Source organism: Flavobacterium sp. LK-23 (genome assembly GCF_058135255.1).
Genome location: NZ_JBYUVT010000001.1, coordinates 519045 through 749730, shown reverse-complemented (window position 1 = coordinate 749730; position 230686 = coordinate 519045). Strand labels below are relative to the sequence as shown.

At 33.5% G+C, this 230686-nt stretch carries 212 protein-coding genes, 2 tRNA genes and 1 pseudogene (2 of these 215 only partly in view); 102 read left to right on the top strand and 113 right to left on the bottom strand.

Annotation, left to right across the window (positions count from 1 at the left end; genetic code table 11):
* Positions 1–392, bottom strand: partial view of an ORF6N domain-containing protein gene (locus tag AC3Y25_RS03265; protein WP_489901716.1) — the 5' portion only. Its footprint begins 139 nt before the window's first position; 392 of the gene's 531 nt are visible here — the first part of the coding sequence; its start codon is at positions 390–392; the stop codon falls past the left edge of the window.
* 45 nt (positions 393–437) lie between these two features.
* On the bottom strand, positions 438–1748 hold the full coding sequence (locus tag AC3Y25_RS03260) for a phenylacetate--CoA ligase family protein (RefSeq protein ID WP_489901715.1): 1311 nt from the start codon (positions 1746–1748) through the stop codon (positions 438–440).
* Positions 1749–1870: 122 nt separating this feature from the next.
* Here AC3Y25_RS03260 and purD point away from each other — a divergent pair, with 122 nt between their 5' ends.
* The gene (gene purD, locus AC3Y25_RS03255) at positions 1871–3145 is read left to right on the top strand and encodes a phosphoribosylamine--glycine ligase (protein ID WP_489901714.1); all 1275 of its coding nucleotides are present in this window, start codon (positions 1871–1873) and stop codon (positions 3143–3145) included.
* A 43-nt stretch (positions 3146–3188) separates the two neighbouring features.
* Here the strand turns inward: purD and AC3Y25_RS03250 are convergent, their stop codons facing one another.
* Positions 3189–3419 carry a DUF6341 family protein gene (locus tag AC3Y25_RS03250; protein WP_041519835.1) on the bottom strand — a complete coding sequence of 77 codons (231 nt, stop codon included), beginning with the start codon at positions 3417–3419 and terminating at the stop codon, positions 3189–3191.
* A 142-nt stretch (positions 3420–3561) separates the two neighbouring features.
* Here AC3Y25_RS03250 and AC3Y25_RS03245 point away from each other — a divergent pair, with 142 nt between their 5' ends.
* Positions 3562–4491: a DUF6427 family protein gene (locus AC3Y25_RS03245; protein WP_489901713.1), complete on the top strand. Its 930-nt coding sequence runs from the start codon at positions 3562–3564 to the stop codon at positions 4489–4491.
* Here the strand turns inward: AC3Y25_RS03245 and upp are convergent.
* Positions 4486–5139, bottom strand: coding sequence for a uracil phosphoribosyltransferase (upp, locus tag AC3Y25_RS03240; protein ID WP_379795061.1), 654 nt, complete (start codon positions 5137–5139; stop codon positions 4486–4488). The genes AC3Y25_RS03245 and upp overlap by 6 nt on opposite strands.
* A 110-nt stretch (positions 5140–5249) precedes the next feature.
* On the opposite strand from upp, the gene AC3Y25_RS03235 reads away from it, so the two are divergent.
* Both AC3Y25_RS03235 and AC3Y25_RS03230 read left to right on the top strand, forming a co-directional pair.
* A complete protein-coding gene (locus AC3Y25_RS03235) occupies positions 5250–5855 on the top strand; it encodes a DUF4254 domain-containing protein (protein WP_250834620.1) in 606 nt (201 codons plus the stop codon).
* Between the two features lie 43 nt (positions 5856–5898).
* Positions 5899–6909, top strand: a complete 1011-nt coding sequence (locus AC3Y25_RS03230) for a glycosyltransferase family 9 protein (RefSeq protein WP_489901712.1) — start codon at positions 5899–5901, stop codon at positions 6907–6909.
* A 198-nt stretch (positions 6910–7107) separates the two neighbouring features.
* Here the strand turns inward: AC3Y25_RS03230 and AC3Y25_RS03225 are convergent, their stop codons facing one another.
* The 3 genes from AC3Y25_RS03225 to AC3Y25_RS03215 form a co-directional block, all read right to left on the bottom strand.
* Complete coding sequence (locus AC3Y25_RS03225; RefSeq protein WP_250834618.1) at positions 7108–7542, bottom strand: hypothetical protein; 435 nt, start codon at positions 7540–7542, stop codon at positions 7108–7110.
* A gap of 140 nt (positions 7543–7682) precedes the next feature.
* Entirely contained in the window at positions 7683–7991 is a 309-nt protein-coding gene (locus AC3Y25_RS03220; protein WP_489901711.1) for a hypothetical protein, read from the bottom strand.
* Between the two features lie 160 nt (positions 7992–8151).
* Positions 8152–9204 carry a 2Fe-2S iron-sulfur cluster-binding protein gene (locus AC3Y25_RS03215; RefSeq protein ID WP_489901710.1) on the bottom strand — a complete coding sequence of 351 codons (1053 nt, stop codon included), beginning with the start codon at positions 9202–9204 and terminating at the stop codon, positions 8152–8154.
* A 128-nt stretch (positions 9205–9332) separates the two neighbouring features.
* On the opposite strand from AC3Y25_RS03215, the gene AC3Y25_RS03210 reads away from it, so the two are divergent.
* From AC3Y25_RS03210 to AC3Y25_RS03120, 19 genes are all read left to right on the top strand, one after another.
* Positions 9333–10793: a DUF5687 family protein gene (locus AC3Y25_RS03210; protein WP_489901709.1), complete on the top strand. Its 1461-nt coding sequence runs from the start codon at positions 9333–9335 to the stop codon at positions 10791–10793.
* Between the two features lie 81 nt (positions 10794–10874).
* Positions 10875–11570, top strand: coding sequence for an ABC transporter ATP-binding protein (locus AC3Y25_RS03205; RefSeq protein WP_095930598.1), 696 nt, complete (start codon positions 10875–10877; stop codon positions 11568–11570).
* Positions 11571–11660: 90 nt separating this feature from the next.
* Positions 11661–14273, top strand: a complete 2613-nt coding sequence (gene porW / locus AC3Y25_RS03200) for a type IX secretion system periplasmic lipoprotein PorW/SprE (RefSeq protein ID WP_489901708.1) — start codon at positions 11661–11663, stop codon at positions 14271–14273.
* Between the two features lie 12 nt (positions 14274–14285).
* Complete coding sequence (locus AC3Y25_RS03195; RefSeq protein WP_250834613.1) at positions 14286–14684, top strand: bactofilin family protein; 399 nt, start codon at positions 14286–14288, stop codon at positions 14682–14684.
* Complete coding sequence (locus AC3Y25_RS03190; protein ID WP_489901707.1) at positions 14665–14892, top strand: AtpZ/AtpI family protein; 228 nt, start codon at positions 14665–14667, stop codon at positions 14890–14892. Before AC3Y25_RS03195 ends, AC3Y25_RS03190 begins: the two co-directional genes overlap by 20 nt.
* A gap of 57 nt (positions 14893–14949) precedes the next feature.
* Positions 14950–15342 carry a hypothetical protein gene (locus tag AC3Y25_RS03185; protein ID WP_489901706.1) on the top strand — a complete coding sequence of 131 codons (393 nt, stop codon included), beginning with the start codon at positions 14950–14952 and terminating at the stop codon, positions 15340–15342.
* Between the two features lie 118 nt (positions 15343–15460).
* On the top strand, positions 15461–16636 hold the full coding sequence (gene atpB / locus AC3Y25_RS03180) for a F0F1 ATP synthase subunit A (RefSeq protein WP_095930603.1): 1176 nt from the start codon (positions 15461–15463) through the stop codon (positions 16634–16636).
* 33 nt (positions 16637–16669) lie between these two features.
* Entirely contained in the window at positions 16670–16867 is a 198-nt protein-coding gene (atpE, locus tag AC3Y25_RS03175; RefSeq protein WP_008465835.1) for an ATP synthase F0 subunit C, read from the top strand.
* Positions 16868–16957: 90 nt separating this feature from the next.
* On the top strand, positions 16958–17458 hold the full coding sequence (locus tag AC3Y25_RS03170) for a F0F1 ATP synthase subunit B (RefSeq protein ID WP_095930604.1): 501 nt from the start codon (positions 16958–16960) through the stop codon (positions 17456–17458).
* A gap of 4 nt (positions 17459–17462) precedes the next feature.
* Positions 17463–17996, top strand: a complete 534-nt coding sequence (atpH, locus tag AC3Y25_RS03165) for an ATP synthase F1 subunit delta (RefSeq protein WP_250834610.1) — start codon at positions 17463–17465, stop codon at positions 17994–17996.
* A gap of 37 nt (positions 17997–18033) precedes the next feature.
* Positions 18034–19611 carry a F0F1 ATP synthase subunit alpha gene (gene atpA / locus AC3Y25_RS03160; protein ID WP_111378768.1) on the top strand — a complete coding sequence of 526 codons (1578 nt, stop codon included), beginning with the start codon at positions 18034–18036 and terminating at the stop codon, positions 19609–19611.
* 90 nt (positions 19612–19701) lie between these two features.
* The gene (gene atpG / locus AC3Y25_RS03155) at positions 19702–20562 is read left to right on the top strand and encodes an ATP synthase F1 subunit gamma (RefSeq protein ID WP_250834609.1); all 861 of its coding nucleotides are present in this window, start codon (positions 19702–19704) and stop codon (positions 20560–20562) included.
* Positions 20563–21354: 792 nt separating this feature from the next.
* Positions 21355–21801 carry a GNAT family N-acetyltransferase gene (locus AC3Y25_RS03150; RefSeq protein WP_489901705.1) on the top strand — a complete coding sequence of 149 codons (447 nt, stop codon included), beginning with the start codon at positions 21355–21357 and terminating at the stop codon, positions 21799–21801.
* A 95-nt stretch (positions 21802–21896) separates the two neighbouring features.
* Positions 21897–23357, top strand: coding sequence for a lipopolysaccharide biosynthesis protein (locus AC3Y25_RS03145; protein ID WP_489901704.1), 1461 nt, complete (start codon positions 21897–21899; stop codon positions 23355–23357).
* A 28-nt stretch (positions 23358–23385) separates the two neighbouring features.
* Positions 23386–23820, top strand: a complete 435-nt coding sequence (gene dut, locus AC3Y25_RS03140; RefSeq protein WP_198855027.1) for a dUTP diphosphatase — start codon at positions 23386–23388, stop codon at positions 23818–23820.
* Between the two features lie 63 nt (positions 23821–23883).
* Entirely contained in the window at positions 23884–24900 is a 1017-nt protein-coding gene (locus AC3Y25_RS03135) for a sugar phosphate nucleotidyltransferase (RefSeq protein ID WP_489901703.1), read from the top strand.
* A gap of 47 nt (positions 24901–24947) precedes the next feature.
* Positions 24948–26300, top strand: coding sequence for a tetratricopeptide repeat protein (locus AC3Y25_RS03130; RefSeq protein ID WP_489901702.1), 1353 nt, complete (start codon positions 24948–24950; stop codon positions 26298–26300).
* A 13-nt stretch (positions 26301–26313) separates the two neighbouring features.
* Complete coding sequence (gene lolB1 / locus AC3Y25_RS03125; RefSeq protein ID WP_489901701.1) at positions 26314–27093, top strand: lipoprotein insertase outer membrane protein LolB1; 780 nt, start codon at positions 26314–26316, stop codon at positions 27091–27093.
* A 24-nt stretch (positions 27094–27117) separates the two neighbouring features.
* Entirely contained in the window at positions 27118–28371 is a 1254-nt protein-coding gene (locus AC3Y25_RS03120; RefSeq protein WP_489901700.1) for a murein hydrolase activator EnvC family protein, read from the top strand.
* Positions 28372–28412: 41 nt separating this feature from the next.
* Here the strand turns inward: AC3Y25_RS03120 and AC3Y25_RS03115 are convergent, their stop codons facing one another.
* Complete coding sequence (locus AC3Y25_RS03115) at positions 28413–28832, bottom strand: CBS domain-containing protein (RefSeq protein ID WP_489901699.1); 420 nt, start codon at positions 28830–28832, stop codon at positions 28413–28415.
* Positions 28833–28956: 124 nt separating this feature from the next.
* Here AC3Y25_RS03115 and rbfA point away from each other — a divergent pair, with 124 nt between their 5' ends.
* The 5 genes from rbfA to AC3Y25_RS03090 all read left to right on the top strand — a co-directional run bounded on the left by rbfA (position 28957) and on the right by AC3Y25_RS03090 (position 32811).
* Positions 28957–29349 (top strand): 30S ribosome-binding factor RbfA, encoded by a 393-nt coding sequence (gene rbfA, locus AC3Y25_RS03110; protein WP_095930618.1) that lies wholly within the window; start codon positions 28957–28959, stop codon positions 29347–29349.
* Position 29350: 1 nt separating this feature from the next.
* Positions 29351–30550, top strand: a complete 1200-nt coding sequence (locus AC3Y25_RS03105; protein ID WP_489901698.1) for an ABC transporter permease — start codon at positions 29351–29353, stop codon at positions 30548–30550.
* 172 nt (positions 30551–30722) lie between these two features.
* A complete protein-coding gene (locus AC3Y25_RS03100; protein ID WP_489901697.1) occupies positions 30723–32150 on the top strand; it encodes an MATE family efflux transporter in 1428 nt (475 codons plus the stop codon).
* Positions 32151–32272: 122 nt separating this feature from the next.
* Positions 32273–32530, top strand: a complete 258-nt coding sequence (locus AC3Y25_RS03095) for a type II toxin-antitoxin system Phd/YefM family antitoxin (RefSeq protein WP_250834597.1) — start codon at positions 32273–32275, stop codon at positions 32528–32530.
* 5 nt (positions 32531–32535) lie between these two features.
* Positions 32536–32811: a Txe/YoeB family addiction module toxin gene (locus AC3Y25_RS03090; RefSeq protein ID WP_109191262.1), complete on the top strand. Its 276-nt coding sequence runs from the start codon at positions 32536–32538 to the stop codon at positions 32809–32811.
* 61 nt (positions 32812–32872) lie between these two features.
* Here the strand turns inward: AC3Y25_RS03090 and dusB are convergent, their stop codons facing one another.
* On the bottom strand, positions 32873–33865 hold the full coding sequence (gene dusB, locus AC3Y25_RS03085; RefSeq protein ID WP_308067779.1) for a tRNA dihydrouridine synthase DusB: 993 nt from the start codon (positions 33863–33865) through the stop codon (positions 32873–32875).
* A gap of 196 nt (positions 33866–34061) precedes the next feature.
* On the opposite strand from dusB, the gene AC3Y25_RS03080 reads away from it, so the two are divergent.
* Complete coding sequence (locus tag AC3Y25_RS03080) at positions 34062–35168, top strand: hypothetical protein (RefSeq protein WP_489901696.1); 1107 nt, start codon at positions 34062–34064, stop codon at positions 35166–35168.
* 42 nt (positions 35169–35210) lie between these two features.
* Here the strand turns inward: AC3Y25_RS03080 and flxY are convergent, their stop codons facing one another.
* The 34 genes from flxY to flxA all read right to left on the bottom strand — a co-directional run bounded on the left by flxY (position 35211) and on the right by flxA (position 67731).
* Positions 35211–36509 (bottom strand): flexirubin biosynthesis putative acyl-CoA ligase FlxY, encoded by a 1299-nt coding sequence (flxY, locus tag AC3Y25_RS03075; RefSeq protein WP_489901695.1) that lies wholly within the window; start codon positions 36507–36509, stop codon positions 35211–35213.
* On the bottom strand, positions 36506–38170 hold the full coding sequence (locus tag AC3Y25_RS03070) for a C45 family autoproteolytic acyltransferase/hydrolase (RefSeq protein ID WP_489901694.1): 1665 nt from the start codon (positions 38168–38170) through the stop codon (positions 36506–36508). Before AC3Y25_RS03070 ends, flxY begins: the two co-directional genes overlap by 4 nt.
* 7 nt (positions 38171–38177) lie before the next feature.
* A complete protein-coding gene (locus tag AC3Y25_RS03065) occupies positions 38178–39695 on the bottom strand; it encodes a phytoene desaturase family protein (RefSeq protein WP_489901693.1) in 1518 nt (505 codons plus the stop codon).
* A complete protein-coding gene (locus AC3Y25_RS03060; protein WP_489901692.1) occupies positions 39692–43369 on the bottom strand; it encodes a 1-acyl-sn-glycerol-3-phosphate acyltransferase in 3678 nt (1225 codons plus the stop codon). The genes AC3Y25_RS03065 and AC3Y25_RS03060 overlap by 4 nt, the downstream gene beginning before the upstream one ends.
* 162 nt (positions 43370–43531) lie before the next feature.
* Complete coding sequence (locus tag AC3Y25_RS03055; RefSeq protein WP_489901691.1) at positions 43532–44707, bottom strand: DUF2062 domain-containing protein; 1176 nt, start codon at positions 44705–44707, stop codon at positions 43532–43534.
* Between the two features lie 15 nt (positions 44708–44722).
* The gene (locus tag AC3Y25_RS03050) at positions 44723–45208 is read right to left on the bottom strand and encodes a hypothetical protein (RefSeq protein ID WP_489901690.1); all 486 of its coding nucleotides are present in this window, start codon (positions 45206–45208) and stop codon (positions 44723–44725) included.
* A gap of 2 nt (positions 45209–45210) precedes the next feature.
* A complete protein-coding gene (locus AC3Y25_RS03045; protein ID WP_308067772.1) occupies positions 45211–45582 on the bottom strand; it encodes an ApeI family dehydratase in 372 nt (123 codons plus the stop codon).
* A gap of 5 nt (positions 45583–45587) precedes the next feature.
* Complete coding sequence (locus tag AC3Y25_RS03040; RefSeq protein WP_489901689.1) at positions 45588–46199, bottom strand: outer membrane beta-barrel protein; 612 nt, start codon at positions 46197–46199, stop codon at positions 45588–45590.
* A gap of 2 nt (positions 46200–46201) precedes the next feature.
* A complete protein-coding gene (locus AC3Y25_RS03035; RefSeq protein ID WP_095930630.1) occupies positions 46202–46798 on the bottom strand; it encodes a porin family protein in 597 nt (198 codons plus the stop codon).
* 37 nt (positions 46799–46835) lie between these two features.
* Positions 46836–47471: a flexirubin biosynthesis protein LolB2 gene (gene lolB2 / locus AC3Y25_RS03030; protein WP_489901688.1), complete on the bottom strand. Its 636-nt coding sequence runs from the start codon at positions 47469–47471 to the stop codon at positions 46836–46838.
* Positions 47437–48063: a flexirubin biosynthesis/transport protein LolA2 gene (gene lolA2, locus AC3Y25_RS03025; RefSeq protein WP_489901687.1), complete on the bottom strand. Its 627-nt coding sequence runs from the start codon at positions 48061–48063 to the stop codon at positions 47437–47439. The genes lolB2 and lolA2 overlap by 35 nt, the downstream gene beginning before the upstream one ends.
* A gap of 114 nt (positions 48064–48177) precedes the next feature.
* Positions 48178–48867 (bottom strand): polysaccharide deacetylase family protein, encoded by a 690-nt coding sequence (locus tag AC3Y25_RS03020; RefSeq protein WP_489901686.1) that lies wholly within the window; start codon positions 48865–48867, stop codon positions 48178–48180.
* Between the two features lie 92 nt (positions 48868–48959).
* The gene (locus tag AC3Y25_RS03015) at positions 48960–50021 is read right to left on the bottom strand and encodes a beta-ketoacyl synthase N-terminal-like domain-containing protein (protein ID WP_489901685.1); all 1062 of its coding nucleotides are present in this window, start codon (positions 50019–50021) and stop codon (positions 48960–48962) included.
* Complete coding sequence (locus AC3Y25_RS03010; protein WP_489901684.1) at positions 50021–51220, bottom strand: beta-ketoacyl-[acyl-carrier-protein] synthase family protein; 1200 nt, start codon at positions 51218–51220, stop codon at positions 50021–50023. The genes AC3Y25_RS03015 and AC3Y25_RS03010 overlap by 1 nt, the downstream gene beginning before the upstream one ends.
* A 154-nt stretch (positions 51221–51374) precedes the next feature.
* Complete coding sequence (locus tag AC3Y25_RS03005; RefSeq protein WP_111378796.1) at positions 51375–51632, bottom strand: phosphopantetheine-binding protein; 258 nt, start codon at positions 51630–51632, stop codon at positions 51375–51377.
* A gap of 2 nt (positions 51633–51634) precedes the next feature.
* Entirely contained in the window at positions 51635–52252 is a 618-nt protein-coding gene (locus AC3Y25_RS03000) for a 3-oxoacyl-ACP synthase (RefSeq protein WP_198855005.1), read from the bottom strand.
* A 15-nt stretch (positions 52253–52267) separates the two neighbouring features.
* Positions 52268–52906, bottom strand: coding sequence for a hypothetical protein (locus tag AC3Y25_RS02995; RefSeq protein WP_489901683.1), 639 nt, complete (start codon positions 52904–52906; stop codon positions 52268–52270).
* Positions 52907–52911: 5 nt separating this feature from the next.
* Entirely contained in the window at positions 52912–54060 is a 1149-nt protein-coding gene (locus AC3Y25_RS02990) for a beta-ketoacyl synthase N-terminal-like domain-containing protein (protein WP_489901682.1), read from the bottom strand.
* A 103-nt stretch (positions 54061–54163) separates the two neighbouring features.
* Positions 54164–54613, bottom strand: a complete 450-nt coding sequence (locus tag AC3Y25_RS02985; RefSeq protein ID WP_343540629.1) for an acyl-CoA thioesterase — start codon at positions 54611–54613, stop codon at positions 54164–54166.
* On the bottom strand, positions 54588–55871 hold the full coding sequence (locus AC3Y25_RS02980; RefSeq protein ID WP_489901681.1) for an ABC transporter permease: 1284 nt from the start codon (positions 55869–55871) through the stop codon (positions 54588–54590). Before AC3Y25_RS02980 ends, AC3Y25_RS02985 begins: the two co-directional genes overlap by 26 nt.
* A complete protein-coding gene (locus AC3Y25_RS02975) occupies positions 55861–56559 on the bottom strand; it encodes an ABC transporter ATP-binding protein (RefSeq protein ID WP_489901680.1) in 699 nt (232 codons plus the stop codon). The genes AC3Y25_RS02980 and AC3Y25_RS02975 overlap by 11 nt, the downstream gene beginning before the upstream one ends.
* Before the next feature lie 63 nt (positions 56560–56622).
* Positions 56623–57621, bottom strand: a complete 999-nt coding sequence (darH, locus tag AC3Y25_RS02970; RefSeq protein WP_489901679.1) for a BtrH-related acyltransferase DarH — start codon at positions 57619–57621, stop codon at positions 56623–56625.
* Positions 57622–58026 carry a flexirubin biosynthesis protein DarG gene (gene DarG / locus AC3Y25_RS02965; RefSeq protein ID WP_428237530.1) on the bottom strand — a complete coding sequence of 135 codons (405 nt, stop codon included), beginning with the start codon at positions 58024–58026 and terminating at the stop codon, positions 57622–57624.
* A gap of 4 nt (positions 58027–58030) precedes the next feature.
* Positions 58031–58351: a hypothetical protein gene (locus AC3Y25_RS02960; RefSeq protein WP_379795020.1), complete on the bottom strand. Its 321-nt coding sequence runs from the start codon at positions 58349–58351 to the stop codon at positions 58031–58033.
* The gene (locus AC3Y25_RS02955; RefSeq protein ID WP_489901678.1) at positions 58344–58811 is read right to left on the bottom strand and encodes a hotdog family protein; all 468 of its coding nucleotides are present in this window, start codon (positions 58809–58811) and stop codon (positions 58344–58346) included. The genes AC3Y25_RS02960 and AC3Y25_RS02955 overlap by 8 nt, the downstream gene beginning before the upstream one ends.
* Before the next feature lie 9 nt (positions 58812–58820).
* Entirely contained in the window at positions 58821–59249 is a 429-nt protein-coding gene (locus AC3Y25_RS02950) for a hotdog family protein (protein WP_278019949.1), read from the bottom strand.
* Positions 59249–60382 carry a dialkylresorcinol biosynthesis protein DarB gene (gene darB / locus AC3Y25_RS02945; RefSeq protein ID WP_489901677.1) on the bottom strand — a complete coding sequence of 378 codons (1134 nt, stop codon included), beginning with the start codon at positions 60380–60382 and terminating at the stop codon, positions 59249–59251. The genes AC3Y25_RS02950 and darB overlap by 1 nt, the downstream gene beginning before the upstream one ends.
* Before the next feature lie 17 nt (positions 60383–60399).
* On the bottom strand, positions 60400–61302 hold the full coding sequence (locus AC3Y25_RS02940; protein WP_428237527.1) for an NADPH-dependent FMN reductase family protein: 903 nt from the start codon (positions 61300–61302) through the stop codon (positions 60400–60402).
* 280 nt (positions 61303–61582) lie between these two features.
* Complete coding sequence (locus AC3Y25_RS02935; RefSeq protein WP_489901676.1) at positions 61583–62464, bottom strand: lysophospholipid acyltransferase family protein; 882 nt, start codon at positions 62462–62464, stop codon at positions 61583–61585.
* Positions 62465–62719, bottom strand: a complete 255-nt coding sequence (locus AC3Y25_RS02930; protein WP_177211448.1) for an acyl carrier protein — start codon at positions 62717–62719, stop codon at positions 62465–62467.
* Positions 62712–63947 carry a beta-ketoacyl-[acyl-carrier-protein] synthase family protein gene (locus tag AC3Y25_RS02925; protein ID WP_489901675.1) on the bottom strand — a complete coding sequence of 412 codons (1236 nt, stop codon included), beginning with the start codon at positions 63945–63947 and terminating at the stop codon, positions 62712–62714. The genes AC3Y25_RS02930 and AC3Y25_RS02925 overlap by 8 nt, the downstream gene beginning before the upstream one ends.
* Before the next feature lie 176 nt (positions 63948–64123).
* On the bottom strand, positions 64124–64855 hold the full coding sequence (gene flxB, locus AC3Y25_RS02920; RefSeq protein ID WP_111378968.1) for a flexirubin biosynthesis SDR family reductase FlxB: 732 nt from the start codon (positions 64853–64855) through the stop codon (positions 64124–64126).
* 94 nt (positions 64856–64949) lie between these two features.
* Complete coding sequence (locus AC3Y25_RS02915) at positions 64950–66170, bottom strand: WG repeat-containing protein (protein ID WP_489901674.1); 1221 nt, start codon at positions 66168–66170, stop codon at positions 64950–64952.
* Positions 66171–66210: 40 nt separating this feature from the next.
* Positions 66211–67731, bottom strand: coding sequence for a flexirubin biosynthesis tyrosine ammonia-lyase FlxA (flxA, locus tag AC3Y25_RS02910; protein ID WP_489901673.1), 1521 nt, complete (start codon positions 67729–67731; stop codon positions 66211–66213).
* A gap of 101 nt (positions 67732–67832) precedes the next feature.
* On the opposite strand from flxA, the gene AC3Y25_RS02905 reads away from it, so the two are divergent.
* Complete coding sequence (locus tag AC3Y25_RS02905; protein ID WP_201999146.1) at positions 67833–69083, top strand: NAD(P)/FAD-dependent oxidoreductase; 1251 nt, start codon at positions 67833–67835, stop codon at positions 69081–69083.
* 18 nt (positions 69084–69101) lie between these two features.
* Here the strand turns inward: AC3Y25_RS02905 and AC3Y25_RS02900 are convergent, their stop codons facing one another.
* From AC3Y25_RS02900 to AC3Y25_RS02885, 4 genes are all read right to left on the bottom strand, one after another.
* Positions 69102–69437 (bottom strand): L-rhamnose mutarotase, encoded by a 336-nt coding sequence (locus AC3Y25_RS02900; protein WP_489901672.1) that lies wholly within the window; start codon positions 69435–69437, stop codon positions 69102–69104.
* Between the two features lie 4 nt (positions 69438–69441).
* A complete protein-coding gene (locus tag AC3Y25_RS02895; protein WP_263523806.1) occupies positions 69442–70299 on the bottom strand; it encodes a fumarylacetoacetate hydrolase family protein in 858 nt (285 codons plus the stop codon).
* A 154-nt stretch (positions 70300–70453) separates the two neighbouring features.
* Complete coding sequence (locus tag AC3Y25_RS02890; protein ID WP_289879194.1) at positions 70454–71218, bottom strand: SDR family NAD(P)-dependent oxidoreductase; 765 nt, start codon at positions 71216–71218, stop codon at positions 70454–70456.
* A gap of 37 nt (positions 71219–71255) precedes the next feature.
* Entirely contained in the window at positions 71256–72911 is a 1656-nt protein-coding gene (locus AC3Y25_RS02885) for a UxaA family hydrolase (protein WP_489901671.1), read from the bottom strand.
* Positions 72912–73084: 173 nt separating this feature from the next.
* Between AC3Y25_RS02885 and AC3Y25_RS02880 the strand changes: the two genes are divergently transcribed.
* Positions 73085–73975: an AraC family transcriptional regulator gene (locus AC3Y25_RS02880; protein WP_489901670.1), complete on the top strand. Its 891-nt coding sequence runs from the start codon at positions 73085–73087 to the stop codon at positions 73973–73975.
* Positions 73976–74227: 252 nt separating this feature from the next.
* Here the strand turns inward: AC3Y25_RS02880 and AC3Y25_RS02875 are convergent, their stop codons facing one another.
* The 5 genes from AC3Y25_RS02875 to AC3Y25_RS02855 form a co-directional block, all read right to left on the bottom strand.
* A complete protein-coding gene (locus tag AC3Y25_RS02875; protein ID WP_057115557.1) occupies positions 74228–75007 on the bottom strand; it encodes an L-fucose dehydrogenase in 780 nt (259 codons plus the stop codon).
* Between the two features lie 272 nt (positions 75008–75279).
* Complete coding sequence (locus tag AC3Y25_RS02870; RefSeq protein WP_379795005.1) at positions 75280–76968, bottom strand: sodium/sugar symporter; 1689 nt, start codon at positions 76966–76968, stop codon at positions 75280–75282.
* 250 nt (positions 76969–77218) lie between these two features.
* Entirely contained in the window at positions 77219–78277 is a 1059-nt protein-coding gene (locus AC3Y25_RS02865; protein ID WP_095930661.1) for a UDP-glucose--hexose-1-phosphate uridylyltransferase, read from the bottom strand.
* A gap of 15 nt (positions 78278–78292) precedes the next feature.
* Positions 78293–79453, bottom strand: a complete 1161-nt coding sequence (gene galK / locus AC3Y25_RS02860; RefSeq protein WP_489901669.1) for a galactokinase — start codon at positions 79451–79453, stop codon at positions 78293–78295.
* A gap of 245 nt (positions 79454–79698) precedes the next feature.
* Entirely contained in the window at positions 79699–80751 is a 1053-nt protein-coding gene (locus AC3Y25_RS02855) for an aldose epimerase family protein (RefSeq protein ID WP_489901668.1), read from the bottom strand.
* A gap of 102 nt (positions 80752–80853) precedes the next feature.
* Between AC3Y25_RS02855 and AC3Y25_RS02850 the strand changes: the two genes are divergently transcribed.
* A complete protein-coding gene (locus tag AC3Y25_RS02850; protein WP_489901667.1) occupies positions 80854–81852 on the top strand; it encodes a GntR family transcriptional regulator in 999 nt (332 codons plus the stop codon).
* An 85-nt stretch (positions 81853–81937) separates the two neighbouring features.
* Here AC3Y25_RS02850 and AC3Y25_RS02845 read toward each other — a convergent pair whose 3' ends face one another.
* Complete coding sequence (locus tag AC3Y25_RS02845) at positions 81938–82627, bottom strand: NUDIX hydrolase (RefSeq protein WP_095930664.1); 690 nt, start codon at positions 82625–82627, stop codon at positions 81938–81940.
* Between the two features lie 573 nt (positions 82628–83200).
* On the opposite strand from AC3Y25_RS02845, the gene AC3Y25_RS02840 reads away from it, so the two are divergent.
* The 14 genes from AC3Y25_RS02840 (at position 83201) to AC3Y25_RS02775 (ending at position 104227) form a co-directional block, all read left to right on the top strand.
* Positions 83201–86257 (top strand): SusC/RagA family TonB-linked outer membrane protein, encoded by a 3057-nt coding sequence (locus AC3Y25_RS02840; RefSeq protein WP_489901666.1) that lies wholly within the window; start codon positions 83201–83203, stop codon positions 86255–86257.
* 28 nt (positions 86258–86285) lie between these two features.
* Positions 86286–87848: a RagB/SusD family nutrient uptake outer membrane protein gene (locus AC3Y25_RS02835; RefSeq protein WP_095930666.1), complete on the top strand. Its 1563-nt coding sequence runs from the start codon at positions 86286–86288 to the stop codon at positions 87846–87848.
* 128 nt (positions 87849–87976) lie between these two features.
* Positions 87977–88984, top strand: coding sequence for an arabinan endo-1,5-alpha-L-arabinosidase (locus AC3Y25_RS02830; RefSeq protein ID WP_489901665.1), 1008 nt, complete (start codon positions 87977–87979; stop codon positions 88982–88984).
* A 54-nt stretch (positions 88985–89038) separates the two neighbouring features.
* Complete coding sequence (locus AC3Y25_RS02825) at positions 89039–90577, top strand: alpha-N-arabinofuranosidase (RefSeq protein ID WP_489901664.1); 1539 nt, start codon at positions 89039–89041, stop codon at positions 90575–90577.
* Between the two features lie 11 nt (positions 90578–90588).
* Positions 90589–92211: an arabinan endo-1,5-alpha-L-arabinosidase gene (locus tag AC3Y25_RS02820; RefSeq protein WP_489901663.1), complete on the top strand. Its 1623-nt coding sequence runs from the start codon at positions 90589–90591 to the stop codon at positions 92209–92211.
* 339 nt (positions 92212–92550) lie between these two features.
* Positions 92551–93495, top strand: coding sequence for a glycoside hydrolase family 43 protein (locus tag AC3Y25_RS02815; protein WP_489901662.1), 945 nt, complete (start codon positions 92551–92553; stop codon positions 93493–93495).
* Between the two features lie 112 nt (positions 93496–93607).
* Complete coding sequence (locus AC3Y25_RS02810; protein ID WP_489901661.1) at positions 93608–94588, top strand: arabinan endo-1,5-alpha-L-arabinosidase; 981 nt, start codon at positions 93608–93610, stop codon at positions 94586–94588.
* 12 nt (positions 94589–94600) lie between these two features.
* A complete protein-coding gene (locus AC3Y25_RS02805; protein WP_489901660.1) occupies positions 94601–96580 on the top strand; it encodes a glycoside hydrolase family 127 protein in 1980 nt (659 codons plus the stop codon).
* A 41-nt stretch (positions 96581–96621) separates the two neighbouring features.
* Positions 96622–97734, top strand: coding sequence for a glycoside hydrolase family 43 protein (locus AC3Y25_RS02800; RefSeq protein ID WP_489901659.1), 1113 nt, complete (start codon positions 96622–96624; stop codon positions 97732–97734).
* Positions 97735–98049: 315 nt separating this feature from the next.
* Entirely contained in the window at positions 98050–99741 is a 1692-nt protein-coding gene (locus tag AC3Y25_RS02795; protein WP_489901658.1) for a ribulokinase, read from the top strand.
* Positions 99725–100426, top strand: a complete 702-nt coding sequence (locus AC3Y25_RS02790; protein WP_489901657.1) for an L-ribulose-5-phosphate 4-epimerase — start codon at positions 99725–99727, stop codon at positions 100424–100426. Before AC3Y25_RS02795 ends, AC3Y25_RS02790 begins: the two co-directional genes overlap by 17 nt.
* A 155-nt stretch (positions 100427–100581) precedes the next feature.
* On the top strand, positions 100582–102090 hold the full coding sequence (gene araA / locus AC3Y25_RS02785; protein WP_250834546.1) for an L-arabinose isomerase: 1509 nt from the start codon (positions 100582–100584) through the stop codon (positions 102088–102090).
* A gap of 277 nt (positions 102091–102367) precedes the next feature.
* Complete coding sequence (locus AC3Y25_RS02780) at positions 102368–103552, top strand: aldose epimerase family protein (RefSeq protein ID WP_489901656.1); 1185 nt, start codon at positions 102368–102370, stop codon at positions 103550–103552.
* Between the two features lie 210 nt (positions 103553–103762).
* The gene (locus AC3Y25_RS02775; protein ID WP_489901655.1) at positions 103763–104227 is read left to right on the top strand and encodes an OsmC family protein; all 465 of its coding nucleotides are present in this window, start codon (positions 103763–103765) and stop codon (positions 104225–104227) included.
* Positions 104228–104264: 37 nt separating this feature from the next.
* Here the strand turns inward: AC3Y25_RS02775 and AC3Y25_RS02770 are convergent.
* Positions 104265–104344, bottom strand: a tRNA-Leu gene (locus AC3Y25_RS02770).
* Positions 104345–104630: 286 nt separating this feature from the next.
* Between AC3Y25_RS02770 and AC3Y25_RS02765 the strand changes: the two genes are divergently transcribed.
* The 4 genes from AC3Y25_RS02765 to AC3Y25_RS02750 all read left to right on the top strand — a co-directional run bounded on the left by AC3Y25_RS02765 (position 104631) and on the right by AC3Y25_RS02750 (position 108349).
* Positions 104631–105572, top strand: coding sequence for a ribose-phosphate pyrophosphokinase (locus tag AC3Y25_RS02765; protein ID WP_095930679.1), 942 nt, complete (start codon positions 104631–104633; stop codon positions 105570–105572).
* 122 nt (positions 105573–105694) lie between these two features.
* The gene (locus AC3Y25_RS02760) at positions 105695–106306 is read left to right on the top strand and encodes a 50S ribosomal protein L25/general stress protein Ctc (RefSeq protein ID WP_026727205.1); all 612 of its coding nucleotides are present in this window, start codon (positions 105695–105697) and stop codon (positions 106304–106306) included.
* A 661-nt stretch (positions 106307–106967) separates the two neighbouring features.
* Complete coding sequence (gene pth / locus AC3Y25_RS02755) at positions 106968–107597, top strand: aminoacyl-tRNA hydrolase (RefSeq protein WP_489901654.1); 630 nt, start codon at positions 106968–106970, stop codon at positions 107595–107597.
* A gap of 140 nt (positions 107598–107737) precedes the next feature.
* Positions 107738–108349 carry a superoxide dismutase gene (locus AC3Y25_RS02750; protein WP_095930681.1) on the top strand — a complete coding sequence of 204 codons (612 nt, stop codon included), beginning with the start codon at positions 107738–107740 and terminating at the stop codon, positions 108347–108349.
* Positions 108350–109241: 892 nt separating this feature from the next.
* Here the strand turns inward: AC3Y25_RS02750 and AC3Y25_RS02745 are convergent.
* From AC3Y25_RS02745 to AC3Y25_RS02725, 5 genes are all read right to left on the bottom strand, one after another.
* Positions 109242–111140 (bottom strand): amidophosphoribosyltransferase, encoded by a 1899-nt coding sequence (locus tag AC3Y25_RS02745; RefSeq protein WP_248728938.1) that lies wholly within the window; start codon positions 111138–111140, stop codon positions 109242–109244.
* Positions 111141–111226: 86 nt separating this feature from the next.
* A complete protein-coding gene (locus tag AC3Y25_RS02740; RefSeq protein ID WP_095930683.1) occupies positions 111227–112150 on the bottom strand; it encodes a PfkB family carbohydrate kinase in 924 nt (307 codons plus the stop codon).
* Positions 112151–112443: 293 nt separating this feature from the next.
* Positions 112444–113352 (bottom strand): alpha/beta hydrolase family protein, encoded by a 909-nt coding sequence (locus tag AC3Y25_RS02735; protein WP_489901653.1) that lies wholly within the window; start codon positions 113350–113352, stop codon positions 112444–112446.
* 8 nt (positions 113353–113360) lie between these two features.
* Positions 113361–113765, bottom strand: a complete 405-nt coding sequence (locus AC3Y25_RS02730) for a hypothetical protein (RefSeq protein WP_489901652.1) — start codon at positions 113763–113765, stop codon at positions 113361–113363.
* Entirely contained in the window at positions 113749–114336 is a 588-nt protein-coding gene (locus AC3Y25_RS02725; RefSeq protein ID WP_095930686.1) for an RNA polymerase sigma factor, read from the bottom strand. The genes AC3Y25_RS02730 and AC3Y25_RS02725 overlap by 17 nt, the downstream gene beginning before the upstream one ends.
* A gap of 298 nt (positions 114337–114634) precedes the next feature.
* Here AC3Y25_RS02725 and AC3Y25_RS02720 point away from each other — a divergent pair, with 298 nt between their 5' ends.
* A complete protein-coding gene (locus AC3Y25_RS02720) occupies positions 114635–114982 on the top strand; it encodes a DUF6249 domain-containing protein (RefSeq protein ID WP_095930687.1) in 348 nt (115 codons plus the stop codon).
* A gap of 51 nt (positions 114983–115033) precedes the next feature.
* Here AC3Y25_RS02720 and rnhA read toward each other — a convergent pair whose 3' ends face one another.
* On the bottom strand, positions 115034–115510 hold the full coding sequence (rnhA, locus tag AC3Y25_RS02715) for a ribonuclease HI (RefSeq protein WP_111368508.1): 477 nt from the start codon (positions 115508–115510) through the stop codon (positions 115034–115036).
* A 63-nt stretch (positions 115511–115573) separates the two neighbouring features.
* Positions 115574–116149, bottom strand: coding sequence for a phosphoribosylglycinamide formyltransferase (purN, locus tag AC3Y25_RS02710; protein WP_489901651.1), 576 nt, complete (start codon positions 116147–116149; stop codon positions 115574–115576).
* A gap of 175 nt (positions 116150–116324) precedes the next feature.
* On the opposite strand from purN, the gene AC3Y25_RS02705 reads away from it, so the two are divergent.
* From AC3Y25_RS02705 to AC3Y25_RS02635, 15 genes are all read left to right on the top strand, one after another.
* Entirely contained in the window at positions 116325–116561 is a 237-nt protein-coding gene (locus tag AC3Y25_RS02705; protein WP_007137004.1) for an acyl carrier protein, read from the top strand.
* A 237-nt stretch (positions 116562–116798) separates the two neighbouring features.
* Positions 116799–118052, top strand: a complete 1254-nt coding sequence (fabF, locus tag AC3Y25_RS02700) for a beta-ketoacyl-ACP synthase II (protein WP_250834532.1) — start codon at positions 116799–116801, stop codon at positions 118050–118052.
* Between the two features lie 10 nt (positions 118053–118062).
* Positions 118063–118803, top strand: coding sequence for a ribonuclease III (gene rnc, locus AC3Y25_RS02695; RefSeq protein ID WP_095930691.1), 741 nt, complete (start codon positions 118063–118065; stop codon positions 118801–118803).
* 125 nt (positions 118804–118928) lie between these two features.
* Entirely contained in the window at positions 118929–119417 is a 489-nt protein-coding gene (locus AC3Y25_RS02690; protein ID WP_095930692.1) for an IPExxxVDY family protein, read from the top strand.
* A gap of 5 nt (positions 119418–119422) precedes the next feature.
* Positions 119423–120856, top strand: a complete 1434-nt coding sequence (gene pyk, locus AC3Y25_RS02685) for a pyruvate kinase (RefSeq protein WP_095930693.1) — start codon at positions 119423–119425, stop codon at positions 120854–120856.
* A gap of 605 nt (positions 120857–121461) precedes the next feature.
* Positions 121462–123141 (top strand): arylsulfatase, encoded by a 1680-nt coding sequence (locus tag AC3Y25_RS02680; protein ID WP_489901650.1) that lies wholly within the window; start codon positions 121462–121464, stop codon positions 123139–123141.
* A 59-nt stretch (positions 123142–123200) separates the two neighbouring features.
* Entirely contained in the window at positions 123201–124217 is a 1017-nt protein-coding gene (locus AC3Y25_RS02675) for an HAD family hydrolase (protein WP_489901649.1), read from the top strand.
* A 40-nt stretch (positions 124218–124257) separates the two neighbouring features.
* Positions 124258–125082: a hypothetical protein gene (locus tag AC3Y25_RS02670; protein WP_489901648.1), complete on the top strand. Its 825-nt coding sequence runs from the start codon at positions 124258–124260 to the stop codon at positions 125080–125082.
* Between the two features lie 43 nt (positions 125083–125125).
* Complete coding sequence (locus tag AC3Y25_RS02665) at positions 125126–126526, top strand: DUF2252 domain-containing protein (RefSeq protein WP_489901647.1); 1401 nt, start codon at positions 125126–125128, stop codon at positions 126524–126526.
* 289 nt (positions 126527–126815) lie between these two features.
* Positions 126816–127394, top strand: a complete 579-nt coding sequence (locus AC3Y25_RS02660; protein WP_095930698.1) for a DUF4136 domain-containing protein — start codon at positions 126816–126818, stop codon at positions 127392–127394.
* A gap of 130 nt (positions 127395–127524) precedes the next feature.
* The gene (locus tag AC3Y25_RS02655) at positions 127525–128700 is read left to right on the top strand and encodes a helix-turn-helix domain-containing protein (RefSeq protein WP_489901646.1); all 1176 of its coding nucleotides are present in this window, start codon (positions 127525–127527) and stop codon (positions 128698–128700) included.
* A 71-nt stretch (positions 128701–128771) separates the two neighbouring features.
* On the top strand, positions 128772–129740 hold the full coding sequence (locus AC3Y25_RS02650) for a SphA family protein (protein WP_489901645.1): 969 nt from the start codon (positions 128772–128774) through the stop codon (positions 129738–129740).
* A 57-nt stretch (positions 129741–129797) separates the two neighbouring features.
* Positions 129798–130958 (top strand): BamA/TamA family outer membrane protein, encoded by a 1161-nt coding sequence (locus tag AC3Y25_RS02645; protein WP_489901644.1) that lies wholly within the window; start codon positions 129798–129800, stop codon positions 130956–130958.
* 221 nt (positions 130959–131179) lie between these two features.
* Positions 131180–132376, top strand: a complete 1197-nt coding sequence (locus AC3Y25_RS02640; protein WP_482503487.1) for a C1 family peptidase — start codon at positions 131180–131182, stop codon at positions 132374–132376.
* A gap of 167 nt (positions 132377–132543) precedes the next feature.
* Positions 132544–136197: an nSTAND3 domain-containing NTPase gene (locus tag AC3Y25_RS02635; RefSeq protein ID WP_489901643.1), complete on the top strand. Its 3654-nt coding sequence runs from the start codon at positions 132544–132546 to the stop codon at positions 136195–136197.
* Between the two features lie 90 nt (positions 136198–136287).
* Here the strand turns inward: AC3Y25_RS02635 and AC3Y25_RS02630 are convergent, their stop codons facing one another.
* Entirely contained in the window at positions 136288–136680 is a 393-nt protein-coding gene (locus tag AC3Y25_RS02630; protein ID WP_489901642.1) for a helix-turn-helix domain-containing protein, read from the bottom strand.
* Positions 136681–136855: 175 nt separating this feature from the next.
* Here AC3Y25_RS02630 and AC3Y25_RS02625 point away from each other — a divergent pair, with 175 nt between their 5' ends.
* Positions 136856–137134: a hypothetical protein gene (locus AC3Y25_RS02625; protein WP_489901641.1), complete on the top strand. Its 279-nt coding sequence runs from the start codon at positions 136856–136858 to the stop codon at positions 137132–137134.
* A 119-nt stretch (positions 137135–137253) separates the two neighbouring features.
* A complete protein-coding gene (locus AC3Y25_RS02620) occupies positions 137254–137934 on the top strand; it encodes a hypothetical protein (protein WP_489901640.1) in 681 nt (226 codons plus the stop codon).
* Positions 137935–138310: 376 nt separating this feature from the next.
* Here AC3Y25_RS02620 and AC3Y25_RS02615 read toward each other — a convergent pair.
* Both AC3Y25_RS02615 and rseP read right to left on the bottom strand, forming a co-directional pair.
* A tRNA-Asn gene (locus AC3Y25_RS02615) sits at positions 138311–138384 on the bottom strand.
* 83 nt (positions 138385–138467) lie between these two features.
* Positions 138468–139811, bottom strand: coding sequence for an RIP metalloprotease RseP (gene rseP, locus AC3Y25_RS02610; RefSeq protein WP_489901639.1), 1344 nt, complete (start codon positions 139809–139811; stop codon positions 138468–138470).
* 373 nt (positions 139812–140184) lie between these two features.
* Between rseP and AC3Y25_RS02605 the strand changes: the two genes are divergently transcribed.
* From AC3Y25_RS02605 to hflX, 14 genes and pseudogenes are all read left to right on the top strand, one after another.
* Complete coding sequence (locus AC3Y25_RS02605) at positions 140185–140469, top strand: hypothetical protein (protein WP_489901638.1); 285 nt, start codon at positions 140185–140187, stop codon at positions 140467–140469.
* Positions 140470–140535: 66 nt separating this feature from the next.
* Entirely contained in the window at positions 140536–140685 is a 150-nt protein-coding gene (locus AC3Y25_RS02600; RefSeq protein ID WP_489901637.1) for a hypothetical protein, read from the top strand.
* An 809-nt stretch (positions 140686–141494) separates the two neighbouring features.
* Positions 141495–141674 (top strand): bacteriocin, encoded by a 180-nt coding sequence (locus AC3Y25_RS02595; RefSeq protein ID WP_427871522.1) that lies wholly within the window; start codon positions 141495–141497, stop codon positions 141672–141674.
* Positions 141675–141681: 7 nt separating this feature from the next.
* On the top strand, positions 141682–142311 hold the full coding sequence (locus AC3Y25_RS02590) for a CPBP family glutamic-type intramembrane protease (RefSeq protein ID WP_489901636.1): 630 nt from the start codon (positions 141682–141684) through the stop codon (positions 142309–142311).
* A gap of 12 nt (positions 142312–142323) precedes the next feature.
* On the top strand, positions 142324–142494 hold the full coding sequence (locus AC3Y25_RS02585) for a hypothetical protein (protein ID WP_489901635.1): 171 nt from the start codon (positions 142324–142326) through the stop codon (positions 142492–142494).
* Positions 142495–142661: 167 nt separating this feature from the next.
* The gene (locus AC3Y25_RS02580; RefSeq protein WP_489901634.1) at positions 142662–143720 is read left to right on the top strand and encodes an HlyD family secretion protein; all 1059 of its coding nucleotides are present in this window, start codon (positions 142662–142664) and stop codon (positions 143718–143720) included.
* 6 nt (positions 143721–143726) lie between these two features.
* Positions 143727–145877, top strand: a pseudogene (locus tag AC3Y25_RS02575) (peptidase domain-containing ABC transporter).
* A gap of 116 nt (positions 145878–145993) precedes the next feature.
* Positions 145994–147064 (top strand): NADH:flavin oxidoreductase/NADH oxidase, encoded by a 1071-nt coding sequence (locus AC3Y25_RS02570; protein WP_489901633.1) that lies wholly within the window; start codon positions 145994–145996, stop codon positions 147062–147064.
* A 76-nt stretch (positions 147065–147140) separates the two neighbouring features.
* Entirely contained in the window at positions 147141–148184 is a 1044-nt protein-coding gene (locus AC3Y25_RS02565) for a Gfo/Idh/MocA family oxidoreductase (RefSeq protein ID WP_489901632.1), read from the top strand.
* Between the two features lie 262 nt (positions 148185–148446).
* A complete protein-coding gene (locus tag AC3Y25_RS02560) occupies positions 148447–149667 on the top strand; it encodes an MFS transporter (RefSeq protein ID WP_248728963.1) in 1221 nt (406 codons plus the stop codon).
* Positions 149668–149883: 216 nt separating this feature from the next.
* A complete protein-coding gene (locus tag AC3Y25_RS02555; protein ID WP_489901631.1) occupies positions 149884–152703 on the top strand; it encodes a carboxypeptidase-like regulatory domain-containing protein in 2820 nt (939 codons plus the stop codon).
* An 11-nt stretch (positions 152704–152714) separates the two neighbouring features.
* Positions 152715–154052, top strand: a complete 1338-nt coding sequence (locus AC3Y25_RS02550) for a DUF5689 domain-containing protein (RefSeq protein ID WP_489901630.1) — start codon at positions 152715–152717, stop codon at positions 154050–154052.
* Between the two features lie 137 nt (positions 154053–154189).
* Positions 154190–155047, top strand: a complete 858-nt coding sequence (locus AC3Y25_RS02545) for a hypothetical protein (protein ID WP_379794962.1) — start codon at positions 154190–154192, stop codon at positions 155045–155047.
* A gap of 166 nt (positions 155048–155213) precedes the next feature.
* Positions 155214–156449 (top strand): GTPase HflX, encoded by a 1236-nt coding sequence (hflX, locus tag AC3Y25_RS02540; RefSeq protein WP_489901629.1) that lies wholly within the window; start codon positions 155214–155216, stop codon positions 156447–156449.
* Positions 156450–156619: 170 nt separating this feature from the next.
* Here hflX and AC3Y25_RS02535 read toward each other — a convergent pair whose 3' ends face one another.
* From AC3Y25_RS02535 to AC3Y25_RS02510, 6 genes are all read right to left on the bottom strand, one after another.
* Positions 156620–157570, bottom strand: a complete 951-nt coding sequence (locus AC3Y25_RS02535; RefSeq protein ID WP_095929597.1) for a DUF3078 domain-containing protein — start codon at positions 157568–157570, stop codon at positions 156620–156622.
* Positions 157571–157648: 78 nt separating this feature from the next.
* A complete protein-coding gene (locus AC3Y25_RS02530) occupies positions 157649–158158 on the bottom strand; it encodes a DUF2480 family protein (RefSeq protein WP_489901628.1) in 510 nt (169 codons plus the stop codon).
* A gap of 82 nt (positions 158159–158240) precedes the next feature.
* Positions 158241–158564, bottom strand: coding sequence for an SUF system Fe-S cluster assembly protein (locus AC3Y25_RS02525; RefSeq protein WP_017494560.1), 324 nt, complete (start codon positions 158562–158564; stop codon positions 158241–158243).
* 167 nt (positions 158565–158731) lie between these two features.
* On the bottom strand, positions 158732–159157 hold the full coding sequence (locus AC3Y25_RS02520) for a SufE family protein (protein ID WP_489901627.1): 426 nt from the start codon (positions 159155–159157) through the stop codon (positions 158732–158734).
* Positions 159158–159162: 5 nt separating this feature from the next.
* Entirely contained in the window at positions 159163–159585 is a 423-nt protein-coding gene (locus AC3Y25_RS02515; RefSeq protein WP_489901626.1) for a hypothetical protein, read from the bottom strand.
* A gap of 11 nt (positions 159586–159596) precedes the next feature.
* Positions 159597–160811: an aminotransferase class V-fold PLP-dependent enzyme gene (locus tag AC3Y25_RS02510; RefSeq protein ID WP_489901625.1), complete on the bottom strand. Its 1215-nt coding sequence runs from the start codon at positions 160809–160811 to the stop codon at positions 159597–159599.
* Between the two features lie 219 nt (positions 160812–161030).
* Between AC3Y25_RS02510 and AC3Y25_RS02505 the strand changes: the two genes are divergently transcribed.
* The gene (locus AC3Y25_RS02505) at positions 161031–162386 is read left to right on the top strand and encodes a serine hydrolase domain-containing protein (protein WP_427871554.1); all 1356 of its coding nucleotides are present in this window, start codon (positions 161031–161033) and stop codon (positions 162384–162386) included.
* Between the two features lie 99 nt (positions 162387–162485).
* Here the strand turns inward: AC3Y25_RS02505 and sufD are convergent, their stop codons facing one another.
* From sufD to AC3Y25_RS02465, 8 genes are all read right to left on the bottom strand, one after another.
* Entirely contained in the window at positions 162486–163802 is a 1317-nt protein-coding gene (sufD, locus tag AC3Y25_RS02500; RefSeq protein WP_095929604.1) for a Fe-S cluster assembly protein SufD, read from the bottom strand.
* Positions 163803–163849: 47 nt separating this feature from the next.
* On the bottom strand, positions 163850–164239 hold the full coding sequence (locus tag AC3Y25_RS02495) for a four helix bundle protein (RefSeq protein WP_229353334.1): 390 nt from the start codon (positions 164237–164239) through the stop codon (positions 163850–163852).
* Positions 164240–164326: 87 nt separating this feature from the next.
* Positions 164327–165073, bottom strand: coding sequence for a Fe-S cluster assembly ATPase SufC (gene sufC / locus AC3Y25_RS02490; RefSeq protein WP_008466070.1), 747 nt, complete (start codon positions 165071–165073; stop codon positions 164327–164329).
* An 11-nt stretch (positions 165074–165084) separates the two neighbouring features.
* On the bottom strand, positions 165085–165573 hold the full coding sequence (locus tag AC3Y25_RS02485; protein ID WP_427871557.1) for a flavodoxin family protein: 489 nt from the start codon (positions 165571–165573) through the stop codon (positions 165085–165087).
* 6 nt (positions 165574–165579) lie between these two features.
* Complete coding sequence (locus AC3Y25_RS02480) at positions 165580–165750, bottom strand: Txe/YoeB family addiction module toxin (protein ID WP_489901745.1); 171 nt, start codon at positions 165748–165750, stop codon at positions 165580–165582.
* 93 nt (positions 165751–165843) lie between these two features.
* A complete protein-coding gene (locus AC3Y25_RS02475; protein WP_250834503.1) occupies positions 165844–166041 on the bottom strand; it encodes a DUF2683 family protein in 198 nt (65 codons plus the stop codon).
* 16 nt (positions 166042–166057) lie between these two features.
* The gene (gene sufB, locus AC3Y25_RS02470; protein ID WP_250834502.1) at positions 166058–167506 is read right to left on the bottom strand and encodes a Fe-S cluster assembly protein SufB; all 1449 of its coding nucleotides are present in this window, start codon (positions 167504–167506) and stop codon (positions 166058–166060) included.
* 86 nt (positions 167507–167592) lie between these two features.
* The gene (locus tag AC3Y25_RS02465) at positions 167593–167922 is read right to left on the bottom strand and encodes a HesB/IscA family protein (RefSeq protein WP_068841559.1); all 330 of its coding nucleotides are present in this window, start codon (positions 167920–167922) and stop codon (positions 167593–167595) included.
* Between the two features lie 319 nt (positions 167923–168241).
* Between AC3Y25_RS02465 and AC3Y25_RS02460 the strand changes: the two genes are divergently transcribed.
* Together AC3Y25_RS02460 and AC3Y25_RS02455 are read left to right on the top strand one after the other, a co-directional pair.
* A complete protein-coding gene (locus tag AC3Y25_RS02460; RefSeq protein WP_489901624.1) occupies positions 168242–169156 on the top strand; it encodes a DUF8428 domain-containing protein in 915 nt (304 codons plus the stop codon).
* 78 nt (positions 169157–169234) lie between these two features.
* On the top strand, positions 169235–170092 hold the full coding sequence (locus AC3Y25_RS02455; RefSeq protein WP_489901623.1) for an MBL fold metallo-hydrolase: 858 nt from the start codon (positions 169235–169237) through the stop codon (positions 170090–170092).
* A gap of 85 nt (positions 170093–170177) precedes the next feature.
* Here AC3Y25_RS02455 and AC3Y25_RS02450 read toward each other — a convergent pair whose 3' ends face one another.
* The gene (locus AC3Y25_RS02450) at positions 170178–170879 is read right to left on the bottom strand and encodes a glycoside hydrolase family 78 protein (protein WP_489901622.1); all 702 of its coding nucleotides are present in this window, start codon (positions 170877–170879) and stop codon (positions 170178–170180) included.
* Positions 170880–170881: 2 nt separating this feature from the next.
* Entirely contained in the window at positions 170882–175510 is a 4629-nt protein-coding gene (locus AC3Y25_RS02445) for a T9SS type A sorting domain-containing protein (protein WP_489901621.1), read from the bottom strand.
* Between the two features lie 259 nt (positions 175511–175769).
* On the opposite strand from AC3Y25_RS02445, the gene AC3Y25_RS02440 reads away from it, so the two are divergent.
* From AC3Y25_RS02440 to AC3Y25_RS02430, 3 genes are all read left to right on the top strand, one after another.
* The gene (locus tag AC3Y25_RS02440; protein ID WP_489901620.1) at positions 175770–175946 is read left to right on the top strand and encodes a hypothetical protein; all 177 of its coding nucleotides are present in this window, start codon (positions 175770–175772) and stop codon (positions 175944–175946) included.
* A 238-nt stretch (positions 175947–176184) separates the two neighbouring features.
* Positions 176185–177822 carry a S8 family peptidase gene (locus AC3Y25_RS02435; protein ID WP_489901619.1) on the top strand — a complete coding sequence of 546 codons (1638 nt, stop codon included), beginning with the start codon at positions 176185–176187 and terminating at the stop codon, positions 177820–177822.
* A gap of 64 nt (positions 177823–177886) precedes the next feature.
* Entirely contained in the window at positions 177887–179767 is a 1881-nt protein-coding gene (locus AC3Y25_RS02430; protein WP_489901618.1) for a M1 family metallopeptidase, read from the top strand.
* An 87-nt stretch (positions 179768–179854) separates the two neighbouring features.
* Here the strand turns inward: AC3Y25_RS02430 and AC3Y25_RS02425 are convergent, their stop codons facing one another.
* Entirely contained in the window at positions 179855–181054 is a 1200-nt protein-coding gene (locus AC3Y25_RS02425; protein ID WP_489901617.1) for a DUF418 domain-containing protein, read from the bottom strand.
* A 175-nt stretch (positions 181055–181229) separates the two neighbouring features.
* Complete coding sequence (locus tag AC3Y25_RS02420; RefSeq protein ID WP_489901616.1) at positions 181230–182168, bottom strand: L-threonine 3-dehydrogenase; 939 nt, start codon at positions 182166–182168, stop codon at positions 181230–181232.
* Between the two features lie 321 nt (positions 182169–182489).
* On the opposite strand from AC3Y25_RS02420, the gene AC3Y25_RS02415 reads away from it, so the two are divergent.
* From AC3Y25_RS02415 to AC3Y25_RS02405, 3 genes are all read left to right on the top strand, one after another.
* On the top strand, positions 182490–183098 hold the full coding sequence (locus AC3Y25_RS02415) for a hypothetical protein (protein WP_250834491.1): 609 nt from the start codon (positions 182490–182492) through the stop codon (positions 183096–183098).
* On the top strand, positions 183091–186456 hold the full coding sequence (gene mfd, locus AC3Y25_RS02410) for a transcription-repair coupling factor (protein ID WP_489901615.1): 3366 nt from the start codon (positions 183091–183093) through the stop codon (positions 186454–186456). Before AC3Y25_RS02415 ends, mfd begins: the two co-directional genes overlap by 8 nt.
* 160 nt (positions 186457–186616) lie before the next feature.
* Positions 186617–187225 carry a hypothetical protein gene (locus AC3Y25_RS02405; RefSeq protein ID WP_489901614.1) on the top strand — a complete coding sequence of 203 codons (609 nt, stop codon included), beginning with the start codon at positions 186617–186619 and terminating at the stop codon, positions 187223–187225.
* Between the two features lie 14 nt (positions 187226–187239).
* Here the strand turns inward: AC3Y25_RS02405 and AC3Y25_RS02400 are convergent, their stop codons facing one another.
* Positions 187240–187389, bottom strand: coding sequence for a hypothetical protein (locus AC3Y25_RS02400; RefSeq protein WP_489901613.1), 150 nt, complete (start codon positions 187387–187389; stop codon positions 187240–187242).
* A gap of 179 nt (positions 187390–187568) precedes the next feature.
* Here AC3Y25_RS02400 and AC3Y25_RS02395 point away from each other — a divergent pair, with 179 nt between their 5' ends.
* Entirely contained in the window at positions 187569–188123 is a 555-nt protein-coding gene (locus tag AC3Y25_RS02395) for a DUF5683 domain-containing protein (protein WP_250834487.1), read from the top strand.
* Positions 188124–188288: 165 nt separating this feature from the next.
* Here the strand turns inward: AC3Y25_RS02395 and AC3Y25_RS02390 are convergent, their stop codons facing one another.
* The 6 genes from AC3Y25_RS02390 to AC3Y25_RS02365 form a co-directional block, all read right to left on the bottom strand.
* Complete coding sequence (locus AC3Y25_RS02390; protein WP_489901744.1) at positions 188289–190436, bottom strand: glycoside hydrolase family 97 protein; 2148 nt, start codon at positions 190434–190436, stop codon at positions 188289–188291.
* 316 nt (positions 190437–190752) lie between these two features.
* On the bottom strand, positions 190753–190860 hold the full coding sequence (locus tag AC3Y25_RS02385; RefSeq protein WP_489901612.1) for an RNA polymerase sigma factor: 108 nt from the start codon (positions 190858–190860) through the stop codon (positions 190753–190755).
* A gap of 448 nt (positions 190861–191308) precedes the next feature.
* The gene (locus AC3Y25_RS02380) at positions 191309–191965 is read right to left on the bottom strand and encodes a hypothetical protein (RefSeq protein WP_008466087.1); all 657 of its coding nucleotides are present in this window, start codon (positions 191963–191965) and stop codon (positions 191309–191311) included.
* A gap of 121 nt (positions 191966–192086) precedes the next feature.
* Positions 192087–192458 (bottom strand): YraN family protein, encoded by a 372-nt coding sequence (locus tag AC3Y25_RS02375; protein WP_489901611.1) that lies wholly within the window; start codon positions 192456–192458, stop codon positions 192087–192089.
* 180 nt (positions 192459–192638) lie between these two features.
* Positions 192639–193538, bottom strand: coding sequence for a S66 peptidase family protein (locus tag AC3Y25_RS02370; protein WP_489901610.1), 900 nt, complete (start codon positions 193536–193538; stop codon positions 192639–192641).
* A 154-nt stretch (positions 193539–193692) separates the two neighbouring features.
* Complete coding sequence (locus tag AC3Y25_RS02365; RefSeq protein ID WP_489901609.1) at positions 193693–194769, bottom strand: serine hydrolase domain-containing protein; 1077 nt, start codon at positions 194767–194769, stop codon at positions 193693–193695.
* A 128-nt stretch (positions 194770–194897) separates the two neighbouring features.
* On the opposite strand from AC3Y25_RS02365, the gene AC3Y25_RS02360 reads away from it, so the two are divergent.
* The 3 genes from AC3Y25_RS02360 (at position 194898) to AC3Y25_RS02350 (ending at position 196931) form a co-directional block, all read left to right on the top strand.
* On the top strand, positions 194898–195998 hold the full coding sequence (locus tag AC3Y25_RS02360) for an endonuclease/exonuclease/phosphatase family protein (protein WP_489901608.1): 1101 nt from the start codon (positions 194898–194900) through the stop codon (positions 195996–195998).
* 117 nt (positions 195999–196115) lie between these two features.
* Positions 196116–196655: a 3-hydroxyanthranilate 3,4-dioxygenase gene (locus AC3Y25_RS02355; RefSeq protein WP_489901607.1), complete on the top strand. Its 540-nt coding sequence runs from the start codon at positions 196116–196118 to the stop codon at positions 196653–196655.
* 87 nt (positions 196656–196742) lie between these two features.
* Positions 196743–196931 carry a hypothetical protein gene (locus AC3Y25_RS02350; protein ID WP_379794940.1) on the top strand — a complete coding sequence of 63 codons (189 nt, stop codon included), beginning with the start codon at positions 196743–196745 and terminating at the stop codon, positions 196929–196931.
* A gap of 17 nt (positions 196932–196948) precedes the next feature.
* On the opposite strand, the gene AC3Y25_RS02345 is transcribed toward AC3Y25_RS02350, so the two are convergent.
* Positions 196949–197905 (bottom strand): MBL fold metallo-hydrolase, encoded by a 957-nt coding sequence (locus AC3Y25_RS02345; RefSeq protein ID WP_489901606.1) that lies wholly within the window; start codon positions 197903–197905, stop codon positions 196949–196951.
* A 181-nt stretch (positions 197906–198086) separates the two neighbouring features.
* Here AC3Y25_RS02345 and amaB point away from each other — a divergent pair, with 181 nt between their 5' ends.
* The 5 genes from amaB (at position 198087) to AC3Y25_RS02320 (ending at position 202611) form a co-directional block, all read left to right on the top strand.
* On the top strand, positions 198087–199640 hold the full coding sequence (gene amaB, locus AC3Y25_RS02340) for an L-piperidine-6-carboxylate dehydrogenase (protein WP_489901605.1): 1554 nt from the start codon (positions 198087–198089) through the stop codon (positions 199638–199640).
* 129 nt (positions 199641–199769) lie between these two features.
* Entirely contained in the window at positions 199770–200582 is an 813-nt protein-coding gene (locus AC3Y25_RS02335) for a leucine-rich repeat domain-containing protein (RefSeq protein ID WP_489901604.1), read from the top strand.
* 30 nt (positions 200583–200612) lie between these two features.
* A complete protein-coding gene (locus tag AC3Y25_RS02330; protein WP_489901603.1) occupies positions 200613–201656 on the top strand; it encodes a hypothetical protein in 1044 nt (347 codons plus the stop codon).
* A 6-nt stretch (positions 201657–201662) separates the two neighbouring features.
* Complete coding sequence (locus AC3Y25_RS02325; protein WP_489901602.1) at positions 201663–202226, top strand: LemA family protein; 564 nt, start codon at positions 201663–201665, stop codon at positions 202224–202226.
* Positions 202195–202611: a hypothetical protein gene (locus AC3Y25_RS02320; protein ID WP_427871612.1), complete on the top strand. Its 417-nt coding sequence runs from the start codon at positions 202195–202197 to the stop codon at positions 202609–202611. The genes AC3Y25_RS02325 and AC3Y25_RS02320 overlap by 32 nt, the downstream gene beginning before the upstream one ends.
* A 51-nt stretch (positions 202612–202662) precedes the next feature.
* Here the strand turns inward: AC3Y25_RS02320 and AC3Y25_RS02315 are convergent, their stop codons facing one another.
* The 18 genes from AC3Y25_RS02315 to aspS form a co-directional block, all read right to left on the bottom strand.
* The gene (locus AC3Y25_RS02315) at positions 202663–205512 is read right to left on the bottom strand and encodes a pectate lyase family protein (protein WP_489901601.1); all 2850 of its coding nucleotides are present in this window, start codon (positions 205510–205512) and stop codon (positions 202663–202665) included.
* A gap of 478 nt (positions 205513–205990) precedes the next feature.
* Positions 205991–206761, bottom strand: a complete 771-nt coding sequence (locus tag AC3Y25_RS02310) for a Bax inhibitor-1/YccA family protein (RefSeq protein WP_489901600.1) — start codon at positions 206759–206761, stop codon at positions 205991–205993.
* A gap of 164 nt (positions 206762–206925) precedes the next feature.
* On the bottom strand, positions 206926–208317 hold the full coding sequence (locus tag AC3Y25_RS02305; protein WP_489901599.1) for an NADH-quinone oxidoreductase subunit N: 1392 nt from the start codon (positions 208315–208317) through the stop codon (positions 206926–206928).
* A 66-nt stretch (positions 208318–208383) separates the two neighbouring features.
* The gene (locus AC3Y25_RS02300) at positions 208384–209823 is read right to left on the bottom strand and encodes a complex I subunit 4 family protein (protein ID WP_489901598.1); all 1440 of its coding nucleotides are present in this window, start codon (positions 209821–209823) and stop codon (positions 208384–208386) included.
* Positions 209824–209833: 10 nt separating this feature from the next.
* Positions 209834–211723: an NADH-quinone oxidoreductase subunit L gene (gene nuoL / locus AC3Y25_RS02295; RefSeq protein WP_489901597.1), complete on the bottom strand. Its 1890-nt coding sequence runs from the start codon at positions 211721–211723 to the stop codon at positions 209834–209836.
* A 6-nt stretch (positions 211724–211729) separates the two neighbouring features.
* Positions 211730–212050, bottom strand: coding sequence for an NADH-quinone oxidoreductase subunit NuoK (gene nuoK, locus AC3Y25_RS02290; protein WP_008466103.1), 321 nt, complete (start codon positions 212048–212050; stop codon positions 211730–211732).
* Positions 212050–212589, bottom strand: coding sequence for an NADH-quinone oxidoreductase subunit J family protein (locus AC3Y25_RS02285; RefSeq protein ID WP_095929645.1), 540 nt, complete (start codon positions 212587–212589; stop codon positions 212050–212052). Before AC3Y25_RS02285 ends, nuoK begins: the two co-directional genes overlap by 1 nt.
* The gene (locus AC3Y25_RS02280; RefSeq protein WP_111286267.1) at positions 212590–213135 is read right to left on the bottom strand and encodes a NuoI/complex I 23 kDa subunit family protein; all 546 of its coding nucleotides are present in this window, start codon (positions 213133–213135) and stop codon (positions 212590–212592) included. It lies immediately after the preceding gene.
* An 86-nt stretch (positions 213136–213221) separates the two neighbouring features.
* On the bottom strand, positions 213222–214274 hold the full coding sequence (gene nuoH / locus AC3Y25_RS02275; protein WP_489901596.1) for an NADH-quinone oxidoreductase subunit NuoH: 1053 nt from the start codon (positions 214272–214274) through the stop codon (positions 213222–213224).
* Between the two features lie 6 nt (positions 214275–214280).
* Positions 214281–215309: an NADH-quinone oxidoreductase subunit G gene (locus tag AC3Y25_RS02270; protein ID WP_179003262.1), complete on the bottom strand. Its 1029-nt coding sequence runs from the start codon at positions 215307–215309 to the stop codon at positions 214281–214283.
* 93 nt (positions 215310–215402) lie between these two features.
* The gene (nuoF, locus tag AC3Y25_RS02265) at positions 215403–216773 is read right to left on the bottom strand and encodes an NADH-quinone oxidoreductase subunit NuoF (RefSeq protein WP_201999056.1); all 1371 of its coding nucleotides are present in this window, start codon (positions 216771–216773) and stop codon (positions 215403–215405) included.
* A gap of 1 nt (position 216774) precedes the next feature.
* Positions 216775–217305, bottom strand: coding sequence for a complex I 24 kDa subunit family protein (locus AC3Y25_RS02260; RefSeq protein WP_489901595.1), 531 nt, complete (start codon positions 217303–217305; stop codon positions 216775–216777).
* 197 nt (positions 217306–217502) lie between these two features.
* Positions 217503–218741, bottom strand: coding sequence for an NADH-quinone oxidoreductase subunit D (locus tag AC3Y25_RS02255; protein ID WP_489901594.1), 1239 nt, complete (start codon positions 218739–218741; stop codon positions 217503–217505).
* 21 nt (positions 218742–218762) lie between these two features.
* The gene (locus AC3Y25_RS02250) at positions 218763–219284 is read right to left on the bottom strand and encodes an NADH-quinone oxidoreductase subunit C (RefSeq protein ID WP_095929652.1); all 522 of its coding nucleotides are present in this window, start codon (positions 219282–219284) and stop codon (positions 218763–218765) included.
* A 1-nt stretch (position 219285) separates the two neighbouring features.
* Complete coding sequence (locus tag AC3Y25_RS02245) at positions 219286–219834, bottom strand: NADH-quinone oxidoreductase subunit B (protein WP_095929653.1); 549 nt, start codon at positions 219832–219834, stop codon at positions 219286–219288.
* Positions 219835–219983: 149 nt separating this feature from the next.
* Entirely contained in the window at positions 219984–220349 is a 366-nt protein-coding gene (locus AC3Y25_RS02240) for an NADH-quinone oxidoreductase subunit A (RefSeq protein WP_095929654.1), read from the bottom strand.
* Between the two features lie 242 nt (positions 220350–220591).
* Positions 220592–220786: a cold-shock protein gene (locus AC3Y25_RS02235; protein ID WP_007137066.1), complete on the bottom strand. Its 195-nt coding sequence runs from the start codon at positions 220784–220786 to the stop codon at positions 220592–220594.
* A gap of 308 nt (positions 220787–221094) precedes the next feature.
* Positions 221095–222846 (bottom strand): aspartate--tRNA ligase, encoded by a 1752-nt coding sequence (gene aspS, locus AC3Y25_RS02230; protein WP_428239003.1) that lies wholly within the window; start codon positions 222844–222846, stop codon positions 221095–221097.
* Positions 222847–223003: 157 nt separating this feature from the next.
* Between aspS and AC3Y25_RS02225 the strand changes: the two genes are divergently transcribed.
* Together AC3Y25_RS02225 and AC3Y25_RS02220 are read left to right on the top strand one after the other, a co-directional pair.
* A complete protein-coding gene (locus AC3Y25_RS02225; protein ID WP_489901593.1) occupies positions 223004–223999 on the top strand; it encodes a TlpA family protein disulfide reductase in 996 nt (331 codons plus the stop codon).
* Between the two features lie 210 nt (positions 224000–224209).
* Positions 224210–224557, top strand: a complete 348-nt coding sequence (locus AC3Y25_RS02220) for a toxin-antitoxin system YwqK family antitoxin (RefSeq protein ID WP_095929657.1) — start codon at positions 224210–224212, stop codon at positions 224555–224557.
* Positions 224558–224614: 57 nt separating this feature from the next.
* Here AC3Y25_RS02220 and AC3Y25_RS02215 read toward each other — a convergent pair whose 3' ends face one another.
* From AC3Y25_RS02215 to AC3Y25_RS02195, 5 genes are all read right to left on the bottom strand, one after another.
* Positions 224615–225727: a PepSY-associated TM helix domain-containing protein gene (locus tag AC3Y25_RS02215; RefSeq protein WP_489901592.1), complete on the bottom strand. Its 1113-nt coding sequence runs from the start codon at positions 225725–225727 to the stop codon at positions 224615–224617.
* A gap of 269 nt (positions 225728–225996) precedes the next feature.
* The gene (locus tag AC3Y25_RS02210; protein WP_489901591.1) at positions 225997–227547 is read right to left on the bottom strand and encodes a PepSY-associated TM helix domain-containing protein; all 1551 of its coding nucleotides are present in this window, start codon (positions 227545–227547) and stop codon (positions 225997–225999) included.
* A 5-nt stretch (positions 227548–227552) separates the two neighbouring features.
* Positions 227553–227852 (bottom strand): hypothetical protein, encoded by a 300-nt coding sequence (locus tag AC3Y25_RS02205; protein ID WP_320494617.1) that lies wholly within the window; start codon positions 227850–227852, stop codon positions 227553–227555.
* 13 nt (positions 227853–227865) lie between these two features.
* On the bottom strand, positions 227866–228198 hold the full coding sequence (locus AC3Y25_RS02200; protein WP_489901590.1) for a hypothetical protein: 333 nt from the start codon (positions 228196–228198) through the stop codon (positions 227866–227868).
* 60 nt (positions 228199–228258) lie between these two features.
* A protein-coding gene (locus tag AC3Y25_RS02195; protein WP_489901589.1) for a TonB-dependent siderophore receptor crosses the window boundary here: on the bottom strand, positions 228259–230686 show its 3' portion. The gene runs 53 nt beyond the window's last position; only the last 2428 of its 2481 coding nucleotides appear in the window; the start codon falls outside the window, past its right edge — the gene reads right to left on this strand; the stop codon is at positions 228259–228261.

The window sequence follows — 230686 nt, the reverse complement described above, 5'->3', positions numbered from 1 at the left end:
ATTTCAGTTGTATCAAAAAGCATCTGTCTCACTTTCGTAAAAATCCTCATAATTTGAATATTGGTTTGAATTGCTTTGTCGCTTTTTAAGATACTTGAAAGCATTAAAATTCCATGTTCTGTAAAAACAAAAGGCAGATATTTTTGATATTTACCTCTTCCTTTCTCTAAGGTCACAAATTGTGACCTTAGAGAATCATATTCTATTTTAGTAAGTTCAAACATAAAATCTTCCGGGAATCGGGATAAATTTCTTTTAACAGATTGTTTTAGAACTTTAGTTTCTATTTCATAAAGCAAAGCCAAATCACGATCAAGCATCACTTTTTGACCACGGATAAAATATATTTTATTAGAAATTGTTTCTTCAGAAAGTAAAGATTGATCTTCCATAAGTTTTTAATTAAAAAAAAACAAATGTAAGATTTTATTTATTTTTTATAAATAAGATTTAAATTGTTTTAGTTTCCCGCTTTTACCTCTTTCGAGTTTTTCTTTTCGAATAAAAATGTATTGTAGATTAGGTTCCAAATGGTTAGAAAATTCTTTTTCTATGTTTTTAATTTCAGCAGAAGTTAGTGCTGTTTCGCTGGTATATTCTATTTCGAAAACATTGATCTGGGTTTGCTTAATTATAAATTCTTTTACATTTCCTTCATCTCCAAAAAGCTTTTTTGTAATCGAATAAAAAGTCATTCCGGGTGCTTTTTTACCGCTTGGTAAAATAGCAACATCATTGGTTCTGCCAATCAGCTTTTTTAATATAGGTTTTTTAGAAGTACTTTTTTCATCTAAAACTCCATAATCACCAACTTCATATCTGATAAAAGGATGTGCTTTATTGTCTAAACTAGTAACGACAATTTTTCCTTCTTCACCATGAGGAACAGGCTGATTATTTTCGTCTAAGATTTCAACAAAAAGAGTTTCAGAGTTTACCAGCCATTCTCCTTTAGGATTTTCGAAAGCAATAATACCTATTTCAGATGAGCCATATTCATTAACGATAGGAACGCCTAATTGTTTTTCTAGTAAGATTCTATCTTCTTCAAAAAGCATTTCAGACGTTACAACACAAACTTTTAAAGATGGGCAAACGTCAGCAAGTATTTTGTTTTTTTTCTGTAAAAATTTAGCAAGTAAAACAATATTACTTGTGTAGCCATTAATGTATTCGAACTTCTTTTTTTGAAATTGAGCTGTAATTTTTTCTAATCCATTATCAGATAGATCAAAGATGTTAAAACGGTATCGGCGACTCAAGAAATCTTTAAAACGCAGTTTTTTATTTGCTAAAAAATCTAAGGGCATTCCATAAAAACGTGCTTGAAAAGAAGAGTTAAAGTCTATTCCGTACCATGAAAAACGTCTTATATAATCGGCCCATGTAATGGCATGAGAAAATTTATCTTTTGCAAAAACCATTGGATCTCCGCTTGAACCAGAAGTTTTATTTAGAAAAACATTTTTTGAACTAAAGCCCCTTGATAATCGTTTATTTAAAGAAGTTTGTAGATTTCGCTTAGTCAAAATAGGTAAATCTGACCAATTTTGATAAGAATTTAAATGGGTCAATTCTTTGTAAAAAGTATTATTTTTTAAATGAAAATCAACAATTTCTTTTTTTCTTCTTTCTACAAAATCATAATAATCTTCGTTTGGAATGGCAATTATTGTATCCAATTCAACTTTAGCCTTCTCTATAGGAAAACCATTTAATTTTAGCGAAATATCAAAAAGGCGAATCATTTTTTAGAATAATTTTCGTCAAAAATAATGTTTCGGAATGATTCAACAACTTTTTAAAGATTTAATTATTTTTTACGTACAAAAGCAAGTATTTTTGCAGCACAACTAAATACAACTACACCATGACAATTTTACTATTGGGATCAGGCGGAAGAGAACATGCATTTGCGTGGAAAATGACTCAGAGTCCGCTTTGCGAAAAACTTTTTGTAGTACCTGGAAATGCAGGAACTGCTGCAATTGCTGAAAACGTTGCGATATCTCCAACTGATTTTGAAGCAGTAAAAGCATTAGTGCTTAAAGAAAATATAAGTTTAGTAGTCGTAGGACCAGAAGATCCGTTAGTAAAAGGAGTTTACGATTATTTTAAAAACGACGAAAGTTTAAAACATATTCCGGTTATTGGACCATCAAAATTGGGTGCTCAATTAGAAGGAAGTAAAGAATTTGCAAAAGAATTCTTGATGAAACACAACATTCCAACTGCAGCTTATGATAGTTTCACTGCTGAAACAGTTGAAAAAGGATGTGAGTTTTTAGAAACATTACAGCCGCCTTATGTTTTAAAAGCAGATGGATTAGCAGCTGGAAAAGGTGTTTTGATTATTCAAGATCTTGAAGAAGCAAAAACAGAATTGAGAAATATGTTGGTTCATGCAAAATTTGGAACAGCAAGTGCAAAAGTTGTTATCGAAGAATTCTTGGACGGAATCGAATTAAGCTGTTTCGTTTTAACTGACGGAAAAAGCTATAAAATTCTTCCAACGGCAAAAGACTACAAAAGAATTGGAGAAGGAGATACAGGTTTAAACACAGGCGGAATGGGAGCAGTTTCTCCAGTTCCTTATGTTGACGCTGTTTTAATGGAAAAAATTGAAACACGTATTGTAAAACCAACAATCGAAGGTTTCCAAAAAGACGGAATCGAATATAAAGGATTCGTATTTATTGGTTTGATTAATGTTAAAAACGAACCTATCGTTATTGAGTACAATGTTAGAATGGGAGATCCAGAAACTGAAGTTGTGGTTCCAAGATTAAAATCAGATTTAGTTGAATTGTTCTTATCTGTTGCAGATCAGAAATTAGGAGACTTTAATTTAGAAGTTGATCCAAGAAGTGCAACAACTGTAATGGTAGTCTCTGGCGGATATCCTGAAGAATTCGAAAAAGGAAAAGTAATTTCTGGTTTAGAAAATGTTACAGATTCTATAGTTTTTCACGCAGGAACAAAATTAGATGGAGAAAATGTCGTTACTAATGGAGGACGTGTAATTGCTGTAACTTCTTATGGAGATAATTTCCAGGAGGCCATAAAAAAATCTTACCAAAACATAGATAAACTAAGCTTTGATAAGATGTATTTTAGAAAAGATATCGGTTTTGATTTAATCTAAAAAATAAATTCACCAGCCCTTTTTAATTAAAGGGTTTGGTTTTTTATTTTAAAAATGAATGAGCCGTTGTATCTTGGTTTTCTGTTCCAGCGTCATCAAAAATACGTAATTGTTTAATCCAATAAACGATTGCGCATGCACAGATGATCATAAAAATCCAGTTAATAGTGTTTGCACCAAACCACGTAATTAATTCTAAATGACGTAAAAAGTCAAGAGGAGCAAACAAAATGTTAACAAATAGGTATTGAATTCCTTCAAAAAAAGCTGTCATAATTTTAAAAATTATATGTTATTTATTGTTGTGTAATGCCTTGAAGATAAAATTCGGTAAACCAAATCTTTTTTTCAACTTGTTAGGTTTTTCCTTTTAAACAAGTATTATCTTTACAATCACAAAAGTATAAAATATCCTTATGATAACAAGTGTTTTTAAAAAATCTACACCATTAAATTATTCATTGGTTGTAATTTTAATACTGGTTTTCTTTTTTATGTTCCAAATTAAAGACCCATCTTGGGTTACTTCTTATTTTTTGGCTTTTCAAAAAGTGAGTTTGTTGTGCTTTATTTTGGCTTCTTTTTTTATGATTAATTTTATCGTAAAAAAGAACGGACTTAGTAAAGACAACGGTTACGCGATACTTTTCTACTTGTTGTTTATTTTATTTTTTCCAACGATCTTTAATGATTCAAATGTTGTCTATGCCAATTTTTTCATTTTATTGGCGCTTCGAAGATTAGTTTCGCTGCAATCTCTAAAAGCATCAAAAGAAAAAATATTTGATGCTGCATTTTGGATTTTTGTAGCTTCTTTATTTCAATTTTGGAGTATTCTCTTTATAATATTGGTTTATATCTCTATTATTTTTCACGTTTCAAGAGATTATAGAAACTGGGTTTTGCCTTTTATAGCACTTTTGGCCGTAATAATTTTATTCTACATGACATCATTAATTTTGAATATTGATGCTTTAACTTTCATTCAAGAAAGAGCTGTAGTCGATTTTAGAATAGATTATTTTAAGAATAATTACGAAAACGCAGCACTTTCTATATACACAGCTGTAGCGCTATTTTTTGTTACTTCCATGCTAATGACGCTGTCAAACAGACCACAAATTGTACATTCTTCATACAAGAAAATTGTAGCTTGTTTTTTTATAGCAGTCTTTGTTTACATTATTTCGCCAAATAAAAGTAACGATTTATTATTGTTCAGTATTGCGCCATTAACAATAATGGCAGCAAGTCATGTCGAATATGTACAGCAGAAACTTAACAACGAAATTGTATATTATACCTTGATTGTGTGTAGTTTATTTACTTTTTTCTCTCAGTTATAATTTGCTTCCGTAAGCAAGATCGCCAGCGTCGCCAAGTCCTGGAACAATGTAGTTTTTTTCGTTTAGTTTTTCGTCTAAAGAAGCAACCCATAAGTGGCAGTTTTCTGGAAGATTTTTTTCTAGGTAAGCAATTCCTTCTGGAGCAGCAATAACAACAACAATATGTATTTCTGTTGGAGTTGCATTTTCTACTAATTTTTTATGAACAGCAACAATTGATTGTCCAGTTGCCAGCATTGGGTCAAGAAGCAGAACGGTCTTATTATTTAAATCTGAAATGGCTTGATATTCAACTCGAATTTCAAATTCATCATCATTATTTGGATGATATCTGCATGCAGAAACAAAGCTGTTTTCGGCATGATCAAAATAATTCAAAAAACCATTGTGAAGTGGTAATCCAGCTCTTAAAATTGGGCATAATACCAAATCGGCATCAATTTCTGTAGTGTTCTTAATTCCTAGAGGCGTCTGAATTTCAACTTTTTTATAAGGCAAAATTTTACTTAATTCATAAGCCATAATTTCCCCAATGCGTTCAATATTTCTACGAAAACGCATACTGTCGTTTTGAACATTTACATTTCGAATCTGACCTAAAAAATGATTTAACACACTGTTGTTCTCAGAGATATAATGGATTTTCATATTATTTTTTTAGAAGAGCAATTGTTTTTTAAGAATAATTGAAAAATTGCTGTTTTTTTTCAAAGTATAAAAGTATAAAAAGTATCTTTGTTTTATAAAAAAATAAAAACATGTTTTCAAAATTAGCATATTCTGTTTTCGAGCAAAGCATCAAAGATTATCACCAGTTTGATAATGTAGATCAGCCGATCAATAACCCTTATCCAAAAGATAAGTTCGAGCATTTGTTATATCTAAAAAACTGGATCGATACCGTTCAATGGCATTTTGAAGATATTATTCGTGATCCGCAGATTGATCCAGTTGCGGCATTAACTTTAAAAAGAAGAATTGATGCATCAAATCAGGAACGTACTGATATGGTGGAATATATAGATAGCTACTTTTTACAAAAGTACAGTGATGTTAAAGTAAAAGACGGAGCGAAAATCAATTCTGAAAGTCCAGCTTGGGCTTTTGACAGATTGTCTATTTTGGCTTTAAAAATTTATCATATGAATGAAGAAGCTAATCGTGCTGAAGCTTCTCAGGAACACAGAGATAAATGTCAGGAAAAATTAAATATTCTTTTAGAACAAAGAACAGATTTATCTACAGCAATTGAAGAATTATTGACAGATATCGAAAACGGAGATAAATTCATGAAAGTGTATAAACAAATGAAAATGTACAACGACGATGATTTGAACCCAGTTTTATATCAAAATAAAAAATAATAATTTGGCAGACTTGTCTAGCAAAATTAAGCATATAGCCGTCATGAGACTATCCGCAATGGGAGATGTCGCCATGACGGTTCCTGTTTTACGAGCTTTTGTAAAACAATATCCAACGGTAAAACTTACCGTTATTTCTCGCCCATTTTTTAAACCTTTTTTTGAAGGAATTCCTAATTTGGAGTTTTTTGCTTTTGATGAAAAAGAAAGGCATAAAGGTTTTCCAGGTCTTGTGCGCTTATATAAAGACGTAAAAAAACTGAAAATTGATGCTTTTGCAGATCTTCATAATGTTTTAAGATCTAAGATTGTGAGTTTGTTTTTCGCTTTAAGCGGAAAAAAAAGAGCAACCGTTGATAAAGGAAGAGAAGGAAAAAAAGAATTAATGAGAGCCGAAAACAAGATTTTCAAACAATTGCCAACCATGTTTGAAAGACATGCAAAAGTGTTTGAAGAGTTAGGTTTTCTTTTAGATTTATCGAAACCAGCATTTCCTGAAAAAGCAGTTTTAAGTTCTGATATTTTACAAATTATCGGAAATGAAAATCAAAAGCTTATTGGAATTGCGCCTTTTGCACAATATGATTCTAAAGTTTATCCTTTGGACTTAATGAAAGAGGTAATTGAAAAATTGGCTGAAAATCCATCATATAAAATTTTACTTTTTGGCGGAGGAAAAAAAGAAATCGAAATTTTAGATTCTCTTGCACAGCCATTCGAAAATGTAATTAATATGGCTGGGAAAATTAAATTTCAGCAGGAATTACAATTGATTAGCAATCTTGATGTCATGCTTTCCATGGACTCTGGAAATGCACATATCGCAGCGATGCTGGGTGTAAAAGTCATTACGCTTTGGGGCGCAACACATCCGTACGCAGGATTTTTGCCATTTAATCAAACTTTGGAAAATGCATTGACTTCAGACCGAAATCAATATCCAAAATTGCCAACTTCAGTTTATGGCAATAAAGTTGTTGAAGGATATGAGGACGCGATGAGGACAATTTTACCGCAACAGGTTGTTGACAAACTTACAGAACAGCTTTTATAAATATTTAGAAAAACAGGCTAAAACGATAGTTACTTGCAAGCTTCGGAGAAGCGAAATATTTATAGCAAAGAATAACGTCTACAATATTAAAGCTCCAGAGGAGCGACATATTTTTTTATAATATAGTTGCTTCTTTGGAGCTTCTTTCGTTTGTATAAATATTTTTCCCAGTTGGAGTATTGCTGGTAAAAATGATCTTTAAGCAATATTTTTGTTTAAATCGTATCTTTCATTAGAATCGAGGAAAGAATATCCGATAGTTTTTTTTCTTTTTTTGTTTACTATAATAGTGACAAAGTTATTTTTGTCTTCGGTTGACAATAGAATGTGTTCGAATTTATCAGATGAATCTCTGTAAATTTTATAAATTAAGTCGTGATCTTTAATTTTTTTAGATAAAATTTTAGCCGATTTAAGTCTGCTTACATAAGGCCAGATATTAAAGATATTCGAATCTGTCTTTTTTACTTCTACCATTTTTTCGGTCAAAGTTGAATTGTATTTTTCTCTTTCGAGTAATTTAGGGCCTTTTTTGTTTTTCATTTTTATAATAACTGCCAGAACGCATAGCGAAGCAGTTACAACCAGCATAATAAATAGATATAAATGAAAGTGTTGAACGTGAGCTGTCATGATATTTAATGTTTAAATGTTTGACAAATTTGATTTAGCTCCACAAATTCTCAAAACAATGAGAGTAAGATTGCCGTAATTATACTCCTAATTTAATGAAAAATCAGCAATATTTCTCCAAAATTTTGCTTTTATTTCAATTAGAGCCAAATCTTCTCATCACGGCAGCGACTGTAAATGTAACTTTTTAGATTTGCAATAGTTTCCTGATAATTTGGTGCGTCATAACCGTAGCGTTCATGTTCCATTTGTTCTCTTTCGATGGCATCACACCCTTTTATAACCTCTTTGATCATGTCGAGTAAAGCAAGTTCTTTATTGTCGGTTTTTTGAAATTTAAATTCAACAATTTCATCCTGAAGTTCTTCGCAGTAATCAACCAGCTTCATAACTTCTGGTTCTTCCAAAAGATATTCTTTATTTCTAAAAATTTCTCGTACAGATTTCATAAACAATTAATTTTCAAATTTTTAAATTCCAAATTCCAAGTTACATCTTTATCAAAGTTTTAAACTTTGACAAAGAGTAGAAACGCAATTAAACAAAAAAAATTCCAAATCCCAATTGAAAGATTGGAATTTGGAATTTTTGATATTGGAATTTGATTGATTAAACGTCGTCGTAATCAACATAAATGGTTTCTGATGTTGGATGTGCCTGACAAGTTAAAATTAAACCTTCAGCAATTTCGCCATCTGTTAAAATAGAATTTTTAGTCATTTCTGCGCTTCCTTTTGTAACACGGCCTAAACAGCTGCTGCAAATTCCACCTTGGCAAGAATAAGGAGCGTCAACACCTTGTTTTAGAGCTGCGTCAAGAATAGTTTGTTTCTTAGACATTTCAAAAGTAGTTTCTTCATCGTCTACCAAAACAGTAATTTTTGTATGTCCTTCTTGAGAACCCTGAATTTCATGTTCTTCAGAAGAAGACGTGAACAACTCAAATTTAATTGCAGATTCTTTTACATTTTTCTCTTTCAAAACATTAGAAACGGTGTTAATCATTTCTTCTGGTCCGCAAAGGAAAAACTTATCAAATTGAAGTTCTTTGTGTTTGTTGTTTAAAACAAAATTCACAGCCGATTTTTCAATTCTTCCAAATAAAGCATTTTCAGCTTTTGCTTGACTGTACACATAATGCACAAAAAGCCTGCCTACATATTGTAATTGCAAATCGTGAAGCTCTTGATGAAAGATGGTGCTTTCGGGAGTTTTATTTCCGTAAACCAATACAAATGAACTTTTTGGTTCATTTTTTAAAACCGATTTTATGATAGAAAGAACTGGAGTAATTCCGCTTCCTGCAACAAAAGCCGCGTAGTTTTTTTGTCTTTCAGCATCTGGTTCAAAAGTAAATTTACCTTCTGGATGACCTACTTCAAGAACATCTCCAGCTTTTAATGTAGTATTGGCAAACTGAGAAAAAAGACCATTTTTTACTGCTTTTACAGCAATTCTTAATTCGCCGCTGTCTGGTGCTGAGCAAATAGAATAAGCACGTCTAATTTCTTGGTTATCAAGAGTTAGTTTTAAATTTATATATTGACCTGCTATAAAATTATAGTCAGATTTTAGTTCTTCGGGAACATTAAAAAGGATAGAAACAGCATCTGCAGTTTCGCGTTTAACCTCTTTAATTATAAGTTTTAAGAATGAAGGCATGATAGAATTTTTATGCAAAAGTAGCAAACCACTATTAAAATTTTAGCACGAAATTATTTTTTTTAACTTTTTTTGTAACGTTTTCCTACATTTGGTCTCTTACTACAAAAATATTAAAACCAAAAACCATGATTAAGAAGTTTATTTACCTCGAATGGAAGGCTTTTATTAGGTCGGCATCCTTCGGTAAAAACCTGGCAATGAAAATTATAATAGGTTTTCTGATGATCTATTTTTCATTAATTTTTATTGCTATGGGAGTGGGGGCATTTTATATGCTTAAGGAAATGAATTTGGAACCTCTGGCAACTTTAAACAAATTTCTAATTTATTATTTTCTAGGCGATTTAGCAGTTCGATTGTTATTACAGTCAATACCTGTATTAAACATCAAACCTTTGCTAGCTCTTCCTTTAAAGAAAACAACCATTGTTCATTTTTCTTTAGGCAAAACCATTTTATCCTTTTTTAACTGGATACACGCTTTATTTTTTATTCCATTTACAGTTGTCCTAATTTTAAACGGATATGATGTTGTCCAAATTATTTTTTGGCATTTGGGAGTAATGTCTATTATTTACATTAACAATTTTCTCAATATTATTTTAAGCAATATTGATAGATTATTTGCTCTTTTTCTGCTGCTAATTGTAGTTCTAGGAGGTGCGCAGTACTATCAATTATTTGATATTACCGAGTTTACATCTCCATTTTTTCAAAGCTTTTATGAAATAGATGGATTGTTCTTGATTCCGATTCTAGTATTATTTGCGTTGCATTATTTTACATTTAAATACTTCGAAAAGAATTTATATCTCGATGCAGGACTTTCTGTAAAACATGATGTTGCCTCTACAGAAAATCTTTCTTGGCTGAATCAGTTTGGTACTTTGGGGACTTTCCTTAAAAATGACATTAGACTCATCAAAAGAAATAAAAGATCAAAAACTACTATAGTAATGAGTGTGATCTTTTTATTCTACGGATTGATTTTTTTCGGAAATACACATCAACCGCCTGCTATGCAAATTTTTGCTGGAATATTCGTTTCAGGAGGATTTCTATTTGTCTTCGGACAGTTTGTACCCAGCTGGGATAGTTCATATTATCAATTAATGATGACACAGAATATTCCGTATAGAGGTTATATTACCGCAAAATGGTGGCTAATTGTAATTGCTACTTTTATTTCTACAATTCTAGCATCTTTTTATCTTTTTTACGGATGGGAAGTTTATCTAACTATTGTAGTTGGTGCAATTTATAATATTGGCGTAAATTCTCATTTGGTACTTTTGGGAGGCGCTTTTACTAAAACACCAATTGATTTAAGCAGTGCTAGTGGTGCCTTTGGAGATAAAAAAGCGTTTAATGTAAATTCGATGCTTCTGTCTTTGCCAAAAATATTCCTTCCTTTATTATTGTATTGGCTTGGTCTTCGTTTTGCAGATAAAACTGTAGCATTAAGCTTGGTTGCAGGAGCAGGAATTTTGGGTTTTATCTTTAAAGAAAAAGTATTTTCATCAATAGAAAAGAGGTACAAAAAAGAAAAGTATAGTACAATAAGTGCTTATAAACAAAAGGGTTAAGTAGATAAATTGTCAATTTGAAAATGAGATCATTATCTTCATTTTATATCTAAAATCTGAAATCAACAATTTAAAATTATTATGATACAAGTAAATCAGCTTTCAAAAACATATAACGGAACAACAGTTTTAAACATTAATAATCTAGAAATTCCAAAAGGACAAAGTTTTGGCTTGGTGGGAAATAACGGAGCTGGAAAAACGACTTTTTTCAGTTTACTTTTAGATCTAATCCAGCCTTCAACGGGATATATAAAAAGTAATGATATTCAGGTAAATACAAGCGAGAATTGGAAATCTTTTACAGGATCTTTTTTAGATGAAAATTTCCTTATCGGGTATTTAACTCCAGAAGAATACTTTTATTTTATTGGCGATTTACGCAATCAGAATAAGGCAGATATTGATGCGTTGCTAGCAAAACACGAGGAGTTTTTTAACGGTGAAATTTTGAACAACAAAAAATACCTTCGCGATTTATCTAAAGGAAATCAGAAAAAAGCAGGTATTATTGCTACACTTATTGGTAATCCTGAAGTTGTAATTTTAGATGAGCCTTTTGCAAATTTAGATCCCACAACAGTGAGCCGATTAAAAAAAATTATAAAAGAATTAGCCGACGATCCAAATGTAACGGTTTTGGTTTCAAGTCATGATTTACAGCATACTGTAGAAGTTTGCAATCGTATTGTGGCGCTTAATAAAGGCGAAATTGTTAAAGATATTCAGACCTCAGAAGAAACCTTACAAGAATTAGAATTGTTTTTTGCTGTGTAAGAATTTCTATATTTCAAAAAGAAGCGTATTTTTACAAATGAATATACTAAAACCAATTTTTAGTAGTTATCTGTTTTAAACTCTTTTCTATTGAAAAAGAATACTCTTAAATATAGTTTTACTTTCGTTTTTTTATTCTTTTTGATAGCTTGTTCTACCAAAAAAAATACCTTTTTGGCTCGAAGTTCTCACTCGATTGGAACAAAATATAACATTCTTTACAATGGAGGAATTGGTCTAGATAAAGGTTTAAAGTCCATTCAGTCCAATAACGAAGATAATTTCTGGAAGCAACTGCCAATTGAAAAAATGCAGTTCGACGAAAATTTTTCTGAAGCTGAAAAAGCAAAAAATCCTGATTTTGAATTGGCAGAAACAAAAGCAACAAAAGCCATTCAAAAACACTCCATGAATATTGGTGGAAGAGAAAGAAACTGGCAGATTGACGAAGCGTATCTTATGCTTGGAAAAGCAAGATATTATGATCAGCGCTTTATTCCGGCAATTGAGGCTTTCAATTATATTTTATACAAATATCCAGAAAGCAATAATATTTATACGGCAAAAATCTGGCGTGAAAAAACCAATATGCGTTTAGGTAATGACGCTATTGCTCTTAAGAATATCAAAATTTTACTTAAAAAAACAGATTTAGATAAGCAAACTTATGCAGATGCCAACGCACTTCTAGCAGAAGCCTTTCTAAATCTGGAACAAAAAGACAGTGCTGTTTCTAGACTTAGAGTTGCAGAACAATTTACCCGAAATAATGAAGAGCGCGCAAGATATCGTTTTATCCTTGGCCAAATGTATCAGGCAGAAGGAAAACGTGACAGTGCCATTTATTTTTATGATGCGGTTATTGATTTAAACAGAAAAGCAGATCGAAAGTACATGATGCACGCTTACGCGAAAAAAGCGCAGATGTTTGATTATGGAAAAGATAATGATACGATTTTCTTGAAAACATTTAATAAATTGGTGACTGATCGTGAAAATCGTCCTTATTATGATGTTCTTTTTTATGAAATGGGAGTTTATTATGATAAAAAGAAAGATCAAGAAAACGCATTAAAATTTTACAATAAGTCTTTAGGAAGAAAATCTAAAGATCCGTATTTGATGGCTTCTGCTTATAGAAACATTGGAAACATGTATTTTAAAAATACAGATTATTCTATGGCGGCAAAGTATTATGATAGTACTTTGGTTAAACTGGATCCTAAAACTAGAGAGTTTGCATTTATAGAAAAAAACAGAAAAAATCTTGATGATGTAATTAAATACGAAGCTATTGCAAAACGCAATGACAGTATCATTAAAGTATATAATCTGCCACCAAACGATAAGAAAGTTTATTTCGAAAATTATATTGCAGAACTTAAAAAGAAGGACGAAGCAAAAAAACTTTTAGAAGAAAAGGAAAAAGAACGATTAGCTAATATAGACCGAAACTCTCAAGCAGATTTTTCAGGAAATGGAGCTGTTAATCCTAATTCTTTGGGTAAACCAGTAGAACCAGAAGGAGTTGGAATGCCTCCTGGAGGAAATGATAATGCCAGTTCATTTTATTTTTATAATCCAACAACAGTTGCTTATGGAAAACTACAGTTTAAAAAAATGTGGGGTAGCAGAACTATGGGCGGAAACTGGCGATTGTCAGGTATAAAAGGCGCAAATAGTGATGCTATGAATGATACGATTTCTACTAAAGAAGTTGCCAATGTGCTCAATGATACAATTGTGCCAGAAAAATATACTGTAGCCTATTATGTAAAACAGCTTCCAACTTCACAAACCGCAATGGATAGTATTGGCAAAGAGCGTAATTTTTCATACTATCAATTAGGACTTATATATAAGGAGAAGTTTAAAGAATATAATTTGGCTAGCAACAAACTAGAACAACTGCTTCAGAACAAACCTGAAGAAAAACTAGTATTGCCATCAATGTATAATTTGTATAAAATTTATCAAATTACAAATCCGGCAAAAGCTGAAGCTATAAAAGCAGAGATTTCATCTAAATATCCAGATTCGAGATATGCTCACATTCTAAACAATAAAGAAGACGATCCAAATTCTAGTCCAGACAAAGAATATCAAAAATGGTATAAACTTTTTGAGGAAGAACATTTTGATGAAGTCTTGGCCAATATTGATAATCTAATTAATCAATATTCTGGAGATGATATTGTTTCAAAATACGAATTGCTAAAAGCCAATACTTCAGGAAAAGTATATGGTTTAGAAGCATATAAAAAAGGACTTGAGAATGTTGCAGATAATTATCCGAATAGTGAAGAAGGTAAAAATGCAAGAGAGATTTTAGAAAAACAAGTTCCTGTTTTGGAGAAACTTAACTTTACAACAACAGATACTAAAAACTGGAAAATAGTATATCGTGTTGCAAACAACGATACAAAAGCGGTTAAAAGAATAGAAGAAGCAATTAGAGTATTTTTATTAGTTGAAAACTACGAAAGATTGACAACATCTCTAGATAAATACAATAAAACAGAAAGTTTTGTAGTTATTCATGGTTTAAAATCTGAAGCTTATGCAAATGATATTGCTGGAGTTTTCAGAGAAGATAAAAAATATAAAATCCCAGATCAAGCAATCATTATATCAAATGATAATTACAAAATTGTTCAGATTAAAAAGAATCTAGACACATACCTTACCCCGAAAACCCCTTAAATCTTAACCGCCATGTTTGAAAAAGTAAAAAAAAACGGAACTGAACAATTAGGAAAAACCAATAGAATTGTTGAAGGAACATCAATAATAGGAGATATAGTCTCTAAAGCCGACTTTAGATTAGACGGTGAGTTGATAGGAAATTTTACTTCGCAGGGCAAAATTGTGATAGGAGCAAAAGGAGTTATCAAAGGAGAAATTATTTGTAACAATGCAGACATCGAAGGAGAATTTCATGGAAAGATAAAAGTTCTTGAAACCCTTAATATTAAATCGACTGCTCAAATTCATGGAGAAGTAGCAGTAGGAAAACTTTCTATAGAACCAGGAGCTGACTTTACAGCAACCTGCACTATGCTTGCGCATTCAAATACAGTAATAATGCTAGAAGATGGAAAAGGAGCCGAATAATAATAGGAGAAATAAATGGTTGGCATTTATTAATATTCCCTTTCAAATGGGAGTAATCATTTTCGTATTCTCTTATCTCGGAACCTGGCTCGACGAGAAACATCCAAGCCCAAAAGTATATTATAACACCATTTTTGTATTAGCCGGTGTTGGAGTTGCATTGTACAATGTAATCCGACAAGTAAACGATATCAATAAAACAAAGTAGTTTGTAAATAAAAATGCCTTAAGATAAAAGTTGCATCTTTGCACAAAAATTATTTAAATGCTTTCAAAAAATTACAAACCAGTTTTTTATTTGTTATGTCTTGCTTTAGGAACTTATTGTATTCATAAAGCCGGTTTTTTCTTTAGTGAAATTAGTACGGAGAATTTTCATTACAGTTTAGAAATACTGTATTTTTCTTTCTTCGCGATTTCGTCTTTATTATACCTTATATTATTAATAGTAAAAAAGAAGAATTTTGAAATTGTCGGAATGGCATTTTTATTTGGAACTTTTACACAAATGTTATTAGCCTATTTATTTCTTCAGCCGATCTTAAAAAATAAAATGGGAGAAAGCGATGTTGAAAAAGTCAGTTTTTTTATAACATTTGTGCTGTTTTTGTTATTTCAGACGCTTTTAACTGTCCGATTATTAAATGAAAAGCGTTAAAATAACAATTCTTTAAAACAAGGTTTAAAAATAATTTTTCATATCCTTTTGAATATTAATAAAAAATGTACCTTTGCACCAAATTTTAGAAACGTAAAAAAATAAGATTTTCCACGATATGGTGATTTCAAACAAACCACTCAGCTTTATTCTTGCAGCTTTTGTAGCTTCTCTACCTATTATGGGTTTTGCAAATCAAGAGAATGATTCGACGCATGTTCAAACTGAAACAGCTCACGAAGAGAAAGTAGTTTCACATACTGCTCACGAAGAAGGAGAGCATGTTGCTCTTGATCCAAAGGCTAAAGTAGATGCTTTTATTGATCACCACTTACAAGACTCTCATGACTTTGTTTTCTTTTCAGATGAAAAAGAAAATAAACACTACGGTTTCCCATTACCAGTTATTTTAATTGATGGTGGTTTAAAAGTTTTTTCTTCTTCAAAATTACACCACGGAGAAGAAGTTGCAGAAGTTGATGGTAGCTACTACAAATTAGTTCACGGTAAAATTTACAAAACAGATGCTGCCGGAACAATCAACTTTGATGAGCACGGTCATCCTTCAAATGAAAAACCATTAGATTTTTCAATTACTAAAAATGTTGTTTCAATGCTTTTCGTATCAGTACTATTATTAGTAATGTTTACTGGTTTAGCAAGATCATATAAAAAAGGACCAATCCCAACAGGATTTGGTAGAGTTTTAGAACCATTAGTAATTTTCATCAGAGACGAAATTGCTGTTCCAAATATTGGAGAGAAAAAATACCGTAAATATATGGGTTACCTATTAACTGTATTTTTCTTTGTTTGGATCTTAAACTTATTAGGAATGACTCCGCTAGGAATCAACGTAACAGGAAACATTGCTATTACAGTTTGTTTAGCTGCCTTTACATTTATCATTACTCAATTTAGTGCAAACAAAGATTATTGGGGACACATCTTCTGGATGCCAGGAGTACCAGTTCCAATGAAAATTATTTTAGCTCCAATTGAGGTTTTAGGAACATTAACAAAACCATTCGCATTATTAATTCGTTTGTACGCAAACATTACTGCAGGTCACGTAGTAATTATGAGTTTGATCGCAATGATTTTTGTTGGAAAAAATTTAGCAGCAGATTTGCCAATCTCATTAGGATTGACATTGTTTATCTCTGTTATTGAAATTTTAGTTGCATTTTTACAGGCATTCATCTTTACAATGTTATCATCATTGTTTATTGGTATGGCAGTTCAAGATCATGATCATGCTCACCACCATGAAGACGAAACAGCAATTATTTAATTTAGAAGTTTAATTTTATATATATAAATAGTTATGGGAACAATTCCAACTTTAGTAGGTGCTGGTTTAGTAGTAATCGGTGCAGGTTTAGGTTTAGGTAAAATCGGTGGATCTGCTATGGACGCTATTGCTCGTCAGCCAGAAGCTGCTGGTAAAATTCAAACTGCGATGATTATTATCGCGGCTTTATTAGAAGGTTTAGCATTCGCTGCTTTAATCTTAGGAAAATAATAAAGAGAGAAATAACAGCATCTTTAACGGTTGGTTAAAGATGTTGTTACTTTTAAAAAAGAAATTAAATATTTAATATAGTTATATAAAATGGATAAGTTAATTAACGATTTTTCATTCGGATTATTCTTCTGGCAGGCTTTAATCTTGGTAATATTAATTTTGCTTTTAGTAAAATTTGCTTGGAAACCAATTATGGAATCTATTACTGCAAGAGAAGAAGGTATTAAAAATGCATTGCTTTCTGCTGAAAACGCAAAGAGAGAAATGGAAAATTTACAAGCTGATAATCAAAGAATTTTGAATGAAGCTCGTGCAGAACGTGACGCGATGTTGAAAGAAGCTCGCGAAATGAAAGAGAAAATGATTGCTGATTCTAAAAACGAAGCTCAAGAAGCTGGTCAAAAAATGATTGATCAAGCTAAAGCGGCTATCGAAAGCGAAAAGAATGCTGCAATGGCAGAATTGAAATCTCAAGTTTCAACTCTATCTTTGAGTATTGCTGAAAAATTATTGAAAGAAGAACTATCTAATAAAGAATCTCAAACTAAATTGGTAGAGAAATTATTAGGTGACGTAAAGTTAAACTAAGATTATGGCAAGTACAAGAGCAGCAATTCGTTATGCAAAAGCAATTCTAGACTTAGCAAACTCTAAAGGTGTTGCCGAAGCTGTCAATAACGATATGAAATCAATTGCGAATGCAATTGAGACGAATCAAGAATTGAGTACATTTATCCAAAACCCAACAACTACTGTTGAAGTTAAAGAAAGTGCTCTTTTGGAAGTTTTTGCAGATGTAAATGGAGTAACAAAAGGTTTGTTCCATTTATTATTTGAAAACAAAAGATTCGAAATTCTAAATGCAATTGCATTAGAATACAATAAATTATTTGATGAAAGTAATGGTGTTGAAGTAGCAAAAGTTACAACAGCTATTCCAATGGATGCAGCTTTAGAAGCTAAAGTTTTGGCAAAAGTTGCAACTTTATCAGATAAAAAAATTACAATAGAAAATGTAGTAGATCCTTCCATTATTGGTGGATTTATTTTGAGAATAGGAGATAATCAGTACAACGCTTCAGTTGCTAACAGATTACAAGTATTAAAAAGAGAGTTAAGTAATTAGTTTTATAACACAAAAAGTGTCTAAATTATAAATTAAGATGGCGGAAATCAAACCTGCTGAAATTTCAGCAATATTAAGAAAGCAAGTAGAAGGTTTTGAATCTGGTGCTACGCTAGAGGAAGTAGGATCAGTACTTCAAGTTGGAGATGGTATTGCTCGTGTTTACGGGCTATCTAATGTTCAATATGGTGAGTTAGTGGAATTTGATAACGGTATGGAAGGTATCGTATTGAATCTTGAGGAGGATAATGTTGGGGTTGTATTATTAGGACCATCAACTGGAATTAAAGAAGGATCTACAGCAAAAAGAACTCAACGTATTGCTTCTCTTAAAGTTGGTGAGCAAATGGTAGGACGTGTAGTTAACACTCTTGGTTTTCCAATTGATGGAAAAGGACCAATCGGTGGTGACTTATACGAAATGCCTTTAGAAAGAAAAGCACCTGGAGTTATCTTCCGTCAGCCAGTAACTGAGCCATTACAAACAGGAGTAAAAGCAGTTGATGCTATGATCCCAGTTGGACGTGGTCAGCGTGAGCTTGTTATCGGTGACCGTCAGACAGGTAAATCGACTGTTTGTATCGATACAATCTTAAATCAAAAAGAATTTTACGATGCAGGAAAACCTGTATTTTGTATATATGTTGCAATTGGACAAAAAGCTTCAACTGTAGCAGGAATCGCAAAAATGTTAGAAGAAAAAGGAGCAATGGCTTATACAGTTATCGTTGCTGCTAATGCTTCTGATCCAGCTCCAATGCAAGTTTACGCTCCATTCGCTGGTGCTGCAATTGGTGAATATTTCAGAGATTCTGGTCGTCCAGCTCTTATCGTTTATGATGATTTATCTAAACAAGCTGTTGCTTACCGTGAGGTTTCTCTTTTATTAAGAAGACCACCGGGACGTGAGGCTTACCCTGGAGACGTTTTCTACTTACACTCTCGTTTATTAGAGCGTGCTTGTAAAGTAATCGCTGATGATGGTATCGCTAAAAACATGAACGATTTACCAGATTCTATAAAATCTATCGTAAAAGGTGGTGGTTCATTAACTGCATTGCCAATTATCGAAACTCAAGCTGGTGACGTTTCTGCATATATCCCAACAAACGTAATCTCTATTACAGATGGTCAGATTTTCCTTGATGGAGATTTGTTCAACTCTGGGGTTCGTCCTGCAATTAACGTAGGTATCTCTGTATCTCGTGTTGGAGGTAATGCTCAAATTAAATCAATGAAAAAAGTTTCTGGAACTTTAAAATTAGACCAAGCTCAATTCCGTGAATTAGAAGCTTTCGCTAAATTTGGTTCTGACTTAGATTCTGTTACTTTAAACGTAATTGAAAAAGGAAAAAGAAACGTTGAGATCTTGAAACAAGGTTTAAATGATCCTTATACAGTTGAAAACCAAGTAGCTATTATCTACGCTGGTTCTAAAAACTTATTAAGAAATGTACCTGTTAATAAAGTAAAAGAATTCGAAGCAGATTTCTTAGCTTACTTAAACAGCAAACATAAAGATACACTTAACGCTTTGAAAGCTGGTAAATTAGATGACGCTATTACAGATGTTATCGAAAAAGCAGCAAAAGAAGTTTCAGCAAAATATAACTAATTAGATAATTGGTAAATTAGATAATTAGATAATGTTTCATCATTATTCTAATTATCTAATTTTAAAATTGTCGCATTTTCTAATTAATAGATGGCAAATTTAAAGGAAATCCGTAATAGAATTACTTCCGTTTCATCGACGATGCAGATTACATCGGCTATGAAAATGGTTTCTGCTGCAAAGCTGAAGAAAGCACAAGATGCAATCACTGCAATGCGTCCTTATGCCGAGAAATTAACGGAGTTATTGCAAGATCTTTCTGCTACACTAGAAGGTGAAATAGGAGGAGATTACACTACACAACGTGAAGTAAAAAAAGTATTGTTAGTTGCTGTAACTTCAAACAGAGGTTTATGCGGTGCTTTCAATTCGAATATTATTAAAGAGATTAAAAATCGTACTGAATTTTATGCTGGAAAGCAAGTTGACGTTTTTGCTATTGGTAAAAAAGGTGGTGATGCTTTAGTTAAAACACATAAAATTCACGGTCATCATAATGCAATCTTTGATCATTTAACATTTGAAAATGTTGCTGGAATTGCAGATAATTTGACTGAGAAATTCTTATCTGGAGAATACGATAGAATTGAGCTAGTATACAATCAGTTTAAAAATGCTGCTACTCAGATTGTTCAAGTAGAGCAGTTTTTACCGTTAGCGCCTATTAATACTAATGGTGCTGCTGTTTCTGGAGATTATATTTTTGAACCAGGAAAAGAAGAAATTGTATTGGCTTTAATTCCTAAGTCTTTAAAAACGCAATTGTACAAAGGTATTCGTGATTCATTTGCTTCTGAGCACGGAGCACGTATGACTGCAATGCACAAAGCAACAGATAACGCAACTGAATTAAGAAACCAATTGAAATTAACTTATAACAAAGCTCGTCAAGCTGCGATTACAAGTGAGATTTTGGAGATCGTTGGTGGAGCAGAAGCTTTGAATGGATAATTTATCCTATAATATATAAAAGAAAAGCCAGCTAATGCTGGCTTTTCTTTTTATTGGAAGTTTTATTCTTTTTTAAAAATAATTTTATAAAATGGTGATTCTCAAATTACAGTTAAGTTGAGAATCACTACCATTTTATAAAAATAGACAGATAACTCTGCGTGCTTTGTCTTTCATGGGAACAAACTAGCTTTATTAGTCCCAATGCTCTGTTTTTTTAAGGGTTACAATACAGCAGAATCAATCCCTTGTGCTTTGTCTTTCTTGGGAACAAACAAGCTTTATCAGTCCCAGTGCTCTGTTTTTGTTAGGGTTACAATACAGCTGAATCAATCCCTTATGCTTTGTCTTTTATGGGAACAAACAAGCTTTATTAGTCCCAGTGCTTTCTTTTTTATGAAGGGTTGTTACTAGCTTTCTCATTCCCTTTGAGACAAATTTAAAAAAAGACTGTAAAAAAAATGTTACATAATTTTCATGTTTGTTTTATATATTTCACATGTTGTGTTAAAAAATAGTTGTAATTATCTGTGAGTAAGTAGATTGATGAGATATTATTACTGTTTCAGTAATTTGCGTAGACATTCCTCAGTTTTGTCTGTTATCAAGAAGTTTTTAAAGCAATTGCTCTTATGTAAAACGTATAAAATGTGAATTTATTTTTTCTGTACTACAATTAATGTTCAATAAAATTAGTTAAAGACGTTTAAGTAGAATAGATCTATGATGGAAAACAGATTCTTTCGTGATTATATTTTGAGTATTTTTGAATTCTATTTCATTTTTAAATTAATGGCTTTACAAATAAAAGAGCTTACGACCATTGACGAAATGGTGGCTCAAATCAATACAATTCGATTTCTGTATCCTAATATATCTGTAGAAAAGTATCAATCATTTCTTTCTGAAATGGTCCTACATAATTATATTCAGATTGCAATATTTGAAGACGAGATTTGTCTAGGTTTGACGGGCTGCTGGTCGGCTACAAAACTTTGGACTGGAAAATATCTAGAAATTGACAATTTTGTTGTTAATCCAGATCAGCGATCTAAAGGAATTGGAAAATTGCTTACCGATTATATAGAAAAAAAGGCAATTGAGTTAAATTGCAGCAGTATAGTTTTGGATGCTTTTACAGGAAATTTTGGAGCTCATAGATTTTATTATAATCAAGGTTATGTTCCAAAAGGATTTCATTTTGTCAAAATTTTAGATGAAAATAAAATGACTGTCTAAAAACGATCAGAAGTTTTCTTTATTGCATCAACAAAAGCGCCATTAAACAAAAGAAATGGTTATTTTTGTCTTACAAACATTATTAGAATTATATTTTGGGATTATATAAAAATCTATTCAAACAAACGGCAATTTACGGACTGGCAACAGTTTTACCGAGAATGCTGAGTTTTTTACTAGTGAGATTATATACAGGAATTTTGCCTACAGCTGAGTATGGTGAAGTTTCAATTGTATTGTCTTGGATGGTTTTCTTTAACGTAGTTCTTTCTTACGGAATGGAAACTGCTTTTTTTAGATTTTACAGTGCTGAAGAGGACAAGAAGAATGTAATAGCCACTTCTACCATTTCTATATTTTGGACCTCAATAATCTTTCTTTTTGTTGGATTAATTTTTAGAAATACGCTGGCAAATCTAGCAGAAGTGGATGTTCAATACATTACTTATACTGTTTGGATTTTAGTTTTAGATGCATTGGTTTTAATTCCGTTTTCTAAACTTAGAGCCAATCAGAGACCAATGGTTTATGCGGCAATCAAGATTGGAAATGTAGTGATAAACTTATTGCTGAATATTTTTTTCTTGTTGTATCTGCCAAAATTGGCGACAGAAAATCCGAATTCGGTTTGGGATAATTTATATGTTCAAAATTTCCAGATTGCTTATATTTTCATTGCAAACCTTTTGGCAAGTTTGGCAACCTTTATAGTACTTTCTCCAAATTATCTTTCGCTTGGACGAAAATTCGATCCTGTGCTTTGGAAGAAAATGATGAAGTATGGATTGCCTATTTTAGTGGCTGGACTAGCGTTTGCAGTAAATGAACACTTCGATAAAATTCTATTAGGATATTTACTTCCAGAAAATTTAGCAAAGTCTGAAGTTGGAGCTTATTCTGCTTGTTACAAACTGGGATTGTTTATGGTTCTTTTTGCAACTGCTTTTAGGTTAGGAATTGAGCCATTCTTTTTTAGTCATGCTAAAAATGAAAACGCACCGCAGACTTATGCGGTAATTACCAAGTATTTCGTGATTTTAGGATCATTGATTTTATTAGGTGTAATTGTTTTCGCCGACGTTTTGAAATATTTGTTATTAGACAATAAATCGTATTGGGAAGCAATGAAAGTAGTGCCATTAATTATTTTGGCAAATTTCTTTTTAGGGATTTACAACAATTTATCGGTTTGGTACAAACTAACTGATAAAACAAAAATTGGAGCTTACATTTCTATTGTAGGAGCAATTGTTACCTTGATTTTAAATTATCTATTAATTCCGAAATACAGCTATTATGGTTCTGCAATTGCGACTATTTCGGCTTACGGAAGTATGATGCTTATTTCTTATGTTTTAGGAAATAAATATTACCCGATTCCTTACGACATGAACAAAATTGGCGCTTATCTAGGCGTTTCAATATTGTTTTCAATTATTTCTTTTTACGGATTTAGAGAAAAATATTATGTTGGAATTCCGCTTCTTTTAGTTTTTATATATATGGTTTACCATTTTGAAAAAGATACTATTAAAGGAATAATAAAGAGAAAATAAGACGCTTTTAAAAATTTTATATTTAAAAATGAAAATTCAAATTATCAATAAATCACAGCACGATTTACCAAATTACGAAACTATTGCTTCTGCAGGTATGGATTTACGTGCCAATATTATAGAGCCAATTACGTTAAAACCTTTAGAAAGAACTATTGTAAAAACAGGACTTTTTATCGAATTGCCAATTGGTTACGAAGCGCAAGTGAGACCAAGAAGCGGTCTGGCTGCAAAAAAAGGCGTAACGGTTTTAAATTCGCCAGGAACTATTGATGCAGATTACAGAGGAGAAATAGGAGTAATTTTAGTAAATTTATCTAATGACGATTTTGTAATCGAAAATGGAGAGCGAATTGCGCAGTTGATTATTGCTAAACACGAAAGAGCAGAATGGATCGAAGTTGAAACACTTACTGAAACATCAAGAGGTGAAGGAGGCTTTGGAAGCACTGGAGTAAAATAATTAAAAAGAAAGACCAAACCCAATGAAGATTTTATAAAATCTTCACATAAAATCAAATAAAAAATGAAGATAATTGTGCCAATGGCGGGCCGCGGATCAAGATTGAGGCCTCATACATTAACTGTTCCAAAACCATTAATTCCGGTTGCGGGAAAATCTATTGTACACCGCTTAGTAGAAGATATTGCCAAAATATTGAAGGAACCAATTGAAGAAGTTGCTTTTATTTTAGGAGATGAAGCTTTCTTTGGAGACGATGTTGTGGCAAGTTTAGAAGATTTAGCAAAAGGATTAGGAGCTAAAGCTTCAATCTACCGTCAGGATCAGCCGTTAGGAACAGGACACGCTATTATGTGTGCTAAGGATTCTCTTTCAGGATCAGCAGTAATTGCTTATGCTGATACTTTAATTAGAGCAGATTTCGAATTGGATCCAGAAGCAGATGCTGTAATCTGGGTAAAACAAGTAGATCAGCCTGAGGCTTTTGGTGTTGTAAAACTAAACCAAAATAATGAAATTGTAGAATTGGTTGAAAAACCAAAAGAGTTTGTAAGCGATTTAGCTGTTATTGGGATTTATTATTTTAAAGAAGTTGGAGTTTTAAGAAATGAACTTCAAAGTGTTTTGGATAATAATATCCAGAATGGTGGAGAATACCAGATTAATGACGGTATCAAAGCGATGATGGCAAATGGAAAAGTTTTCAAAACAGGAAGTGTTGACGAATGGATGGACTGCGGAAACAAAGATGTTACGGTTGAGACTAATTCTAGAATGTTAGGTTTTCTTCATAATGACGGAGAACATTTAGTAGATTATGGCGTGACTTTAGAGAATTCAACAATTATTCCGCCTTGTTATATTGGAGAAAATGTGGTTTTGAAGAATACGACAATTGGACCAAATGTTTCTCTTGGAAATGGATGTCACGTAACAGACAGTACAATCAAAAACAGTTTGGTACAAACGTATTCTAAAATTAAAAATGCTAATCTTGATAATGCAATGATTGGAAACCATGTAAGTTACGATGGTAAATTTACAAGTATCAGCATTGGTGATTACGCTGTTTTAGAATAAAATAAGAATTAGCAGATTTTCGTTTTGTTTAAAATGTAATTTTACAAATGATCAAAAAAAGAGTTTTTACAGTTTTGTTTTTTGCTTTCTTCAGCACATCATTTTCGGTTTTTGCACAGACAGAACCCGAAGATATTGCTATGGCACCAGACGAATACCAAGACTCATTTTATGAATCTTTAAAACAAAAAGGGATTGAAAATTATGATAAAGCCATTGTATCATTGGAGAAATGTATCAAACTGAAACCCAATGATGCAGTTGCTTATTTTGAATTAGGAAAAAACTATCTGGCGCTTAAGCAATACCCAAACGCACAAGATGCCTTTGAAAAAGCAACACAGCTTGATCCTAAAAACAAATGGTTTTGGCTTGGAATTTACGATGTAAGTTATGAGACAAAAAACTATCCACTGGCAATTGAAATTATTCAAAAAATAATTGTTTTTGACGAAGAATATAAAGACGATTTGATTTCGTTGTACATGATTACCAATCAGTATGATAAAGCATTGATCGCGATTAATGAAATGAATGATAAGTTCGGAAAATCTTCTGATCGCGAAATTTACAAAGCACAGATTTTATCGCAAGGAAAATATCAAAATGCTGAAATTGATAATTTGATTCAACAGATTAAAAAAGATCCAAAAGAAGAATCAAATTACTTGAATCTCATTCTCTTATATTCAAAAAGTAATGAAAACGAAAAATCGCTTGAAGTAGCAAAGCAATTGGCTAAAGAAATTCCAAATTCAGAATGGGCTCAAGTGAGTTTATTCAAAACTTATTTAGATGCCAATCAGGCAGATAAAGCTATAAAATCGATGAATGTGATTTTAGCAAGTTCAAAAATCGATTCAAAAATCAAACATAGAACTTTGAATGAGTTTTTGATTTATGTAAATAAAAATCCACAGTATTCTACCGATTTAGAAAAAGCCATTTCTTATTTTGATAACGATAAAGATGTTGACGTTGCCAAAGAAATTGGAAAGTTTTATCACAGCAAAGGACAATTTGAAAATGCCATTAAATATTATGAAAAAGATTTAAAAGCAAATTCAGATACAGATCTTGAAACCAATATGTTATTGCTAGAAGCCTATTCGCAGGCAAAACAATACGAACCAATGACCAAAAGAGCCATGATGCTGATTGAAGTTTATCCGAGTCAGGCTCAGTTTTATTACTATGCTGGTTTAGGAAGTAATCAGCTGAAACAATTTAAGAATGCAAAAACTGTTTTAGAAATGGGTCTTGATTATGTGGTGGATGATGTAAAATTAGAATCAAATTTTAATATTCAGTTAGGAGAGGCTTACAATGGGTTGGGAGATGCAAAGAAAAAAGAGGAATACTTTTTGAAGGCAAATGAAGTATTAAAGAAGAAAAAATAAAAAAGAGAATCAGATGAAAAAATATATATCAATACTAGTATTGTCTATTGCCGTAATTTCATGTAAATCGAAAGCAGTAGCAGTGCAAGGAAATACAAGCCAGACAATTGCACCAAAAGAAGACAAAAAAGTAATCGAAAAACATTACGATAATAAGTTAGATTTTTCGACTTTATACATCAAAGCAAGTGCAAAATATATTGATGAAAAACAAAGCCAAAATGTTACGGCTGAGATTAGAATCGAAAAGGATAAGCAGATTTTAATAAGCATTCGTTTCTTAGGAATTACAATGGCAAAAGCTTTAATAACACCTGATGCAGTAAGTTATTATGAGAAAATAAACAGTACATATTACGAAGGTGATTTTACTAGTTTAAGCAAATGGTTAGGAACAGATTTAGATTATTCTAAAGTTCAGAATCTATTGGTTGGAGAAGCATTTGATGATTTGAGAAAAGGAAAATATACTCAAACTATTGTAGATAATCTTTTTAGACTAGACGAAGAAAAAGATGCCAATTTGAAGAAAACCTTTTTCTTAGACGGAGAGAAATATTTAATTCAGAAAGAAGAAATTTCGCAGCCATCAGAAAACAGAACTTTACAAATTGCGTATTCTGACACTAAAAATTTTGATCAAGGAGCCTTGCCTACAAGTATCGAAATCAATGCAGTGCAGCCAAAAGGAAAAACAAGTATTAACTTGAACTACAACAATATTTCATTTAATGAAGAACTTTCTTTTCCGTATAGTGTTCCAAGCGGTTATAAAAAAGTTACAATTAAGTAAATTTGCAAAAATAAAAATAGAAAGATGCCAAAATTTCTCCTAAGTCTAGTTTTAGTTTGTGCCACTACATTTGTATGGGCACAAGATTCTCAGCAAGAAAAACTGGAGCAGCGTAAAGCTCAAATTCAGCAGGAAATCAGAGATAACGAAAAGATGCTACAATCTGTTCGAAAAAAAGAGAAATCTGCTGTGAATGAATATTTAATTCAGGCAAACAAAATCAAGCTAAAAGAGAAATTAATCAATACTACAGCAAAACAAGAAAGGCTGATTAGTAATGATATGTATATTAATCAGGTTCAGGTAAATAAACTTAAAAAAGAACTAAAAGTTCTAAAAGAAGATTATGCTGAGATGATTTTAAAATCGTACAAAAGCCGTTCTGAACAGAGCCGTGCTATGTTCATTTTATCTTCTGAAAGTTTCTTACAAGCTTATAAAAGAGCACAATACCTAAAACAATATACTGCTTTTAGAAAAAATCAAGGTCTTGAAATTCAGTCCAAAACGGCTCAATTAGTAGATTTTAATGCTAAATTGGATGGACAAAGACAAATAAAAAAGAAGGTAATTGCTGAAAACCAGAAAGAGAAAGTTACGCTGGAAGCAGAGAAAAAAGAACAGCAGAAATTAGTTAATGCCCTTAAAAAGGATAAGAATAAAATTGCTGCAGATATCAGATCAAAACAAAGTGAAGCGAAAAGAATTGATAAACAAATTGATCGTTTAATCCGTGAAGCCATTGCTGAAGCCAATAGAAAAGCAGCTGCAGAAAGAGCAAAAGCGAATCCAGGATCTAGTGAAGCAAAAGCACCAGTGTCTTCTTCTAAAATTGCATTGACACCAGAAGATAAAATTTTAGCTGCAGATTTTAAAGCAAATAGAGGAAGATTACCATGGCCAGTTGAAAAAGGATTTATTTCTCTTGGATATGGAGATCAGCCACACCCATTGCATCCTTCAATTACAGTTCACAATTCTGGAGTTGAGATTACAACAGAAGACGGGGCAAGCGCTAGAGCAGTATTTGCTGGAGAAGTTTCTAAAGTAATCGTTTTATCGCCTGTGAATAAAGCAGTCGTGATTCAGCATGGAGACTTTTTCACGGTATATCAAAATTTAAGCTCTGTTTCTGTGAGTCAGGGAGATAAAGTGACTATCAAGCAAAACATTGGAAAAGTGAGAACAAGTGGTGATACAGGAAAAACTATTATTAAATTCTTGATTCTTCAAAACACATCGAATAATAATCCTGAAGGATGGCTGCAAAGCAGATAAAAATAAGAGGGAGCATTTTGCTCCCTTTTTATTTCAGTCATTTAATCGTACTGTTCCAAAAAGTATTTCACAACATCAGTTGTGGTTACTATCCCTTTAAGTTCACCTTTATCAACAACGGGAAGAGCATGAAAATCTTCTTTTACAAAAATCTCAGCCAAATCTCTTATTATGGTATCAGATGATACTGTTTTCGGTTTCGAAGTCATAACCTGAGAAATAGTTAGCATTTCTAATATCGCTTCATCGGCATTTTCCTGACCTTCAAATAAAGCTCCAAAAGTTAATCGGTTTATATCCGTTCGGCTAATAATTCCAACAACTTCTTTACCTTTTACAATCGGAATGTGACGTATTGTATGTGCTTTTAATTTTTCGACCACTTTTTTAAGATCATCTTTTTCGTTTGCGGTCACTACGGTTTTAGTCATAATATGACTAATTGGTTCTCTTTTTTTCATGATAGATTAGTTTTATATTTATATCAAATATGTAGAATAATTCCCTCAAAAGCTATGACCTTTATCAGCTTTTAAAACAATTAAAAGAGCATGTAATACGACTAAATTTTAGTATTTTTGCAGTATGGAAACAAATAGACAGAAAAAAATAGGCGGTGTTATTCAGAAAGATCTGGTTGACATTTTGCAAGGTGAAGTGAGAAAAAACGGAATTACAAATTTGGTGATTTCTGTATCCAAAGTGAGTGTAACTACAGATTTATCTGTTGCGACAGTATATTTAAGTATTTTTCCACAAGAAAAAGCCAAAGAAACTTTAGAGGCAATTAAAACCAATACCACTTTAATCAAACATGATTTATCACAACGTGTACGTTTACAATTGCGCCGTGTTCCAAATTTAGTATTCTTCATAGACGATTCATTAGATTACATCGAGAAAATCGACAATGCACTTGCAGGAAAAGAAAACCCAATAGAAAACAGAGATCTTTTAGAAAAAAGAAGAAAATCATAATTTGAATTTCCCCTTATACATAGCCAAACGTTATATTTTTAGTAGCAGTAAAAACAATGCTATCAATATCATCAATCGTATTGCCAGCATGGGAATCATTGTTGGAACAATGGCTTTGTTTGTGGTTTTATCTGTTTTTAGCGGATTAAAGGTTTTTAGTCTTTCGTTTACAAACGAAATTGATCCAGACTTAAAATTGACAAATACCTATGGAAAGTCTTTTTTACTTACTCCCGATCAGGAAAACGAAATTAAGAAAATCAATGGTGTTGCTTCTTATACCAAAATTATAGAAGAGCGTGTTTTGTTTTTATTTAAAGACAAACAGCAAGTTACTTATCTAAAAGGAGTTGATAGTGTTTATCCAGTTGTTAACGATATTAAGAAAAAACTCTTTAATGGACAGTGGCTAAAACCAGACAGTTATCAGGTTGTAATTGGTTACGGATTAGCTCAAAATTTCTCCATGGGAATTCTTGATTTTGAAAACCCACTTCAGGTTTTTGCTCCTAAACCAGGAAAAGGCGCAATCGAAAATCCAGAAGAAGCGTTCACTAAAACCGATGTTTTGCCTGTTGGAATTTATTCGATCAGTGAAGATTTAGATTCAAAATATGTATTTGCAGATTTAGGATTGGCACAAGAATTACTCATGTACAAACCAAATCAGATCTCTGGAATTGAATTTAAATTAAAAGAAAATGCAGATGAAGGAGCAGTAAAGACTCAGCTCAAATCTATTTTTAAAAATAAAATCACTTTAAAAAATAGAGCACAGCTAAACGAGTCTTTGTATAGAATGCTAAATACCGAAAACATTGCAGTTTATCTGATTTTTACATTAGTAATTATTGTAGCTCTTTTTAATTTGATTGGCGCATTGATTATGATGATTTTAGAAAAGAAAGGAAATCTTAAAACGCTGTTCAACTTAGGAACAGACATCACTGGACTTCGAAAAATATTTTTGCTTCAAGGCACTTTATTGAGTGTTTTTGGTGGTTTAATCGGACTTGCTTTAGGTGTAATCCTTGTCCTATTACAGCAGAAGTTTGAACTTATTATGATCACGCCAACTTTGGCTTACCCTGTTGTTTTTACAATAGAAAATGTTCTAATAGTAATGACGACCATTATTTCATTAGGGTTTGTTGCTTCATTAATTGCAAGCAGCCGAGTAAGTAAAAAATTACTGGATTAATTTCTTCTTTAGAAATATTACTTATATTTACTGCCTTGAAAATCTACAGCATATGATTGTTTCTGCCTAATCCTATTTTATTTTTTTTAGAATAATTAGGATACTTACGTTTACTTTTTTAGTTCAGATTACGATACATCTGAACCAATTTTATCATTTATCCTAAAATATCATGACAGAAACATCTATAAAGAAAAGCTTCTTTTCTAAAATTTTTACCACACTAAAACAAGCCTTAAAAGGCGACGAATCTTTTGATTATACTTCTGGGAGTATTAAAAAAGCCGTAATTCTACTAGCCATTCCGATGGTTTTAGAAATGATGATGGAATCGGTTTTTGCTCTAGTCGATTTATATTTCGTTGGGCATTTAGAACATAGCAGTTTTGCCATTCAGACCGTCGGTTTGACCGAATCTGTATTGACAGTAATTTATTCTCTCGCAATTGGAATGAGTATGGCTGCAACAGCAGTTGTGGCACGAAGAATTGGAGAAAAAGATCCTGTTGCTGCTGCAAAAGCTGGAATGCAAGCCATCATAATTGCATTCGCAGTTAACAGTTTGATGAGCATCTTTGGAGTTATTTATGCCAAAGAGATTTTAATTTTGATGGGATCTTCTGTAGAATCTGCAGAACATGGTTTCCGATTTACTCAGATTATGATTGGCTCTAGTTTGTGCATTATGCTTTTGTTCTTAATAAACGGAATATTTCGCGGAGCAGGAAATGCAGCCATTGCCATGAAAAGTCTTTGGATCGCGAACATTTGTAATATTATTTTATGTCCAGTTCTAATTAATGGTTTAGGGCCAATACCCGCTTTCGGACTAGTTGGTGCAGCTTTGGCAACCACTATCGGAAGAAGTATTGGAGTTTTATATCAGGTTTACCATTTGTTTTTTGGAAACGGCATTTTAAAAATCAAAATACCTTATTTCGCTCCCGATTTTAAACAAATACGAGCTTTGGTAAAAATTGCAGCACCTGGAATTCTGCAGTTTGTAATAGCATCTTGCAGCTGGATTTTCTTGGCACAATTAGTCGCGACAACGGGTGGCGATCACGGTTCGGCAGGTTATCAGACAGCTTTAAGAATTATGATGTTTTTCATACTTCCAGCTTGGGGATTGAGTAATGCCGCTGCCACTTTAGTAGGACAGAATTTAGGAGCCAAACAAATTGAACGCGCAGAAAAATCGGTTTATACAACAGCCAGATATAATGTAATTTTCATGGCTTCGATTATGATTATTACTTTGGCTTTTGGACAATATATAATTTCTTTTTTTACGAATGACGAGCAAGTAAAAACCATTGCAATTGAAGCATTGCAAATCATGAGCATCGGTTTTATTTTCTACGGAATCGGAATGGTTTTAATCAATACTTTCAATGGAGCAGGAGATACCTGGACACCAACCGGAATTAACTTTTTCGGATTTTGGCTGTTTCAAATTCCACTTGCTTATATATTAGCCAAACATTTTAATATGGGACCAACAGGAGTTTTTATTGCTATTCCTGTTGCTGAAACTGCGATTACTTTGGCTGGAATTGTTTTCTATAAAAGAGGAAAGTGGAAACGAGTTCAAGTATAATAAAGAAAACGGCCTTCATACTTGAAGGCCTTTTTTTTCAATTAAAAGTTAAATATTTTACATAGCCAGTTTATAAATGTAAAATATTGTACATTTGAACGTACATTTTAAAGTACCAATTTATGAAAGCAATTACGATATCAACATTAAGAAAGAATATTAAAAATTATTTTGATGAAGTTTCAGAATCATCAGAAATAATTGTTGTTCCGAGAAATTCGGAAGAAGATGCGGTTGTAATAATTTCTATGAAGGAATACAATTCAATATTAGAAACACAACATTTGTTATCAACTAAAGCAAATAGAAAAAGACTTTCAGAATCTATAGAACAAATGGAAAAAGGAAAACTTGTGGACTTTAACCCAGATGAAATTTAGATTGTATGGATATTTGTTTTACTAAAAATGGTTGGGAAGAGTTTGAATATTGGTTAGAAAACGATACAGATACCGCGATAAAAATAAAAGAATTAATAAAATCTATTCGGGAGAATCCTTTTAAAGGAATTGGAAAACCCGAGCCTTTAAGACATGATTTAAAAAGTTTTTGGTCTCGCCGAATTACAGGAGAGCATCGGCTGGTTTACAAAGTTTCAGGAACGAAAAGTGTTGATCAAAAATGTGTGATTTTACAATGTCGATTCCATTATGATGATTAAAAAGAAAGACCTTCAAATTTTTGAAGGTCTTTCTTTTTATAGTTCTTTATCAAAGATTATTTTAAACAAATTCATATCCAGCATAAACCTCTTCAATCTCTTTCATAATAGCGAATAAATCTTCAGGAGCATCAGTTGTTACTAACTTTTGTTTGAATTCTTTGAAGGAATGAATTCCTTTGAAATAGTTCGTGTAATGACGACGCATTTCTACAATTCCTAAACGCTCGCCTTTCCACTCCATAGACCATTTTAAGTGGTTTCTCGCAGCTTCAACACGATCAATAACCGTTGGAGCAGGTAAGTGTTCTCCCGTTTTGAAATAGTGCTTGATTTCGTTAAAAATCCACGGATAACCAATTGCAGCACGGCCAATCATGATACCGTCAATTCCGTATTCGTTTTTATATTTTAATGCTTTTTCAGGACTGTCGATATCACCGTTTCCGAAAATTGGCATTGTAATTCTTGGATTATTTTTCACACGCGCAATATGCGACCAGTCAGAATGGCCTTTGTACATTTGTGCGCGAGTTCTAGCGTGAATAGTTAAAGCTTGAACACCAATATCCTGAAGTCTTTCTGCAACTTCATCAATATTAATCGAGCTGTCATCCCAGCCTAAACGCGTTTTTACTGTAACAGGTAAATCAGTTCCTTTGATAACCGCTTTCGTTAAACGAACCATCAAATCAACATCTTTTAAAACTCCTGCTCCAGCACCACGACAAACGACTTTCTTTACTGGACATCCAAAATTGATATCCACTAAATCTGGTTTCACAGTAGAAACAATTTTAGACGACATTTCCATCGCTTCTTCATCACCTCCAAAAATCTGAATTCCAACAGGACGTTCGTAATCAAAAATATCCAGCTTCATTCGGCTTTTTATAGCGTCGCGAATTAATCCTTCCGACGAAATAAATTCAGAGTACATCATGTCCGCTCCATGCGTTTTGCATAACCTGCGAAACGGCGGATCACTAACATCTTCCATCGGAGCTAGTAATAAAGGAAATTCGGGTAATTCTATGTTGCCAATCTTGACCATCTTCGTAATTTTTTGCAAAATTACAACATTTAGTTCAATTTGTACCAAATTGAAGTTAAAGGTACAGATTAACAGAGGATAAAGGTTTTTCTTGTAAATATAATTTTACAATATTTTAATGTGCAACATAAGATTTATCTTAAATTATTATATATTTGGTTTAGTACTAACATACCCCCAAATACCAATTAATCCTATGAAAAATCTAAAATTATTGATGATGTCATTTGTCATTTTGACATTTTTTTCCTGCTCTGAGGAAAACATTAAACAAGATGCTGAAGTAGTTTCAACCACAAAAAGCACAACAACTACACAAAAAATTTTAGCCCAAGATTGCAGTACACCAGCTCTAATTGGTGCTGCAGATGACACTTACAACTGCTTTGGTCTTGCTTTTTCTTTTAGTGAGACGGGACAGAAAAAACCAATGGACAATGCTGAAATATATGCGGCATATATCGATTCAGGATTGTTTAAAGAAGATTACAGTAATAAGGCAACCAAAGTTTTATACTGGAATGAACTTGCTGGCTACAATGCGAAAGATTATAGAGCTGTAGATCATGCTGCTATTATTACAGATAGTGGTAATACAACTGTTTATTCTAAACAAGGATTAACAGGTCTCTATAGAAATTGTATTGGATATTACTATTTGAACACAGCAAAAAGCTACTATAGAACATACTCTTTAAATGTTGATTTAAACACGCCGGCTACAGCTCCTGTAAGAGGACAGACTTTTACGGTTTCACTTCAACACTTTGCAGCTGCATTAGAAGTAAACTATGTTTGGACTTATAATACAACAAATTTAGAGTTAGTATCAAATGACGGAAGCAGCATTACTCTTAAAGTTAAAGAAACTGCGGCTGCAGGTAGCTATAATGTTGGGTTAAGTGCTACACATCAAAGAAATGTAATCATAAATAATGCATCGTTTCCAAAAACGGTTACTAGTTCGTACAACTTTACTTTAGCATCAAATACTCCTGCACCTCCCACAGCAAGTTTTACAGGTTCTACTTATGTAACAAAAACGTCAATGGGCTCTTGGTCTGCAACGGTTGCTGGAGGAACAGCACCATATCAACTTACATGGTGGCTGAAGCGTCAACAGGATCCAGATTCATTTTATTTACAAGTTGGAGCAGGTTCTGATCTATATTTATTGACAAAAACATCAATTAAATCTACTTATTATAATTTATACTTCAGAGTAATTGATGCAAATGGCCAATCGTTTTCAACGCAGCCGATGGTAGTTCAATCCACAGGCGTATTAGAAGAAGCTTTATAACAGAAAAGCCTAGTTTACTAAAACTAGGCTTTTTTTAATCTCTTAAACAGAAGTTTTTCTATAATCAAAAAATCGAATTGGTTTTCGGCTCATTGGGTTAAAAACCAACGGATTTAAAACTTCTTTTGAAGCAAATTCTATTTTTGGAGTCACTCTCAATTTGGCTCTAAAGTGATCTTTTATTTCTTGTAAAAATTCTGGTGTTTGATTTTTTACCGCAATTTTAATCAGGATTTCATCAGTTCCTAAATCGTTAGTTGAAATTTCAATCAAATGATTTTCGATATTATCAAAACTGCTTAGAACATCGTTCATTGCTGGTGGATAAAGAGTTGTGCCTTTATATTTAATCATTTGTTTTTTACGGCCAACAACTGGACCAACACGTAAAGTATTTCTGCCGCAAGCGCAAGGTTCGTCGTGAAACTGAACCATGTCTCCCGTTTTAAAACGCAATAAAGGCATCGCTTCAATTCCTAAAGTAGTAAAGGTTAGTTCGCCCGTTTCCCCGTTTTTTACCGGTTGATTGTTTTCGTCTAAAACTTCTACAATGATCAATTCTGGATGATGATGTCCGCCTTTTCCGTGTTCACATTCTGTAAAAGCGGTGCTCATTTCGGTAGAAGCATAAGTCGAAAACAGCTTAATATTCCATTTATCTGTGATTTTTTTCGATAGAATATTCATTGAAAAATCCTGTTCTCTCAAAGATTCTCCAATACAGATGGCGCCTTTTATGCTCGAATTATTATAATCGATTCCGTGCATTTCGGCGTATTCGATTAATTTTAAAAGGAAAGAAGGAACCGTGATCAAATAAGACGGATTGTATTTTAAAATAGAATCCCACTGCATTTCTGGAATTCCGGCTCCAACACGAATTACGCCCACTTTCAATTTTCGAAGCCCTAGAAAATAAGCTAAACCAGCCATAAATTTTCTATCGATTGTGGTCATTAACTGTACCACATCGCCTTCTGCAATTCCGGCACAAGCAAACGAAATCGCTTCATTATAAGCCAAACGATCTAAGTCAGAATCGGTTAGACCGAAAGTAACGGGATCGCCTAAAGTTCCTGAAGTCGAAGCGTAATCTATAATTTTATGTTGCGGAACGCACAAAAAATCATCATTATATTGCTGTAAATCTTCTTTGGTTGTAACAGGTAAATGTTGTAAATCTTCCAGTGTTTTTACTTTCGAAATATCAATATTCTGTCCTGCAAAAAGTCTTTTATAAAAAGGAGAATTCTTACTGATATAAGCTAAAAGTTCGGCTAATTTTTTTTCTTGAAAAATTTTAATCTCTTCTAAAGAATCTTTTTCTATTGCTGGAATCATTGTAATTTTCTTTTGACTTTTTTTAAATATTTTTCAATCTCTTGTTTTTGAGGAACTGTAGTAATTTCATGACTTAAAGCTTTTTCAAAATTAAGCTTTGCCTGAAGAAATTCCTTTTTTTGGTAAAAGTACAATCCTGCCTTATAATATACAACCCAATAATTAGGGTTTAATGCTTGATAATTCTGAAGAAACTCACGAGAAACGTTTTTTTTCCTTTCTAAAATAGAATCTATTTTATGATCTTCAATTTTAAATTTTTTAAAATTCTGAAAAGCGGTCGTTTTCAGAAAAGGATCTTTGGCAATATTCAGATTTTCTTTTTGAAAAGATTTTGCTGCATTTCTATTTTCAGCAAAAATGGAATTTAAATCATAACAAACAAATTCGCCCAATTGAAACGGATTTGCCGAAACCCAAACTAATTTTTCTTTTGGTTTAAAGATAATTCCGTGATGCGCCAGTAACTGATTGAGTGCTTTTTCATTTCCATATCCTAAAGAAATATTTTTTAAGCCTTCTTTGTCTCGAAGAATTTCTGAGGCAATTTTAGGATTTACTTTCGGATTTTCAGACAGCAATTCCTGCATTCTTTCATAACGGTATTCTGAATGGCTGTTGGCAATTTGTTCCAGATTTCGTTTATCTTCTTTGAAAGCTTCACCTTGAAAATGATTCGAACAAATTAATTGATCGCTGTTTGGAACATCATAAACGTCCATTTTATTTGGAGAAACTTCAATTAAAATGGCTTTGTTATCACTAGCGCTTCCAACCATAATGGATTCAGAAACAAAGACTTTTCTTTTTTTTGCAATGGCAATGGCTTCGTCCAGATTTTTCGCATGTTGCAAAATTTCTCGGGTCAAGATCGAAATCGGAGTTTTCGCGCTAAGCGGAATTTTAGATTTAGAAGCATTTATCGTTACAGTCAATCCTTCGTAATTCATTCCAGAAACAGCGCCAATCATTCCGGGCCACGTTACCATCATAAAAGGATATCCTTCTTTTGGTTTGATAAAGGCCGCGATTTTATTTTCCGCGAAAGCGTCATTCACATAAAAATCAAAATTTCGAGCCAGAATTAAATTTCCATCTTCCGATTTTTCGTTCCAAGCCGCAAAAGAAGAACAGCCCACTAATGCCAAATCTTGTAACGCGTGTCCAATATCATGAGCGGCATGTAAGTACAAACCGCGCTGATATTGCGGTGCAATATTGTCAAACTCGTTTGATGTATATTGCGAAACGCCATAAATTTCGGTTTGATATTCGTCAGGAACATTCAAGTATAATTTTCGATTATACCATTTTAAAAACTGGCGAAGCATTTTCTGCTGGAATTTTGACGGAATTAAATCGGTTATTTTTGAGAAAAAAATACGCTGTTGTTTGTGCAAAAGAGAATCAGTCAATGCGCCAGTCGAAAGTCCAATTTCTAGCGGATCTCCTTCTACGTATAATTCCCAAAGACCTTGTTTGTTTTTTAAAAGTGAATTTTTTCCAGAGAGAAAAATACTGTCTGATATTTTTTCGACAATAGGTTTTGTCGAATTAAAAGCAGTGATATCTGGTATATGTTTTTTTGATTTTGAAGTACCGCAGGAAGTCATCAAGCTTAAAAAACCGATAAGAAAGAAATAAAAAATTCGGCTTTTCATGATGCAATTATTCAGATGCTTTTTTAATTTTTTCCAGCAGATATTCTTTTCCTACAATTTCAGAGCAAGTTATGACCGCTCCAACCGTAACACCCAAGACACCATGCATGTTAATACTTTGGCCTGTAAGATAAAGATTTTCTACCTTAGTTTTAGTCGGAATCATAGTTTTCATCGGATTATTTGAATCTTTAACATATCCGTACATATTTCCGCCGTCTCCGCCAATATAATCGCGATAGGAAAGTGGAGTAGAAGTATGAACCGATTTAATACATTCTTTTATTCCAGGAAATTTTTTCCCGATTTCTTCTAAAAACTTGGCAGCTTTTTTAGCTTTGAAATCCTCATAACTTTCTCCTCGGTCGTTTTCTTCAAAAGTAGTATTGAAAGTGTTTTCCCAAGCTTTGACATCATCATATTTCATATAAGTCAAAAAAGTCATTCCGTCTGCCCATTCTTCGTCTTTTTTCGACGGATTCATAGAAGCCATAAAAGTTTTTGGCCACGAATTTTCGTCATAATCATAAGCAGTCCAAACATCATTAGCACTTTTAAAATGGTAATAATTATGATTGATGTATTTAAAAGTTTTAGGTTTAAAAACAATGTATAAACTGAAAGCAGAAAGTACGCTTTCCAGATTTTGAATTCTATTGAAAAACGGTTTTCTAAAGTTTTCCTGACCAGCCATTTTCAAAGTCGTTTTAGGTTCGATGTTCGAAATAAAATACGATCCAGAAACTTCGGTTCCGTCTTTCATTTGTACCGAATTTACCTTTTGGTTTTCGACTTCGATTTTTGTGACTTCTTTGTGTTTGAAAAACTCACCACCATATTTTTTTAATTGTTTCAGCAATTGTTTGGTAATCTGACTTCCGCCATTTACACATCGCCACGAACTTTCGATATACGAATTGACTACAAGCGCATGAACGTAAAAAGGCGATTTATCAGGAATTCCGGCGTAGAGAAAATTAGATCCAGCCAAAACAGCTTTCAGCTTTTCATTTTGAGTAAAAGAATCAATCGTTTCTTTTGCGTTAAGCGCTAAAATTTCATCATCATATTTTCCTTCCGATTCTAGATTGTAAAGCGGAAATGCTTTGCAGACCGTTTTTATTTTCTGGCAATATTGTTCGAGATTTTCTTTTTCTTCAGGAAAGTATTTTGTCAGTTGCTGAATGAAATTTTCGAAACCCTGAGCATGCGGATATTCAGTTTGATCGTCATCAAAAGAAATAATATCAAAACCATTTTCGTCCAGTTTTTTTAGATTCAAATGATCCATTATTCCAATATATTTGAAATATTGATGAAGATTCTGGCCTTCGCCTAAACCTCCGATATAATGAATTCCCGTATCAAAAATGGTTTTATCTCTTACGAAAGTCTGAAGATTTCCACCATATTGATTGTTTTTTTCGAGTACACAAACGCTGTAGCCTTCTTTCGCCAGAATTACCGCAGAAACCAATCCGCCTAAACCGCTGCCAATTATGACTACATCGTACTGTTTTTTCATTCTTTTTTCTTTAAAACTAGCAAAGCATTTTCTTCAGAAGCAATTTCAAAATTCTCAAACTGATTTTTCAAACGAGAACAATTGACTAAAATTATAATAGAAACATTAGAAATTACTTTTTCGATTTCTACGTTATAACTTTCATCAGAAATTAAGAGTACATCAAAATGACTTTCAAGTGCGGATTCTAATTTGTCGAGATAAACTATTTTTCTCTTTGTAACGATATAATTCGTTTTGGCAACCAGCAATTTTTCTTCATCATTTATAAAAGAAACTATTTTTCGCTGTGGTTCCTGCAAAGCGAGCAAAATATCCAACTGGCCGTAATCATTTCCTAAATGAAGGATTTTTGCTTTTGGTGTAATGTGTTTGTTTAAATTATAATAAACTTCCAGATTCTGTTTCAAATCTTTTTTCACGCTATTTCCAACCTCGATTTCTTTATAGTCGTAACTGTTGATTAGCATTGTTTTGAAATAATCTGGACCTTCAAGTTCTTGTCTTATTTTGCGATATTCGGCTTTAAAGAAAGTACTTATTTGTTTGGTTCTTTCGGTATAATTAGTTCCAAAAGAAAGATCATCTGGAGCAATTCTTTCTAAAATAGTAACGGTCAATTTTCCGTGGTGAATGACAAAATCGCCTTTTGGAATTAACTCCGAAGCACCATGAATAACCACCGGAATAATATCAATTTTAAATTCTTCGGCTAGGAAAAATGCACCTTTGTGGAATCGTTTCACCACATTATTTTCTGAACGTGTTCCTTCTGGAAAAACCATTAAAGAATAACCTTGTTCTACTTTTTTGCGTAAATGTTCAACGCCGCCTTCCAAACCTTCAGAAACGGGATAAAAACCTGCTTTTCTCACAACACCGCCAAAAATTGGAGAGTTGTAAACCCAGTCGCTTACCAAGAAAATGATTTTTGGACTCAGCATTCCGATTGCTAAAATGTCTAGAAACGAAGAATGATTGGCAATAATTACGGCTGGTTTCTCAAAAGTTTCATTGAAATTATTAACGACTTTTTTGCGAATAAACGGATTCGAATACAATACCGATTTCATGAATTTTGAAATCACATATCGGAAAGCTTTCATTTTTGATTTTTTACTAAAAGGCAAAATCGGCATTATAGTAAAACTGAAAATCGACATTACGATTCCGCCCAAACCATAATACGCAAACGAAATTACACCATGAACAAATGTTCGCAATTGAAAAGGCGGATTTCCTTTTTTAGGACGATTCGATAAAAACAGTTTGAATAAAATGGGATAGAAAATAAAAGTAATAATCAACGCTGCAAAAACTCCGATTAATGAAACCAGAGAAATGGAAGTAAGCGCAGGATGTTTAGCAAAAATCATCGCACCGATTCCTAAGATTGTCGTGATAACGGCCAGAATAATTGAAGTTCTGTAAATGGCAATTTCGTTAACGCCATTGGTGTATTCTTTTTGCAAGGCGCTGGTCATGAAAATACTAAAATCAACTCCGTGACCAAAAATCAAAGTGCAGACAATCATACTGAAAATGTTCATTTGAATGCCAAAAAGCCCCATAATTCCTGCCGTTACAATTCCAGTTAAAGCAATTGGAATACAGCTGATGATCACCAATTCGATTCTTCGGAAAAAGAAAAATAGAATTAAAATTACAGCTACAAATGAATAATTGACAAGCGAATTAAAATCGGTTTTTAAAGTGCTGAAAAACGTTTCGTTCATCTGCTGGCGATCAATCGCAATTACGTTTTCTTTCGCTGAAGCCGATTTTACAAAAACATCACGTTGTTCTGGCGATACTTTTACTAAAGTTGAAATCGTATAAAAACCATTTTTTTCGGTTATAAACTCTTGTAACTGGAGCGCTTTAATTTTTAAAAATTCAGACGCAGAAACAGGTTTGAAATTGAAATCTAAATGATCAAAAAACAGATTGTATGTTGTTGGTTTAAAGCCAAGCTTAGAACCTTCGGCAATTAATTCTGATTTTATGAATTCTTTTTTCTGTGAAGTCCAGAACGAATTCCATTTCTTAATTTTTTCTATTTGAGCTTGTTGCGAAAGTACAATGCCGCCAACTGAACTGAAATTTAAAATTTTATCCTGATTTTTTGCTGTAGATAAATCATCAAAAAGTTTGCTATTATGCTCTAAAGCTTCTTCCATCGTTTTTCCGTAAGAAGCGACATAAATCGTTTTGGAAGTTAAACTCGTGCTTTCCTCCAACTGTTTTTCAGCTGCCTTAATTTCTTTCGGAATAAAATTCAGCTGTGATAAATCGTTATTGAAACCCACATCATTATAAGTAAAACAGCAAATAATGGTAATGATAACACAAAGTCCAATTAAGATTTTATTGTTGTGAAAAGAAAAATGAGCCATTTTATCGATCACATTCTTTTTATGATCTGCCGGATTTTCTTTTGGTTTATATAAATGAGGAATAATCAAAAGAGAGAAAATAGCTGAAGCCATAACGATAACAGCAGCGAAAATTCCGAGATCGTTTAAGGCATCCGATTTTACAAAAAGCAGACATAAAAAAGCAACCGCAGTTGTAGAACTGCTCATAATAACTGGCATTGTAATGTCTTTGTACAATGTTTTTACATCGCTATTATGCTTGTAGTGTGTAAGAATATGAATAGAATAATCAATCGTGATTCCTAATAAAATAGAACCGATTCCTAATGAAATTGCTGAGATTTGTTCTCTAACGAAATATAAAAATGCCACAGCAAACAAACCGCCAAAAACGGTTGGCAGAAAAATAATTAGCGGAATTAATACTTTACGATAAAATAAAATCAGAATCAGCATTAAAGTAAACATCGCGATTGATGTTGTCAAAATAATATCTCCTTTAATCTGATTGGCATTGGCAACCGCAATTAAAGCAGAACCAAAATAACTGATCGAAGTTTTTCCTTTAAATTGTGTATTTAGATTTTCCTGGATTGATTTTAGTTTTTCAGCAAAAATGGTATTCTTTTCTGTTTCGCTTGACGGAATATTGGATGTGATAAAAAGCAGTAATTTCTTTTTATCTTTTGTCATTACAAAGCCATTTTCGAGCGTAAAATCGTCGCCAATATTTAATTGCTGTAACTTTTTTAAAGCGATAAAAGAAATCCCAAACGGATCTTGCAGAATAAAATCTTTGGTTATAAATCCAGACGGAGAAATAATCGATTTGTAATTTCCTTGAACGGTTGCCGCAATACTATCTTTTTGGAGTTTCTTTTCAATAGCTGTATAATCTTTATCATCTAGAAAAAGAGGAAGATTATTGTAAACAAAATCGATAGTTTCCTGAATGTTTTCTTCGTCTATTTTTCCTTGAATTCCGGTTATGTAAGGTTTGCAAGATTTAGAAACGCTGTCTGAAAATATAGTGGCCATTTCTTTCAAATCCTCGGCAGAACCATTTTTATCCAAGCTAAAAATTACGGTTGTTTTATCCGCAAAATTTAATTGTTTTAAGACTTTGGCAGTAACATCGGTTTTATCGTTTGTCGGAATAAGTTTGGTGATATCTTCTTCAAATTTTAATCTTGAAGCGAAAAATCCAAAAACCAGAAGCATCAGAACAGCCAATAGAACCGAAAGAGATTTTCTTCGATTTACAAATAAATGAATGGCGTAGAAGTATTGATGCATGGTAATTTTATTTTTTTGCCATAGATAAAAAGATTAGCTTTAGTTTGTCACCCTGAGCGAAGTCGAAGGGCGTTCCAATTGGACGTGGGCTTCGACTTCGCTCAGCCTGACAAACTGGATGTAAAAATCATTTTAATCCTTTTAATCTGTGGCAAACTTAACTTAAATATTCGGTTTGTTTTTAGAACTAAAAGCGTTTAAAAGCAAATAACTTATAAGACCAACTGATAGCGCTGAAACGGTTGCTAAAATAAGACTTCCTACGATATATTGCGTAGCATTTTTTTGAATATCATCGAGCGTAATTGAACTGTCTAAAATCAGTGGCGCATCGCTGGACACAAAAACACTCCCAACTTGAAGCGAAGCATAAATAATAAACGGAATAAAAGGCGGAAAACTTACATTTGAAGTAAGATAAGCAATGACTTTGTTTAGCCTAAATAAAGCGGCAAAAGTAAAAAGCAAAATGGTTTGAAATCCCCAAAAAGGAGAAAGTCCGATAAAAACACCTAAAGCGATTGCTGCAGATTTTTTAAAATTAGAATCGTTGCTTTCTAAAATATCTTCTAAAAAGAATTTTTTAAAACCTTTTTTTTTAGCTCTTCTAAAAAAATCTCTTGGCTTTATATAAAGCAAAGCATTAGTAACCAAAACGGTATTTAAAATACTAATTCGGGTAAAATCTTGAAACGGACGAAAATGTGAAACTCTTTCTGCAGGATCGTATAAAACCTGAATCGGAATATTTTTTACTGTAATTCCTTTCCAAGCAGCACGCACGATAACTTCGATTTCAAATTCAAATTTATTGGTATAAAAACGTTTTGGCAGTAATCGAAGCGGATACAATCTAAATCCAGATTGTGTGTCGTCTAGTTTTATTCCAGTTTCAAACTTGAACCAAAAATTAGAAAACTTGTTGCCAAAACTGCTTTTCTTCGGAACATTTTCCTGAGTCATATTTCGGCTTCCAATCAAGAGAGCGTTTGGCTCATCTTGAATTGCTTCCAAGAAAACAGGAATATCTGTTGGAAAATGCTGTCCGTCAGAATCGATTGTTATGGCGTATTCAAAATCCAATTCAAGCGCTTTTCTAAATCCGTTTCTTAGCGCTCGTCCTTTTCCTAAATTTTTAGGATGGTGAATTTGAGTAAGCTGTGAATATGATTTTAGAATTTCGCTCGTAGAATCAGTTGAGCCGTCATTGACAATAATAACATTTGTGGTGAAATCTAAAATAGAATCCAATACTTTTTTCAGCGTTTTTTGATTATTGTACGTAGGCACAATAACGCAAAAGTTGGTCGAACTAAGTAATTCTTGCTGTGATTTCATGAGGTTTTATTGAGCTTACTTTACAAATTGCTTCTCTTTTTCGGAGAAACTTTTAGATTGTAAAACAAAGTCTTTAAGATAATCTTTCAAAGCCGCACCTTGTGATGCATAATACGTGGTTATGAATTTTTTATCTTCTTTAATGTTTTTCTTGTAGCCTGTAATACCAGGAACATTTTCCTGAATACTCAATCGAATCATTCGCATTTCGATATTGCTTGGATCACTTTTTATTGTTGCTTCAAGCAATTTTGCACCTTCTTTAAAACGTTCCATTTTCTGGCTTAATTTTTTTTCAAATTTAGAATCCAATAAAATAGAAGCTGCTTTATAAGCCAGTAAAATTTTATCATCATTGCTTGAAACACCCGCAAGTTTGTCTACAAAGTCTTTGGCGTTGGTTTCTGATTTTGCCACATCAGAATACATTTTGCGTATCGAAGCCAAATCTGGCGTTCCAGCAAAACCTATCCATAAAAATAAGGTCAGTAATAGTTTCATAATTATATTTTTTTGTACACATTACTCAATTTAAGAGCAGTTGTGTCGTTAAAGTAAGTCGTGTTTTTCACTTTTACCAAACCGTCTTCAGTTGTTGTAACATCCAATTCCAATCGCAATTCTGGAGTAACCTCTGGATTAATCAGCGCCATGAATTTTACATTTGCCAAAGACTGGATCATCAGCGAACTTTTGGTAATAGATTCTGTAAGTTCTTTGATAATCTGAATCATACAAACACCAGGCATAATTGGATTTCCAGGGAAATGTCCTTTAAAAACCTCGTGTTTTTCGTTGACTAAAATTGTAATCGTATATTTTGAATCAGATACTTTTTCTTCTGATAGTATTTTATAAAAATCTTGTAAAATCATATTTTTTATTTTCCAAATGAATAGGAAACCCCTAACTGAAAATTAATATTTGTGTTATAATCTCCAAATAAATAATGGTTATTGGAGTCGTTTTGATAATAATCGCTGCTTAAAACATCAAGCAGTCCTTTTTTAAATCGAGCTTCAAATGTCAAACCTGAAGGTAGGGCATAAGCGACTCCTAAAACCAAACCAAGATCATTTTGTGCTTTTCTAACCGCAAGATTATCATTCAATAAAATATCTAATGTTGGCCCTGCTTGAAACTGAATTCCTTGTGGCAACGTAAACTTATTTATCATAGAAAGAGACAAATAGTTGATGTCCAGATCTAAATGTTCTACTTTATTGGTCTGTGTATTTTCATCAAAATAATTTCGCGCAACATTATTAGAACCTTGTCTGCTGTAATTAATTTCAGGCTGAAGGGAATAAATTCTTGTTATCTTAATTTCTGTAAAACCACCAGCATAAAAATCAGTTTTATAATCGGCGTGCATTTCAGAAATAGTCGAAAAACTTAAACCAGCTCTTAAACCTGGTTTAACTGATACTTGCGCTTGTATATTTAAAAGCGAGAAAAAAACAGCAATAAAGAAGAATATTCTTTTATTCATTTTTATTTTGTTTTAAACGTATAACTAATTCCGATTTGGAAAACTTGATTTAAGATTACATCATTATAGTAATATCCATTATTGTCATAATCATATCCGTTATAACCATAAATATCAATTAATCCTTGTTTAAGTCGAGCTTCAAAAGTTAAACCATTTGGTAAAGTATAACCAAGACCTCCAACAAATGCAAGATCAAAATCTTCGGGGTTAGTATTTATATAATTATCACTAACTTTTAAATCTAAAGAAGGGCCTGCTAATAAATGAAAACCTCCACCTCCAAAGTTAAATTTTGCAACCGCTCCCAGTGTTATATAATTCAACTCATACTTTTCAGAATAATAACGGCCATTTTCAAAATATCTTCCTTCATCACCTTGTCTAGAATAATTTATCTCTGGTTGAACCGAGAAAAATTTATTGAATTTAATATTTACCAATCCACCAACATAGAAATCAGTTTTAGAGCTATTATCATCAATATTCGTTAATGTTGATACATTCAAACCACCTCTTAGTCCTGGACTAACTTTTACTTGAGCTTCTGCTTGGATTCCGATTAATAAAACAAATGCAATTAAAACAAATTTTCTCATTTTGGGCTTGGTTTAAGTTTAGGATTAGTTTAAGTTTTTATTCTGATTTGAAATAATTCAGTTCAATTTTCAATTTAATATTCTGATGGATTATCTGAATCCTTTCGGCAAAAATATTGTTTTCTGAACTGAAAAGCAGTGTAAATTTTTCTTTTGTTTGAGATGCATGGACGATCTTTTCTAATTTCTGATCTTTTTTGGAGATAAAAATGTAATTGTCGCGTTTGCCATCTGCCGATTTGTAAATGTCATCCGATTCGTTTTCGAATTGTTCCTGAATCGAATATTCTTTCTTTAAAAGCAATCGGAAATCTTCTTTTAAAGTATTGATCAATATTTTTCGATCCAATTCTGAAACGATAGAATTGACTTTAAAATCGGTTTCTGAAATTTCGAAATCCATTAATTTGTTTCCGAATTCGGTTGTAAAAACAATTCGGTGTGTGGTGTCATTTATTTTCTTGGCAATAAAAATTCCAGACAATTCATTTCCGTAAACACTAATGTTGGTTTTATAAACATAATCGGTTTTTGAGTCTGAAAAATACGGAACCGTATAGGACTTTTTGTCTAATTTTTTGGACGTATAATTTTTTGTGACCGAGCCACAAGAAATTAATACAATTGCCAGAAAGCAATTAATTAGTAAAAACTGAATCGTCGATTTTTGCATTGATCACTTTATTTTTAAGTACAATTCGGGTATAATCTTCAGATGATTCTAACAATTTTACCTGAACAACAGTCGCTTCCTCTTTGTCAAAAGTCAGTTCAATTTGTTTGATGTATTTTTTAAGCGTCGCATCTTTCGGAATAAATTTGGCCAGATTCTGACCTTTCAATTTAAAATACGAAATCATAAATTCTTTATCGTCAAACATATTGCCGCTCACGCTTCCCACAATCAATTTATTAATTCGGGCAAAGATTTTACTGTTTCCAATATCAACCGCACTTTTCTTTCCTTCATCGTTAATCAGGATTTTTCCGTTTTTGAAAGTGATGCTATAATTGTACGGTTTTTTATATTGCCATTGAAGTAAAGCAGGTTCTTTAAAAACCATTTTTCCTGAAGTTTCAATGTCCTTCGATAAAAAATCTAAATGCTTGTACTGAACAAAATCAGTCGTCAACGTTTTGATTTTTTTGGCCACCACATTTACATCTTGTTTAAAAGAAGCAATTTCGGCATCGGTCATTTTTTGTTCCTGTGCGAACAAATTGCCTGAAATAAATAGAATGAGTAGTGCTATTTTAGTTTTCATGTTTTCTCAAAAATGTGCTTTAATTTTTTTTTTGCCACAGATTAAAATGATTTCCACAGATTATTATTTAATAAAATCCCTATCAATCCGCGTCTTCGCGAAAGCGAATCTGTTTTATCCGCGTTCAATTTCATAAGCATTAAGTTTCAGTAATTCTTCAACAGAAATCACGTCATAATTATTTTGCTGTAAAAATTGCAAAAACTGTTCCAAGACCAAAACAGAATGTTTTCCTGTATCATGCAAAAGTACAATTCCGCCGGGAGAAATATGCTTAATGAGTCGATTGAAAATTAATTCTTGATTTTTGGTTCCTCCGTCAAGCGAACGAATATTCCAGCCAATTGTTTTATGTCCGGTTACTTTTAAAGCTCTTCTTATCGAAGGAGTTGTAACTCCATAAGGCGGACGAAAGAAGTTTGTTTTTTTGGAAGTGAATTTTTCCAGAAGCGCGTCTGTTTTCTGAAGTTCTTCGGTTATTTTTTTTGCATTATAAAAATCAAAAAACTTAGAATGAGAATAGGAATGATTTCCAACCAAGTGCCCTTCATCAATCACTTTTTGGAGAATTTCGGGATGTGTTTCAATGTTTTTTCCAATACAGAAAAAGGTCGCTTTGGCATTGTATTTTTTTAAAAGTTCTAAAACTTCCAACGTATAAATGCTCGGACCATCATCAAAAGTAAGCGCAATTTTTTTTTCTGTTTCTAACGGATTATTGCAAAATGCTTTTACATGATAATTGGAAGAAATTCTAGCAGAACCAAAAGCATTTATTCCAATCCAAAGTAGAATTATAACCACAAACCACAGAAAATGAATTGCGTTATACAGATTCAGAAGAAACAATAAAAGCAATAAAAAGATAAAAAACAGCGATATGTTTTTGTGCGTTATCATTTTGACAGCAGCGTAAAACTATGGTTTTTTCCGTTTAATTGATTGTATAACAAAATCGTTTTGGAGCTTGATTTTTCGACAGCATTTACTTTTACGATTTCAGGAATTTCTTGAGTTTTCAAAATTTTAGCAGCCATCCAAAAAGCAAAAGCCGAAGCTGTATCGTATTCACCGCTCAAATGTTTGTAATATAAAACAGGAGTTTGAGCAAATGCATTTTCGGCAAGATTTCTATAATAATTCTCAAAATCGACATTTCCGTCAAAACCTAAAACAAGCACGTCAACATCTGAAATTTCTAAGTTATTTGATTTTAAGAACGAAACAATTGCTGCTTGAACTTCATTTTCTTCCAAAGTATTTACAATAGAAACATCTAGAAGTTCGGCATAAGTGTTTTCTTTTCTTTCGTTTTCTAAAACAAAAAAACTAGCACCTTCGCCATAAACCGCTCCACTTGTTGAAGAATTTAGAACATCGTACGGAGCAGAATTGTCTGCTTTAATTCGTCCGTTTAGCTTAAAAAGCGAAGTAGTATAATCGCCATTTTCGTCAACACCACCCACTAAAATTGAATTGGCTTCAGCTTCTTCAATCTGCATTTTAGCATCAATAAGAGCCGATTCAAAAGAAACAGCACCATTCACGTAGGTAAAATTATAACCTTTACATTGCTGTAAAAGTGCAATTTGTGCTCCAACGGTATTGTGAGTAGATTGAATGAAAGAAGTCGGAGTTAAAAACTCTTCATTATTGTCTAAAATACTTTTCAGGAATTTTTCAGAATCTTCGATACATCCTAAACCAGTTCCCGTGATAATGGCATCGACTTTTTCAATATTGGCATCTTTCATAGCCAAAGCCGAAGCTACGATTCCGTTTTTTACACCTTTTGCCATTCTACGACTGGCAGCAGGCGAAATATATTCTTTGTATACTGGCGGAACAATTGCCAGTACATTTTCTTCATGATTTACAATAGCTTCTTCCAAAAAAACAGTATCAAATGTTTTTTGAGTCGAAATACAGCCTACTCCATTTATAAATGTCTTCGTCATTAGCTTTTTGAAAATATAAGGGTTGAACAGTTTCCTCCAAAACCAAAAGAGTTGGATAAAACGTGCTCGATAGTTTTATTCTTTAAAGTTGTTTGTGGTTTCAAATCAAATTCTTCCATCGGAACTTCAAAATTCAAATTTGGGTAAACCACATTATTCTGAATTGCCAAAACACTGTAAACGGCTTCAATCGCAGCTGCAGCCGCTAAAGTATGTCCCGTAAAAGGTTTTGTAGAACTGAAATCTGGAACTTTTTCGTTTTCATAAATTCGAAGCAAAGCTCTTCCTTCAGATAAATCGTTGTTTGGCGTTGCCGTTCCGTGCACGTTGATGTAATCAATTTCAGAAGGTTTTAAACCCGAAACTTCAAACGCTTTTTTCATGGCCAAATAAGCGCCGTCTCCATTTTCTGAAGAAGCAGTTTGGTGAAAAGCGTCGTTGGCATTTCCGTAACCCGAAACTCTTGCCAATACTTTTTTGTTATGTTTTTCAACAATTTCATCTGATTCTAAAACCAAAAAAGCGGCAGCTTCTCCAAGATTTAATCCTTTTCTGGTATTGTCAAAAGGTTTGTTGTAATCGTCAGATAAAATCATCAAAGTCTTAAATCCGTTGATGGTGAATTTTGCCAAAGCATCGGCTCCGCCCACAATTACGCGATCTAATTTTCCCGTTTTGATCAATCTTGCACCCAACATAATTGAATTGGCCGCAGACGAACAAGCAGTACTTATCGTTGTCACCATTCCTTTTAAACCTAATTCTTCAGCAATTTTTTCGGCAACATCTCCGCCATCGTGGCAAGTAATGTACTTGGTCAATTCTGGCTTTTCGAAATAATCGTAATAATGTCTTTCCGTCATGTCCATTCCGCCAACGCTTGTAGCCGAAATAAGTCCCGTTCTAAATTCATTTATATCGGTAATGCCAGCATTTTCAACAGCTTGTTTTGCTGCTAAAGTGCCAATCATAGCGGTTCTCGAGAAATTATTATCCTCATTTAATTTCAGTTCATCAACAAGATCTTCGTTGGTTTTTTTTATTTCGCCAACTTTGATAACATCTGCATGAACAGTCGAAATATTTTGAATACTAGAAACACCGATTTTGTTTTCGGTCAAGGAAATGTAGTTTTCCTCAACCGAATTACCAATCGCAGAGATAATTCCCATTCCCGTTATTGCAACACCTCTTGCCATTTTAGATTTTAGATTTATGATTGTAGATTAACTTTGCGTCTTCGCGTCTTTGCGAGCATATTTCTCAGCTAAGAAACAAAGCTTATAAATTTAATCTCGCAAAGTCGCTGAGTCGCTAAGCTTTTTTAGCAATCTTTGACAAAATTTCTACCGATTATTTCGTTCTATTTGCGCTGATATATGCTGCCATAGTTTCGATAGATTGGAAAATAGATTTCCCTTCTTTCGGATCTACTAATTTAATTCCGTAATCTTTATCTAAAATCACGATCAATTCAAGTGCATCAATCGAGTCTAAACCTAAACCATCTCCAAACAAAGGATCGTTATCAGCAATATCTTCTACTGCAATATCTTCAAGGTTTAAAGTTGTTATGATTTTATTTTTTAATTCTTCTTTTAATGCTTCCATGATTATTTATTGTATAATGTATTGATAGTCTCGTTTGTATATTTTGCATTTTCTTCTGTACTAATTGTACATAAAAAAGCTTTATAATTGTCGTTAAAATATTCTACCCAACCGCACAAAACCACATCTGCTTTATTCGTATTCAGAAGAATATTCGAATAATTCGACATAAATTCGGTGTTAAAGGTGTCAAATATAAAGAAAGAATTTTCACTTTTCAGCTGATGACGGATACTTATTTCGCCCAAACAAATATTTGGCAGCGTATAAACAAAGACCGCCGGACTCGGATAATAGTTTTCTTTGTCTGAAATAGATTCCTGATATTTTACATCGGTATCCAAACTTGACGATTTATTGGCCAAAACCAAAGCAATATTATTTTCCTGCTCGGTTGAGGTAATCGGACTCAAAAGCAATTCTGATCCCAAAAAAGCCAGTTTGCTCAAAGCATCCATTTTGAAAAACTTTGGATATTGCATTTCAAAATTGCGATAGGCTTGTTTAGAAAAATCAGCAAAATCGGTTGGTTCAATTTTGAATACAGAAGTTCCGTTCAAAACAATCTCGTTGTTTTGGATGGTGATGTAGGATTGTATGTAGGTTTTGTTTTGAGTCATTTTTTAAATCAGAGGCTAATTTATTCGTTTTATAATTCCAGTTATACTTGTTCGATTTAATAAATTGCTTTTATAAACATAACTTCCATCTTCTAGAATTTCGATGATTTCGACATTCATTTTTTCACCAATTAAGTATTCTAAATTCTTATCACTTACTTCTAAATAAGTAAGCACATAATTGGTGTCATTTATCCAATCGATTTTGTATTTTGAAAAACCACTCTGATTTTTTTCTACTTGAAATTTTTCGTCTCTCTCTATAATTATATCAGAATAGGCACCGTCATTATATTTAAATATACCCTTTTTGAATTCTTTACACTTTGAAATTTTAGATTCTTCAAGTTTTTTATTTTCAAACCTTGCATTGATAAATCTAAATATAAAGTCATAACAATTGTTTCGTAATTTACTGTCAGGATAATATTCTATTCCTTTTCGATAAGCTACAACCTGAGCAATATTTTCTTGATTTTTATAAGTTGTTTTTTCTGGAATTACAACAACAGAACTTGTTTTCCCAAGATTATCAACACAAAAATTTACTGTCAACAATTCTATAGAATTCACATCATTAACGAAAAATTCATCTTGAATTTGTGCACAAGTATTTAAATAAAAAAACAAAAACAGAAAAGTAATTATTTTCATTTCAATTATGAATTAAAATTCATTTTCTCAAAAACTACAGCCGTATTACAACCTCCAAAACCAGAAGCCGTCTTAAGGAAATATTCAATCTTCTTTTCTTGATTTTTTTCAATCACATTGATTGTTTCGCTAACCCCAATTTCATCAAAACCTTTCGATTCAAAAAGTTTATTTTGATTGGCAGATTCTATTGCAATTACCGTTTCCAATAATCCTGAAGCGCCAAGTGTATGACCATAAAATCCTTTTAAACTATTTACGGGAACATTTTGTAAATCTAAACGAGTTAGAGCGATCGCTTCCATTTCGTCATTGTAAGGAGTTGCAGTTCCGTGTGCTGAAATATAATCTAATTTGTTGGCTTCAATTTGTGCTTCTTTCAAAGCATTTTGAATGCTTCTGAACAAACCTTCACCTGTTCTTGAAGGACCCGAAATATGATTGGCATCGTTTATCGAACTGTCGCCAATTACTTTTATTTTAGCATTTTTGGCTTCCGCCGAAATTAAAACTGCCGCTGTCGCTTCGCCTAAACTTACTCCGGTTCTGTTTTTGGAATATGGTTTGCAAGGCAATTCGCTCATCGCTTGGAATGCATTAAAACCAGACAAAACAAATTCTGAAACTTCATCGCCTGCCACTACAAAAACGTAGTCATAAAGAGTAGATTGAATCATTCTTTTAGCAACAGAAACGGCTAAAATTCCAGAAACGCAGGCATTCGAAACTACAATTGGCTGAGTTTGGAATCCGAAGAAATCGGCAACGTTTTTAGCTAAAACATCTAAATGTGCGTTGTTGAAACTTTCTTCAGAATCATTTGCTAAAGCGGTTACATTTCCTTTTGTAGTAGAAAGAATAAAAGCGGTTTTTGAATTTAATGCTACTCCAGAATTTTTGATAATTGGTTCTAAAGCCAAAATTATCATTTTTTCTAAACGGGAATATTTGGTTTCAATACTTATTTTTGCAAAAGCACTGTTTATTTTTTCATCAGAAATAATCGAAGCATAAAACGGATTCGGCATCAAAGAAACATCATTATGAAGTTGGATTCCAGAATCACCACGAAGAATGGCGCTGATATTAGATTCAACATCAAAACCTAAAGGTGTGATGCAATTCGTTTCTGTGATGTATATTTCTCTTAACATTTTATGATTTTAATTTCGTGAAATTTTTTGCTCGCAGATTTGGCAGATTAAGCAGATTCCGATTTTACAATTTTTAATTCGTGAAAATTTGTGAAATTCGTGGCTACTTCAACAACCCAACTTTTCGTTTCCATTCCTCATAAAAAGGAGGATTTGTCAGCATTAAATTTCCTGCTGTATCTAAAAAAACCTGAGTGGTTTCGCCTGTGCAGGCCACTTCTCCTTTGTCGTCAATAATTTTAAAACGGTAAATCATTTTGGCTGCAGGAGTGTCAACAACAGTTGTTTCAATTGTAACCACATCACCATAACGCAAAGACAATTTATGTTCGCAAGTCGATTTTACAATTGGCGTTGTATAACCCGTTTTGGCAATATCTAGATACGTAAGTCCATGTTGGCGTCCAAACGCTTCTCGTCCATCTTCGAAATAGGTGATATAATTGCCGTGCCAAACAATTCCAAGCGGATCTGTTTCGTTAAAACGAATCCTGATTTCGTGTGAAACGGTTAGATCTGTAGCTTCTTTAAACTGCTCTTTTCTTTTTATCATAAAATAATGCGATGGAAGTGGTAATAATGAAAAACAAAAATAATAAACTTATTCTTGGTATGATTTCGACGAAAGAAACGTTTCTAAGCAATACATCGTAAAAAGCTTCTAATCCCCAGTTCATTGGAGATGATTTTGCGATATATTGCATAATTTTCGGCATAGCAAAAACAGGAACCCAAACACCGCCAATTGCTGCTAAAATGATCACACTTGTCGCACCAAACGGAGCCGATTGTTCTTGTGTGCTGGCCACAGTTCCTAATAAAATTCCGAACCCGATGGCAGCAAAACCTGAAAATAATGCGACAACACTTGTCAGCAAGAAATGACCTTCGATGTTTAAAGAAGGCAATCCGATGGATGGAAATAAGAAAACGGCAACGGCAACCATCATATAAAACTGAATCATACAGATGATAGAGTAGGTGATGGTTTTTCCAATAATAACAACCAGATTAGAAACTGGATTGGTTCTTAATCGAACAAAAGTTCCTTGAGATTTTTCTTTTACAATATTGATAGATAACGGAATGACAATAAAGAAGATTGCAAAAAGCGTCCACGCCGGAACATTATGCTGAACGGAATTTGGACGAACTTCTTTGTTGTTGATTCTCGGAATTATTTCTTTGAAAGTAATAAAGTTCTTTTGTTCAAAATCGATTGTTTCTTCGCCTAATTGTTTTTGAAAAGTGCTGTAAATCGATTTGGTTTCAATCTGCGAAATCATTTTGTCGATCGAACTCATAACCGCATTTTTGAAACTCATCTGAACCGCTGGATCAAAATACAGTTTTACTTCTTTTTCTTTAATGACGCGCTGAGGTTCGGCAGCTGTTGTACTATCGGTCAAACCTAAATTGCTCACAATTTTCTCTACATTCTGATTCACTTTTTCCTGTAAATCGGAACTTAAGTTTTCTGGAATTACAATTGCCAATTGAAATTTTCCTTTGTACACATTTTCTTTGGCAATTTCTTCGGTAATCAGTTTATTGTCGATTTGGGTTACAACAGTAAAATATTTGCTTTTTTCTAAATTTTCAAAAACGGTTTTAGAAACAGATCCGTGGTCTTTATCGACCAAAAGAATTTGAAGTTTAGAATCGGTTACGGCTTTAAAAGTGCTGTCCTGAATTAAGGTTACGGCAATTACCAAAACCAAAGGCATGATAAATAAAATAATCAATCCGCCTAAATCTCTTTTTAGCAAAAGGAATTCTTTTACTACCGACATCCAAATTTTATATATCATCTCTCAACGCTTTACCGGTTAATGAAATAAAAACATCTTCGAGATTTCGGGCATCTTTTGTTGATTCAATTAATGCGGACGGAGTTGCTTGTGCGTAAATCTGCCCTTGATCTAAAATCGCAATTTGCGAACAGAAATCTTCGGCTTCAGCCAAATGATGTGAAGTATAAATAATGGTCGTTCCGTTTTGATTTAACACTTTCAGATAATCGATAATGGCAGTTTTAGAATGCACATCGACACCAACTGTTGGTTCATCCAAAAACAAAACTTTCGGATTATGAAGAATTCCTGCAATCAGATTGACACGGCGTTTCATTCCGCCAGAAAAAGTCTGAACTTGTTTATCGGCAAATTTCAATAAACCTAAAAGATCCAGCGTTTCGATTACTTTATCTTTTAAATCAGATCCTTTTAAGCCGTACATACTTCCAAAATAAAGCAGATTTTCTCTGGCCGTTAAAGTTGGGTACAAAGCATATTCTTGTGGAACAACGCCTATGATTTTTTTAATTTTTGAAGAATGATGCTGATAGTCTAAACCATCAATTGTAAAATGTCCAGAAGTTGGTTTTACCAATCCGCAGAGCATCGAGATTAAGGTTGTTTTTCCGGCACCGTTTGGGCCAAGCAAACCAAAAATCTGACCTTCATTTATATTTAGCGAAACGTTGTTCAAAGAATACATTTCTGCATTTTTGTACTTTTTCGAAAGGGATTCTATTTGAATGATAGATTGCAAAATAGTTTTTTAGCTGATCGCTTTTTTTAGTTTTTTGAAAAAGATTTCTTCTCTATTGGCAATATCCAAAAGTTCATCGGCAATAGTGTTGTAAGCATCTTCTTTGGCACTTCTGTTTTTGTAAATACGTGAAGCTTCAACAGCAAAATCACGCCATGAATCGCCAATTTTGGTCATTTCTTTAGAAAGCACTTTCAGTTCTTCGTTACCCAAAATAACCGAAGCTTCCTGTAAAAATGCCGCATAAATAAAACGGAAACCACCGCCGCCAGTTCCAATTTCTTCCTGCATGCGAACCATTTGCGCTAAGTAATGATTGGCTTTTCTAACACCATGCTTTTTAGGCCATTTACGAATCTGGCGAGAAACCATTTTGATGCCGCGAACACCAACAATTGGCATTGGCGCTAGCATATCTCGACACGTATTTTTGATTCCTTTAATAATGGCGCTTTTTAAATCGACTTCTTTTGGAATCTGAATCGGATAGTACATTTGTCCGCGAGGCGCAAAAGCTCCTTTGGCAAAACGCACTTTATTCATGTCTTCGTAAGTTAAAGTCGTAACGGTTTCCATTACAGGATCGCTCACTAAATATTCGGTTTCGGTTTTTCCGTAAACGACCAAATTGTGCGCGTTGAAATGAAAACGATATTCGTCTGGGAAATAACTTAAATTGTAAACGCCAACTTGTAATCCTGTTGGAATATTATTTTTTAAATTTTCGTCTAAAGCTTTATTGGCACTTGAAATAGAGGAAAATTTTTGTCTTTTTATTTTTAAATTTAAACGAGTGGCAACTTTATTGAAAATCTGTCCAGGCAAAGTTCTGTAACTAATTGCTGGTGCATGATTAACTTTTATAAAAGGCAGATAAACAAAGAATAATCCAGAGCCAATACCAAAAACCATCGGTTCGCTAATGTTTAGTCCGCTGTTTTTTAGCAGATTTGACGCTACTCCATTCTCGCAATGAGCAGACTGATGATGTGTGAAAGTTAATTCCATTTATTTGGTAATGCTGTTTTTTAATTCTTCGATTGAAATTCCAAATGTATCGGCGTATTTCTGTAAAATCTTATCGCTTAAAGTTGCAAAAACACTAGGTTTAAAATGTCTTTTTACGCGCCATTTCCAAAATCCCACATAACTTGATAATATGTTAAGATCCATTTTATTGAATTCCATAAAATACACAATCGGACTTACTTCGCCATTTAAAACCTGTTGTTTGGCATCGGCAATACGCTCGTTTATTTCATCAATAGAATTTGAAAGGGCAATTGTTTTCGGTTCCCAGCCCGTACTTAATGTTGTGGTATAATTGCCATTTTCATCAGTTGCGTACAAAAGCTCTTTAACGTTGTTTTTCGTTAAGTTGCTTTGGTCTTGTGGTACATTTTCTTTTTCCATATTGTTAATTTAATATATTAGGAAACATATAGACTGAAATTATGTATAGGCTAATTATTAAAAATCCAAGATTTGTAAAAGCTAAAATTTTGTTTTTCCTTAAAAATAAATCAACCATTTCTATAAATAATACTATATTAAAAATAAGTACTATAACAGATATTATCATTACCATTGCTAAAGCACCAGCGTTATGTTTATCTCCTTTTTCTACAGAAAAGTGAGAAGGGCCAAAATACCAAATTAAGAAAACTAAACCAAGTAAAAGAGCCAAAACACCGATTCGAGTTCCTAGATGTAAAATGATTTTTTTTGGATTATCCAACCGAGATTGTTTTCTGAATGAACAAATTAATTTCACATTCTAAGAGTATCTGGTCTTCCAATAAGCTTTTACAGCTCATTGTACACAAAGTATAATCGTCGCCCACAAATTTAGAAACCAGATTGGCTTTTGTTATGATCGTATCGCCAACCTTTGGCAATGCATGAACTTTTACACTTTTTAAAGCGCTGATAAATCCAATTACATTTACGTTTTCATTTTCGATTCCGTTATCGTCAAAAAAGTATTTTTTTCCAACAATTGCAGAACAAGTCTGTGCCGTATTTTCGATTAATCCCGCTTCGATAAAAACATTATTCTGAATAAAAATATTGTCTTCTTTTATCAAAAATATGGTTTCTACAAAGTTGGAATCTATATCCAAAATCAAATCCACCATAAGCATCGGTGCTCGGTGTGGTAAATAATTTTGTATGTCAACAGCAGAAGTAGTTTTCATCGATTGCTTTTATTTTGCCAAAACGGTTTTCATTTGTCCTCTGGCAATCTCTTCATTATTTAAAGTCGTAACAATATCCACCAAAGTAATTCCTGCAAATTCCTGCAGAATCGTAACTTCAGATTGAATAGTATCGCTAAGCTTTGGAAGTTTCTTAATTTCAATTTCTTTAATAGAACCAATATAGCCCGTTGGAGCAATTTCATTTTTCAAGAAATATTGATATCCTGTATGCAATGCCACAGACTGTGCCATATGTTCTATTAATCCAGCTTCAAGAAAAATATCGTTTGATACAAAAATATTCTCGCGCTGAATTTCTAAACCCGAAACCAACGAAGTTTCAGAATAAGAATGCATAGCATCTACCATCACAAAAGGAAACTTTTGAGGCAGTAAATTTTCGACCATTTCTTTTTCTAAAAGCATTGTTTCCATTAACAAACCGTTAAATAGGCATACGCAAAAGAGAATCTTCCGCTTTCTGGAACAGATAATAAAATTTTATCTCCTTTTTTCAAATTTCCTGAACTCATCAATTCTTCAAGAGCCAAGTAAATAGAGGCAGAGCCAACATTTCCAACTCTAGAAAGATTCATGAACCATTTGTCATCGCTCATTCCGATACCTTTTTCATTTAATCCTTTTTTCAATCCTTCAACAAAAAAGTTTGAAGAAACGTGAGGAATAAAATAAGTAATATCTTCCGATTTAATATTGTTTTTATCCATGGCATCTTTCATGCTTTCAGCACCTTTTGCCAAGATAAATTCGTCTAATAATTTAACGTCTTGTTTTATTGAAAAAACAGATTCGTTTAGCCATTGTTCTGGAGAATAATCGCTCCAGCCTTTAATTTCTCCATTTTCCAATTTATCACCTCCAGCATACATACAGGTTTCTAATTCGTATGCATACGAAAAAGCTTCCATCCATTCGATTTTTAGCGAAATCGGTCCTCTTGGTTTGTTTTCTAAAAGAAAAGCTCCAGCACCATCAGATAGCATCCAACGAAGAAAATCTTTTTTGAATGCAATAATTGGCTGTTCTTCAAGGCTTTTTAAATTATCGGCCTCGTGATTGTATTTTTGAGCATTTAGCCAGGTAGAAACTTTTTCTGATCCTGTGCAGATTGCATTTTTTGAATTTCCAGATTTAATAGAAAGAAAACCAAATTTAAGAGAGTTCATTCCGGCACAGCAAACTCCTGTTGAAGAGTTTAATTCTACCGATTTATTTTTTAGCAGACCATGAACCATCGCAGCGTGCGAAGGCAGAAATATGTCTGGAGTTGAGGTTCCACATGAAAGTACTTCTAAATCTTGAGGCGTAAAATTTTCGTCGAATAACGGTAAAATGGCATTTTTGGTTAATTCGGCATTGCTGTGTGTGCTTTTTCCTTCTTTGTCAACAGCGTAATATCGGCTTGTAATTTTATTGTTGCGCAAAATAATGCGTCTTGCTTTAGAAGCAGTATCATTGATAAGGCCCAAGTAGGCTTCCATTTCGTCATTTGAAACGGCTTCGTTTGGCAAATATTTTGCAGCTTTTGTAATATATACTTCAAACATAATTTAAATTTCGTCTTCTAAACTCCCTGATAATATTGAGTTTCCTTTTTTATAGATTTTAACTTAAGCGGATAGGTAATAAGGTGCAATATATACACTATTGGTGAGATTAACCATATCGCAAGGAATAAATAAACATTAAATACTTTAAGCAGCTGTTTTCGGTTTTTTTGATTTTTATAAATGATATTTGACCATTTATTAAAAATTTTGTTGGCCGTTTTATCAACCGTTACCAAATACGAACTTATTTTTACAGCACCAGCATGGACTAATTTGGGCTGTAATTGCGCTAAATTATTTTGCTGTAAAGAATCCAGCATGATTTCTCCAAACTGACTCGATTCTTGTATGTCTTTTTCTGAAACTCCAGGAAGCGGAAAAATACCTAAATATTTTTTCTTAACTCCAGAGAACATCCATTCTACAATGGTGATTACACTTATTAAATTTCCAACACGGTCTACCAAAGCTACGTTTCCAACCAAATTGGCATTGGCCTTTCTTAGCAAAACTTTGATTTTTTCCTGAGCCATAATCCACATGTTTCTTGAACCGCTGATCGTAATAACAGGAGTATTGTTTAAAATTTTCTTGGCATCTTCACTTTTCAAAAATGAATTGATTGGAATAGAAGGAGATAGATACCAAACCTGATAATGAAATAATACTAAATCAAATTTTGTGTTTAAAATTTCCTCAGGAACAGGTTTTAATGCGGTCGGAATCTGTAAAAACGATTCTGGAAAGGCATCAAAAAACGATTCTTTGTTCCAAGGAAAAGGAAACGGTTTCTCTAATTGTATTTCATGAAATGTGAGATTTATTTCTTCTGAATCTAGAAATGGTTTTGCAATATTTCTTGCAATAGATTCCAGCTGTCCAGATTGCGTATAATAAATTACGAGAACATTTTTCATTTTAGGTTTTTGGGCTTTGGTGGTCAGCAAAAATAAGTAAATTTATTTAAACGAATTTTCTTATTTCGACCAATGGTTTTTTATTAGCCACGAATTCACGAATTATTCAAATACTGTTGTTATTAATGATTTTCCTTAAATTATTAAATAGTAATAATTTCACGAAAAACGAATTAATAAAAATTAGTGTAATTCGAAATAAAGATTCTGCCCCAGTAATTAATAAAAATTCGTGAATTGCTTCGCCAGTTCGCTATCGCTCGGGTCGTGGCTAAAAAAATTACGATTTTATATCGTTCCAGAAATCAAAATAATTGAACCATTGCAAAGGATATGTGTGCAGAATGCATTCAACACTTTTTACATATTCCTTCAAAAGTGCTTTTTCGTCTCGGTGTTTTACTTCGGCTTCTCTTGCGTACAAATGATAATGAAGATTGGGTTCTTTCATTACATAAACAAAAACCACAGGAACTTTTAATCGTGAAGCAATTAAAAACGGACCTGCAGGGAAATTGGCTTCTTTGCCCAAAAGGTTTTCAGAAAGCGATTTTGTTCCTTCAAAATAACGATCGCCTGTAAAGCAGATTAGTTCGTTATTGGCCAAAGCGGCATTGATCTCAAATATATGAGATAAATCTTCTTTGATGATAATAAACTTTACAGTTGGTTTTTGAGAAACGCTTTCGAGATAATTCTTAATGGCAGAATGCTCTAAATCTGTTGTAACCAAATTGATTTGGAAATTAAGATCAATATCTCCCAAAAAATGTTCGGCAATTTCAAAATTTCCGACATGAGCACTAATTAAAACACCGCCTTTTTTCTCGGCAAGTAATTTTTTTAGTGTTTCTATTCCGTCAAATTCATAAGTAAATTTGTTTCGCATTCCTGCCGAAATGGAAACTTTATCAATAATAGTCTGTCCAAAAGTATAATAGCTTTTGAAAACCATTTTTTTGGATTTGAAATAGGAGTATTGCAGTCTTTCTTTAAAATAATAGAAAATGGCTTTGTTGCTTTTTCTTAGAAATAAAAAATAATAAGACGCAACAAAATAAAGTAAGACATAAGCCGCTTTGACACCCGCTTTTTGAATTAAAAAAACGAATATTTTATAACCTAATACAGTTCCTTTGGATTTACCATCCCATTGACTCATTTAAGCTGATTTGGCTTTTATTTTAGTTTCGATTAAGTCATAAAAACTTTGAAAATCAGAAATTCCAACAAAATCTGCTTCCACTAGTTTTACACCAAAGTTTGCCTCTATTGAAACGACTAAATCAACATAATCCAGACTGTCTAACCCAAGTGTATCTTTTAAATTAGCATTTGGTTCAATGTCGTCACTATCAACTTCAAATTCATCAACTAAAAAACCATTAATCTTTGCTATAATCTCTTCTTTATTCATTGTTCAATTTAAACTTTTTAACCACCAACGCAGAGTTGGTTCCTCCGAAACCGAAAGAATTGGACAAAAATATGTCAAATTTTTTGTTTAACGTAGTTTTAACTAAATTTAATTTTGACGCATCTTCATCTGGAGTTTCCAAATTGATGTTTGGCGCGATAAAATCGTGCTGCATCATTAGGATAGAATAAATGATTTCGCTGGCTCCTGCCATCCAGCATTCGTGGCCAGTCATTGATTTTGTAGAACTTACAGGAGGATTTTTTTCTCCAAAAACTTCAAAAATGGCTTTAGCTTCATTAGCATCTCCAACAGGTGTTGAGGTTGCATGAGCATTTATATATTCAATATCTGAAGCTTGTAATTTTGCATCGTCAAGTGCACGTTTCATTGCTGTGGCTGGTCCTTCAACGTTTGGAGTAGAAATATGCCCGCCGTTTGAAGAAAATCCGTAACCGCCAATTTCTGCAATGATATTGGCACCACGCGCAATGGCAGATTCGTAACTTTCTAAAATTAAAGTTGCACCACCACCACTCGGAATTAATCCGTCACGACCAATATCAAAAGGTCTTGAAGCTTTTGTAGGATCACCTTCTCGGTTAGAAAAAACACCTAAACCGTCAAAACTGCTCATGGCATATTTGTTGATTTCCTGAGCTCCGCCAGTTATAACAATATCTTGGAAACCGCTTTTGATTAAAAAATAAGCCAAACCAATAGAGTGAGAACCACTCGCGCAAGCCGCACTTACCGTAAGATTGATCCCGCGAAGTTTAAAAATCGTCGAAAGATTCATCGTAACCGTAGAATTCATCGATTTAAAAATAGCGCCAGAACCAATAAGAGCGGTGTCTTTTTTCTCGCGAACAATATCTGTTGCGTCAATAATAGCTTTAGAAACGCTGTCGTTTCCGTACATAATACCTACTTCGCGTTCGTCAAAAAAAGCATCATCAATGTTAGCGTTTTTTAAAGCTTCTATAGTGGCCATATAAGCATATTCGGTTTCTTCACCGATGCTCATACGTTGTCTGCGCGTCAATAAATTTTTAAGATCGGCTTTCGGAACCATCCCTGTTAAGGCCGACTGGAAACCAAATTCTTTACGTTCAGAATCAAACTGAATACCAGATTTTCCTTCGTATAACGAATCTTTTACTTCGTCTAAAGAAGTTCCGATACAAGAATAAATTCCCATTCCAGTAATTACAACTCGTCTATTCATCGTCTTTCAAAAGTAATTTTTTATCCTTAAAGTGTAATTTTTTAATCTTGCCACAAAGGCACTAAGGCACTAAGTTTTTTTAAAGTTTTTTTGCTTAAACTTTGCGACTCTGTGTCTTTGTGAGCAATTTTCTATGTTTAAAAATCTTTAAAATAATCTCGCAAACATAGTATTCTTTAAGAATATATTCCGCCATTTATGTTGATAATTTCTCCTGTAATATAGCTTGCTTTTTTAGAAATCAAAAAGCTTACCAAATCTGCTACTTCTTCGGCTTCGCCAAAACGGTTTACCGGAATTAGTTTTAATAATTCTTTTTCGTCCAATTGACTTGTCATATCGGTTCTAATAAAACCAGGAGCGACAGCATTTACAGTAATATTTCGTTTTGCCACTTCTTGTGCTAATGCTTTTGTAGCAGCAACAATAGCACCTTTTGCAGCCGAATAATTGGTTTGTCCTGCAGTTCCTTTTACTCCAGAAACCGAAACCATATTTACGATTCGGCCGTATTTGTTGCGTAACATTTTTTGAATGAAAAATTGAGTCACATTAAAGAAACCGTTTACACTTGTATTCATAACGCCATTCCAGTCTTCTGGTGTCATCCACATAAAAAGACCGTCTTTGGTGATTCCAGCATTGTTTACAATTGCTTCAACCAATTTCTCAGGATTTGCTTCCTGCCAAGCAGTTAAAACATTTTGTACGTTTTCAAAATTAGAAACATCAAAACCTAAGATTTCTCCTGTTGCGCCTAATTTTTGTACTTCTTGTAATGTCTCTTCGGCAGCTGTTTTATTCGAATGATAATTAATTAGAATATGATAATCGGATTCTACGGCTAGTTTTTTACAAATCGCACTTCCAATTCCTCTCGAACCGCCTGTTACTAATACACACTTCATTGATGTAGGGTTTATTTTTATTCATCATAAATGAAACCGCTTTATAGAATGCGATTTCATTTATGCAAATGTCTAATTTATTTGGAGATAAATATTATTTCTTTTTTTTCGGTGCAGGCTTTGCTGCTGGTTTTGTCGCAGCTTTAGTTTCCTGTTTTGGTTTTTCAGCAAGAGCAGCTACTGGTTGTGGTTTTTCGGCACTTTTAGAAAACAGTTCAGCATTTTCAAACCATTGGTTGGCTAGAACGGTTCCGTCTGGTTTAAGAAATCCCCATTTTCCTTCATTTTTTACTCGGGCAACGCCATCAATAAATCCTTTGTCCTGTTGTACAAACATCGCAATAATAGCATTTGCAGTAATCCCGTATTGAGTTGGAATAACCAACTTTCCAGATTCATTTATAAATCCCCAATTGCTTTCTTTTACAGGAGCCAGACCGTTTGTACTAAAAACTTCTGCGTCGCTGTAAGTTGGTTCAATAACAAATTTTCCTTCTGGATTAATGAATCCCCATTTTTTTCCAACCAAGACTGGAGCTAAATTTTTTGAGAAAGCTTTTCCTTTATCATAAATAGGAAGAATGGCCCAATTTCCTTTTAAATCGATATAACCAATTTTTCCGTTTTTCTTAGCAAAAGTCAAATCCTGAGTTTCAAAATCCCAGATTTTTTCGGCTCCGTCAACCGGAATAAATTTTCCACCGCTTACCAATCCGAAAGTTTTATCTTTTTTAGCCCAAGTTGTTCCTTTAAAATAATTTCCTACTTCGGCATAAACTGGTTCAACCAATTCTTTTCCGTTAGTATCAATAATTCCCCAGTTTTTGTTCAGTTCTACTCTGGCGTAACCATTTTCAAAAGGTTTGATTTGATCGTATTTTGGTTCTAAAACAACATTCATTTTGTTGTTGATTAACCCCACTTTATTGTTTTGTCTGAAAAAAGCAACTCCGTCATTAAAATCAAATATTTTGTCTGTAGTTGGTCCTTTTTGGATTTCTCCTTTTGTGTTAATGTAAACCCAGTCTTTGTCTTTTTGTACAACTGCGATTCCGCTGTTAAAATCTTTAGCATCTTTAAAATCGGCTGGAATTATCCAAGTTCCTTTTGAGTCAATAAAGCCCCATTTTCCTCCATTTTCTACAGCGGCTAATCCTTCAGAAAAACTTCTGGCAGATTTGTATTGAGGTTCGATTTTAAAAGATCCATCTTTAGCGATATATCCAATTTTGGAATTTTTCTTTACTAATGCCAATTCTTGACTATTAACAAATTGAATGCAGCTTAGCAATAAAAAAACAAGTGACTTTTTCATGATTTTAAGATTCAATATTAATACTGTAAAATAAAGATTTTTAACTGTTGATCAAATAATCTTTTACTTTTTGAACAAAAGGATACATTACTTGGTCTTCCTTAAATTCTGGAATTATAGTTCTGATATCGTCATACCATTTTTTAGTTGTAGACGAAATTTGATCTTTTTGTTTCAAATAATCGATTGCCTGAACAATTGTGATTAATTCGATAGCCAACACTTCAAAAGAATTCTCAATTACTTTTGATGTAATCACTGCCGCATTAGTTCCCATGCTTACAATGTCTTGATTGTCATTGTTGTTTGGAATACTATGCACATACATTGGGTTAGACAGCATTTGGTTTTCGGCAGTTGTTGAAGTCGCAACGAATTGAACGCCCTGCATTCCGAAATTAAACCCTAATGTTCCTAAGTTTACAAATGGAGGAAGAATTTCGTTGATTTTTGAATTCAATAAATAATTCAATTGACGTTCTGCCAGCATCGTTAATTTGGTAATAACGATTTTCAATTTATCCATTTCTAGCGAAATATAATCTCCGTGGAAATTTCCGCCGTGGTAAACATGTTTGTTTTTTACGTCTATAATTGGGTTGTCGTTTGCCGAGTTAAATTCGTCTTCTAAAATAGAAGCTACATTATTTATAGTTTCTAAAACAGGCCCTAAAATTTGAGGAACACATCTTAGTGAATAATATTCCTGAACTTTTTCTTTGAAGATTTCTTCGGTGTTTTCGCCGGAATATAAATGATCTTCTCTTTTACGGATTAAAGTACTGTCAGAAAGATTTTGTCTCATTCTTTCGGCAACTTCTTGCTGTCCTTTATGACGTTTGGTTTGGTTTAATTCTGCTGAGAAATGATCATCATAAGCTTGAACCAATTCGTTAATTGCACAAGAAGCTTTTAACGACCAGTCTAATAATTTTTTAGAATAATGAACATTTACCACTCCAATTCCTGTCATTACAGAAGTTCCGTTGATTAATGCCAGACCTTCTCTAATTTCTACTTGAATTGGTTTTAAACCTTCAATTTCGAAAACTTCTGCCGTTGGGCGTCTATCTCCTTTATAAAAAACTTCTCCTTCGCCAATTAAAACCAAAGCTAAGTGTGATAATTGTACTAAGTCACCGCTGGCACCAACACCGCCGTGCTCAAAAATTAAAGGCGTAATATCTCTATTGATTAATTCTGCCATTAAATGAATAACAGAAGAATGAACTCCTGAATTTCCTAAAGAAAGGGTATTTAATCTTGCTAAAATTGCTGCTTTTGCGCACTCAGCATTTAAAGGTTTTCCAGTTCCGGAAGAGTGGCTTCTAATTAAGTTATATTGCAATTGAATTTGATCCGACTCCTTAATTCTATATTGAGCCATCGGGCCAAAGCCAGTATTTACTCCGTAGATTACTTTATTTCCTGAGAATTCTTTTAAGAAATTAAAACTTTCGTTTACTCGATTTTGAACCACATCGCTTATGGCAACTTTGTTTTTTCCAAAGATTATGGCTTCAAATTCTGCTAAACTTAGATATTCATTTATTGTATTCATTAAATCGATTTTGGTTGTGCTAATTTAATTTTATTTATCAAAATAAATGTAGTTATTTTGATGATGGCAAATGTAGGTTAATTAATGATAATAATTCTAATATGACAAAGGAGTTTGTTGATGTTTTAGTGATTGGTGCAGGACCGTCTGGATGTGTTTCGGCATCGTATCTTTTTAAAAACAACGTAAAGGTAAAAGTTGTAGAAAAAACGAAGTTCCCGAGACTTGTAGTAGGCGAAAGCCTTATTCCGCGAGTGATGGATCATTTTGCTGAAGCAGAATTGTTTGACGCCCTTGACGCGATGAACTTCGAAAAGAAATTAGGAGCTCGTTTTATCAGAGGTGAAGAAATCTGCAATTTTGATTTTAGTGTAAAATTTGGCGAAGGTTGGGATTGGACTTGGCAAGTTCCAAGAGCTGATTTTGACAATACAATGGCTCAGGAAATTGTTAGAAAAGGAATTGATCTGGAATTTGAAACTGAAGTTTTGGAAGTTTCTTTTGAAGGGAAAAATTCAAAAACTATTGTAAAAGATAAGGACGGAAACTTAAAAGAAATTCACGCTAAATTTATCATTGACTCGAGTGGTTACGGACGCGTTTTACCAAGACTTTTAGATCTGGATACGCCATCAAAACTAGATCCGCATTCTTCGATTTTTACCCATGTCAAAGATATTAATAGAGAAGAAGGAATAGAGGGAACTCAAATTTCATTTGACATTCTGGAAACTCAAGTTTGGCTTTGGGTAATTCCGTTTTCTAACGGAAATACAAGTTTAGGCGTTGTGGGTCCAACCGATTTTATCAATTCACTTTCTGAAAATAAAGACAATGCTGAGGCTCTTCGAAATGCCATTCAGAAATCGGATTATTATATTAAAAGATTTGCGGGAACAGAATTTTTATTTGAGCCAGTTAAATTAGAAAACTACTCAAGAGCCGTAAAAAGAATGTATGGTGACGGTTTTGCCTTAACGGGAAATAGTTCTGAATTCTTAGATCCAGTTTTCTCTTCGGGAGTTGCTTTTGCAACTGAATCTGGAATGTTGGCCGCAAAATTATATTTGAAAGAATCACAAGGAATTCCTGTTGATTGGGAAGTGGAATTCACGCAATATATGAAACGCGGAATTGCTGTTTTTACCACTTACGTTCAAGAATGGTACACAGGAAATTTACAGACGCTGTTTTTCCACCAACCTGAAAATCCAGATGTGAAAGAAAAAATATGTTCTGTATTAGCAGGATATGTTTGGAACGAAGAAAATCCTTTTGTCAAAAAACACGATCACGTAATAGCCAATATGGCGTATTTATTAAATATGCAAAAAGAACAAAGCCCTGAATAATCAGGGCTTTTTTTTGAATTATAATCCAAATATTTTATCCATTAAAATCCATTTTTGTCCCGGTTTTGCCCAAGGTAAAGCTTGTTGGAATTTCCACATTAAAGTTTCCCATTCCTGAACTTTTTCGTTTTCGGCATCGGCTTTGTCTTTTTTATCGAAAGTGAAATCGGCATCTGCCTCGATAATCATGAACAATCGGTTTCCCGTGCAATAAATGTCTAGAACTTCAATTCCAGAATCTTGAATGCTTTTTTTAATTTCTGGCCAGACATTTTCATGCAGTTCTTTATATTCTGCAATCAAATTGGCGTCGTCTTTTAAGTCTAAAGCCAGATAGAATTTTTGAGTTGCCATAATTTTAGTTTTGTTGATACGCTACAGCAGTTTGCTTGCTTGTACCTAAGCCTTCAATTCCTAATTCAATTACATCTCCCGCTTTAATGTAAATTGGATCTGGTTTGATTCCTAATCCAACTCCCGGAGGCGTTCCAGTACTAATTACATCACCAGGAAGCAATGTCATAAACTGGCTTAAGTAATGTACTAAAAATGGAATTTTAAAAATCAAGTTCGAAGTGTTACTGTTTTGGAATGTTTTTCCGTTTACAGTAAGCCACATTTTTAAGTTATTTACATCGCCCACTTCGTCCGGAGTTGCCATAATTGGCCCAAGAGGAGCGAACGTATCAGAACCTTTTCCTTTTGCCCATTGTCCGCCGCGCTCGATTTGGAATGCTCTTTCGCTGTAATCATTTAAAAGGCAGTATCCAGCAATATAATTTGGCGCATCTTCTTCAGAAACGTAGCTTGCTTTTTTACCAACAACAAATGCCAATTCTACTTCCCAGTCTGTTTTTTCACTGTTTTTTGGGATGATCAAATTATCATTTGGTCCGCATAAAGAAGTGGTTGATTTGAAGAAAATAATTGGTTCTTCTGGAATTGCTGCACCCGTTTCTTCGCAGTGATCTACATAATTTAATCCGATGCAGATAATTTTTGAAGGACGTGCAACAGGCGAACCTAAACGTACTGAATCGCTAACTTCTGGTAAAGATGGATTATTTTTTAAGGCTTCTTCTAATTTTGCTAAACCATCGTTTTCAAAAAAAGCTTCGTTGTAATCTGTTACAATAGACGAAACATCGTATCTTTTTTCATTTAGTAAAACTCCTGGTTTTTCCTTTCCTTCTTCTCCGAATCTAATAAGTTTCATATTTTAATTTTTTTAGTAATATGTGTTTTTTTTAGCCACGAATTCACGAATTTTTACAAATCATAATTTGTGAAATTCGCGGTTATTTTAATTCGCACAGATTTCACAAATTTTTTAATCTTTTTAATTCGTGAATTCGTGGCTATTTCCTTTTTTAGTTATTCAATTTAATAAAACCACCATCAATTGGGTAATCTGAACCTGTGATGAAAGAAGATTCGTCGCTGCACAAGAATAATGCTAAAGTTGCGATTTCTTCTGGTTTTCCCATACGGCCGATTGGCTGTGATTGAGAAAGTTTTTCGAAAATTTCTTCTTCTTTTCCAGGATAATTTTTAGCGATAAACCCGTCTACGAAAGGCGTGTGAACTCTCGCAGGAGAAATAGAATTACATCTAATTTTATCATTTAAATAATCTTTTGCAACCGATAAAGTCATTGCCATAACTGCTCCTTTTGCAGTAGAATAAGCAAAACGATCCGGAATACCAACCCAGCAAGCAATCGAAGCCAAGTTCAAAATCACACCTCCGCCAGAATTTCTTAATGCAGGAATAGAAGCGTGAAGACAGTTGTAAACTCCTTTTACGTTTACATTCATAATTCTGTCAAAATCAGATTCAGAAGTGGTGTCTACTTTTCCAACGTGAGCAATTCCAGCGTTGTTTACTAGAATATTAATGTTTCCGATTTTCTCGAAAGTTGAGTTTACTTGTTCATGGTTCGAAACGTCGCAAGCGTGAGCAAAAACATTTCCACCAGCTGATTTAATTTCTTCAACCGTTTCTTTTGCGCTTTCTTCAGTCAATTCTAAAATGTGGACTTCAGCTCCTTGTTTTGCAAATAAAACCGAAATCGCTCTTCCAATTCCGCTTCCACCGCCCGTGATAATTGCTTTTTTGTTTTGTAATGAAAACATTTGATATAAATTTTTATGAGTTGTTTTTAATAGTCTTTTACAAAGATACGCCGCGTTTCCACGGAATAAAATCGTCTTGGTTTAATTCAACCGCTTTCGGAATAATTTCGCCGCTTGCCGCTTTGATGCAGTATTCTAAAATTTCCTCGCCCATTTCTTCAATAGATTTTTCACCACTAATGATTGGTCCGCAGTCAATATCGATAATATCTTTCATTCTCGTTGCCAAAACAGAGTTTGTTGCCACTTTAATTACAGGACAAACAGGGTTTCCTGTCGGCGTTCCCAATCCAGTTGTAAATAAAATTAAAGTCGCTCCAGAAGCCGCTTTTCCAGTTGTTGCTTCAACGTCATTTCCTGGCGTGCAAACCAAACTTAAACCAGGTTTTGTAACTAGTTCTGTATAATCTAAAACATCTACAACAGGAGAAGTTCCGCCTTTTTTGGCCGCTCCAGCACTTTTGATTGCATCAGTAATTAATCCGTCTTTGATATTTCCCGGAGATGGATTCATGTGAAAACCAGAACCCACTTTATGAGCCAGTTCATCATAAGACTCCATTAAATCTATGAATTTTTTCGCCTTATCTTCCGTAATACATCTGTCGATTAAATTTTGCTCAGCACCGCATAATTCTGGAAATTCAGCCAAAAGAATTTTTCCGCCTAAAGCTACGACTAAATCGGAAGTATAACCCACAGCAGGATTTGCAGAAACACCGCTGAAACCATCGCTTCCTCCACATTTTACACCAATACATAAATCGCTTAAAGGTGCGTCAGTTCTTTCATATTTGTTGATTTCGATTAAACCTTCAAATGTTTTTTTGATGGCATTGGTAATCAAAACTTCTTCGCTTTCTGTCTGCTGTTGTTCAAAAATAAACAACGGTCTGTCAAACTCTGGATTTTGTCTTTTTACATCATTTACAAAATCCTGAACTTGTAAATGCTGGCATCCTAAACTCAAAAGTGTAATTCCTCCAACATTTGGATGATTCGCATAAGAAGCCAATAAAGCGCTCAAAGTTGAAGCATCTTGACGAGTTCCGCCGCAACCGCCTTGGTGATTTAAGAATTTAATTCCGTCTACATTTTCAAAAACACGTTTGTTTTTTGGAGTCGGATTTAATTCAATATTGATATCGTTAATGTCATTTCCGTTCAAATAACCTTCCAGTAATTCGTGCGTAAATTGGTTGTATTTGTCCGTTACAGCGTACCCCAATTGTTTATGCAACGCTTCTTTGATAACATCTAAATTTCTGTTTTCACAAAAAACAGTCGGGATAAAAAGCCAGTAATTTGCCGTTCCAACGCGTCCGTCTTTTCGTTTGTATCCTTTAAAAGTTCTGTTTTCAAATTTAGAAACATCTGGTGCATTCCATTCGTAAGAAGCATTTCTGTAAGCGTACGGATCAGCGGCATGTTTAAGGTTTTCAGTCGTCATTAAACTTCCTTTTGCCAAATCGTTTTGCACTTTTCCGACCAAAACACCGTACATATTTACTTCTTCTCCCTGCTTCATGTCCTGCATGTAGAATTTATGTTTGGCTTTGATGAGGTCTTGTAAAACGTAAGTTTCGTTTTCAAAAAGAATAGTTTCTCCTTTTTGTAAGTCGGTTAAAGCAACCAAGACGTTATCGTCAGGATGTAATTTTACAACCAGTTTTTTTGTGTTATTCTCAGACATTGTGTTGTTTGTTTTTTCTTTTTTTTTTGATGTCACTGCTTTGGTTTTATAACAATTTAATCCTTTGATTTTGTATAGAATTCGGGCAGTTAACGAAAAATAAAATTAGGGTTTTTACACATTGGTTAATAGTCTAATATTATCCGTATCTAATCTTTAATTATCTTTGCAGAATGAAATTGGAACAAACCAAAATAGCGTCTTATCTCAACACAAAAGTTTCGGTGCTGAATCGTATTGAACCTTTTTTTCAAGCGCCTTTTCATTCGCATCCGGAATTGGAATTGGTGTATGTAAAAGAGAGTTTCGGCAAGCGAATTATTGGAAATTCCGTTATGCCGTTTGAACCGGGAGATATGGTTTTTTTAGGTTCTGATATTCCGCATGTTTGGTTAAATGATGAGAAATATTATCATGGAATTGAGGATTTAAAAGCCAATTCGATTGTCGTATATTTTCATAAGGATATTTTCGGACCGACTTTTTACGAATTAAAAGAAACTCAAAAAATCAATGAACTTTTTTTTCAGGCAGGAAAAGGAATTTCGATTATCGGAAAAACCAATAAACAGATTGCGAAGAAACTAGAGAAGTTAGTTGCTAAAAAAGACTTCGAAGTCATTGTCGGGCTTTTTGAAATTTTATCTATTCTTTCCGAAAGTCAAGATACGATTTATATCAACGATGAAATTTATTCGTTGATGCAGAAGGATTCGAAAGTAGATCGTCTTTCGGAGGTTTTTCAATATGTCAACAAAAATTATAAAAAGAATATTTCCTTAGAAGAAATTGCTGCTGTCGCTAATATGACTCGGACTTCTTTCTGTAGAATGTTCAGAATAAAAACGAAAAAGAATTTTGTGGATTATCTGCATGAAATCCGAATTTCGAATGCCTGCAAATTGTTACTGGAAACCGATAAAAGCATGTCTGAAATTGCGTATGAATGCGGTTATAAAACGGCTTCAAACTTTAATAAACTCTTCAAAAAAGTTAAAGGAATTACGCCTTCTGATTTTAAAAATAATGCGAAGGTTAGTTTTGCCACAGATTTAAAGGATTAAAAGGATTTTTTACTTTTTGGGATTAATTTTTAAACACATAGAATCATAGTTTTTCTTTGTCTAAAAAGGCATTTCATTTATCTAAATTCACATAGCTCTATGTGTTCAAATCTAGATTTGTTTTTTACTCTTTTTATGGATTAAAAATTCTATGTTTCTATGTGTTTATTTTTTTTCACGCAGATTTAGCAGATCTAGCTGATTTTTCTAAAAAATCCTTTTAATCCTTTAAATCTGTGGCTAAAAAAAAAATTAAATAGAACGATCTAAATGCGTATAACCACCATCAACATAAATAATCTGTCCAGTGGTATGACTTGATTTTTCAGACAATAAGAAAACCACCATATTTGCGATTTCTTCAGCTGTTGTCATCCTGTTTTCTAACGGAATATTTTTGGTAATTGCAGCCAATTTTTCTTCTTTATTTTCAAAAGTATTGATCCAAGTTTCGTAAAGCGGTGTGTAACATTCTGCTACGATTACAGCGTTTACACGGATGCTGTATTTTAATAATTCAACAGCCCATTCTCTGGTTAAAGCATTTCTTCCGCCGTTTGATGCGGCGTAAGCCGAAGTTCCGCCTTGACCTGTTTCGGCAGTTTTAGAACCGATGTTTACAATTGCTCCTTTTGATTCTTTTAGATATGGAAGAGCGTGCTGTGCCATTAAATAATAATGCACTAAATTTTTGTGAAGCGAAGCAGCGAAATCTTCATAATTTCCGTTTTCTAATCCAACACCGTCATTAACTCCGGCATTGTTTACTAATCCGTCAATGCGGCCGAATTTTGCGATTACGGCTTCAACGGCTTTTTTACAGTCTTCAGGTTTTGTCAAATCGGCGGCAACTTGGTGCGCTTCTTTTCCAATGGCTTTTAATTCTTCTACGGCTTTGATGTTGTCATTTTCGTTACGTCCAACGATAAACGGAATGGCATTTTCTTCGGCCAGAACCTTAACGATTCCTAAACCGATTCCTTTTGCGCCTCCCGTAACGATAATGATTTTTTGGGTTAATGATAACTGCATGGTATTTATTATAATTTAAATTCTGTTTAATATTTTTTGCCACAGATTATAAAGATTAAAATGATTTTTAAAATCCAGTTTTGTCAGGCTGAGCGAAGTCGAAGCCCACGTCCAATTGGAGCGCCCTTCGACTCCGCCCAGGGTGACAAAATAAAGCGAATCATTTTAGTCCGTAACTTTTATTTCTATTTTAAAACTTTTTTAAAAATTTACAGCTGTTGTTCATGACAAACAACAGCTGTAAAGATAGAGAGAATAGAACTGATAATTTATTACCAGAACTTAACATAAAGCGCAGCAATAATCAATAATGTAATTACGATTAAGACTGTTGTCTGCGGTTTAACTTTAAACATTTCAGAATCAATTTCAAATGCTTTAGGGTTTACTTTTGGACCGGCGAAACTTATTAGAATCATGGCAATCATTGTAAATAAGAATGATAATCCCATACAGATATGGAACGGAATTTCGAAACCTCCTTTTCCGTTAGGGTAAGCTGTGTATAAAAGTGTATCGTTTCCAAATAAAGCCGGAGCGTATTCGTTGAATAAAACAGATAATAAGAATCCTAAAATTACACCAACAATTGCTGCTGTTCCAGTAGTTCTCTTCCAGAACATACCTAAGAAGAACATAGCAAAAACTCCAGGGCTAATAAATCCAGTGTATTTTTGGATGTAGGTAAATCCTCCAACGCCACCAATTCCTAAGACGTCATTCCATGTAAATAACACAGCTAAAAGCATGGCAACAAAAACGGCAAGACGCCCGATGTTCACCTGCTGTTTTTCACCTGCATCTTTCTGGATGTATTTTTTATGAACGTCTAATGTGTAGATTGTAGAAATACTGTTTACTTTTCCAGCTAAAGATGCTACAATTGCAGCAGTAAGAGCAGCAACAGAAAGACCTTTTAATCCAGTTGGAAGGAATGTTAATATAGCAGAATATGCCTCGTCTTTTACTCCTCCCTCCAATTGAGGTAAATGTCCGTTTGTATATAAAACGTAAGCAGCAATACCAGGTAACATTACGATAAGTGGCATTAATAATTTTAACATACCAGCGAATAAAATTCCTGTACGAGCGGTTTGTAGATCTGCTCCAAGTGCTCTTTGTGTAATGTATTGGTTACATCCCCAATAGTTTAAGTTGATGATCCAGATACCAGCAGCGTAAGATAACAATCCAGGGAAAGTTAAATATTTATCGATTTCAAGCTGAGAAGACGTCGCAGTTGGTTTCGGAATAATCATTTTAAAATGCTCTGGCGCCTCTCTCATCAAGACTTTGAAACCGGCAATTGCGTTTTGGCCAACACCAAAAGCTTCTGCAACTGTTGTTAAGGCAATATAAGAAGTTACTAAACCTCCTATAATTAATACAGCCACCTGAATAACGTCTGTATAAGCCACAACCTTCATTCCTCCAAGAGAAATAAACAAAGCAAAAATAGCCAATCCAAGCATAATTACGTGAAGATATTCTCCTCCCGCAAGTTTGTTAATCGCAACAGCTCCTAAGTATAAAATAGAAGTAAGGTTTACGAAAACATATAAAAACAGCCAGAATACAGCCATGATAAGTGCAGTAGATTCGTTGTAACGTGTTTTTAAGAATTGTGGCATCGTGTAAATCTTATTTTTAAGATATACAGGAATAAACCACACCGCGACAATAATAAGAGCAACGGCAGCAAGCCATTCGTAAGCAGCAACAGCAATTCCTAAGAAGAATCCTTCACCGCTCATTCCGATGAACTGTTCTGCAGAGATATTAGAAGCAATAAGAGAAGCTCCAATTGCCCACCAAGTTAAATTTCCTTCAGCCAAAAAGTAAGCTTTAGCGTCTTGTTCGTCTTGTTTACGTTTGCGGTAAACGGTGTAACCGTAGACCGAGACTACGATGAAATAAATAATAAAAACCGCATAGTCTGCGAAAGCGAGGTTTTGGTTCATTGTTAGTAGTATTTTAAATAATTATTATAGGGTTGTTTGTTTATGTGGTTTTAAATCTGTTTTTGTGTTGTTAAATCTTGTTAAAAATGCAAGATGTGTTTTATTTCTGTTATTTTTTTGCGAAAATAAAGCAGAAGCCAAATGTAAAATAAAAATTTAGAAATCAACTATTAGCAAATGTGTTTTTTACATTTATTCACTAAGAATTGTGTTAAATTTTTGGATTTGGATTAAGTGCAACACAAAACAGTTACGCTTTTACTAGGCTTTTGTAATGTACATCTGAAAGCTGTCTCAAAATTTCAGCACTTTTTTCAGGTGTAATATCACGTTGAGATTCGCCCAACATTTCATATCCGACCATGAATTTCTTTACCGTTGCAGATCTCAGCAAAGGCGGATAAAAATGCATGTGGAAATGCCATTCTGGATGGATTAAACCATCTGTTGGCGATTGGTGAATTCCTGACGAATATGGAAATGAAGTATTAAATAAATTGTCATACTTCGTTGTAAGTTGCTTTAAGATTTTCGCGAAAGCGGTACTTTCATCGGCAGTAAAATTGGTGATTTTGTTTACAGCTCTTTTGCTGATAATCATGGTTTCGTATGGCCAGATTGCCCAAAACGGAACCAATGCCACAAAATGATCATTTTCGATTACGATGCGATCGCCAGCTTTCAATTCGGCTTTTACATAATCTTCTAACAATGTTGTCTGATTTTTATCGTAGTACGATTTTAAGCTGTTTTGTGTTTTTTCAACCTGAGTTGGTAGAGAAGATTGTGCCCAAATTTGGCCGTGTGGGTGTGGGTTGCTGCAGCCCATAACACTTCCTTTGTTTTCAAAAATCTGAACGTGGTTGATGAATTTAATGTTTCCTAAATCGGTATATTCTTTCTGCCAAGTTCTAATGATGTTTTCAATATCGGCAATTTCCATTTCTGGAAGAGTCAGATCGTGTCTTGGCGAAAAGCAAACCACTCTCGAAATTCCTTGTTCTGGTTTTGCCTTAAAAAAAGTATGTTTAATATCATCTTCAAAAATGATTTCGTCCTGTTTCATGGCAGCAAAATCATTTTCAAAAACAAAACTGCTTTCGTATTGCGGATTATTCATTCCGTTGGCACGAACATTTCCTGGACACAAGTAACAAGTTGGGTCGTATTTAGGAAGTTCTTCAGTTGAAATAGTTTCATTTTGTCCTTGCCAAGGGCGTTTTGCACGGTGAGGTGAAACCAAGACCCATTCGTTAATTAATGGGTTGAAGCGTCTGTGCGGATCTTCGTTAATGTCAAAATTTTTCATTGTACAGTTGTGGTTTTAAAGTAGCGTTGTTCCGTTAGAGATTTTTACATCATAGAATTTTAATTCAATTCCAAATGTATCTAAATAAAGTTTAGAGAACTTACGCTTTACCTCATTTTCATTTCCTTTTTTAACTAAATTGATAGTGCAGCCTCCAAAACCACCTCCCATAAGTCGGGAACCAATAATGGAATCGTCTTCTTTTGCGGTATCAACAAGCATGTCTAATTCTTCGCAGCTTACCTCATATTCTTTAGATAAACCATAATGTGTTTCAAAAAGTAATTCTCCTAAAAGTTCAATGTTTCCTTGGTCTAGTGCTTCACAAGCTTTGATAACGCGATTGATTTCTTTTACAACAAAATGAACTCGGTCAAAAACTTTTTCAGTCATTTTATCTTTTAAGCTCAAAACTTGTTCTACAGAAGAATCTCTGAAACTTTTTACTTCTGGGAACTGATCTTTTATGATAGATAAACCTTCCTCACATTCAATTCTTCTGGTATTGTATTCTGATGTAAAAAGCGAATGTTTTACATTAGAATCAAATAAAATCAGAGAATAATCTTTGAAGTCGGCATTGTGATATTCAAAATCTAAAGTGTTGCAATCTAGTTTGATCACTTTATTTTCAAGACCGTGAACGCTTGAAAATTGATCCATAATTCCGCAGTTGATACCCACCCAGTGTTCTGCTTTTTGCCCTAATAATGAAATGTCTTTTTTCTCAATTTTTAAATCAAACACCGATTTGATTCCGAAAATCATTCCGCATTCCAAAGCTGCAGAAGAAGACAATCCAGAACCAACCGGAATATTACTGCTGAAAACACAGTTAAAACCATCAAACGAAAATCCGTTATCTTGCAATTGTTTAATTACGCCACGAATGTAATTGGTCCAAACCACATCGCTCAGTTTTACTTCCTGAGTCAAATCGATTTCAAATTCTTCATTCAAATCGATGGCAATTATTTTAGAAGTTTTGGTGTTGTTTTTTTCAAAAGCAAAGCAAATCACTTTGTCAATTGCAGCAGGCAAAACATAACCATCATTGTAGTCAATATGTTCTCCAATGATGTTGATTCTGCCTGGAGAAAGTACCGTTTTTTGAGGAGAAGACCCGAAAGATTTCTCAAAAAAAGAAACGGTATTCTGTATTAAAATGTCATTCATTATATAGTTAGTATATTGTGGTTTTAGAATTTTATATGTGTTGAGTCAAATTATTTTTTCTATTCTACCTACTACTTATAGATAAATTAAAATCTGTCTAAATCAGCTTTAATCTGTGTAAATCTGCGTGAAAAAATCTTGGCAAAAGTATTTCACGCAGATTCTAAAAGATTTCAGCAGATTCAATTAGATTTTACTTGATGGATGAAATTATTTTTATTTTATCTTATCCAGCAGTTATTATATTAATTTAAACTTTCAAATTTGTAAAGTGTTTTTTGTGTGTATTCTTCGCCTTTTTTCAAAACTGCATTTGGAAAATGAGCATGATTTGGCGCATCTGGGAAATTTTGAGTTTCAAAACAAATTCCGCTTTGCGCATTATAATCAACGTTTTCTTTTCCTTTCAGTTTTCCGAAACAATTTCCGCCTACATATATATGTACACTTGGCTGATCGGTATAAACATTCATTCTTAGGTTATTTTTTAAGCTGATTAACTGCGCTACGATTTCAGTTTTAGAATTCACCACAAAAGAATTGTCAATTGGAAACGGACAGTTTTTTGAAGTTCTAAAATCAAAATCATGATTGGTTAAATCGGTGAAATTTCCTGTTGGAATATTATCAGAATTGGTTTCCAGTATTTTAGCCGATTTGATAAACATTTGCTGTTCTAAAACATTTCCGACATGTCCATCCAGATTAAAATAGCTATGGTGCGTCAAATTGATAATAGTATCTTCGGTTGAGGTTGCTTTGTATTCTAGCTTCAATTCATTTTCTTCGGTCAAAGTATAAGTCAAATAAACCGTCATTTCCCCAGGAAAATTTTCGTCTAAATGGGCACTTAAAAGGGCAAAAGTAATATAAGGATTTTCGCCAGAAGTTGCATTAACAACGCTCCATGCTTTTCTTCCAAATCCCATTACTCCTCCGTGAAGCGTGTTGCCGTTGTTGTTTCCGTCTAGCTGAAACTTTTTATCGTCAAGGCTAAAAGTTGCATTATGAATACGACCTGCATAACGGCCAACTGTAGTTCCGAAATACGGAGCACTTGGCAAATTATAAGATTCTAAATATGCTTCAAGATTATCAAAACCTAAAACAACATCTACTAATTTTCCGTCAAGCGGAATTTGGATAGAAGTTACAGTTGCACCATAATTGATGATCTGAACTTTCATTCCATTTTTATTAACCAAATCAAAAGAATAAATTTCTTCCTTATTAGGCATTAAACCAAATAATTTGCAATTATGAATCTCTTTTAAATGCGATATGTGTTTTATTTCCATAAAATTTTTACCAAAAATGAAATCCAAAAATAGAAACATTTATTATTTTTGCATACCAGTACCCACCAGTTTTTGTTATTTATAGTCAAAATGACTTTTATTATGAACATTCTTTCAATTCAAAATAACATCGGTCTGCCAAAATATAAGCAGATTATTCTTTCAATCGAAAAAGCGATTGAAGAAGGAAATTTGATTAAAGGCGATAGGCTTCCCTCCGTAAATAAAGTCTGTCTGGCTTTTTCTTTATCTCGTGATACGGTCTTATTGGCGTATGACGAATTGAAGAAAAGAGGAATCATTTACGCTATTCCAGGAAAGGGATATTACGTTAAAAGCGTTGAAATCACTATAACTCAGAAGGTTTTTTTACTTTTTGACGAATTGAATATTTTTAAAGAGGATATTTATAATTCGTTTTTAAAAAACATCGGAAAAAATGTTCAAGTCGATATTTTTTTCCACCACTTTAATGTTCAAGTTTTCAAAAAGCTGCTAAATGACAGCAACGGAAATTATACAAAATACATTATTATGCCGACGAACTTAAACGATATCGTCGATTCTATAAAAACCCTACCAGTAAGCGACGTAATTATTTTGGATCAGACCAATCCGGACTTAAAAATGTTTCCTGCAATTTATCAAAATCACCAAAAAGATATCTTTGAAGGTTTGATGAAAGGCAAATCGCGATTATCAAAATACAGGAAACTGATTTTAATTTTCCCTGGTTTTAGAGAACCTCCCGGAATGAAATTAGGGTTTGAGTCGTTTTGCCAGACTTATGGTTTTGATTATGAAATTATTTCAGATTTCGGCAATCAATCTATTGCTTTGGGAGATCTGTACATTATACCGCATGATCGTGACTTGCTTTTGGTTATAGAAAATGCAATGAGCAGAAATTTAAAATTGGGAGAAGATTTCGGAATTATATCGTACAATGAAACTCCATTGAAGAAAATTGCCGCAAACGGAATTACCACCATTTCAACCAATTTTGAATTGATGGGAAAAATTCTGGCCGATATGGTTTTAAAAGGAACAAAAGAGCAGATTGAAAATAGATCTGCTCTTATATTGCGTAATTCGCTATAAATTTCTCCCGCAGATTTAGCAGATGCAGGGGATTTTTTTATTAAATCAGCCAAATCTCCTAAATCTGCTAGAGAATAAATAAAGTTTATAAATTCAATACAAAATTATTGAGTAGTTTTTCTTCATATTTCTCTTTGTTGAAGGTATATAAGTAAGAGCCTTTTCGAGAAGACTGCATGTCTTTTTCTTCTAGTTTATTTAGAATTTCCAGAGAGTTTATTTTACTGATGAAATTTCTTTTGTCCAATTCTTTGCTCAAAATAGCTTCATAAAGTTCTAAAAGCTGACGCATGGTGAATTTCTCCGGAAGCAATTCAAAACCAATTGGTTTTACAGAAGTTTTATATCGAAGCCTCTTAATCGCATTTTGAACCATTTCGTTATGGTCAAAAATTAAATTTGGAGCGTCGTTAATCGGGAACCATTCAGCGTGGTAATTCTGGATCAATTCTGCATTGTGGTTTTCGATATTAATTAAAGCGAAATAAGAAACCGAGATGGTTCTTTCTACAGGGTCACGATCAATTTCACTGTAAGCATGCAGTTGCTCCATATAAATATCGTTAAGACCTGTATAGGTATTTAAGATTCTAGTTGCGGCAGCATCTAAGACTTCATCGCGTTTTAGAAAACCTCCAATTAAGGACCATTTCCCTTTTTCTGGCTCAAAATCTCTTTGTATTAAAAGGATTTTTAGACCATCATTGTCGAATCCGAAAATGATGCAGTCTACTGCCAGTAAAACTTTATCAGCAGAGCTATAACTATTTAGCATATATTATTAATTTGGATGGGTAAATATATGAACTTCTTAAAACGTATCATAATTTATTAATGTAGATTTTACACTTACATAATTAACTACTCAAATGTATAGTTAAAAAAGTTACTTTTTACATAAAAATAACATACAAATTCTCTTTTTAAGATTTTTTTAAGAAAAAAAACAGGACAGTCAAGGATAGTTTTTTGTAAAAATAGGTTCTGTTTAGCCAAAAAGACTCAAAAATAAACAATCTTTTACCTACAAAACTATCTTTTTTTTTGAATTCAAAACATTAAAAAACAGATTATTTATACTTTTTTTATTCCCATCTTTTTTTGATTAAAAAACGACTTTTTCAGTAAAAGTGTATTTTTTACACAATTAAAATCATTAAAACAGCAATTTTTTTGAAAAAACCTTGAATTTTTAAATGTTAATTTGACACTTAATTTGCGATATGTGTTTTTTTTGAGCTCTTTTTTGTGATATTAATTTGTTTACATGATTTTTTTTTAGTTAAATTTACAAATGTAAGATTAACACTTATTAACTAAACCACTAACCAATCTTAACTAAACCATTATGATTACAAAACAAAAATTACTTTTGTATTGCAATTTTCTATTGCCAAAAACAAATTGGATTTTAGCAGTTTTAATGCTATTATTTTCTGTTAATCAGATGTCTGCTCAAGACAAAACGATAACAGGGGTTGTTACATCGGCGCAAGACAATCTTCCTTTGCCGGGTGTAAACATTATAATAAAAGGAACCAAAACAGTTGCTACAACTGGATTTGATGGAGAGTATTCGATTAAAGCATCCACAAATGATGTTTTAGTTTTTTCATTTATAGGATTTCAGAACAAAGAGATAGTCGTAGGAAGCCAGTCTAAAATTGATGTGGCGTTGGGTGAAGACACTAATAAACTTAACGAGGTAGTTGTTATTGGTTACGGAACTCAAAAGAAATCAGATTTAACAGGTTCTGTAAGTGTTGTTAATTTAGAATCGGCTAAAAAAGTAGTTACGTATGATGCCGCAAAAATGCTTCAAGGACAAGTGCCAGGTGTTACTGTACAATCTTCGGGAGAACCGGGAGGTTTTGTTAATGTGAAGATTAGAGGTATAACTTCATTTAGCAACAATAATCCACTTTTTGTAATCGACGGAATTATGGTCGATTCACCTTATGATTTTGCCCCAGGAGAAATAGAATCTATGCAGGTTTTAAAGGATGCATCATCGGCTGCTATTTATGGTGTGCGCGGTGCAAATGGTGTTGTAATTATTACGACTAAAAAAGGGAAACAAGGCAAAATGGATATTAAATTCAAGTCTATTGTAGGTCTTCAAAATGTTGCTAAAAAGTGGGATGTTACAGATCGAGTAGGTTACCAGAAAATTACGAGCGAGGCCGAAAGAAACAGAGATATTAGAGCAGGTGTTCCTGTAAGCATTGCTCCAGGAAATGACCCAAATAGTGCATCGTACATATCAAATGTAGATACAGATTGGCAGAAAGAATCTTTTCAAACTGGTGTTGTACAAAATCAAGCCTTGACATTTACAGGAGGTGCAGAAAGTATTGCTTACAGCTTTAATGTTGACTATTTTAAAAATACAAGTTACATTAAAACGCCTCAGGACTATGAGAGATTGTCAACCAATTTAAATTTAAATGGTAAAAAAGGAAAATTTAAATACGGTGCAAAAATAGCTTATACACAATCTGATAAAGAAATTTTTAATGAATACAATGCAGGTCAAACGGTTGTAAGTGATATTTTAGGAGCTATTCCGACTATGCCCGTTTATGATGCAAACAGACTTGGTGGTTATGGAGGTACAGACAACCTGACTCAGAGAGCAATTTCTATGAACCCTATTGGATACAACAATCTGATTGATAATAATGGAAAAAGAAACCGTTTTATTGGAGATGTTTGGGGAGAAGTAGAAATCGTAAAAGGCCTAAAATACAAACTGGATGTAAGTTACGATAGAACTGATTGGGAAAATAGAAAATTTATTCCGCCAAGTGATTTAGGATGGTATTACATTACTACAAATGACGAAGCATCTCTAGATGTTGAAACGGGAAATGAGTTAAGAACATTCTTAAATAACATTTTAACTTATGAAGTTACATTAGGTAAACATAAATTTGATGCTCTTGCAGGTTGGATTCAGGAAAAAAGAGATTATCATAGATATAATATGAGAGGTGTAGGTTTTACTCCAAACGACATTCCGATGCTTCAATATGCTGATGCTAGAAATGCATCTGAATATAAATTTACGATTACTGGAATATCATACATTAGTAGATTAAATTATTCTTATGATGATAGATATTTAGTGCAGGCTAACTTTAGACAAGATAAAACGTCTCTTTTTAGTGAAAAAAATAATTCGGCAAACTTTTACTCTTTTTCAGGAGGTTGGAAACTTAGTAACGAAAAATTCTGGACATTGCCAGAATGGATAAGCAATATTAAACTTAGAGGAGGTTACGGGACATTAGGAAATAATACCATTTCGCAATATTTCTTTGCTTCAACCGTAAACAGTTTTGCAGGTTATGATTTTAATAATGAGCTTGCTCCAGGAACAACTGTAGTGGCGGCATTGGACCCGAATGTAAAATGGGAAAAATCTACAAACTCAAACGTAGGTATCGAATTAGGTTTCTTAAACAATGATTTACAGTTTACAGCAGAGTACTTTGTAAAAAAATCAGATGATTTATTGTTAGGCGTTCCGCTTCCGTTTTCTACAGGGGCATTTCCAGCGAGTGTTACCACAAATGCGGGATCAATGAAAAATTCTGGGGTTGAGTTTACAGCAGCTTACAGCAATCATCATCATAAATTTAAATATGATATTTCTGCAAACTTTGGAACACTGAAAAATGAAGTTACTAAAATCGGTGTAAACGGAAATCCGATCTACGGAGCAGTTTCTAAAACTGAAGTAGGAAGATCTGTTGGAGAAATGTTTGCTTGGGAAGCAGTTGGAATTTTCCAAAATGCAGCTGAAGTTGCGGCTTCTCCAACTCAAACGGGTGCAGCTCCTGGAGACGTGAAATTTAGAGATGTAAATGGCGACGGAATAATTACAGATGCAGATAGAACTTTCCAAGGTGTGACCATTCCTAAATATGGCTTCGGATTAAATTTCAGTGCTTCTTATTCTAACTTTGATTTCTCTATGTTTTGGCAGGGAGCGGGAGGTAACAAAGTATTTAATGCAATGTACCGCAATTTGATGATCGGACAATATACAAACCATCATACAGATGAGTTAAATTATTGGACACCAACGAATACCAATACCAATATTCCAGCTCCAGTTATTGGAGATCCAAATGGAAACAGCAGAGATTCAAACAGATTTATTGAAAGCGGTGATTATGTGAAACTGCAAACAATGGAAATCGGGTATAACATCCCGATAAAAGATAAATTTATTGAAAAAGCTAAGGTTTACCTAAATGGTCAAAATCTGTTGATTATCTCTAAATATAAAGGATATGATCCTGACTTTAACAGTGACGGATTACTTTCAAGAGGATATGATGCAGGATCTTTTCCAAATCCAAGAACAATTTCTTTAGGAGTAGAAGTGAGCTTCTAACCAGGTCTAACCATTAAAACGTATTAAAATGAAATCTAAATTTTTTAGCTATATAACCGTTTTCCTTTCACTAGCCTTGGTAACCACAAGCTGTGTGGATAACGAAGATTTGACTCAACTAGATCCAAATAATGATTCAGTCGATAATTTTTGGAAAACAGATGAAGATGCATTGCAAGGTGTAAATGCTGCTTACGGAAGTTTACTAACAGACGGAACTTACATGAGAAGCACACCATTATTATTAGATGCAAAAGCAGATGATTCTCGTACCAACAGCCCTTGGGCATCAATGTATAATGTGGGGCACTTTAATTCAAATGTTGCAGATGCAGCGATTTATGGATGGGCTTATGAAACCTATTATCAAGGTATTTACCGTGCCAATCAAGTATTGACCAATGTACCCGGAATTGAATTTGAAGACGAAGCTTTAAAAAACAGGATTATAGGACAAGCTTATTTCTTAAGAGGATTGTATTTTTTTCATGCAGTAAACATGTTTAAGAATGTACCTCTTCCAACAGAATTAGCAGTTTATTATCCTCAAAAAACACAAGATGAAGGCTGGGCACAAGTTATTGCAGACTTTAAAGCGGCAGCAGAATTACTTCCAAATTCTTATGTTGGCCTTTCAGGATTAGATGGAGGACAAAAAGGACGTGCAACTAAAGGTGCAGCGTTAGGATATTTAGGAAAAGCCTATTTGTTTACAAAAGATTTTACAAATGCTAAAACAACTTTCAAGCAAGTAATAGATTTAGGAGTTTATTCTTTGGTAGCAAATTACCGTGATAACTTCACAACAGCAAACGAAAACAATTCAGAATCTCTTTTTGAAGTGCAATTTAGCCGTGATGCCGGAGGTGTCGATTTAGGTTGGGGAGGTGCTCCTGCTTCTGGATGGGGAAAAACATCTGCAAGAGCTATTACTTATGCACCTCGTGCTTTCGGATGGACAGACGTTCAGCCAACTTGGGCATTGTTTAATGAATTTAAAGAAGAAAAAACAAAAACAGGACAAGATGATCCTCGTCTAGATGCTACTATTTTCTACAATAAACCAGGCGGAATGCAATTGTACGGAAAAGATTTTGCAACATTCTATGCTTCAAGTCCAGCCGATTTAAATGATTTATTCTGCAGAAAATACCAAAACTCTGACGGACAATTTGCAGACGAATACGATTGGCGTTCCGGAATCAATGAGCGTTTATTAAGATATGCTGATGTTCTTTTAATGTATGCAGAATGTTTGAATGAAACGGGCGATACTCAAGGAGCTTATACTTACATTCAAATGGTAAGAGACAGAGTAAATCTTCCTGATTTAGCCACTGCAAAACCAGGATTGTCTCAAGCGCAAATGAGAGAGCAGATTGGTCACGAAAGATTTTTAGAATTTCCTCTAGAAGGACACCGTTTTGACGATATCCGCCGTTGGGGATGGCTTCAAGACCCTGCTAAATTAGCTTGGTTAAAAGCAAGAGATGCAGAGTTTAATTCTTATACAGCAGGAAGAGAATATTTTCCAATTCCACAATTAGAAATGGATAACAACCCGGGAACTGTTCAAAACGACAGTTATTAAGTTTTCAGTCTCGGTTTTCAGTCACAGTCTCACTGTATATTGTAACTGAAAACTGAGACTTATAATATTATGCCTTAGAATTTGGAATACAAGAGAAGTAATTTTTAACAGTAACTAAAATTAGAATAATGAAAACAATTACAAGTTTGATTTTATTAGCGATATTATTTGGGAGTTGTCAGAATGAAGATATTGTCCCAACTCAAGAAGGAACAACAGCAGTTGTAAATGCAGAGGATTCAAAGGTTACCAATTTAACAGCAAAAACAGTCAGCGGAAATGTGCCATCACATGATCCAAGTACGATTGTAAAAAGTGGTGTTAATTATTATGTTTTTACTACAGGAGATAATATTCCAGTTACCTATTCAACAAATCTAACAAGCTGGGCATGGGGAACATCGGTGTTTTCATCAACGCCAAGTTGGATTACAGGATACGTTCCAGGATTCGTTAAAACCTTTTGGGCGCCAGATGTTGCTTGGTTTAACAATAGATGGAATATGTATTATTCCTGTTCTACATTTGGTTCAGCCACTTCTGCAATCGGATTGGTAACAACACCAGCCATTTCGCAAAGCGCAGGAACAACATGGACAGACAGAGGAGTTGTTGTTTCTTCTTCGTCAGCATCAGATGTTAATGCAATCGATCCGTCAATTTTAGTAGATGGAAGCAATGTCTATATGGCTTACGGTTCATGGCATGCGGGTATTGGTGTAATTCAAATTAATCCTTCAACAGGAAAAACAACAGGAATCAAAACCATTGTTGCTGGCGGAAACAGCGAATCTTGGGAGGCTCCTTGTTTAATTAAAGAAGGAAGCTATTATTACTTATTTGTAAACCGAGGAACTTGCTGTAATGGAGTTAACAGCACCTACTATATTGTAGTTGGACGTTCTACAAGTCCGTTTGGACCTTTTGTGGATAAAAACGGAGTATCTCTAAAAAGCGGCGGCGGAACAACCGTTCTGGCTTCACAAGGAAATTATATCGGTCCAGGGCATTTGTCAAGAATTACAGGAACTCAAAAAGGAGCGGTTCATTATTATGACGGAGCCGACGGCGGAAATCCAAAACTCGAAATTGTATACTTTACTTGGTCATCAGGATGGCCGACACTTTCTTATTAAAAAATTAAAATTCAGAGGAAAGTTTTCGGGCTTTCCTCTACAATAAAAACCACTATGAAAAAAGCACTTTTAATCACATTTCTTATTTCGTTTTGCAGTCAGCTGAATTTTGCGCAGACCACAATCACCATTAAAAATACGGCCGATGCGCCCACAATTGACAAAAATATCTACGGTCATTTTGCAGAGCATTTAGGGCGTTGTATTTACGGAGGATTTTTTGTGGGAGATACTTCGAAAATTCCAAATACAAAAGGAGTAAGAAATGATATTATTGCGGCTTTAAAAGATTTAAAAATTCCAAATTTGAGATGGCCAGGAGGCTGTTTTGCTGATACTTACCATTGGAAAGATGGAATCGGACCACAAGAACAAAGACCAACTATTGTAAACAAATGGTGGGGCGGAGTTACTGAAGATAACAGTTTTGGAACACATGATTTCTTGAACATGTGTGAACTTCTTGGAGCAGAACCTTATTTATCTGGAAATGTTGGAAGCGGAACGGTTCAGGAACTAGCAGACTGGGTTCAGTATACGAACTTCAGCGGTAAAAGTCCGATGAGTGATTTACGTGCTAAAAATGGAAGAAAAGAACCTTGGAAAGTAAAATATTGGGGAATTGGAAATGAAGCTTGGGGTTGTGGAGGAAATATGACTGCAGAATATTATGCAGGAGAATACCGTAAATATGCGACTTTCATGTCTGACTGGGAAAATACGGGAGGAATCACCAGAATTGCATCTGGATCAAATAGTTCAGATTACAATTGGACTGAAGTTTTAATGAAAGGAATTCCGTTAAATATGTTAGGCGGAGTTGGGGTTCATCATTATGCTGTCATTGACTGGGGTAAAAAAGGAGATGACAGAAATTTTACAGAAGAAGGCTATTTTAAAACGATGCAGTCGGCTCTAAAAATGGAAGAATTAGTTACGAAACATTCTGCTATTATGGACAAGTACGATCCTGAGAAAAAAGTAGCCATGATTGTTGACGAATGGGGAGGCTGGTACGAAGTAGAAAAAGGAACCAATCCAGGATTTTTATATCAGCAAAATACCATGCGTGATGCGGTTTTAGCTGGAGCAACTCTTAACATTTTCAATAACCATGCAGATCGCGTTCGTATGGCAAACCTAGCACAATGTGTTAACGTTTTACAAGCTGTAATCCTTACAGACAAAGCTAAAATGATTGTAACGCCAACGTATCATGTAATGAAAATGTACAGCGTGCATCAAGATGCGAAGTTATTGCCAGTAAGTTTCGAATCACCATCATACACTTTTAATGGAGAAAAACTTCCTGCGGTTTCAGTGTCAGCATCAAAAGATAAAAATGGCACAGTTCATATTTCATTAGTTAATGTGGATGCAAAAAACAAAAACAAAATCGAAATTGATGTAAAAGAATTAGGCGTGAAAAACTTCACAGGAGCGGTTATAACATCGGCTAAATTACAAGATTACAATTCATTTGAAAACCCAAATAAAATTGTTCCAACAGCTTTTAAAGGTTTCGAAAACAAAAAAGGAAAACTTGAAATCACTATTCCTCCTTTCTCAGTTGTTGTTTTAGAAGGAAAATAAAATAGAAGCAGATGAAAAAGCAAAATTTCATTTTAAAAACCATTTCTTCCATCGGATTTTTTGTGGCAGCAATTCTAATGGCGAGCTGTTCTAAAGATGATCCAGCGGCACCTGAAGTTGGTGGGCCAGATCCTGTCGTACCGCCAGTGGTTACGCCAACATTTAACGGACCGACTTATGCAGATAATTATACTGCATTTGCAAGCTGGAACACTAGATCACAATGGAATCTGGCAAATGTACATGATCCGTCAGTTGAAAAATCGGGAGAATATTATTATATGTACCAAACTGATGCTTCGTACGGAAATGCACATGAGGGTAATGGACATTTTTTCTACCGAAGATCAAAAGATTTAATCAATTGGGAATTTATGGGATCTTCAATGGCTCAGGCTCCAGCTTGGGTAAAAGATTCTTTAAATAATAAAAGAGCCAGAATGAGTCCAGCTCTTCCTCCGATAGAAAATCCAAATTATGGATTTTGGGCGCCATGCGTTCGAAAAGTAGGTAATGTTTTTAGAATGTATTACAGCATTGTAGTAACCAATCCCATTACAGGAACAGACACCAATACTTCTTGGACAGAACGTGCTTTTATTGGTTTGGCTGAAACAACAGATTTGGCTTCTAATAATTGGGTTGATAAAGGAATGGTAGTCTGCTCAGAACCTGACGGTGTAAAAAGTTATGTTAGAAACGGAGGAAACGATTGGGATGCTTATTTTAAATTCAATGCCATCGATCCGAGTTTTATTGAAACTCCCGAAGGTGAACAATATTTAATTTACGGTTCTTGGCATTCTGGAATTGCAGCTTTAAAACTAAATCCAACGACAGGAAAGCCAGATAAATTAAAAACAATTGATGATTACGGAGTTCGAATTGCAGGTCGCGGAAATGTAAATACGAATCGTTGGCAAGCACTCGAAGGACCAGAAATCATCTACAATCCAGACACGCAATATTATTATTTGTTTTTGGCTTATGACGAATTATCGGTTGCTTATAACACACGAGTTGCGCGTTCCAAAAACATTTTGGGGCCTTATGTAACCAACACAGGAATGAGTATTACAAACGGTGCAGAATGTTTTCCATTGGTAACGCATCCGTATCAATTTAAAAATCATACAGGTTGGGTTGGATTTGCGCATTGTGCTGTTTTTCAAAACCCAGAAACAAAACAATGGTTTTATGCTTCGCAGGCACGTTTGCCAGAAGGAGTTTCGGGAATTGCGGTTTCAAATGCAGTCATGATGGGGCATGTGCATGGAATTCAATGGACAGAAGACGGCTGGCCTGTAATAGAACCAGAACGCTATGCTGGAGTACCAACAACGACTTTTGCAGAAGGAAATCTGGTAGGAACATGGGAACAAATTACCATGAATTATCAGTACAAAACCATGCAGAAAGCGGTTACGATTTATTTAACTGCCGATAAAAAAGTAAGTGGGGACATAACGGGAACCTGGTCTTACGATCCTGCAAAAAAAATTGCCACAATAAATGGAGTGAAATGCAACGTAATTGATGCTTGGGATTGGGAATCGGCAACCAGAAAAGTGACTTTGACCTACACCGGAATTAATAGTGCGGGATTAGCAGTTTGGGGTAAAAAAGTAAACTAGAAAATTCCAATTTTTTAAATGCCAAATTCCAAGTATTAAAGAATGGCCACTCCCGATAGCTATCGGGATAAAGGATTAAAAAGATTAGAAAAAAATCTGCTCAATCTGCGAGAGAATAAAAATTTAAACACATAGAAACATAGGTTTTTTTGATCTGTAAAAAGAGTACAAAACAAATCTAGATTTGAACACATAGATTGCTATGTGAATTTTAAATAAATGAAATGCCTTTTTCAGACAAAGTAATGCTATGATTCTATGTGTTAAAAAAAATAAACTATAGACTAAAAGATAAATCCATTTAATCTGTGAAATCTGTGGCAAAAAAAAAAGTAACAAATGAAAAATCTATTTATAAACCTTTCTGTTTTGCTTTTATCGATTGTGGGAACTGCACAATCGGTAAAATTCAACAACCCCATTATTACAGATAAATATACAGGAGATCCTGCAGCATTGGTTTACCAAGACAAAGTGTATTTGTATGCAGGTCATGATGAAGCGCCAAACGACTTTAATTTTTATAAAATGAATGAATGGCTGGTGTATTCTTCTTCTGATATGAAAAAATGGGAATCACATCCTGTGCCATTGAAAGTAACCGATTTTAAATGGGCAAAAAGTGATGCATGGGCTTCGCAGGTAATAGAAAGAAATGGAAAATTTTATTGGTACGTAACAGTTGAACATGGAACTGTTCCTGGAAAATCGATTGGAGTTGCGGTTGCAGATAATCCGCTTGGACCTTTTAAAGATGCATTGGGAAAAGCACTAATCACCAACGATATGACCAAGTTTAGCGACATAAGCTGGGACGATATCGATCCGACGGTTTTTATTGATGTTGATGGACAAGCGTATTTATTTTGGGGAAACACAGCCTGTCATTACGCCAAATTAAAAGAAAATATGACTGAAATAGACGGAGAAATTTATCACATAAAACTGCCAAATTTCACTGAAGCACCATGGATTCATAAACATAATGGCTGGTACTATTTGTCATACGCATATGAGTTTCCTGAAAAAATTGCCTACGCCATGAGCAAATCCATTACAGGACCTTGGGAGTTTAAAGGAATTCTGAATGAATTAGCAGGAAACAGTAACACCAATCATCAATCTATAATTGATTTTAAAGGACAATCGTATTTCATTTATCATAACGGAGCATCAAAACCACATGGAGGAAGTTTTAGAAGATCTGTTTGTGTAGATAAATTATTTTATAACAAAGACGGAACAATGAAACGTGTCGTGATGACGTCTGAAGGAATACAATAGATTGTCAGTCTGAGCGGAGTCGAAGACAGTCACAGTTTTCAGTTTGGGTTTCTTATATGCTCTAGAAAAGTTTTCGTTGAGGTTTAAACTTAAATTTACTTAAATCACTTATATGGTTTACAAAAATATAAAATATACAATTTCAATTTTTTTGATGCTGACAACTTCGGTGATTATGGCGCAGGAAATTGTCGTGCATGATCCTGTTGTTATCAAGCAAAAAGGCACTTATTATTTGTACTGTACAGGTAACGGAATAAGTATTTTTAGTTCTAAAGATTTAAAAAAATGGAACAAAGAACCACAAGTTTTCACAGAAAAACCAGTTTGGGCAGATGGCGTTGCGGCCGATTTTAAAAATCATATTTGGGCGCCAGATATTTCATTCCATAACAATATCTATTATCTGTATTATTCAGTTTCGGCTTTTGCCAAAAATACATCGGCGATTGGCGTTGCGACCAATACCACTTTAGATCCAAAAGATAAAAATTACAAATGGGTCGATCACGGAATTGTCATTCAATCACAACCAAACAGAGATATGTGGAACGCCATTGATCCGAATTTGGTTTTTGATGAAAACAATACGCCTTGGCTTTCTTTCGGTTCTTTTTGGGAAGGATTGAAATTGGTAAAATTAAATCCCGATTTAAAATCAATTGCACAACCTCAGGAATGGCATACGATTGCAAAACGAAAAAGATCTTTCGAATTAGCAGATTCAGACCCTGGAGATGGCGCACTTGAAGCTCCTTTTATCTTTAAGAAAAACGGATACTATTATCAATTTCTTTCTTGGGATTTATGCTGTCGCGGAGAAAAAAGCACTTACAAAGTGGTTGTTGGAAGATCAAAAAATGTAGCAGGACCTTATTTGGATAAAGAAGGAAAACAACTCGATCAAGGTGGAGGAAGTTTAGTAGTTCAAGGGGATGAAAATTACTTTGGCGTAGGCCATAACAGTGCTTATACTTTTGATGGAAAAGATTATATGTTTTATCACGGTTACGAAAAGAAAACCAACGGAACACCAAGATTAGTGATTAGAGAAATACAATGGGATACTGATTTGTGGCCTGTTTTAAAATAGAATACAACAATAATGAAGAAATACGACTTACCCATTTTAACGATTTTCATGTCACTTCTGATTTTGGTTTCTTGCAAAGAGACCAAAAACGATGTGGTGCAGCATAAAACATCTGTTTTAAAAGCAGGTTACGAAATCGAGCCGGTTAACATTCAAAATGTAAAACTGACGGATTCTTTTTGGCTTCCAATTATCAAAAGAGTACAGGAAGTAACAATCGAATATGCGATTAAGAAATGTGATGAAGAAGGTCGTTTTGAGAACTTTTTAATAGCTGGAAAACAGAAAACTGGAAAAGTACGAGGCGATATGCCTTTTGATGATACCGATGTTTATAAAATCATAGAAGGAGCATCCAACACTTTAATCAGTGCTCCAAATCCGAAATTGGAAAGAGTTTTAGATTCGATGATTGCCATTGTAAAAATTGGTCAAGAACCAGATGGATATATTACCACATGGAGAACGATAAACCCTGCAAAACCCCCAGCACCTTGGGTTCCTGTAATCGAAGGGAAACGTTGGGAATCTTTGCAGATTAGCCATGAATTGTATAATCCAGGACATTTAATTGAATCGGCAATCGTGCATTACGAAGCAACAGGAAAAACCAATTTCCTAGACATTGCCATAAAAGCTGCCGATATGTTGGTAAGAACTTTTGGCGATAATCCAGGACAGGTAAAAGGAGTTCCAGGACATCAGATTGTAGAAACGGGGTTGATAAAATTATACCAGATTACAGGAAAAGAAGATTATCTGAAATTGGCAAAATACTATTTAGACAATCGCGGAAATCCGAACAATCATAAATTATATGGAGAATATGCACAGGATCATATTCCTGTAATTCAGCAAAATGAAGCTGTGGGGCATGCGGTTCGTGCGGTTTACATGTACGCAGGAATGACCGATATTGTTGCCATGACCAAAGATAAAGCTTATGAGAATGCCGTAAATAATTTATGGGATAATATGGTTAATAAAAAAATGTACATCACAGGCGGAATTGGCTCAAGACATGACGGCGAAGCTTTTGGAGCAAACTACGAATTGCCAAATCTAACGGCTTACAACGAAACTTGTGCTGCAATTGGCGATGTATATTGGAATCATAGACTGCATAACTTATACGGGAAATCACAATATTTTGATGTCATAGAAAGAACGATGTACAACGGATTAATTTCGGGTATTTCGCTTGACGGAAAACAATTTTTCTATCCAAATGCTTTAGAAGCAGACGGTGTTTACAAATCAAACAGAGGTTCTTGCACACGTCAGGCTTGGTTTGATTGCTCTTGCTGTCCGACGAATTTAATTCGTTTTATTCCTTCAATTCCGGGATTGATTTATTCGAAAACTAAGAACGATTTGTATGTGAATTTATATGCTTCAAATGATGCTTCTTTCACATTAGGAAAAACCGATTTACAGATTTCGCAACAGACTTCTTATCCTTGGAACGGAAAAGTGGGAATTTCAGTTAATCCTAAAAAAGAGAGCAAATTCACGATTAAACTTCGCGTTCCAGGTTGGGCAAGAAATGAGGTTTTGCCAGGAGATTTGTATACGTATAAGAAGGCTTCAACTCAAAAACCAACCATTACTGTAAACGGAGAAATAGTAGCAATTCAGCCTGAAAATGGTTATTTCAATGTAACCAGAAACTGGAAAAAAGGAGACAAAATTGCACTTAATTTCCCAATGGAAGTTCAGGAAGTAGAAACCAATTCAAGGGTAGAAACGAATAAAAATAAAGTTTCTTTAGAATACGGTCCGCTAGTATATGCAGTTGAAGAAATGGACAACAAAACCAATTTTGACAAGATCAATATTTCGGCTTCAGATACTTTCAAAGTAAGAAAAGAAGCGAATTTACTGCAAGGTGTAAATGTGATCGAAAATTCAAAATTCAAAGCCATTCCATATTATTCTTGGTCAAATCGTGGAGTTGGGAAAATGAAAGTGTGGATTGATTTTAAAGACTGAATTCCTCACAAATAAATTAAATGCAAACAAACCAGTATAATATGCAAACAAACCTATTAAAAAATTGGGCACTTTCAGCAATTGTTTTTGTAAGTGTTTCTTCTTGTACAGATAAAAAAGCAGAAAAAGAACTGTCTAAAGAAGTGACTACTACAAAAACAACCTTAACTAACAAACCTATTGTGTTGCAAAGAGCAGATCCTTTTATCTACAAGCATACAGATGGGTATTATTATTTTACAGGATCGGTACCAACCTACGACGCTATAGAGTTAAGACGTGCAAAGTCTATTGCTGAGCTTCAAAATGCTGAAACCTTTAGAGTATGGGAAAAACATAAAAGCGGACCAATGAGCCGTCATGTGTGGGCTCCTGAAATTCATTATTTGGATGGAAAATGGTATGTGTATTTTGCAGCAAGCGAAGAAGAAGATATTTGGAAATTAAGACCTTATGTTTTGGAGTGTACAGGCCAGGATCCTTTACACGACAAGTGGATTGAACTTGGGCAAATGCAAGCAGCTGATGCAGATCCAAAAAGCTTTACCGATTTTTCTCTGGACGGAACTGTATTTGAACATAAAAATAAACGCTATTTCTGTTGGGCAGAAAAAACAGGCGGGCAGTTCGCCGCTTCTAATTTGTATTTGGCCGAAATGGAATCGCCCGTAAAACTAAAAACAGTTCAGTTCATGCTAACGACTCCGGATTATGACTGGGAACGCGTAGGTTTTTGGGTAAATGAAGGTCCTGCGGTGATTAAAAACAAAGGAAAAATTTACATTACTTTTTCGGCTAGTGCTACTGGTTCTTGTTACAGTATGGGAATGATGGAAGCAGATGAAAACGCTGATTTACTAGATAGAAATTCTTGGAAAAAATCTAGATATCCAGTATTAAAAACCAATGAAGCAAAAAACATTTATGGGCCAGGGCATAACTCATTCACTGTGGATGAAAACGGAGAACCATTAGTAATTTATCATGCAAGAGATTACGAAAAAGCTGTTGGCGATCCAAAAGTGGTGCCTGCCACAGACAAAAGACCCTTGAAAGAAATTATTGCAGATCCGTTATATGATCCTAATCGTCATGCGAGAATGATGAAATTAAAATTTGATGAAAATGGTAGACCAATATTTCAATTTAACTAAAAAAGCTAAATGGTAATGGCGAAAATTCATTTGCAGCACAAACCAAAATTAGTCCAAAAGAAAGTCAATTTTAGATAAGTGGAAGCAAAGTTCAGTACGATTTTCCAGCTTATTCTTTGACTGTTTTGAAAATTAAGATGAAATAATCGCAAGATTATAAATGTAACATTGACATTTATTTTTTGTTTTGAGCTTAAATCTTTGTTTTGATGCATTTTTTGTAAAAATTAAAGAACAGAATTTTATTAAGTGTTTTTTATACACTTATAAATTATTTATAATTATATTTGTCAATATTTTAAAAATAAAATACGAATGAAAAATTATGTAATAGGATTGGACTACGGAACAGATTCTGTTCGCGCGGTGCTAATTGATACAGAAAATGGGCAGGAGCTAGCATCGAATGTTTCTCATTACAAAAGATGGAAAAACAAACAATATTGTGACGCTTCTATAAACCAATTTCGTCAGCATCCTTTGGATCATATCGAAGGATTAGAAATTACGATTCAAAACGTTGTAAAAGAAAGTAAAGTAGATCCTTCGTTAGTAAAAGGAATTTGTATTGATACAACTGGATCGTCTCCGGTGCCGGTTACAAAAGACGGAACGCCCTTGGCCTTGACAAAAGGTTTTGAAGAAAACCCAAATGCGATGATGGTTTTATGGAAAGACCATACTTCTATAAATGAAGCAAACAAAATCAACGAACTAGCAGTAAGTTGGGGCGGAGAAGATGTTACAAAATATGTGGGCGGAATTTATTCTTCTGAATGGTTTTGGGCAAAAATTCTTCACATTGCAAGACAAGACGAAGCGGTTCGAAATGCAGCGCACACCTGGATGGAACATTGCGATTTAATGACGTATTTGTTAATTGAAGATAAAGATTTAAAAACGTTCAAAAGAAGCCGTTGCGCAGCGGGTCATAAAGCAATGTGGCACGCAGACTGGAACGGATTACCGCCAGTTGAATTTTTAGAAAAATTACATCCGTATTTAGCGCAGCTTCGCGGTAATTTATATGATGAAACGTATACATCAGATTTAGTTGCTGGAAAATTAAGCCAAGAATGGGCAAATCGTTTAGGGCTTTCGACAGAAACTGTTGTGGCGGTTGGAACTTTTGATGCACATTCTGGAGCGGTTGGAGCTAAAATCGAAGAGAATACTTTGGTTCGTGTTATGGGAACTTCAACTTGTGATATTCTGGTTGGTTCTTATGATGAGGTGGGAACAAAAACCGTTCGCGGAATCTGCGGACAAGTTGACGGATCTGTTATTCCAGGATTTATTGGTTTAGAAGCAGGACAATCTGCTTTTGGAGATTTATTGGCTTGGTACAAAGAATTATTAATGTGGCCGACGGAACATTTATTAGGTTCTTCATCTGTTTTAAATGATGCTCAAAAAGAACAATTAAGAGAAGAATTTAGCGATAAATTAATTGTAGAATTAACGAAAGAAGCAGAGAAAATCCCCGTTTCAGAAAGTCTTCCAATTGCTTTAGACTGGATTAATGGACGCAGAACTCCAGATGCTAATCAGGAATTAAAAAGCGCAATTTCAAATTTATCGTTAGGAACAAAAGCACCTCATATTTTTAAAGCTTTAGTAAACGCAATCTGTTTTGGAGCGAAGAAAATTGTAGATCGTTTTGAAGAAGAAGGTGTAAAAATCGACAGCGTTATCGGAATTGGCGGTGTGGCGAGAAAATCTCCTTTCATCATGCAGACTTTGGCTAACGTTTTAAATAAGCCAATTAAAGTTGCAGCTTCAGACCAAACACCAGCTTTAGGAGCGGCAATTTACGCAGCGGTTGCAGCAGGAATTTATCCAAACGTAATCGAAGCAAGCCAGAAAATCGGAAGTGATTTTGACGGAGAATATTTCCCTCAGACAGACCAAGTTGAAGCGTATCATAAACTGCTTTTGGGATACGAAAAATTAAGTGCTTTTGCAGATCCAAACCTTAAAATATCGCAACATGAGCTCTCTTTATAAAGATTTAAAACAAGAATGTTACGAAGCCAATATGCAATTAAATGCATTGAATTTGGTGGTGTATACATTCGGAAATGTAAGTGCCGTGGATAGAAAAAATGGTGTTTTTGCCATTAAGCCAAGCGGTGTTCCTTACGAAGATTTAAAACCAGAAGATATCGTAATTGTCGATTTTGATAATAATGTTATTGAAGGTGCAATGCGTCCATCATCTGACACAAAAACGCATGCTTATTTATACAAAAATTGGCCAAATATTGGCGGAGTGGCTCATACACACGCTACTTATTCTGTGGCTTGGGCACAATCGCAACAAGATATTCCGATTTTCGGAACAACACATGCCGATCATTTAACGGCAGATATTCCGTGTGCGCCCCCGATGGCAGATCATTTAATTGAAGGAAACTACGAACACAATACCGGAATTCAGATTCTAGATTGCTTCAAAGAAAAAAATCTTTCTTATGAAGAAGTAGAAATGATTCTGATTGGAAACCACGGTCCGTTTGCATGGGGAAAAAATGCAGCAAAAGCGGTTTACAATAGTAAGGTCTTAGAAGTTGTGGCAGAAATGGCTTACTTGACTTTACAAATAAATCCAAACGCACCAAGATTAAAAGATTCATTAATAAAAAAACATTACAATCGTAAACACGGAAAAGATTCGTATTACGGACAGTAAAGGCTTTGTTTCAGGTTTCAGTTTTTTTTAGTTTCAAGTTGTTGGGACGTAAAATTTGGAATGTGAAACAAACAAAACAGAAACAATAATATAACAAATCGAGTTTTCAGATTCCAATAACCTGAAACCTGAAACTTGAAACAAAAAATAACAAAATGATAGACATTTCTCAAAAAGAAGTATGGTTCGTAGTAGGAAGCCAGGAATTATATGGTGAAGAAACGCTAAGAAAAGTAGCAGAACATTCACAAATTATTGCAAAAGGATTAGACGCTTCGTCTTCAATTCCGGTAAAAGTGGTTTATAAAGATGTGGTAAAATCGCCTTCTCAGATTTTAGATGTTTGTTTGGCAGCAAATTCTGCTAAAAACTGTATCGGAATTATTGCTTGGATGCATACTTTCTCTCCAGCAAAAATGTGGATTGGCGGATTAAATATCCTTAAAAAACCATTATGCCACTTGCATACACAATATAATGCTGAAATTCCGTGGGGAAGCATCGACATGGATTTCATGAACTTGAACCAATCTGCTCATGGAGATCGTGAATTTGGTTTCATCATGTCTAGATTACGTAAAAAACGTAAAGTAGTTGTAGGACACTGGGAAGATCAAAGAGTTCAGAAACAATTAGGAATCTGGTCAAGAGTAGTTCTTGGATGGGACGAACTTCAAAACTTAAAAGTAGCTCGTATTGGAGACAATATGCGTGAAGTTGCCGTGACAGAAGGAGATAAAGTTGAAGCTCAAATTCGTTTTGGAATGTCTGTAAACGGATACGATTCTTCAGACGTTACCAAACATATTGAAAAAGTAACTGACAAAGAATTAAATGATTTATTAGCCGTTTACGAGCAATCATACAACTTAACTGATTCTTTAAAAGAAGGCGGAGCACAAAGAAGTTCTTTGGTTGAAGCAGCAAAAATCGAATTAGGATTAAGAGCTTTCCTTGAAGAAGGAGGATTCGGTGCTTTTACAGATACATTTGAAAACCTTGGGGTTTGGAAACAATTACCAGGAATCGCAACACAAAGATTAATGGCTGATGGTTATGGTTTTGGTGGAGAAGGAGACTGGAAAACAGCTGCAATGGTAAGAGCTTTAAAAGTAATGTGTATTGGTTTAGAAGGCGGAACGTCTTTCATGGAAGATTATACATACCATTTCACACCACAAAAATCATATGTTTTAGGATCTCATATGTTAGAGATTTGTCCATCTATTGCTGACGGAAAACCTTCTTGTGAAGTTCATCCATTAGGAATTGGCGGAAAAGAAGATCCAGCTCGTTTGGTATTTAATTCGCCTGCAGGAGATGCAATCAATGTTTCTTTGGTGGATATGGGAACTCGTTTCCGTTTAATTGTAAACGAAGTAGAAGCAGTGAAACCAATGGCAGAATTACCAAAACTTCCTGTTGCTAGAGTTTTATGGGATTGTAAACCAAATTTAGAAGTTGCAGCAACAGCTTGGATTTTAGCTGGAGGAGCGCACCACACGGTTTACAGCCAATCGATTACAACAGAATATATGGAAGATTTCGCAGACATTGCTGGAATCGAATTATTGGTAATTGATGAAAAAACAACTGTAAGAGAGTTTAAAGATAAAATCAATGCTAATGAAGCGTATTTCCATTTGTTTCAACACGGACTTTAATCTAAGATGCTAAGGTTCTAAGTTACTGAGATTCTAAGATTTTTTGTTACTTTTAACTTGTTGAGCTCAATTTTGTGTAAAAAAATAAACGCAGATAAAACGGATTTGCTAACGCAAAAGCGCAGATAAAACGGATTTTTTAATAATTTAAAATCAGTGTAAATCCGCGTCTTCGTGATAACGAATCTGTTTTATCCGCGTAAAAAAACACAGCATTTTTTCAATAAAGAATTACTTTTAACATCTAACTTTTTATAAAACCAAAAAATATCATTTTATGAATGTATTAAAACGCTCTCTTTTCATATTAAGCATGCTTGGTATTGCTATAGTTTCAGTTCAGTGTAAAGGCGATAAAAAAGCTGATACAGAAAAAACGGAAGCCGATGCAAAAGCTTTAGTTACAATTGACAAATCGGAATACGGAACTACTGCTAAAGGAGAAAAAGTAGAAAGCTATAAATTGAAAAACCAAAACGGGATGGAAGTGGACATCATCACTTTTGGTGGAAGAATTACAGATTTGAAAGTGCCTAATAAAGCAGGTGTTTCTGAAAATGTAGTAATCGGTTTTAGTTCTTTAGCGCAATATGAAAAAGAAAATCCTTTCTTCGGAGCTTTGATCGGAAGATACGGAAACCGAATTGCAAAAGGTAAATTTTCATTAGATGGAAAAGAATATCAATTAGCTTTAAACAACGCTCCAAATGCTTTACATGGAGGTCCACAAGGGTTTTTTAATGTAGTTTGGAAAGCAGATGAGGTTAAATCTGGCGATACAGCTTCTTTAAAATTATCTTATGTAAGTAAAGATATGGAAGAAGGTTATCCAGGAAATCTGAAAGTTTTTGTGACTTATACCTTGACAAATGATAATCAGTTGGAAGTGCTTTACAAAGCAACAACAGACAAAAAAACAGTTGTTAATTTAACTCAACATTCATACTTCAATTTATCAGGAGATTTTACCAAAACAATCTTAGATCACGAATTGACTTTAAATGCTGATAAATTAGTTCCAGTTGATGCAGATTTGATTCCAACTGGAAAACTAGATGATGTTGCCGGCACTCCTTTCGATTTCAGAACGCCAAAATTAATTGGAAAAGATATCAATGCTAAAAATGATCAGTTAGAAAAAGGAAAAGGCTACGACCATTGCTGGGTATTGAACAACCCTGAAAAAGGAAAAACAATCATTGCAAAAGTATACCACGCAGCAAGCGGAAGGATTATGGAAATGACAACAGACGAGCCTGGAATTCAGTTCTACTCTGGAAACTTCCTTGACGGAACTTTGCCAATGCCAAACGGAGGAACTTTTGCACATAGAACAGGATTATGTCTAGAAACAGAACATTATCCAGATTCTCCAAACCAGAAAAATTTCCCAACAACGGTTTTAAATCCAGGAGAAAATTATAAAACGAAAACCACTTTTAAGTTTTCAGTTAAGAAATAGTTTTAGAATCTGTTTATTAATTTAGTAATTTCTAAGAACCTCGAAAGCATTATTACTTTCGAGGTTTTTTTATTGGAGTTTTTTCTGCCACGAATTCACGAATTTCTTGGTAATGAGTACTAATTTGAATTAGTGAAATTCAAAGGCAAGAATTTTAGATGCGATTCAATTTTATGTAAATTCGTGAATTCGTGGCAGAAAAAAATAATTATGGCATTTAAACATCTATTCAAAGTAGCATTAAACTGGACTTCAAAAAAAGAAGATTCATTTTCGAAAATTTACAGCAAAACCCATCAAATAAAAATTGAAGCAAAACCAATTTTAGAAATATCGGCAGCTAAAGCTTTCAAAGGCGATCCAACGTTATACAATCCTGAAGATTTGTTGTTAAGCAGTTTAGTTTCCTGCCACATGATGTCATATTTATATGTCTGCTCGCAAAACGGAATAGAGGTTCTGGAATATTCAGACAATGCCGAAGCAATTCTAGAAGTAAATCCAGATGGTAGCGGTCGTTTTGTTGAGGCAAGATTATATCCGAAAGTGAAAATCTCAAATCCAGACCAAATAGAATTGGCTTTAGAGTTGCATCATAAAGCAAATCAATTGTGTTTTATTGCTAATTCGTGCAATTTTCCTGTTTTGCATAATGGAAGTTGTGAAGTGATATAAAAAGAAAAAACCTCTTCCGTTAAGAAGAGGTTTTTCGTACCCGGAGCCGGAGTCGAACCGGCACGGTTTCCCACAGGTGTTTGAGACCAGCGCGTCTACCAATTCCGCCATCCGGGCTTAGCAGACGAAAAAATAATCAAAAGCGATTATTTTAACGCAATAGAATGAAGTCATAAATGGCGTCATTCCTTTAACACGGTGCAAATGTAAAAAATAATTTTAAACGAACTACTAAAAATACTTAAATTTTTGCTTTCAGTGTTCAATAAATTTTATAAATTTGCAGCTCGTTAAAACGAAGCACACACAACTAACTACATCCGAGACATTTATACGCATTCCGCTTTATTGAAATATAAAGCTGAATTTTTTTAAAAGTAACGGGATAAAACAACAAATTACAATGTCGCACCTAGAACCAGAAGCTAAAATTTTTGCTTGTTCACAAAGTGTTTATCTTGCAGAAAAAATTGCAAAAGATTACGGGATTCCGTTAGGAAAAGTAACGATGTCAACGTATAGTGATGGAGAATTTCAGCCGTCTTACGAAGAATCAATAAGAGGTTTACGAGTATTCATCGTATGTTCAACTTTTCCAAGTGCAGATAATCTGATGGAATTGTTGTTAATGATTGATGCGGCAAAACGTGCATCAGCAAGACATATTACAGCTGTTATGCCTTATTTTGGTTGGGCAAGACAAGATAGAAAAGACAAACCAAGAGTTCCAATTGGAGCAAAGTTAGTAGCAAACCTATTGACTGCTGCAGGAGCAACAAGGATCATGACTATGGATTTGCATGCAGACCAGATTCAAGGATTCTTTGAAAAACCAGTAGATCATTTATTTGCATCTACCATCTTTTTACCATATGTAGAAAGTTTAAAATTAGATAATCTAACAATTGCATCTCCAGATATGGGAGGTTCAAAAAGAGCATATGCTTACTCTAAGTTTTTAGAATCAGATGTAGTAATCTGTTACAAACAAAGAAAAGCAGCCAACGTTATCGATACTATGGAGCTTATTGGTGAAGTAAAAGGACGTAACGTAATCTTAGTAGACGACATGATCGATACAGGAGGAACTTTAGCGAAAGCGGCAGACCTAATGATCGAAAAAGGAGCACTAAGTGTAAGAGCAATTTGTACGCACGCGATTTTATCTGGCGGAGCATACGAAAAAATCGAAAACTCAAAATTAACTGAGTTAATCGTAACAGATTCTATTCCGTTAAAGAAAGAATCAAAAAAGATAAAAGTGGTAAGCTGTGCGCCTCTATTTGCTGAGGTTATGCAGATGGTTCACCACAACAATTCCATCAGTGGAAAATTCATTATGTAAAAGCAGTAAGCTGTAGGCATTAGGCCGTAAGCATATTTACTTTGCATAAAAAGCCTAAAGCATATTGCTTAAAGCTTACAGCAAAACAGAATATTTATATTAATAACTATATTTTTTTTACAATGAAATCGATTACAATTAAAGGATCAGAAAGAGAAAGCGTGGGCAAAGTGTCAACTAAAGCCTTACGTAATGCTGGAGCGGTTCCTTGCGTGTTATACGGAGGAAATCAAGCAGTACACTTCTCAGCAGACGCTGCAGCGTTCAAAAACTTGGTTTACACTCCAAATGCACACACAGTTGTGATTGAGCTTGGAAAAGGAAAATCATTCAATGCAATTTTGCAAGATATCCAAGTTCACCCAGTAACTGACAAAATTTTACACATTGACTTCTTCCAATTATTTGATGATAAAGAAATCACAATGGAAGTTCCTGTGAAAATCGTTGGTACGTCTAAAGGTGTTCTTGCGGGAGGTGTTTTACGTTTAAACCAACGTAAATTAAAAGTTAAAGCTTTACCAGCAAATCTTCCTGATTTCGTTGAAGCTGACATCACTCCACTTGAAATGGGTAACAAATTATATGTTACTAAAGTTGGAAAACCAGAGTACAAAATTATGCACCCAGACAACACAGTTGTTTGTCAAGTAAGAATCTCTCGTGCTGCTATGAAAGCTGCTCAAGAGGCTGCAAAAGCTGCAAAAGCTCCTGCAAAAGGAAAGAAAAAATAATTTTTTCAACTCAATACAAAAAGCCTCAATCCTACGATTGGGGCTTTTTTTTTGGAGGTTCTGAGAAGCTGAGTTGCTAAGGTTCTAAGTTTTTTTTGCTACAAAAGGGCTTCGACTCCGCTCAGCCTGACACGTATAATATTTGTCTGGCTGAGCGGAGTCGAAGCTACTTTAAGAATTCTCTAATTGTCACATTCTCAAATTCTCTAATTATTTTTTAGAAGCAGCAACTTTCCGTTTTCATAAGACGTAACATTCCTGCCATCCGCTATATCTTTTCCCTGCTAAAGGAGCAGGAAAAAGGATGCCGCTTCTGTCAGGGCTAGTAAGGAAGTATCTTTTTCATAAGATTCGAAGTTGCTAAGATCTTGAGGTGTTAAGTTTATCATTGTTGTCAGGCTGAGCGAAGTCGAAGCCCGCTCAAAGTATGGAATTTAGATTGTCGAGCTTCTTGCATTCCTTCGACTTCGCTCAGGATGACAAGAAAATCTGCGAGAGAGATTTTGCTTGTGTCCTTTGCGCATCTCGATAGAAACTATTTCTTAGCGACCTTTGCGTAAAACCTTTGCGGTTAAAATTCATTCGGCAAACAATTCTCTAATTTTCACATTTTCAAATTATCCAATTGCCACATTCTCTAATTAGTCTTACTTTTGCAAACATGATAAAATGGATAACAAAACTGTTTTCATCAAAATCAAAAGAAGAGAACATAGAAGACAATATGAAGAAATATTTAATCGTCGGATTAGGAAATATCGGAGCCGAATACGTAAACACCAGACATAATATCGGATTTAAAGTACTAGACTTTTTAGCAAAAAAAGAAGGGCTTTCATTTGAAACCGTAAAATTAGGCGCTTTGGCTGAATACAAATTTAAAGGAAGAACCTTTTTTCTTTTAAAGCCAAACACTTACATGAACTTAAGCGGTAAAGCGGTAAAATATTGGATGGATAAAGAAAATATACCATTAGAGAATATTTTGGTCATTACAGACGATTTAAATCTGTCATTTGGCACTATTAGAATCAGACCAAAAGGAAGTGACGGTGGTCATAACGGTTTAAAAAACATTAATTTGGTTTTAAACACGCAAAACTATACGCGCTACAGATTTGGTATTAGTGATGAATTTAAAAAAGGACAGCAAGTAGATTATGTTTTAGGAGAATGGACGGCCGAAGAAGAAGCAAAACTTCCAGAACGTTTAGAAACTTCTGCAGAAATTATTAGAACTTTTGGAACTGCTGGTTTAGAAAATACAATGACAACATTTAATGGAAAATAAAGATTTTCAGGTATTTATGTTGTAAAAATGTAAATTATCAGAGAATTTAATTCAATTATAACGAAATAGTATTTTCAATTCCAAAGTTAAATGTCTAAATTTGGGATAAATTATTTATAAACCATAAAAATCATAATACCATGGCTTTTGAATTACCACAATTACCTTATGCATACGATGCATTAGAACCACATATTGATGCACGTACAATGGAAATCCATCATACAAAGCACCACAACGCCTACACTACAAATCTTAACGCAGCTATTGCTGGAACAGATTTAGAAGGAAAAACAATCGAAAACATCTTAATCAACTTAGATAAATCTAACGCTGCAGTTCGTAACAATGGTGGAGGTTTCTACAACCACAATTTATTCTGGACTGTAATGTCTCCAAACGGAGGAGGATTGCCTACAGGTGATTTATTGGCTGCAATCGAAGCTTCTTTCGGATCATTCGAAGAATTTAAAGCAAAATTTGCTAAAGCTGGAGCTACACAATTCGGTTCTGGATGGGCTTGGTTAACAGTTCAAAAAGGAGGGAAATTAGAAGTTGTAGGTACTCCAAATCAAGATAATCCATTAATGCCAGAAGTTGCTGGTAACGGTGGAACTCCAATCTTAGGAATGGACGTTTGGGAGCACGCTTACTACTTAAACTACCAAAACAGAAGACCAGATTATATTGAAGCTTTTTTCAGTGTAATTAACTGGACAGAAGTTGCTAGAAGATTTGCTTTAGACAAATAAGAAAATAGAATAAAGAATAAAGATAAAAGACGAGCCCAAAGGTGCTCGTCTTTTTTTTATATATACATTTTCGTTCTATTCTCTTTATTCTATTTTCTTTCTTCTCTTCTCAAAAAAAAAATAAAAATAAAAAAGGCAGATATTACTCTGCCTTTTTTGCCCCAAATCTACCATAAACTTAACCTACTAATGTTATGGTCTTGTAAATGTATGGTAGCTATTATTATTAAAAAAACTTTTCAGATGAATGGTCAATATATCCGATTAAGTAAAAAGAGAATAGAATAAAGACAAAATTTTTTAAGTCTAATCTACTGTCTTTATTCTATGTTCTCTTCTCTAAAAAAAAAGAAAATAAAAAAGGCGGAATTTCTTCCACCTTTTTTGCCCCAAATCTACCATAAACTAACCTACTAATGTTATGGTTCAGTAAATGTATGGCGGACATTTTTATAAAGAAAATTTTTTAGATGAAACGCAATTATATCCGATAAAACCCACTTAAGTAATTGTTTTTCAGTGTGTTACATATTAAAATAAAAAAGGCAGATGTTACTCTGCCTTTTTTGCCCCAAATTTACCATAAACTAACCTACTAATGTTATGGTATAGTAAATGTATGGTAGTTATTTTTGTGATGAAAAAAATTTAGATGAAAGGTAAGTAAATCCGATTAAGAGATATAATCGGCTGTTTATAAATTGTTTGAGTTGATTCCAATAAAAAAGGTGGAATTTCTTCCACCCTTTTTGCCCCAAATCTACCATAAACTTAACCTACTAATGTTATGGTATCTCAAAAGTATCATAGCTTTTCAATTTCACCAAAGAAATAGGATGAACGGCAAAAAAAACCGATGAAATGCACAATTTAACCTTTTGTTAGTATTTTATTAATAAGCTCGAGCGTCTTTTCCTTCGTAAAAATTCATGAAGGCACGATTTACAACTCGATTTCCTCCAGGAGTTGGGTAGTCTCCTGTAAAGTACCAGTCTCCTAAATTTTTAGGACATGCTTTGTGTAAATCGTCTACAGTTTGGAAGATGATTTTTACTTCGGCATTTATTTCTGGTGAGCTTAACATTTCTGCGATTTTATCTGAAATCTCCTCGTCTGTAAACTGGTCGTAAATTGCTGTTACGTAGTTTACAACATCTTTATCAAGGAAATTTTCTTGAGCTTTACATTTTGCATATACTTCATCTACAATATGGTAAAGGTTTCTTTCTTTTAATAAAGCAAGAGCAGCTCTAAAAGCAACTAGGCCTTCTAGTTTTGCCATATCAATTCCGTAACAATCTGGATAACGAATTTGTGGCGCAGATGAAACGATTACGATACGTTTTGGTTTCAAGCGATCCATCATTTTAATGATACTCATTTTCAATGTAGTACCACGAACAATACTGTCGTCGATAATTACCAAATTATCTTCTGGTTTAATTACACCATAAGTAACATCATAAACGTGAGCCACTAAATCGTCACGGCTGCTGTCTTCGGTAATAAAAGTTCTAAGTTTAGCATCTTTAATTGCTACTTTCTCTGTACGAATCTTTACAGCTAAAAGCTCTTGAAGGGTTTCTGTCGTTAATGTATTTCTATTTTCAAGAATATAATTGTTTTTTCTCTGGTTTAAGAAATCCTGAGCAGCTTCAACTAAACCATAAAAAGAAGTTTCGGCTGTATTTGGAATATAAGAGAAAACGGTGTTGTCTGTATCGCTATCAATTGCTTTAAGAACAGCAGGTAAAATTAATTTTCCTAAATCTTTACGCTCTTGGTAAATTTCGGCGTCGCTTCCTCTTGAGAAATAAATTCTTTCGAACGAACAAGCTTTTTTGATTGTTGGTTCCAAGATTTGATTCATAGAAACATTTCCGTTTTTCTTGATGATTAAAGCGTGGCCTGGATCGATTTCTTGAACACTTTCAAAAGGAACGTTGAATACAGTTTGAATAACAGGTCTTTCGGAAGCTACAACTACTACTTCGTCATCTTGATAGAAATAAGCTGGACGAATTCCTGCTGGATCTCTAAATACAAAAGCATCACCATGACCTAATAAACCAGCCATAGCATAACCTCCATCTAAGTTTTTAGCCGAACGGCCTAATATTTTGGCAATATCCAAACGTTCTGCAATTACTGGAGAAGCTTCTCTTTTTGAGTAACCTTCAGCTTTACAGTCTTGGTACAATTGCATTACTTCCTTGTCTAGGAAGTGACCAATTTTTTCCATTACCGTAACAGTGTCAGCCATTTCTTTTGGATGCTGTCCTAATTCAACCAGATTTTCGAAAAGCTCTTTAACATTGGTCATGTTAAAGTTTCCAGCCAGAATCAAATTGCGGTGCATCCAGTTACTTTGACGTAAAAATGGGTGAACACTCTCAATGCTGTTTTTTCCAAAAGTTCCATAACGAACGTGGCCTAAAAACAATTCTCCAACGTACGGAATATTTGCTTTTAGTTCTTTCATGTCGTCTCCCAGTTCTGGATGCGCTTTTAGTTCTTCACTAACGCGCTCATTGATTTGTTTGAAAACATCTTGGATAGGTTGCGAATGATTTGAACGAACTCTGCTAATGTAGCGCTGTCCAGGTTCAACATCAAATTTAATGCTAGCAAAACCAGCTCCGTCTTGTCCGCGGTTGTGCTGTTTTTCCATCATTAAATACATCTTCTGGATTCCGTAGAAAGCAGTTCCGTATTTTTCTTTATAATATTCAAGCGGTTTTAGTAGTCTAACTAAGGCTATACCACATTCGTGTTTTAAAGCGTCGCTCATTGTTTTTTGTTATTTGTGTGTTGTTGTTGTAAGTTGTGTGTATTAACGTAATAAAAAAAGCCCCGTTTTATCGAGGCTCTTAGGCATTATATTTCTATGTCAAACTGAGTTAACGACTTAAATTGTTGTAATCGAATCGCTACTTCGGCTTTGCTTAATGTTTCCATCCTTTCAGTTCCAAATTTTTCAACGCAGAACGAAGCTAAATTTGAACCATAAATAATTGCATTCTTCATGTTGTTAAACGAAATGTTTTCGCTCTGTGCAATAAATCCAGAGAAACCACCTGCGAAAGTATCTCCAGCTCCTGTTGGATCAAAAACATCTTCTAATGGTAAAGCTGGTGCAAAGAATACTTCTCTGTTGTGGAATAAAAGTGCTCCATGCTCTCCTTTTTTGATCACCACATATTTTGGTCCCATGTCTTGGATTTTAGAAGCTGCTTTTACTAATGAATATTCGCCAGAAAGCTGTCTAGCTTCTTCGTCATTGATTGTAATAACATCTACACGTTTAATAACGTCTAATAATTCTGGAAGAGCGCAATCCATCCAAAAGTTCATTGTATCTAAAACAACTAATTTTGGTTTTTTCTCCATTTGATCTAAAACACTGCTTTGAACTAATGGATGTAAGTTTCCTAACATGACAACATCAGCATCTTTGTAGTTTTGAGGAACCTTTGGCTGAAAATCAGCTAAAACGTTCAACTCCGTTACAAGAGTGTCTCTAGAATTTAAATCGTTGTGGTATAAACCGCTCCAGAAAAAAGTTTTTCCTCCTTTTACAATTTCGATACCAGAGATATCAATATTTTTTGAAGTTAAAAGATCTAAATGTTCTTGAGGGAAATCGTCGCCAACTACAGAAACAATGGCCGATTGCAAGTTAAAAAATGAAGCTGATAAACCAATATACGTTGCAGCACCACCTAATATTTTATCTGTTTTTCCGAAAGGAGTTTCAATCGCGTCGAAAGCAACTGTTCCAACAATCAATAGTTTATTCATTTTATGAATTTCGAATTAGGGTGCAAAGATACTTCATAAGTTACAATCTTGCAATGGTTTAGGTTCTCAAAATTTTCTTAAAAAAATGACAACGATTTCGGAGTAAAACTATTGTAAATGAATTGGTTAAAATTGATTTTTTAATGAGATTAAAATATGTTTTTTAGATTTAAATTGCAAGTTTTTTGAAAATAATTGCGAATAATTTACAAGTGATTCTTCTATCTTACTTTTCTAAATGAAGAGGATTTTCTTTTTCGATTGAAACACGAAAAATTCTTGCGCATGATTTCTTAATTTGTTTTTTTATTTTTAATCCAATTGATAGCATCTTTCATAGGTTCTTCATCGTCTGAAAATGCGGTATTATGACCCAAGTTTGGAAATAATTTATACTCATAAGGTTTTCCTTTAGATTTTAATACTTTAAGATATTCGATGGAAAGATTCGCAGGAACTTGAATATCCTTGCCTCCAAAAATCCAAAATCCCGGAATTGATACTTTAGCAAGTACGTCTTTAGGATCTGTGTCAATAAACTCATATTTGTCTGGATCATTAAATACATGTTTTCTCGCTTCTTCTTCTGAATGTGTATCCCAAAAATTTTTATCTCCATTTGTATAAAATTGGAATCTCAATTGTTCTTTAACTGTTATAAGAGCTCCGCTAAAGATGGTCATAAATTTGACTTTCTTATTTTTCTCTGCAGCCAATGGAATTATCCATCCAGCTTGACTGCCCCCAATTAAACCGACTGGTATTTTATTATTGGATAGAGATTTAGATAAAGTATTTACAGCAGCACTCGCGTCTAAAGACAAAAGATTTAGATTTGAGAAATCAACATTGTTGGTTCCTACTTCAGGTCCGGCATATATACCGCCTGATTCTCCGACTCCACGTTTATCATACGTTAAAACGGCAATTCCATTGTTGGCTAGAGTTGTAGCAAAATCTATCATTCTTTTTTCTTGCCCAGATCCGTGAACAATCACAACAGCTGCTTGCACATTGTTTGGTATAAAAACAGTTCCAGCGAGTGAAACTCCCTCAGTGACAAATTTTACTTCTTTAGTAGTAAAGTTTGATGGAATTGCTGATGCATAATTAGTGATAGAAAACAGCAATATTAAAAGAGAATATGTATATGTTTTTTTTGCTCTTAAAGAGTGTTTAAATATTGCCGTTTTATTTTTCATTTTTAAATCTATAGTTGATACTTCTTATCAAAATAATTTTTCAAAATCCCAACCTGAATCAAAATCATAATGGGAACAATTAAAATGGCATACAAAATATTTTTAGAGAAATGAATTCCTGAAAACGCTGTTGACATTTTATCAGAATATAATTTCCCGACTTCGTCAATTTTGAAATCAGTTTGTGAAACTGAGAATAGAGAAACATAAATTACTAATGCCGCTACCGCCAAGCCGATCGAAATCCAGATTGGTTTAGAAATTAAAGGCTTGTATGCTTTCAATTTTTTCTCTTCTAAAATTTGAACATTTGCCATAATTTTTGAAGTGAAATCTATTGATGGTGACTGTAGTTTTTCTTCAGCCATCATTTTCTCAATAAGTTGTTCTATATTTTTATCGCTCTCTCTCATAGCATTCTATTATTTCTGGTTCTAACTGCTGTCTCAAAATTACAGCTAATTTCTGTCGGCTCCTAAATAATTTTACTTTCGCATTATTGGCCGAAATGTTCATTATTTTTCCGATTTCCTCTAAATTCTGATCATCAAAATAAAATAAGGTTAAAAGGAAGTTTTCGTCGCTGGGTAATAAATTTAAACATTTTTGAATGGTTTGCTTTCGTTCTTTTTCTTCCAAGGCACTCAAAGCATTGTCCATTGTTTTGATTAAATGAGACGAAAAATCATCAATAGAAATATTTAAATCTTCTTTTTTATTTTTCTTTAAACGATCTAGACAAGTATTGTAAGCAATTTTATAAATCCAAGTCGAAAATTTAGATTCTCCTTTAAATTTCGTCAGCGAATTATAAATCTTTATAAAAGTGTCTTGTGCAACTTCTTCCGCTTCCTCTCGGTTTTTAACCATTTTAAGAGCCAAAGTAAAGATCATATCCTTATAACGATCCACAAGAACGGCAAACGCATTGGTCTCGCCTTGCAGAATTTTATCGATATAATGTTGATCAGGTATTGTGCTCATATTATATAGGACGATAGGTTGTTTGTTTAGGTTACAAGAAAATTGAAAATAAATTCCAAACTTTTTAAATTCCAAATTCCAATCTTTATATATAATAAAGTATAGAGTTGAACTTTGTCAAAGTTTAAAACTTTGACAAAGTTGTAGCGATGAATAAATTCAAGCCAAAATTAACTGATTATCAATTAGTTTTGAAATCTGAAATTTAAAATTTGAAATTTTTCATCAAAACTTGTAACCTGATTTTAAAAACCCTCGTCATATTGGATATATCAATCAATTAAAAACGTAAAATATCATGGACGACAAAATTTTAATTCCAATTAGCTTTTTCTTAATGATCTTCGGAATTGTTTATCTTATTTATTCAACAAGAAACAGAGAGCGTCTGGCTCTTATAGAAAAAGGAGTAGATGCCAGTATTTTTATTCAAGGAAAAGGAAATGGAGTTCCAGCTTGGAAAATCTTTGTGGTAAATCTAGCATTCTTATTAATAGGTAGCGGTGTTGGAATTTTTCTTGCGCTGTTAATTACAACTTACACCTCTTTAAACGATGGAGCGGTTTATCCATCAATCATTTTCATTATGGCAGGAATCGGACTTTTGACTGGATTTAAAACAGCAAAAGATTTGGATAAAGAGTAAATAAGAAATAAAGTAAGTACAAAAAACGCATCAAGTAATTGATGCGTTTTTTTATTCTTTAGATCCTATGGTTTCGTAATAAACATCAACCGAAAGTTTTGGTTGCATAGATGCCATAACAGCCAATTGATCGCAACGCTCATTTTGCGGATGATTGTTGTGTCCTTTAATCCATTTAAAATCGACTTGGTGTTTGCGGTAGGCAATTAGAAAACGTTTCCATAAATCTGGATTTTTTTTATCCTTATATCCTTTTTTCTCCCAGCCAAAAACCCATTTTTTTTCGACAGAATCTACGACGTATTTAGAATCAGAAACTACAAGGACTTTCATATTGGGTTTTTTGAGTTTTTCTAAGCCTACAATTACGGCTAGAAGTTCCATTCTATTATTAGTAGTAAGACGAAAACCTTCATAAAATTCTTTTTTATGAGGAGTGCCAACCAATTCCATTACCACGCCGTAACCTCCATTGCCAGGATTTCCTTTTGCTGCGCCATCTGTATATATATGTACTTCGTGATTCATTTATTTTAGATTATAGAGTTTAGATTGCAGATTTACTGCCTATCTAAAATTGGAATTTGGGATTTAAATTTTAGAATTTTCCTCAAGGATTCTATGAATAATCTCTGGAAAATGTTTTTGTTCCAGTTCATGAATCTTTTCTGCAACCGTCTCTGGAGTATCTTCATCTGTCAACGCAACATTTGCTTGAAAGATAATAGCGCCTTCATCATAGTTTTCATTAACATAATGAATCGAGATTCCTGTTTCTTTTTCCTTATTATTTACAATTGCTCTATGAATATGCATTCCGTACATTCCTTTACCTCCATAATTAGGTAAAAGCGCAGGATGAATATTAATTATTTTGTTTGGATATTGTTCGATTATGTTTTCTGGGAACTTTAGTAAGAAGCCAGCCAAGATTATTAAATCCGGGTCGATTTCTTGCACTTTTTGTAGTACGTTTCTTTCTAAAAGTTCGCTTTTTGAGAAGATTTCGACTGGAATTTGATGATTTTTTGCTCTTTCAATCACTTTTGCCGAAGCATTATTTGTAAAGACCGAAACGACCCTTGCAATTTTGGTGTTCGAAAAATATTTTATAATGTTCTCTGCGTTAGTTCCTGATCCTGAGGCGAAAACGATGATTTTTTTCATAGAGTTGTGTATTTTAAGACTGCAAAAAACGGAATAAAAATCGAAAATAAATAGCTTTAAAAGACCTTTCTTGAAATTAATTTTATAAATTAGTGTCACATTTATAAACTAAATAGTTGTTTTAAAATAAAGTTTTTTATTTTTGCCAACAAATTAAATTCTAAAATTAAAGATTATGTCAGACATTGCATCAAGAGTAAAAGCGATTATCGTAGACAAATTAGGTGTTGACGAAAACGAAGTTGTAACAGAAGCAAGCTTCACTAATGATTTAGGAGCTGACTCATTAGACACTGTTGAGCTTATTATGGAATTCGAAAAAGAATTTGATATTCAAATTCCAGACGATCAAGCAGAAAACATTGCTACTGTTGGTCAAGCTATTTCTTATATCGAAGAAGCAAAAAAATAATAATACCACACCCGATTTCTAAAAATCCCAATTTTTGAAATTCCAAATTCCAATTGGAATTTGATTTTTGAAATTTGAAATTTTTAAGAGTCGGGTGTTATTATTTTTTAAATTTTTAAATTTCGATTGATTTTCAATCAAACAAGATATATTTATATAAATACCCATGGCTCTTAAGTAGCAATACGATTAAGAAAGCAATGGGTTTTATTTGTTTAAGACACAAAATACATATTTATGGCATTAAGGCGAGTTGTTGTAACAGGATTAGGTGCACTTACTCCTATTGGGAATAATATCCAGGAATATTGGAATGCACTTGTGAATGGAGTTAGCGGAGCCGCTCCGATCACATATTATGATACCGAGAAACACAAAACGAAATTTGCCTGCGAAGTAAAAAACTTCAATATTGAAGATTACATGGATCGCAAGGAATCTCGTAGATTAGATAAGTTTGCACAATATGCAATTGCTGCCAGTGACGAAGCTATTAAAGATGCTGGAATCACAAATGATAACGTAAACAAACAAAGAGTTGGTGTTATCTGGGGAGCAGGAATTGGAGGTTTAGAAACTTTTCAGGATGAAGTATTGTACTATGCAAAAGGCGATGGAACTCCAAAGTTCAATCCTTTCTTTATACCTAAAATGATTGCCGATATTGCTCCTGCGCATATTTCTATGCGTAACGGGTATATGGGACCAAATTATACAACGGTTTCTGCTTGTGCATCTTCTGCAAATGCATTAATCGATGCTTTCAACTACATTCGTTTAGGAATGTGCGACGTTATTGTTTCTGGTGGTTCTGAAGCTGCAGTTACAATTGCTGGTATGGGAGGATTTAGCTCAATGCACGCTTTATCTACAAGAAACGAAAGCCCAGAAACGGCTTCAAGACCTTTTGACGCAACTAGAGATGGTTTCGTTTTAGGAGAAGGAGCAGGAGCTTTAGTTCTTGAAGATTATGAGCATGCTAAAGCAAGAGGTGCAAAAATCTACTGCGAAATTGGCGGTGGAGGTATGTCATCTGATGCTTACCACTTAACTGCACCACATCCAGAAGGAATTGGAGTTATCGCAGTAATGGAAAACACATTGAGAGATGCTGGTATGACACCTGATCAAGTTGATCATATCAATACTCACGGAACTTCTACTCCATTAGGAGACGTTGCTGAGTTAAAAGCAATTAGTAAAGTTTTTGGTGAGCATGCTAAAAACATCAACATCAACTCTACAAAATCTATGACAGGACACTTACTTGGTGCTGCCGGAGCTATTGAAGCAATTGCTTCTATCTTGGCAATGCAACACGGTATTGTTCCTCCAACGATTAACCATACAGTTGTTGACGAAAACATTGACCCATCTTTAAACCTTACTCTAAACAAACCTCAAAAAAGAGAAGTAAATGTTGCTATGAGTAATACATTTGGTTTTGGTGGACACAATGCTTGCGTATTGTTTAAAAAACTAGCTGATTAATTTTCTGTATATGAATATTATCAAAAAAATATTTTCTAAATCCCGTTCTCTAGAAGACGGGATTTTTTTTGACACTATTCAGAAAATTCTTGGTTTTCCGCCTACAAATGTTGATTTTTATCGAAGAGCTTTCACGCATCGCTCTTCTAATAAATTAGATCAAAATGGGCATCCTATAAATTATGAACGCTTAGAATTTTTAGGAGATGCGATGTTAAGTGCCGTTATTGCTGCACATTTATTTAATAAAGCTCCAAATGGCGATGAAGGTTATTTAACCAAAATGCGTTCGAAAATTGTGAGCCGAGAACATTTGAACGAATTAGGAAAAGATTTAAATTTAGTACAGTTTGTAGAAAGTAAAGTGCCCATTCAGCACTTTGGAGAAAACATTCATGGTAATATTTTTGAGTCTTTGATTGGAGCAATTTACTTAGATAAAGGCTATTCTTTTTGCGAGAAATTCATCCAGAAAAGAGTAGTTACTCCTTATGTCGATATTGCTCGACTAGAAGGAAAAGTTATAAGTTATAAAAGCCTTGTTATCGAATGGTGTCAGAAGGAAAAAAGAGTTTTTCATTATGACATTTTTGAAGACAATGGTATAGACGGCCAGCGTTTATTTGGTGTCAAATTGAGCATTGATGATAAAGTTGTCGCAAGAGCGCGCGCAACATCAAAAAAGAAAGCAGAAGAAAAAGCATCGCAAAGAGCTTATTTTGCATTTCAAGAGAAAATTGACAAGAAATAGCTGCAAAAATGTTGTAACTATCACAAGGCTACAACGTTTTCGTTTATAATTTAACAAAACAAGCATGTCATAACTGTTGATGCTCCGTTTAGAAATAGTATATTTACAACTTGATTTTTCAAGACATGGCTATTCATAAATTGGATTTAGACGAATTTGACGAAATTGATTATTATTTAATGGCAATTCATACTTCATTAGAAGATTATAGATTAGCCTATTTTATCAATAAAATCCTTCCGATCAACTTAAGTAAGAGCAAAAACGAGATTCATGCTCAAACTAAGGAAGGTGAAGCAAATTTTTCAAGATTCTATTATTATGATGAAGAAAAAGCTGTTTCCTGGAATTTAATTCAGAATAAAAATGAAATCATTTCTGTGAGTACAAATGATTTTCAGAATTTGTTTTCTAATGAAACAAGTGAGGTTTCTACAACAATTCATTTACTTCCTGAATTTAAAAAAGTCGATTTTTTCCTGAAAATTGATAATAGCGAAGAGGCGCTTAATTTTTCAGAAATTCAACAAAAATTAAACACAATAGAAAGTATTGCGGCTATTTATGCCGTTGATACAGACAAAATAAAATCAAAAAACAATCTAATTTTTTAAAAAAAATGCTAACAAACAAGAAAACCAAAATTGTTGCTACACTTGGCCCCGCTTGTAGTACAAGAGAGATCATTAAAGATATGATCGATGCAGGTGTTAATGTGTTTAGAATCAATTTTTCGCATGCAGATTACGAAGGAGTAAAAGAAAAAATCGACATTATTAGAGGATTAAACGAAGAGTTTGGTTACACAACTGCAATCTTAGGAGATTTGCAAGGACCAAAACTTAGAGTTGGTGTAATGGAAGAAGGAACTGTGGTAAATGATGGTGATGAAATCACTTTTACAACTGCAGAAGATATTATCGGAAATGCAAAAAAAGCATTTATGAAATATCAAAATTTCCCAAATGATGTAAATGTTGGAGAGCGTATTTTGCTTGACGATGGTAAACTTATTTTTGAAATCGTTTCAACGGATAAAAAAACAGAGGTTGTTGCTAAAGTTATTCAAGGTGGAGAATTAAAATCTAAAAAAGGAGTTAATCTTCCAAACACAAAAATTTCTTTACCAGCTTTAACAGAAAAAGATATTGCAGATGCTATTTTTGCAATCGAACAAAAAGTAGACTGGATCGCACTTTCATTCGTGAAAACTCCACGCGATTTACAAGATTTGCAAGAGTTAATTGCAAAACATTCAGAAGTTAAAATTCCAATTATTGCTAAAATTGAAATGCCAGAAGCTCTTGAGAACATGGACAAAATTGTAGCATATTGTGATGGTTTAATGGTGGCTCGTGGAGATCTTGGTGTTGAGCTTCCTGCTCACGAAGTTCCATTGGTACAAAAAGATTTGATCAGAAGAGCTAAAACAGCTAGAATTCCGGTTATCGTTGCTACACAAATGATGGAAACAATGATTACAAGCTTAACTCCAACAAGAGCAGAAGTAAATGACGTTGCAAACTCTGTAATGGATGGCGCAGATGCTGTAATGTTGTCTGGAGAAACTGCTACAGGAAACTATCCAGTACAAGTAATTCAAAGAATGGCGCAAATTTGCGAGGCTGTAGAAAACTCTCCGCTTATTCAAGTGCCTCAAAATACACCACAAATTAAAACTAAACGTTTTGTTACTAAAACAGTTTGCCACCAAGCAGCGTTATTAGCTAACGAAATTGAAGCTAAAGCAATTTGTACGCTAACTAATAGTGGTTATACAGCGTTCCAAATTTCAGCTTGGAGACCATCAACGGCTCACATTTTAGTATTTACTTCAAACAGAAGAATCTTAACACAATTGAATTTATTATGGGGAGTTAAATCTTTCTACTATGATAATGAAGAAAGTACAGATGATACTGTAACAGATGTAAATCAAATTGCAATCGAAAAAGGTTATGCACAAAAAGGAGATTATTTGATTAACCTTGCTGCAATGCCAATTAAAGATAAAGGAATGGTTAATACGATGAGAGTTTCTGAAATCGAATAATTTATTCTTTAATAATTTAAAAAAAGCCGCTTCTGTAAGCGGCTTTTTTTTGTTTTAGCCTGTTTGTGCAAAACTTCATTTGCTTTCCTGATTTAGCTATTTTGTCTTTTAGAGGATATTTCTAAAATCGAATTTCTCACAATTTGTTAAAATTTTACCTGAAACAGAAGATTTTTTTTGTCTCATTAGGTCATTTTAAAAAAATAGTTCTTCAAAAAATAAACTCCAATCATTATTTCCCTCTTTTTTCCCTTTTTTTAAATTAAAACATAACTTCTAGATTTTTCTGATGTTTTGATGTGTTTCATTTTAGAAAATGAAACATTTTGGTGCAAATTCTCCAATTTTCTTGTTTCATATTATAAAATGAAACAAGTTCATGCCGAATAAATTCAAGAGTTCGCTTTTTTACTAGTTAAATTTGAGATACTTAAGAAAAAGTTAAAAATATTTTGTTTCAGATTTTAAAAAAAAAATGAATTTGAAACATTCAAAAAAATGCAACCCAGATTAGAAATGCCTTTTCAAAGTTTACCATTTTTCCTATTTATTTTTTTGCTTTTCAAACTCATATAAATAAGTATCATTAACGAATTTTTATTATCATGAAACAAATCAAATTTAAGTACGGATTTGCAGATACCTTGAGAGTATTTGCATTGCTGTTTTTTACGGGAGTTTCTGTTACAGCACAGAGCAAAAAGCCAAATATTCTAGTGCTTTGGGGAGATGATATTGGAACTACTAATATAAGTGCTTATAGTGATGGACTTATGGGATATACTACCCCAAATATTGATCGCTTAGCCAATGAAGGTTTACGTTTTTTACATTATTATGGAGAACAGAGTTGTACAGCTGGGCGTGCAGCATTCTTAACAGGACAGCACGGTTTAAGAACTGGGCTTACAAAAGTAGGTTTTCCAGGGGCACCAATGGGAATGAGTCAGTTAGACCCTTCTGTTGGAGGAATCATGAAAAGTTTAGGATATGTGACTGGTCAATTTGGTAAAAACCACGTTGGAGACCGAAATGAAAGTTTGCCAACCGTTAATGGGTTTGATGAATTCTTTGGAAACTTGTATCACTTAAATGCTGAAGAAGAACCAGAATTGCCAGATTATCCAAAAGATCCAGAATATTTGAAAAAATTTGGACCACGTGGAGTCTTAAAATGTACTGCAACAAATGCTGATGACGCTACTACAGATCCTCGTTTTGGAAGAGTTGGAAAACAAAAAATTGAAGATACTGGAGCTCTTACCAAAAAAAGAATGGAAACTATAGATGATGAAACCTCTGCCGCAGCAATTGATTTTATCAAGAGACAAAGCGCTTCGGGAAAGCCATTTTTCTGTTGGTTTAACGCAACTCGTATGCACCTTCGTACACACGTAAGAGCTGAGCATAGAGGCAGATATACTCACGGAGATAGTGAATATATCGACGGTATGATTGAGCATGATGAAACTATTGGAAGTATCTTAAAAGCACTAGACGAGTTAGGAATTGCTGATAATACTATTGTAGTGTATTCTACAGATAACGGACCTCACATGAATACTTGGCCTGATGGTGCGATGACACCTTTCCGTTCAGAAAAAAATACGAACTGGGATGGGGCTTTCCGTGTACCATGTATTGTACGCTGGCCAGGGCATATCAAACCAGGAACTGTAACTACAGAATTGATGAGCCATAATGATTGGATTCCTACATTCGCTTCAATCGCAGGTGAACCAGATATTGTGAATAAACTTTTAAAGGGATATTCAGCAAATGGAAAAACCTATAAGGTGCATTTAGATGGTTATGATCAAAGTAAATTTTTAGAAGGGAAGACAGAAAAAAGTTTCAGAGAAAAATTCTTTTATACAGATGATGATGGACTTTTAGTTGGTTTAAGAGAAGGGGATTATAAGTATGTTTTTGCAGAACAGCGACTAGAAGGTACAATGGGAGTTTGGGCAGAACCGTTTACAAAACTACGTTTACAAAAGATTTTCAATTTGTATCAAGATCCTTTTGAGAGAGCAGATATAACTTCTAATTCATTTTGGGAATGGCAGCTAAATCATGTACAGTTAATGTACGGTGCAATTCAAGATGTGGTTGCATTTGCAGAGACATTTAAAGAATATCCTCCAAGATCAATTCCGCCAAGTTTCTCTGCTTATACTATTATGGAAGAAGCAATGAAAGACATCAAAGCGCAAAAATATGTAGAGAAAAATGTTTTACCTAAGTTAAAAGAAGAAGAGGCAGTTTCAAAAAAGAAAAAATAAATAATCTAAAAAGAGATTCAGGTTCAAATCTGAATCTCTTTTGCTAACATAAAAACATCATGAAAAAAAGTATATACCTATTACCTATGGTGGTGTTGTTTTTCTTGTCCTGTAAAAAGTCCGACACCTTAACTTCTCCAGCAGAAAATAAACAAACAGAAACTACCGCAAATAACGGCGATCCGTTGCCAAGCTGGAATGACGGAGCTTTAAAAAAAGAGATTATCGCTTATGTTGAAAAAGTAACCAAAGAAGGAAGTCCGGATTTTATTCCGGTAGAAAGCAGAATTGCAACTTTTGATAACGACGGAACTCTATGGGCAGAAAAACCATACGTACAAGAGCTTTTTGCTTTTTATAAAGTAAAAAAAATGGTTGAAGCCAATCCTGCTTTAGCTGAAAAACAGCCATTTAAAGCCGTTGTAGAAAAAGACAAAACGTTTTTTGAAAAAGGAGGCGATAAAGCACTTATTGAACTTGTTGCAGCAACTCATACCGGAATGTCAGAAGATGAATTTGAAGCATCAGTGAATGATTTTTTTAAAACAGCACAATATCCTGGTAAAAATGTTCCAGTAAAACAAATTAGATACCAGCCTCAATTGGAACTTTTGAATTATTTGCGTGCAAATGGTTTCAAAACTTTCATTGTTACTGGCGGAACGGTTGAAGTGGTTAGAGCAATATCTCAGGATTTCTACGGAATTCCAAAAGATCAAGTTGTGGGAACGTCTTTCAAATACAAATTTGATGATGCTAAAAATGCAGTTTTAAGAGAGCCAGCTTTAGATCATTTTAATGATAAAGAAGGAAAACCTGTTGGCATACAGCTACACATTGGTCAAAGACCTGTTTTTGCCTGCGGAAATGAAGGCGGAGCAGGAGATCTTGCCATGTTAAGATATTCTTCTGGAAGTAAATATCCATCTTTTCAATTAATTGTAAACCATAATGACTCCATTAGAGAATACAATTATCAGGAAAAAGATAATCTTTCATTAAATACGGCAGCAAAATATAAATATCATGTAATAAGCGTGAAAGACGATTGGAAACAGGTTTTCGCTGATAAATAATTTGATTTTGAAAGAGATAGAACTTTTAAAAATATAATTCATGAAACAAAACAAGCATTTTATCGACCTTAAATTATTTTTCAGTACTCTGTTTTTTGCAATTTCACTAGGATCTTTTGCACAAGAAGAGCCAAAGTCAGGAAATAGTGCACAGGAACTCGCCGATAAAATGGCCAACCCTGTGGCAAATTTAATTAGTGTTCCGCTGCAAAATAATCTCACTTATGGGATTGGTGCTTATAATGGATCAAAATATCAGATCAATATACAGCCAGTTGTTCCTTTTAAGTTGAGTGAAAATTTAAATTTAATTACGCGTTATATTCTTCCAGTTGTAGATCAGCAGGATGTTACGGGAGAAAACACACATGAGTTTGGTTTGAGCGATGCAACAGTCACAGCATTTTTTGCTCCTAAAACAAAGGGAATTATCTTGGGAGTTGGTCCTGCTTTTTTGGTACCAACGGCTACAGAGCAACTTTTAGGAACAGAAAAGTTTGGAATTGGACCCAGCGTTTTGGTCATGCATCAAGGAAAAGGACTTTCTATAGGTTTTCTAGCCAATCAAATTTGGTCTGTTGCAGGAAATGACGACAGAGCAGATTTTAATCAGTTTTACACGCAATTATTTCTAACACATAGTTATAAAAGCGGTGCAAGTTTAGGAATCACTTCAGAAATAACCCAAAACTGGGAAGGAAAAACAACTCTTATTACCGTTAGCCCAAACGTTGGCGCCATTACAAAATTAGGAGGTCAGACCATGCAGTTTGCGGTTATGCCTTTAATTCCGGTTGTTGGGCATTCAAGCATAAGACCAGATTGGGGATTAAGAGCAGTCGTAGCCTTTATATTTCCACAATAATAAAAGAAGTTTAAAGGTCTTTTTAATTTTATTTATCGGAATTATGGAAGAAGATTCAAAACATACAGCCGAAACCGCATTTAATCCGATAGCATCAAAGGCAGAACGTTATGACAAAGGGGCTTCTATTAGAAAGAAAATCCCTTTAGCGAAGCATGGAGAATGGAATTCTTTTAAAAACAGAAAAGATCCAGTAGATATTTTAATTCAGACCAGTGTGGGAAGGGTTGAAAGTCTGCTGCCTATTCGGTACAGAAGAATGATGGAATCTCCTTTTTCATTTTATAGAGGTGCCGCTGCTATCATGGCTGCCGACTTGGCTCACACTCCAATATCTGGAATAAATTTACAGCTTTGCGGAGATTGCCATTTGATGAATTTTGGCGGATTTGCAACTCCAGAACGGAAACTGGTTTTTGATATTAATGATTTTGATGAAACTTATCCAGGACCTTGGGAATGGGATGTGAAAAGACTTGCAACCAGTTTTGTTATCGCAGGGAGATGGCGAAAATTTTCCCATAAAAATTGTAAAGAATTTGCGTTTAATGTGGCCGACAGTTACAAAAGGCACATGTTGGATTATAGTAAACTCTCGGCGCTTCAAATTTGGTATGCCGATATTGATCTGGCAGAACTGATTGAATTAGGCCATGACAAAGACTTTAAAGAATTTGACCAGAAGAGAATTAAAAAAGCATCAGAATATACCGCTCATGAAAAGGAGTTTGCCAAAATGACTTATTTTGATGGAGCCAGAGCACGTATAAAAGATGATCCGCCTTTAATATTTCATCCAACAGGAGATCTTGAAAAACAAGTTGCTAAAGAAGGAGAAATTATACACAATAGATATTTAGAATCCCTTTCAGAAGAAAAACAAGTTTTGCTAAGCAGATATAAGCTTCATGATATAGTCATAAAAGTTGTTGGGGTTGGCAGCGTTGGAACATTGTGCGGCATTAGCTTGCTGATGTCGGCATCTGGAGAACCTATTTTTTTACAGTTTAAAGAAGCCCGAAAAAGCGTATTGGAAGGAAATGTAAAAATAAAGGGAAAATACAGTCATCAGGGCGAACGAATTGTAATGGGACAAAAACTAATGCAATCGGCATCTGATATGTTTCTGGGCTGGACAGACGACAGCAAAAACAAGTTCTTCTACATACGCCAGCTTAGAGATGCCAAAGTAAAACCAGTGCTAGAAGTGATGAAACCTAAAAACATGGCAGAGTACGCCAAAGCCTGCGGATGGGCACTTGCAAGAGCTCACGCACGTTCGGGAGATCCTTCGCTGATTTCTGGCTATATTGGAGATAACAACGAATTTGCCAATGCCATTTCGGAGTTTTCAGTTTTGTACGCCGATCAAAACGAATCGGATTACAGCAAAATGCTGGAAGCAATAAAACACGGAAAATTGCCTATCGCTGCAGAAATTTAATAAGCATCATACAGATAATGATGTAGCTGTACAAGGTAAATTAGGCAAAAAAAAAATCTTTAAATTTTGAACAAAATAACCCTAGAAAATAGAAAGTAAGATTTTATTTATTTAATACTGTTAATTAAATAAAATGATTTATCTTTGAGAGTGATCTAAGTAATTGTTTAGTAGGGCTTTGTGTTGTTCTGACAATTATTAATACATTTTGCCCTCCGTTCAAGATTTTTACGATTTTAATACATTCGAGTTAAACTGATTTAATTATTAATTTAATAAATACCACAACATGAATATTAAAAGAACAAGTCTTCGTATACTCCCAGTCTTATTTTTGGGTTTGTTTTACAGTTGCTCTCCAACTGTAAAAGTTACAACTGATTATGATCATTCTGCTAACTTCAGCGAATACAAAACTTTTGCGGTTTATGACTTAAAAGCGCAGCAAGGTCAGGTAAATCAGTTAAATGTTGATCGTGTTGCAAAAGCAATCCGAAATGAAATGCTTGCAAAAGGATTTACAGAATCCAGCAATCCTGATTTAAAAGTGAATGCCGTTTCTATCTTAAAAAATAAAACTCAAGTAACAGCCGATAGTAATTTTTATGGCTATGGCGGAATGTATCGTCCGTATGGATATTGGGGTGGCGGTGCTATGATGGGTGGCGGCACCACAACATTTAACTCTTACGATTATGTTGATGGATCATTAATTATAGACATCGTATCTTCAAAAACAGACAAGCTGGTTTGGCAAGGAATCGGAAATGCCGAAATTGACAGTAAACCAGACAATCCAGAACAATTCATCAACGATGCAATCAAAAAAATATTAACTGGTTTTCCTCCGGGAGCAGTTAAAAAATAACTACAGCCCAACATTGTACTTGCCAAAGTCTGGCAAGTACAATGTTTTATACTTCTGCATACGCCCCCCCATCGTATTCTATTTTTAAGATTTTAAGAAAAATAATTGTTACTAATTTAAGCTTAAAAAAATGATCGATATTTTACTTTCCCTTTTCTTTTTTATAGCCACAATTGCTGGCCTGGCTACTGCAATTATGGTTTTATTTTCCAAAAAAAACTATTCAAAGAGTTTCTTTTTGGGAATGTTCTTATTGAGTCTTGCGTTGGTAAGTATCTACAATTTTTATTTGTCGGCCAATTTATTTAAAAATTTCCCAGATCTATTTACCATCACAAAAGCGTTTATATTTTTAACCGCTCCTTGCTCATTTTTGTACGTTAGAAACATTTTATCATTAAATAAAAGTTTCAGAAAATACGACTGGCTGCATTTTGTGCCATTTGCTATTTATTTCTTTTTAACGCTCCTTGTTTATGTTGGAAGCTACACTAATATAAAAGTGGTCGATTATATTGCGGGATTAATCAAAAATCCATTTTCTGTTTTAACACTGACGATTTGGCTTTTCTATGTCTTTTTTCAAACCATGTTGATTTTAAACTATGATCTGAAAAAATTTACAGGAAACCAATTTCATCATAATAAAGTAATTAACTGGATTAGAGTATATAATCTCATGATTTTGTTTTTATTTTCGGCACTTTTTGTGCATCATTTTTTATTGCAAAAAGTAGAGGCAACAGATCTTTCGTGTTACATTCTCATTTCTTCTGTATTGTTTTTTACGGTCGGTTGGCTTTATTTCAAACCTCAAATCTTCCATGACGAAGAAGAGACATTCGATTTTGTTGTAGATAATACGGTCGTGGTAAAAACTAAAGAAACCAAGAATATAATTCCAATCGCAAACGAGTTAACATCAGAAAAGAAGGAAGAGTATCTTTTAAAACTTGACCATGTTTTAAACACCAAAAATCTATTCTTAAAAAAGGATTTTGTAATAAGAGATTTGGCTGAAGAAACAGGAATATCGGTACATCATTTATCCAATTTGATAAATTCCGAATTTGGTCTTCATTTTCAGGATTATGTTAATCTCAAAAGGATTGAATATTTTAAAGATAAAATAAACGATCCCGAGTGGAAAGACTTATCCTTAGAAGGCATGGCTTGGGGGTCTGGTTTTAAATCCCGAACAACTTGTTTTAGAGCTTTTATAAAACATACTGGAAAATCTCCTTCAGAATATTTTAAAACCATACGAATAAATCCGGATCATAAAGGAGCGTATTATTTTAAATAAAATTATCCCCTTCCAAAATAGCGTTGTTGACAGCGGTTGTAAAGTCTTAATTTATTTTAAAACATTTCAGCATGAAGGCAAAAAAAATTTTTTCAATACAAACATTCCGATCAATATATGCAGCAATGCTTTTATTGATTTCTTTTTACAGTAATGCTCAATTAAAAGGCGGACATATTTTGGGTGCAATGGGTCTCCAATCTGGAACTCAGGCTCCAGAGAAAACGTTGAGCGTCTACATTCCAGGCTATATTTATAGCGCATCTTCTTTAAGAAATGCTGACGGAGATAAAATGGGCAATCCAGATCTTACCATGTTTATAACAGGTGCTGGAGCCAATTATGTAACTGATTTTAAAATTCTAGGAGCCAATTACGGTGCTACAATTCTGTTGGCAGGAGCGTCTAATACTATTCAAGGAAGTTATGTAGATTCTAAAAGCAGTTTTGCTTTTACAGATATGTACATACAGCCCGTTCAGTTAGGCTGGCACAATAAAAGAGCCGATTTTGTATTCAGTTACCAATTGTATTTGCCAACAGGAAAATATGAACTTGGAGCTAGCGATAATAGCGGTTTAGGAATGTTTATGAATGAGTTTTCGGCAGGGACAACTTTATTCTTTAATGATAAAAAGACAATTCATTTTTCAGCTTTAGCCTCTTATGAAATCAACGGAAAAAAGAAAGACACCGATATAAAAACAGGAGATATTTTAAGCATCGAAGGAGGTTTGGGAAAAACGTTTTATTGTATGAATGCCGAAAAAACCGCACCAAAAGGCATATTCAATGCGGGTCTGATTTATTATCTGCAATATAAAGTGTCAGACGATAAAATTCCAGTAGGAAGCATTTTGGTTGTTGAACCCGACAAAGATCGAGTTGGCGGACTAGGCGCTGAGGTGAATTACTTGCATCTTGGCTGTATGACCTCGGCGGGTTTTAGATGGATTGGAGAGGTAAGTGCAATAAATAGATTTCAAGGAAATACTTTCTTTATTACGCTGGCACACGTATTCAGTTTTAAGAAAAAATAATTGCTGGAGATTTTTTTTGAAGAAGTGAAAATTTAAATCTAAAACGATAAACACTGTATGGAAAACAAAAAAACAACAAAAGAAAGCGTTCTGTTTTTGCTTTGCATGATTGTATCGTTGAATTTTTTAAATGCTCAAAAGCATCATACCGTTATGAAAGATTCGCTAGACGGAGCTTTCGATTTAAGCGATTTTCTTATTTATGCCAACGGATTTATAGTCGTGCCAACTATAATTACAGAACCTGCCGTAGGAGGATTTGGGGCTGCAATTGCACCAATTTTTCTAAAAAAGCGCGCTCCTGTTATTGACGAAAACGGAAAAAAACGATTTATAAATCCAGATATTACAGGAGGAGTCGGAATGTATACGGCCAACAAAAGCTGGATGGCTGGCGCTTTCCGTTCTGCAACCTTGGTAAAACCTAAAATTCTGTACCGGGCTTTTGCGGCTTATGGCGATATGAATTTATCCTTTTATGCCAATAACTTGCCCAATCAGAAAGATGAGGAATTTAAATTGAACTTTAAATCGACTATTTTTTATACGCAATGGCTCAAACAGTTTAATAATGCCAAATGGAGTGTGGGACCTCAGTATTTGTTTTTAAACTCAAAAATAAACCTGCCCGACTTTAATCTTCCGCCGCCATTTGTAGATCCAAAAGACATAAAAAGCACCATAAGTCAGCTTGGAGCCGCGCTCCAGTTTGACGGACGTGACAATATATTTACGCCCGATAAAGGAATACGGCTTCAATCCGATTTTTTCTGGTCAGATAAAGCGCTGGGAAGCGATTATCAGGCGTGGCGTATTAACTTTTCGGCAATTGGATATTATCCTTTGGCCAAAACACTAATTGGCGGACTCAGGATTGAAGGGGAGCAGGCGTTGGGGAGTCCGCCTTTTTATTTAAAACCAGGAATTAATATGCGAGGAATTCCGGCCGCGAGATACATGGGAAACACCAGTATTGTGAGCGAGTTAGAATTTAGATGGGATCTCTACAGACGATGGAGTTTAGTGGGTTACGGAGGTCTCGCCAGCGCCTTTAACGATTGGGATCAGGCTTTTGCCAAACCCGTTATTTACAGTTACGGAACCGGTTTTAGATATCTTATTGCCAGAAAGTTTAAACTCCGAATGGGAGTAGACGTTGCCAGAGGGCCAGAAGAGTGGGCCTACTATATTGTTTTTGGAAGCAACTGGATGCGATAGATTTTGAAGCAAAAAACTTGTAAGAAGTTAATTTATAAATTAATAACCACAAAAAGTCTCAATGATACGTTATGGAGGCTTTTTGTGTTAAATGCCTTAATAATTAATGCCGTTAAGAAAACATTAACAACTAAACATTACACAAATTGTATAATATTTAATTGTTTTGTAACAAATTGGAAACATTGGAGACTAATTTTGTTAAATCTTAAACATAAATTATGAATACATTTTCATTCAAATCAGTGTTTGCTGCTTCAGTATTTTTGGCTGGAACTGCAGGCTGTTTTGCGCAAGACATCTTAGTAAATTCACTTAAACTAAATGCAAGCGACAAAAGTAAAGAGAACTTCAAATTTACAGAAGTAATTAATCTAGGTACAACATCGGTAAAATCTCAAGGATCATCTGGAACTTGCTGGAGTTACTCCACAAACTCATTCTTAGAGTCAGAAATGATTCGTTTAGGAAAACAGCCAGTTGAGCTATCTCAAATTTATTCTGCAAGAAACGTGTATGTAGAAAAAGGGGTAAACTATGTTCGTATGCACGGAGCAATTACGCTTGGTGACGGAGGTGCTCTTCACGATGTAATTAATATGTATAAAAAATACGGAACTGTGCCAAGAGAAGTTTATACAGGATTAAACTACGGAACAGACAAAAACAAATTTGCTGAAATGGGCGCTCTTATGGAAAGTGTTCTTGCAGCAGTGGTGAAAAACCCTAACGGAGAATTGACTCCAAACTGGCAAAAAGCGTACGCAGCTGTTATTGATTCTTACTTAGGAAAAGTGCCAGAAAACTTTACTTACAAAGGAAAAAACTATACGCCACAAACTTTTGCAAAAGAAGTAGTAGGTATTAACCCAGACGAGTATGTAGAAATGTCATCTTTTACAAACGCTCCGTACTACCAAAAAACAACCATGATGGTGCCAGACAACTGGTCATTGGATCAAGTTTACAACGTAAAAGTGAACGATATGACAGACGTTATTGACAATGCACTTAAAAAAGGATACACTGTTGCTTGGGCAACAGATGTTAGCGAGAAAAGCTTTAGCTGGAAAAACGGTGTAGCGTATGTAGCATCTAAAAAATTCGATGATATGACGGCTGAAGAAAAAGCAGACATGTTTAACGGACCAAAAGCAGAACCAGAAATTACTCCAGAAATGCGTCAGGCTGCGTTTGATAACTACACTACAACAGACGACCACGGAATGCACATTATTGGTCTTGCAAAAGATCAAACTGGAAAAGAATACTATATCGTAAAAAATTCTTGGGGAGAAACAAACGACTACAAAGGTTTCTTGTTTGTAACTAAGAACTTCGTAAAATATAAAACTACTGCATTACTAGTAAACAAAGGAGGAATTCCTGCTGAAATTGCTAAGAAATTAGGGGTTTAATTACCTTAGAGTTTTTAAGAAATAGAAAAGCGCCGTAATCTTTGGATTGCGGCGCTTTTTTTTGTTTGTTACCATTTACACATATAAATAATAATCTTTTAGCTGTTAAAATCTTAAATGGTTTTATTATATTGGTTTTCTTGAAATAACCAATATATTATAGTAGAATGATTACTCAAATAGAACAAAAACTAGCCAGCTGTAATGGAGATAAATTTGCAAATTTATGTAGATTATATCTTTCTTATAAATATGATATCGTAAATTCAACAGGATTTGTTCTAGGTAAAGAGAAATCTAAAAAAGGAACTCCAGATAATTTTATTCCTTGCAAAGATTTCTACATATTTAATGAAATCACAACAACAGATAAAAAACGGTTACTTCCGAAATTGAAACAAGATATAGAGCATTGTTTTAAACAACTTGATGTTCCTTCTGAAAAAATTCTTCGAATAATTTTAATGTGTAACAATAAAATTACAACTGCAATACAAGAAGAATTAAATTCATATAAAAATACTATTAATTATTCTGTAGAATTAGAAATTATTGGTATTGATGCTTTTTCTACAATTATATTTAAAGAATATCCTTCTATCGCAAAAGAATTAGGTGTTAATATAGATACTGGTCAAATTCTTAGTGTAAGTGAATTTGTGTCACAATATGAAAAATCTAAATTTTCGACACCCTTATCGAATCAGTTTTTTAATAGAGATGAAGAATTAAAAGAAGCAACTTTATTTTTGGAAAAAAATGATTTGCTAATCATATCAGGACAAGCGGGTGTAGGTAAAACAAAATTTACATTAGAGTTAGTTAATATGTTTGTAGGGCAAACAAATTATATCATTAAATATATAAGAGCCAATGGAGTTCTTGATATTTGGGAAGATTTAAAGATTCAGCTTATACAAGGCAATAACTATATAATTGTTATTGATGATGCTAATAAATTAAAGAGCAATTTAGATCTAATTATCAATTTTAAAAATGATTTTAATATAGGTAATATTAAATTAATTTTTACCGTAAGAAACTATGTTAAGAATGAAATTCAACGTTTGTTATTAAATTATAAATTAATAGAACTTAAAAATTTTGAAAAAGAGGATTTAATGAGGATTTTACAATCCTCAGATTTTAATATTACAGAGTTTTATTCAAATAGAATTTATTCTATTTCAAAAGGAAATCCGAGGATTGCCGTAATGGCTGCGCTTGCAGGAATTAATGGAGAAATTGAAAAATTACAAAATGCATCATTAATATTAGAAGAGTATTTTTCATTAGTAAATCAACAATTAAATGTTGATAAGGAACTAATAAAGGTTGCAGGAATTCTATCTTTATTTAGAACAATAGATTTCAGTAATTTATTATTAATCGAAGAAATTGAAAAATACTTTGATATTTCGAAAAACAAACTTTTAGAAACTCTGGAGGTTTTGCATAATTATGAAATTGCAGATGAATATAAAAACTCTTATAAAATATCAGATCAAATATTAGGAGAATATATTTTCTATCTAGTTTTTATAAAGCAAAAGCAAATTCCTTTTAAACTGTTATTGGATCTATATATTGATGAAAATAAGTTTTCTTTAATGAAACTTCTATCACCAATAGTTACTAATTATGGTTTTGACGAAATTAAACTCCTTATAGTTGATGATATTTATGATAAATGGGGAAACGTTAAACAAACAGATAAAGCTCTTAAATTCTTAAAAGATTTTTGGTTTTATTTACCTAGTGAATCTTTAACTTATATAAATAGTCTAATTGTCGCAGAGCATTTAGAGGTAGAAAATTTCTCTTTTGAGGTGTTTAAGGATAATCATTTAGAATCTTATGAAGACAGCATATTTGATGTACTTATAAATTTTCAGCAATTCTCGGATAAATTTATACTATCGTTAAACGTAATTTTAAAATATGGATTATCCAGTCAATTAAATTTTTCAAAACTTTTAAAAGTTTTTACTCAATCATATACTTATGGAAAATATAATTACAACTCAAGTTACAATACACAAATAAAACTATTTGATTTCTTGTATGATAAAGCTTCCAATAGTATATTTTATTCAAAAATTATATTGTTTATTGCTAATAAATATTTAGTTGATAGTTATGAAACTAACCATTGGGATGCAGATAAAATTTATATGAGTAGAAGACAGATTTTATTATCTGATGAGCATAAAAATTTTAGAATAAAGCTATGGAGTTTTATTTTTAAAAGTTTTAAAAATGACGATTTAAAGAAATACGTTTATGACTTTTTTGATAAGCATAGATATAACCACCATCATCTAAAAAACGATACTATCGTTGAGTTTGATAAAGGATTAGTAATTGATTTTTTTAATTCTTTCCTACCTAATCCAAATTTCAGAGAAACAGAAATAGTTTATAGCTACTTAAAGAATTTGAAATATTATAATATAACTTATGATAAAATAGTAAAAGAGCAATTTAAAAATAAGGAAGTTGATTTATGGTATTTACTAAATGAAAGAGCTGAAGATAAAAAAGCACTTTTATATACATTTATTAAAAATTTCCAATTGAATGATTATCAAATTTTACTTCAACAAATTGATTCAATTAGTCAATATAGAAAAAATTATTTTAGAGGCTATTCAACAATAAAAAAATCAATATCACAAATGCTTATAAAATTAGAGCAATCTAATTTTAAATTATTTGTTGAGGTTTTTAAATTGATATTTAAATATGAATATTCAAATGACTTATTTATAGGACTAATCTTTAATGAGATAAATTATGATTTAGTAAAAACTCAAGAATTAAGAAATTTACTTGTAAAAAAAGAGATACCAAAATACTGTATAATTCCTTTTCTAACATATCTGCCAAAAGATTTAGTAATACAAGATGACTTTTTAATTTTTGATAATTTTTTCAAAGACGAAGAAACCATTTGTATTGACTATATAGAAGATGTTTTAATAAAGTTTATAGGACTTGATATAGAGATTGAAAAAGAAATAGACTCAATAGTAGATTTTTTATTACAAAAATCTAGCGCAACAAATTTCTCTATTAATAATGGGTTTTTTAAATATCTCTATAAAAACTATAATAAGTTATTTTGGAAAAGAATAGAAGGTATACAATTTTTGTATTTAATTCTAGATGCAAAAAACAATTATTTTGATTATGATCTAGAAGTATTAAAAATAATTTTGAATGAAAGACCAGAATTTATAAAAAGGCTATTAAAAAATAATTTTAAAGATAAAACTTTTATAAGTGAGGAAGATTTATTGGAACACAATTTTGAAAATTTATGGGATTTAGAAAATAGAAATGAGATTTTTGAATATATAATCGAATTCGTAAGTGAATTTCCTTCTCTGTTTCATAATGTGACTTCAGAAATTTCGGTAGTATTTAGAGGAAATCAGGATAAGGGTTTGATTTTTCTAAATTATTTATTAAATAAAACCAAGGATGATAGGATATTAAAATTAATATTCAATATCGTGGTTTCAGAATTCAACAAATCGAAATTTGATTTTTTGAAAATTATTATGATTAAAAATTCAAATATAGATTTCTTTAAAAGGCTTGATTTTTATGCTGGTACTATAGTTACCTCAGGAAGCAGAATACCAATAATTAGGCAAGAAATATCTATTTACGAGGAATTAAGGGATTATTTAGAAAATCTAAATAGTATTGAATATTTAGAACATTTAAGTTTTATAGAGAGAAAAATTAACTATTATAAAATGGATATAGAACAAGAAAGAAAATATGAATTCTTAAGTGAGTGGTCTATTTAAAAAATAAGATAAATTAGTTTATTATTAAATTATTTAATCAAAAAGAGGGGCCTTAAAAGCGCCTCTTTAATTATATATTTTCAAAAGAATCTACTTCCCCTTCATCAACTTCTCCAGATACTCCACTTTATCTTTTTCAGCCTGAACCAAACGCTCATAAAGTTCCACAATTTTATCAATTGGGTTGAAAGTGCAGTTGTAATTAAGTCCAGCATTAACAATGTCATTATTGGTATAAGTATTTCCAATAACATTTAAAACAGCTTCATCAGAGAAATTTTTAATCGCTTCAGCCGAAACTCCAAGAGCTTCTGCAATGACATTTAGTTTTTCATCGTCAACGGTTTCGCTTCCTTCAATATTAGAAATCGTCTGTTGGCTCATGCCAATAGCAATGGCAAGTGCTTCTTGTTTCATTCCTCTAAGCTCACGAATGCGGCTTATGTTTCTCCCGATATGTTTTGGTTTTGCTGTTGTGCTCATACTTCAAAGATATTAAAAATCCTTAAAAATTAGGATATTGGTAAAAGACTATCTTTTTTGGTGAATTACCAAACCCGATGTTTTGTTAGAATGTATGCTATCGTTTATTTAGCCGAAACAAAAATACAATTTTTCGTACAATAATTATTCATAACCAAAACCATAAATAAACGCCATGAAAACAGAAAACGAAAACAATGCCAATCAAAACAAAATAATAGAATCGGTAGCGAGATTGGTATCAGATCTTTGTTTCGACGGAGAATATAAAAACCATACCGAATACTTAACCGAGATTTTTGAGCATCTTCTAGAAACAGAATCCGGAGACAGTCGTTCTTTACGAATTAAAATGCTAAGCTGTATTAGAACCAGTAAAATGGTGGCAAAAGCGCTAGAATCATTTTCAGACGAAGAAATCCAAAAAGCCTGTGTTCAAATGATAAATGGGTAAAAAGAAGTATTTTATCGGTTTTCTAAGTAATTCGTGGTCAGAATAAAAGCTAACTAAAAGAAAATCAGTAACTTTAGGCTGAGTTTTTTAATTGGGGCATCTAATTTTATTCAAAAATCATGAAAAAGTATGAAGCAATTTTATGTACACTTGCGTTCGTATTTTCTCTCGGCTGTTTTGCTCAGCGCACCAACCATGCCTCCGCTTCTCCAGCAACAGGAAAAACGACACTTTTGACGGATAGTCTTTCTAATGATGATTTTGTTATTCAATCTTATTATGTAGAAGAGAGAATAAATAAACTTTTTGGAGGTAGAATTATTACCTACCAAGTTTCAAAATTGGACATGGTCGACACTTACGATCTTGGACCAAACAATACTAGAACGGTAATACCTAATTACGTAAAAAGAAAGCCTAAGGTAGCTCCAAATGCAATAGAGACTAAAACGCTTGTTGCAAGTTCGTCTGTCTCTGTAGAGCCCGTTAAAGTCGAAATTACAGCTCCCGCTCCGACAACTTCAAAATATGTAACCGTTAATATGGTTGACACGTACGAAAAAGTTATTGATAAAGGGTATAAATCTATCGACATGCTTAAAAAAGTAGCCGACCGTTTTTATTTTGAAGGGAATCTAAGTGCCGCAGCGGGCTATTACACGCAATTATTTGACGAAGCTAAAGATTTAGAGGTTATTTATTATTACAGATATGCTCAGTCCTTAAAAGCAATAAATGAAAATGAAAAAGCAAATACTTTAATGAAAAGGTTTAAGAGTGAAACTTTGAGTATGAAATAGGGTTTTCTTTTTTTTTAACCGCAAAGAACGCTAAGGTTTACGCAAAGTTCGCTAAGGTTATTTTGAGCTAAATCTAAAGATTAAGTTCGCAAAGCTTTGTGTGTATAAGGCTTTGCGAATTTTTTTGTTTTACCTACAGTTTGTCATCCTGAGGAACGAAGGATCACACTCGCATATCGACAGAGATTGGCAACCTTTGCGATCTCTTTTATAGATTCCTATTAAGTCTCACATAAAAAAAACTCTTAGCGAACTCTGCGTTAAACCTTAGCGAACTTTGCGTAAACCTTAGCGTTCTTTGCGATTAAATAAGCAGTCCTATAATATTGGAATTTGGGCAAAAAAAAAAGACCATCATTTCTGATAGTCTTTTTTGCTCCCCCTCTTGGGCTCGAACCAAGGACCCTCTGATTAACAGTCAGATGCTCTAACCAACTGAGCTAAGGAGGAAAGTGTTGCTCTTTTTAGCGAGTGCAAATATAAAACTATTTTTAGTTTCTCAAAAACATTTTCACTCTTTTTTTGACTTTTTTTTACTTGCCTACAATTGCTTTGTAAATGTCGTTACCATTAGCAAATAGTAGTAGTGAAATAAGTAAAACAAAACCAACCATTTGCGCATTCTCTAGGAATTTATCGCTCGGTTTTTTGCCGCTTACAATTTCATATAATAAAAACATTACGTGTCCACCATCAAGTGCCGGAATTGGCAATAAATTCATAACTCCAAGCATAATTGACAATAAAGCCGTGATTGACCAGAAAACTTCCCAGCTCCAAGAACTAGGGAAAATATTGTAAATCGCAGCAAAACCACCCACTTGTTTGTAAGCTTTAGTTTCTGGATTAAAAATCATTTTCAATTGTTTTCCGTAACCTACCAATTGATCTTTTCCTTTTTGAAGACCAACCGGAATAGATTCGAAGAAACCGTATTCTTTAGTACTTATTTTATAGTATCCTAGTTTCTCTAATGATTTCATGTCTAAACCACCAGAAACAACACCTAATTTACCATCATTACTAACTTTTAAAGTAATTGGAGTTTCTTTTAGATCACGTAAAACAACTGCAGGAATTTCCTTTCCTTTGTTCATATCCAAAACAGCTTTAGCTTCATCAAAATATTTAATTTTTTGTCCGTTAAGAGAAAGGATTAAATCTTTTGGTTTTAAATTATGGTTTGGAGAATCTTCCGCAATCTGACTAATTGCAAAAGGTCTACGAATTCCAACAAGAAGCCCTTTTTCTGTTTTAGAAAGCTGATCTATAAAGTCAGTCGGCATTTTTAGTGTTTGCTGTTGTCCGTTTCTTTCAATCAAAACCTCTTTTGCCATGATAATATTAATATTCATGTCTTTGTCAAAATTTTCTACAGATTTACCATCAATAGAAATAATTTTGTCACCTGTTTTAAAACCAGCTTTAAGCATCACCGGATTTTCAATCAGGACACCATCTTTTAAGTCAGCATTAGCAATATAAGTATCTCCGTACGCGAAGGCCATTCCGATATAGATAATAAAAGCCAAGATAAAGTTTACCGTAACACCGCCAAGCATAATAATTAAACGTTGCCAAGCCGGTTTAGTACGAAATTCCCAAGGCTGGGGAGGTAGAGACATTTGCTCTTTGTCCATACTTTCGTCTATCATTCCAGAAATTTTCACATAACCACCAAACGGCAGCCACCCAATACCGTATTCTGTATCTCCGATTTTCTTTTTGAAAAGTGAGTATTTAACATCAAAAAATAAATAAAATTTTTCGACTTTGGTTTTAAACAATTTAGCAGGGATAAAATGCCCTAATTCATGAAGAATAATAAGTAAAGATAAACTCAATAGAAATTGAGAGAGTTTGATAACTATATCCATTTTTTGTTTTTAATTCGTATTTAACGCACAAAAGTAGCGTTTTCTATTTTAATATAAGAGTGCAAGATAGTGTTTAAGGTTTTAAATGTTTGTTAATAATTACATTAGTTTTTATTAAACAAAAAGTAAATCTCACTTATTGTATTAGTACTTCATTGCATGAAAATGTTACAAAATGTCCTATTCTGGTATTTTTAAAACTTATTGGGGAGGTGTTTTTAAAATTTCAATTCTAATTTCATTTTTTAAGCTTAAAAGATTATTCTTAAATAGTTAACAAAACTATTTTGAATTTCTTAAAGACTTTTTTGTTTTATTAATTTTTTACAGTGAGAATATGAATTTTATTAGACAAATTGAAAGAATCAAAAAAATGCATAAGTTAATTTGCGGAGAAAAAACAGGCTCTCCTTTAACATTTGCCAAAAGGTTATGTTTGAGCCGAAGCCAGTTTTATAACGAGCTAGATCTTATAAAAGAACTCGATGCGCCAGTAAAATATTGTAAAAAGAGGGAGACATTTTATTATGAAACTCCTTTTGAATTGATATTAATTTTTTCGCTAAAAACAATAAAAGATGATGAATCAAGAGAAATTTTTGGCGGTTCTAACTTCCGTCCAAGTTTATTGGACGGAAGTCTAATAAGTTTGCTGTAATAAAATACTTCTCGAGAAAGTAAATTTTGTTGAAATTATTAATTAACATTTTTAAAATTTATTATCATGGAATTAGAAAATTTAAATTTAGTAGAGCTTGATTTTCAGGAAACGCAAGAAATAGAAGGAGGAGCATGGCCAAGCATTGGATGGTGGATGGATGTTGCTTTTAGTGCTAGTTTTGATTATGGCGGTAGTAGATTAATCTACACATAATAAACAATACAAACTTAGAGGGATTTTTTTATTCTCTCTAAGTTTAAAATGTTTGAAAAATCAACAACATTTAATTAATTACCATTATTATATGTAGAGAAAACCCTAAAAATCATATTTGTTCTTTTTTAATTGGGATTTCTTGCGCGTTGACTGTCGTGTTTTATATATTATTAATAAAAAGCAAAACTTTAAAAATAAATAGTTATGAATTTTTCTAAAGAATTTTTAAAAGAAGATCCCTTTCTTAAAATTGCTTTATTGATAGTTGCAATGTCATTTTTATTGTATTGGGCAGGTTATGTGTGTGGCAAGTTTGCATATTATATATGTCATTAACTCTTTAAAAATATTCTATTTCTAAAAAATAGTTGAAACAAGATTAAGATTTATTCAAAAAATTAAGATTTCACAGGAGTTGTTAGAAAATATAAAATCATAGAAAATGAAAAAAATATCACGCAAAATGGCTCTTTACGCAAGAGAAAATACACTCAATTTTATTTCTTATCTCTTTATTATAGCGTTTGTTTTATTCTATTTAGGGTTTTATTTAGGACGAATTATGGCGAGATAAAAATTTAAAAATATCTATAAGCATATTTATAAAAGTATAAACATAAAAATTACATGGAAATGAAGATTAATTAAAGACTAATTTTTATGGAAACATCCAAATAAGATTGGAGAAATTTACATGTGCATTCTTACATCTAATTGACTATGATATTGGATATCTTTTTTAAAATACTTCTCGAGAAAATGATTTTTGTTGGATTTATTAATTAACATTTTTAAAATTAAAAATTATGGAATTAGAAAATTTAAATTTAGTAGAACTTAATGTTCTAGAAATAGAACAAGTTGAAGGGGGTAATATTTTTAGAAGAATATTAGAAGTAGCTTCAATATATGATGCGTTTAGTGATTTTGGAGCTGGGTGGAATTCGGTAGAGTCTTATAGCAGAGTATCTACTGGAAGCTGGTAGAATAAAAATGAATGAATTGCAGAACAACGTTTTTGAAAAAAAAAAAATTTTTTATATTCTTAAATGCTTATCCGTAGTTGTTATGGTTGGGATAGTAACTGAGATTTTAAAAATTATTTTGAGTATCGATGAACCGACAAGCAGTAAAGTAGAGGAAAGTTTTTTTAAGAATATTTTTTTGGGTAGTATTGGTATTGTCTTAGTTGCTCCTATTCTAGAAGAAATAGTTTTTAGGCTTCCTTTAAAAAAGAATAATCATTATCTAAGTAGTATTACACTTTGTGTGTTTTTATTTCTATCAGCAAGTTTGTTTTTTCTTAGAATTATGTGTCTTTTGTATATTGGGGCAATATTGCTATATCAGTTTGACAAGAAATTAGCAGTGCCAGCTTGTTTAACGAAAAACATAATTATAGTTTTATCTATTGTTACTTTTGTTTCACTGCATTTTGCTAACTATCAAGAAGAACAACTAAACTCACTCCCTATTTTTTCTAAAATATTTCTTTTCCTACCACAACTTGTAGTAGGATTAATACTCACAGCGGTTCGATTAAAAACTTTTTTTCTAAATGCTGTCATAATTCATTCTTTATATAATTTAATTATTTTAACACTTGCTTTATTTTTTAACTAAAACTTTATTATTATGGATTGCACGGAATTAAATTTAGTAGAATTAAATGACGTTGAAATAGAAAACATTGATGGAGGTGGTTTTTTTTATGAATTAGGAGTTGGGGCGCATATGATGTGGAATTCGTTTAATAGATTTCTTGATCAAAGCGACATTACTGCGCATAGTCGTCAAGGAATTTAAATTTTATCTAGAACTGCTTATAATTAGATTTATAAGCAGTTTTAATAATTGTTTTGACTAAAAACATTCTTCTTTATAGTAAATAACCTATGGACTTCAGTTCAGACCCTATAAACACTCTCGAAAATCTTATTGCAAAAAACAAAACAAAAAGCTTTTCAATTTATTTGATAATTCTTCTTGCTGTTATCACTTTATTGGGGTTATTGCCAGTAATTAAATTAGATATAAGCAGTCAGAGTAGAGGAATAATTCGAAGTAAAATAGATAATGTTCCTGTTACAACAATTGTAAGTGGAAGGATAAATTGTATAGCATTAAAAAATAATGTTTTTGTAAAAAAAGGAGATACACTTTTAAAGATCTCTAAAGAAAATTTGGAAAGCGATAAAAGGACCCAAGATACATTGTCAAGCTCTGTTTTGTTGTTGTTAAGTGATATTTCAAATCTTTTACAAAATAAGCCATCACAATTGCAGACATCCACAGCGCGTGAAGATTTATTTAAATTTCAATCTGGAAAAAATGAACTGCAAAGCAAAATTTCTCACGCTCAGATAAATTATGACCGAAATAAGATTTTGTACGATAAAGATATTATCGCAAAAGCAGATTTTGAAAAATATGAATATGAATTAAGCTTAGCCAAACAAGCATTGCAAAGTTTTATAAGTCAGCAAAAATCAACATGGGAAAATCAGAAAAGAGATTTAGAAGAACGATTGAAAAATCTTAATGGAACTGTTGCTAAAATAAACGTTGAGGCCAATAATTATTTCGTTTTGGCTCCCATTTCTGGAACTATAGAAAACTTTTCAGGGATTCAAAAAGGTTCTTTTATAAACGTATCGCAATCTATTGCAACAATTTCTTCTCCAGATCATCTTATTGTTGAGAATAATGTTTCTCCAAACGATATTGGTTTGATTAAGAAAAATCAAAAAGTAAAATTTCAAATAGATGCTTTTAATTATAATCAATGGGGGTTATTGGAAGGGAAAGTAATTGATATTGACCAAAATATAACAATGCAGGGAGAGCAAGCTTTTTTTAAAGTTCGCTGTGCATTAGATTCTAAAACTTTACATCTAAAATCAGGATATAAGACTGATGTTTCAAAAGGAATGACCTTAACTACGAGATATATAATTACACGCCGAAGTTTATTCGATTTGCTATTTGACAAAATAGACAATTGGCTAAACCCAAAACAACTATCAGCTTAAAATTAAATGGCTTCAATAAAAATAAAACAACATGATATTAAAGATTGTGGCGCTGCTTGTTTGGCATCTATTGGAAACCATTTCAAAGTTAATCTTCCAATAGCGAGAATTCGTTAGTATGCCAACACAGATAAGCGAGGCACGAATGTTCTTGGAATAATTGAAGCTGCCGAGAAAATGGGTTTTACAGCAAAAGGAGTAAAAGGAGGTTTAGACTCTTTAGATAAAATACCGCTTCCTGCTATTGCCCATATTATTGTAAAAGAGCAATTGCAACATTATGTAGTTATTTACAAAGTTGAAAAATCTACAATTACGGTTATGGATCCAGGTTTTGGCAAAATGGGAACATACACTTTTGAAGAGTTTCAAAAAATATGGACAAGTGTTTTAATTCTTTTTGCAGCAAATGATGATTTTAAAATAGTAGATGAAAAAACGTCACCTATAAAAAGGTTTTGGAATTTAATTCAGCCACACAAAACTATATTAATTCAAGCATTAATTGGCGCTATAGTATTTACAGTTTTAGGATTGGGTATGTCTATCTATATTCAAAAAATAACAGATTATGTTTTGGTTGATGGCAATAGAAATCTGCTTAATTTATTAAGTGTTTCCATGGTCGCAATTATTCTGCTTCAAGCTTATATTGGGGCAAAGAAGAGTATTTTTGTGATGAAGACAGGTCAGTTAATCGATGCTAAATTAATTTTAGGGTATTATAAACATTTGCTTCATCTGCCACAGCGGTTTTTTGATACCATGCAAATAGGAGAAATCACCTCTAGAATAAATGATGCTGTAAAAATACGATCCTTTATAAATGAAACCGCAATCGAAATGATTGTAAATATTTTTATTGTTGTCTTTTCATTTGCATTAATGTTTACCTATTATTGGAAATTGGCTTTGGTTATTATTCTAGTTATTCCATTTTATGTTTTAGTTTATTTTCTGCTAAATAAATTCAACAAAAAAGTTGAAAGAAATATAATGGAGAATGCAGCAGAATTACAAACACAATTAGTTGAAAGCATTACGCATGTTAGAACTGTAAAGGAATTTGGGATTGAAGAGTTTTCAAATTTAAAAACCGAAAACAAATTTGTAAAACTATTATTCATAACATATAAATCTGGTCTAAATGGCATTTTTGCCACAACATCGACACAGTTTCTGGCATCTGTATTTACTGTAATCTTAATGTGGATTGGTTCAGGTTATGTAATCGACAGAGCAATTACTCCTGGAGAATTGTTTTCCTTTTATGCGTTAATCGGTTATTTTACTTCGCCCGTTGCATCCTTAATTAATATGAATAAAACAGCACAAAATGCACTAATTGCAACAGACAGACTTTTTGAAATCATGGATTTAGAAAGAGAAGAAACAGAAAACAAAATTGAATTATCAAAAGAAAATTTGGGAGATATAAAATTTGAAAATGTTTCTTTTCGCTATGGATCTCGCATGGAAGTTTTTAAAAAGTTTAATGCCATATTCAAGAAAAATCAAACAACAGCTATTGTAGGTGAAAGCGGTAGCGGAAAAACGACTTTAATTTCGCTTTTGCAAAATCTTTACCCAATAAAAGAAGGTAAAATTAATATTGGAGATTTTGATCTTCAACATGTTCATTATAAGAGTTTAAGGAAAATTGTTGGTGTTATTCCCCAACAGCTTAATTTGTTTTCTGGAAATATTATAGAAAACATTGCTTTAGGGGAATCTTTTCCTAATATTCAGAGAATTTTAGAGCTTTCAAAGCAACTTGGAATTCATGAGTTTGTCGAGAAATTGCCAAATGGTTTTGAAACACAGATTGGTGAAAATGGAGCGATGCTTTCGGGCGGACAAAAGCAAAGAATTGCCATTGCAAGGGCATTGTATAAAAATCCTGAAATCTTATTAATGGATGAAGCGACTGCATCATTAGATACTAATTCAGAAAAAATGGTGAAAGATGTTATTGATAATTTTAAATCCTCAGGAAAAACTATAATCGTCATTGCACATCGTTTAAGCACAATAGCCAACGCTGATACTATATTGGTTATGAAAAATGGTTCTGTTGTGGAGTCAGGTAATCATTTTGATTTGTTGGATCAAAAAACGGAGTATTATAATTTATGGAATAAGCAGAATTTGATTTAAATGTTTGTTAATTAATAAACATTTCGATTTCTCGTTTTAACAAGATACTGTAACTTTACTTTTTGAACACTGCCTTACTCAATTGGTAGTATAAACTCATTAAAAGTTACACGTATATGGCAACGAAATTATTTTCTCCGCTTACTATAAAAAATATCACTTTAAAAAATAGAATTGCAATCTCGCCTATGTGCCAGTATTCTGCCGTTGACGGATTTGCAAACGATTGGCATCTGGTTCATCTAGGAAGCCGTGCCAGCGGAGGTGCTGGGCTTATTATTCAGGAAGCGACGGCGGTTTCTCCAGAAGCGAGAATTTCTCCAGCCGATTTAGGAATCTGGAAAGACGAACACATCGAAAAACTAAAACAAATCAACGCTTTTATTGTTTCTCAAAATTCGATTCCTGGAATTCAGTTAGCGCATGCAGGAAGAAAAGCAAGTGTTTCGGCTCCATGGTTGGGAAATAAAAAGTTAGATTTCGCTCAAGGCGGATGGCAAACCGTTGCACCAAGTGCGATTCCGTATCATGACAACGAACCCTTTCTTCCAGAAGCGTTAGATAAAAACGGAATCCAGAAAGTGATCTCCGATTTTAAAACGGCAACCAAAAGAGTAGTCGAAGCAGGATATCAAGTTGTAGAAATCCATGCGGCTCACGGATATTTATTGCACCAATTTTTATCGCCTTTAACAAACGTAAGGACAGATGAATATGGAGGAAGTTTCGAAAACAGAATTCGCTTCACTTTAGAAGTTGTAGAAGCAGTACAGTCAGAATGGCCTTCAGATTTGCCTTTGTTTGTTAGAATTTCGGCAACCGACTGGGCAGAAGATGGTTGGAACCCAGAAGAATCTGTACAGCTTTCCAAAATATTAAAAGAAAAAGGAGTAGATTTAATTGATGTTTCGTCAGGCGGATTGGTTTCGCATCAGAAAATCACATTAGGACCATGTTATCAAGTTCCATTTGCAGAAAAAGTGAAACAAGAGGCGGGAATTTCTACAGGCACAGTGGGTTTAATTACAGAAGCCAAACAAGCCGAAGAAATTTTAAATAACAGTCAAGCCGATTTAATTCTGTTCGCCAGAGAATCTTTAAGAAACCCAAACCTTCCGTTGGATTTTGCTAAAGAACTAAACGACGATATTCAATGGCCAAAACAATACGAAAGAGCTAAACTTTAATTTTTTTTCCGCCACGAATTCACGAATCTATTTTTTTAATTCGTGAATTTGTGGCGAATAAACTAAAACAAAACCAATGCAAAAGATAAAAACAGCATTATTATCATACGGAATGTCGGGAAAAGTTTTTCACGCTCCGTTTTTAGATATTCACGAAGGATTTGAACTTTTAGGTTCTTGGGAAAGAAGCAAAAAGCTAATTCAGGAAGATTATCCATACGTAAAAAGTTATGCTTCGCTCGACGAATTATTAAGCGATGATGTGGATTTGGTCATTGTAAACACACCAGTTGGAACACATTACGAATATGCTAAAAAAGTGCTTTTGGCAGGCAAACATGCTGTTGTAGAAAAAGCATTTACAACAACGGCTGAAGAAGCAAAAGAATTGGCAAAAATCGCGAAAGAAAAAGGCTTGAAATTGGCTGTTTTCCAGAATAGAAGATGGGATAGCGATTTTAAAACCGTTAAAAAAGTAATCGATGAAGGTCATTTAGGAGATTTGGTCGAAGCCGAATTTCATTTTGATCGTTACAATCCGTTATTGAGTCCGAAAGCGCATAAAGAAACTGCCAATGATGGGGCAGGAGTTCTAAAAGATTTAGGTCCTCATATTATAGATCAAGCGGTTAGTTTATTTGGCTGTCCAAAAGCAGTTTTTGGAGATATTCGAGTAACGAGAGAAAACTCAGTTGTAGACGACTGGATCGATCTTACTTTGTTTTATTCTAATTTCAGAGTCCGTTTAAAAGCAGGATTTTTTGTGAGAGAAGCCAATCCGGCATATACCATTCACGGGAAAAAAGGTTCTTTCTTAAAACCTCGCGGAGATGTTCAGGAAGACGAATTGAAAATTGGTAAAAAACCGAACCTAGATTCTTGGGGAACAGAAGATGAAAGTTTACAGGGACTTTTACACACCGAAATAGACGGTAAAATTGTGCGAGAAAAAATACCAACGCTTCAAGGCAATTATTTCAGTTTCTTCGATGGCGTTTACGATTCTATTGCAAACAATAAAAAAGAACCTGTTACCGCAGACGAAGGTGTAAAAGTAATGCAGGTTATAGAAGCTGCAATTGCGAGTAATGCCCAGCAAAAGGTAATAGGCATATCATAACACATTCTGTAGGAACAAAGAAGTATAATATTTAAAAAAGGAGCATTTTCAATTTTGAGAATGCTCCTTTTTTGCTTCAATAAAAAAATCAAACCAATTATAATTCTACTAAAGCCGAAAAATTGTAATTTTAGTAATAAGAATTCAACTCAAAACCTTTGAATTTATAAACAATAACGTTGTATATTGTGTATAACCTTAGACTTTATGCACTTTAACGAGCGTTTTTAGTATTTTTGATCCTATTCCAATAAAATTCAATATGCTGTTAAACATTAATCCATTATCGCTTTTTCAGACCAAAGCCAAAATCAAGAAAGTATTTAGAGAAGCCAAAGCTTCCTATTTAAATCGGATTCGTTTTGCTGTGGGAATGTTTTATTTCGGAATGGGTTTGAGTTTTGCCACATGGGCTAGTAGAATTCCAGATATCAAAACAGCTTTGCATTTAACAGAAGGAGATTTAGGTTCTATTCTTTTTGCACTTCCGGTTGGACAGCTAATCGTTATGCCATTTTCAGGAAAAATGGTAACCAAATTCGGCAGTCATCGTATTCTAATTTTCTCTTTAATTATGTATGTTTTGTGCTTAATCAATTTAGGTTTGGCGACAACATCGTTACAATTATCATTAGGATTATTTTTGTTTGGCGTGTTCGGAAATCTTGCCAATATTGCCGTAAACACGCAAGGGGTTTATACTGAAGTTTTGTTCAAAAAAACAATCATGTCCTCTTTTCACGGAATGTGGAGTTTTGCTGGATTTACAGGTGCACTTGTAGGTTTAGGAATGCTAGCTTTAAAATTAAGTCCGTTGCATCATTTTATCATTGTAGCCGGAATTGTTTTATTGATGGTCGCTTTTAACTTTAAATTTTTGGTTAGAGCCAAAGAAAAAAAGAAACCAAAAGAAGAAGGCAAAAAGCTATTTGTGAAACCAGATACCGCTTTACTTTGGTTAGGTGTTATCGGATTCTGCAGTATGGCCAGCGAAGGCGTTATGTTCGACTGGAGTGGTGTTTACTTTAAAGATATTGTAAAAGCCCCTGGGCCATTGGTGGTTTTAGGCTACACTTCTTTTATGATTATGATGGCCAGCGGAAGATTTCTTGGCGACGGATTAATCAATAAATTTGGCCGAGAACGTGTTATGCAGATCAGCGGTGTTATGATTTCGGCTGGGCTTTTTACAGCTGTTTTTCTTCCTTATATCATTCCGTGCACAATCGCTTTTATGTTTGTAGGTTTGGGCGTTGCCACGATCGTTCCTACTGTATATAGTATTGCAGGTAAAAATCCGACAGTTCCAGCGGGAGAAGCTTTAACGATTGTTTCGAGTGTAAGTTTCTTAGGGTTCTTAATGGGACCGCCTGTAATTGGACATATTGCGCAAAGTTTCGGATTGCAGTTTTCTTTTGCTTTTATCGGAATTTTTGGTGTTCTAATCGCTTTTATGGTTTCTAAAATTAGAACTGAAGCGTAATAAACCCCTTTGTAAAATTGATTTCTTTTAACTATTCTTTCATTATATTAAAATAAATTTGAAAGAATTTACTTATAATTAAATATTTTGTTTATTTTTGAATTTCAAACTTCAAGCGCTGAAGTTTGAAATTTTCTTTTTTTCCAAAAACCAATTTTATCTTTTGAATTAAGGATTGTAATCCTAGAATATTTTCAAAGTTAATAATAGGTTTTAATGGTAAAAAAATACGCATTCTTCTTTATTTTTTGGTTCTTTAATTTTGCTTTTTCGCAGAAAGAAATTACGGTAACAGGAATTGTTATTGATGCCCGAACACAGAATCCGTTGGAAAGTGTAGTGGTAACGATACAGAATACAGCCGTGATGCAACTTACATCAAAAACCGGGAAATTTGAACTTCATATATTTCCCAAAAAAGAACAGCTGCTTTTACTAAGAAGTCAAGGATACAAAGATTTTCTTTTAAAAGTAAAGTCTAATTCTGGACAGGATATTGATCTTGGAATTTTACAATTAGAAGATACTTATTCAGACGAGGTCCCGGCTGCATTGATTACGCTCTCAGATAATGATTTTTCAGATGATAACAGTTCATCAGAAATGGCATCTGGACTTTTACAATCTTCAAGAGATGCTTTTATGCAGGCATCGGCATTCAATTGGGGACAGGCTAGATTTCGCATTCGTGGTTTAGACAGCGAAAATGCCATCACGATGCTTAACGGAATGCCCATGAATAAAATTTACGATGGCAGACCACAATGGGGAAATTGGGGTGGTTTAAACAATGTGCTCCGAAATCAGGAATTCTCAGTAGGAACAGCAGCTTCCAATTATACTTTTGGAGGCGTTTTAGGAACACAACAGATTTTTACTCGTGCTTCTTTATATAGAAAAGGAACATCACTCACGTTTTCGGGAAGCAATACCACTTATTTATGGCGGGCAATAGGAACATATGCTTCAGGAATGAATGCCTCTGGTTGGGCTTTTGTAGTTTCGGCTGGAAAACGCTGGGCAGATGAAGGGTATTTTGAAGGCACAAATTTCGATGCTGATTCTTTTTTTCTTAGTGCCGAAAAGAAATTAAACAACAGACATTCTCTCAATTTTACAGGATTTTACACGCCAAATTCTCGCGGAAAGAATTCTGCGAATACAGCTGAGGTTACTGATTTAATGGGCGAAAAATACAATTCGTATTGGGGGTTTCAGAATGGTGAAAAGAGAAATGCAAGAATAAAAAATGTAAAAGAGCCGCTCTTTATGCTGAATCATTATTTTAAAATGGATGATAAAACCAATCTGAATTCTTCTATTATGTATCAATTCGGTAAAGTTGGAAACAGTAATATCGATTACCAAAATGCTGATAGTCCAGATCCTGTTTATTATAAAAAAATGCCAAGCTATTTTAGTTCGCTTTACGCGAAAGATCAAGGCGAATTTTCGGGCGCATTTACTCCAGATTATGAAAATGCAGAAAAAAACAAAGTGGCATTTCTGGAACATCCGCATATCAATTGGGATGTAATGTATTTTGCCAATCAAAAAATAGGGCAAAATGGTTATTTGCCTGCTCAAAGTCATTATGTGCTTTATGAAGACAGAACAGATGATAGGACTTGGGCAGTAAATTCAAATTTGAATACACAGATAACTCCCAATATTTCTTTTGATGGAGGATTTACTTTTAAGAAATTAAAATCGCATAATTTTCAATATTTATTAGATCTTCTAGGTGGCGCTTATTTTGATGATATTGATCCGTTTTATAAAGGAAGCCTTTCTCAGTCCGATTTGCAGCATCCAGATCGCCAAGTCGTAAAAGGAGATATTTATGGATACAATTATAATTTACTGGCGAATACTTTAGATGTTTTTGCGCAGTTTAAATTTAGCTATAATAAAACAGAATTCTTTTTGGCGCAATCCTATTCCATGTCAGATTACCAAAGAGAAGGACTGTATCAAAACGGATTGTATCCAACAAATTCGCTAGGTAAAAGTGAGAAAGTAAATTTTGAGAATTTCGGTTTCAAAGGAGGTTTTACCTATAAAATTTCAGGAAAACAATTGTTGTTTTTTAATGCTGCACATTTTACCAGAGCGCCTTCGCTTCGAAATACGTTTTCAAATTCACGTTTAAATAACAATGTCGTTGACGGAATCGAAAGTGAAAATATAAGTAGTGCCGAGGCTAATTATGTATACCGTTCTGCAAAACTCAAATTACGTTTAACAGCATATTATTCTTTGATTAAAAACACTTCAAAAACTTCTTATTTCTATGCAGAAGGAATTTTTGACAACGGTTCGGGTTATGATTCAACCAATGCATTTGTAAGTCAGACTTTGACCAATTTGGATAAGAAAAATATTGGAGCAGAATTAAGTTTTGAATATCAGATTTGGCCAACAGTAAAAACAACTTTATCTGCAGCATTCGGGAATTACATCTACAATAGCAATCCGAACGTAATCATTGTAAACGATGCCAATAGAGCGAAAGAAGGAGCGCAAACAACTTTTGATTTTGGAAGCGCTTATTTAAAGAACTATAAGCAGCCAGGAACTCCACAACAGGCCTATTCTTTTGGATTAGAATATCGTGATCCGAAGTTCTGGTGGATTGGCGGGAACATCAATTATTTGGCAGAAAACTATATTGATGTTTCACCAATTTCTCGTACTTCTCAATTTTATATCAATCCAGCCAATGGTTTTCCTTTTCCTGAAGCAACTTCCGAAAGAGGAAATGAATTATTAAAACAAGAAAAGTTTAATCCTGCCACATTACTAAATTTTAGCGGAGGCAAATCTTGGCGTATTCATAAAAAATACGTGGGACTTTTTGCCAGTATAAATAATGTTTTCGATTTAATGTATAAAACTGGTGGTTTTGAACAGGCAAGAAATGCCAATTTTAGAGCACTAAATCAGGACGCATCTAGTGGAACGCCATCTTTTGGACCAAGATATTATTATGGCTATGGCCGAACTTATTTTCTAAATCTTACAATCGGTTTATAAACCTATTCCTCATGAAAAAACTAATTTTATTTTTTGTTATATCGTTACTGTATGGTTGCAGTAACGAGGTTGAAACGCCAGAATTAAAATGTAATCAACCTAATTTTACTGTAAACAAATCGGTAGCAAAATTATGTGAGCTTTCGGGAACGACTGCTAAACAATATTTATATGATGATATCATAGAAGCTTATGTTATATCGAGTGATGAAGGAGGTAATTTTTTCAAAACGATTTCATTACAGACAAAAGAAACTGAAAATGCGCCTGCTATTGGTTTTAGTGCTCCAGTTGATGCCACCAATACTTACATTGATTATCGAGTGGGAAATAAAGTGTTTGTAAAACTTAAAAATCAATTTACAGATTTGTATTATGGTGGTTTAAGAATCGGAAGTTTGTATGTGAGCAATGCTGGAGACCCGACAATTGGAAGGATTTCTCAAAACGAATATAGAAATGTGCTGAATGCTTCCTGTACCACTATAGACGAGAATCAATTGGTAAAATCACTTTCTGTGGAAGAAGCGCTTTCGGATTCTAAACTAAATACTTTGATCGAATTAAATGATGTTGAATTTACAGAAGCAGCATTAGGACGCCATTATTTTGAAGAATCCAATAATGTAGGAGGTTCAACGAATTGGTATTTGAGAGATAAAACAGGAAATCAGATTATTTTTAGAACAAGCGCTTATGCAAAATTTGCAGATCATTTTGTGCCAGAAGGAAGCGGAAAAGTAAGAGGTATTCTAACAAAATTTGGAACTGATTATCAATTTATGGTCCGATATGAAAGTGATATTGTGATGAATGGAAAAAGAAATACTCCGTTTTTTTCAGAAGATTTCCAATCGGTTAAAAACAATGTCAATTTTGTGCTTCCGGGCTGGAGTAATATTGTAGAGAAAGCATCTAAATTATGGAAAAGTATGGTTTACGCCGGAAATGGTTATGCCGAATTTAATACCACAAGCACAACTGCGGCTGAGAATATAGCTTGGTTAGTTTCACCAAAAATAAATCTTACAGGGTATAAAAATGCTGTTCTCTCGTTTAGAAGTGCACAGCATGATTTGAAAGTAGATTCGCCTTTAAATACTTTAGAAGTTTATGTTTCAACCAATTTTGATGGTGCAAGTGTGACCAAAGCAAAATGGACAAAACTGGAAGCAAAAGTGCCAACGCTTTCAACGCCTGCTCGAGAATTTATAAGTTCTGGCGGAATCGATCTTTCTGCTTATTCTGGAAATATACATATTGCATTTAAATATATTGGTTCTGGAAAAGATAAAACATTAAATGGCGCTTTTATGGTAGATGACGTAAAGATATTTGGAGAGAAGTAAGAACTAATTTAGAATAATGAAAATAATCTACTGATTTTTAAAGTATTATTGAAAAGTTTGTAGTTTTTGTATTTCAAAACGTTAAAATCTAATTGAATTTTGTATTTTGGTCATCCCAAATCAATACAAAAACAAATATGAAAACCTACTTTATTGCCATCTTAATGATGGTGTTTCCTTGCTTGATGCACAGTCAAGACGACGTTAAACTAAAGCAGATTAACATTGTAAGAACAAATTACCAAAACTCTAAAGACGGCGAAATTGTTAACAAAACAATGGTTTTTAAAGAGGGTAAGCTTCAAACCATAACCACTTCAGATGTTGTACAGCATTTTTATTACAACAAAAATGGTTTGCTGGATATGACTGTAAAAGACAAAGTGGGAAGCGATTGGAAAGAAGTAATCAACTATACTTACAACCCTGATAACAACATTACCAAATTTGTGAAAAAATATCAGGAAGGCCCTAATTATATTACAAAAGTGGTTTCGTTTGTATATGAAGGAGCAAGGGTAAAAGTAACTACAAAAAAGAGCACCAACCACCAGAATTTAGTAGACGATATTGAATATCTTGTTGAAAACGGAATTATTGTAAGACGTACTTCACGAGATAGAAATAAGGCTATTATTGGAAAATTAGAATATGTTTATGTAAACGATAATGTATCAAGACATAAAGGATTGGTAGGAGACAAAATCTCTAAATCATACACTTACGATGATAAAAAGTCGGTTGACCAGTTAATCGTTCAGAGTCTTTTTGGGGATAATTACAAAGTAATTGTTCCAATGATTTCTTATCATGAAGAAGAATTTGAATTTGAATCTATTTCTTATAATAACGAAATGAATTTCAGCCCATCATCTACAGCTTTAGTTGCGGTGAGCAGAAAATACAAATACAACAAATTAAATTACCCAATTTCTTGTTCTCAAATAGAAGAAAACGGAATTGTGAAAACGGAAAAAACGTTTATTTACGAATAAAGGTTTTAAACTTAGACCATTCATTTGAAAAGTGGAGCTTTAGTTGAGTTTATCTTGACGGGTTCCATTTTTTTTTGAATTATAATGTCTTAATATAAACGTAAAAACAAAATTGTATAATCGATTGTAGCTGACAAATGATTAAATTTGCACCTTATTCAAGACTATGTTAGAAAAAGAAGTTATAAATTTTGAGAGAACAGTTATCGTTGGTATTGTTACTCAGAATCAAAGTGAAGAAAAACTAAATGAATATTTAGACGAATTGGAGTTTTTAACTTTTACCGCTGGAGGTGAAGTTATTAAACGCTTTTCGCAGAAAATGGAACGCCCTAATCCTAAGACTTTTGTTGGAACAGGGAAAATTGACGACATCAATCTTTTTGTAAAAGAGAACAAAATATCGACTGTAATTTTTGATGATGAATTAACGCCATCTCAGCAAAAAAATATCTCAAGAATAATTGACTGCAAAATCTTAGACAGAACGAACTTGATTCTAGATATTTTTGCACAGAGAGCCGAAACTTCATACGCAAGAACGCAGGTAGAATTGGCGCAATGCCAATATTTGTTGCCAAGACTTTCTGGTTTATGGACACACCTTGAGCGTCAAAAAGGGGGTATCGGTATGCGTGGACCTGGAGAAACGGAGATTGAAACAGACAGACGTATTGTACGTGATAGAATTTCGTTGCTGAAAGATAAAATCAAAACGATTGACAAGCAAATGAGTATTCAGCGAAGCAACCGTGGAGCAATGGTTCGTGTAGCTTTGGTTGGATATACCAATGTTGGAAAATCGACTTTGATGAATGCAATTGGTAAAAGTGATGTTTTTGTTGAGAATAAATTATTTGCAACTTTAGACACAACAGTTAGAAAAGTGGTGATTAAAAACCTTCCTTTTTTGCTTTCTGATACAGTAGGATTTATTAGAAAATTACCAACACAATTAGTAGATTCGTTTAAAAGTACCTTAGATGAGGTTCGTGAAGCCGATTTATTGCTTCATGTTGTAGATATTTCTCATCCAGATTTTGAAGATCATATCGAGTCTGTAAATAAGACTTTACAAGAGATCAAAAGCAACGATAAACCAACCATTATGGTTTTTAATAAAATTGATGCTTACAAACATTTAACTATCGAGGAAGATGATTTGATCACGGAAAGAACCAGAAAACACTGGACACTTGACGAGTGGAAACAAACTTGGATGAGTAATGTTGGACAGAATAAAGCTTTATTTATTTCTGCAAGAAACAAAGAAAATTTTGAAGAATTCAGAGAAACGGTTTATGAAGCTGTTCGCCAGATTCATATAACACGTTTTCCTTATAACAATTTCTTATATCCAGATTATAAGGATGCAGTTGAAAAGGATGAAGAAGAGGAATAGTTAATTAACCGCAAAGAACGCTAAGATTATTTAAAATATCTTTAGAAAAATATAAAGTTCGCAAAGCTAAATCTACATATAGCTTTGCGAACTTTGTTTTTTATATAAATGTAACTTATGAAAATCTTAGCGTTCTTTGCGGTTAATTATTAGCGGTTTCAATTTTTAGACTAAAATCCAAAATTAACGCCTAAACCAAATACTTGTCTGGTTTGAAGTCCTCTGAAGGCATTGTCATCATATATTGCTTGAAAAGCAAAATTTGCAGATAAGAATTTGTTAATTTTCATAATGATATTCAAAGAATAATTGATATCTACATTTTGAGGATCTTCTAGATAATTAGAATATAAATTAAGTGCGTTTTCTGCCGTTACATTCGTCATAATGGCTAATTTGTAATAAACTGATGCATAAAAACCCAGTTCATAGCGCATGGTTTTGCCTTCATCAACACCAAAATAATCTCCATCTACATAAGGCAGACCAGTAAATCTATCAATTCCGCTTGTATAAGCGTTGTCTACAAAAGTGAATTTTGAAGTCAGTGGTGCAAAGTTAATTTTAAGATTTTCATCTTTAGACCAATAAATACCGGGTCCAGTGGTAAGATATCCTGGCGACATAAACTTCGTCTGTTCAGTTCTGATTTCTTTACCGTTGGCATCCTGCCCATAAATATAACCTGTAGTAAATTGAGTTCTGAAGTTTAAGAAATAAGAGTAATACCATTCACCAAAGGCTCTTTTACCAAGAATGGAGTTAAATTCTAAACGGTCATCCGTTTTTTTTCCGAAATCAGTATTTTTAGTTTGTAAAAGACCGTATGAAGCTAGTATTTTGTTATCCCAGGTTACATCTTCTTTTTTGTAATTGAAGTCGTAATTGATTCCGAGTGTTCCCGAAAAGCTGTCTTCACCTCCCGCAATCCAGTTATTGAAGCTGGACTGATTTAATAAAAGAGATACGGTTCCTTTTGCTTTCCAGCCTTCTTTTTCAATTGTATCATTGATTTTTTTTACGGCTTTTTCAGTGTTTTGTGCTAGTTCTTTTTCGGTGTTTTGGGCTTGAACAAAAGTAAGATTTGCTAAAACGAAGAGCAATGATAGAATCTTTCTCATGGTTTTTAGTTTAGAGTGTATTATCAAATATACTAAAAACCAATGGAAAGTTAAGAGATGTTATCCTGTTATTGCAGGTTATTTCTTAGATTCTTTGTATAAAGGCACTGCAGAGCATGCTTCGCCGTACATAATGCTTCTGGCAAATGGCTGCAGATAAGTTGTTGCCAAAATGTAAGCCCTCATAGGAACGGGTTTTCTAGAGCAACCTTTTACAATTACAGGTTTGCCTTTGTATGTAGAGTAATCAATTTTAGATAGAATTTCTTCGTAAAGACTAGCGTCAAGATCTTCAATTGTTCCGTTAACGACTTTTTTTGCGAAAGGTGCTAAATGAACACTTACTAAAATTAATGCCCAAGCAGGAATTATAGCATCTGTACTGCAATGTACAGCCACATATTGATCTTGATATTGTGACCAATCGTGGTTTTTAAGGTGTTCTCTAAAGTCTTTTTCTTTCAATAAAAATCCTTCCAAAAGCCATTGCGAAATGTCAATCTGCACACGCATTCCTTTTGGATAATAATCCTCCAAATCAAAAACTTCTAAAGCACTATTGGCAACTTTATTGATAATTTCTTCCATATGAAAAGTTAGTTTCAAGTTTGAGGTTTCACGTTTCAAGTTGTGTAACCTGAAACGTGAAACTTTAAACCTGAAACAAATATTAAAGCATTCCTAATTCTAATTTCGCTTCTTCGCTCATTAAATCTTTGCTCCAAGGCGGATCAAAAGTAATTTCAACGTCAACATCTTTAATGTTTTCGATTGTTTTCACTTTTTCTTCTACTTCCCTTGGTAAACTTTCGGCAACTGGGCAGTTTGGAGAAGTAAGTGTCATAAGGATTTTTACTTCGTAATCTGTATTTACCATTACATCGTAAATTAATCCTAATTCGTAAATATCTACAGGAATCTCAGGATCGTAAATGCCTTTTAAAACTTTTACAATTGATTCTCCTAATTCGTTTGTGTCTATTTCTTGTTCCATTGTTTTTGTTTTTGAACACTAAGTGTTTTATGTTTTTACCATTAAGACATTAAGAAAATTAAGTTTTGCTTTGTGTCAAAATAGCAAGCTTAATTTACTTTTTCCTATTAAGGAAATTAAGCATATCATCTTTACGAAGCTTAATTTCTTAATGGTTTAATTAAAATTTAATTTTTGTTTTTTGCATCAAAAGCCAAAGCGTACATTTTGATGTTTTTTATCATCGAAACCAAACCGTTGGCACGAGTTGCAGATAAATGTTCTTTTAGTCCAATTTCGTCGATAAAATCCGTATCGGCTTCTAGGATATCTTTTGGTTTTTGATTGGAAAAAGCACGAATTAAAATTGCGATTATTCCTTTTGTCAAAATAGCATCGCTATCTGCTGTAAAGACAATCTTATCATTGTTTTGTTCACCTTGCAACCAAACTTTTGACTGGCAGCCTTTAATTAAATTATCGTCGGTTTTGTATTCTTCTTTTATTAAAGGAAGACTTTTTCCTAGTTCGATGATGTATTCATAACGCTGCATCCAATCATCAAACATTGAAAACTCATCTATTATTTCGTCTTGTATTTCTTTTATTGTCATAATTATTATTTAGAAAAGTCAACTAATAAATTAACTAGTTTTTCAATTTCTTTTGGAGGAAAACCATTATCGAAACCTGGAGTTTCATACGTTTTTCCGTCTTTTACTATTTTTAAATTTCCTATTGCAGCACCGTCATAAGTGCGTTTGTCTGTTGGTGCTTTTAAAGTAGAAAGTCCTTCTAAATTTACTTTTGAAAAAGCATCAACAATTTTATTCCATTTTGCATCATCAATATTACTGCTAACGGCTTCAGCATTACGTTCCTTAATAACCGAAACAGTTTTGTCTTGTACCGTTATCACTTTAAAATAACCTCTAGAATGAGCGGAGTATTCAATTTGTGTCGATTTCATATCGGTCTTTTTTTGACTGCAACATCCAGTTGCAATAAAAAGAGTTAAAAGCAATAGTGATAATATTCTCATATGTTTCTTTTTTAGCTTAACATGGTTTGTGCTTTTTTCACAGCATCAACCATTGCGTCAATTTCTTCTTTTGTGTTGTAAAAAGAGAAAGAAGCACGAATTGTTCCTGGAATACAGAAGAAATTCATGATCGGTTGCGCACAATGATGTCCTGTTCTAACGGCAATTCCTAATTTATCTATAATAGAACCAACATCATACGGGTGAATTCCATCAATGTTAAATGAAACTACAGAAGCTTTATTTTTAGTGTTTCCATAAATTCGGATACCTTCAATTTCGTTAAGACGTTTTGTAGCATGTTCTAATAATTCATTTTCATATTCATGAATTTTATCAAAACCGATCTCGTTTAAATAATCAATTGCAGTTCCTAAAACAATTCCGCCAGCAATATTTGGCGTTCCTGCCTCAAATTTATGAGGAAGATCAGCGTAGGTTGTTTTCTCGAAAGTAACTTCTTTGATCATTTCACCACCGCCTTGGTAAGGAGGAAGTTTGTTAAGCCATTCTTCTTTTCCGTAAAGAATTCCTGTTCCTGTTGGTCCGCACATTTTATGACCAGAAAAAGCATAAAAATCACAATCTAATTCTTGAACATTAGGTTTTAAATGCGGAACAGCTTGCGCGCCATCAATTAAAACTGCTGCACCTACAGAATGTGCTTTGTCAATAATGTATTTGATTGGATTAATTACACCCAATGCATTTGAAATATGATTTACGGTAACAATTTTTGTTTTGTCTGAAAGCAATTTGTCAAATTCCTCAATGATTAATTCTCCATTGTCATTGATTGGGATAACTTTTAAAATTGCTCCAGTTTTCTCGCATAACATTTGCCAAGGCACAATATTACTGTGATGTTCTAATGAAGAAACTATAACTTCGTCACCAGGTTTTAAAATGGAAGCAAAACCATTTGAAACCAAATTAATTCCGTGTGTTGTTCCCGAAGTAAAAAGAACTTCATGAGCATGTTTTGCGTTGATATGGTCTTTTACTTTTCCGCGAGCAACCTCGTAAGCATCAGTTGCTAACTGGCTCAAAGTGTGAACGCCACGGTGAATATTGGCATTGATTTCTTGATAATATTTTACTTCTGCATCAATTACAACTTGTGGTTTTTGCGAAGTAGCTCCGTTGTCGAAATATACTAATGGCTTTCCGTTTACAGTTTGAGAAAGTATCGGGAAATCAGCTCTTATTTTTTGAATATCTAGCATGTCTTATTTAGAAAAAATCTATTTACAAAAGTACTAAAACTAAATTTGTTTATACAGTAATTCTATAATTTCCTTTTATGGTACCATTGATTTAGGGCGTAAATGCTGATTCCGTAAAAATCAAATCAGTTTTCTGAATTATCTGAAACGGTTTTCTAATTTGATGCTTAAAATCTTGAACATAAATTATTTATATTGCAGTAAAAATATCTAATCATCATGAAAAAATTTCTCAAAGTACTTTTGCTTGCAGTGGTTCTTGCTTTTTTGTATTTCGGATTTACAACTTATCCAAAGCTTGATTTGATTTCAGGCTTCTCGGCCAAAAGTGTCGCATCTGGACATTTTATAGATAATCGTCCGTTGGATTTAATTGAAAAAACCGACAATGATATCGATATGATTGATTTGGCGAAAAATTCAATTGATGAAGCTGGGAAATTTGCTACTTCAAATGTTTATGGTTTAAAGGAAAGAAAAGCAATTTATCGTGAAGGCTTAGGTGCAGTTTTGATTAATGATAATTTTGATGTTTCAAAACCATATCTACTTCCAAAGAGAACGAAATTAGAAAACAATCTTCCTTTTCCATACGGAAATAATGAGCCAAAAGACACTGCATTTTCTGATGTAGATTATTCGAAATTGAAAAAAGCTGTCGATAATGCTTTTGACAAAACAGGTGGAAAAATCAAAAGAACTCGCGCTGTTGTGGTTTTGTATAAAGATAAGTTGATTGCCGAAAAATACGATACAGGTTTTAATAAAGACAGTAAAATTTTAGGCTGGTCAATGACAAAAAGCATTACAAGTTCGGCTTTTGGCGTTTTGGCTAAACAAGGAAAAATAGATATTTACAAACCTGCTCCAGTTACAGAATGGAAAAATGATGAGCGTAAAAACATCACACTTAATGATTTGCTTCACATGAATTCTGGTTTAGAATGGGAAGAAAATTACAGTACAATCTGTGATGCTACAAAAATGCTTTTTCAGGCCGAAGATATGGGAAAAGTACAATTGGATAAACCAGCACAATTTAAACCCAATACACATTGGAATTATTCGTCTGGAACAACCAATTTATTATCTCTGATTTTAAGAAGACAATTTAAAACACAGCAAGAATATCTTGATTTTTGGTACAGCGCCGTAATTGATAAAATCGGAATGAACTCGATGATTGTCGAACAAGATATGTCAGGAACTTTCGTAGGTTCATCTTACGGATGGGCAACGCCAAGAGATTGGTCAAAATTTGGATTATTATATCTTCACAAAGGAAACTGGAACGGTGAACAAATTTTAGACGAAAGCTGGGTAAAATATACTGCAACTCCAACCAATACTTCAGAAGGAAAATACGGAGCACAATTTTGGTTAAACGCTGGAGGGAAATTCCCAGATGTTCCTCGTGATATGTTTTATTGTAGCGGATATCAAGGGCAAATGGTAGCGATTATTCCGTCTTTGGATATGGTAATTGTGAGAATGGGAGTAAGAGAAGGTGATAAAAGTTTTGACTTTAATGGGTTTTTGAAAGATATAATTTCTTCAGTAAAAAATAAGATTTAACCGCAAAGAGCGCAAGGGTAAAAGCGCAAAGTTCGCAAAGTTTTGTAATAAACCTTTGCGAACTTTGCGTAACCTTTGTGTCTTTGCGGTAAAACCCGACTACAAATCAAATCCTAAATTCACGCCTAATTTCATGGCAATGATTTTAGTAATTCTTTGTTTTAATTCTGGTATTTTAATGCTTTCGATAACGGCATTTGAGAATGCGTACATCAATAAAGCTTTAGCTTCTTTTTTCGGAATTCCACGTGATTGCATGTAGAACATTGCTGTTTCATCAAGCTGTCCAACAGTACATCCGTGAGAACATTTTACATCATCTGCGAAAATCTCTAATTGCGGTTTTGCGTTGATAGTAGCTTTATCACTCAATAAAATATTGTTGCTTTTTTGGAAAGCATTTGTTTTTTGAGCTTCTTTTTCTACCAAAACTTTTCCGTTGAAAACTCCAGTCGAACGATCAGAGAAAATTCCTTTATAATCTTGGAAACTTTCGCAGTTTGGCTGCGCGTGGTTTACCAAAGTATAATGATCAACGTGTTGTTTGTCATTTAAGATTGAAATTCCGTTTAACGTACTTGTCAATCTTTCACCAAAGTGATAAAAGTTTAAGTTGTTACGAGTTAGATTTCCACCAAATGAGAAAGTGTGTACATAAGCATGACTTTCTTGCTGTTGTGAAACATAAGTATTGTCAATTAAATTCGCTTCGCTGTTGTCGTTTTGAATTTTGTAATAATCAACAATTGCACGTTTTTGAGCAAAAATCTCCGTAACAGAGTTTGTTAAAACTGGATTTTCGTTCAAACTTTGGTGACGCTCAATAATCTGAACATGTGAATTTTCGCCCACAATAACCAAATTTCTTGGCTGAACCATTAAAGCGGCTTCGTTTCCAGTTGAGAAATACATAATCTCAATTGGTTTATCGGCTACTTTTTTCTTCGGAATATTGATAAATGCACCTTCAATAGCAAATGCAGTATTCAATGAAGTTAAACTATCATCTTTACTCGCAATTTGGTTGAAATACGTATCAATAACCATTTTATATTTTGGTTTGGTCAATGCTGATGACATTAAGCAAACATCAATTCCGTCATGCGTTGTAGAAGACAGATGCGAACTGAAAACTCCATCGATAAATACTAATTTGTAAGTATCAATTTCGTGTAAAAAGTATTTTTTTACTTGATTGAATTCGATTGCATTTTCTTGCTTTGGAAAAACCGTAAAGTCATTTTTTAAGATGGCATTTAGCGATGTATATTTCCAAGCTTCTTCTTTTTTGGTTGGGAAACCTTTATTTTCGAAGTTTTTTAAAGCATTTGTGCGTATGTCGTGTAAATCTGAATGTACATCGACACGCTCTTCAAAAGCCATAAAAGACGATACTAATTTTTCTTTTAAATCCATTGTTCTTTTGTTTCCTTCGGTGTTTCAGGTTTCAAGTTTCATGTTGCCTATTGAAACTTATTCCCCTTGAAATCTTTTTTATTTAGGTAAGTGATAAAGTTTTTTATTTTACCGCTTAAATTTTCATAATCTTTTTTTAAAGCTTCGAATTTTTCTTCTGAAATATATTCAAAATCAAAAACGCGATACAATTGAGATCTTGTTTCTCCGGCAGAACCTTTTGCAATTGATAAAAACTGTCGAAATTCTAAATTTCCATCTCTTTCAAATCCTTCAGCAATGTTATCCATTACTGAACCCGAAGAATCTTTTATTTGATTTTTAAACCTGAGATCGGATCTTAACTCTGTTTGAACGGCAATGAGATGAATTTCTTTTGCTAATCGTCGAGCCTCTTTCCAGATTTCTAAATCTTCAAATCGAGTAATTGTTGCCATAATTTCTGTTTTAAATAATTTAAGTTTAAACTTACAAAACGTAATTCAACTTGAAACTAAAAAAAACATGAAACTTGAAACAAAAATTTAATTTTCTGCTTTAATCCAATCGTATCCTTTTTCCTCAAGCTCATAAGCCAATTCTTTTCCGCCAGATTTTACAATTCTTCCGTTGTAAAGAACGTGAACGAAATCAGGAACGATATAATCTAACAAACGTTGGTAGTGTGTGATAACAATAATAGCGTTTTTGTCGCTTTTTAATTTGTTTACACCATTAGCCACAATTCTTAAAGCGTCGATATCAAGACCAGAATCGGTTTCGTCAAGGATAGCTAATTTTGGCTCTAACATTGCCATTTGGAAAATTTCGTTTCTTTTTTTCTCTCCTCCAGAAAAACCTTCGTTAAGAGAACGAGAAAGAAATTTACGGTCGATTTCTAATAATTCAGATTTTTCACGAATTACTTTTAGCATTTCGTTTGCAGGCATTTCTTCCTGTCCGTTTGCTTTACGAGTTTCGTTGATGGCAGTTTTCATGAAGTTAGTTACACTAACCCCAGGAATTTCTACAGGATATTGAAAAGAAAGGAAAACACCTTTATGTGCTCTCTCTTCAGGAGCTAAATCAGCAAGATCTTCTCCGTCAAGGATAACCTCTCCATCTGTAACTTCATAATTTTCGTTTCCTGCAATAACAGCAGAAAGTGTACTTTTTCCAGAACCGTTTGGTCCCATTATCGCGTGAACTTCTCCAGCTTTAACTTCTATATTAATTCCTTTAAGAATTTCTTTATCACCAATTGCGGCGTGAAGGTTTTTTATTGATAACATTGTTTTTTATTTTATATAAATGTCAATTCTATTTTTGTTTGTTGGTTTAGGATGTTTGCATTAAAATGCGCATGTCCTAAATATTCCATGCCTAAATAATCGGCAGATTTTTGAAATGGAATGTAAAAACTTTCGTCAGTTTCATCATCGTGAGAATTGGATATCACTCCGATTTTCTTCCCTCTAAGTTTTCTTCCGGTTTCTTTCTCAATTCGGATTAAATCTGAAATCCTGTCGAAAAAGACCTTCATAATTCCGCTCATATTGTACCAATAAATGGGCGTTGCAAAAATTAAGGTGTCGTATTTTTCGATAATTCCTCTAATTAAAGGCAAAAAATCATCGTCTATGTTTTTGCTTTCGTAATCGTAATATGAAATATTATAATCACTCAAATTAACTACATCAATGTTATGTTCTTTCGAAAGTTCATCCACAATTTTTGTTGTGTTTCCGTTTTTTCTAGAAGAACCTAAAATGATGACGTTTTTGTTTTCCATTAATACTTATTCGTAATGTCCTTTCAGTGAAAGAATATTTAGTATTTCTATATTGTTTTCTTCGGTTATTCTGTAAATAATTCTATGCTCTTTATCAATTCTTCTAGACCATCTTCCAGATAATTCATATTTTAATTGTTCTGGTTTTCCAAGCCCTTCATAAGGATGAAGTAAAATATCTTCAATTAAACTTGTGATTTTTATTCATTATTGATTTGTTTCCGGGCTTCTTCCAAAAAAGAATGTCTTTTTGTGCCTTTTCAGAATAAATTACTTCCACAAATCCTCAACTTTTATTTTAATTCCTTTTCCTTCTTCAATACTTTTTTCAGCGTCAATAATCTCTTTTACAAATTCTGGATTATATGGCTTTTCATTATCTTCAACAATTTCAAAACCAAGAGATTTTGCCAGTGATTGAAAAACTGGAAAATCTTTTTTCTTTACATTTTTTAAGATGATGTCCATAATTACTTGCTTTTGATTATCCTACAGATCCTTCTAAAGAAATCTCTAATAATTTTTGAGCTTCAACGGCAAATTCCATTGGAAGTTTGTTCAAGACATCTTTACTGAAACCGTTTACAATTAATGCAATGGCTTTTTCAGTTGGAATACCTCTTTGGTTACAGTAAAATACCTGGTCTTCTCCAATTTTACTTGTAGTTGCTTCGTGCTCGATTTTTGCTGATGGATTTTTACTTTCGATATAAGGGAAAGTATGTGCACCGCAATTGTTACCCATTAACAATGAGTCACATTGAGAAAAGTTTCTTGCGTTCTCTGCTCTTGGAGAGATTTGCACTAAACCACGGTAGCTATTTTGTGATTTTCCAGCCGAGATACCTTTAGAAATAATAGTCGATTTAGTGTTTTTTCCTAAATGGATCATTTTTGTTCCAGTATCAGCTTGTTGGTAATTATTGGTAACGGCGATCGAATAAAATTCTCCTACCGAATTATCTCCTTTTAATACACAAGAAGGATATTTCCAAGTTACAGCAGAACCAGTTTCAACCTGTGTCCAAGAAATTTTAGCGTTTGTTTCGCATAAACCTCTTTTAGTCACGAAGTTGTAAACTCCACCTTTTCCTTCTTTGTTTCCAGGGAACCAGTTTTGAACAGTAGAATATTTAATTTCAGCATCATCCAAAGCGATTAATTCAACAACAGCAGCGTGTAATTGATTTTCATCACGGCTTGGAGCGGTACATCCTTCAAGGTAAGAAACATAACTTCCTTCATCGGCAATAACTAGAGTTCTTTCGAATTGTCCAGTTCCTGCTTGGTTGATTCTGAAATAAGTTGAAAGTTCCATTGGACATTTTACGCCTTTTGGAATATAACAGAAACTTCCGTCAGAGAAAACAGCTGAGTTTAATGCTGCGTAGAAGTTGTCTTTTTGAGGTACAACAGTTCCTAAATATTTTTTCACTAATTCAGGATGTTCTTTAATAGCTTCAGAAATCGGACAGAAAATAATTCCTTTTTCGGCCAATGTTTTCTTGAAAGTTGTTGCTACAGAAACAGAATCGACAACAATATCCATAGCGACATTGTTCATCATTTTTTGTTCATCAACAGAAATTCCCAATTTTTTGTACATCTCTAATAATTCTGGATCAACATCGTCCAAAGTTTTGTTAGGATCTACTTGTTTTGGAGCTGAATAATATGAAATGGCCTGAAAGTCTGGTTTTTCGTAACGTACGTTTGCCCATTCTGGCTCGATCATTTCTTTCCAAGCACGGAAAGCCTCGATGCGCCATTCGGTCATCCATTCAGGTTCTTCTTTTTTAAGAGAAATAGCTCTTACAATTTCTTCGTTTAAGCCAATAGGGAAAGTCTCAGATTCTATATTGGTATAAAATCCGTACTCGTATTCTTTAGTTTCCAGTTCGATCTTTAAATCGTCTTCGGTGTATTTGCTCATTATTTTTGTTATTGTCTAATGTTTTAAAGTCTAAAGTTCGAAAGTCAATTGAAGTCTTTAATGACTTTACAGCTTTCCGCTTTTGACTAAAGAGAGAATGATTCTCCGCATCCGCAAGTTCTGCTTGCGTTCGGATTGTTGAAAACAAATCCTTTTCCGTTTAATCCGCCAGAGAATTCTAAAATTGTCCCAGCTAAATAAAGGAATGATTTTTTTTCTACAGCAATTTGTATGTCGTTGTCAACGAATATTTTGTCGTCATCTCCTTTGGTTTTGTCAAATTTTAAATCGTAAGACAAACCAGAGCATCCACCACTTTTTACGCCTACTCTTACGTAGTCGCTTGCGGCGTCAAAACCATCATCCGTCATCAGGTCGATGATTTTCTTTTTGGCAGTATCAGAAACTTTTATCATTGTTCTTAGATGTTTGTTTTTAATGAACATTTTTTGTCTGTAATGAATTTATTACAGATTTAAAACGCTAATTTTCAATGTTAAATAGAAATTATCTGCAAAGATACGACTTAAAAACCTTTTTCCATAACGGTTCACATTATTATAACAAATGTGAAAATAGATAATACTTATTTTGACAAAATCGAAATCAAAATTCGAAAGGGAATTGTTTTTTGAATCGTGCTGCAAATATCGCTCCTAAATGTTAAAAAACAAGTATTTCTACTGATTATAGCTATTATTTATTCGGTACTTTTGCAGAAAATTGTGAGTAATTATGAAAAAACAACACAAAAATAAGTGGTTAAAGCCCTTATTGGCAGTAATTTTTGTTTTTGGATTAGGTGCTGCAGTATTGGTTTTTAGCAGTGAATCTGATAAAATTAAGGAAGAAGTTAAAGCGGAAAGCGATAAAGCTTTAGTGTTTAATAATGAAAGAACAGAACAGGAAAACATTTTAGATTCATTAAGTACACTGAAAGCAGCATACGATCTGGTCATTCAGGAAAATACGGCTCTGTCTAAAGAGTTGGAATTGGAACGTAAGAATGTCGAAAATTTAATGGAAATTATAAAAGTTTCGCAAAATCCGTCGGCAGATCAAATTAGAATTTACCGGAACCAGCTTTCGGGACTAAAATCTTCATTGGACAGTAAGGTCATAGAGATTAAAAAATTAAAATCTCAGAATAAAAATTTACTGACCGAAATAGAAAGTCAGAATGTTGTCATGTACAAACAAAAGGCAGAAAATGACACTTTGATTTCTAAACAAGTGAAATTGGAATCGACTTTAAAAGATGCTTCAAAACTTTATTTAAGCAATTTTAAAGCAATTGCACTTCGCGAAAAAAACTCTGGAGCAGAACTAGAAACAACAAAAGCAAAGAACGCAAAGAAACTTAAAATTAGTTTTACCGTGAACGGAAATGCCGTTGCAAAGACAGGAAAAAGAGTTTTTTATGTTCAAGTTTTGGATCAAAAAAATACGGTTTTAGGAGATAACAAATTGATTGAATTTGGAAATGATAAAGCACTAGTTTATAGTTTTATTGTTAGTACCGATTTTCAAGGTAAATCTCTCAATGCTTATGGAATTTTAAATGCAGACGGGTTTAAGAAAGGGACTTATTTTGTGAATTATTTTGATAAGCAGGAAATAATGGGAAGCACTTCGATTACATTAGAATAATCTAAAAGTTTTTTAGCTTTAAATTTTAGCAAAAGGAGTTTGAATTTTCTAGCTTTGTTCTTTTAGAAAATCATTCTCATGAAACTTTACCCAATAGAATCTGGAAATTTTAAGTTAGATGGAGGCGCAATGTTTGGCGTTGTTCCTAAAACCATTTGGAATAAAACAAATCCTGCCGATGCCAATAATCTTATCGATATTGCTGCACGCTGTTTATTGATCGAAGACGGAAATCGTCTTATTTTGATTGACACAGGAATGGGCGATAAACAATCAGAAAAATTCTTCGGGTATTATTCACTTTGGGGATCGCATTCTTTAGATAAATCTCTGGCTAAATATGGTTTTAATAGAGATGACATTACCGACGTTTTTATGACGCATCTTCATTTTGATCATTGCGGAGGAAGTGTACAATGGAATGCTAATAAAACGGGTTACGAGCCAGCTTTTAAAAATGCTAAATTCTGGACCAACGAAAATCATTGGGAATGGGCAACAAAACCCAACGCTAGAGAAAAAGCCTCTTTCTTGTCTGAAAATATTTTGCCAATGCAGGAAAGCGGTCAATTGAATTTTATTGAAAAACCAGAATCTGATTTTGGCTTTTCAAAAGAACTTGATTTTGATATTTATTATGTTGACGGTCATACTGAAAAACAAATGATTCCGTACATTAAATACCAAGATAAAACGATTGTTTTTTGTGCCGATTTATTGGCTACAGCTGGGCATATTCCGCTTCCATATGTTATGGGATACGATACAAGACCTTTGCTGACAATGCCTGAGAAATCGAAATTCTTGAATTTGGCAGCAGATAACAATCATTATTTATTTTTAGAACATGATGCGCACAATCAGATTATAACTGTGGAACATACCGAAAAAGGTGTTCGATTAAAAGATGTTTTTACTTGCGAAGATATTTTTTAAGAGAATATAATCAATATAAAAAAATCCCATTTTCAACTGAATGAAAATGGGATTTTTTGGTTTTAACTAATTGTAATTATGAAGTTTAGTTGGTCTTGAATTTCCAAACCTGGCCTACGGATTCACCGCCTTTATTGTCTTTTACAACCACTCTCCAGTAATACTGCGTAGTTGGTTGAAGGGCAACCTCAAATGCTTTTGAAGTTATATTGTCACCTACTTTTGCAGTTGGTGGATTTGCAGTTCCAAAATAGACATCATAAGTTAAAACATCTGCAGTGTCAACATCGAAAGCATTCCAGCTTAAATTTGCAGATGTTGTACCGATGTTTCCATTTAAAACTGGAGCAATCAATTCTGGAGAAAAAGGCAAATGATTCACAACAGCTGTTCCAGCAGTGTAAAATTTAAATGTTAACGAATAAGCGCTTGATAATCCTTTGGCATCTGTCGCTTTTACTCTCCAGTAATATGCCGTGTTTTTTTCTAATGCTAAAGCACTTGTAGAAAGAGACGAATTATCTAGTGTACTTACGATTTGACTGAATGCATTATCTTTTGCAATTTGAATTTGATAGACAATCGCGTCTTTTTGCTCATCGGTTGAAGCGTTCCACTGAAAAGAAACATTGTTGTCTAAACATAATTTATTATCAGCAGGAAGTGTTAATACAGGAACTGTTGGAGCCGTATTGACTACTGGTGGAGTAACAGGGTCGTCTCCGCCTCCGCTTCCGCAAGCAGCAAATACTAAACAGATTATTGAAAGGTATATAGAATTCTTCATCTTTATTTTTTTATAATTTTAATGTATTCTGGAGTTTCTAAATTGACTTTAGCAGCATAAATTCCTGAAGGTAATTTTTCAAGATTTAAAAGAGCTTTTCCGTTTTCAATAGAATAAGTTCCGTTTGAAACTAATTGGCCTCCAAAATTGTATAGTTCAATTGCAACTTCAGTTTTACTGCTTGGAATTTCAATTTCAATAATTCCAGTAGTTGGGTTCGGATAAGCGGCAAGTATTGTCCCCAATTCGTAAGAAGAAACTTTTTTAGCAAAAATACCTTCGCAAGCTTTTGCCGTTGCCACTTCAACTAATCCGGCTGTTTGCATAGAAACTGTGAAGTTTGTATCTGTTGTTTGAAATTGTTCTGTACCATTAATAAATACAGTAAAAGGAGCCGTTCCTTCAGTAATTTCAACTTCTACATTCTTAGCGCTTATGCTAGATTTTCCTGTAGCAGTTGCACCTTCTTGAATAGTTACATTAAAAATTTGTTCATAAATCATTTCAGGAATCGTAATCTTGATATTGTAAGTTCCTGGAGTTAATGCTGTAAGTTTTAAAGCATTATTAGTAAACGTATAAGGCTTGTCGTTAATCGTTGCGCTGTAAGCAAAAGAAGCTTTTCCAACAATACTGATTTCTCCGTTATTTTCACCAAGACAAGATTCTCCTTTAGTTTCTATAGCAAAGTTGTTTGCAGGTAAATTTATTTCTCCTGTACATTCTGTGTTAAAAGTTGCTATAGCATCTTTTTTCGTAGGCCAAGTACTATTGGCATACGCCACATCATCAACAAGTATACAATACAAGCTCAAATTGCCCGAAAAGGATACGTTATTACTTGTTAGTAATTTATTTGCGCCATTTTGCAGGTTTAAAGTTTGAAGTTTATTATTGTAACAAAGAATAGAACTAACTAAAGGATTTTTGCTAATATCTAAGTTTTTTATCTGGTTATTATTAACATTTAAAAAAATTAATTCTTTGTTTTTAGAAAGCTCTAATGACTCAATTTTATTACCGCTGCAATCTAAATTGTATAAAACGATATTATTAGAAATATCTAAACTGGTTAATGCGTTATAATAACAAGTTAAACTTCTCAAAGATTTGTTTTCTGAAATACTTAAACTTGTCAATGTATTAAAAGAGCAATCTAAACTTGTTAACTCTGTATTTTTAGAAACATCTAAAGTCTTTAGAGTATTAGATTTTACGTTTAAGCTCTTTAACGAAGCAAAATCCTGAATTCCAGTTAAGTCTGTAATTTGAGAACTGCTTACATCCAAACTTGTAATTTCAGTTATATTAGCGGTAGCTACTTTACCATCTTTTTCGCCAGAATCAATTCCAAGAGCGATTAATTTGTCTTCGAATTTCGGATCAGGAATTGCTGTTGAATATTCACAATTTGAACTGTAACTTGCAGTTGCATCCTTGAAATTAGTCCATTTTGAATTCGCATAAGTTTCATCATCTACCTGAATACATTTTAAGTTAGGATTATTTGTGAAGTTTTTAAGCCCAACAGGATCAGAAGCAACATTGTTTCCATTTTTTAAATTTAATGAAATCAGTTTGTTGTCAGAACAATATATAGTTTTTAAGTATACATTCTTTGAAAGGTCTAAAGTAGCAAGGAGGTTATTGTTGCAATAAATGCTTTCAAGTTTGATATTGTTTTTTACATCTAGCTTTGTTATTTCATTTTTAGACACGTTTAAACTAACTAATTTTTGGTTTTTAGACACGTTTATTTTGGTTAGTTTATTTTGGTCGGCAGACAATGACTCCAAGCTTCTAAAATCTTCGATACCAGTTAAATCAGTAATTTCTGCAGATGAAACGTCCAACGATGTTAATGTAGAAATGTTTGCAGTAAGAACTTTTCCATTCTTTCCATCAGTATCAATACCTAAATCAATTAATTTTTGTTCAAATTTTTCATCTGGGATTAATGTTGAATAAGCGCAATCTACATTAAATGTTGCAGTTGCATCTTTATTAGTAGCCCAATTAGTATTAGAATATTCAACATTATCTACTTGGATACAGCTTAGATTTTTATTCCCTTGAAAATTAACTTTAGTTAATTTTGTGTTGTTTCCATTTTTAAGATTTACCGTTTTCAGTTTATTGTCACCAACATGTAATTCAACTAAATTAGTATTCTTTGTCAGGTCTAAATCGGTAAAAGCATTGCCATAACCTCTAAAATATTGAAGTTGAATATTAGAAGTAAGATCAAGACTAGTCAATTGATTAGCGCCACAATTTAAAGTACTCAATAAAGTATTATTAGAAAGATCTAATGATTTAATTGAGCCGCTTCCGCCGCCGCCATTAGAGACATAACTGCTGCCATAACATTGCAAACCTATTAATTTTGTGTTTTTAGTTACATTTAATGCCTTTAAAGGATTTTGGCTTGTGTTTAAAGATTCTAATTCAGGGTTTTTAGTTACGTCAATATCAGTTATTTTATTACGCTCAAAATCAAGTCCTTTTAGCAACGGATTATGAGTTACATCCAAAGTTGTAAGTGAATTATCTGTACACCCCAAGTAAGTTAATTGCGGATTTCCTGAAACATCAATTTTACCTAATGGGTTATTGCTAATCGATAAATTAATTAGATCTTTATTGTTTGACACATCTATCGCTGTAATTTTATTTTGGTACACGTTTAAATTTTTTAAAGCCGTGTTCTTTGAAACATTAATCTCCGTTAAACTATTATTTGAAAGATTTACATCTGTCAGAGCTAAATTTTGAGATAAATCGATAGATGTTATATTGTTACTATAACAATTTATAGTTGTTAGCTTTGTGTTTTTTGAAAAATTAAAATTACTTACCTTAATTTTGCTGCAATTTATGGTTTTTAGATTAGTAAAAGCTTCTAGTCCGGTAAGATCGGTAATTGGAGCATCGTCTAGATATAAATATTCACGAGCCGCAAGTTTTCTTGTTAATGCTCTTCCGTCTAAAGCAAAATCAACACCATTATTAACTAATTTTTTTTCAAATTCAATGTCAGGAATAAGTGTATATTCGGGTTCTGTGCAAACCAATGAATAATCAACACTAGCGTCTTTACTTTTTGCCCAATTTGCATTTGCATAGTCAACATCATCAACAAGAATACAAGTTAAAATAGAGTTGTCGTATATAATAAGAGCGTTCTCTGGTAAGATCTTATTGTTTCCGTTTTTCAAGTTTATTTGAGATAATTGTCTGTTGTTTCTGCCGTATAAATAAGTCAAAGCAGGGTTTTTGCTCAAATCTAAAGAGGTAATATCAGTATCACTAATACGTAAATTTCCCAATTTTGGATTGCCAGAAAGATCAATACTTGTCAAAGGATTACTGTCGCAATACAAAGTAGCTAATTTAGGCAGTTTTGTAACATCTAAATTTGTTATTTTATTGCCATAGCACCAAAGCTGAGTTAAAGAAAGGTTTTTGGAAACATTTAAAGTTTCAAGTGTTTTGTTAGACTCACAACTTAACGATTCCAAAAAAAGATTATTTGAAACATCTAATTTAGTTAGTTTGTTTTGTGATGCCCAAAGTACTGTCAGAGAAACAAAATCCTGAATTCCTGTAAGATCCGCAATAGAACTAGAAGAAACGTTTAAGAATGTTATTTTGTTAATATTTGCAGTTGGAACCCTTCCATCTGGAGCTCCAGAGTCAAAGCCAAGAGCAATTAATTTATTCTCAAAATTAATATCTGGAATAGATGTATATGGAATTTCTATACTGCAATTAGTGCTATAAGTAGCGGCAGCATCTTTTAGATTTCCCCAGTTTGCCGTTGCAGTAACGTCATTGTCAACCTGAATACAGCTTAAATTTGGATTGTTTTTAAAAGTAGAAGTGGTCGTTAAAATGGTGTTTTTTCCATTTTTTAAATTTAAACTTTTTAATTGATTTGAACTGCAGTCTACAAATGTAAGTGCAGTATTTTTTGAAAGATCCAATGCTTTCAAACTATTTCCCTGACAATTTAATGACTGTAAAGATTTATTTTCTGAAAGATCTAGCGAAGTTAAATTGCTGAAGTTACAGTTTAAAAATGTCAAATAAGTATTCTTAAAAAGATTTAGTCCATTTGTAAAATCATTTGCAGAACAGTTAAGGCTACTTAGATTAGTATTGTTTTTAAGATCTAAAACTTTAAGCTTATTGTCGTAACAGTTTAATGTTCTTACATTGCGAATTGCCGATATGTCTAAAACAGTTAGCAAATTACTAGCACAATTTAAATTATCTAATAACGTATTTGTTGAAATATTTAAACTTGTTATTTTATTAGAAAAACAATTTAAAGTTAAAAGAGCCGTATTTTGCGAAACATCAAGAGAAGTTAAATTATTAAAAGAACAAATTAACTGGGTTAATGCTTTGAAGTCTTGAATACCAGTTAAATCGCTAATATTTAATCCACTGACATTTAATGTTTTTATGGCAGCAATATTTGCAGTTAAAACTTGTCCATCAGGAACTCCAGAATCGTATTTTTCATTAATTAAGAATTTCTCAAAATTAAGATCTGGAATTTTTGTGTTTTGCGCATAATTAGAAAAACTTGCCAAAAACAGCAACAAGAGTAGTTTTGTCTTCATAGAATATGTTTAGAATTAGGTCGCGCAATGGTACGTCTTTTTAACTGATAATATTTACGTGAACCCGTAAACGTTATATTATTTTTTTTACACTGCTAAGTAAATAGTAAACCAAAAATATATCTATCCATAAACACTTATTATTTTAACAAGAAAATATTCTCTATTGATATATTTTTGTAAGTTAATTTTTATATTTTAGCAAAATATAGCGGATGTCGAAAAGCTAAAGAGTAGGCAAACAAAAATTTTATTAATTATGAATTTAGACGATTTTATTAAAAATGCTGATGAGTTAGGTGTTGTAGCACTTGAATTTGATCAATTGAAAGAAATTAATGGTGGAATTGGTGGGCCGGCTCCTAGAAAATATGATGTCGATCCTTTAGATTGGATTGAATATAATATACATTCTGAAGGTTGTTACTCATGTTGATTAATTTCTAATATTGAAAATCCGCTCTAAAATGGCGGATTTTTTTATTTTATTTATTCAGCTAGAAAATTGATGGCTAATAAAAAATAAATTTTTGTGGATGAAATTTCTTTACTATTTAAATAATTAAGACTTAAAAACAACGGTATTTTCATAACACATTGTTAACAGTTAGCATTTTGTAACAAAAAAGCATAATTTAGACCCATCTTTTAACTTTACAATTATTTATAGATATATGAGTCATATAAAACCACTTAAATTATCTGCGTTTGCATTACTTGTTTTAGCAGGTTGTAATGCCACTTTACAAGCACAAACTTCAGTGCCAAAACAGCCAATTGTGGCTCCTTTAGCAGTAGTGAAAAAAGCTCCCGTTAGCGAAAATGAATTGAAGAGATGGAGTCATCTTGATTTGATAAAAGATTCTATTCCGGGAATGAGTGTAGACAGAGCTTTGACTGAATTACTGCAAGGTAAAAAAGGACAGAAAGTAATCGTAGGAATTGTAGATTCTGGTGTCGATATCGAGCACGAAGATCTTCAAGGAATGATTTGGACGAATAAAAAAGAAATTCCAGGAAACGGAATCGATGACGATAAAAACGGATTTATAGATGACGTTCACGGATGGAATTTCCTAGGAAATGCCGTTCACGAGAATCTAGAAATGACACGTATCGTGAAAAAAGCCGATGACGGTTCTCCAGAATATAAAGCAGCTTTAGCACAATATACAGAGAAGTATCAAGAAGCTCTTCAAAATAAAGGGCAAGCAGATCGTTTAATGGCTTTTCATAATACGATTAAAAAAGAGCTTAATAAAACGGATTATAAATTAGAAGATTTAAGTACAATTACTTCTGCAGATCCAAATGTTTTGGAAAGTAAAAGGGCTATGACTATGATTTTTACAAATGCAGGACCAACTTTTGATCCGGAGGCTCAATTTACAGAGTATAGCGATTATGTAGAAGAACAGTTAAAATATAATCTTAACAAAGATTATGACGGAAGAAAAATCGTAGGCGATAATCCAGAAGATATTAAAGATGCTCATTATGGAAATAATGTGGTTTTTGGTCCAGATAAAGAAAAAGCGCTTCACGGAACTCACGTAGCTGGAATTATTGCACAAATTCGTGGTAATAATTTAGGCGGAGACGGAGTTGCTTCTCCAAATGTTGAAATTTTGACGGTTAGAGCCGTTCCAGATGGAGACGAATACGATAAAGATATTGCTTTGGCAATTCGTTATGCGGTAGACAATGGCGCTAAAGTAATCAATGGAAGTTTTGGAAAAAGCTTCTCTCCACACAAAGAGTGGGTTTACGATGCGATTAAATATGCAGCCAAAAAAGACGTTTTAATTGTGCATGCCGCAGGTAATGACGGTTACAATATCGATGAAGCAAAAAACATCAATTATCCAAATGATTCTAAAGACAACATAAAAGAATTTGCAGATAATGTAATTACAATTGGAGCGATTAATAAATCGTACGGAGAAAATGTTGTTGCTCCATTTTCAAACTTTGGAAAAATAAACGTAGACGTTTTTGCTCCAGGTGAAGAAATTTATGCAACAGTGCCAAACAACAAATACAAATACTTGCAAGGAACTTCAATGGCGTCTCCAAATGCAGCAGGTGTTGCAGCATTAATTCGTTCGTACTATCCAAAATTGAAAGCAGCTCAAGTTAAAAAGATTTTAATGGACTCTGGAGTAGCGCTTCCTTCAATGGTTGTTTTGGGCGAAAGTGAGAATCCAGATGAAAAACCAGTTGCGGTTTCTTCTGCAGAATCATCAAAAACAGCAAAGATGGTAAATGCTTATAATGCGTTATTAATGGCTGAAAAGATGTCTAAAAAATAAACAAGAATAAACGATTAATCCAATGGAAGGGCTAACGCTCTTCCATTTTCTATTACATATAAACATGCGAAAAATTATTTTACTTTCTTTCCTAAGCTTAGGTTTTAACTCGGCTTTTGCACAAAGCGCCCCATATTGGCAGCAGCACGCTGACTATAAAATGGAGGTTTCTATGGATGTAAAAAACTATCAGTACAAAGGAAAACAAGAATTGGTTTATACCAATAATTCTTCTGATACTTTAAAAAAAGTATTTTATCATTTATATCCAAACGCATTTCAACCAGGAAGTGAAATGGATGCACGTCTTCATTTTATTAAAGATCCAGACGGAAGAATGGTAAGCAAAGTAAAACAAACTGACGGAAAAGAAGTAAAACAAAGCCGTATTGAAACTTTAAAACCAAATGAAGCTGGTTATTTAAAAATTACAAACTTCAAACAAGATGGTGCTGTTGCTCAAACAAGAGTTTCTGGAACGATCTTAGAAGTAACTTTGGCGAAACCAATTTTACCAAATTCTAAAACGACTTTCACTCTAGATTTTGACGGACAAGTTCCAGTTCAGATTCGTCGTTCTGGAAGAAACAATTCTGAAGGAGTAGAACTTTCTATGTCACAATGGTATCCAAAATTGGCTGAATTTGATTTTGAAGGATGGCATGCAGATCCATACATTGCAAGAGAATTTCACGGTGTTTGGGGTAATTTTGATGTAAAAATTACAATTGATAAAGACTACACTATTGGTGGTTCTGGATATTTGCAAGACAAAAATTCAATTGGGCATGGTTATCAAGATGCAGGTGTAACGGTAACATATCCTAAAAAAGCAAAAACGTTGACTTGGCATTTTATTGCACCAAATGTTCACGATTTTACATGGGCAGCCGATAAAGAATATACGCACGATATTGTAAAAGGACCAAACGATGTCGATTTGCATTTCTTCTACAAAAACAACGAAAAAACAACTGCAAACTGGAAACAGTTAGAACCGTTAATGGTTAAAGTAATGGAATATTACAACCAGAGAGTTGGAGCGTATCCATACAAACAATACTCATTTATTCAAGGTGGAGACGGTGGAATGGAGTACGCAATGTGTACTTTAATGCTAGGAAACGGAACTCTTGAAGGAATTCTAGGAACAGCTACACACGAATTAGGACACTCTTGGTTCCAGCACATTTTAGCTTCAAACGAATCAAAACACCCTTGGATGGACGAAGGTTTTACAACTTACATCGAAGACAGTGCTTTGAATGAATTAAAAGGAGACAAAAAAGAAGTAAATCCTTTTATAGGAAATTACAAGGCATATTATAGTTTAGTAAATTCTGGTAAAGAACAGCCACAAACTACGCACGGAGATCGTTACGATGAAAACCGTCCGTATAGTATTTCTTCTTATATTAAAGGAAGTCTTTTCCTTTCTCAATTAGAATATGTAATCGGAAAAGAAAACGTTGATGCAACTTTGAAAAGATATTTCAACGATTTCAAATTCAAACATCCAACTCCAAACGACATCAAAAGAACAGCTGAAAGAGTTTCTGGAGCTGAGTTAGATTGGTATTTGATTGATTGGACACAAACAACCAATACGATCGACTACGGAATCAAAGACGTTGCTGACAATGCAGGAAAAACAACCGTTTCTTTAGAAAGAATTGGAAGAATGCCAATGCCAATCGATTTGAAAGTAGATTACACAGACGGAACATCTGAGACATTCTACATTCCTTTAAGAATGATGAATTTCATTAAACCAAATCCAAACCCGATCGAGAAAAGAACAGTTCTAGAAGACTGGGCTTGGGCACAGCAAAACTATAGTTTTACAATTGACAAAAACAAAACGTCAATCAAGAAAATCACGATCGATCCAAGCGGATTAATGGCTGATGTTAAGCAAACAAATAATGTTTTTGAAGTGAAGTAAATCTCTCTTTTATGATATAAAAAAAGCCCTTAAATCTAAATTTAAGGGCTTTTCTTTTATATTCAAATTTATTCCAAATTTCTAATTTTAGACCATTTTTATATCAGCAGCAACCTCTTCTGGTTGTGCTTTTTTAAAAGGAACCCATTCTCTATAACTTGCAGATCTCCATAACCATTCAATTGGGCCATAATTGTATTTTGAAAGCCACCATTTACTAATAAACAATTGAATGATAAAGATGAAAACAGCCAATAAAAAGTAAAACCAATACGGCATTGAATCTGCAATTCCGAATCCAATTCCAGAAAAAATAATACCAGCCAATATATTTTGGCTCATATAATTGGTCAATGTCATTTTTCCGCCTGCGCTAAAATAACTGAAAACTGTTTTTAATTTTCCATTGACGTATAAAAGACAGATTCCAGTCGAGATAAAAATCATTGTACTTAACACTAACCAGTAAAGTGGGTGAAAGAATTTTAATAACGGAGCTTTGTATATTATAGCAATATTAAATCCAATTGCGATAAGTACAGCAACAGCTAAACTAATGATGCAGACAGATTTTAAAAGTCTCTTTAATTCTGTTAAGCGATTGAAGAAGTTTAGTTTTTGAAGCATAAATCCAAAAAGCATACAGCCCAACATTACATAATGAGCAGTAATTGCATAGCCTGGAATTATAATTTGTTCGTAGAATGACGCAAGCAGATTGAATCTGAAAAAGTCAATCCAGTTTCCAGAATAATACAGTTTTAAATATTCTGGATTTGTTGCAATTGCAGGATGTTCAATTTTTAAACCATTTACATAAGCCATTACAAAAGGAATTGTAAGTATAATTACGGCAGAAATAATGGCTAAAGTTTTGGCAGAACATCTGTAAAAAAGCAATAATATAAGTCCTAAAAAGGCATAATCTTTTAAAATGTCGCCAAGCCAAAAAGCAGAATTAATAAAGGCTAAAATAAATAGCAAAAACATTCGCCACGCAAAAAAAGCGACAGGATTTTTTCCTTTAGAAGCAACATTGTTAATCAAAATTGCAAATCCGTAGCCAAATAAAAGAGTTAGTAATGTCCAAGATTTTGCCGCAAATAAATAGCGGTTAATAAATTGAAGAGTTTCAGAGAAAGCACTATGCTTAAGTTCTTTTTCTATACCGATGTATAGAAAATCCAGATAATTGCCAATGGCTACACCTAATATAGCCCAGCCCCGAAGGATGTCGACAATTGCAGTTCTTTTGCCTTGCTCGACAGGATAATAAGAATTTGTCATTTGATTGATGTTTTTGTTGTGATTTGATTGATGATTTTGGAATAAACTTGATTATTGTTCAAACGCAATCAAAAGTACATAAATTATACAATCAATATTTTTTCTTACAAATAAAATGTACAAAAAAGCGCGTTATTTTTTAGAATAACGCGCTTTAAAATTTTATCGTTTCAGATTATGCCAAATGCTCCAGCATATCTTTAGTCATAGTTTCCAAATCAAATTTATGATTCCATCCCCAATCTTTTCTTGCTTCAGCATCGTCGATACTTGCGGGCCAGCTGTCTGCAATTTTCTGACGGAAATCTGGATTATACGTAATTTCAAATTCAGGAATATGTTTTTTAATTTCAGCAGCAATTTCAGTTGGAGTAAAACTCATAGCAGCCAAATTGTATGAAGAATGTATTTTGATTTCTTCAGTTGGCGCTTTCATAATATTAATCGTCGCATCGATTGCATCATCCATATACATCATTGGCATTTTGGTTTCAGAAGACAAAAAGCATTCGTATTTTTTATCGGCAATTGCTTTATAGAAAATATCAACAGCATAATCTGTAGTTCCGCCGCCTGGAGGAGTAGACCAGCTGATTAAACCTGGATAACGAATGCTGCGAACATCTACACCATAAATATTATGGTAGTATTCGCACCATCTTTCGCCTGCTTGTTTACTAATTCCGTAAACTGTAGAAGGTTCCATTACGGTATATTGAGGCGTATTTTCTTTTGGAGTTGTTGGTCCAAAAACCGCAATACTCGACGGCCAGAAAATTTTCTGAATCTTTTTGGCTTTAGCTAAATTTAAAACATGAAAAAGTGAATTCATATTCAAATCCCAAGCAAAAGCTGGATTTTTTTCAGCAGTTGCCGATAAAAGTGCCGCCATTAGATAGACATCTGTAATTTTATGCACTTCTACCAAATGTTCGATCTGATTAAAATCTAAAGCATTGACCACTTCAAAAGGTCCCGAATTAACAACATCAGTATTTAATTTTCGAATATCAGAAGCGATAACATTCTCGGTTCCGTATATTTTGCGCAGTTTCTGCGTCAGTTCTGTTCCAATCTGACCGCAGGCGCCAATGATCAATATTTTAGGATTCATTTCATGATGATTTTTAGAGACACAAATATAACGTTTTCGCAATTACTTGCGCTTTTTTGAATAATAAATTATAAATTCAATAATTTAAAAGTTTGTTTGTTATATTATTCTCTTTTAAGAGTGTGTCTTTGTGCCTTTTTAAGAATCCCGCGAAAAAGCGCTATTTTATTGATATAATGATCAAATGATTTTTTTTAAAATTGATTTTCTGATAAGGATAAAAAGACGAAAAAATAACCTTGATTTATAGAATCTTTAGCAAAAAACAGAATTCGTAATTGTAAATTTACTTCGTAACTTTGCAGCCTAACATTTTAATAAATGAAATACAAAATATCTCTTTTTCTGCTTTTGACAACTGTGTTATTTTCTTGCCAAAATGAAAATGAAAAACGCCTTGCAGAAAATGCAAAAGAAGCAAAAAAGAAAGAAGCTATTTTTAACAACATAAATAAAGGTTGGACTTTTCTAGACGAACCCATTAATGAGATTTCAGAATCGCAATTGAATTCATGGACAGAGTGGCGTGAATTTAATAAAGAAATTTCAGAAAAGCCTAGAAAGACCATTGGGGCTTTTCAGAAAAAATCGGCTGCGATTTCTAAGAAAGCAATGGCTTTAAACAATAATATTCCGGCTCAATTTAATCAGCCACAGATCAAAAGCCGTATTTCTATTTTGATTACTAAAATTAAAATGCTGGATTTATTTATTCATTTGAGTACTATTCCAGATGATAAAGTGGTGTTTTTGATACAAGAAATCAATAAAGAGCTGATTTCTTTGGAAAGACAAATGGATAAAATTGTCGAAAAAGCCAAAATTCCTAAAGAACAAGGAGAAGAAGATTTCCTTAGAATGTTAGACACAACACGCGCGATTCCGAGTTCGGCACCGCCTTTAGATAAAAATATACCAAAAGTTGAGTAAAAACGCCTTATATACAACCTACGATAATCTGCCAAAAGCCGAGCAGATTGCTAAAAGTTTACTGGAGGGAAATCAGGTAAAAATGAATATCAGCGGATTGTTGGGATCTGCTGTTTCTTTTATAATACGTTCTGTTTTCAGGAAAACCGAACTGCCTCTTCTGATTGTTTTAGACAATAAGGAAGAAGCGGCATATTACTTAAACGATCTGGAGCAAATGATTGGAGAACAAGATGTATTGTTTTATCCAGCGTCATTTCGCCGTCCATATCAGATTGATGAAACGGACAACGCCAATGTGCTGCTTCGTGCTGAGGTTTTAAACCGAATTAATTCAAGAAAAAAACCTGCTATAATTGTTACGTATCCTGAAGCACTTTTTGAAAAAGTTGTTACGAGAAAAGAACTCGATAAAAACACTTTAAAAGTGGCTTTAAACGATAAAATTTCGATTGATTTTATTAATGAAGTTTTATTTGAATACGAATTCAAAAGAGTAGATTTCATTACAGAACCTGGCGAATTTTCTGTTCGTGGGGGAATTGTCGATGTGTTCTCTTTCTCAAATGATCATCCGTATCGAATTGAGTTTTTTGGAAACGAAGTAGACAGCATCAGAACTTTTGATGTGGAAACGCAATTATCTGTCGAAACACATAAAAAAATCACGATTATCCCAAATGTGGAGAACAAGCTTTTTCAGGAAAACCGAGAAAGCTTCTTAGATTATATTGCTGAAAAGACAGTCCTTTTCATTCAAAATACCGACGGACTTTTTAGTCAGTTAGACAAACAATTTGCGAGAGCAGAAGAAGCTTTTGAGAAATTGTCGAAAGAAATAAAACACGCCACGCCAGAGCAATTATTCTTAAATCAGGCTTCGTTTATTAAACGCGCTTTAGATTTTTCGGTGGTAGAATTGGCTTCAAGACCGATTTTTAAAACCACTAAAAAAATCGAATTTCATATTCAGCCTCAGCCATCTTTCAATAAACAATTTGATTTATTGCTGAATAATCTGAGTGAAAATCATTTTAACGGATATGTCAATTATCTGTTTTGTTCGAATGATACGCAGGCAAAACGTTTTCACGATATTTTTGAAAGCTTAGATGAAGCCAATTCAGAAAATATAAGAAAGCAATATCATACCATTGTATTGCCTTTATACCAAGGTTTTATTGACGAAGAAAATCAAATAACGGCTTATACCGATCACCAGATTTTCGAACGTTATCATAAATTCAACATCAAAAACGGATATTCTAAAAAGCAGAATATTACGCTTAAGGAATTAACGGCACTTTCGGTTGGTGATTATGTAACACACATCGATCACGGAATTGGAAAGTTTGGCGGGTTGCAAAAAATTCAGGTTGAAGGCAAAATCCAAGAAGCCATAAAATTGGTTTATGCCGATAATGATATTGTGTATGTGAGCATTCACTCGCTTCATAAAATCTCAAAATACAACGGAAAAGACGGAACGCCTCCTAAAATCTATAAACTTGGATCGAACGCTTGGAAAGTTTTAAAACAAAAAACCAAAGCGCGCGTAAAACATATTGCGTTCAACTTGATTCAGCTTTATGCAAAACGCCGTTTAGAAAAAGGATTTCAGTTTGCGCCTGACAGTTATCTTCAAAACGAATTGGAAAGTTCGTTTATTTATGAAGATACGCCAGATCAAATGAAATCAACGGCAGAAGTGAAAGCCGATATGGAAAGCGATCGCCCAATGGATCGTTTGGTTTGTGGTGATGTTGGTTTTGGAAAAACAGAGGTTGCGATTCGTGCTGCTTTTAAAGCGGTAGATAATAGTAAACAAGTTGCTGTTTTGGTTCCGACTACTATTTTAGCGTACCAGCATTATAGAACTTTTTCGGAACGATTAAAAGATATGCCGGTTACAATTGGTTACTTAAACCGATTTAGAACTGCAAAACAGAAAACACAGACTTTAAAAGATTTAGCCGAAGGAAAACTAGATATCGTAATTGGAACACATCAATTGGTCAATAAAAATGTAGTTTTTAAAGACTTAGGATTATTGATTGTTGATGAGGAACAAAAGTTTGGAGTAAATGTAAAAGATAAACTCAAAACCATTGCTGCAAATGTTGATACGTTAACTTTGACAGCAACGCCAATTCCGAGAACGCTTCAGTTTTCATTAATGGCGGCTCGAGATTTATCGGTAATTACAACGCCTCCGCCAAATCGATATCCGATTGAAACGAATGTTGTTGGTTTTAATGAAGAAATTATTCGTGATGCGATTTCGTATGAAATTCAGAGAAACGGACAGGTTTTCTTTATCAATAATAGAATTGAAAATATAAAAGAAGTGGCTGGAATGATTCAGCGTTTGGTTCCAAATGCGAGAGTCGGAATTGGCCACGGACAAATGGACGGTGCTAAACTCGAAGAATTGATGTTAGGTTTCATGAACGGTGATTTTGATGTTTTGGTAGCAACAACCATTATCGAAAGTGGTTTAGACGTTCCAAATGCGAACACGATTTTCATCAATAATGCCAATAATTTCGGATTATCAGATTTGCATCAAATGCGCGGTCGAGTAGGGCGAAGCAACAAAAAAGCATTCTGTTATTTCATCTGTCCGCCGTATTCGTCAATGACCGAAGATGCCAGAAAACGTATTCAGGCCTTGGAACAATTTAGCGAATTGGGAAGTGGTTTCAATATTGCCATGAAAGATTTGGAGATTCGTGGTGCAGGAGATTTATTGGGCGGAGAACAAAGCGGTTTCATTAACGAAATTGGATTTGATACGTACCAGAAAATCATGAATGAAGCCATTGAAGAATTGAAGGAAAACGAATTCAAAGATTTGTATCCTGAAGAAAATGATATCGATACAAAAGAGTATGTAAAAGATATTCAAATCGATGCCGATTTCGAATTATTATTCCCAGATGAATATATCAATAACGTTTCGGAACGTTTGGTTTTATACAACGAGTTAGGAGCAATAAAAGATGAAGCCGGTTTACAGGAATTTGAGAAAAAATTAATTGACCGTTTCGGGCCATTGCCAAAACAAGCAACAGCATTGTTAAACAGCATTAGAATAAAATGGATTGCTACAAAAGTCGGAATCGAGAAATTGGTTTTGAAACAAGGCAAAATGATTGGTTATTTTGTGTCCGATCAGCAGTCAGACTATTACCAATCGGTGAAGTTTAGAAATGTTTTAAACTTTGTTCAAAAGCATAGTAATCTTTGCAAAATGAAAGAAAAACAAACCGTAAATGGATTACGCTTGTTATTGACTTTTGAAAATGTGAAGTCGATAAAACGTGCTTTGGAGTTGATGGAGTTGTTTGAGGAGTAAAATAACAACGTATAAATATTTATAAAGGCTTTTGATTTAAAATCGGAAGTCTTTTTTGTTAGGAATATTGTCTTTATTTATTGTTTTAAAGTCTTTTAAGTGAGTCTTTTATTTTTTAATGAAATTAAATTTGCAGGTTTACTAAACGATTAAAACTAATATGGAAAAGGAGATAAAAATATTAAAGGATTTTGTGGAAGGAGTTATTTCTCCAAAAGTTTTTGAAAAGCATTTCTTTGAAAATTCAAAGTTTAGCGAATTACTTTCCGATGAAACAATAAATCTTCAAGGAACCTACATGGCAGGTTCAACCATTTATTTATATATCGCTGAACAAAAATTGCAAAGTATATCAGGAAGATTAAATGTGCAAGGGGCAATACAATTATTCTTTACTCAGAAAGGAATTAAATTTAATCAATATACAAAATATAGTGACGATTATGGTCTTATCTTAGATTCACAACCAAAATATATTGATGCAGATTTAGATTTTATTGAAAAGTACATTTTGCCAGTAGAAGTAAATAAATCTAAATCAGAATTGAAAAAAGAGATGAAAGATCGTTTTTTAACTTTATTTAAATATCAAACGAAACCACCAAAATGGATTCAAAACCCAATTTGGATTATAAAAGATGAAAATCCTCTTTTCTTTTTAGGACAATTTGATATTAAGAATTGTGACATCTTTCATGATGATGGAGTAGTTTATTTATTTGTTGATCAAACAACGGGAGATATAGAAACAGTGAAACAATTCTATTAAGGAATTAAAGTATTTTATATTGTTTTAATAAACTTGATACCTTTTGAAGTTAAGGTTTCTGCAGAAGTTTTTCCTTGTAAAAAAGAGCGTACAGCAACCTTATCATCTCTCATTTTGATAATGGCTTGTTTAATGGCTTCCTTAGTTATTATTGTATTTTTCATGTTGTAAAGTAACAGTTTTAAGTTCAATATTGACTAATTTGTAGTATTATTTTTATTTTATAAAGATATTTTGTTGGTTATCAGTTAATTTAAAAATTAAGTTTTCTTTATCTTTTATTTAAGAAAAACCTTAGAATTAAAAAGTTTTCTTTGAACCAAAATTTTCAAAGACACTTTATATGCAGAATCAACTTCTTGTTCTTTTTTTACTTCTTGGATTTACTTCCATTTTCGCTCAGGGAAAAGATAGAATTATTTCAAATGATTCCTTAAAATCAGAAACAATCGATCCGCTTCGTCCAGCAAAAGCAGCTTTTTATTCGGCAGTTTTGCCTGGTTTAGGACAGATTTATAATAAAAAATATTGGAAACTTCCTTTGGTATATGGTGCGATTGGAACGAGTGCCTATTTCTACATCGACAATCAGAAGAATTACAATCTTTATAGAAATGAATACAAAAATAGGCTTGAAGGCAAAAAAAGCGATTCTGAATTTTTAGCTGGATTAAGCGAAAGCCAGTTGATTACAGCTCAAAAGGGTTATCAAAGAAATAGAGATTTATCTGCTTTGTTTATGGTTGGTTTTTATGTCTTAAACATTATTGATGCCAACGTTGATGCTGCTTTATCTCAGTTTAATGTAAATGAGAATTTAGCTTTTAAACCCGCATTAAATAAAAATGAAATCACATCGGAGAATAATTTGGGATTTGCTCTCAATTACACATTTTAAAAGATAGAAAAGCGCATGAAATTCATGCGCTTTTCTATTTCAACCAAATCGAATTTATTTAACGATCAGTTTTTTAGTAGCTTTAAAATCTTTAGAAATAATCTAGTGTAAAATTCGTGGCAAAAAACTAAGAAACTAAATACCTCAGTATCTTAGCACTTTAAATTATAACTTTTTCAATCCTTTTAAATCTGAAGCCATTCCTTCTTTAATACTGATGGCAACACCTCCACCAGGAGCTAAATACTGCTTCAATTTGCTTTTTGAGTTTACGATAACTTTAGTAACCGTATATTTCTGTGGATTTTGATTCCAATTGGCCTCTTTAGCATCGGCATAAATTGTGGCAACGAAATTTTTTCCTGCAGGTAAATAATCGAAAGAAATGTTTGCTGTTCTGGCATTTTCATCTGTAATTCCGCCAATAAACCATTCGTTTTTGCCTTTTGCTTTACGAGCAATTGTAATGTAATCTCCAGGTTCGGCTTCTAGAATATAACTGTTATCCCAATCTACAGCTACGTCTTTAATAAACTGAAATGCATCTGGAAAACGCTCATAATTTCCAGGAATATCAGCCGCCATCTGCAACGGACTGTACATCGTTACATAGTAAGCCAATTGTTTTACTAAAGTCGTGTTTACTCTTTGCGAACTTCCTGTTCCGTAATACGAAAGATCAGTCTGGAAAATTCCTGGAGTATAATCCATTGGGCCTCCCATTAAGCGGGTAAATGGCAGAATTGTAGTGTGATCTGGAGCTAATCCTCCCATAGATTCGAACTCGGTACCGCGCGCTGATTCCTGAGCAATCCAGTTTGGAAAAGTTCGGTTTAATCCCGTTGGGCGAACGGCTTCGTGGCTGTTGATCATAATTTTATAATCGGCAGCACGTTTCGCAACGTTGATATAATGATTGACCATCCATTGTCCGTCATGATGTTCTCCACGCGGAATAATCTGTCCTACATAACCTGTTTTTACAGCATCATAACCGTTATCATTCATAAATTGAAAAGCACGATCTAGACGACGTTCGTAATTGGTTGCAGAGCCTGAAGTTTCATGGTGCATGATAATTTTTACACCTTTAGAAGCTGCATAAGCATGAACCGCTTTTACATCAAAATCAGGATATGCGGTAACGAAATCAAAAACGTCTTCTTTCCAGTTGCCAATCCAGTCTTCCCAGCCAATGTTCCAACCTTCGATAAGGATTGCATCAAAGCCATTTTTAGAAGCAAAATCAATGTATTCTTTTGCGCGTTCTGTTGTAGCTCCGTGTTTTCCGTTTGGAGTAAGTTTCGTAAAATCATCTGTCATTTTTACGTTGTTTTCTTTTCCAAAAGCCCATGTACTTCTTCCTGCAACAAAATATTCCCACCAAATTCCAATGTATTTTACTGGTTTAATCCATGAAACATCTTTGTAACTGGTTGGTTCGTTAAGGTTTAAAATTAATTTTGAAGCTAAAATATCAGTTGCTTTATCACTTACCACAATAGTTCTCCAAGGTGTTTGAGTGTCAGTCTGCATGTAGCCTTTTGCACCAACAGCATCGGGTGCCAAATGACTCGTCATTTTGTTGGTTTTGGCATCAACTTCAAGGTACATTGCTGGATAGTTAATTAATCCTGCTTCGTGAATGTTGATGTATAAACCATCGTCCGACTTCATCATTGAAGGCGTTTGTACAGATAATTCTTTGATTGGCTGTTGTGCATTGATTTCAATCGTAGCTTTTTTCATCAAAGAAGGGATTTCTGAAATCTTTGATGTTGTATAAGCATATTCGTTGGTGTCATAGTCTCCTGGAATCCAGAAAATTTTATGATTTCCAGCCAATTGAAATTCGGTGCGCTCTTCTTTAATTAAAAAATAGTTGAGATCATTTTGTTTCGGAAATTCGTATCTAAATCCCAATCCGTCATTAAATAAACGGAAACGAATACGGATAAATCTATTGTTGTTTTTCGCTTGCGCTAAAGTGACAACCAATTCGTTGTAATGATTTCGAATTGTTTTTTCTTCTCCTAAAACGGGATTCCAATTTTCATCAACAGAAGATTGTGCTGTATTTGTAATGGTAAAACCATCCATAAACGAAGCATTGTTTTTAAGCTCTAAACCTAAAGAACTTGGTTTAATAACTGGTTTCTGTTTGTATGATAATTGGTAAGACGGAATACCACCTTCTTTTAATTCAAATTTTAGAGAAAGATTTTTGTCTGGCGAAGCTATTTCTTGTGCCTGAAGTGAAAATACACTTAGGATAGTAAAAAATAAAAACGCTGTTTTTTTGCTCAAACGCATTTGAAGCAGTGTTTTTTGGGATTGAAAATTCATTTTATTTAGTTTTTTGCAAATCTAACTTTATTATAAGCTTTTATTCTTTTTTAAGTATTAAATATTGGTAAGCTTCTAAATTAATTTCTGAATCTAAAGAAATCGTGCTTCCAGTTAATGCATTTTTCTAATGGTATTAGCCAAAGCAATTGGAGTAGTGTATTTCCCTTCAGTCGAAATGATAGAAACTTTTAGGAAATATAGCACTTGGAATTGATCAAAAAAAATCACTCCGAAGAGTGATCTTAAGGGTAATATTTGTGGTTTTGGTTAGATAATTTTATCATGAAGTTAAAAAAAAATCGCGCATCAATTCGAGCGCTTTACTCATTTGGTTCTGGACTGTGTTTATCGAGATTCCGAGTTCCTTGCTTATTTCTTCGTAGCTCATTCCTTTTTTCCGACATTTTAAAATCTGCCGTTTTTTTGTTGGGAGCTATTTTTATAGATTGTTTAACTTGCATTTATTTAATTCCAATGGTATTAAACTATCAAAATTCGAGGTCTCATGTCTGACTTCTTCACAAATATATAAAAATATTATTCTCAATAAATCATATATAAAAAAACTTAATTCAAATTTTTTGTTAGTTTTTTTAGAGAAAGACATAAAATACATTGTGAAGTGGCATTCTGCAAGTAAGTGTCATATTGACGCTTTTCTGAAGTAGAAAGTAATTTCTGAATTTTACTTTTGAGAATATTCTTATTTGCTAAAAATAGAATTATGTTGATGTACTTTTTTATTCTAAAAAAAATCCTTTCATCTTTTATTAAAAAGACAAAAGGATTTTTGTGTTATAAAGAAGAATCAAAGCGATTCTTTAGATCTTATTTAATTAGTTTTTCAAGTCTTTAATTACTTTGAAGGCGACATCTACTTGATCTTCTCCAACTAAGATTGTAAATTCATTTGAAGTCGAAATTACCTCGTTGATAATAATTCCTTCCCAAGCCAAACGCTGGAATATGAAATAGTAAATACCAGGAACAACAATGTTTTCTTTTGGTAATTTTACAGTGATAGAAGCTAAATTATCCAATTTCTGGATTAATTTTTCTCTCATAAAGTGTTTTTCAACTAAGTGATTTACACTGCTGCTCACCACGATATTCGTTTCATTTACTCCACGAGATGAGGTATAAAAAATATCAGATAGAGCATTAATATCAGAGATCAAATCTGCTTGTTTGTTTAAGACCGTTTCAGACGCTGCAAAAGTGTAATCGGTAAGTTCAGAACGAACTGTGATTTCACCAATATTTTTAATTACTTTATTGATTTTGTGGTTTAGTTTAAAATCTAGTTCTTCCGTTAGTCGTTTTAAAGACATTACAACAGCGCCTTGTTTTACTTCTTTGCCAAACTCACTTTCTAATTCGGTCATAATATTTCGCGAAAGTGAAGTTAGGTTAATAATTCCGAGTGACAGGGCATTTAATAAAAATGGTTTTGTTTTAATGTAGTTTTCTACAATAGAAGAAACAGTTTTCATAATCTTTTTTTTTTTTTGGTAACAGTTGAGTTGGTAGTTAATTTAACATTGCGATGTTATAATTCTTTGCAAATATAAATAAAAAAACAAATTGTTACAATTATAACAATAAAAAAATATGTTAAAAGTGATAAAAAGCATCAGTAAGATGTTCAATTGCAAATGATTCGCCATTTTTATGGACTGCAACGATGTCAAAACGGATTTCTAAATCTTCTTGAAAATCCTTTTCCCTATCGTTTATGTAGGCATTTACTGCTTTAATGAGTAATTGAATTTTTTTGGACTTCACAAAATCTTGCGGAGATCCAAAATCTAAACTGGAACGAGTTTTAACTTCAACAATCGCCAAAACATTATCTTTTTGTGCAATTATATCTATTTCTGCTTTCTGGATAACAAAGTTTCGTTCTATAATCGAATATCCATTTTCTTCAAGATGTGCTGCAGCGAGATCTTCTCCTAATTTTCCTAAATCGTTATGTTCTGCCATGGGTTTTGTTTTTTTGTTTCAGGTTTCAAGTTTCAGGTTGTTGAAAATTGAATAATAGGTTTATGTTTTTTGCATGCAAAGACGCGAAGTCACAAAGAATATTAAAACTTTGCGACTTCGCGTCTATTCGAGATTTTATGTGGTATTGTTAGATTTGCTTAGATTCTAAGCAATGTGATATTACTTTTTAAAAGTAACCGTACTTCCAGAAGCAGTAACTTCTATAGAAACAGTATTTCCCATAATTAAGGCTCTGTTGTCTCTAATATGACCTGCTGGGAAATTAAAAATGACTGGAATATTGTATTTTTTCGTTACATCATCAATAATTTCCAGAGCATTTTTCCCCCAAGGAACTTCATTGTCTTTCATGCTTGTCATTCCGCCAATGATAATCCCTTTTAGATTTTCGATACATCCGTTACGTCTTAAATTCATCATCATACGGTCAATATGATATAGATATTCGTCTAAATCTTCGATAAATAAAATTTTATCCTTGCAGTCAATTGCCGATGGTGATCCTAACAAACTATATAAAATAGACAAGTTGCCTCCAACCAATTCTCCAGTAGCACTTCCTAAACGATTCATAGGATTTGGACTAATAGAGTAAGAAATAGGTTCGTTAAATAAAGCAGCTTTTAATGAGCTGACGGCATCTGAAGTTGCTCTAGGAACCGTTACTGGCATAATACCATGAATAGATTTATAGCCCATCGTATTCAAATGATTATGTAGAACCGTTACATCACTAAAACCGATAACCCATTTAGGATGCTGTTTAAATTTCGTAAAATCTAGTAAATCTAACATTCTAACAGTTCCATATCCGCCACGAACGCACCAAATCGCTTTAATATTCGGATTGTCCAATTGCTTTTGAAAATCGGCAGCTCTTTGCTCATCTGTTCCAGCCAATTGATGATAATCTAATCCAATTGTAGATCCAATTACAGCCTCTAAGCCCCAACTGTGCAATAAATCTATTGTTGGTTTTAAGTTATCGTCGATGTTTTTTCTTGCTGTTGCCAAAAGTGCTACAGTATCTCCTTTTTGTAAATAAGGCGGTGTTATCATGTTTTGTTGAGATTGACAGTTGAATGATTGTAAAGCAAAAATAAGAAATGCGAGTTTACAAAAGACAAAGTGTCTCTTTATATAGTGAAAGCAGTTTTTATTCATTTTTTTCTTTTGCTTAAAATTATAAAATTAATTTTTAAGGTTTAATAATTTAACCTCCATATTGTTTTTGAAGCTCAGCCAAAAGTAACATTAAACCTTTGTCTGCTTCTTCAGACTGCACATTGGCAAATAAGATAAAAGCTTTATCGATGTCTTTGCAAATATACACTTTGGTTAAAAATGTTCCTGGGTTTCCGTAGTGAAAAGAATATTTTAAACCCGATTTTTCATTTATTTCAGAATACCATCCAAAAGAAAATTCAGAAAAACCAAAATGCATTTTATTAAATTCTTCTTCAGACAATACTTTTGATTTTCCTAACAAACCTTGTAGTTGCATCTGTGTAAATTTGCAAAAATCAGGAAGATTTACATTGATATTTCCTGCTGATGAAAGCCAATTTAATTTATAATTTACAAATGGTTTTTCAGGCTTCAAATTTTCATCATGTCCCCACGGCTGGTTTATATCAGTCACGTTTGGTTGTCCAAAACCGAAGTTAATATTTAGCTTTTTACCCAATTCTTGCACTAAAGTTTCATAACTCTTTCCAGTTGCTTTTTCAAGCATTAAACCTGCAGCAACAAAACTTGGATTGGAGCCATACCATTCTTGCTTTTCTGTAACAATTTGCTTTTGCTTAAAAAACCAGCTTATAAACTCATAACGCTGTTCTTGATTATTTCCTTTAATTTCTTGTTGATTTGGAGTTTCATTTCCGTAAGACCAAGTTGGTATTGGTGCTCTAAATGTCAAGAAATCTTGCAGGGTTACATTATAAATTTCTGGATTACTTTCTGCTTTTAATTCAGGATATAAATCAAAAAATTTAGAATTCCAGTTTATTTTTCCTTCTTTAACTAAAGTCGCCGCAATATAACTTGTGACCGTTTTTGTGATGGATCCTAAACGGAATAGATCGTTAATTTTTGCTTTATGAGAAGATTTGTAACGTTGAAATCCTAAAACGTTAGTTTCAAGAATAGAATCTGAAGAAACAACTGCATAAGCCAATTCTGGAATTCTATATTGTTTTCTGATTTCCTCTGCTCTGGAACTATTTTTTTGCCCGTAAAATGGATTTATAAAGCTCAAGAATAAAGCAAAAAACAGTATTTTTTTCATGTTATAAATTGTCAGATTTTTTCAGCAAGATACAAGAGTTTTATTAGAAACAAATGTAATATTTTTAAATTTTATTTAAGTAAAAATCTTACAAATTAATTAAGTTTGTCTTTTTAAAAATCTTCTCTATGCCGTTAAAATATAAATTCTCTTTGATTATTCTTTTTGCATTGAATGTTCTGTTTAGCCAACCCAAAAAATACAAAATACATACCGTAGCTTTTTACAATTTTGAAAATCTGTACGACACTGTAAATGATGAATTTACAAATGATGATGAATGGACTCCAAACGGGGCGCAGCATTGGACAATAGAGAAATATCAGCAGAAATTAAAAAATTTGGCGAGGGTAATATCTGAAATTGGTACACCCGAGAATTCAAATGCTCCAACTTTAATTGGAGGAGCTGAAATCGAGAATCGTGGCGTTTTAGAAGATTTAATAAAAGAACCAAAGCTATTGCCATTAGATTTAGGAATCATTCATTTTGATTCTCCAGACAAACGAGGAATCGATGTGGCTTTGCTGTATCAGAAAAAATATTTTAGACCCACTTCTTACTCGAATATTCCTTTAATTATTTATAAAAAAGAAATGGTCAAAAAAGAACAAGAAGTAGAAGTTTTGGATGACGAAATTGAAATTAAAAAGGAAAATAAAAATCGAGTTTTTACAAGAGATCAACTTTTGGTTTCGGGATTTTTGGAAGACGAGGAAATCCATATTATTGTCAATCACTGGCCGTCCAGATCTGGCGGAGAAAAAGCAACAGTAGTATTTCGGGAAGCCGCAGGAAAATTAAACCGAAAAATTATTGATTCATTACAACAAATTAATCCGCAGGCAAAAGTATTGACAATGGGAGATTTTAATGACGGACCATTTAATAAAAGTATAAAAATAGGGTTAGGAGCTAAGGGAATAAAAGCTGAAGTTACTGAATTTGATGTTTTTAATCCGTTTGAAGAGCTTGCTAAAAATGGCTTAGGAACTATTGCTTATAGGGACTCTTGGAATATTTTTGATCAAATTATCCTAACAGAATCTTTGGTTAAAGCTGATTTTTTGACTTTTAATTTTTGGAAAGCAGGGATTTTCAATAGACCTTATCTTATTCAAAATTCTGGTGTATATAAAGGATATCCGTTGCGGAATACATTGAGCGAAGCAGGTTTTAGTGATCATTTTCCGGTTTATGTTTATTTGATAAAAGAGTTTTTAAGGTAGAGACGCACTGCAGTGCGTCTGAAGTTTTTCAGAAATTAAAATACAAACCCATATACGCACTGCGGTGCGTCTCTACAATTTCACTACCTTAGCTTTTCATAATTTAGTATTAAAAAAATGGCTATAGCAAAACCTTTTAACCTGACGAAATGGATTGACGAAAACCGTCATTTACTTAAACCGCCTGTTGGAAATAAAAACCTTTATGTTGATTCTGGAGATTATATTGTAATGATTGTTGCAGGCCCAAATGCGCGAAAAGATTATCATTATAACGAAACAGAAGAGCTTTTTTATCAGTTGGAAGGAAGCATTAAGGTCGTCATTCAGGAAGATGGAAAGCGCAAAGAAATGGAATTAAATGCGGGCGATATGTACTTGCATCCTGCAAAAGTGCCACATTCTCCTGTTCGTTCAGAAGGTTCTATCGGACTTGTGATCGAAAGAAAACGTGCTGGACAAGGTTTTACAGATGGTTTGCTTTGGCATTGCGATAACTGCAATCATAAATTGTATGAAGTATATTTTGAACTTCATAACATAGAGAAAGACTTTCTTCCTCATTTTGAGCACTTCTACAATTCAGAAGAATTAAGAACTTGTGATAATTGTGGAACTGTTATGGAAACCGATCCTAGATTTACGGCTAAGAAATAAAATATTTTATTTGATAGAAATATGAAACCCGACAGGTTTCAAAAACGTGTCGGGTTTATAATATGAATGGATTAATATAATTTTAAAATGAATACTGAAAACAATAATGAAAAACTAGACGATGAGGAAAAATTTATTTTAGAATTAAAAGCCGACATCGAGCAAGCAAAAGAAGAATTTCGTGCAGGTAATTTTATTACACATGAAGAAATGCTTATTAAATTAGAGAAAAAAGGTTTAATTAAAAGAAGCGATCTTGATCTTTACAATCAATGAAAACTTTGACTAATAAATTATAATTCTAATTTTTTCCCCTGCTCAGGATAAATAATCTTCAATCCTAAATTGTTTTGAGCTTTTAACTGCTCTTTAATTTTTGCAATATTCTTTGCAGGAGGTTTCAAATGTGTAATAATGATTTTAAAGTTTTCCAGAGAACCTTTTCCTGCTAATTCCTCTAAAACATGAAGTTCCTTCATTAAATAATTCGGAGTCAAATGACCAAACAAAAATTTATCGGGCTGTTCATTTGGAAACGAAACTTCAATAAAAATTCCTTTCAATTGCTTGGCCTTAACCAATGGCGTAACAGTTGTCCACAAATCACGGAGATTATTGCTTTTTTCCACTTCGTCAGGCCCTGTATCACCTAAATACAAAGCATAATTATTGTCGTTTTTAATTAAGAAAGCGGTACTTTCAAACGGATTAACATGGCTTAAAGGAAATGCTTTAACCGTCATTTTAGCATTGGTCAAAAGAGTTTCTTTCGCCAAATCTAAAGTCTGAAAATGATATTTTTTGATATGAAAACCAGGACCTGCATCTCCAAAATTAGCCCAAGTCTGATCGTTGAAATAATGGTTTTCCATCATTTCCATGCATTTTTTTGTAGCATAAACCGTTTTCGAAGAATCGGCTGGAGAATTGATTATCAAACCTGACACATGATCTAAATGTGCATGAGAAATCAAATATCCTTTGATGTATTTTCGTAAAACTTCGCTTGTAGAAACTTTAAAAGTTTTATTTTCTATAGCTTTTTCGATTCCAGCGTTTACAGTTCCAGCGTCTAGACAGATATAATCATTTGTATTGGCTGGAGCGATTAAATAAGCGGAAAGATTTTTTTCGTCGATACCGCCCATTACTCCCAATGGAACTACAGAAAAAGAGGTTTTTTCCTTTTGAGAAAATATACTGGTTGTAACTAAAAGAAAACAAAGCAGAAGCCTATTGAAAAGGGTCATATTTTTTAATTTTAAGTACTGCAAATTTCATTAAATAAATTCAATAATGAGGTTTCGGTTCTGTTAATACTATAAAATAAACTTAAATTTACTTTGATTTATGAATTAACTTCAACTGAAAATTAATTCTAAAATAATATCTTTACATAAAAATATAACAATTTTAACTAAAAAAGTTACAATGACAACAATAGCATCGCAATTTGGAATGAAGGAAGCTCTTGATAAATTGGGCATCAAGACAATAAATGAAGGAACATCAACAGGAATTAATAATTTTTCTTCTGGAGAAATTCTGGAAAGTTATTCGCCAGTTGATGGAAAATTAATTGCTTCGGTAAAAATGTCAACGGCAGCAGATTACGAAAAAACAATTAAAACTGCGGCAGAAGCTTTTAAAACTTTTAGATTAATTCCTGCTCCACAGCGTGGTGAAATTGTTCGTCAGTTTGGAGAAAAATTGAGACAAAATAAAGAAGCGCTTGGTAAATTGGTTTCTTATGAAATGGGGAAATCATTACAAGAAGGATATGGAGAAGTACAGGAAATGATTGATATCTGCGATTTTGCAGTAGGGTTATCTCGCCAGCTTCACGGACTAACAATGCATTCTGAAAGACCTGGACACCGTATGTACGAGCAATATCATCCGCTTGGAATTGTTGGAATTATTTCGGCATTTAATTTCCCAGTTGCAGTTTGGTCTTGGAACACAGCTTTAGCTTGGATTTCTGGTGATGTCTGCGTTTGGAAACCTTCTGAGAAAACACCTCTTTGCGGAATTGCCTGCCAAAATATAATTGCTCAAGTTATAAAAGAAAACAATCTTCCAGAAGGAATTTCGTGTTTAATAAATGGTGATTATAAAATAGGAGAATTATTGACTGCAGATACTCGAATTCCGCTTATTTCAGCTACAGGTTCTACCCGAATGGGGAAAATCGTAGCACAAACTGTTGCAGGAAGACTAGGAAAATCATTATTAGAATTAGGAGGAAATAATGCGATTATTGTTACTCCAGATGCCGATATTAAAATGACGGTTATTGGTGCTGTTTTTGGCGCTGTTGGAACTGCTGGACAACGTTGTACTTCAACTCGAAGACTGATTATTCATGAGAGTATTTATGATAAAGTAAAAGATGCTCTGGTTGCGGCTTATAAGCAGTTACGAATCGGAAATCCGCTTGACGAAAATAATCATGTTGGACCTCTAATTGATACTCATGCTGTAGAAATGTATGCAGCAGCTTTGAATAAAGTTGTAGCCGAAGGTGGAAAAATCCTTGTAGAAGGAGGGGTATTATCTGGGGAAGGTTATGAGAGTGGCTGTTATGTAAAACCAGCCATTGCGGAAGCTGAAAATTCGTTTGAAATTGTACAGCATGAAACATTTGCTCCGGTTTTGTATTTAATTAAATATTCTGGAGAAGTAGAGAATGCCATCGAAATTCAAAATGGTGTTGCTCAAGGGTTATCTTCTGCAATTATGACGAATAATTTACGCGAAGCAGAAAGATTTTTATCTGCAACAGGTTCTGATTGTGGAATAGCAAACGTAAACATAGGAACTTCTGGTGCTGAAATCGGAGGTGCTTTTGGTGGTGAAAAAGAAACAGGAGGAGGGCGTGAGTCAGGATCTGATGCGTGGAAAATTTATATGAGACGTCAAACCAATACCATTAATTATACAACAAATCTTCCGTTAGCACAGGGAATTAAATTTGACTTGTAGGAAGGGAAGTTTAAAATAAATAAAACCGCTTTTTTCAGTATTTGAGAAAGGCGGTTTTTTAATGCTAAAAATTTGTAGTATTTTTACTTTTATTAGCCTAAACTTTCTATAAATTATAAGCAACCCAAAATGACTCTATTTTTTTTAGCCGGACTTACCCCTTTTGGATACGGATTTCTTGGAGTTCTTCTTTTATCGTTTTTATTGGCCTATTTTTGGTTGAAATCAAATGGGAAAGAGGATAAAATTGGCTGTGTTTCTATTGGAATTGGAGGAATAATTATTTGGTTTGTTTTGATGTTTCCAACTTTTATTTCCTTTTCGATTATTGAAAATGGAAACATATGGGCTAAAATTGGAGTTGCTGTTTTTTGGGTCTTAATCTTGGCGTTAGTTGTCTATTTTCGATTTGCAAAAAATACTTCTAGCGTTAAAAAAGTGATTTTTACCTTTTTTAAATACCTTCTTTATTTAATTTTTTTAGGTTTATTTCTGGTTCTGTTTTTCGGAATGGCATTTTATATTTACCAAAGACTTTTCACAAACGAAAAAAATCAAGATCCTGTTTGGGTTGCTTTCTTGTGCATCTTTTTTGTGGCAGCACTTATTCTAGCAGGATTTGGCCTTTTGAGTAAAAATAAAGAAGAGAAGAAAAGAGAAAAAACATCTTTCTATGATCTGGAGCAAGCGAAATTAAAACCAGAATTAGTACTAGAATTGGATTTGTCTAAGAACAAATTGACACTATTTCCTGAAGAGATTTTGAAGTTTAAAAATTTGAAGTTCCTTATTTTAAGTCATAACCAAATTACCGAAGTTCCAAATGAAATCAATAAATTGAGTAAATTGATTGGTTTGGATTTAAGTAATAATCCAATTTCAGATGTAGAGAGAAATAAAATCAGAAAATTACTTTCTACGGAAGTTGAGATCCTATTTTAAACCTTTAACAATATCATTATTTATCATTTTATGAATGATCTTTTCGAATTTTTAACTCAAAATAAAACAGATGGTGTAGAGGTTGTTTTTCTGATGCTTTTTAGTTTAGGAATTGCTTTGTTCCAGACGGTCATTTATTCAGGACTTTTTAATTTTAAATTTCCATCTTGGCTGTTTTTTGTTTTATCTCCCGTACTTGTCGGACTCAGTTTTTTAATTGATTCTTCGTATCCTTTGGCAGTTGTATTGCTATTGTTTTTGTCTGTTTTTTTATCGGCTTTTATTGGAATGATTGTTTCGGGAATTAGAAGCAGTAAAGAGGAAAGGATAGAAAGGGAAAAATTCAATCGGAAACATAATATTCAAAAAACACCATTGAGTAAAAAAATCCTTGGAATCGTTGTTTTGATCGGTATTATTCTATCTTTTATCTATTTGGCTGAAAATGGAAATTTGAAACTTCTTTTGCTCATTATTCCAGGGTTCATTATAGTTAGTTCTATATTTTTCCCAAGTAATAAAAGCAAATTTATGAGGCTGCAGTCTATTTTACCAACTTCAAAAATTGATGCAATAGCGATGGGTCAGGTAGAGATTGTAGGAGATTTAGAAGAAATCGAACCCATTATTTCGCCCTATTTTAATAAACCTTGTATTGGATATTATTATAAAATTGAAAAAGAAAGTCCTCGCGATGATGATGGAAGAACGACTTACAGCACTATTTTTTCAGAAATTAAAACAGGTAAATTTAAGATAAAAGACGAAACAGGCTCGGTAACAGTAGATGGGGAAGGATTAGAATATTATTTCAACAGAATAGATAATCAAGCAGGAGGAAAGACCAGGTATACCGAAACGTACTTAAAAAGCAATGATTATATGCTACTTATAGGTTACGCAGATTCAGACAATGGTACTACCATAATTAGAAAAGGAAGTCCAGATACTGTTTTTGGCATTGCTATGCCGAGAAGTATTTCATTCAGAAATAAATATAAACCTTTATTAGACTCTTTTTTGGTGACTTTGTTTTTCATTTCCCTTATACTCATTTATATCATTTTAAATTAAAAAAATATGACCGCTCAAAACATTGCCTTAATTGTTGGATTACTTCTCATACTTATATTTTTTAATGTACTTATCAGAATTTATAATAAGTTGGTTATGCTAAAGAATAATTATGAGAAAGCTTTTAGAAACATTGATGTTATTTTAATACAGAGAGCTGATGAAGTTCCAGAATTGGTAAAAGTAGCTTCGAAATTTATGGAACATGAAACTGCAATGCTAACCAGTTTGACCAAATTAAGAACTGATTTTTTGAATTCAAAAACAGTTGATGAAAAAATAGAAAATGCCAATGAGTTTTCAAAAACCATGAAAAATCTATTTGCAGTTTCTGAAAATTATCCCGCTCTTTTATCCAACAATAATTTTCTAGAATTGCAGAAAAGAGTTTCTCAAATGGAAGATAAAATTGCAGACAGGAGAGAGTTCTTTAATGATAGTGTAAATCTTTACAATGTTGGAATTCAAGAATTTCCTAATTTTATATTAGCAAAAATGATTGGTTATAGAACACAAGGTTTATTTGAAGTTACACTCAATGAAAAGAAGTATGATGGGATTCAGTTTTAATACTTTTTTTGGTCATGAAACCCAGATTAACAATCTAGGGGACCAAGTTTTAATTTATGGTTTTGCAGGTATTATTTTTAGTATTGTTGCGCTGTTATTTATTTCAATAGTGATTAGAAAACTGGGCCTTAAAAGTTTCAATAGCTATTTTATTAATCCGCTTATGTTATCTTTAGGATTAACATTACTTGTTGCTATTTTGCCAACAATTGTCTTTTATGTTGTGGCTTCAGATATTTCTGGTGTAAAAATTATGTACAGTTGGATCACCATTTTTATTGGAATGTTGTTTTTTGTTGGTTTTAATCTAGAAACAATCAAAAAATGTTTGAATGAATTTGGAAAAGTTACAGAACAAGAGGAGTTTAGAAATCGAAGAAGATAATGATAATAAAGTTAAAAAGGCTTCCAGATTTGGAAGCCTTTTTAAGTTAAGTTATTTTTTAATTAATGTTTGGTTAAATGACCCGTCAACGGTATAAATTTTAGCTAGATAAGTTCCCGGAATTAAACCGCTTGTATCAATGCTTTCAGAGTTTCCAGAATTAACTACAAGGTTTCCAGAAATATTGTAAATAAGTACTTTTTGTACTTTCTGTTCTGGATCTGATAAGTATAATGTGTTGGAAACAGGATTAGGATATAAAATTATTTTTGCTGATTCTGGAGTTGTAGTTTCGGCTACTGCGGCCATTTTTAAAGTCGCTCCGCTGTAAACTGTACTGATATAGAATAAATTAGCAACAGAGCCTTTTGTTATAGTATGAGAACCAGCAGCAATTGAAGCCGTTACAATACCTGCCGATGCTGTATAAGAAACATTATCTACTTTAATCGTTCCAGTAAAGCTTGAATCGAAAACCAAGGTTAAAGTTGATGCACTAGTTGTTGTATAGGTTATTGATGTGCTCGATTCTATTTTTAAGCGCTCAGTCAATGTTAATCCGTTATAGCTTACAGATCCAGGAGTAGAATTCATGTTTCCTGTAATAGAGTAGAACGTACTTGTTTTTCCAGACGTTGTAAAGTTATGAAGCTCAGATCCGCCAGTTGAGCCTGTTGTTACCGTTATTGTTCCTGATGCCGTTACAGGTGTCCCTGCAGTGCCTGATGTTGTTACAGAATAAGATACATTTGCTGTTGGTGTTCCTGTAATAGTTATAGTTTTTGCTGTTGTATTTTTTACAAAAGTCAGTCCAGAAGCAGGTAATCCAGTTACAGTTGCATCTGTAGCGTTTCCGCCCCAAGTAAATACAATCGAAGCAATAGCAGTTCCAGAAGAAACCGTTTGACTGTTGTTGCCAGATGAAGTTAATGTTTGTGTTCCAGCTGCAGTAACGGTTACAGTTCCAGAACCAGTGGCTGGGGAACCACTAGTTCCAGAAGTTGCAATGGAATACGAAACTGTTGCAGTTGGCGTACCCGTAATAGTTATAGTTTTAGCTGTAGAATTTTTTACAAAAGATAATCCAGAAGCAGGCAATCCTGTTACTGTTGCATCAGTTGCATCTCCGCCCCATGTAAATGCGATTGAAGAGATTGCCGTACCACTTGCAACTGTTTGATTGTTGTTTGATGCAGAAGTCAAAGTTAAGGTCTGCGTTCCAGCAGGTGGATTTCCTTCTCCTTGTACAGCTACTAAAGTTCCCGTATAATTTGTTAGAGCTGTTTTTAATGCAGTTATTACTAATGAAGAAGTATCATCTGTTGCATTGTTAAATGTCCATTTTAAATCTCCACCAGAAACACGTCCTGCATATTGAGTAGTCTTTGTTTTCGCCGCAGCTGGAGTATCGATTACTAGATTTTTTACATACAAATTAGCATCTGTATCGAAGTTGTTGTAAACATTAGCGCCAGATTTAGATTTTACAGCACTGCTCACCGTTTCTCCTCTTGTTGCGGCTACGTAAGCATCAAAATCTGTTGTAGAGCTTATTTTTCCTGAGATATTGTATAGCGGGTTTGGATCGTTGTAAGCTACGAAACGCATATTGTTTGTTCCGTTAGAAGCGTCAAAAGTATTGTTGAAAGCTTTAATGCTTCCTCCTGCTTCACCAGAGAATGTTCCCATTGTTCCAGCATTATTCACTTGGTTTGCTTCATCCCAAATATCAGAACCTTGAAGTGAAGTTAGCATTGGGTGCTTACTATTTCTAAAATAATTTCCTTCAACAAAAAGAGAAGAACCTAAAGTTGATCCTGCTCCATATTTAGAAACACCATCGTAATAGTTGTTATAAATATGTGCTGAATAATAACGCACACGAGGATGACGTGAATCGGAGTGGTCAAACCAGTTGTGGTGATACGTGATATAAAGTCCAGAAGTTGTTCCTTCGCTTAAACCTAAAAGACTTGCTTTTCCATTATCCCAAAAGTGGTTGTATGATAATGTGATATAAGTTGAAGTTTTATTGTCAAGTGCACCATCGCCTTTTATTTGGTCAGCATCACTACCTGCATTTCCGTAGAATAAATCACAGTTATGAACCCAAACGTGGTCATTGTCCTGCTGCATTCCTACGTTATCGCCTGCGGTACTATTGCAGTTCATAAATCCAAGATTGCTTACCTCGATGTTTGAAGCCGACTTTAGTCTAACTCCCCATCCATTTGCTACAGCATCGTCTCCAATACCTTCAAAGGTAACATAACTCGAAGCATTGTTTGCGTTTTCAATAACAACATCGCCACCTTCCATAACCGTCATATCAGTGATATTTCCGATTAAACGGATAATAAACGGACGTGTATCTTTTCCTTTCTTGATAGCGTACAGAATATTCTGTAAACCAATACAAGGGTTTGAACTTGCACCAGTAATATTCATTGAAATAGTGTTTTTAGTATTTTGGGTAATGTACAGAATTACCGCATTGTCTTTAGGAGTTCCGTCTGCTTTGTATCCTCCTGGAACACGCCCGCCATCAAAAGCAAATCCGTTTCTGTCGTGTGCAGTTACAGTTAGATTTCCTGTTGTGGCTCCAGTTCCTTCTGTGCCATTTACAACAGGTTTTACTTTTACAGTGTAAGTTCCGGCTTTAAGTCCCGGAATATCAGCACGAAAATAAGAACCATAACTTCTAATAAGCTGGTCGTCTATTTTCTGATCTGTAAATCCGTTGCCGGTGTAATAGACATTGTATGTCTGGGCACCACTGACTGGCTGCCATTTTATAAAAGCAGTTTCCAACCAGCCAGAAGCTTCATTAATTTGGATAGTTTGGGCCCATAATTGAACTGTCATGAGAAAGACAGCCACGAAAAGTAGGTTTTTTTTCATAAGGTTTGTTTAAGATAGTTAATAAAATAAGTAAGTGGTTTTTACTTTCGATTTCAAGTGGTTTAATTGTAATCGATTACACAAAATTATATATTAATTTTTAATAGTATAATTTTTTTGCTAAAAAAAAGAGGATACTTTAAATATTAAGCTTTTAAAATGTTAAAAATGTAATAAATTGCATTAATTGTAATTTATTACATATTAGTCGTTGAGTACGGAAAGCCGTATTTTTCTCGCTTTTAGTAATTTTAAACCTTAAACAAAATGAATGGGTATAATCTGTAATTTTTTTTTATTACATAAATTACATTCTAATTTTTTGTAGGAAATGGATTCTTTTTGTGTTTTGAATGGGAGATTATTCTTAGAAGATTTAGCTAGAATATTGAATTGGCATTCAAATTTTAGTCTATTAGAAATAAAAAAAGCCCTTTTGATTTTACTCAAAAGGGCCTGAATTAATATTTTTGGACAATTAATCTTTACTAGAAAGTTTTGATAAAAGTCTTAAGAATTCAATATACAACCAAACCAATGTGATCATTAATCCCATTGCTCCGTACCATTCCATAAATTTTGGCATTTTTTCTCTTGCACCTTTTTCAATTAAATCAAAATCTAAGAAAAGGTTAAGTGCCGCAATAATGATAACAAAAACACTGATACCAATACTCATCATAGAATTTCCATAATGAACAGGTGTCCAGCTTGTAAACATTGATACAACCCAAGAAATTAAATAATAAGTAGCAATTGCTAATGTTGCAGCAACCACAACAGATTTGAATTGTTCTGTAACTTTTACGATTCTAAATTTGTACAAACCAAGGCAAACCAAGAAAGTAACAAGAGTTGCACCAACTGCATTGATTACGATTCCTGGAAATTTTAATTCAAATATCGCAGAAATACCACCTATGAACAATCCTTCGAATAAAGCATATCCTGGCGCTAGGTAAGGAGATAGCTGTGGTTTGAATGAAGAAACTAAAACTAAAATAAAACCAATAATTGCACCTCCAATTGTAGGTAACATCGGATTCATTCCATTAAAAGCCATCCACCATGTTACCATAGCAGCTCCGCATAAAATTAGAAATAAGATTGCTGTTTTGTTAATTGTTCCAGACACCGTCATTTCTTGATTGTAATCAATAATCTGAGCTTGGTGTACTTCTGTTCTTGATTCAGTACTAGACGAAAAACGCTTACTGTTTAAAAATGGATTTTTTGAATTAAAGTTCATATTGTAATACATTTAATTGAATTCAAATATATGGAGATTTTTTGATGTGCACTTGCATAGAAGAATTTTTTAACATGAATTTCTGTTCTTTATTTAAGACATAAAAAAAAATCCATTAAAACTAATTTAATGGATTTTGAATATTTTAATTTAAAGAAATTATCTTATTTCAATAAGTCTAAAACTAACGATGGGAATAAACCTAAAGCAATATTTAAAACAATTGATACTACAGCTGTAGCATAAATAAGGAATGGTCTTCCTGTTCTTTCTTGATTAGGTTCTTTAGAATACATTGCGATGATCAGTTTGAAATAATATCCAACACTAATAATAGAGTTGATTACGGCAACGATTACTAAACCAATGTATCCTGCTTGAATTGTTTGATTGAATAAGAACAACTTAGCAAAGAATCCAGAGAAAATAGGAATTCCAGCCATTGATAATAATGAAGCCGTTAAAACTGCAGCCAATAGCGGATTTGTTTTTCCTAAACCGTGGAAGTTTGTAATATCTTCATTATCTTGATCTCTGCATACATATAAAATCACACTGAAAGCAGCGATTCCTGCCAATGCATAAGCAGCAGTATAATATAATAAAACTCCAGCCGATGCAGAAACAGTTAACAATGTCATTAACATGAAACCTGCGTGAGAGATTCCAGAGAAAGCAAGCATACGTTTTACGTTTACTTGTCTAAGTGCCATAATATTACCAACAGACATTGAAGCAATAGAAATAATAACCACTATAACTTCAAAAGTATGCAATAGATCTTGATTTTCTAATGAAGAAATGAAGTTCATGCCAGCAATCAGTTTAAATAAAGTTGCTATTGCTACTACTTTTGCTAATGTACTCATTAAAGCAGTTGTTAGTGCAGGAGAACCTTCATAAACATCTGGAGCCCAGAAATGGAAAGGAACAGCAGCTACTTTAAATAACATTCCAACAACCATTAAAATCATTCCGATTGGAAACCAGATTGGTAACTCTGCAGACAAAGCACTTTCGTGAATTTCGCTAATATCAAAGCTTCCCATTGCACCATAGATCAAACAGATTCCGAAAAGAATAATTCCTGATGCGAAAGATCCCATTAAGAAATACTTCATACCTGCTTCGTTACTTTTGATATTCAAACGATCACTTGCAGCAAGTACATATAATGCAATAGATAAGATTTCAATTCCTAAAAAGAACATTGCTAAGTTTCCGAAAGAAACCATTGCTACAGCTCCAGCTAATAAGAATACTTTAATTGCAACGAAATCTGAAATTTTGGTTGGGTGATTTTGGTAAAAATTGTGACTTAACGCTACAAGGAAAATCGTCAAAACGATAAACAATGATGAAAAAGCTGTAGAAAACTTACTCACTGCTATCATATTGTTGTAATAACTTTGTTCTGTTCCAAATTCACAGTAATTAAGTGCCAATACGCCTATTAAACCCAAAATGGTAATAGGGACTATGGCCTTTCTTAAATTAAGAATTTCAAACAATAGGCAGAAAATACCCAATCCTGTTATAGCTATTAATGTATTCATTTTTATCTTTTTGATTTAGGATTTCAATTTTTACGTGGAATCCTAATTTATTTTTTGTTTAAAATATTAGTTCTTATTGATAACTTGTAAAATAGTTTCCAAGCTTGGTGTAATCAAATCTGTGATTGGTTTTGGATAGAAACCAAAGAATAATAAAACTGCAATGATTACCGCAAATGAAACTCCTTCGTTAAGCGTAACATCAGAAAAAGTTTTAGAATTAGTTTCACCTAACATAACATGCTGGAACATTCTTAACATATAGTAAGCTCCTAAAATGATAGTTGTTCCGCCAAGAATAGCAAACCAAATATTGATTTGAGATAAACTGTACAATACGGTAAACTCTCCAACAAAGTTAAATGTACTTGGTAATGCAACAGAAGCTAATACTAAGATTAAAAACATTGATGTGAATTTTGGAGACTGAGTACGGATTCCGCCCATTTCTTCAATTTCTCTAGTTTCATATCTTCTGAAAATTACTTCAGCAGCAAAGAATAATCCCACTACAACGAAACCGTGAGCAATCATTTGCAAAACAGCTCCTCTTAAACCATCAAGAGTTAAGGTGTAAGATCCCGCAGCAATTAAACCAACGTGAGCAAGAGAAGAATAAGCCAATAATTTTTTCAAATCTTTTTGTCTCAATGCAACGATTGATCCGTAGATTACGCCAGCAATTCCTAAAGCAATAAAAATATTCATATATTCTTTTGCAGCTAAAGGCGCAATTGGCAATTGCCAACGAAGTACGCTGTATAATCCCATTTTTAACATGATACCAGATAAAAGCATTGTTCCAACTGTTGGTGCTTTTTGGTATACATTTGCTTGCCAAGTATGGAAAGGAATAATTGGAATTTTGATAGCATAAGCTAAGAAGAAAGCCAAGAAAATCCAGAATTGCTCGCAAGCAGATAAGTTTACTTTATATAAATCTTCGATTAAGAAAGAACCTGCTTTTTGATATAAATAAATAAATGCAGTTAACATGAATAACGAACCGGCAAGTGTGTAAATAAAGAATTTAACCACTGCTTTTCTGCGTTCTTCAGCGTCGCCATTACCCCAGATCAAAGCAATAAAGTAGATTGGAATAAGTGCTAATTCCCAGAAAATATAGTATAAAAGACCATCAGCTGCTAAGAAAGTCCCGACCATAGCAAATGCCATAAACAAGATTAGGGCATAAAAGCCTTTTGCATTTTTATATTCATTTCCGAAAGAAGAAAATATGATTATCGGAGTTAAAGCTGCGGTTAATAAAACCATTGCAAGCCCAAGTCCATCACCGTTTAAAGCGAATGAAATTTTAGGCTGATTAATCCAGCTGTTGATTAGGCTGATATTTTCGCCAGCGTTATAATTATTCAATAATACAATTGAACATCCTAAAGCAGCTAAACTAAAAAGTAAAGCAACTTTTGAAGCTAGTTTGTCACCAGAAAAGTAAGTGGCAAATGCACCAATTAAAAGTATAATTAATATAGTAGAAACGTTCATAGTAATAATATTATTGAGCTAAAAATATATAGGAAACAATTGCACAAAGTCCTAAAACAAATACAAATAGATATAATCCTATACTTCCGGTTTGTAATTTTTTTCCTTGGAAAGCAATTTCGCTTGCTATTTTACCTAATCCAAAAACAGCGGCAGATAATACAGTTTCAACGTGATCTCTAAAGAATTTAGATAAAACATTAATTGGCTTCACAAATACTGCATCGTAGATTTCGTCTACATAATATTTGTCATATAAAAGTCTGCTTAAACCAGTAATGTTTTCATCAGATTCTGGAACATTATCTTGTTTAAAGTATTTTACGTAAGCAATTAAAATTCCAAGTAATCCTCCTAAAACAGCTACACCCATTAAAGTGTATTCTGTTGCGCCTAAATGGTGTTCTTCACCTGCCACTTTTGTAAAAAGAGGAGCAAGGTACCCATTTAACCAGCTGTTTCCAGGTAAACTGATCAATCCGCCAAAAGTTGCTAAAATAGCTAAGATGATAAGCGGAATAGTAATTAATGAACCACTTTCGTGTAAGTGATGTTTTTGTTCTTCAGTTCCTCTAAATTCTTTGAAGAAAGTTAAGAACATTAAACGGAACATATAGAAAGCTGTCATGATTGAAGCAACCGATCCAACAACGTATAATGGAATACTGTGGTGGAAAGCTGTCAATAAAATTTCGTCTTTAGAAAAGAATCCTGAGAAGAATGGAACTCCTGAGATTGCTAATGAAGAAATCAACATGGTCCAGAATGTAATTGGCATTGCTTTACGCAAACCTCCCATGTTACGCATATCTTGTTCTCCGTGTAATCCGTGAATTACAGATCCAGATCCTAAGAATAAACAAGCTTTAAAGAAAGCGTGAGTGATTACGTGGAAAACTGCTACTTCATAAGCTCCAAAACCTAATGCTAAGAACATTAAACCTAATTGTGAAACTGTAGAGTAAGCCAATACTTTTTTAATATCTGTTTGAACTAAACCAATTGTAGCTGCAACTAATGATGTTATTGCTCCAATAATAGCGATAACAGTTTGAACATCTGTTGCAAGATCAAAAACAAAGTTTAATCTTGTTACCATAAAGATACCTGCAGTAACCATCGTAGCCGCGTGAATCAGTGCAGAAACTGGAGTTGGTCCAGCCATCGCATCAGGTAACCAAGTGTATAACGGAATCTGTGCAGATTTACCACAAGCTCCGATGAATAAACATAAAGCAGCAATTGATAAAGACATAGAAATTGAAGGGTCAATTTTTATTCTTAAAATAATCTCTTGCAATTCACTATAATCTAAAGTGCGGAAAGTAAATGCTAAAACAAACATTCCGATCAAAAGACCTAAATCTCCAATTCTGTTCATAATGAAAGCCTTTTTCGCAGCATCATTATAATCTTGGTTTTTATACCAAAATCCGATTAATAGGTAAGAACAAAGTCCAACACCTTCCCATCCAATGAAAAGAACTAATAAGTTGCTTCCAATTACAAGCGTGATCATAAAGAAAATGAACAAATTCAAATAAGAGAAGAATTTGTGCATATTCTCATCATCGTGCATGTAACTGATAGAGTATAAGTGAATCAAAGATCCAATTCCAGTTACAAAAAGTAACCAAATAACAGATAATTGATCTAATAAAAATCCAAGATTGATTTTTAAGTTGCTAATTTGAATCCAATCAAATAAAGTAACTTCAATTCCTTTTCCAGTTGAAGTTATTTGATTAAAAAGTAAAAGAGAAACTACAAAAGAAATTGCTACAGCAATAGTTCCGATTGCACCAGAAACTGTTTTGCCTAAGCTTTTTCCAAAAAAGACATTTACTAGAAAACCTAGTAAAGGAGTTAAAACTAAAATTAAAGCTAAATTGGTATCCATTTCTGATTATCCTTTTAAATTTTTTAAATTATCGATACTGATTGATCCGATATTTCTAAAGATAGAAACTAAAATGGCCAATCCTACCGCAACTTCGGCTGCAGCAACCGCCATCGAGAAGAACACAAAAACTTGTCCTTGCGCATCTTGATGATAAGTTGAAAAAGCAACAAATAAAAGGTTTACCGCATTCAACATAATTTCGATAGACATGAAAACGATAATAGCATTTCGTCTGTACAATACACCAAAAATACCAATACAGAAAAGTACAACACTTAAAAAGATGTAGTTTTCAATACCTATTTGATTTAATATATTACCCATTATTTATTTAATTTTTCTTTTTTAGACAATAGAACTGCTCCAATCATAGCAACCAAAAGTAGGATCGAAGCAAACTCGAACGGAACCATATATTCGTTCAATAATATTTTACCTAAAACTTTAATTGATTGGAAATCTTCTCCAGTAGAATCGTATTCACCAACAATTGGTTTCGAATTAATAAAGATTGTAATCAAAACAATCAATATTAAACAGAAAGAAACGATAGCACCTAAACGTGTAATTCTAGGTCGGTGAACTTCTCGCTGTTCGTTCAGGTTCATCAACATGATGGTAAACAGGAACAGAATCATAATAGCTCCGGAGTAGACTATTATATGTACAACAGCTAAGAACTGAGAATTTAATAGTAAATAATGACCAGCGATTGAAAAGAAACAAATTACCAAGTAGATGGCACTATGAATCGGGTTTCTGCTGAAAATAGTCAAGAAAGCAGTAATAACGGTAATGAACGCTAAAAAGCAAAAGATAACTTGAACAGTTGTTGCGTGTGCAAAATCAGGAATATGTATCATTTAGTTAGCGTTTTTAAGTTGAGCGTTTTTCAAAGCCATTTCTAAAGGCATTACTAATTTATCTTTCCCGAAAATGAAATCTTCTCTATTGTAATTAGCAGGAACTAATACTTTAGATTCAGTTAGGTAAATAGCGTCTTTTGGACAAGCTTCTTCACATAAACCGCAGAAAATGCAACGAAGCATATTGATTTCATAGATTTCTGCATATTTCTCTTCTCTATACAAGTGTTTTTCATCAGGTTTGCGTTCTGCAGCTTTCATAGTGATTGCTTCTGCAGGGCATGATAGAGCACATAATCCGCAAGCTGTACAGTTTTCACGGCCTTGTTCATCACGTTTCAACATATGTTGACCACGGTAAACTGGACTCATTTCACGAACCTGCTCTGGGTAATGAATGGTAACTTTTTTTCTGAAAAGGTGTTTTACTGTAATAACCAAACCTTTTACAATCGCCACAAGATACAATCGTTCAACAAAAGACATGTCTTTATTTGACACCACCTTTTTTCTACCCGATAATGATATAGTTTCTATTGACATTTTTACTATTATAGTTTATGATTTATAATTTGACATCGATCAAATTCAAAATCTATTTTGTTTTTATTTGAAGCTAATTACAGTTCTTAGAATCCTAAAGCGGCTAAGATTTCGTGTCTTAAAATAACAACACCTGTAATCATGATATTAATAATCGAAAGCGGAATTAAAATTCTCCAGCCTAAGTTCATTAATTGGTCATATCTAAATCTTGGAATCGTCCAACGTACCCACATGTAGAAGAAAATGAAGAAACATATTTTTATAAATAATACTCCAATTCCTAATAAGTTAGCTGTATTTACACCTACATTTTCTACCATCCATTGCATTCCTGGGTAATTGTATCCACCAAAGAATAAAACAGAAATGATAGTAGAAGAGATAAACATACTTGCATATTCAGCAAATAAATAGAATCCCATTTTCATTGATGAATATTCTGTATGGTAACCTCCAATTAATTCGTTTTCACATTCTGCTAAATCGAAAGGAGTTCTGTTTGTTTCTGCAAATGAGCAGATTAAGAAAATTAAGAATGATAAAGGCTGATATAATACATTCCAATGCCACTCTGATTGCTGCAATGAAATTTCTTTTAAACTCATTGTTCCAGTCATCATTAATAAAGCAATCATCGATAGTCCCATTGCAACTTCATAAGAAACCATTTGCGATGCTGCACGAATTGCTCCCATCAATGAGAACTTGTTGTTAGATGCCCATCCACCGATCATGATACCGTAAACTCCAACAGAAAGCACTCCAAAAATATATAATAGAGCAATATTTATATCTGTAGCCTGAAGAATAATGTCTCTTCCGAAAAGATGCAAACGATCTCCCCACGGAATTACAGCACTAGTCATTAAAGCGGTACTCATTGCAATTGCAGGTCCAACTACGAATAAAAATCTATTTGGTGTGTTTGGGAAAAACTCTTCCTTAGAGAACAATTTCATACCATCTGCAAGTGGTTGTAATAAACCTCCCCATCCAGCACGGTTTGGTCCAACACGATCTTGCAAGAAAGCAGCAACTTTACGTTCTGCCCAAGTAGAATACATCGCCATGATCATTGTTACCGCAAAAACGACAACAATAACAACACTTTTTTCTATAATAAATGCACTTTCCATTTCTTACTATTTTTGATCTTTATCAGTTAATGGAATTGCAGCCATACTAATCTTTTTACGGTCAATATCTCTACCTAATAGAATATTCTTTTCTGTATCGATTGTAACTTTCTCTAATTTTTGAGTGTAATTGTTTTGGTTGATAACAGAATCCTTTTCAAATTCTCTAGGACCTTCAATAACCCAGTCTTTCACATCTTTGTGATCAAAACGACAACTGTTACAGATGAATTCTTCTACTTCATGGTACTCGTCTTTACGACCAGTTACACGTTGAATTTCTCCACCAAACATCCAAACTGTAGTTTTTCCGCAACATCCTGGAGTAGTACATTCTCTGTGTGCGTTATAAGGTTTGTTAAACCAAACTCTTGATTTAAAACGGAAAGTTTTATCTGTTAAAGCTCCAACTGGACAAACATCAATCATGTTTCCAGAGAACTCATTGTCGATCGCTTTAGAAATTCCAGTTGAAATATTAGCGTGGTCACCACGATCCAATACTCCGTGAACTCTGTTGTCTGTCAATTGATCTGCAACTTGCACACATCTTTGGCATAAAATACAACGGTTCATGTGAAGTTGAATATTTGGACCAATATCTTCTGGTTCAAATGTTCTTTTCTCTTCAATGTAACGTGATTTCGGATTTCCGTGCTCAAAACTTAAATTCTGTAAATCACATTCACCAGCTTGATCACAAATAGGGCAATCTAATGGGTGATTGATTAATAAAAATTCTGTTACAGATTTACGGGCTTCAGTTACTCTTGCAGACGATTTACTGTTTACTTCCATACCATCCATACATCCTGTTACACAAGATGCCATTAATTTTGGCATTGGTCGTGGGTCAGCTTCACTTCCTTTAGAAACTTCAACTAAACAACAACGACATTTACCGCCGCTGCCTTTTAATTTTGAGTAATAGCACATGGCTGGCGGTACTAAATCCCCTCCAATCATACGTGCAGCCTGCAGGATTGTTGTTCCTGGTTCTACGTCTATACTTTGACCGTCTATGGTTACTTTCATCTCTTTATGATTTGAATGTTGAAAGTCGGAATATTCAAAAGAGTTGCTGTCCTTTTAATATTTTTAACTTTATAACTTTCTGCTATATATTTTTTAAACGATTACTTTACCGCCAACTAAATGCTTAACTTGTGAGAAAGGCTCGGCAACAAAGTGATCTCTATTTTTAATTTTTTCTGGGAAACGAACGTGATATTCAAATTCATCTCTAAAGTGACGAATCGCTGCAGCTACTGGCCAAGAAGCAGCGTCACCAAGTGGACAAATTGTGTTTCCTTCAATTTTACTCTGAATGCTCCACAATAATTCGATATCTTCTTCACGGCCTTGACCGTTTTCGATTCTCCATAAGATTTTTTCTAACCATCCAGTTCCTTCACGGCATGGAGTACATTGTCCGCAAGACTCATGGTGGTAAAAACGAGCAAAGTTCCAAGTGTTTCTAACTACACAAGCAGTGTCATTGTACACAATAAATCCTCCAGAACCTAACATAGATCCAGTAGCAAAACCACCATCACTTAAAGATTCGTAAGTCATTAAACGGTCTTCGCCATTTGCTGTTTTGAAAATCAATTCAGCTGGTAAAATTGGCACAGAAGAACCTCCAGGTACAAATGCTTTCAAAGGTCTGCTTGAAGACATTCCTCCTAAATATTCATCAGAATTCATGAATTCGTCAACACTTAAACCTAATTCAATTTCGTAAACACCAGGATTTTTGATGTGCCCTGAAGCAGAAATTAATTTAGTTCCAGTAGAACGTCCAATTCCAATTTTAGCATAATCATCGCCAGAATTGTTTACAATCCATGGCACCGTCGCAATTGTTTCCACATTGTTTACCACAGTTGGATTTGCCCAAAGACCAGAAACCGCTGGGAAAGGTGGTTTAATACGAGGGTTTCCTCTTTTACCTTCCAATGATTCGATTAATGCTGTTTCTTCTCCACAGATATATGCTCCAGCTCCACAGTGTACGTGAAGTTCAAGATCATAACCTGATCCTAATATATTTTTTCCTAACCATCCGGCAGCTTTTGCTTCGGCGATTGCTCTTTCTAAGATTTTGAAAACCCACATATATTCTCCACGAATGTAGATATACGATAAGTTAGCGCCCAAAGCATAGCTTGAAGTAATCATTCCCTCAATCAATAAGTGAGGAATATATTCCATCAAAAATCTATCTTTGAATGTTCCAGGCTCAGATTCGTCGGCATTACAAACTAAGTGTCTTGGTTTTCCTGATTTTTTATCAATAAAGCTCCATTTCATTCCCGCAGGGAAACCTGCTCCACCACGTCCACGTAATCCTGATTTTTTTACTTCTTCAGTAACTTCATCTGGTGTAAGTGTTTTTAAAGCTTTTTCTACAGAAGCGTATCCGCCATTTTGACGATATACTTCGTAGGTTTTGATTCCAGGAATATTGATTTTATCTAATAATATTTTTTGTGACATCTTATTTATCGTGTAATATTATTTTATCCTCTTTACAATCAGCAATGATCTGATCGATTTTTTCTTCTGTCAATTTCTCTTTGTAGAAATCGCCTAATTGCATCATCGGAGCATATCCGCAAGCACCTAAACATTCTACACCAGCAATGGTAAACATTCCGTCTGGAGTTGTTTCGCCCATTTTAATGCCTAATTTTTCAGAAGTATAATCCATTAAATTTTCGGCACCGTTTAAACAACAACAAGAAGTCTGGCAGAACTCAAACATGTACTTACCAATTGGCTTCTGGTTGAACATCGTATAGAAAGTAACCACTTCATAAACCTCAATTGGTTTTATCTGAAGAATCTCGGCAACTTTATCTTGCAATTCAATACTTAACCAGTTGTTATGCGCATCCTGAACTTCGTGCAAAACAGGCAATAAAGCCGATTTTTGTTTGCCCTCAGGATAATGACTGATTAATTCATTGATACGAGCGATCAATGCTTCAGTCATGTTTATTTCTTGTTTGTAATGTTTACGTTCCATTTTTATTTTAGATTTTAGATTTTAGACTTTAGATTTTTTCAAATCTTTATCTACAATCCTTATTCTGCAATCTTTGTTTTAAGTTTTAGATTCTTCAATCTGAATTTTCAATTCTCAATTATAATTTTAAACCTAAATTCTAAAATCTGCATTCTCAATCAGCAATCTAAAATCTAAAATCTAAAATCAACAATTATTTAGGCGTCTAATTCTCCTGCAATTACGTTCAAACTTGATAAGATGATAATTGCATCAGAAAGCATGGCGCCTTTAATCATTTCTGGGAATGCTTGATAATAAATAAAGCATGGTCTTCTGAAATGTAATCTATATGGAGTTCTGCTTCCGTCTGTTACTAAATAAAAACCAAGCTCTCCATTTCCTCCTTCTACTGGGTGGTAAATTTCTGCAACTGGTACAGGAACTTCTCCCATTACGATCTTAAAGTGATAAATTAAAGATTCCATAGAAGTGTAAACGTCTTCTTTTGGAGGAAGGTAGTAATCTGGAACTTCGGCATGATATTCGTTTCCTGGAGGCATTTTTTCTAAAGCCTGACGAATAATGCTTAAACTTTCCCAAACTTCAGCATTACGAACACAGAAACGATCGTACGTATCTCCTGATTTTCCAACAGGTACAATAAAATCGAAATCTTCGTAAGAGGAGTAAGGTTGCGCTACACGTACGTCATAATCAACTCCGGCAGCACGTAAGTTTGGACCTGTAAATCCGTAAGCCATTGCTTTTTCGGCAGTGATACCACCTACGTTTACAGTTCTATCAAGGAAAATTCTATTTCTCTCGAATAAGTTTTGGAATTCTTCCCAAACCGGAGGGAATTCTTCTAGGAATTTGTCTAGTTTTTTGAAAACTTCTGGAGACCAGTCTCTTTCAAAACCACCAATTCTTCCCATATTTGTAGTCAAACGAGCTCCACAAATTTCTTCGTAGATTTCGTAGATTTTTTCTCTAAATTGAAAAACGTATAAGAAACCAGTATACGCACCAGTATCAACACCCAAAATACCGTTACAGATAATGTGGTCTGTAATACGAGCCAGCTCCATAACGATAACTCTTAAATATTGTGCTCTTTTAGGAACTTCAATACCTAATAGTTTTTCTACTGTCATCCACCATCCCATATTGTTGATAGGAGAGGAACAATAGTTCATACGGTCTGTAAGAGGTGTAATTTGATAAAAAGGACGATTTTCGGCAATTTTTTCGAATGCTCTGTGGATGTAGCCAATAGTTGGCTCAGCCTCAAGAATTTTTTCACCATCCATCAACAAGATATTTTGGAAAATACCGTGTGTAGCAGGGTGAGTCGGACCTAAATTCAGTACAGAAAGTTCGCTTCCGTCTTCGTTTAGTCTCTCCTTAATTATTTTAGCATATCGATGCTCTGGTGGTAATAATAGTTCTGACATTTTATAATGTTGAATTATTTTTTAGCAATTTGTTGTTGTTCTTCCAAAGAATCGGTCATCCTTATCTGTTCTTCCGCTGTCTTCCAATGGGAATTCTTTTCTCATTGGGTGAGACAACATTTCATCCATATTTAAAATACGTTTCAATTGAGGATGTCCTATAAAGTCGATTCCGTAAAAATCGAAAGTTTCTCTTTCCATCCAGTTAGAAGACAAGAAAATGTTTGAAACCGATTTAATTTCTGGTTTTTCGCCGTTTAAGAAAACTTTGATTTTTAATCTTTTGTTTTCGTACCAGTTGTGTAAATGATAAACAACTGCAAACTGGCGTTCTGTTTCGTTATCTGGATAATGAATTCCGCACAAATCTGTTAAGAAGTGAAAACGTAATTCAGGATCATTTTTAAGGAATAGAATCAGGGGCGTAATTTTATCAGCCGAAGCTTCTAAAGAAAAAATATCTCTTTCTTGCTGAAAATTGAAAACATCGTTATTAAATGTTTCAGTAAGTTTATCTTGGATCAGGGTGTTTTCTAAAGCCATCTTATGAGATATTATATGAAGCTAATAATTCTTGGTATTCTGGTGAGCTTCTTCGTCTCACAGATTCACTTTTTACCAGGTCTTGAAGTCTCATAACTCCATCAACAATTTGTTCTGGTCTTGGCGGGCATCCTGGCACATAAACATCAACAGGAATTACTTTGTCAATTCCTTGAAGAACAGAGTAAGTGTCAAATACTCCTCCTGACGAAGCGCATGCTCCAACAGCAATAACCCAGCGAGGTTCTGCCATTTGTTCGTATACTTGTCTTAAAATTGGGGCCATTTTTTTAGAAATAGTTCCCATAACTAATAACATATCGGCTTGTCTTGGCGAGAAACTCACACGCTCAGAACCAAATCGAGCTAAGTCATAGTGAGATGCCATTGTTGCCATGAATTCGATACCACAGCATGAAGTCGCGAAAGGAAGCGGCCATAATGAGTTAGCTCTTGCTAAACCAACAACATCACTAAGTTTTGTAGCGAAGAAACCTTCACCAGTAACTCCTTCTGGCGGCGCAACCATATTTACTTTTGAATCGCTCATTTTATTTTAGATTTCTGATTTTAGGTTTTAGATTTTTGAAATCGTAAAAGGTAAAATCAATTTTTTAAATCAGTACTTTAAATTTGAATTCAAATTTTAAATCTCAATATTAGATAAATCTAAAATCTCAGATCTAAAATCTAAAATTATTATTCCCACTCTAATGCTTTCTTCTTGATGATGTAAAAGAAACCAACTAAAAGCAAAGACATGAAAACTAACATTTTTAGCATTCCTTCAATTCCTAAGTCTTTAAAGTTTACTGCCCAAGGATAAAGGAAAATAACCTCTACGTCGAATAATACGAACAAAATGGCAACTAAGAAGTATTTTACAGAAAATGGAATACGGGCGTTACCAACAGATTCGATACCACACTCGAAGTTTTTATCTTTAACTTCAGAGGTTCTTCTTGGTCCTAATTTTCCAGAAATAATGATTGTTCCTACCACAAAACCAACAGCTAGAATAAACTGCATTAAAATAGGAATGTAACTGTATTGATCAGATTGCATAAACTTCGATTTTTTACTTAAAAAATGAGCCACAAAGATAACTTGGAACTCTGTAAAACACAAGCTAAAAAAGGATTTAAGTAGGGTAGTAAACCGCGTTTATGTCTAATTTTTATTCATTATAAATAACATTGCGTTATTTTAATATTTTTTTAAGAAATGGGTAAAAAAAAAACGTCCCGATACTTCGGGACGTCTTCTGAGACCATTCAGAGGCAAAAAAAATAATTGCTATATTTTTCTTAGATTACTGCTACTTTAGCAGCAACTTTCCCTTTTCTTCCTTCTTCTTCTTCGTAGCTTACACGGTCACCTTCGCGTAATTCTTCCGCGTTAATTCCTGAAGCGTGAACGAAGATGTCCTTTCCTGTTTCTTCGTCTGTAATGAATCCATAACCTTTAGATTCATTGAAAAATTTTACTGTACCTGTACGCATTTGTAATGTAATAATAATTTATAATAAACAAATGTAATATTTAAAATCATACAAAAGACATATACGTGTTAATTTTTTGTAAAAATTATTGATTTACAGTGTTTTTACGCGGTTTATTGCGTCAAATTGTTTATAAAATACCATAATTTGCGAATCATTAATTGTAGGAATATAAAAACATTACGTTTGTAGGAATATGATAATTCACAAAAAATAGCATTTAAGATTTTTCTTAGTATTTCGTTAAATTAAAAAAGCCGCTGAAATTTCAGCGGCTTTTTGTTTTTTTATGAATAATTTACTTCAAATTAAGCAATATCTACTTTAATTCGAAGTTCTTTTAATTGTGCGTCGTCAATTGCAGCAGGAGCATCGATCATTACATCGCGTCCTGAATTGTTTTTAGGGAAAGCGATGAAATCTCTAATTGTTTCCTGACCTCCAAGAATTGCCACAAGTCTGTCAAGACCAAAAGCAAGTCCTCCGTGAGGTGGTGCTCCAAATTGGAAAGCATCCATTAAGAAACCGAATTGTGCTTTTGCTTCTTCTTCAGTAAATCCTAAATATTTGAACATTAATTGTTGTGTCGCTTTATCGTGAATACGAATAGATCCACCTCCAATTTCATTTCCGTTTAAAACCATATCATAAGCGTTTGCACGAACTTTTCCAGGTTCTGTTTCTAGTAAAGCCATATCTTCTGGTTTTGGAGAAGTAAATGGATGGTGCATTGCATGGTAGCGACCGCTTTCTTCGTCTAACTCTAATAATGGGAAATCTACCACCCATAATGGAGCAAATTCTTCAGGATTACGTAAGCCTAAACGAGTTGCTAATTCCATACGTAAAGCAGAAAGCTGGGCACGTGTTTTGTTTGCTGGACCAGAAAGAACAAAAATCATATCTCCAGGATTTGCTTCTGTTGCTTTTGCCCAGTTTGTTAAATCGTCTTGATCATAGAATTTATCTACAGATGATTTGTAGGTTCCGTCTTCGTTACATTTTACGTAAACCATTCCAGATGCACCAACTTGCGGACGTTTAACCCAGTCAATTAATCCGTCAATTTCTTTACGAGTGTAATTTCCAGCTCCAGGAACAGCAATCCCGACAACTAATTCAGCTGCATTAAATACAGGGAATTCTTTGTGTTGTGCAAATTCGTTCAATTCTCCAAACTTCATTCCGAAACGGATGTCCGGTTTGTCATTTCCATATGTTTTCATAGCATAGTCGTAGGTAATTCTTGGGAATTTGTCTACTTCAATACCTTTAATTTCTTTTAATAAATGTCTTGTCAATCCTTCGAAAATATTCAAAATATCTTCTTGCTCTACAAATGCCATTTCGCAGTCAATCTGAGTAAACTCTGGCTGACGGTCTGCACGTAAATCTTCGTCACGGAAACATTTCACGATTTGGAAATATTTATCCATTCCACCTACCATCAATAACTGTTTGAAAGTTTGCGGAGATTGCGGTAAAGCGTAAAACTGACCTTCGTTCATACGGCTTGGCACAACAAAATCTCTCGCTCCTTCTGGAGTCGATTTGATTAAATATGGAGTCTCCACTTCGCAGAAATCCAAATCAGATAAATATTTACGAACTTCCATTGCCACTTTGTGACGGAATAATAAACTATTTTTTACTGGATTTCTTCTGATGTCCAAGTAACGGTATTTCATTCTGATATCTTCTCCACCATCAGTTTCATCTTCAATTGTAAAAGGAGGAGTAAGTGCACTATTTAAAATCGTTAATTCTGAAACTAAAATTTCAATTTCACCAGTTGGGATGTTTTTGTTTTTAGCTTCACGTTCAATAACAGTTCCTTTTACCTGAATTACAAATTCACGTCCAAGTGTTTTTGCCAATTCAAAAACAGTTTTATTAGTACGACTTTCGTCAAAAATAAGTTGTGTAATTCCGTAGCGGTCACGTAAATCGACCCAATTCATAAATCCTTTATCACGTGATTTTTGAACCCAGCCCGCAAGTGTAACTTCGGTATTAATATTTGAAGCGTTTAATTCGCCACAATTATGACTTCTATACATAATCAAAATTTTAGACTGCAAAAGTAAATACAAAATTCAAGATAATATAGTAAAGTGATAAGTTGATGCAGAATAATTTTAAATATTTTGTTAATTCCAAAAAGTGGAAGCTTTAATTTCTTTAGTTTTGATTATCTAAAAACTAATTGACATACCTATGAAAAAACTTTTTGTTGCAGGTTTAGTAATTTTTAATACTTTAAACATTGTCGCCCAAGGCACAAATTCTATCAAATTTACGGCTACAATTGCCAATAGAAATAGTGATACTTTAATAATTAAAGGAAGAGATAATTTTGAGAAAGTAATCCCGATTGATAAAAAAGGAGTTTTTGCAACCGCTTTTGATGCTCCTCAAGGATTTTATGTGTTGTATGATGGGAAGGAATCTTCTAATTTGTATTTAAAACCAAATTCTGAAGTCAATTTAACACTAAATGCGCAAGAATTTGATGAAACGATTGTGTATAAAGGTAAAGGAGTGGAGGAAAGTAACTTTTTAGCGCAACAGGCTTTAAATGATGAAAACTTTACTAAAGAGGCTTTTACGAAAGAACCGAATGAATTTACTGCTTTACTGGATGGCAAATTGAAATCGGATACAGAAAAAATAGAGAAGAGTGATTTTCCGGCCGAGTTTAAAACTGCCTTAAAGCGCAGTTTTGAAAGTTTCCACCAATATGTAGCGCAAGATTATGAGAGAGTTTTAAAATCAAATAAATTTATAGGAAAAGCTTCTCCGAGTTTTGATTATGAAAATTATAAAGGAGGAAAAACCAAACTTTCTGATTTTAAAGGGAAATATGTTTACATTGATTTGTGGGCAATTTGGTGCGCACCTTGTAGAGCTGAGATTCCATATTTAAAAAAGCTTGAAGAAAAGTATCATGGAAAAAATATCGAGTTTGTGAGTATCTCTATTGATAAATTGAAAGACAGCGACAAATGGAGAAAATTTGTTGCCGATAAAAGTCTTGGAGGCACACAGCTTTTAGCTGATAAAGATTGGGAATCTGAGTTTATAGTTAATTATAATGTAACTGGAATTCCAAGATTTATTCTGCTAGATCCAAGTGGTAATATTGTAAAATATGATGCGGCGAGACCTTCAGACCCAGAATTGGATAAACAACTTACAGCATTATTGAACTAATTTATTTATGAAATTTACAACGTTATCGTAAAGTTTAAATATTTCTAAAACACCAGTAAAACCAGTGCCTGAGCGCTGGTTTTTTTATTAGGACTATTTTTCCAATGTTAAGTTTTTAATCAATGTTACCAAATTGTTAAGTAAAAGTTTTTTTAATGTAAACTATTAACTATATTTGATAAAGATTTCTTAACATTAATACCTAAAGATATGAAAAAGAGTGTAATTTTAGCTGCAATATTGTTCTCTGGAATTGTAGTTGCACAAGAAGGAAAGCCTGAATTAGAAGCTGCTGGAAACAAGGTAAAAGCAACGTATTACTATGAAAGTGGTAAAGTGCAGCAAGAAGGCTTTTTTAAAGACGGTAAATTAGACGGTGTTTGGGTATCTTATGACGAAAATGGAAACAAAAAAGCCGTTGGAGAATACGCAGACGGAGTTAAAACTGGCAAATGGATTTACTTTAATGAAGACAGCTTGAAAGAAGTAGCCTATGTTGACAACAAAGTAAGTTCGGTTAAAAATTTACAGAAAAATGCTTTAGCAAACAGAAATTAATCACATAATTTCAGTCCAATTATAAAAAAACCGTCCCGATACTTCGGGACGGTTTTTTTATGCTTTTACTTTTTTAGATTTCTTGTTTCTTCCAAACCAAATTATAAATCCAGTGATAGGAAGTATGGCGGCAATTAAGCTCACGGTAAAAGCTATAATTTTTCCTGGAAGATCTAGAACTTGCCCTGTATGTATTCCGTAATTCATTTCTACAACCTGTAATCCTAAAGTCTTTTTATCAAATGTCTGGCTTTGAATCAATTTTCCGCTTGACGGATGAAAATAATAATTGCTCTGCTGATCGTAACGTAAGGTATGCGGATAGGCGCCTGTACTCACAATATCGCCTTTTTGTTGCGGAATCATTAAAAAGAACATTTCTGCTTTTGGCTGTAATCTTAAGGTTTGAGTAAATGCTTTGTCAATTGCAGTAACTGAATTTGCTTTGAAAGTGGTTGTGTCTATTATCGGCACTTTGGTTTCGGTTTCTTTGTCTCCACCAAAATTGAAAGATTTATAAATTCCGTCGCCAACCCATTCGTAAGTAAAAGTAAGTCCGGTTATAGCAAGAATTAAGGCAATTAATGAAATGTAAAAACCGGTAGTATTATGCCAATCGTAATTTACTCGTCGCCATTTTGCATTCCATTTAATGGTGAAACTTCTTTTAATGTCACTTTTTCGTTTCGGCCACCATTGTATAATTCCCGAAATTAATAATAGAATAAAAATTATGGTTGCGCCACCAATAATATGTTTTCCAATATAATCGGGTAGGAGAAGGTACAAATGAATGTATTCTACAATAATAAAGAAATCGGTTTTTGGATTTTCTGTTTTTAAATATTTGCCTGTATAGGGATTAAAATAGAGATATAAATTCTCTGTATCCGAATAGGTATAAACAATTGCCGATCTGTTTTTTCCGTAATAAGCAATCATACTGATCTTGTTTGCCGGAATAACTTCTTGTGCTTTTTTCTGTAATTGAGATGGTAATAGAAAAGGTTTGTTTTGAGGTTCAACCAAACGCCATTCTTTTCTTGTAATGTCTTTTATTTCGTCGTGAAAACAAAAAATGCAGCCCGTAATACAAACTATAAAAACAATAAGCCCAGAAATTAATCCGAGCCATTTGTGTATAAAACGTATTTTGGTTTTGAATCCCATCTTTTGATTAAAAGCGTAAAAGTATACGCAAAATCGATATGAGACAAATTATTCTAAAGTATTTTGTTTACAAGTGTGAGTTTGTGCTTACAAAGAATTGATTTCTCAAAGCGCTAAGTTTTTATTTTAAAGCCACAGATTAAAAAAATTGAAAAGATTTTCTCCCACAGATTTTATGGATAAAATAATATTAAAAAAAATCTGCTAAATCTGCAGAATCTGCGTGAAACAAAAACTTAGCGTCTTCGCGCCTTTGTGGCAAAAATCATTTAAGAAACGACTTTTTTAGACTTTAAATGATAAGCGGTGTATAATGAAATTCCAGCTAGGAAAATCCAGAAAACGTCAATAAAGAAAATCTGAAATTTGTTTTCCATAAATGAAGTCCAAAACCAATTTCCAGAAACAATTCCGTTGGTAATTGGAATTAAGAATCCTAAAATACTTCCTGAAATCAGACAGAATTTGTTGGTAAAAGCATCATTCTTTTTAATAATAAAGAAGATGGTTAGCAATAGCCAGCCTCCAAAATAAAGTGCATACAAATTTGACTGACTTAACGGATAGAAAATTTTGCTTCCTATAAAAGCTAGTGCTGTAATTGGATACATACTCAAGCAGATTGCCAGATAAATGCGAACAACGGCGTTATTGAAACGTCTTTTCTTTTCTGGCATATTGTTTTTTTGTCGAGCAACAAGCCAAATCATAACTCCAGAAATAATGACAAAACAGGTTATAATTCCTAAAATGAAGCTTACAATTTTTAAAGCATATCCGCCATAATCGCCAAAATGTATTCTATACAAAACATTTTTTACAACATCCAAATAACTGGTTTGTGCAATTGGGTCTTTTTTGGCAATTTCTTTTCCGTCGGCAACTCTGTAAACTACTTTTCCAATTCCAGTAAACTTTTTATGGCTTAAAAGTTCGCCTTCTACTAAAACATGCATATTGGCATCTCCATAATTTTGGATAAAAACACGGGTAATTTCAAAATCGGCCCAATTCTTTTTGGTTTTGGCAACCAGCTCATTAATATTAAATGGATTAGCCAGTTTTTTATTTTCAAATTTATAATCGGGATCTGTATATTCCAGTTCCTTATATAGTTTATCTTGGTCTCCTTTGTATAAAGCCATTACTGCTGGTGCTACAATTAAAAGTTTAATCATAAAAAATGCACCTGTAACTGCATATACAAATTGAAATGGCAACCCAATCATTCCTAAAGCGGTATGTGCATCTGTCCAAAGTGTTTTTAATTTTTCTTTCGGACGAAACATGTAAAAGTTAGAAACAATTTTATTCCAATGCAATAAAACTCCTGTTATGATTGCGAATAAAAAAAACAAAGCTGTAAATCCAGATAAATAGTATCCTATAGGATATGGAATTTGTGCCAGAAAGTGCAGACGGTATAAAAGCTCACCTAATGAATACGATTCTTCATAAGTATAGCTTTTGTAATTTTTGTTGTCTAAATAAAAAAACTCTCCTGCTTGCTGTTTTTTTGGAGCCAAGGTATCTTTGGTTCCTTCCATATAGACCGCAACTCGATTTTCTACTGAAGGTTTTGAAATCGTGATATTTCTTCCGTGCAAAACATATTTTTTGTCCAGATGCTGCAATGCGTTATTGTAATCTAATTGAATTTCTCTTGTGATTGCTGTAGATTCACTTCTTTCCCAATTGATGATTTCATCTCTAAAAAAAGAAAAAGATCCAGCGAAGAAAATTACAAAAAGAACTACACTGATCACGATTCCGCTGACAGTATGTGTGTGAAAATAGATATTGTAATGACGGTTATTCATAAATATTATTGTGCCGTATTATAGGTTTGACCCAAATAGATAAAAAGACAAAAAAGTAACGAAAGCAAGATGTAAATTCCCCATATTTTCCAACCACTTTTGGCTAAAAATGCAATGATCATTAAAGCGACCCATAGAATAAAACCGCTAAAGGCCATTGTGATTAATACATTGGCACGGTTAAACCAAGAAGCTAAAGCCAAATGAAAAGTAACAGAAACAAAGTATCCTCCTAAAATTGCGGCGGTAATTTTGGAAAAGCGTGGCCAAAAAGAGGGATTTAGATATTTTGAATTTGCTGGCATAATTTGATAATGATTACTGGTAGTAGAATTCTGTTAGTGCAATAAAAACCAGTAATGCCAAAAGTAACTTACTGTTTATTTTTTTTAGTGGTGCAAGGATAATGATTAAACTTCCAACTGTCATGAGCTGAATAAAAAACATCAAAGTGCCACAACCTAATGATTGCGTAAAAAGCCACATCATGTAAGCAGATAACAAAAGCATTAAGCCAATGATTTTAGTTTGCTTTGGATTTTTCTGCATCCATTTTTCAAAACCTAAATCATAAGACAATACAGCTCTTTTTGAAGTATAATAAAGAGTGTAAAAAGCTAAAAAAACGATAAGACTGGCAGTTGTAATCATAATCTTTAAAATTTAAAAAACACCTTTCTCATAAAAGAAAGGTGTTTTTGCTGTTTTATATTAGAATCTGTATGAGAAGTTCGCTGCTACAGTTCTCATGTTTCTTGGATGAATTGTTGACCAACCATCATATGTATCAACATTAGCAATATTGTCTAATTTTAATGTCAATGTGTATTTTTCTGTTCCGTAGAAAATAGAAGAATTTAAAACAGTATAAGAAGGTATTGTAAATTGACCAACACCATTTCTGTTCATGATTAAGTTTTTGTCAGCATAGTTTCCTCCAAATCCTAAACCAAAACCTTTTAAATCTCCTTCTGGGAATTTATAACTTGCCCAAAGATTTGCTAAGTTTCTTGGTCCTGAACTCTCTGGTCTACGTCCTACAAAAGAAGGATCTCCAGCCTTTAAGACAGCATCAACATAGCTGTAACCTGCTACGATGTTTAAACCATCAATAGGGTTTGCAACAAATTCTGCTTCAAAACCTTTATTTCTTTGTGCCCCATCTTGATAAGGTGTTTGAGATGTAGCCGTATAAACTACATAAACTTGGTCTTTTACCTGAATGTCATAGTAGCTGAATGTCGCGTAAAGTTTATCTTTAAACACGTTTAATTTTGTACCAATTTCAAATTGGTTAGCGTGTTCTGGTTTGAAAGTTCTTGGGCGAGTAGTCCCATCACCTAAAATTTCTGTTACTGGAGCAGAATTAGCAAAACCATCCATATAGTTTGCAAAAAGCGAAACTTTATCTATAATTGGCTGATAAACGATACCAAATTTAGGAGAAAATGCAGTTTGATTAAAGTCATCTGCACTTGTTGATACATCACCAGCAGTTACAAAACGGTCAACACGTAAACTTGCCATTGCTGATAAAGCAGGTGTAAAATTGATTACATCAGAAAAGTAGGCGCTGTAAACTTCTTGTTTTGTTTTGTTCATACTAATTCCAGCACTTGCAATAAGAGCATCAGTTCCAGCTTTAGTTAAGTTTCCATTATCTCCATTAGTGATGTATTTAGTAGGATCTGTGATGTTATAAAGATATTGATTCACAGTGGCAACATCTAGATTACCAATATAGATATTACCATTTCTTACGTAATTAGAGCTATTGTCAACCATGCCTCTATTGAAGTAGTCCAAACCAACAACAAGACGGTTTCTTAGACTTCCTATTTTAAAGTCTCCAATAAAATTTTGTTGAATATCTGTTGTTAGAGTTGTAGAATTTTGATAATTCATAGAACGTCCTAAAACAATTCCTTCGCTTATTTCAGCTGGAGCGTACTGAGTTCCTTCGTATAAATAGCTATAGTATCCATTAGATGAAGAAGAACCTCTTGAAACTACAGTTTGTGAAGTCCATTGGTCGTTGAATTTGTACATCATTTGACCTTGCAAATTGTATGAAGGAGTTTCGATTGCCAATTCATTACTAGTGTAAGAACGTTTGTTGTCGTAACCTAATTCATTCATATTGTGAACCCTTAACGGAGCTGCTCTGTCTAAAAATAACATAGTAGCGTTTGTCTGTTTGTTGTTCATGAATTCTGTATTAACGAAAAACGAAAGTTTATCATTAACTTGGTAAGATAATGATGGAGCAAAAAAGAACGATTTTTTAAATCCAGCATCTTGGAAACTGTTTTCTGTATGATAAGCAGTATTTACGCGGAAATTAATTCTGTGTTCCTCGTCTACAGGAGTATTAACATCTGCCGTTACTCTGTTTAAACCATTGCTTCCAGCAGTATAGCTAACTTCTCCTCCAAAACGATCATAAGGTTTTTTTGTAGTTAAGTTAATTAAACCTCCATAAGAGATTAAACTGCTTCCGAATAAAGTACCAGAAGGACCTTTAATTACTTCAATTTTATCTATGTTAGCAGGGTCTAAACCTCCGTTTGTTAATCCTGGCAATCCATTAGTCATTGTTGGCTGTACAGCAAATCCTCTTAAAGAGAAGTAACCTGCACCATCACCTCCACGACCTGTAGAAGCCCAAAGAGGTGTTAATCCTGGAGCATTTTTAAGCGCATCGTCAAGATTGGTAACTACTTGTTCTTTTAATAACTCAGCAGTAATTGTAGTATAAACTTGTGGGTTTTCAAGATTTTTAAGAGGTAATCTTGATACTTGTTGTGTTTCTTTACGAGCTAGCGGATTTTTTCTGTTTCCGTTTACAACAATTTCATTTAATTCTTGAGAGTTTTCACTAATTCTAAAATCCTCAATAATTGAATCGCCGCCATTAAGGCTAACGCTTTTTTCTTTAGAAGAATAACCAATTCCAGAAACTTTTATCACATAGTTACCTGGTTTAATATTTTTAATTTCATAGAAACCGTTGGCGTCTGTGCTAGTTCCTATTTTTGTTCCTTTCAATGTGACAGACACATTATCTGCAGCTTGATTATTTGTTAAGCTAATTTGACCTTTAATAGTTGCTTTTTCTTGAGCCAAAGCTGAAACGCTG

Coding starts and splice junctions, on each gene's coding strand:
- AC3Y25_RS03260 (WP_489901715.1), bottom strand. CDS start 1,748: ATGATTCGCCTTTTTGATATTTCGCTAAAATTAAATGGTTTTCCTATA.
- purD (WP_489901714.1), top strand. CDS start 1,871: ATGACAATTTTACTATTGGGATCAGGCGGAAGAGAACATGCATTTGCG.
- AC3Y25_RS03250 (WP_041519835.1), bottom strand. CDS start 3,419: ATGACAGCTTTTTTTGAAGGAATTCAATACCTATTTGTTAACATTTTG.
- AC3Y25_RS03245 (WP_489901713.1), top strand. CDS start 3,562: ATGATAACAAGTGTTTTTAAAAAATCTACACCATTAAATTATTCATTG.
- upp (WP_379795061.1), bottom strand. CDS start 5,139: ATGAAAATCCATTATATCTCTGAGAACAACAGTGTGTTAAATCATTTT.
- AC3Y25_RS03235 (WP_250834620.1), top strand. CDS start 5,250: ATGTTTTCAAAATTAGCATATTCTGTTTTCGAGCAAAGCATCAAAGAT.
- AC3Y25_RS03230 (WP_489901712.1), top strand. CDS start 5,899: ATGAGACTATCCGCAATGGGAGATGTCGCCATGACGGTTCCTGTTTTA.
- AC3Y25_RS03225 (WP_250834618.1), bottom strand. CDS start 7,542: ATGACAGCTCACGTTCAACACTTTCATTTATATCTATTTATTATGCTG.
- AC3Y25_RS03220 (WP_489901711.1), bottom strand. CDS start 7,991: ATGAAATCTGTACGAGAAATTTTTAGAAATAAAGAATATCTTTTGGAA.
- AC3Y25_RS03215 (WP_489901710.1), bottom strand. CDS start 9,204: ATGCCTTCATTCTTAAAACTTATAATTAAAGAGGTTAAACGCGAAACT.
- AC3Y25_RS03210 (WP_489901709.1), top strand. CDS start 9,333: ATGATTAAGAAGTTTATTTACCTCGAATGGAAGGCTTTTATTAGGTCG.
- AC3Y25_RS03205 (WP_095930598.1), top strand. CDS start 10,875: ATGATACAAGTAAATCAGCTTTCAAAAACATATAACGGAACAACAGTT.
- AC3Y25_RS03195 (WP_250834613.1), top strand. CDS start 14,286: ATGTTTGAAAAAGTAAAAAAAAACGGAACTGAACAATTAGGAAAAACC.
- AC3Y25_RS03190 (WP_489901707.1), top strand. CDS start 14,665: ATGGAAAAGGAGCCGAATAATAATAGGAGAAATAAATGGTTGGCATTT.
- AC3Y25_RS03185 (WP_489901706.1), top strand. CDS start 14,950: ATGCTTTCAAAAAATTACAAACCAGTTTTTTATTTGTTATGTCTTGCT.
- atpB (WP_095930603.1), top strand. CDS start 15,461: ATGGTGATTTCAAACAAACCACTCAGCTTTATTCTTGCAGCTTTTGTA.
- atpE (WP_008465835.1), top strand. CDS start 16,670: ATGGGAACAATTCCAACTTTAGTAGGTGCTGGTTTAGTAGTAATCGGT.
- AC3Y25_RS03170 (WP_095930604.1), top strand. CDS start 16,958: ATGGATAAGTTAATTAACGATTTTTCATTCGGATTATTCTTCTGGCAG.
- atpH (WP_250834610.1), top strand. CDS start 17,463: ATGGCAAGTACAAGAGCAGCAATTCGTTATGCAAAAGCAATTCTAGAC.
- atpA (WP_111378768.1), top strand. CDS start 18,034: ATGGCGGAAATCAAACCTGCTGAAATTTCAGCAATATTAAGAAAGCAA.
- atpG (WP_250834609.1), top strand. CDS start 19,702: ATGGCAAATTTAAAGGAAATCCGTAATAGAATTACTTCCGTTTCATCG.
- AC3Y25_RS03150 (WP_489901705.1), top strand. CDS start 21,355: ATGGCTTTACAAATAAAAGAGCTTACGACCATTGACGAAATGGTGGCT.
- dut (WP_198855027.1), top strand. CDS start 23,386: ATGAAAATTCAAATTATCAATAAATCACAGCACGATTTACCAAATTAC.
- AC3Y25_RS03135 (WP_489901703.1), top strand. CDS start 23,884: ATGAAGATAATTGTGCCAATGGCGGGCCGCGGATCAAGATTGAGGCCT.
- AC3Y25_RS03130 (WP_489901702.1), top strand. CDS start 24,948: ATGATCAAAAAAAGAGTTTTTACAGTTTTGTTTTTTGCTTTCTTCAGC.
- lolB1 (WP_489901701.1), top strand. CDS start 26,314: ATGAAAAAATATATATCAATACTAGTATTGTCTATTGCCGTAATTTCA.
- AC3Y25_RS03120 (WP_489901700.1), top strand. CDS start 27,118: ATGCCAAAATTTCTCCTAAGTCTAGTTTTAGTTTGTGCCACTACATTT.
- AC3Y25_RS03115 (WP_489901699.1), bottom strand. CDS start 28,832: ATGAAAAAAAGAGAACCAATTAGTCATATTATGACTAAAACCGTAGTG.
- rbfA (WP_095930618.1), top strand. CDS start 28,957: ATGGAAACAAATAGACAGAAAAAAATAGGCGGTGTTATTCAGAAAGAT.
- AC3Y25_RS03100 (WP_489901697.1), top strand. CDS start 30,723: ATGACAGAAACATCTATAAAGAAAAGCTTCTTTTCTAAAATTTTTACC.
- AC3Y25_RS03095 (WP_250834597.1), top strand. CDS start 32,273: ATGAAAGCAATTACGATATCAACATTAAGAAAGAATATTAAAAATTAT.
- AC3Y25_RS03090 (WP_109191262.1), top strand. CDS start 32,536: ATGGATATTTGTTTTACTAAAAATGGTTGGGAAGAGTTTGAATATTGG.
- dusB (WP_308067779.1), bottom strand. CDS start 33,865: ATGGTCAAGATTGGCAACATAGAATTACCCGAATTTCCTTTATTACTA.
- AC3Y25_RS03080 (WP_489901696.1), top strand. CDS start 34,062: ATGAAAAATCTAAAATTATTGATGATGTCATTTGTCATTTTGACATTT.
- flxY (WP_489901695.1), bottom strand. CDS start 36,509: ATGATTCCAGCAATAGAAAAAGATTCTTTAGAAGAGATTAAAATTTTT.
- AC3Y25_RS03070 (WP_489901694.1), bottom strand. CDS start 38,170: ATGAAAAGCCGAATTTTTTATTTCTTTCTTATCGGTTTTTTAAGCTTG.
- AC3Y25_RS03065 (WP_489901693.1), bottom strand. CDS start 39,695: ATGAAAAAACAGTACGATGTAGTCATAATTGGCAGCGGTTTAGGCGGA.
- AC3Y25_RS03060 (WP_489901692.1), bottom strand. CDS start 43,369: ATGCATCAATACTTCTACGCCATTCATTTATTTGTAAATCGAAGAAAA.
- AC3Y25_RS03055 (WP_489901691.1), bottom strand. CDS start 44,707: ATGAAATCACAGCAAGAATTACTTAGTTCGACCAACTTTTGCGTTATT.
- AC3Y25_RS03050 (WP_489901690.1), bottom strand. CDS start 45,208: ATGAAACTATTACTGACCTTATTTTTATGGATAGGTTTTGCTGGAACG.
- AC3Y25_RS03045 (WP_308067772.1), bottom strand. CDS start 45,582: ATGATTTTACAAGATTTTTATAAAATACTATCAGAAGAAAAAGTATCT.
- AC3Y25_RS03040 (WP_489901689.1), bottom strand. CDS start 46,199: ATGAATAAAAGAATATTCTTCTTTATTGCTGTTTTTTTCTCGCTTTTA.
- AC3Y25_RS03035 (WP_095930630.1), bottom strand. CDS start 46,798: ATGAGAAAATTTGTTTTAATTGCATTTGTTTTATTAATCGGAATCCAA.
- lolB2 (WP_489901688.1), bottom strand. CDS start 47,471: ATGCAAAAATCGACGATTCAGTTTTTACTAATTAATTGCTTTCTGGCA.
- lolA2 (WP_489901687.1), bottom strand. CDS start 48,063: ATGAAAACTAAAATAGCACTACTCATTCTATTTATTTCAGGCAATTTG.
- AC3Y25_RS03015 (WP_489901685.1), bottom strand. CDS start 50,021: ATGACGAAGACATTTATAAATGGAGTAGGCTGTATTTCGACTCAAAAA.
- AC3Y25_RS03010 (WP_489901684.1), bottom strand. CDS start 51,220: ATGGCAAGAGGTGTTGCAATAACGGGAATGGGAATTATCTCTGCGATT.
- AC3Y25_RS03005 (WP_111378796.1), bottom strand. CDS start 51,632: ATGGAAGCATTAAAAGAAGAATTAAAAAATAAAATCATAACAACTTTA.
- AC3Y25_RS03000 (WP_198855005.1), bottom strand. CDS start 52,252: ATGACTCAAAACAAAACCTACATACAATCCTACATCACCATCCAAAAC.
- AC3Y25_RS02995 (WP_489901683.1), bottom strand. CDS start 52,906: ATGAAAATAATTACTTTTCTGTTTTTGTTTTTTTATTTAAATACTTGT.
- AC3Y25_RS02990 (WP_489901682.1), bottom strand. CDS start 54,060: ATGTTAAGAGAAATATACATCACAGAAACGAATTGCATCACACCTTTA.
- AC3Y25_RS02985 (WP_343540629.1), bottom strand. CDS start 54,613: ATGATAAAAAGAAAAGAGCAGTTTAAAGAAGCTACAGATCTAACCGTT.
- AC3Y25_RS02980 (WP_489901681.1), bottom strand. CDS start 55,871: ATGATATATAAAATTTGGATGTCGGTAGTAAAAGAATTCCTTTTGCTA.
- AC3Y25_RS02975 (WP_489901680.1), bottom strand. CDS start 56,559: ATGTATTCTTTGAACAACGTTTCGCTAAATATAAATGAAGGTCAGATT.
- darH (WP_489901679.1), bottom strand. CDS start 57,621: ATGGAATTAACTTTCACACATCATCAGTCTGCTCATTGCGAGAATGGA.
- DarG (WP_428237530.1), bottom strand. CDS start 58,026: ATGGAAAAAGAAAATGTACCACAAGACCAAAGCAACTTAACGAAAAAC.
- AC3Y25_RS02955 (WP_489901678.1), bottom strand. CDS start 58,811: ATGAAAACTACTTCTGCTGTTGACATACAAAATTATTTACCACACCGA.
- AC3Y25_RS02950 (WP_278019949.1), bottom strand. CDS start 59,249: ATGGAAACAATGCTTTTAGAAAAAGAAATGGTCGAAAATTTACTGCCT.
- darB (WP_489901677.1), bottom strand. CDS start 60,382: ATGTTTGAAGTATATATTACAAAAGCTGCAAAATATTTGCCAAACGAA.
- AC3Y25_RS02940 (WP_428237527.1), bottom strand. CDS start 61,302: ATGAAAAATGTTCTCGTAATTTATTATACGCAATCTGGACAGCTGGAA.
- AC3Y25_RS02935 (WP_489901676.1), bottom strand. CDS start 62,464: ATGAGTCAATGGGATGGTAAATCCAAAGGAACTGTATTAGGTTATAAA.
- AC3Y25_RS02930 (WP_177211448.1), bottom strand. CDS start 62,719: ATGAATAAAGAAGAGATTATAGCAAAGATTAATGGTTTTTTAGTTGAT.
- AC3Y25_RS02925 (WP_489901675.1), bottom strand. CDS start 63,947: ATGAATAGACGAGTTGTAATTACTGGAATGGGAATTTATTCTTGTATC.
- flxB (WP_111378968.1), bottom strand. CDS start 64,855: ATGAAGTGTGTATTAGTAACAGGCGGTTCGAGAGGAATTGGAAGTGCG.
- AC3Y25_RS02915 (WP_489901674.1), bottom strand. CDS start 66,170: ATGAAAAAGTCACTTGTTTTTTTATTGCTAAGCTGCATTCAATTTGTT.
- flxA (WP_489901673.1), bottom strand. CDS start 67,731: ATGAATACAATAAATGAATATCTAAGTTTAGCAGAATTTGAAGCCATA.
- AC3Y25_RS02905 (WP_201999146.1), top strand. CDS start 67,833: ATGACAAAGGAGTTTGTTGATGTTTTAGTGATTGGTGCAGGACCGTCT.
- AC3Y25_RS02900 (WP_489901672.1), bottom strand. CDS start 69,437: ATGGCAACTCAAAAATTCTATCTGGCTTTAGACTTAAAAGACGACGCC.
- AC3Y25_RS02895 (WP_263523806.1), bottom strand. CDS start 70,299: ATGAAACTTATTAGATTCGGAGAAGAAGGAAAGGAAAAACCAGGAGTT.
- AC3Y25_RS02890 (WP_289879194.1), bottom strand. CDS start 71,218: ATGTTTTCATTACAAAACAAAAAAGCAATTATCACGGGCGGTGGAAGC.
- AC3Y25_RS02885 (WP_489901671.1), bottom strand. CDS start 72,911: ATGTCTGAGAATAACACAAAAAAACTGGTTGTAAAATTACATCCTGAC.
- AC3Y25_RS02880 (WP_489901670.1), top strand. CDS start 73,085: ATGAAATTGGAACAAACCAAAATAGCGTCTTATCTCAACACAAAAGTT.
- AC3Y25_RS02875 (WP_057115557.1), bottom strand. CDS start 75,007: ATGCAGTTATCATTAACCCAAAAAATCATTATCGTTACGGGAGGCGCA.
- AC3Y25_RS02870 (WP_379795005.1), bottom strand. CDS start 76,968: ATGAACCAAAACCTCGCTTTCGCAGACTATGCGGTTTTTATTATTTAT.
- AC3Y25_RS02865 (WP_095930661.1), bottom strand. CDS start 78,277: ATGAAAAATTTTGACATTAACGAAGATCCGCACAGACGCTTCAACCCA.
- galK (WP_489901669.1), bottom strand. CDS start 79,453: ATGAATGACATTTTAATACAGAATACCGTTTCTTTTTTTGAGAAATCT.
- AC3Y25_RS02855 (WP_489901668.1), bottom strand. CDS start 80,751: ATGGAAATAAAACACATATCGCATTTAAAAGAGATTCATAATTGCAAA.
- AC3Y25_RS02850 (WP_489901667.1), top strand. CDS start 80,854: ATGAACATTCTTTCAATTCAAAATAACATCGGTCTGCCAAAATATAAG.
- AC3Y25_RS02845 (WP_095930664.1), bottom strand. CDS start 82,627: ATGCTAAATAGTTATAGCTCTGCTGATAAAGTTTTACTGGCAGTAGAC.
- AC3Y25_RS02840 (WP_489901666.1), top strand. CDS start 83,201: ATGATTACAAAACAAAAATTACTTTTGTATTGCAATTTTCTATTGCCA.
- AC3Y25_RS02835 (WP_095930666.1), top strand. CDS start 86,286: ATGAAATCTAAATTTTTTAGCTATATAACCGTTTTCCTTTCACTAGCC.
- AC3Y25_RS02830 (WP_489901665.1), top strand. CDS start 87,977: ATGAAAACAATTACAAGTTTGATTTTATTAGCGATATTATTTGGGAGT.
- AC3Y25_RS02825 (WP_489901664.1), top strand. CDS start 89,039: ATGAAAAAAGCACTTTTAATCACATTTCTTATTTCGTTTTGCAGTCAG.
- AC3Y25_RS02820 (WP_489901663.1), top strand. CDS start 90,589: ATGAAAAAGCAAAATTTCATTTTAAAAACCATTTCTTCCATCGGATTT.
- AC3Y25_RS02815 (WP_489901662.1), top strand. CDS start 92,551: ATGAAAAATCTATTTATAAACCTTTCTGTTTTGCTTTTATCGATTGTG.
- AC3Y25_RS02810 (WP_489901661.1), top strand. CDS start 93,608: ATGGTTTACAAAAATATAAAATATACAATTTCAATTTTTTTGATGCTG.
- AC3Y25_RS02805 (WP_489901660.1), top strand. CDS start 94,601: ATGAAGAAATACGACTTACCCATTTTAACGATTTTCATGTCACTTCTG.
- AC3Y25_RS02800 (WP_489901659.1), top strand. CDS start 96,622: ATGCAAACAAACCTATTAAAAAATTGGGCACTTTCAGCAATTGTTTTT.
- AC3Y25_RS02795 (WP_489901658.1), top strand. CDS start 98,050: ATGAAAAATTATGTAATAGGATTGGACTACGGAACAGATTCTGTTCGC.
- AC3Y25_RS02790 (WP_489901657.1), top strand. CDS start 99,725: ATGAGCTCTCTTTATAAAGATTTAAAACAAGAATGTTACGAAGCCAAT.
- araA (WP_250834546.1), top strand. CDS start 100,582: ATGATAGACATTTCTCAAAAAGAAGTATGGTTCGTAGTAGGAAGCCAG.
- AC3Y25_RS02780 (WP_489901656.1), top strand. CDS start 102,368: ATGAATGTATTAAAACGCTCTCTTTTCATATTAAGCATGCTTGGTATT.
- AC3Y25_RS02775 (WP_489901655.1), top strand. CDS start 103,763: ATGGCATTTAAACATCTATTCAAAGTAGCATTAAACTGGACTTCAAAA.
- AC3Y25_RS02765 (WP_095930679.1), top strand. CDS start 104,631: ATGTCGCACCTAGAACCAGAAGCTAAAATTTTTGCTTGTTCACAAAGT.
- AC3Y25_RS02760 (WP_026727205.1), top strand. CDS start 105,695: ATGAAATCGATTACAATTAAAGGATCAGAAAGAGAAAGCGTGGGCAAA.
- pth (WP_489901654.1), top strand. CDS start 106,968: ATGATAAAATGGATAACAAAACTGTTTTCATCAAAATCAAAAGAAGAG.
- AC3Y25_RS02750 (WP_095930681.1), top strand. CDS start 107,738: ATGGCTTTTGAATTACCACAATTACCTTATGCATACGATGCATTAGAA.
- AC3Y25_RS02745 (WP_248728938.1), bottom strand. CDS start 111,140: ATGAGCGACGCTTTAAAACACGAATGTGGTATAGCCTTAGTTAGACTA.
- AC3Y25_RS02740 (WP_095930683.1), bottom strand. CDS start 112,150: ATGAATAAACTATTGATTGTTGGAACAGTTGCTTTCGACGCGATTGAA.
- AC3Y25_RS02735 (WP_489901653.1), bottom strand. CDS start 113,352: ATGAAAAATAAAACGGCAATATTTAAACACTCTTTAAGAGCAAAAAAA.
- AC3Y25_RS02730 (WP_489901652.1), bottom strand. CDS start 113,765: ATGAGAGAGAGCGATAAAAATATAGAACAACTTATTGAGAAAATGATG.
- AC3Y25_RS02725 (WP_095930686.1), bottom strand. CDS start 114,336: ATGAGCACAATACCTGATCAACATTATATCGATAAAATTCTGCAAGGC.
- AC3Y25_RS02720 (WP_095930687.1), top strand. CDS start 114,635: ATGGACGACAAAATTTTAATTCCAATTAGCTTTTTCTTAATGATCTTC.
- rnhA (WP_111368508.1), bottom strand. CDS start 115,510: ATGAATCACGAAGTACATATATATACAGATGGCGCAGCAAAAGGAAAT.
- purN (WP_489901651.1), bottom strand. CDS start 116,149: ATGAAAAAAATCATCGTTTTCGCCTCAGGATCAGGAACTAACGCAGAG.
- AC3Y25_RS02705 (WP_007137004.1), top strand. CDS start 116,325: ATGTCAGACATTGCATCAAGAGTAAAAGCGATTATCGTAGACAAATTA.
- fabF (WP_250834532.1), top strand. CDS start 116,799: ATGGCATTAAGGCGAGTTGTTGTAACAGGATTAGGTGCACTTACTCCT.
- rnc (WP_095930691.1), top strand. CDS start 118,063: ATGAATATTATCAAAAAAATATTTTCTAAATCCCGTTCTCTAGAAGAC.
- AC3Y25_RS02690 (WP_095930692.1), top strand. CDS start 118,929: ATGGCTATTCATAAATTGGATTTAGACGAATTTGACGAAATTGATTAT.
- pyk (WP_095930693.1), top strand. CDS start 119,423: ATGCTAACAAACAAGAAAACCAAAATTGTTGCTACACTTGGCCCCGCT.
- AC3Y25_RS02680 (WP_489901650.1), top strand. CDS start 121,462: ATGAAACAAATCAAATTTAAGTACGGATTTGCAGATACCTTGAGAGTA.
- AC3Y25_RS02675 (WP_489901649.1), top strand. CDS start 123,201: ATGAAAAAAAGTATATACCTATTACCTATGGTGGTGTTGTTTTTCTTG.
- AC3Y25_RS02670 (WP_489901648.1), top strand. CDS start 124,258: ATGAAACAAAACAAGCATTTTATCGACCTTAAATTATTTTTCAGTACT.
- AC3Y25_RS02665 (WP_489901647.1), top strand. CDS start 125,126: ATGGAAGAAGATTCAAAACATACAGCCGAAACCGCATTTAATCCGATA.
- AC3Y25_RS02660 (WP_095930698.1), top strand. CDS start 126,816: ATGAATATTAAAAGAACAAGTCTTCGTATACTCCCAGTCTTATTTTTG.
- AC3Y25_RS02655 (WP_489901646.1), top strand. CDS start 127,525: ATGATCGATATTTTACTTTCCCTTTTCTTTTTTATAGCCACAATTGCT.
- AC3Y25_RS02650 (WP_489901645.1), top strand. CDS start 128,772: ATGAAGGCAAAAAAAATTTTTTCAATACAAACATTCCGATCAATATAT.
- AC3Y25_RS02645 (WP_489901644.1), top strand. CDS start 129,798: ATGGAAAACAAAAAAACAACAAAAGAAAGCGTTCTGTTTTTGCTTTGC.
- AC3Y25_RS02640 (WP_482503487.1), top strand. CDS start 131,180: ATGAATACATTTTCATTCAAATCAGTGTTTGCTGCTTCAGTATTTTTG.
- AC3Y25_RS02635 (WP_489901643.1), top strand. CDS start 132,544: ATGATTACTCAAATAGAACAAAAACTAGCCAGCTGTAATGGAGATAAA.
- AC3Y25_RS02630 (WP_489901642.1), bottom strand. CDS start 136,680: ATGAGCACAACAGCAAAACCAAAACATATCGGGAGAAACATAAGCCGC.
- AC3Y25_RS02625 (WP_489901641.1), top strand. CDS start 136,856: ATGAAAACAGAAAACGAAAACAATGCCAATCAAAACAAAATAATAGAA.
- AC3Y25_RS02620 (WP_489901640.1), top strand. CDS start 137,254: ATGAAAAAGTATGAAGCAATTTTATGTACACTTGCGTTCGTATTTTCT.
- rseP (WP_489901639.1), bottom strand. CDS start 139,811: ATGGATATAGTTATCAAACTCTCTCAATTTCTATTGAGTTTATCTTTA.
- AC3Y25_RS02605 (WP_489901638.1), top strand. CDS start 140,185: ATGCATAAGTTAATTTGCGGAGAAAAAACAGGCTCTCCTTTAACATTT.
- AC3Y25_RS02600 (WP_489901637.1), top strand. CDS start 140,536: ATGGAATTAGAAAATTTAAATTTAGTAGAGCTTGATTTTCAGGAAACG.
- AC3Y25_RS02595 (WP_427871522.1), top strand. CDS start 141,495: ATGGAATTAGAAAATTTAAATTTAGTAGAACTTAATGTTCTAGAAATA.
- AC3Y25_RS02590 (WP_489901636.1), top strand. CDS start 141,682: ATGAATGAATTGCAGAACAACGTTTTTGAAAAAAAAAAAATTTTTTAT.
- AC3Y25_RS02585 (WP_489901635.1), top strand. CDS start 142,324: ATGGATTGCACGGAATTAAATTTAGTAGAATTAAATGACGTTGAAATA.
- AC3Y25_RS02570 (WP_489901633.1), top strand. CDS start 145,994: ATGGCAACGAAATTATTTTCTCCGCTTACTATAAAAAATATCACTTTA.
- AC3Y25_RS02565 (WP_489901632.1), top strand. CDS start 147,141: ATGCAAAAGATAAAAACAGCATTATTATCATACGGAATGTCGGGAAAA.
- AC3Y25_RS02560 (WP_248728963.1), top strand. CDS start 148,447: ATGCTGTTAAACATTAATCCATTATCGCTTTTTCAGACCAAAGCCAAA.
- AC3Y25_RS02555 (WP_489901631.1), top strand. CDS start 149,884: ATGGTAAAAAAATACGCATTCTTCTTTATTTTTTGGTTCTTTAATTTT.
- AC3Y25_RS02550 (WP_489901630.1), top strand. CDS start 152,715: ATGAAAAAACTAATTTTATTTTTTGTTATATCGTTACTGTATGGTTGC.
- AC3Y25_RS02545 (WP_379794962.1), top strand. CDS start 154,190: ATGAAAACCTACTTTATTGCCATCTTAATGATGGTGTTTCCTTGCTTG.
- hflX (WP_489901629.1), top strand. CDS start 155,214: ATGTTAGAAAAAGAAGTTATAAATTTTGAGAGAACAGTTATCGTTGGT.
- AC3Y25_RS02535 (WP_095929597.1), bottom strand. CDS start 157,570: ATGAGAAAGATTCTATCATTGCTCTTCGTTTTAGCAAATCTTACTTTT.
- AC3Y25_RS02530 (WP_489901628.1), bottom strand. CDS start 158,158: ATGGAAGAAATTATCAATAAAGTTGCCAATAGTGCTTTAGAAGTTTTT.
- AC3Y25_RS02525 (WP_017494560.1), bottom strand. CDS start 158,564: ATGGAACAAGAAATAGACACAAACGAATTAGGAGAATCAATTGTAAAA.
- AC3Y25_RS02520 (WP_489901627.1), bottom strand. CDS start 159,157: ATGACAATAAAAGAAATACAAGACGAAATAATAGATGAGTTTTCAATG.
- AC3Y25_RS02515 (WP_489901626.1), bottom strand. CDS start 159,585: ATGAGAATATTATCACTATTGCTTTTAACTCTTTTTATTGCAACTGGA.
- AC3Y25_RS02510 (WP_489901625.1), bottom strand. CDS start 160,811: ATGCTAGATATTCAAAAAATAAGAGCTGATTTCCCGATACTTTCTCAA.
- AC3Y25_RS02505 (WP_427871554.1), top strand. CDS start 161,031: ATGAAAAAATTTCTCAAAGTACTTTTGCTTGCAGTGGTTCTTGCTTTT.
- sufD (WP_095929604.1), bottom strand. CDS start 163,802: ATGGATTTAAAAGAAAAATTAGTATCGTCTTTTATGGCTTTTGAAGAG.
- AC3Y25_RS02495 (WP_229353334.1), bottom strand. CDS start 164,239: ATGGCAACAATTACTCGATTTGAAGATTTAGAAATCTGGAAAGAGGCT.
- sufC (WP_008466070.1), bottom strand. CDS start 165,073: ATGTTATCAATAAAAAACCTTCACGCCGCAATTGGTGATAAAGAAATT.
- AC3Y25_RS02485 (WP_427871557.1), bottom strand. CDS start 165,573: ATGGAAAACAAAAACGTCATCATTTTAGGTTCTTCTAGAAAAAACGGA.
- AC3Y25_RS02475 (WP_250834503.1), bottom strand. CDS start 166,041: ATGGACATCATCTTAAAAAATGTAAAGAAAAAAGATTTTCCAGTTTTT.
- sufB (WP_250834502.1), bottom strand. CDS start 167,506: ATGAGCAAATACACCGAAGACGATTTAAAGATCGAACTGGAAACTAAA.
- AC3Y25_RS02465 (WP_068841559.1), bottom strand. CDS start 167,922: ATGATAAAAGTTTCTGATACTGCCAAAAAGAAAATCATCGACCTGATG.
- AC3Y25_RS02460 (WP_489901624.1), top strand. CDS start 168,242: ATGAAAAAACAACACAAAAATAAGTGGTTAAAGCCCTTATTGGCAGTA.
- AC3Y25_RS02455 (WP_489901623.1), top strand. CDS start 169,235: ATGAAACTTTACCCAATAGAATCTGGAAATTTTAAGTTAGATGGAGGC.
- AC3Y25_RS02450 (WP_489901622.1), bottom strand. CDS start 170,879: ATGAAGAATTCTATATACCTTTCAATAATCTGTTTAGTATTTGCTGCT.
- AC3Y25_RS02445 (WP_489901621.1), bottom strand. CDS start 175,510: ATGAAGACAAAACTACTCTTGTTGCTGTTTTTGGCAAGTTTTTCTAAT.
- AC3Y25_RS02440 (WP_489901620.1), top strand. CDS start 175,770: ATGAATTTAGACGATTTTATTAAAAATGCTGATGAGTTAGGTGTTGTA.
- AC3Y25_RS02435 (WP_489901619.1), top strand. CDS start 176,185: ATGAGTCATATAAAACCACTTAAATTATCTGCGTTTGCATTACTTGTT.
- AC3Y25_RS02430 (WP_489901618.1), top strand. CDS start 177,887: ATGCGAAAAATTATTTTACTTTCTTTCCTAAGCTTAGGTTTTAACTCG.
- AC3Y25_RS02425 (WP_489901617.1), bottom strand. CDS start 181,054: ATGACAAATTCTTATTATCCTGTCGAGCAAGGCAAAAGAACTGCAATT.
- AC3Y25_RS02420 (WP_489901616.1), bottom strand. CDS start 182,168: ATGAATCCTAAAATATTGATCATTGGCGCCTGCGGTCAGATTGGAACA.
- AC3Y25_RS02415 (WP_250834491.1), top strand. CDS start 182,490: ATGAAATACAAAATATCTCTTTTTCTGCTTTTGACAACTGTGTTATTT.
- AC3Y25_RS02405 (WP_489901614.1), top strand. CDS start 186,617: ATGGAAAAGGAGATAAAAATATTAAAGGATTTTGTGGAAGGAGTTATT.
- AC3Y25_RS02400 (WP_489901613.1), bottom strand. CDS start 187,389: ATGAAAAATACAATAATAACTAAGGAAGCCATTAAACAAGCCATTATC.
- AC3Y25_RS02395 (WP_250834487.1), top strand. CDS start 187,569: ATGCAGAATCAACTTCTTGTTCTTTTTTTACTTCTTGGATTTACTTCC.
- AC3Y25_RS02390 (WP_489901744.1), bottom strand. CDS start 190,436: ATGCGTTTGAGCAAAAAAACAGCGTTTTTATTTTTTACTATCCTAAGT.
- AC3Y25_RS02385 (WP_489901612.1), bottom strand. CDS start 190,860: ATGAGCTACGAAGAAATAAGCAAGGAACTCGGAATCTCGATAAACACA.
- AC3Y25_RS02380 (WP_008466087.1), bottom strand. CDS start 191,965: ATGAAAACTGTTTCTTCTATTGTAGAAAACTACATTAAAACAAAACCA.
- AC3Y25_RS02375 (WP_489901611.1), bottom strand. CDS start 192,458: ATGGCAGAACATAACGATTTAGGAAAATTAGGAGAAGATCTCGCTGCA.
- AC3Y25_RS02370 (WP_489901610.1), bottom strand. CDS start 193,538: ATGATAACACCGCCTTATTTACAAAAAGGAGATACTGTAGCACTTTTG.
- AC3Y25_RS02365 (WP_489901609.1), bottom strand. CDS start 194,769: ATGAAAAAAATACTGTTTTTTGCTTTATTCTTGAGCTTTATAAATCCA.
- AC3Y25_RS02360 (WP_489901608.1), top strand. CDS start 194,898: ATGCCGTTAAAATATAAATTCTCTTTGATTATTCTTTTTGCATTGAAT.
- AC3Y25_RS02355 (WP_489901607.1), top strand. CDS start 196,116: ATGGCTATAGCAAAACCTTTTAACCTGACGAAATGGATTGACGAAAAC.
- AC3Y25_RS02350 (WP_379794940.1), top strand. CDS start 196,743: ATGAATACTGAAAACAATAATGAAAAACTAGACGATGAGGAAAAATTT.
- AC3Y25_RS02345 (WP_489901606.1), bottom strand. CDS start 197,905: ATGACCCTTTTCAATAGGCTTCTGCTTTGTTTTCTTTTAGTTACAACC.
- amaB (WP_489901605.1), top strand. CDS start 198,087: ATGACAACAATAGCATCGCAATTTGGAATGAAGGAAGCTCTTGATAAA.
- AC3Y25_RS02335 (WP_489901604.1), top strand. CDS start 199,770: ATGACTCTATTTTTTTTAGCCGGACTTACCCCTTTTGGATACGGATTT.
- AC3Y25_RS02330 (WP_489901603.1), top strand. CDS start 200,613: ATGAATGATCTTTTCGAATTTTTAACTCAAAATAAAACAGATGGTGTA.
- AC3Y25_RS02325 (WP_489901602.1), top strand. CDS start 201,663: ATGACCGCTCAAAACATTGCCTTAATTGTTGGATTACTTCTCATACTT.
- AC3Y25_RS02320 (WP_427871612.1), top strand. CDS start 202,195: ATGAAAAGAAGTATGATGGGATTCAGTTTTAATACTTTTTTTGGTCAT.
- AC3Y25_RS02315 (WP_489901601.1), bottom strand. CDS start 205,512: ATGAAAAAAAACCTACTTTTCGTGGCTGTCTTTCTCATGACAGTTCAA.
- AC3Y25_RS02310 (WP_489901600.1), bottom strand. CDS start 206,761: ATGAACTTTAATTCAAAAAATCCATTTTTAAACAGTAAGCGTTTTTCG.
- AC3Y25_RS02305 (WP_489901599.1), bottom strand. CDS start 208,317: ATGAATACATTAATAGCTATAACAGGATTGGGTATTTTCTGCCTATTG.
- AC3Y25_RS02300 (WP_489901598.1), bottom strand. CDS start 209,823: ATGAACGTTTCTACTATATTAATTATACTTTTAATTGGTGCATTTGCC.
- nuoL (WP_489901597.1), bottom strand. CDS start 211,723: ATGGATACCAATTTAGCTTTAATTTTAGTTTTAACTCCTTTACTAGGT.
- nuoK (WP_008466103.1), bottom strand. CDS start 212,050: ATGGGTAATATATTAAATCAAATAGGTATTGAAAACTACATCTTTTTA.
- AC3Y25_RS02285 (WP_095929645.1), bottom strand. CDS start 212,589: ATGATACATATTCCTGATTTTGCACACGCAACAACTGTTCAAGTTATC.
- AC3Y25_RS02280 (WP_111286267.1), bottom strand. CDS start 213,135: ATGTCAATAGAAACTATATCATTATCGGGTAGAAAAAAGGTGGTGTCA.
- nuoH (WP_489901596.1), bottom strand. CDS start 214,274: ATGGAAAGTGCATTTATTATAGAAAAAAGTGTTGTTATTGTTGTCGTT.
- AC3Y25_RS02270 (WP_179003262.1), bottom strand. CDS start 215,309: ATGAAAGTAACCATAGACGGTCAAAGTATAGACGTAGAACCAGGAACA.
- nuoF (WP_201999056.1), bottom strand. CDS start 216,773: ATGTCACAAAAAATATTATTAGATAAAATCAATATTCCTGGAATCAAA.
- AC3Y25_RS02260 (WP_489901595.1), bottom strand. CDS start 217,305: ATGGAACGTAAACATTACAAACAAGAAATAAACATGACTGAAGCATTG.
- AC3Y25_RS02255 (WP_489901594.1), bottom strand. CDS start 218,741: ATGTCAGAACTATTATTACCACCAGAGCATCGATATGCTAAAATAATT.
- AC3Y25_RS02250 (WP_095929652.1), bottom strand. CDS start 219,284: ATGGCTTTAGAAAACACCCTGATCCAAGATAAACTTACTGAAACATTT.
- AC3Y25_RS02245 (WP_095929653.1), bottom strand. CDS start 219,834: ATGAGCGATTCAAAAGTAAATATGGTTGCGCCGCCAGAAGGAGTTACT.
- AC3Y25_RS02240 (WP_095929654.1), bottom strand. CDS start 220,349: ATGCAATCTGATCAATACAGTTACATTCCTATTTTAATGCAGTTTATT.
- AC3Y25_RS02235 (WP_007137066.1), bottom strand. CDS start 220,786: ATGCGTACAGGTACAGTAAAATTTTTCAATGAATCTAAAGGTTATGGA.
- aspS (WP_428239003.1), bottom strand. CDS start 222,846: ATGTATAGAAGTCATAATTGTGGCGAATTAAACGCTTCAAATATTAAT.
- AC3Y25_RS02225 (WP_489901593.1), top strand. CDS start 223,004: ATGAAAAAACTTTTTGTTGCAGGTTTAGTAATTTTTAATACTTTAAAC.
- AC3Y25_RS02220 (WP_095929657.1), top strand. CDS start 224,210: ATGAAAAAGAGTGTAATTTTAGCTGCAATATTGTTCTCTGGAATTGTA.
- AC3Y25_RS02215 (WP_489901592.1), bottom strand. CDS start 225,727: ATGGGATTCAAAACCAAAATACGTTTTATACACAAATGGCTCGGATTA.
- AC3Y25_RS02210 (WP_489901591.1), bottom strand. CDS start 227,547: ATGAATAACCGTCATTACAATATCTATTTTCACACACATACTGTCAGC.
- AC3Y25_RS02205 (WP_320494617.1), bottom strand. CDS start 227,852: ATGCCAGCAAATTCAAAATATCTAAATCCCTCTTTTTGGCCACGCTTT.
- AC3Y25_RS02200 (WP_489901590.1), bottom strand. CDS start 228,198: ATGATTACAACTGCCAGTCTTATCGTTTTTTTAGCTTTTTACACTCTT.